This is a genomic window from Plantactinospora sp. BB1 (assembly GCF_003030385.1).
Classification (GTDB): domain Bacteria; phylum Actinomycetota; class Actinomycetes; order Mycobacteriales; family Micromonosporaceae; genus Plantactinospora.
In genome coordinates this window covers 6,820,963-7,051,648 of sequence record NZ_CP028159.1, presented here as the reverse complement: position 1 = coordinate 7,051,648, position 230,686 = coordinate 6,820,963, and the positions used below count along the sequence as shown (strand labels likewise).

Below are 230,686 nucleotides of genomic sequence, written 5' to 3'. Positions count from 1 at the left end.
GCCGTCCCGCCGGACCACACCCCGGCCCCGGGCTCGCAGCGTACGGCCGCTCGGGGTGCCCGGCGGCACCCGCAGGGTCACCGCCGAATCCAGGGTGGGCACCCGCAGGTCCGTCCCGAGCACCGCCTCCGCGATGGTGATCGGCACGGTCAGGGTCAGGTCGTCGCCGCTGCGCCCGAAGAGGTCGTCGGAGCGGACCTTGACCAGGACGTACAGGTCGCCGGGCGGGCCGCCCCGGTCACCCGGCTCACCCCGGCCGGCGAGCCGGATCCGCTGGCCGTCCGCGACCCCGGCCGGAAACCGGACGTTGAGCGTGCGGGACTTGGTCACCCCGCCAGTACCCCGGCACTCCGGGCACTTCTCCTCGACGATCGTGCCGACGCCCTGGCACTCCCGGCACGGCTCCGAGAAGCTGAACGAGCCCTGGTTGCGGGTGACGACCCCGGCTCCCCGGCACTGCGGGCAGGTCTGGGGCAGCGTCCCCGGCTTGGCGCCGTCACCGTGGCAGGTGTCGCAGACGCCGGGAGCGCGCAGCGTCAGCGGCACCGTCACCCCGCGTACCGCGTCGCCGAAGTCGAGCATGACCTCGGCCTCCACGTCCCGGCCCCGGGCCGGGCCACGGGTCCGGGTCGGACCGCCGCCGGAGAAGATCGAACTGAACAGGTCGGAGAAGCCCGCCCCGCCGAACCGGCGGTCACCGCCGGCCGCGCCGCCCGGCTGGCCGGCCCCGCCGAAGAGGTCCGAGACGTCGAACGGGTAACCGCCGGGCCCGCCCGTCCGGGCGTTGCGGCGGAACGCGCCCGACCCGAAGAGCGAGCGCATCTCGTCGTACTCCTTGCGCTTGCGCGCGTCGGCGAGCACGTCGTACGCCTCGGAGACGGCCTTGAACCGCTCCTCGGCCTGGGCGTCACCCGGGTTGTGGTCCGGGTGCGATTCCCTGGCCAGCTTCCGGTACGCCTTCTTGATCTCGTCAGGAGAGGCGGACTTGGCCACCCCCAGCACGGCGTAGAAGTCCTTCTCCAGCCAGTCTTTGGAACTCATCGGTCGTCCACCCCCTTCCCCTGTGGCGCGGTCGAGGTGCCGCCCGCACCCCGTCCGACGGACGGCTTACGGACGGCACCTCGACCGCGACGCACCGGCTCAACCTCGCTTCGACCCGGTTTCCGCTGGCGCCGGAGCGCTCACTCCGGCTCCGGGTCGGCCACCGCGACCATCGCCGGCCGCAGCAGCGCGTCGTTGACCTGGTAGCCGCGGCGCAGTACCTCCACACAGGTCGGCTCGGTGACCTCGGCCGAGGTCTGGTGCGCGACCGCCTCGTGCTGGTTCGGGTCGAAGGGGTCGCCCTTCTCGCCGAACGGGGTCAGCCCGAACTTGGCCAGTGCCCCGATCAACTGGTCCGCCACCGTGCCGAACGGCCCGACCAGGTCGCCGTGCTCACGGGCCCGGTCCAGGTCGTCGAGGACGGGCAGCAGCGCGGCGAGTACGACCCGGGTGGCCCGGTCGGCGTCCCTGGCCCGCTCCCGGTCCATCCGCCGGCGGTAGTTGGCGAACTCCGCGGTCACCCGCTGGAGGTCCCTGGTCCGCTCGTCCAGCTCCGCCCGGAGCGCCCCGAGCTCGGCGCCGAGCGGGCCGGGCCCGTCGGCGTCGGCCTCGGTGACCGGCTTGACCGGGGCGTCCACCACCGGCCCGTCCGTGCCGGACGGTGGTCCCTCCGCCAGCACCTCGGCGAGTTCGTCCTCGTCCACCACCGGGGAGGTCGGGTCACCGGAGTCGTCGGTGGTCGCCCCGCCCCGTTCGGTCGTCGCGTCGTCGATCACCTCCGGCCCGTCCTCGGCCGACTTCGCGTCGTCCACGGAGGCGGCGGCACCGCTCGAACCGGTGTCGTCGACCTCACCGGCGGCCACCACCGGCTCGGCGTCACCCGGCGGCTCCGGATCCGGGTTCGGGTCCTTCGCCGCCAGCCTGGTGCCGTCGGTCGTACCGTCCGGGACCGGCTGCTCGTCGGTCAGATTGATCTTCCGGTTGTTCCGGATGACGACGCCCTCGCCGGCCGTGCCCGAGGCAGGGTCGGCGGTCGCGGAGCCACCCGGCGCCGACCCGGTGGGTTCCGGATCGGCGGCTCGTGGCTTGTCCGTCATTCAATTACCTCGATCCGTTGTGCTTACGGCCAGCCCGGGTACGCACCGAACGCGTCGTCACTTCTTGTCGTCCTCGTCGACGATCTCCGCGTCCACCACGTCGTCGGCGCCGCCCTTGGCACCGGTCGGGCCGCCTTCCGGGCCGGCACCCGCGGCACCCGGCTGCCCCTGCTGCTCGGCCTGCTGCTGCGCGTAGAGCAGCGAGCCGGCCTCCTGGGAGACCTTGAGCAGCTTCTCGTGCGCCGACTTGACGTTCTCCAGGTCGGTGCCGCCGAGCGCGGAGCGCAGGTCGCCGAGCGCCTCGTTGATCTTGTCGCGCGGCTCGGCCGGCAGCTTGTCCCCGCTCTCGGCGAGGAACTTCTCGGTCTGCCACTGGAGCTGCTCGGCCTGGTTGCGGGTCTCCGCCTCGTCCCGGCGCCGCTTGTCCTCGTCGGCGTGGTCCTGGGCGTCCCGCATCATCCGCTCGATGTCGTCCTTCGGCAGCGCCGAGCCGCCGGTGATCGTCATCGACTGCTCCTTGCCGGTGCCGAGGTCCTTCGCGTTGACGTGCACGATGCCGTTCGCGTCGATGTCGAAGGTGACCTCGATCTGCGGTACGCCGCGCGGCGCCGGCGGCAGGCCGGTCAGCTCGAAGGTGCCGAGCTTCTTGTTGTAGGCCGCGATGTCCCGCTCGCCCTGGAAGACCTGGATCAGCACCGACGGCTGGTTGTCGTCGGCGGTGGTGAAGACCTCCGAGCGCTTGGTCGGGATGGTCGTGTTGCGCTCGATCAGCTTGGTGAAGATGCCGCCCTTGGTCTCGATGCCCAGCGACAGCGGGGTCACGTCGAGCAGCAGGACGTCCTTGACCTCGCCCTTGAGCACACCGGCCTGGAGCGCGGCACCGACCGCGACGACCTCGTCCGGGTTGACGCCCTTGTTGGGCTCGCGGCCGGTGAGCTGCTTGACCAGCTCGGAGACGGCCGGCATCCGGGTCGAGCCGCCGACCAGGATCACGTGGTCGACGTCGGAGACCTTGACCCCGGCGTCCTTGATGGCCTGGTCGAACGGGCCCTTGCAGCGGTCGAGCAGGTCCTGCGTCATCCGCTGGAACTCCGCCCGGGTCAGCGTCACGTCGAGGTGCAGCGGCGCCGACGGGGCACCGTCGCCACCCGCCGGGCCGGCGGTGATGTACGGCAGGTTGATGCTGGTGGTGGTGGCGGCGGAAAGCTCGATCTTGGCCTTCTCGGCCGCCTCGCGCAGCCGCTGCATCGCCATCTTGTCCTGGGACAGGTCGACGCCGTGCTGGCCCCGGAAGGTCTTCACCAGGTGGTCGATGATCCGCTCGTCCCAGTCGTCGCCACCGAGGTGGTTGTCACCGCTGGTCGACTTGACCTCGATGACCCCCTCGGCCAGCTCCAGCAGCGACACGTCGAAGGTGCCGCCACCGAGGTCGAAGACCAGGACGGTCTGCTCCTTGGAGCCCTTGTCCAGCCCGTACGCCAGCGCCGCCGCGGTCGGCTCGTTCACGATCCGCAGCACGTTGAAGCCGGCGATCTCCCCGGCCTCCTTGGTGGCGGTCCGCTGGGCGTCGCTGAAGTACGCCGGAACCGTGATCACGGCGTCGGTGATCCGCTCGCCCAGGTACGCCTCGGCGTCCCGCTTGAGCTTCATCAGCGTCCGGGCGGAGATCTCCTGTGAGGTGTACTTCTTTCCGTCGATGTCGACGGACCAGTTGGTGCCCATCTCCCGCTTGACCGACCGGATGGTCCGGTCCGGGTTGGTCACCGCCTGACGCTTGGCGACCTCACCGACGAGCACCTCGCCGTTGCGGGCGAACGCGACGATAGAAGGAGTCGTCCGCGAGCCCTCGGCGTTCGCGATGACGGTGGGCTCACCGCCTTCGAGAACGCTGACGCAGGAATTCGTCGTGCCGAGGTCGATGCCGACCGCACGTGCCATCTTCGCTTCCTCGCTTCGTTACAAGGCAGGTGACGGGCACCGCCCGCACTGCACCCACCGCAAGTTGAGTGGACCGGACTCAATAGTGCCACGATCCGCCGTACGTGCAAAGTCGGACTTGAGTCACATCGACGCAACCCACCCCGGGGTCCTCACCACGGCGAATCCCTCCACCCGCCGGTGCATCGACAGTGGTCGTGGGGATCCGGACACCCGGCGAGGAAACCGACGGCCGGCGCCGCGCTGATCCGCGAGCAACCGTGCCTGTTGTCTGTGTTGCAGGGATCGGGCAGTCTTTACCCCGTGACGACCCACGGCGAACCGGCCACCGGCCTCGGCACGCCCCTGGTCGGCCCGGAAACCCCCATCGCCGACGCGGGTCGCGAGCCGGCGGAAAGCACTCCACGGCATCCACCGGCAGACCCGGCCGCCGCGACGGAGCAGCTGCCGACCGCCCCCGTGCCGCCCGGGACCGCCCCCGCCGCGGACTCCCCGGCCGGGGACGGGTCGGACCTGCGCTGGGCGCTCACCCGGCTGCGGGCGGCGATCGACGTCACCGCCTATCCGCTGACGCTGCCCGGGGCGGACGAGGCCCGACAGCTCGGCTCGACGCTGCGCGCCCAGCTCGCCGACTACCTGCTGCCGCGACTCGCCCGGCTCGACGCGCCGCTGCTGGTGGTCGTCGGCGGCTCGACCGGCGCCGGCAAGTCGACCCTGGTCAACAGCCTGGTCCAGGCCCGGGTCAGCAGCGTCGGGGTGCTCCGGCCGACCACCCGCTCCCCGGTGCTCGTCTGCAGCCCGCTCGACTCGGCGTGGTTCCGCCAGGGCGACCTGCTGCCCGGACTGACCCGGACCACCACCCCCGGGGACCAGCCGGACACCCTGCACCTGGTCACCGCGCCGGCCCTCCCCGCCGGGCTGGCCTTCCTGGACGCCCCCGACATCGACTCGGTGGTGGACGCCAACCGGGTGCTCGCGGCCCAACTGCTCGCCGCCGCCGACCTCTGGCTCTTCGTCACCACCGCCGCCCGGTACGCCGACGCGGTGCCCTGGGAACTGCTGCACACCGCGCGGCTGCGCGGCACCGCGATCGCGCTGGTCCTCGACCGGGTACCACCGGCCGCCACCGACGAGGTGGCCGCGCACCTGGCCGAGATGCTCGCCGAACACCAGCTCGGCGCCGCACCGCTCTTCGTACTCCCCGAGACCGTGGTCGACGGGCAGGGGCTGCTGCCCGGACGGCTGACCGAGCCGCTGCGCTCCTGGTTCGGCCGGCTCGCCGCCGACTCGGAGGCCCGGGCCGCGGTGATCCGACAGACCCTGCACGGCGCCGTCGCCGCGCTGGTCCCGGCCGTCGAGAGCCTGGCCACCGCCGCCGACCAGCAGGCGAACGCCGCACAGGCGCTGGACGAACGGGTCCGCAGCGGCTATCGGGGCGCCCGCCGCTCGGTCGAGGAGGCGCTGCGGGACGGCCGGCTGCTCCGGGGCGAGGTGCTGGCCCGCTGGCAGGAGTTCGTCGGTACCGGCGAGCTCTTCCGCACCCTGGAGGCCCGGGTCGGCCAGCTCCGCGACCGGGTCGTCGCCGCGCTGACCGGCCGGCCCGCCCCGAACGCCCAGCTCCGCAGCGCGATCGAGTCGCAGCTCGTCACCCTGCTGCGCGAGGCGGCCGCCACGGCCGCCGAGCAGACCGCCGCGGCCTGGCAGACCCACCCGGCCGGCGCGGCACTGCTCACCCCCGAGCTGTCCCGGCCCGCCGAGGACCTGCCCGAACGCGCCGAGCGGCTGGTCCGGGACTGGCAGCGCGACGTACTGGAACTCGTCCGCGCCCAGGGCGGCGACAAGCGGTTCGTGGCCCGCAGCGCGGCGTACGCGGTGAACGCCACCGGCCTGGCGGTGATGATCGCGGTCTTCGCCTCCACCGCGTTCATCCCGACCGGCCTGGAGGTGGCGGCGGCCGGCGGCACCACCGTCGCCGCGCAGAAGGTACTCGAAGCGATCTTCGGCGACCAGGCGATCCGTACCCTGGCCACCCGGGCCCGGGCCGACCTGCTCGGTATGGTCGACCGACTCTTCGACGAGGAGGCGGCCCGCTACCTGGCCCGCACCGCGGCGGCCGGTGTCGACGCCGCACACGGCGACCAGCTCCGCGAGGCGGCCCGGCTGGTCGACGCCGCGCGGGGCGACGCGGGCGAGACGGCCGGAGCGGAGGCGACCCGATGACCGACATCCTGGGCAGGGTCCGGGACGCGATCCGCCCCGACCAGCGGGCCGACCCGGACCGGCTGGTCGAGCGCCTGCACGCGGTCAACCGGTTCCTCGGCGCCGTCGACGGCCACCTGCCCGACGAGCGGCTGGTCGCGGCGCACACCCTGATCGAGCGGGCCGGCACCCGGCTGGCGCTCTCGCTGAACCACACCGTGGTGGCGCTGGCCGGTGCCACCGGCAGCGGCAAGTCCAGCCTCTTCAACTCGCTGGCCCGGTTCGAGATGTCACCGGTCGGGGTGCGCCGGCCGACCACCGGGGTCACCCACGCCTGCGTCTGGGGGCCGCTGGACGACGCGACCCGGCTACTCGACTGGGTCGGCGTACTGCCCCGGCACCGGTTCGTCCGGGAGAGCGCGCTGGACGGCGCCGACGAGGCGGCCCTGCACGGCCTGGTCCTGCTCGACCTGCCCGACTTCGACTCGGTCGAGTGGTCGCACCGCTCCGAGGTGGACCGGCTGCTCGGCCTGGTCGACCTCGTCGTCTGGGTGGTCGACCCGCAGAAGTACGCCGACAAGGTGCTGCACCGCAGCTACCTGCGCGAGTTCCACCGGCACCGGGACGTCACCGTGGTGGTGCTCAACCAGGCCGACCGGCTGGCCCCGGACGAGCTGCCCCGGGTGCTGGCCGACCTGCGCCGACTGGTCGACGCCGACCAGCTCGACGGGGTGCCGGTGCTCGCCACCTCGGCGCTGACCGACGCCGGTACGGCACCGCTGCGGGCCGCCCTGGAGCAGGCGGTCGCACAGCGGCAGGCCGCGCTGCGCCGGCTCTCCGGCGACGTCGACACGGTCGTCGACGGGCTCGGCGAGCTGGTCGACTCCGGACGGGCCGACGACGACGTCGACCGGCCGACGATCCGCCGGCTGATCGACGCGCTGGCCGGCGCGGCGGGCGTACCAGCGGTGGCGGAGGCGACCGAGCAGGCGTACCGGCACCGGGCGGTGGCGGCGACCGGCTGGCCGCTGGCCAGGGGCCTGCGCCGGCTCCGCCCCGACCCGCTCCGCCGGCTGCACCTGGCCGAGGGACCCGCCGAGCCGGAACGGGTACCCGAGCCGGGTGGACTGCTCGGCCTCGACCGCCCGCCGGTGGCCGCGACCTCGGTACCCGAGCCGACCGCGGCGCAGCGTTCCGCGGTCGGGCTGGCCGTCCGGGCGGTCGCCGACCGGGCCGCCGCGACCCTGCCCGGTCCCTGGTCGGCGGCGGTGACCGCGGCGTCCCGGTCCCGGCTGGCCGACCTGCCCGACGCGCTCGACCGGGCCGTCGCCACCACCGACCTCGGGATGGACCGCCGGCCGGTCTGGTGGCGGCTGGTCAACGCCGTGCAGTGGCTGGTGACCGTCGCCGCCGCCATCGGCCTGGGCTGGCTGCTCTTCGGTTACGCGGTACGCGCCCTCGGGCTGCCGGAACTGGACTACCCGATGGTCGGGGCGGTGCCGCTGCCCACCGTCGCGCTGCTCGGCGGCCTGCTCTGCGGTGCACTGCTCTCCCTGCTGGTCAAGCCGGTGATCAGGTGGGCGGCCCGGCGGGCCCGGTGGCGGGCCGAGGGGCGGATGCACGACGCGGTGGCCGAGGCCGCCCGGGGGTACGTGGTGACCCCGGTCCGCGAGGTGCTGCGCGCGTACGCCGAGGCGCGGTCCGCGCTGGCCGTCGCGTCGGCACGTCGCCGATGACCGACGGCACCTCGACGAACGACAGCGCCCCGACGAACGACAGCGTGCCGACGAACGAGAGCGCCTCGACGAACGACGGCGCGTCGGCGACCCTCGGCAGGTGGCGGCCGGTCCTGGTCCGGGGCGGGCTGGCGCTGCTCGGCGTACTCCACGTCTCCTGGGGAGTGCCGGCCGTACTGGCCCCGCGCTGGTTCTTCGACACCTTCCCCGGCTTCGGACTGGCCTGGACGGCCGGCTACCCGCCGTACAACTCGCACCTGATGACCGACGTCGGGGCGGCGTTCCTGACCCTCGGCGTGATGCTGCTGGCCGCCGCCCGGTTCGACGACCGGCGGGTCACCGCCGTGGTGCTGACCGGGCTGCTGATCTTCAGTACCGTGCACCTGGTCTTCCATCTGGGGCACGTCGGGACGCTGAGCAGTGCCGATCTGCTCGCCAGCCGGGGGACGCTGCTGCTCGGCGTGCTCGGTCCCGGCGCGCTGCTGATGCTGGACCGCCACCGACGGGCGTAGGGTCGATCCATGGCCTCGCCTCGGACCCCCTTTGAAGCCGTGTTGCATGCCGCCCGCGACGTGACCAAGCTCGACTGCGCGCTCGACGCCGAAATGCTCGGCACCGCCCTGCTGGGCAGCGTCTACGCGATCGCGGAGGAAGACCGCAACAACGCCGTCCGGGACTTCGTCGGCGACTTCCTCTCCGCGACCTCCCGTCGGCGTACCGCCGCCGCGACCACGATCCGGACCGTCTTCGCGGCCCTGGTGCCGGACGCCGCCGGTGCCGCCTCGGTCAAGCCGGGAACGCAGGCCCCGTCCTGGTCCGGCCAGCTCGGCAAGGTACGCCTGACCGGCAGCTACGCCTACGGCGACGTGTACGGCGACCAGACCTCCTACCTCGCCACCTTCGCCTACGACGACACCGCGTCGGGTGGCCCGGAGCACGCCGTGGTGGCCCTGGTCGACCACAACATCGGGATCACCAAGGACGTCTTCGTCGGCGGCCCCGCCGAGCGGATCCTCGGACAGGTCCGGGAGATGTGTGCCGGCGACGCGCTGACCTGGTTCCGCGAGGAGGATCCGGCCCGGCTGCGCGACGAGGTGGCCCGGCACCTGGACATCACCGACGAGCTGGGCGACCTGCCCGACGAGGGTTCGCTGGCCACCGACCGGACGCTGGTCGGTGCCCGGCTGGCGTTGCTGCCCCGGGCGGCGTCGACCGCTGCCCTCCCCGACGAGCCGGAGCCGCTCTCCTCGGCGGAGCGGGACCGGCTGGTCCGGGCCTTCCTCGCCTCGCCCGAGGCGGCCCGGTTCGGGCTGCCCGAGGTGCCCGAGGCCGACCTCGCCTCACTGCACTTCTGCCTCAGCCTGGTCCTCGACCACTCGGCGAGCTTCTCCGACCCGGATCCGCTGCGGTGGAGCCCGGCGGTGGCCGGTCTCTTCCTGCTCGACTGGGTGCACCGGCGGGCGGTACTCGACATGGACGACGCGGCGATGCTGCCCCGGGTGGTCCGGAGCTGGGCCGCGTACGCCGCCCGGCTGCGCGGACTGCCGGCCGAGGCGGCGGCCCAGACCGACACCTCGGTCGAGGAGATGGTGCCGGAGTTCGTCCGGCTCTACACCACCGGGGAGCGGCGCAGCCCGGCGACGGCGGCGGTGGCCCAGCTCATCGCCGACGGCGTCGACCCGAACGACCCGGCGGCGCTGGACGCCTGGATCGAGGCGAACCGGCAGCGCCTGGACGACGACCCGGTGTAGCGAGCCGCCGCCGAGTCCTCCCCGCCCGCTCAGTCCTCCCCGCCGGGTCGGCGCAACAGCTTCGCCCGGCGGGCGGTCAGCGCGGGCAGGTCCACCCGGAGCGGCCACGGGTGCCCGGTCGCGAACGGCTCGGTGGTGTAGTGGGTGACGTAGCGGTATTTCCGGCTGCCGGCGTCGAGCACCAGTTCGGCGAGGGAGATGGTCGGCTTCTCCTCCTCCGGCACCACGATCCAGTACGCCGGGACCCCGGCCCGGGCGTAGAGGGCCCGCTTGGTCTCGGTGTCCCGCAGCGCCGAGGTCGGCGACACCACCTCGACGACCAGCAGCGCGTCGGTGATCGGAAACGGGGTACGCCGCAGGTGCTCCGCCCGGGTCACCACCACGTCCGGCCGGGGCTCGTTGTGCTCGTCGACAGTCGTCGACTGGTCGGTGCCGACCACGTAGTCGTCAGAGGGACAGGAATCCTCCAGGATGTTGGCGATCCACCGGGCGATGGTGTTGTGGTCGATCGTGGCCGAGGGGGACACGATGAGGCTCCCGTCAATCAGCTCGTAGCGCCGGCCGTCATCGGGCAGGGCGTGCAGGTCTGCCGTGGTGTAGCCGTGCGGGCCGGGCCGGTCGAGGGCGATCGGGGCGGCACTCATCGGAGAACCTCCGGGATCGGTCGGGGAAGCCACGAGGTCAAGGCTACGGGTGGGGCGGTCACGGGCGCGACAGTAACGGAGAGCACCGACAGCTTCACGTAACGGCGACGGGGCGGCGCGAGTGCGCCGCCCCGTCGTCCGCGTACCGGTCAGATCAGCTCGCGACCTCGTGGTCGTCGTGCAGGCCGCCACCGCCACCGGCCGGCGCGGTGGTGCCGCTGGCCGGGCCGGTCGGCGGGGTGCCGAGGCTGCGGGTGTCGTAGGCGTACGTGATGAGTGCGTGCGCGATCGCGTCGGACATCTCGTCGATCGCCTTCAGGCTGATGTTGTCGATGTCGTCGCAGGCCTGGTGGTAGCACGGGTCGTATGCGGCACCGGCGGTACCGCCGTAGACCCGGGCCTCCTCGGCCGTCTTGACCAGTTCGGCCCCGGTGAAGAGGCCGCCGGACGGGATGTCCACCCCGGCCGCGATGAACGGTCCGTAGTCACTGCGTCCGGAGAACGGCGTCTCGGCCGAGGCCAGTCGCTGTGACCGGAAGTAGTCGTGGAAGAGCTTCTCGATCGCTCCGGAGCCGGGCGGTCCGGCCGCCGACCCGGTGCCGGGCGGGAAGGCCGAGTTGTCGCCGTCGTAGACGAACCGGACGTAGTTCGGCGAGCCGACCATGTCGAAGTTCAGGTAGAGCGCGATCCGGTCCCGCTCCGCCTGCGGCAGGTTGGCGATGTAGTACGTCGAGCCGACCAGGTTGGCCTCCTCGGCGCCCCAGAGCGCGAACCGGACCTTGTTCTTCGTCGGGAACCAACGCATCTGCTCGGCGATCTCCAGCAGCGCGGCACTGCCGCTGCCGTTGTCGTTGATGCCCGGACCCTCCGGTACGGAGTCGAGGTGGGCGCCGGCCATCACCACGTTGCCCGGGTCGCCCCAGCGCGACTCGGCGAAGATGTTCTCGGTGGTGGCCTGTCCCCGGAAGGTGTCGGTGAAGACCCGCAGGGTGAGCCCGCCCGCGACCTGGCCGACCAGTTCCTGGCCGAGTGCCTGCGAGACGCCGAGGGCGGCGAAGTCCAGGGTGTACCCGTTGCCGAGGGTCCCGGAAAGGTCACCCGGGATGTTGTTGTAGATGACCACCGCCGCCGCGCCGGCCGCCGCCGCCGTACTGGCCTTCTGTCCGAACGGGCAGGTGCCCCGGCTGATCACGACGATGGTGCCGACGTTCGCCGGGCCGAAGTCGCCGGGGTTGCAGCCCTGGGAGTCGCCGGTCGGCACGCTGGCCGGGGCGGTCACGTCGGCGCTGCCCGAGTAGCTCATGATCCTGTGTGGCAGGTCGCCGGCCGGCGCCGAGACCCGTTCCAGTTCGGACGGAGTGTTGATCAGGAAGGTCTGGAAGTCGAACGCCTGCCGGGTGACCCGGTATCCCGCGTTCCGGAACACCTTCTCCGCGTAGTCGACCGACCTGTCGTATCCGGGTGCACCCGAGGCGCGGTTGCCGTTGTTCCGGTCCGCGATCTTCTGTAGTTCCTTGAGATGCTTCTGTACGCCCTTGGCGGTGACCGCCTTGCGCAGCACCCAGGAGCCGAGGCTCCCCAGGCCGGAGCTGGCCTGTGCCGGCGCTGGTGCCGCCGTCACCGCGAGTGCTGTCACGAGCGTGGTGGCCAGTAGGCCACGGCTCCACCGTTTGCTGGTGCGACCCACGCTGCCTCCCTGTCGGGTCACCGGGGTTACCGGTCTTATCGAGGGAGGTCAGCATAGCCAGACGTCACTGACCGGTGAATAGTCCACACGAGTGTGCTTACCGGCCGGTAGGCGGCACGGGTGCGCATGATCGGCCATCGATGGCCGGCAGGCCGCGACCTGGGAGAGCAGGCCGGGCCCGCCGGCACCACCGGTGACCGGGCTGGCCCCCCGCCAGCCGATCGGGCGGCGGCGCCGGCCCGGGGGCCGGCGCCGCCGAAGGCCGTCGTTGCCGGTCGACGACCTCGTCCCGGTAGTTCGGTCCGGCCGGTGAGGCGGGACCGAATCCTTTTTCGTCCTACTGACGATAACCACTGTGATAGCTTCTCGTCAAGGTGGTGATAATTCAGATGGCCGAGTACCCGCCGTTCGCCGTGACCGTCGACCTGGTGGTCCTCACCGTGCGGGCGGACGAGCTCTGCATCCTGCTGGTACGCCGGGGCGTACCGCCGTACCAGGACCGCTGGGCGCTGCCCGGCGGGTTCGTCGGGTTCGACGAGGACCTGCCGGACGCCGCCGCCCGGGAACTGACCGAGGAGACCGGGATCCCCGAGCCGATCGGCCACCTCGAACAGCTCGGCACGTACGGGTCGCCGAAACGGGACCCCCGGGGCCGGGTGGTCACGGTGGCGTACCTTGCGCTGCTGCCGGACCTGCCGACGCCGGTGGCCGGTACGGACGCGGCGGCGGCGGACTGGCTCCCGGTGTCCCGGGTCGCCGACGCCCGACTCGCCTTCGACCACGACGTCATCCTGGCCGACGGGCTCGAACGGGCCCGGGCCAAACTCGAGTACACCCCGCTGGCCACCGCGTTCTGCCCACCGGAGTTCACCATCGCCCGGCTGCGTACGGTCTACGAGACCGTCTGGAACAGCCGGCTGGACCCGCGCAACTTCCACCGCAAGGTCACCAGTACCCCCGGTTTCGTCGAGCCGGCCGGCCGGGTCACCGAGGGCGACCGGGGACGGCCCGCCCAGCTCTTCCGGCGCGGCCCGGCCGAACTGCTGCACCCGCCGATGCTCCGCCCGCCGGTCACCCGGCACTGAGCGGCACACCGGGCACTGCCGGGACCGGGCTCAGGAGGTCGTCCCGGCGGGCGGGCTGCCGGGTACCGGTACGGGGGTCGGTGCCGGGGTCGGCGCGGCGGTGGCCGGCGGCAGGGTCGGTACCGGGGCGGAGGGCGGCCCGGCCGAGGCCGTCGGGCCGGGCGTGGCCGCAGGCTCGGTCGGCGTCGGCGAGCCGGCGGGCTCGGTCGGTGCCGGTGCGGCGGTGCCGGACGGCGGCGCGGGCGACGAGCTCGGCGCGGACGGCGACCCGGTCGGTGCGTCCGGCGACGGCGAGGGTGACGTCTCCGGTGGCGGGGTGGGTGCGGGCGACTGGGTCGGCGGCCCGGCGGTCGGTGGCACCGGTACCCCCGGCTCGTTCGCGCCCGGCGGGTCGGCCGGCGGCGGCAACCGCCCGGGTTCGGTTCCGGACGGGCCGGGCCGGTCGGGCACGGCGCCGGGCGGGACGAGGAGCGGCAGCCAGCCGGTCCGTTCGGACCTGGCGCCGGTACCGGCCGGTCCGGGCTCCACCACCGGCGGCACGCCCGGTTGCCGGGGCACCACCTCCGGCGGCGCGCCGACCGGGGGCGGGACGAACGGGGTGGCGTCGGCCGGGCGCATCCCGTCGGAGACCGTCGCCGAGCCGCTGCCGATCGCCGCCATGATCGGCAGCGAGGAGGTTCCGGCCAGCAGCGCGACGGTGAACAGGTACCGGCGGGCCGGACCGGCGAGCCCCTCCGCCCGGTGCACTCCGGTCACCCTCCGATATCCGACGTGCGCGCCACCGGACCGGCGGTGCCGGGCCAGCAGCATGGGAGCCGGTGGCTCGTAACCGTGGTTGGGCACGGAAAACTCCTCGTCGTCGGCGGCGCGGGCCAGGCGGCGGCCGGGTGGGACGGGTCGCGGCGACCGTGACGCCGCCGCTACCTACAGTGGCGGAGTAACCCTGTGTTGGCCAGCGTCACACAGCGTGTCAGCGGCTGAGTTTCGATCGACTCGACCTGCGTACCCGATCAAATCGGTTGATGTGGTGCGAAGCCGGCGGCGACCCGGATCCGACGGAGGCCGACCTGTAGCGATACCGACCTGCTCTGCGAATATGGAGCCGACGGCAACGCGGCCGCGACCTTCGCGCACCCCGCGGCAGGCAGGACGTGGTGCCGGCGCTCGGTGGACCAGGCTCGGCCAGAATCTGGTCCACGCCGCGCGGCTACCCCTACCGGGGAAAGGCGCGGCAGCCACCCCCGGTCCGGCACCAGCCGGACGGGCGCACGAGCTGCGCGGTCGGGACACCCCCGGTGCCGACGCACGAACGACAGGGAGATAGGGATGGCGAAGGGCGATCCCGCGGGCACGGCCCGCGGCAGGCGAGCCACACCCCGGTCCGCACGGTCTGGTGGGAAATCCCCAGGCACTGACCTGGTGCAACTACTCACGCCCGAGGGCGACCGGATCGACAAGGTGACCTGGTCGGACGGCACGGAATACAGCGTCGACTTCACCGACGAGGAATACCGCGGCCTCTACCGGGACCTGGTGCTGGTCCGCCGGCTGGACGCCGAGGCGACCGCGTTGCAGCGGCAGGGCGAGCTGGGCATCTGGGCCAGCCTGCTCGGCCAGGAGGCGGCGCAGGTCGGCTCGGGCCGGGCACTGCGGCCGCAGGACATGGCCTTCCCGACCTATCGGGAGCACGGCGTGCTCTACTGCCGGGGCATCGACCCGATCATGCCGCTGGGCCTGTTCCGCGGCGTCGACCTGGGCGGCTGGGACCCGAACGAGTTCAAGTTCAACATGTACACGATCGTCATCGGGGCGCAGACCCTGCACGCCACCGGCTACGCCATGGGCGTGAACATGGACGGCCGGACCGGCACCGACGACGGCGAGGCGGTGATCGCCTACTTCGGTGACGGCGCCTCCGCGCAGGGCGACGTGAACGAGGCCTTCATCTGGTCGGCCGTCTTCAACGCCCCGGTCGTCTTCTTCTGCCAGAACAACCAGTACGCGATCTCCGAGCCCCTGGAGCGGCAGACCCGGATCCCGCTCTACCAGCGGGCCGCCGGCTTCGGCTTCCCGGGCGTACGGGTGGACGGCAACGACGTACTGGCCACCTACGCGGTGACCCGGGCGGCGCTGGACAACGCGCGTCACGGTCAGGGCCCCACCCTGATCGAGGCGTACACCTACCGGATGGGCGCGCACACCACCACGGACGACCCGACCCGCTACCGGATCGCCAGCGAGGTCGAGGCCTGGCAGGCCAAGGACCCGATCGCACGGGTCAAGGCGTTCCTCACCAGGCAGGGCATCGCGGACGACGCGTTCCTGGCCGAGGTGGAGGAGCAGGCCAAGCAGGAGGCGCTGCGGCTGCGGGAACGGGTGCTGGAGATGCCCGACCCCGAGCCACTGACCCTCTTCGACAACGTCTTCCCGAACGGCTCGCCCGAGGTGGACGCGCAGCGCGAGTTCACCGCCCGTTACCTGGACTCGTTCGAGGGGAGCGTGCACTGATGGCCACCGAGACCCTCACCCTGGGCAAGGCGATCAACCGCGGCCTGCGCCGCGCACTGGAGCACGACCCCAAGGTCGTGATCATGGGCGAGGACGTCGGCAAGCTCGGCGGCGTCTTCCGGATCACCGACGGCCTCCAGAAGGACTTCGGCGAGAACCGGGTGATCGACACTCCGCTCGCCGAGTCCGGCATCATCGGCACCGCGGTCGGGCTCTCCATCCGGGGGTACCGGCCGATCTGCGAGATCCAGTTCGACGGCTTCGTCTACCCGGCGTACGACCAGATCGTGTCGCAGGTGGCCAAGATGCACTACCGCTCGCAGGGCAAGGTACGGGTGCCGATGGTCATCCGGATCCCGTTCGGCGGCGGCATCGGCGCGGTCGAGCACCACTCGGAGTCCCCGGAGGCGTACTTCGCGCACACCGCCGGGCTCAAGGTGGTGGCCTGCTCGTCGCCGCAGGACGCGTACACGATGATCCAGCAGGCGGTCGCCTCCGACGATCCGATCGTCTTCCTGGAGCCGAAGCGGCGCTACCACGAGAAGGGCCAGGTGGACCTGGACGCCCCGCTCGGTGACGCGTACCCGCTGCACGCCGCCCAGGTGGTCCGGCCGGGCCGGGACGCCACGCTGCTGGCGTACGGGCCGATGGTGCGTACCGCGATGGAGGCGGCCAGCGCCGCCGAGGAGGACGGCCGGGACCTGGAGGTCATCGACCTGCGCACCCTCTCCCCGCTGGACCTCGGCCCGGTCTACGAGTCGGTGAAGCGCACCGGGCGGTGCGTGGTGGTGCACGAGGCACCCGGCAACCTCGGGCTCGGTTCCGAGATCGCGGCCCGGATCACCGAGGAGTGCTTCTACTCCCTGGAGGCCCCGGTGCTCCGGGTGACCGGCTTCGACACGCCCTATCCGGCCGCCCGGCTGGAGGAGGACTACCTGCCCAACCTCGACCGGGTGCTCGACGGCGTCGACCGCACCTTCGGCTGGTGAGCGGGATGTCGCGGGTGCGGGAGTTCCCCCTGCCGGACCTCGGCGAGGGGCTGACCGAGGGCGAGATCCTCAAGTGGCTGGTCGCGGTCGGCGACACCGTCGAGTTGAACCAGCCGGTGGTCGAGGTCGAGACGGCGAAGGCGGCGGTCGAGATCCCGGCGAAGTGGGCCGGGAAGATCACCGCGATCTTCCACGACGAGGGCACGGTGGTCGACGTCGGCTCGCCGATCTTCGCCGTGGACACCGACCCGGGCGCCGGTGACCTGCCGGAGCCGTCGGCGGCGTCGCTGGCCGCCGTCGAGATCGCGCCCGCCGAGGGCGCCGTCGAGCCCGGGCTGATCGGCGGGCCCGCTCCGGGTGGCCGGACGGCGGTGCTGGTCGGGTACGGCCCGCGCACCGGCGCCGCGAAGCGCCGCCCGCGCAAGGGCGCCGGGGTACCGGCCTCGAACGGTGTCGCGGTGACGGCCCCGGCGCCGGCTCCGGTCGCGGCCCCGGCGCCGGCTCCGGTCGCGGCCCCGGCTCCCGAGCCGGTACGCCCGACAGCGCCCGAGCCGGTGCGTCCGGCGGCCGCCACCCCGGCACCCCGGACCGGCGGGACCGCCGCCGGAGCGGGTGGACTGGTGCTGGCGAAGCCGCCGGTGCGCAAGCTCGCCAAGGATCTCGGGGTGGACCTGCGTACCCTGACCGGCTCGGGACCGCTCGGCTCGATCACCCGGGACGACGTACACCTGGCGGCGGCGGGCGCGACGACGGCGGCCGAGCCGGCGCCGACGACCGGTGCCGCGACGGCGCCGGCCTTCGGGCCGGACCGGGAGCAGCGGATTCCGGTCAAGGGCGTGCGGAAGCTGACCGCGCAGAACATGGTCGCGTCGGCGTTCAGCGCGCCGCACGTCACCGAGTTCCTGACGGTCGACGTGACCCGCTCGATGAAGGCGCTCGACCGGCTGCGCAAGCGCCGGGAGTGGCAGGACGTCCGGGTCTCCCCGCTGCTGCTGGTCGCCAAGGCCGTGCTGCTGGCGGTCCGGCGGCACCCGATGGTCAACTCGACCTGGGCCGGCGAGGAGATCGTCGTCAAGGAGTACGTCAACCTCGGCATCGCGGCGGCGACCGAGCGCGGCCTGATCGTGCCGAACATCAAGGACGCCGGCCGGCTCACCCTGCGGGAGCTGGCGGACGCGATGACGGCGCTGGTGCAGACCGCCAAGGTGGGGAAGACGGCTCCGGCGGACATGACCGGCGGCACGCTGACCATCACCAACGTCGGCGTCTTCGGCGTCGACACCGGTACCCCGATCCTGCCGCCCGGCGAATCGGCGATCCTGGCCTTCGGCGCGGTCCGGGAGATGCCCTGGGTGCACAAGGGCAAGATCCGAGTGCGGCAGGTCACCACCCTCGGGCTCTCCTTCGACCACCGGATCATCGACGGCGAGTTGGGTTCGAGGTTCCTGCGTGACGTCGGCGACTTTCTGGCCGACCCGGAGGCGGCGCTGCTCGGCTGGACCTGACCTTCGGCACGGCACGAACACCTGGCAGGAAGCGGCCGGTGTGTCCCGGGTTACCCCCGGGCACACCGGCCGTATCCATATGGTTACGAAGAATCATCGTGCAGATGACCGCCAGACCTTAGATTCTTAGGCTGGTGGTCCAGCTCACCTAATAATCGGTGGCAGGAGCGTCTCCCGCGAGGTTCAATGGACACATCAGACGCGGAGACAACCGAATAGCCAGGGGGCGCAACACCATGAGCATGCTCAACCGAATTCGTAACCGCCGGGACAGCGCGCGTCGGGCGCGGGCCATCGAGCGGGCACTGCGGGCGACCAGTTCGCCGGCTGCCCGTGACGAGATCCTGATCGCCGCGCAGCGTTACTACGGCTGACCTCGACAGACTCCTCACCTCCTCCGCACCACACCGACGGCCCGTCCGGAGCGCTCCGGGCGGGCCGTCGGTGTTTCCAGCCGCACGCCACCGGAGTACCGCCGCCACGACACCGCCCGGTACGGTGAGGCTCGGTCGTCGCCCGACCGGCCGGTAGGACGTACGCCGAACAGATGTCGGTTCGGCTCGCCCTGGACGACCGGGCCCGGCGACCCGCGCTGCCCGAGCGGTGCCGGTTCGTACCGGCTACCGTGCGGGGAGCTTGCCCAGCCCGGTGTCGCGCCGGAGTCGTCGGCAACCTGGCTGGCGACCGGCGCGCGAGACCGGCGCGGCCGACATGTGATGGAGGAGGCGCGCGCATGACGTCCGAGGATCCGCAGCACCCCGGCCGGTGGCCGGACGAGGCTGCGCCGGGCGCCGCAGGCCCAGCCCCGTACGGCAACCCCGCACCACACCACGACGACCGGTTCCCGCCCCAGGGTTCCGTTGGTACGCCACCGGCCGATCCCGGCTGGGCCCCGCCGCCGTCGGCGGGCCGGGCCAGCGCGCCGGTGGCCTGGAACGAATCACCCGGTGCGCCCCCCGGGCACCCCGGCCCGGCCGGCTGGGCAGCTCCGGGCGAAGACCCGGGCCCGGCCGGCTCCCGGCCGGACGGCCCGTGGGGCCCGCCGCCGGAGGCCGCCGGCGCACCGTCGGCGCCCCCGGAGGGGTCGGGCTTCCCGCCGGAGTGGGGGAGCCCGCCCAACCAGTCCGGCCCACCGCGCTGGACCGGTGCCGGCCAGCCCGCCGAGCCGTCGAGCGGCCCCCCGGGATATCCGCCCGGGTCCGGCGCGTCCGCCGGCCCGCAGGGCTACCCCGACCAGCCCGGCGGACCGCCCGGCTACCCCGACCCGTCGCCCGGCGGCGCCCCCGGCTACCCCGGCCAGCAGTACGGCGCCCCGGGCTACCCGTCGGCGGCACCGGGCAGCCCGGCGTACCCGTCGGCGGCGGGCAGCCCCGCCCAGCCCGCCGAGCCGCCGAGCTATCCGCCGGTCAACCGCCCGGCCATCCCGGAGGGTGAGCCGTGGCCGGCCTCCGAGGCCTGGGGCGCGGCGTCCCGCCCGGATTCCGGCTCTCGCCCGGACGCCGGGACCCGGCCGGACGCCGGTGGGCCGCCGAGCGACTATCCGCAGCGCCCCGCCGACCGCAACCACCCGGGCGAGCCGGAGCCGCCGCACGGCGGTGCACCGCAGGCGTCCGCCTGGGCACCTCAGGCGCCGACCTGGTCGGCGGGACCCGGCGACGGCAGGCCCGGCCCGTTCGAGCCGTCCCGGCCGGAGTTCGACCGCCGGGAACCCGATTTCGAGCGGCGCGAGCCGGACTTCGAGCGGCGCGGACCCGAGTTCGACGGGCGCGGTCCGGACTTCGAGCGGCGCGGACCCGAGTTCGACGGGCGCGGACCGGACTTCGAGCGGCGCGGACCCGAGTTCGAGCGGCGTGAGTCGGACGGGCCGGCGTACCAGCCGGGTCCGGCGCCGGGGATCTCGCCCGGCAACGCCGTACCGCTGCCGCCGCAGGAGACCCGGATCCCCGGGGCCAGCCTGGCGGCGGCACCACCGGCCGACTATCCGCCGGCCCCCAACCGCCAGCCGGCCGGCGAGTACGGCTCGCCGGCCCGGGAACAGGGCGGCTGGGCGCCCGGGGTCTCCGAGGCGGCACCGCAGTCGCCGGCACCGACCCCCGGGGCCGCGCCGGTCGTACCGCAGCCGAGGGTGCCGACCGATTCGGCGGTCGCCGGCCGGGTCTCCGTACCCGGCGTGCCGGGGACGTCGGAGTCGGCGGGCGCACCCGAGCGGGCCGCCGGTCGCGCCGTCGCCGGAAGTGCCGCCGTACCGGCGGCGAGCCGGGTACTCCCGCCGGCCGACCTCGCCGCCGCAGCGTCGGTACCCGCGCCGAAGCCCAGGGTGTACGGCCGCCCGGCCGGCGCGGACGAACCCGACCAGCAGCCGGGTCCGGCGAGCGGACCGGGCGGCTGGGACGACGCCCAGCCAGGATCGCCCGCCGGCCCGGCCGGTTGGGACGGCGACCGGCCGGGCGGCGCGCCCGGCGGTGGCTGGGACGGCGACCGGCCGGGCAGCGCGGAGGCGCGCCGGGCCGGGCCGACGGTCTACGGTGCGCCACCGGCCCAGCCGGGGCCGGGCGAGCACGGTGACGCCTTTTCCGACGAGCCTCCGGCGACCCGGATGGCCGTTCCCGGCGCCCGGACGCCGCAGTCCGACACGCCGAACCGCCCGGCCAACGCCTCGCCCTTCGCCGACCTGATCGGACCCGGCGGCATGCCCGGTCAGGGCCCGGGCGGGGTCGGCGTGGACGGGCCCGGTCCGAACGGGCCGGCACCGTTCGACGGAGACCGCTTCGGCGGCCCCGGACAGGCGGAACCGGACGGTTTCGGCAGGCCCGGACAGGCCGAACAGCACCGCTTCGGCGGACCCGCCCCGTTCGACGGGGACCGGTTCGGCGGTCCCGGTCAGGGCGAGCCGGACCGGTTCGGGCCCGGACCGGCCGGTGGTGGCCAGTTCGGCGGCCCCGGACAGGGCGAGCCGGACAGGTTCGGCTCCGGACCGTCCGGCGGCCAGTTCGGTGGACCGGCACCCTTCGACGGGGACCGGTTCGGCGGCCCCGGCCCGGGTGGCGCTGGCCAGGCCGGTCCCGGCCAGTTCGGCGCGTCCGCCCCGCCCGGCACCGACCGGTTCGGCGGCCCGCCCGGACAGCCCGACTTCGGGCCACCGCCCGGAGGGCCGGGCTTCGGCCCGCCGCCGGACGGGGACGGGCCCGGATTCGCCCGGCCCGGCCCGGCGGGCGCGGGACCGACGACGTACGGGGCGCCCGGGGCGGGACCGGGGACGTACGGGGCACCGCCCGGCGGCCCGCCGCAGTACGGCTCACCCGCGTCCGCCGGCCCGGGCTGGGGCGGCTCCGACGACGGTGCACCCGGACGGTTCGACTCGTTCAAGCCGGAGTCGGCGGAGTCGGAGAGCAAGACCGAGCCGCCGACGCCACAGGTACGCAACGGCAAGGTGCTCTTCCTGGTCCTGGTCGCGGCGGTACTGCTGCTGGCGATCCCGCTCGGCACGCTCTGGCTGCTCGGCAAGATCGGCGGCGAGGACGCGGCACCGCCGTTCAACCCGGCGGTGGGCGCCTGCGTCAAGGACTCCGGCGGCACCCCGGTGATCGCGGACTGCGCCGAGCAGGGCGTCTTCAAGGTCGCCTCGAAGGTGACCGACAAGAACGAGTGCCCGGCGGACACCCCGCAGACGATCGTCGTACCGGATCGCAAGGAAGTGCTCTGCCTGCAACCGGCGGCGGCTCCGGCCGGCGGATAGCAGCCGGCCGGCCGGCCGAACCGACCCAGCGCCCCGCCCCGGGAACCCGAGGCGGGGCGCTGGTCGTCTCGTGCCGTTCCGGGGTGGGTGGGGCCGGCCTGCGCGCGCGTGTCAGTCGGGGGCCGGCGTGACGTACACGCCCCGGCCCTGATGTCCCTGGAGCACACCCCGCTCCTGTAGCCGAGCCAGCGCCTGCTTGATGGTCGGCGCCGAGCACCGGTACTGCTCGCTGAGCTGGCTGATCGACGGTAACTGGTCGCCCGGCCCAAGCTCGCCACTCGCGATCTTGGCTTCGACGTCCCGCATGACGCGGCGGTACACCGGCTCGGCCGGCGAGGCAGGTGCAGGCATCTGAGGTCCCCCTGGGTAGTCAACCAAGATCGGACCATGAGTGACCTGGCAACACAAGCAAGCCCACGCATCGACGTTGACTTGTCCTACCTGGCAATCTAAGTTGGCTGGGCAGGTCGGGTGATCTCCACGGCGGGCGGCTCCTCCGAGTCCGTCCGCACCGCTCCTTTCGTCGCGGGACGACAACCCCCTGACCATGGCCCGCATCGCACCGTGCCCCAGCCGCAGCGGGGCGCCCCTCGGCCGGAGGATCCCGACCACCAACTTGGCTTACCAAGCTTTACAAGTGTGAGGAGCTCAGATGACGCTCGTACTGACACGCCGCCGCCTGCTGGCCGGTGCGGCGGTTACCGCCACCGCGGCGATGACGGCCTGCGACGACGGCGAGGGCAGCGCCAGCGCCCAACCGGAGGTGGAGAAGGTCTCGATCCTGAGCGGGGCGGGCTTCCAGGGCCGGGAGGCCCCGATCTTCGTGGCCCGGTCCAAGGGCTGGTTCAGCGAGGTCGGGCTGGAGGTGCAGGTCCTGCCGGGCAAGGGCACCACGAGCAACCTGCAGACCCTGGCCGGTGGTCAGGCCACCTTCGCCACGGTGGACGTGAACGGCGCGATGATCGAGTTCACCCGGAACGGCGGGATCAAGGACTTCAGGCTGACGTCCGTACTGCACCAGCGGAACCTGGCGTGCTTCGTCGCGCTCAAGTCGAGCGGCATCGCCACGCCGCGTGACCTGGCCGGCAGGACGCTCTCCTACCTGCCCGGCGGGATCAACTACCTCCTCTTCAGCACCTATGCCCGGCTCGCCGGCTTCGACTCCTCCAAGGTCAAGTGGGTGAGCAACCCGATCGCGACCCAGCACGCGGCGATGCTCGCCCAGAAGAGGGTCGACGCGATCAGCCAGTTCGTCCCGGCGGTGGAATCGGTCCGGACGGTGGCGAAGCAGGATCTGGTCACCCTGCCCTTCACGGACTACATCGGCGACCTGCACGGTTCCGCCATCGGCGTCACCACGGAAACCGCCCGGAACAAGCCGGATCTGGTCCGTCGGTTCAACCGGGCACTGCTGCGCGGGCTGGAGTACGCGATCAGCCATCCCGAGGAGGCCGGTCAGATCTACGCCGCCGAGAAGGAGACGCAGGGGCAGCCGCCTGCCGCGGCGGTCGCCGAGGTGAAGGCGCTGCGGGCGTACGTCGAGGGCATCTCGGACGGCCCGCTCGGCCACTTCAACGAGGCGCGGATGGCCAAGAACATCGCGATTCTCCAGGCCGCCGGGACGATCCCCGTGGGGCTCACCCCGGGCGACATCATCGCGCCCGACCTGGTCGGGTAGGCCCCGTCGGCATGCCACGCCGCGCAGGCTCCGCGCATCCGCCCCGCTGGCGTTCCGCGCTCTCCACCGTCGGAACGCCGCTGGTGGGCGTCGCCGGGTTCGTCGCCGCCTGGTGGGCGGCGGTCGTCGTCCTGGATGTCGCGCCGTACGTCGTGCCGGGGCCGCCGGCGGTGGCCGCGGCGATCCGGGACGAGCCCGGCTACCTGCTGCGGAACGCGGCCGTCACGCTCGGCGAGGCGATGGCGGGATTCGCCCTCGCGATCGCCTCCGCCGTGCTGCTCGGTACCGTCCTCGCGGCCTCACGCCGGCTCGAACGGGCCCTCTACCCGATGCTGTTGACCATCAGCAGCACACCGAAGCCGGTCTTCGCTCCGCTGCTCATCACGATCGGCGGTTTCGGGGCGGGACCGAAGGTGGTGCTGGTCTGGCTGATGTGTTTCTTCCCCATCGCCCTGGCCACCAGTACCGGGCTCACCGCCACCGCCGCGGAGTTCGTGGAGTTGGCCAGGTCCCTGAACGCGTCGCGCTGGACCACCTTCGTGAAGTTCCGGGTGCCGGCCGCACTCCCGCACATCTTCGGCGGTCTCCGGATCGCGCTACCACTGGCACTCATCGGCGCGACCGTCGCCGAACTCTTCGGGGCGACCGAGGGGCTCGGCGTCGTCGTCCAGAACGCCGGCACCAACGCGGCGCTGGCCTGGGCGGCGATCGTCGTACTCGCGGCGATGAGCATCAACCTCTTCTACGCCCTCACCGCCACCCTGCGGGCAGTCGCCCCCTGGATCCGGCACACCACCGCCTGACAACCACGAGGAGAACCTGTGTCGACCACCTACATCTTCCGGGACGCGGAAACCGACAACGACGTCATGCTCCGGGCGCTGGCGGGGATGTACGACCCGTTCAGCGAGCGGCGACTGCGCGAGGCGGGGATAGCCGAGGACGCCCGGTGCCTGGTGGTGGCGGTCGGTGCGAGCGGTATCGCCCGGACGATCGCCGGGCTGGCCCCGCGCGGCGAGGTGATCGCCACCGATGTCGACCTGCGCCCCTGCCAGCGGGACCCGCGCGTCGACCTGCGCGAGCACGACGTGGTGACCGATCCGCTGCCCGGGATGTTCGACCTCATCCACGTCCGGCTGCTGCTCGGACACCTGCCGCAGCGGCTCGACGTCCTCGGGAAACTCGTCGACGCGCTCAACCCGGACGGCGTGCTGGTCGTGGAGGAGTTCGAGGCGACCTGGCGTACCAGCGTGCTCGCCGCACCGGACCCCGACGAGGCCGACCGGCTCTTCGGCGCCTATCACGACGCCTTCCAGGCCGCGTTGCAGGACGCCGGGAACCGCTCGAAGTGGAGCCGCCGGGTGCACGGCGCCATGCTCGACCTGGGTCTGACGGAGTGCGACACCGTCGGGTACACCGGGACCTGGGCCGGCGGCAGCCACGGCTGCCTGCTTCCGTGGGGCACCGCCGGTGCGATCCGGCAGAAGCTGATCGACGCGGGCATGTCCGGAGCCGACCTGGACGCCTTCCGGCAGCTGCTGCTCGTCCCGGAACTGAGGGTCAAGGGCAATCTGGCGTTGTCCACCGTCGGCCGGCGGCGGCGTTGAGCGGGTACCGGAAAAGGTCGGAATCGGGGCGGAGGCGTGCCGCCGTCGACCGCGCCGACTACCGGCAATCTGCCAGACACCTGACCGAATGGTGTAACACATATTGGATAGGGTCTATCCGGCGCTGCCGGCGGACACCATCGAGTCACCCAACGTGACAGTGGATGCCTCGGCATCACAGTTGTGCACTTCCGGATCCGAGATGCTGACAGTTCGCAAGGAGCCACCGATGAGCAGCGATCCTCATCCGGGCTGGTGTGACCCGGGCGAATGCACCGCGAGCTTTCGCGGAATCCACCCCGACGCCTCGCCGCCGACCCACGCCAGCCGGTGGTACGACTGCAATCCGCAGGACGACCGGCAGGCGGTCGAGGTCAGGGCCCAACTCGTGCAGTACGTCGACGACCCCCGGCCGCGACCCTTCATCCGCTTCGCCCGGGCCGACTTCGAGGACCGGCAGGTTTTCCACATCACCGTCGAGCAGGGCGGTGCGCTGGTGGAGGCGCTGGCCGACATGCTCCGCCGGGCCGGCGCCGCCGGGCCGGCCGCCGGGGCACGGCCACGGGTCAACTCGTCGCCGTAGCCGCCGGCCGGTTCGGCGTACCACAATGCCCGGGGCCCGGGGACGGTCCCGGCGGCGGCATGGCAGGGTTGCCGTATGGCTACTTCGCCCCGCGTACGCGCGCCCGAACTGAGGGGCCGCCGGTGGCTCAACACCGGTGGAGCGGATCTGACCCTGCACGACCTGCGCGGCAAGATAGTCATTTTGGACTTTTGGACCTTCTGCTGCATCAACTGCCTCCACGTGCTGGACGAGCTGCGCCCGCTGGAGGAGAAGTACGGCGACGTCCTGGTGGTGATCGGGGTGCACTCGCCGAAGTTCGAGCACGAGCGTGACCCGGAGGCGCTGGCCGCCGCCGTCGAGCGGTACGGGGTCGCCCATCCGGTACTCGACGACGCCGAGATGGCGGTCTGGCAGCAGTACGCCGCGAGGGCGTGGCCGACGCTGAACGTGGTCGACCCGGAGGGGTACGTCGTCGCCACCATGGCCGGTGAGGGCCACGCCGAGGGGCTCTCCCGACTGCTCGACGAGTTGATCGCCACGCACGAGGCGAAGGGCACCCTGCACCGGGGCGAGGGCCCGTACGTGCCGCCGGCCGAGCCGGCGACCGCGCTGCGGTTCCCCGGCAAGGCGATCGAGTTGGCCGGCGGGAACCTGCTGGTCTCGGACTCGGCCCGGCACTCGCTGCTGGAACTGGCCCCGGACGGCGAGACGGTGCTGCGCCGGATCGGCTCCGGCGAGCGGGGCCGGACGGACGGGCCGGCCGAGGTGGCCCGGTTCGCCGAGCCGCAGGGCGTGTGCCGGCTGCCCGAGCACGCCGCCGAGGTCGCCGGCTACGACATCGTGGTGGCGGACACCGTGAACCACCTGCTTCGGGGCGTACGGCTGGCGACCGGCGAGGTGACCACGGTGGCCGGTTCCGGCCGGCAGTGGCGCTCGACGGTGGACGACCACGCGCACGACGCGCTCGCCGCCGACCTCTCCTCCCCCTGGGACCTCGCCTGGTACGACGACCGGGTGATCGTGGCGATGGCCGGCATCCACCAGCTCTGGTGGTTCGACCCGATCAGGCGGACCGTCGGCGTCTACGCCGGTACGACCGTCGAGGCGTTGCGGGACGGGCCGCTGCCGGACGTCTGGATGGCCCAGCCGTCGGGGCTCTCGACCTCCGCCGACGGCCGTCGGCTGTGGATCGCGGACAGCGAGACCAGCGCGCTGCGGTTCGTCGCCGACGGGGTGTTGCACACCGCCGTCGGGCAGGGACTCTTCGACTTCGGCCACGTGGACGGCCCGGCCGAGCAGGCGCTGTTCCAGCATCCGCTGGGGGTCGGCGCGCTGCCGGACGGCTCGGTGCTGGTGGCCGACACCTACAACGGCGCGGTACGGCGGTTCGACCCGGAGACCGGGACCGTCTCGACGGTGGCCACCGGGCTGGCCGAGCCGAGCGACGTGCTGCTGACCGGGGACGGCGAGGTGCTGGTGGTCGAGTCGGCCGCGCACCGGCTGAGCCGGCTGGCGCCGGGTGCCCTCTCCGCCGCCGGGGCCAGCACGGTCGCCGGGAGCCGGCACCGTGCGGAGCGCCCGCCGACCGATCTCGCCGCCGGGGAGCTGACCCTGGACGTCATCTTCGAGCCGCCGCCCGGGCAGAAGCTCGACTCCTCGTTCGGCCCCGCCACCCGGCTGGAGGTCTCCGCCTCCCCGCCCGAGCTGCTGCTCGACGGTGCCGGGGTGAGCACCGAACTCTCCCGCCGGCTGGTGCTGAACGACCAGGTCAGCTCCGGGGTGCTCCAGGTCGTCGCGCAGGCCGCCACCTGTGACGCCGAGGCCGAGCACGCCGCCTGCCACCTGAGCCGCCAGGACTGGGGGGTGCCGGTGCGCATCACCCCGGACGGGGTGCACCGGCTGCCGCTGGTCCTGCGTGGACTGGACAGCTGACCGGGGACGTGACCGGAACCACTGACCGATCACTACCACCGAGTAACCTACGGTGCCGTAACCTGGTTGGGTGAGTACCTCAGCCCCGATCCGACTGCGCCCCGTCGACCTGGGCAAGCCGCGGATGCGAGGCTGGCTGCACGCGTACGCCTTCTTCGTCGCGGTGGTGGCCGGCGTCGTGCTCTGCGCGATCGCCGCCACCCGGCCGGGCTGGACGCCCCTGGTGAGCTGCCTCGTCTACAGCGTCACGGTCTGCGGCCTCTTCGGCACCAGCGCGCTCTACCACCGGCGGGTCTGGTCCGAACGCCGCTATCGCCTGATGCGCCGGCTCGACCACTCGATGATCTTCGTGTTCATCGCCGGTACGTACACCCCGTTCTGCCTGCTGCTGCTCTCGGCGGAGAGCGCGGCGGTCCTGCTGCTGATCGTCTGGGGCGGCGCGGTGGCCGGGGTGGCGATGAAACTGGTCTGGCCGCACGCGCCCCGCTGGGTCTCCGCCCCGCTGTATCTGGCCCTGGGCTGGGTGGCCGTCGCGGTCCTGCCGGACATCCTGGACCGGGGCGGGGTCACCGTACTCGCGCTGCTGGTCGCCGGTGGCGCCGCCTACAGCGTCGGCGCCGTCTGCTACGCGCTGCGCCGTCCCAACCCCTGGCCCACGGTCTTCGGGCACCACGAACTGTTCCACGCCTGCACGCTGGTAGCGGCGATCTGCCACCACGTCGCGATCTACTTCGCCCTGTTCGCCTGACCCCTCAGGGGTCGGCCGGCCCGCGAGGGGTCAGAGGTCGGTCGACCGGCCCGCCCGCTCAGAGCGGGCGGCCGGGACGCCGCACCTCGTGGTACTCCTCGACGATCTGCTCCTCGCGCCCCGGCACTCGAGGGTCGACCACCGGCGTGACGACGGTACGGCGCCGGTTGCGCCAGAGGTAGCTGGTCATCACCAGCCCGGCCAGGCCGGCGAGCATCAGCACCAGGCCGACGACGTTGAGGTTGAGCCAGCCCGTCTCGACGTTCACCGCGAAGGCGAGGATCGCGCCGAGAGCAATGAGAAAAATGCTTCCACCGATGCCCACTGGATCGCCCTCCTAGGCTGTCGACTGGTACCGGTCGCGCCGGTGTCCCGGCTACGGTCGCGGCATCCATCGACATACCCAGGCGTTTCAAATCCGAATCCGGCAAGCTGGTAGGAGGGTCCCGGTCGGTGCGAAACCGGCAGGACGGCGGCCGGACCGGACGGGGCGCCGCCGACCGGGTACCGGACCGACGGGACGCAGACGCCAGGCGACCAGGGAGACCAACGTGACGCAGACCAGCGCGGCCGGCGGGACAGGCGGAGACGGCGATCCGGGCGGCGCGCGGCGGCCGGAGGTACCCGGACGGAGCCTGGTGCTGCTCCGGCACGCGAAGGCCGAGCGGCCCACCACCGCGCCGGACGCGGACCGCCCGCTCACCGCCCGTGGGCACGCGGACGCCGCCGCCGCGGGCGCCTGGCTGGGGCACGGCGGCTACCTGCCGACGGTGGTGCTCTGCTCGCCCGCCAAGCGCACCCGGCAGACCTGGCACGACGTCGCGCTGGGCATGGCGGCACCGCCGATCCGCCCGCTCGGCGTACCGGCCGGACAGACCGCCCCGGCACCGACCGCAGCCGCCGGGACCGGTCCGGCCGGCGGTGGCGCGGTGCCGGCGGTCCGGTACGACCAGCGCATCTACCACGGGCACGCGGCGGACCTGCTCGAACTCGTCCGTGGTACGGATCCGGCGGCGGACACGCTGCTGTTGATCGGGCACAACCCGGCCATCTCGGAGCTGTCCACTCTGCTCGATCCGGTGCACGCGGACCCGGAAGGGCTGCGTACCAGCGGAATCGTGATCCACCGGATCGACGGCGAGTGGGCGGACGTACGCGCCCAAGCGGGACCGATCGTGAAGTGGCACACCGCCCGGGGCTGACCGGCCTCCCGGTCGGGTACCGGACGAGCCGGTGCCCGGCCGGTGACGTCGCCACCGGGCCGGGCACCGGGGATGTCAGGTGGGTGGTGCGCTCGGCGGCGGCGGATCCGGCGGCGGCGGCATCATCGCCGTCGGATGTGACAGCCTGTTCTCCTCGACGATCAGGGTCCGCGCCCGCTTCTTGCGGTCCTGCCAGTACCACAGCGTGGTGGCCAGCACCGCGACCCCGGCCAGGATGAAGACCCAGCCGACCGCTCGAAGGTCGAGCCACCAGACGTTCGCCCTGACCGCGAACGTCAGGATGGCTCCCAGGGTGATGAGGAAAATTCCCGTACCGATGCCCATGTCCGCTGCACTCCCCCGTGCGATGGGTCGTGGGCTTTCATGACAAATCAGGTCAAACTGCTCCTAGCACCGCCTCAACAATAGCGCGGTGGCCGGGGAGCAACAGCTCCCCGGCCACCGAAAAAGCGCTCCCCGATTCCGCCCGACTAGAAGGCTTCCTCCGGCAGGTCCATCAGCTCCAGGTCGGCGGCCTGGACGATCCGCCGGTCGGCACCGATCCGGGGCAGCACCTCGCGGGCGAAGAACCGGGCGGCGGCCAGCTTGCCGGTGTAGAACGCCTTGTCCGCCGGGGTCACCTCGCCACTCAGCGCCCGCAGCGCCACCTCGGCCTGCCGCTGGAGCAGCCAGCCGACCACCAGGTCGCCGACGGCGAGCAGGAAGCGCCGGCTGCTGAGCCCGACCTTGTAGAGCGCCCGGGCATCGCCGCCCTGGGCGTCGCCGAGCCACCCGGTCATCGTGCCGACCATCGCCTGCACCTCGCCGAGCGCCCGACCCAGCGCGGCCCGCTCCTCCTTGAGCTGCCCGTCGCCCGGCTCGGCCGAGTCCGTCGCGGCGGACTCCGCGCCACCGGCCTCCACGAACGCCGCGATCTCGCCGGCCACCGCCATCAGGCTGGTACCGCGATCCCGGACGATCTTCCGGAAGAAGAGGTCGAGGCTCTGGATCGCGGTCGTACCCTCGTAGAGGGTGTCGATCTTCGCGTCCCGGACGTACTGCTCCAGCGGGTAGTCCTGGAGGAAACCGGAGCCGCCGAACGTCTGCAACGACTCGTGGCCGAGCAGCTCGTAGGCGCGTTCCGAGCCGACACCCTTGACCAGCGGCAGCAACAGGTCGTTGACGCCCTTGGCCAGCTTGGCGGTCGACTCGTCACCGTTCGCCTCGGCGATGTTGATCCGGTCCTGCCAGGTCGCGGTGTAGCAGACCAGCGCCCGCAGGCCCTCGGCGTACGCCTTCTGCAGCATCAGCGAACGGCGCACGTCCGGGTGGTGCGTGATGGTCACCCGGGGTGCGTTCCTGTCCGTCGAGCGGAGCAGGTCGGCGCCCTGCACCCGGCTCTTCGCGTACTCCAGCGCGTTGAGGTAACCGGTGGAGAGCGTGGCGATCGCCTTGGTGCCGACCATCATCCGGGCGTACTCGATGATCAGGAACATCTGCCGGATGCCGTCGTGCACGTCGCCCAGCAGCCAGCCCTTGGCCGGTACGCCGTGCTCGCCGAAGGTCATCTCGCAGGTGTTCGAGACCTTCAGCCCCATCTTGTGTTCGAGGTTGGTCGCGTAGACGCCGTTGCGCTCGCCCAGCTCCCCGGTCTCGGAGTCGAAGTGGAACTTCGGGACGATGAAGAGCGAGAGACCCTTGGTGCCGGGCCCGCCGACCCCCTCGACCCCGACCGGCCGGGCCAGGACATAGTGGATGATGTTGTCCGTCAGGTCGTGCTCACCGCTGGTGATGAAGCGCTTGACGCCCTCGATGTGCCAGGAACCGTCCGGCTGCGGGATCGCCCGGGCCCGGCCGGCGCCGACGTCCGAGCCGGCGTCCGGCTCGGTGAGCACCATGGTCGCGGCCCACTGCTTCTCGACGAAGAGCTTGGCCCACTTCTTCTGCTGCTCGGTGCCCTCGCGGTAGAGGGTGTGCGCGAAGGAGGGGCCACCGGCGTACATCCACAGTGGCGCGTTGGCGCCGAGGATCAGTTCGGCGGCGGACCACCAGAGCGCGCGGGGCGCCATCGTGCCGTCGAGTTCGGCCGGCAGGTCCATCCGCCAGAACTCGGAGCCCATCATCGTGTGGTAGGACTTCTTGAACGGCTCGGGCAGCGGCGCGGTGTGCGTGGCCGGGTCGAAGACCGGCGGGTTGCGGTCGCTGGAGGAGTAGCTGGCGGCCAGGTCCTCCCGGGCCATCCGCTCGACCTCGGCGAGCACGCTCCGCGCGGTGTCGGCGTCGAGTTCGGCGTACGGGCCGGCGCCGAACGCCTGGTCCGCGCCGAAGACCTCGAAGAGGTTGAACTCGAGGTCTCGCCGATTGCTCCTGTAGTGGGTCATACGCCTCTGCCCCCCGGACTCGCAAACACAGGTTACCCGGCAGTAACAGGAGTTATATTACTAGCGAGTAAGTCACTGCGGAGCGCCGGTACCAGTGACCCGCACCACAGTGACAGCAACCTTACGCAAGGTGCCGGACCGGACGTCCGCCTCGCAACCGCCGACGCGGTTGCCGAATCCGGTCAGTTGTCGGGGGCGCCGACCTCCCAGCTCGGCACCGGCGACGCGGTTGCCGAGTGCGGTCCCGGGTACTCCATCAGGACCAGCGCGATGTCGTCGTCGAGCCGGCCGCGTACCCACTCGACCAGGGCCGTCTCCAGCGAGGCCAGGCCGTCGGCGACCGTGCCGTGCCCGAGCAGCCGCCAGGCCCGGTCCACGGTCGGGAAGAACTCCCCGTCCCGGCGGGCCTCGCCGAGCCCGTCGGTGAAGAGCAGCAGCCGGTCACCCGGTTCGAGCCGCTCCACCCGGGGCCGGACCACCGGCATGAACCCGAGCGGCGGAGCGGGCGCCGGTGGCTCCATCGGAATCACCTGACCGCGCCGGAGCAGCAGGGGAGCCGGATGACCACAGTTGACGATCGTGAGCGTGCCGCCCCGCTCCTCCACCAGCGCGGCGGTGACGAAGTCCTCGTCGCCGACGTTGCGGGCGACCGCGCGGTCCAGGTCGGCCACGATGGCCCGCAGGTCGGCCCGCTCGTACGCCACGTGCCGGTAGGAGCCGAGCACGATGCTGGCCAGCCGGACCGCGTCGAGCCCCTTGCCCCGGACGTCACCGATGATGATCCGCACCCCGTACGGGGTGTCGATTGCCTCGTACAGGTCACCGCCGATGTCGGCGGCGGCGGTCGACGAGATGTAGTGCCCGGCCACGGCCAGGCTGCCGACCTGCGGGCCGACCGGGCGCAGCACCGCCTGCTGGGCCACCGAGGCGAGTTTGGACAGCTCGGCGATCCGCTCCTCCTGCCGCTGCCGGATCACCGCGAAGAGCGCCGCGATCGCCGTCGCCAACACCACGCCGATCAGGTTGACCGTGGTGGCCAGCGGCACGACCCGGCCGTCCCAGGCCAGCGAGGCGGCCAGCACGGTGGCGATCACGCCGACCGCGAGCACCACCCGCCAGGAGGCGAACGCGGCGGCCAGGAACGGGGCCGCCGCGACCAGGCCGACATAGTTGACCTTGGAATCGTCCGCGAACTCGACCACCGAGACGAGCGCGAGCAGCACGAGGGCCGCGCCGAGACCGGCGCGGGAACCTTGGCTCAGCGGGCGAGGGCCCGGTGGCATCAGTCGCATGGGTACGCGGAACAGCATGCCTGATCGACGACCGCGATTGTACGAAGTTGACTCCTCGTCCGATCGCGTTCTGGCCACCTGGCGCATCCCACCGGTCCGGATCCGCCGGATCTTGTCGGCGAGTCAGCCAACCGTTGCAAGTCGAATGAACATTCTTGGATCACGTACCTCACATCGCGCGTTCGCCCGGTCACCGAGCCGTCGTACCGCTCAGCCGAGGACCTCGTACCGTACGTCGATGGCGCCGAGGCTCAGCGCGGCGATCGCCTCGAAGCCGGCCCGGGACAGGTCGATGCAGCGGCCCTCGATGAACGGCCCCCGGTCGTTGATCCGGACCACCACCGACCGGCCGTTGTCGGGGTTCGTCACCCGGACCCGGGTGTCGAAGGGCAGCGTCTTGTGCGCGGCGGTCAACGCGTTCGGGTTGAAGGACTCACCGTTCGCGGTGACCTGCCCCTGGTCGTAGTAGGAGGCGCCGCACGAGCCGGTCTGCACCACCCGGGTCGTCGGGCTGGTCGCCGGCCGCTTGCTGGCGGGCTTCTTCGCGGTGGCGCTGCGGCTCTGGCTCGGCGAGGGGCGGGAACTGGCCCGCGAGGCGCGCTCCGGCGACCGCGTCGGGGTGGGCGTGACCGCGTCCGGGGTGGGCGTCGGCGACGTCGTCACCGGCCCGTCCGGGGTGGCCGGCGTGGTGACGTCGACCAGGGCCGGGGCGGAGTTGGCGGTTGGCTCGGTACCGAACGTCACCACTCCGGCCGCACCCGCCCCGACCAGGGCGACGGCGACCGCACCGGCCGCCACCACGCCGGTCGGCCAGCGCAGGATCCGAACTCGGGCATGCTTCCCAGCCACCGCACCGTCCTCTCGAAGGAACAACAGAGATCGGGTCGGACCGTAACGAGGTTGGCACTTCGGAAGTCAACGTGATCATCTGCTTTCGACCGGTTATGTGGTGAAACGTGTAGCCGATCATCCGACCCGGAGTGGGTCGGTCGTGCCCGTACCCGGAGTACACCGGCGATGCCGCAAGATGGTCTCCGTGCGGGCTGAGCTGAGCAGGCGGCTGGTCGAGGCGTTCCGGTGGACCGACCCGGGGCCGGAGAGCACGCACCTGGTCAGCGACGTCTCCGGCTGGTGGCGGGACGGGACGATTCTCGCCGGGCTCGGCCCGGCCCTGGCCGAACCGTTCCGGGCGGACCCACCCACCGTCGTGGTCGCGCCCGAGGTCACCGGCCTGCTGCTCGGGCCACTGGTGGCGACCGCGCTGGGCGTCGGGTTCGTCCCGGCCTACAAGAACACCGGCGAGCGGCGGATCGCCGAGCCGACCACCTGGGCGTGGACCGGGTCCGACTACCGGGGCCGCCGGCTGGCTCTCGGGGTACGCAACCGGCACCTGGGACCCGGCGATCGGGTACTGGTGGTGGACGACTGGGTGGCCAGCGGCGCCCAGGTACGCGCCCTGCACGAGATCGCCGCCCTACGCGGAGCCACCGTGCTCGGCACGACCTGCCTGGTCACCGAGGCAGCGCCGGAGGTGGCGGCGGAACTGCGGCTCGACAGCCTGCTCACCCCGGCCGACCTGGACCGCTGAGCCGACCGGCAGCACTCCCGGACGCTCGCTCCCGGGCGTGCACAGCGGCGGCACCGGGAGGCGATTTCTCCTGGTACGACGGTTATCCACAAGCGCGACGCGGTTCTCCACAGGTTGTTCACAACGTGATCGAGGTTCCCGCACGCAGGCTTTCTACAGTCAGGCCATGACGGAACGCCGAATCCTGGTCGTGGAGGACGAGCGCACCATCGCCGAGTCGGTGGCTGCCCGACTCCGAGCCGAGGGCTTCGTGGTGGAGATCGCCCGGGACGGGCCGGGCGCGGTCGAGGCGTTCCGGAACAGCCGGCCGGAGCTGGTCGTCCTCGACGTGATGCTGCCCGGCTTCGACGGCCTGGAGGTGTGCCGACGGATCCAGGCCGACCGGCCGGTACCGGTGCTGATGCTGACCGCCCGGGACGACGAGACGGACCTGCTGGTCGGGCTCGCCGTCGGCGCCGACGACTACCTCACCAAGCCGTTCTCGCTGCGCGAACTCGCCGCCCGGGTGCACGCGCTGCTGCGCCGGGTCGACCGGGCCGCGACCTCGGCCCGCAACGGCGCCGAGATCCTCCGGCTCGGCGACCTCGAAATCAACCAGGCCGAGCGACGGGTCCGCCGCGACGGGGTCGAGGCGCACCTGACCCCGACCGAATTCGACCTGCTGACGCACTTCGCCAACCGGCCCCGGATGGTACTGCCCCGGGAACGGCTGCTCGCCGACGTCTGGGGCTGGGCCGACAGCTCGGGCACCCGCACCGTCGACAGCCACGTCAAGGCGCTGCGCCGCAAGCTCGGCGCCGATCTGATCCGCACCGTGCACGGAGTCGGCTACGCGTTGGAGGTACGGCCGTGACAAGCTTCTGGACCGGCGTCAACCGGACGATGGACGCACTGCCCCGACCGCTGGACCCGATCTGGTCGATAAAGCTGAAGCTCGGCATCCTGATCGTCGGCTCGGGTGCCGCCGGGATGACCGTCTTCATCATCGGCATCGGCTGGCTGCCACCCTGGACCACCGGGACGGCCATCGGGCTGGCGCTGCTCACCTCGCAGGTGCTGGCCCACGGCATGACCTCACCGCTGCGGGAGATGACGGCGGCGGCCCGGGCGATGGCCCGGGGTGACTACACCCGGCAGGTCCGGGCCAGTTCCCGGGACGAGGTCGGCACCCTGGCCGCCGCGTTCAACCAGATGGCCGGGGACCTGGCCGAGGCCGACCGGCGCCGCCGCGAGCTGATCGCGAACGTGTCGCACGAGCTGCGTACCCCGATCACCGCTCTCCAGGGCGTACTGGAGAACATCGTCGACGGGGTGGCGGAGCCGGACCTGCCGACGCTGCGGGTCGCACTGGCCCAGACCGAGCGGCTCGGTCACCTCGTCGCCGACCTGCTCGACCTGTCCCGCCTGGACGCCGGGGTGCTGCCACTACGCCGGGAGAACGTCGACGTGGCGGAGTTCCTGGACGAGGTGATCCAACAGGCCACCGTCACCGCGGCCGGGGCGGGGCGCAACGTCCGGTTCGAGGTACGCCAGCAGTCCGCACGGTTGACCGTGCAGGCCGATCCGCGCCGGCTGCACCAGGTCTTCGCCAACCTGCTGGACAACGCCGCCCGGCACAGTCCACCCGGCGGCCGGGTACTGGTCGCCGCGCAGCGGGTCGGTGACGAGCTGCGGTTCGAGGTGACCGACGAGGGCGAGGGAATCCCGGCCCGGCTCCGGCCGGAGGTGTTCGAACGCTTCACCCGGGGCGAGCGGACCAGCGACGGCGGCACCGGGCTGGGCCTGGCGATCGCGCACTGGGTGGTGGAACTGCACGGCGGCAGCATCGCCGTCGCCGACCGTCCGCTGATCGAGCCCGGTACGACGAACCGCGCCGACCGCCCGGTCGGCTGCCAGATCCGGGTGAGCCTGCCGATGGTGGCGCCGCCCGACGGGGACCACTCCGCCCTACTGGTGGAACAACGTTGAACGAGGTGGAACCGACGATGAACGACCGGCCGACCGGACCGACGACTTCCACGCCGACCCCGACGCCGACGACAGCGGCACCGGTCGCCCCCGCGAATCCGACCCACCCCCCGACCCAGGGCCAGCCGCCGACGCAGAACCATCCGCCGACCCAGGGCCAGCCCTCAGCACAGAGCCAGCTTCCAGCACAGGGCCAGCTTCCAGCACAGGGCCAGCCCCCAGCACAGGGCCAGCCCCCGACCCAGAGCCAGCCCTCAGCCCAGGTCCGGCCGGCGGCACAGGGCCGACCCGTGCCGCCCGGTCAGGCCGGGGCGTACCATCCCGCCGCGCCCGGTGGCTGGGCGGTGCCGACGTGGCCGCCGCAACCGCCTCCGCCGTCCTGGATCGCGACCCGCTGGCCCGGACCGGCCGGCGGCCCGGCCCAGCCGGTACTGGTCGGAGTGGCCGCGGCGGCCGCCGTGGCCGCGGTGAGCCTCCCGCTGACCCGTCCCGGGCTCGGCTGGCTGGTCGCCGGTGTGGCGGGAACGGCGGCACTGGTCACCGCCGCCCGGCCCAGCCGACCTGCCGGGAGCAGCTCCCACGGCGTCCACCCGACCGCGCCGCCCCAACCGGCAACTCCGCAACCCCAACCGGCAACCCCGCAACCCCAACCGGCAACCCCGCAACCCCACCTGACAACCCCGCAGCCCCAACCGGCAAGCCCGCAGCCCCAACCGGCAACCGCAGCGCCGCCCCGGCAGGCCGGTGGGTGGCGGCGGATCGGCTGGCTACGGCCGTTCTGGGCCGCCACCACCGTGGCGCTGCTCGGCGTCGGCACCATCCGGGCGGCGGGCTGGCTCTTCGTACTCTGCCTGCTCACCTCGGCGGTCACCGCGACGCTGACCCTCACGGACGGCCGGTCGGTACGCGCGATGCTGCTCTCCGCCCTGGTCCCGCCGACGGCTGTGATCCGGTCGATGCCGTGGCTGGCCAAGGGGCTGGCCCGGACCTCACGGTCGGGCCGGGGACCGGCGATCGGCCGTACCCTGGTCAGCGTCCTGGTCTCGATCGGCCTGCTGGTCCTCTTCGGCCTGCTCTTCTCCTCCGCCGACGCGGCCTTCGCCGGGCTGGTGGACCGGCTCCTGCCGGAACTGTCCGGCGCCACCGTGTTCCGCTGGGTGTTCGTCTTCGGGGCGGTCGGCGCGGCGCTGCTCGGTGCGGCGTACGTGCTCGCGGCCCCGCCGGACCTGACCGGGATGGCGTCCGGCCCGAGCCGGCGACGGCTGCGCCGGGCCGAGTGGGTGCTGCCGATCGGGCTGCTCGTCGTACTCTTCGCCGGGTTCGTGGCGGTCCAGGTCACCACCCTCTTCGGCGGTTCGGACCACGTACTGCGCACCGCCGGGCTCAGCTACGCCGAGTACGCCCGGCGCGGCTTCTGGCAACTGCTCGCGGTCTCCCTGCTCACCCTGCTGGTGATCGGTGCCGCCGCCCGCTGGGCGCCCCGGGAGAGCCGGGCCGACCGGGCGCTGATCCGGATCCTGCTCGGCGGGCTCACCCTGCTCAGCCTGGTGGTGGTGGCCTCGGCGCTGTTCCGGATGGACGTCTACGCCGACGCGTACGGCGCGACCCGGCTCCGGCTGCTCGTCGCCGTCTGCGAGGCGTGGTTGGGCCTGCTCTTCCTGCTGGTCGCGGTGGCCGGGGTACGGCTGGCGGCCCGCTGGCTGCCCGGGGTGGCGGTCGGTACGGCGGTACTCGCGCTGCTCGCCCTGGCGGTGGCGAACCCGGACCGGCTGATCGCCGAACACAACGTCGACCGGTACCAGCGGACCGGCCGGATCGACGTGGACTATCTCACCGGGCTCTCCGCCGACGCCGTACCGGCGCTGGACCGGCTGCCGGGCGAGCTGCGCGACTGCGCGCTGTGGCAGTACGAGGACGACCTGCCGCCGGACGACTGGCGGGAGACCAACCTGGCCCGGATCGAGGCCCGGCGGATCATCGCCGAGCATCCGCCCGCCAACCGGACGTTCTGCCCGGTCACCCAGCCCCGCTGGTGACTTGACATTCCCGGCCAGCCGGTGAGACTGCCGAGGTGGCCATCCCCATCGATCCGCAGCCGGAGCCGGGGCCGCCCGGACCGCCGCGCCGGACCCGGGTGGTGCTGGCCGAGGTGGCCCGCAGCGGCACCGGCGCCGAGCGGACCCGGGCCGAGCTGACCCAGCAGACCCAGGTCGGCGAGGCGCTGCTGCGGGGGCTGATCCGCGCCCAGCTTGCCCTCGCGTTGCGGTTGTCGCTGGTGGTCGGGATCGGGCTCGGCGGGCTGCCGCTGCTCTTCGCGATCGCCCCGGAGGTCGGCACGGCGAAGCTCTTCGGGGTCAACCTGCCCTGGCTGCTGCTCGGGGTGGCCGCCTTCCCGTTCCTGGTCGCGGTCGGTTGGGCGTACGTGCACCTGGCGGAGCGCAACGAGCAGGACTTCACCGACGTGGTGCAGCGGCCGGAGCGTTGAGGTGGGCAACGTCTACACCGTGCCGGCGATCATCGTGGTCACCCTGGTCACGGTGGCGATCGGCTTCTACGGGCTGACCCTGGCCCGGACCACCTCGGACTTCCTGGTGGCGTCCCGGATGGTCAGCCCGACCTGGAACGCGGCGGCGATCGGCGGGGAATACCTCTCGGCCGCCTCGTTCCTCGGCATCGCCGGCCTGATCCTCAAGTACGGCGTGGACGTGCTCTGGTATCCGGTCGGGTTCGCCGCCGGCTACCTGGCGCTGCTGCTCTTCGTGGCCGCGCCGCTGCGCCGCTCCGGGGCGTTTACCCTGCCCGACTTCTGCGAGCTGCGGCTCGGCTCCCGCCGGCTGCGCAAGCTGGCCACCGCCTTCGTGGTCTTCATCGGCTGGCTCTATCTGGTGCCGCAGTTGCAGGGGGCCGGGCTGACCCTGACCACGGTCGCCGGTGGGCCGTACGAGCTGGGTGCGCTGCTGGTCGGCGCCGTGGTCACCGCCAACGTGGCGCTGGGCGGGATGCGCGCGGTCACCTTCGTGCAGGCGTTCCAGTACTGGCTGAAGCTCACCGCGCTGGCCGTACCCGCGATCTTCCTGGTGTTGCAGTGGCAGGCGGACGCCCGACCGCCGGTGACCCCGGTCGGTGGTCCGGTCTTCCCGGCCGCGACCACCGTCGTGGTCGAGGAGCCGGCCAGGCTCACCCTGCCGGACGGCTCCTTCCGGGAGGTACGCCCCGGCGAGGAGCTGAGCTTCGCGGCCGGTGAGCCGGTGCCGGAGGTCTCCGGCGTGCAGGCCGCCAGGGGAGCGGACTGGCTGCTGCCGAGCATGGCCGGCAACGACGACCGGGGGCTCTTCGCCACCTACTCGCTGATCCTGGCGACCTTTCTCGGCACGATGGGGCTGCCGCACGTACTCGTGCGGTTCTACACCAATCCGGACGGCGCGGCGGCCCGGCGTACCACCCTGGTGGTGCTGGCCCTGGTCGGCGCCTTCTACCTCTTCCCCACCCTGTACGGCGTCCTCGGCCGGATCTACACCCCGCAACTGCTGCTGACCGGGCGGACCGACGCGGTGGTGGTACTGCTGCCCGGCGCGGCGCTCGGCGACGGCCTGACCGGGCAGTTGCTGGCCGCCCTGGTCGCCGCCGGTGCGTTCGCCGCCTTTCTCTCCACCTCCTCCGGCCTGCTCACCAGCGTGGCCGGGGTGCTCTCCACCGACGTGCTCGGCCGTGGCTCGGTACGCGACTTCCGGCTGGCCACGATCGTCGGCGGGCTGGTGCCGATGGTGCTGGCGCTGAACGTCTCCGGGTTGGACGTCTCCCAGGTGGTGGGGCTGGCCTTCGCGGTCGCCGCGTCGAGCTTCTGCCCGCTGCTGGTGCTCGGCATCTGGTGGCGCGGCCTGACCGACGCCGGGGCGGCGGCCGGGATCCTGGCCGGCGGGGGCGCGGCGGTCGGGGCGGTGCTCTTCACCGTGGTCGGGCCGGAGCTGGCCGGCTGGCCGGCCGTGCTGATCGCCCAGCCGGCCGCCTGGACGGTGCCGCTGGCCTTCACCGTGATGGTGACCGTCTCGCTGGCCACCCGGCGCCGGGCGCCGACCGACATCGCCGCGACGATGCTGCGGCTGCACGCCCCGGAGACGCTGCGGCTGTGACGCTGTCCGGGCATCGCCGCCGCCCGGGCGGGACCGCCGGCACAATGGGGCGGTGAACCGAGCCGAGTCGCCGGGTGGGCAGATCCATCACACCGACCCGTTCGCCACCCCGGAGCGGGACCGCTCCCCGGTGCGTCGGCTGCGCGGCCGGCTGCCGGCGCCGGTGACGCTCTGGACGGCGTACGCGGGGACGACCCCGACCGGCGAGCCGACCGGTCCGGCGGGGCTGACCGTCTCGTCCACCCTGGTCGCCGACGGTGAGCCGGGTCGACTGCTCGGACTCGTCGACGAGGAGTCGGAGCTGTGGGCGGCGGCGTCCGGCAGCGGCCGGTTCGCGGTGACGCTGCTCGGCCCGGCCCACCGGCAGCTCGCCGACCGGTTCGCCGGGCTGTTCCCGGCCCCGGGCGGGCTCTTCGCCTCCGGTGAGTGGACGGGTACGCCGTACGGGCCGGTGCCGGGCGGGGCGCGGGCCGGGATCGGCGGCTGGGCCGGCTGCCGGCTGGACGGCGCCCGGGAGTACGGCTGGGCGCTGCTGGTCGAGGCCACCATCGAGACGGTCGAGCTGGCCGAGGCGGCGGCACCGCTGCTGCACCACCGCGGCCGCTACCGCGACCTGGCGGGTTGAGGGCTAACCCGGCCGGTTAGCGGTTCACCCGGCCGGTTCACGTTTCGCCCGGCGGGTCGACGGCGCGCCTCGGCGGACGACCGCGGGGCGCGCTTTCCGCACCGTCGCAGGCTGCGGGCGTGTCGCCAAGCGGCGTGACCGGGGTCACTGGGCGCAGCCACCGGCCCGTTCGGCGCAGCCGCCGACCAGGCTCCGGATCACTGCTTTCCGATGTCCGGACGGCTCCATACGGTGCGCGGAAACTCCCCTGCCCCTGCGAAGGTGGTGAGACCAGCATGTCTACGGACACTCCCGCACCGGCCAGCGCACCCCCGGACCGGTACGTCGCCGCACAGCGATCGGACGAGTTCGTCGGGTTGCGCAAGGCGCTGCGCGGCTTCGTCTTTCCGATGACCGTGGCGTTCTTTCTCTGGTACGCGCTCTACGTGATCCTCTCGGCGTACGCGCGCGGTTTCATGGGCACCAAGATCGTCGGCAACATCAACGTGGCCCTCGTCTTCGGGCTGTTGCAGTTCGTCTCCACCTTCCTGATCGCCTGGCTCTACTCCCGGTACGCCGAGCGGAGGTTGGACCCGACCGCCGACAAGATCCGTGAGGAACTCAACGGCGTGACGGACGAGCGGAAGGAGGAGGCGGCCTCATGAGTCGAGACGTCCTCGCCGGGTTCACCCTGGCGGCGGAGGCGGGGAGCAGCAGCACCGCCCGTACCCTGACGATCACGCTCTTCCTGGTCTTCGTCGCGGTGACCCTGGCGATCACCATCTGGGCCAGCCGGCAGACCAAGACGGCCACCGACTACTACGCGGGCGGCCGCTCGTTCTCCGGCTTCCAGAACGGCATGGCGATCGGCGGCGACTACATGTCGGCCGCGTCGTTCCTCGGCATCGCCGGCATCATCGCGCTGTACGGCTACGACGGCTTCCTCTACTCGATCGGGTTCCTGGTCGCCTGGCTGGTCGCCCTGCTGCTGGTGGCGGAGCTGCTGCGGAACTCGGGTCGCTACACGATGGCCGACGTGCTCGCGTTCCGGATGCGGCAGAAGCCGGTCCGGACGGCGGCGGCGGTCTCCACGATCACCGTCTCGATCTTCTACCTGCTGGCCCAGATGGTCGGCGCGGGTGCCCTGGTGGCGCTGCTGCTGGGCATCCGGCCGGGCACCACGTTCCTCGGCATGGACGCGGACGCGGCGAAGATCGCCACCATCATCATGGTCGGTGCCCTTATGATCATCTATGTCACGGTCGGTGGCATGAAGGGCACCACCTACGTGCAGATCGTCAAGGCGTTCCTGCTGATGGGCGGCGCCCTGGTGATGACGATCCTGGTGCTGGCGCACTACAAGTTCAACCTCTCCAACCTGCTCGGCGACGCGGCGAACGCCTCCGGCAAGGGTCAGGCGTTCCTCGAACCGGGGCTGCGGTACGGCGTCGAGGTCGCCGGGGACGCGACGAAGACCTTCTACAACAAGGTCGACCTGCTCTCCCTCGGCATCGCCCTGGTGCTCGGTACGGCCGGCCTGCCGCACATCCTGATCCGCTTCTACACCGTGCCGACCGCCAAGGCGGCCCGGAAGAGCGTGCTCTGGGCGATCGGCATCATCGGCACCTTCTACCTGTTCACCCTGGCCCTCGGCTTCGGCGCGGCGGCCCTGGTGGGCCGGGAGGCGATCACCGCGCAGGACGCGGCCGGCAACACCGCGGCACCGCAGCTCGCCGAGGCGCTCGGGGTCGACTTCTTCGGCGGCGACGTCGGCGGGGCCGCCCTGCTCGCGGTCATCGCGGCGGTGGCCTTCGCCACCATCCTCGCGGTGGTCGCCGGGCTCACCCTGGCCTCCTCGTCCAGCCTGGCGCACGACTTCTACGCCAACGTCATCAAGGGCGGCGAGGCGTCGGAGCGGCAGGAGGTCAACGTGGCCCGGGTCTCGGCCCTGATCATCGGCGCGATCTCGATCGTGCTGTCGATCTTCGCGCAGAACCTGAACGTGGCGTTCCTGGTGGCGCTGGCCTTCGCGGTGGCGGCCTCCGGCAACCTGCCGGCGATCCTCTACAGCCTCTTCTGGCGCAGGTTCAACACCTCGGGTGCGGTCTGGGCGATCTACGGCGGTCTGATCAGCGCCGTCGGGCTGGTGTTCTTCTCCCCGGTGGTCTCCGGGGCGCCCACCGCGATGTTCCCGGACCACGACTGGCAGTGGTTCCCGCTCTCCAACCCGGGCATCATCTCCATCCCGATCGGCTTCCTCTGCGGTTGGATCGGCACGATCATCTCGAAGGAGCTGGACGAGGACAAGTACGCCGAACTGGAGGTCCGTTCCCTCACCGGCGCCGGGGCGCACTGACCGGCGACTCCGGAAAAGATCACGGATAGTCAGATCTGCACAACGGGTGGTGTCGGGCCGAAAGTGGCCCGGCGCCACCCCTTCGACTCCTCCCGTGCGGACCATCTCCGGCCGGGTCCCTCGGCCAGCCGGAGATCAGCCCTCTGGGTAGGCTGGGCCTATGGTGGTAGCCCAGCGTTTCGGAGCGGAACACCGGATCCTCGTCACCGGCGGTGCCGGATTCGTCCCATCCCACCTGGTCGACGCGCTGATCGCGCGGGGCTGCACGGTGGTCGCGGTGGACAACTTCGTCACCGGCTCCAAGGAGAACGTCGCCCACCTGGCGGAGCACCCCCGGTTCACCCTGGTCGAGGCCGACGTCTCGGAAGGGCTTCCGGCGCACCACCCGGCGATGGCCGAGCGGTTCGACGCCATCATGCACCTGGCCTCGCCGGCCAGCCCCACCGACTTCGCCACGCTGCCGATCGAGATCCTCCGGGTCGGTTCGCTGGCCACCCTGCACCTGCTCGACCGGGCCGTCGCCGACCGGGCCCGGTTCATCCTGGCCTCCACCTCCGAGGCGTACGGCGACCCGCAGGTGCACCCGCAGGTCGAGACGTACTGGGGCAACGTCAACCCGATCGGCGTACGCAGCGTCTACGACGAGGCCAAGCGGTTCGCCGAGGCGAGCACGATGGCGTACCACCGCTACCACGGGCTCGACGTCGGCATCGTCCGGATCTTCAACACGTACGGCCCCCGGATGCGGCCGGACGACGGGCGGGCGATCCCCACCTTCATCACCCAGGCGCTGCGCGGCGAGCCGCTGACCGTGCACGGCACCGGCGCGCAGACCCGGTCCATCTGCTACGTCAGCGACCTGGTCCGGGGCATCCTGCTGCTGCTCGACTCCACCGAGACCGGCCCGATCAACTGCGGCACCGAGCACGAGGTGTCGATGCGCGAGCTGGCCGAGACGATCGCCGGGTTGGCCGGAAGCGGCTCGCAGGTGACCTATGTCACCCGGACCGCCGACGACCCGGAGATGCGCCGGCCGGATCTGACCCTCGCCCGGGAGCGGCTCGGCTACGAACCCGAGGTGACCCCGGCCGAGGGGCTGCGCCGGACGATCGAGCACTTCAGCCAGCGGTTGGCGGGCTAGCGGAGGATACCCGGCTCGCGCCAGCCGGGCCGTGGCACACAGCGGTTTCTTGGTTCCGCTACGTACCCTGAGGGCATGTTCGCAAGCCCTCCCCCGAACGCGACCGGCAGTTCGTACCGGATGACGGCCGGCGGATCCGCCGGCCGGTCCTCCGTGCCCGGCCAGGGCCGGGCGACCGGACCGGGCCGGATCTCCGGCCGGGCGCAGGTGTCCGGCGTACCAGGTCAGGCCCGTCCATTCGACTCGCCGGCCGGTCCCGGCGGCGGTGGCCCGGGCGGTCCCGGCGGCCCGGGTCTGCCCGGCGACCCCGGCCGGCGCGGCCCACGCCCCCGGTGGGGCCGGATCGCACTGGTCGTCGGCGTCGCGGTGCTGGTGCTCGGCCTGCTCACCAGCGGTGGCCTCTGGCTCTACGTCAGGGGGCTCGACAAGGACCTGGCCCGGACGGACCCGTTCGCCGAGCTGGCCGACGGGCGGCCGAAGTCTGTCAGCGGCGCGTTGAACATCCTGCTGGTCGGCAGCGACTCCCGGGACCCGGACGCCCCGATCAACGAGGCCAGCAAGTGGCGGGCCGACACCATCATCGTGATGCACATTCCGGCCAGCCACGACAAGGCGTACCTGGTCTCGGTGCCCCGGGACCTCTACGTGCCGATTCCGGAGAACGCCAAGGCGGAGTGCGGCAGCGGCGAACGGGGCAAGATCAACGCGGCCTTCGCGTTCGGCGGCCTGCCGCTGGCGGTACGCACCGTGGAGTGCTTCACCGACGTCCGGATCGACCACGTGATGGCGATCGACTTCGCCGGCTTCAAGGAGGTCACCGACGCCCTCGGCGGGGTCGACCTGAAGGTCGAGCGGAACATCACCTCGATCCACAAGCCGTACCGGAAGTTCACCAAGGGCGTCAACCACATGAACGGGGCCGAGGCGCTGGACTGGATCCGGCAGCGCAAGCAGTTCCCGGACGGCGACTTCGCCCGGATGCGCCACCAGCAGGAGTTCCTGCGGGCACTGATGGACAAGGCGGCCAGTACCGGCACGCTGACCAACCCGGGCAAGCTGAACGCCTTCCTCAAGTCGGTCACCAACGCGGTCACCGTCGACGAGGGCTTCTCGCTGGTCGACATGGCGATCCAGTTCCGCAACCTGCGCGGCGACAACCTCCGGTTCATCACCAGCCCGCACAACGGCAGCGAGACCATCAACGGCGAGTCGGTGGTGGTGTCGGACCGGGAGAAGGCGCTGGGCATGTACCGTGCGATGGCGGCGGACACAATGGACGAATGGGTCGCGGCTAACGTCGCTCCGACTCCGACTCCGGCCAACGGCGGCTGAGCCGACCGGCGGGGGCCGGCCGACTTCCGGGTCGAACCGCCCGCGCGGCGGTTGAACCGATCCGCGCGCGTACCCGTAGATGAACAGGAGCAGGTAACGTAATTGAATTCGGGGCGACTGGCGGGTGTCCGCACCATGTCACGCGTCCCGCCCTCACCCCCGACCCTGGAGCAGGCATGCCGGTGCAATCCCGCCGACGTCCCCCACGGCCCGCCTCGACGGTCCCGCCCACCCGGGCGACCGCCGCGGTGGGCGGTGCGCCGCTCGACGACTGGGAGGCGCCGAACGGCTCCGGCGGCAAGGCCGGGGGGAGCAGGGGCAAGGCGAGCAAGGGCAGGGGCGGCAAGAGCGCCCGGCGCCGGAAGACGCCGCTCTGGGCCCGCCTGACGCTGGTCTTCGGCGCCGTACTCATGCTCTCCAGCGGGGTGGCCATCGTCGGCATGCAGGCCGTGATCGACCAGGCGACCAGCACCATCCAGCAGGAGAACCTGCTCGGTGCGGCGAGCAAGTCCGACGCCGAGGGCGGCAAGGACCTCGACGGCCCGATCGACCTGCTGCTGCTCGGCATCGACGCGCGGGCCCGGCTGGAGGCCGACAACGTCCGGGCCGACACCATCATCGTGCTGCACATCCCGGCCACCCACGACCAGGCGTACCTGCTCTCCATCCCGCGCGACACCGAGGTGCAGGTGCCGGCGTTCAAGAAGAGCAACTACGGCGGCGGCACCGCCAAGGCGACCGAGGCGTTCTACCACGGCGCGCAGAACGGCGGCGGCCTCGCCGGCGGCGCGCAGTTGATGGCGCTGACGGTCAACAAGCTGACCGGGATCAGCTTCGACGGCGCCGCGATCATCAACTTCAGCGGCTTCAAGAAGATCATCGACGCCCTCGGCACCATCCCGATGTGCGTGCGCCAGGAGGTCAAGTCGCACCACATGAAGTTGGTCGACGGCAAGCCGATGTGGAACCACGAGGCCGACAAGGTCAGCGGCGTCAAGAAGCCGGTGGTGCACAAGAAGGGCTGCCGGCAGATGGAGGGCTGGGAGGCGCTGGACTACTCGCGGCAGCGCTACGGCCTCACCCACGGCGACTACGACCGCCAGCAGAACCAGCAGCAACTGATCAAGGCGATGGCCAAGAAGGCCATGAGCGACGGCGTGATGACCGACATCGGCAAGCTGAACGAGTTGATGAAGGCGGCCGGCGAGGCGCTGATCCTGGACACCGGCAGTACCCCGATCGCCGACTTCATCTTCACCATGCGTGGCGTGGCCGCCAACGACCTGGTGCTGCTGCGCACCAACGACGGCAACTTCGCCGGCAACGGCAACGGCCGGGAGACGCTCAAGCCAATCAGTCAGCAGATGTTCACGGCGGTCAAGAACGACAGGTTGGACGAGTTCATCATCAACAATCCGACCGTGCTCGCCCCGAGCAAGTAGCGGCCCGGGGCGCCTCGCCAACGAAAATCCCAAAAGCCACTGGACGCTCAAACCGGACCCCTAGCCTGGGTGAGAAAGCTTCACTCAGCCGGTCCGGGGAGGGGTCACGTTCACACCCAAGCGGGCGGTCCCGGGCCAACCCGGGCGGCCAGGACGCGTCTTCGGCGCCGGGCGTACCGGTGGACCGGATCCCGCGCGACGCCCCCGGCACCGCCGCAAGGCGCCGGTCTGGGCGAAGGTCGCGATCGGGCTCGGCCTGGTCCTGCTGCTGGTCTCCGGAGCCGGTGGTGCCGGCCTGCACATGCTGGCCAACCGCTACGACAACAGCGTCGTCAAGCAACTGCTCCTCGACCCGGCCGCCCGGGGAAACCGGGGCGACGTCTCCGGCCCGCTCAACTACCTGCTGGTCGGCTCCGACGAGCGACCCGCCGCCAGCCCCGGCGCGGACCAGCGGTCGGACACCATCATGATCGCCCACCTGCCGGCCGGACTGGACCGGGCCTACCTGATCTCGGTACCCCGGGACCTGCTCGTCGAGATCCCGCCCGCGCCGGGCAGCGGCTGGCCCGGCGGCTCCGACAAAATCAACTCGGCGTTCCAGTACGGCGGCGGTGGCCAGGGCGGCACCCGACTGCTCTCCGCCACCCTCAGCCGGCTCACCGGGATCCGGTTCGACGGCGCCGCCCTGGTGAACTTCGCCGGATTCCAGCGCGCCATCGACCTGCTGGGCGGGGTGCGGATGTGCGTCGACACCCCGGTCCGGTCCATCCACACCCGGCACGTCTTCGAGGCCGGCTGCCACCAGATGAGCGGCGCACAGGCGCTGGACTACGCCCGCCAGCGGTACGACCTGCCGAACGGCGACTTCGACCGGCAGCGGCACCAGCAGCAGCTGCTGCGGGCGATGATGGACAAGGCCACCACCTCGGACATGCTGCGCAACCCGCTCCGGCTGGACCAGGTGATCCGGGCCGTCGGCTCGTCGTTCACCGTCGACACCAACGGCGTACCGCTGGAGGACCTGATCTTCGCCCTGCGCCGGATCCGCTCCGACGCGCTGCGCGGCATCCAGCTCCCCTCGCACTCCGAGATGATCGACGAGGTCTCGTACGTCCTGATCGACGAGCCGGCGAACACCCTGTTCGACGCGATGCACGCCGCCGACCTGGACACCTGGGCACAGCAGCACCCGAAGTGGGTCAACCGGCTGTAGATTCCGGCACGGTCCCGCCCAGGCTCTACCCTTGGTAACCGTGTTCGCAGCCAACATTCCCTCCGTGACCGCCGCCGAGGTACCCGCCGACGCCTACCTGCTCGACGTACGGGAGCCGGACGAGTGGGCGGCCGGGCACGCGCCCGACGCCCACCACCTGCCGATGATGGAGGTGCCCGCGCGGATGTCCGAGATCCCGACCGACGCCGACGTCGTGGTGGTCTGCCGCTCCGGCGGCCGCTCCGGCCAGGTGGTCGGCTACCTCATGAGCAACGGTTGGGACAACGTCCGCAACCTCGACGGCGGCATGCGGCAGTGGGCCGCCGCCGGTCGCCCGCTGGCCAGCGAGGACGGGCAGCCGGCCCGGGTCATCTAGCACCCGGTCGGCAGCCATGAGCACGAGGAGTGAGCCGGGTTCCGGAGCCGCGTGCCGCGACGGACCGGTCGACGCGCCGGGCGGGGCACGATCGCCGCGGCGGCCCGGGGCCGGCGGGGTGCCGGAACCGCGCAGTCGCCCGCTGGTCTTCGCGCACCGGGGCTCCTCCGCGACGATGCCGGAGCACACCCTGGCGGCGTACCTCCAGGCGTTGGCCGAGGGCGCGGACGGGCTGGAGTGCGACGTACGGCTGAGTCGGGACGGGCACCTGGTCTGCGTACACGACCGGCGGCTGGAACGGACCAGCAACGGGCGGGGACCGGTCGGGGCGTACACCCTGGCCGAGCTGGAACGGCTCGACTACGGCTCGTGGCACCGCGGGGCCGCCCCCGACGACGACCTGCCGCCGGCTCCGGAGCGGACCCGGCTGCTCACCCTCGACGCCCTGCTCCGGGCGGTGCGGGCCGCCGACCGCGAGGTCGAGCTGCTGATCGAGACGAAACACCCCGCCCGGTACGGCTCGGGCGTCGAGCGCCGCCTGGTCGCGCTGCTGGACCGGCACGGGCTGGCCGACCCCCGGCCGGACGATCCGGTACGGGCCACCGTGATGTCCTTCTCCCCGCTGGCGGTACGCCAGATCCGCCGGCTGGCACCGCGACTTCCGACGGTACTGCTGCTGGAGCTGGCGCCTCCCGGACTGCGCCGGGGCCGGCTGCCGTTCGGCGCCCGGATCGCCGGCCCGAGCCTCAAGCTGCTCCGCACCCGCCCGCAGCTCGTCCCGGCCCTGCACCGGGCGGGCAACCGGGTCTACGTCTGGACGGTGAACGACGGCCCCGAGCTGGACCTGGCCCTGGCCCACGGGGTGGACGGCATCATCACCGACCGGCCCGCCATGGTCCTCGACCGGCTGAACCGCTGAACCGACCCACCGCCGGGCCGGCCGACCGGGTCGGGCCGCCGGACCGGGTCCGGTCGGACGTCGGTCGGCGCGCGCCGGCAATGGCGGTACTGCCGAAAGACCCGCCGAACGGGCAGACTCGGAGCATGCCGGAACACCCCGATTACCCCTGCCTCATCGCCGGCCACGCCGAGGTGCTGGGGATGCTCAACGCGGGCGAGGTGGGCCTTCCGGTGCTCAACCGGCTGTTGCGGGTCGCCGGCCGGGCGCTCCGGGCGCCGGGTGTCGCCTTCGTCGAGTTCGGCCCGAACGGCGGCCGGGTGGTCTCCGGAAACGGGGAGCTGGACTGGGCGGTCGGCCGGCCGATCCCGATCCTCGACCAGCCGGCCGACGACCTGGTCTGCGGCCCGGGGGTGCGCGCGATGAGCGTCGACGTCCTCCCGGCGGACCTGGCCGAGGAGCTGGACGGGCGCGGCCTGCGACACATGCTCGCCGCCCGGGTCGAGATCGGCGGGCTGACGATCGGCAACCTCTACGCCCTCTACCCGGACCCCGAGCGCCCCGACGACCCCGAACACCGATCGGTGCTCGGCTTCCTGGCCGCCACCGCCGCGCACATGTACGGCGACCAGGCCGGCCTGCCGGTGCACGGCGACGGCACGGTGGTCGCGGCGCTGGCCGACGGGCTGGCGATCGTCACCCGGGACGGCACCGTCCAGCTCTGGAACCCGGCCGCCGAGAAGGTCACCGGGCTGCGCGCCGCCGAACTGCTCGACCGGCCGCTGCCGTTTCCGGTGCCGCCGCCGGGGCAGGTGCTCGACCACCGGCTGCCGGACGGACGCTGGCTCAAGATCACCTCTGGTGACCTGCCGGGTACGGCGGCCTCCCGGGTGGTCACCTTCCGGGACAGCAGCGACCAGCACATCCGCGACCACGACCGGGACCTCTTCGTGGCGGTCACCAGCCACGAACTCCGTACCCCGGTCACGGTGATCAAGGGGTACGCCGACACGCTCGGCACGCACTGGGAGTCGCTCTCCGACTCGGACCGGCGGCAGGCGGCCGGCGTGATCGGCCAACGCGCCGGTGAACTGGCCCGCCTGGTGGACCGGCTGCTCGCCACCACCAACGACGCCGGCTCGGTCGGCGGTGCCCCGCCGGTCCCCTTCGACCTGCTCGACGCGCTCCGGGCGGCCGCCGCCGACCTCCCCGCCGAGCTGCGCCACCGGCTGGTCATCCAGCTCCCGGAGAACCTGCCGAAGGCGCTCGGCGACCGGGCCAGCCTGGCGACGGTACTCACCGAGCTGACCACCAACGCCGGCAAGTACTCGCCGGACAGCTCGCCGGTCCTGCTCACCGCGGAGGCCGACCGGCGGACGGTGGCGTTCCGGGTGAGCGACCGGGGAATCGGGGTACGTCCGGAGCATGTCGAGCGCGCATTCGAACGGTTCTGGCAGGGGGAGTCCGGTGACCGCCGCCGCTATCCCGGCGCCGGCCTGGGCCTCTACCTCGTACGCCGGATCGTCGAGCGACAGAATGGGTGGGTTTCGCTCCGTCCGCGCGACGGGGGCGGTACGGTCGCAGAGGTGCGGCTGCCCCGAGGCTGAACCGAGGTCGCCCGGCGGTGCCGTGCCCGGGTGGCCCGTCGAGGAGTCACCTGGAGTCCGTCGGTCCGTCGAGGAGGCACCTGGAGTGAACCTTTTTCGACCCGAACCGCGCGGCGCTCACCCGCCGCGTCCGACCCTGCGGTCCGTCGGACAGCAAGGGGAGGTCGAAGAAGGTTCATTGTCGAGCATCTCGACCGAACGGTCGTGGTGTCTGCTGGTGCCGCAGCACGCCCAGGGTGCCCGTACCGCCCGGCACCGGCTCGGTGCCGAACTCGACGGTACGGTCCCGGCGGCGCTGCTCGGCGACGCCGAGATGGTCGCGGCCGAACTGCTCGGCAACGCCGTACGGCACGCCCCGCCGCTGCCCGGCGGGATGATCCGACTGAACTGGCTGCTGCGTACCGGCCCGACTGCCCAGGTCGTGGAGATCCGGGTCACCGACGGCGGCGCCACCGGCCCGCCCCGGATCCGGCAGGTCGGACCGGAGGCGACGGACGGTCGGGGACTCTTCCTGGTGGCCGCGCTCGCCGCCGACTGGGGAGTGGAGCGCGACGGGCTGGGCCAGAGCGTCTGGGCAAGGCTGGTGCACCCGGTCCGGCAGACCGTCGCCGCCCGGTGATCGCGCACCGTCGCCCGCCCGGCCGGCCCGACCGCAGGTGACCCGCCGGTAGCGCCGCCGGGTGTCCGGGTCCGCTCGGTTGCGCCTAGGCTGTCTCGCCGTGGGCAAGCGTCGAAAGAGTTCCCGGTCCGCCACGGCGGGCGCCAGCAGCTCCGCGAGCGGGGAGAGCCAGACCGGAAAGCGGCAGAAGGTACGGGACGTCTTCGTACCCCGTCCCTTCGAGGGGCTGACCGACGAGGTGGAGTGGATCGCTCTGCGTGAGCTGGTGCCGGCCGCCTCGGCTCCGCTGACCCTCGCACCGCACCTGGTCGTGGAGTACGGCGACCGCCCGGTCACCCTGGCCACCGTGCTGCCGATGGCCACACCGGCGATCACCAAGGCGGACGGCCGGATCATGATCGGCCTCCAGCGGCACGTGCAGTCCGGCGACGTCTCCCGGGACCTGGCCGAGGCGCTGCTCTGCGCGCTGCGTACCGAGCCCGGGGGGACCGTCTCGGTGCCGCCGCTGCCCGGTGAGGGTCCCCGGCTGCCGGACGTACTGGTCGACGGGCCGCTCGACATCACCCTGCACGACGGGTTCGAGTTCTGGCTCGACCCGGGTGCGGCCGACGATCCCAACGTCAAGGCGTCGCTGGAGCGCGCCGACGCCTCCATCTACCCGACGGTCCGGCTCGCCGCCGCGCCGGCCGCGTACTGGTGCCAGGTCAGCGACAAGAGCCACGTCCGCTGGGTACTCCCCGACGACGAGGACGCCGCGCTGGACGCCCTCTCCCGGCTCTCCGCCGCCGGTGAGCTGCTGCTCGGGCCGCAGACCAGGTTCGCCGGGATGTTCCGGGCACACGGTCGGCTGGTACCCGTCTGGGACATTCCCCGCGACGCCGCGCCGGACTCCTGGGAGGCCCCGCTGGCGGACTTCGCGAAGCGGTACGCCGCCGCCCTCGCCGAGCCGGCCCCGCTGGACGCCGCCGGGCGCCGCGCCAAGCAGGGCCTGCTCGGCCGCCAACTGACGCTCCGTTAACCCGTCGGGGGCGCCCGCCCCTTCGTCGCGTCAGCATATGTTGACGACCCGTCGTCGTCAGCATATGCTGACGCCATGTCCGCGATCGCCGACCTCGACCGTGCCGCACACGGCAGCGACCCCGACGCCGCGCTGCGGGCGGTCGCCCGCCTCCGCCGCCTCGTGGAGCAACTGGAGGCCGAGCAGGTCGCGGCGGCCCGACGGGCCGGCTGGTCCTGGCAGGAGATCGCCGTCCGGCTCGGCGTCACCAAGCAGACCGTGCACCGGAAACACCATCGCGACCAGGAGGTCTGATGTTCCGAGGCGATCACCCCGACCTCCGCCGTACGGTGGCGCACGCCCTGGCCGTGGCCTGTGACCTCGACCATCCCCGGACCGGCAGCGAGCATCTCCTGCTCGCCCTCACCGCGACGGGCGGAGTCGTCGGTACCGTCCTCGGCCGGCACGGCGGCACGGAGCCGACCATCCGGGAAGCGGTACGCCGGGCCGCGCCGCTCGGCGCCGGGGCCGCCGCCGACCGTGACACCCTGGCACCGCTCGGCATCGACGTCACGCAGATCCTGTCGCGGCTGACCCCGGCCGTGCTGGACCGGCCGACCGCACCCGAGCCGCTGCTGCCGCTCGGAGCCGTCGCGGCACGACGGCGCTGCGCCCGGACGAACCCGCCCCTCGGGCTCGACGCCCAGGCGGCCTACGAGGCGTCACTCCGGCTCGCGCTCGCCCGCCGGGACCGCGAACACCGGCCCGAACATCTCGCCCTCGTCCTCGTCGCCCTCGACCCCGGCGCGGCCTGGGTGCTGAACACCGCCGGGGTGCGGACTCCGGCCCTGCTCGCGGAGCTGGCCGACACCTTCCCGCCACCGCCGCGCAACCCGCTGCTGCGCGCCGAACGCCGGATCGGCCAGCGGTCACGCGGACACGACCTGGTCCGGCGTTACCAGCGCACGACCGGGCGTACGGTCACCTCGGGCGGTGCCGTCGCCACCCTCATCACCGGCTGACACCGCCCCACCCTGCGGTCAGGGGATCGGGCGGTCAGTCGTGGTCCAGCGCCTCCGCCAGGTCGACCCCGTCCAGCCGCCCCAGGACCATCCCGCCGCATCGTGCCCGCCCGCGCCGACACCGTGCCGCACCCGCGCATCGCCCGTGCCTACCGCAACCTGCTGCTCGACAGCGGTTTCCACGACGTCGAGGTCGAGGTGCACACCCTGGTGTTCACCGATGCCGCGATGCGACCCATGCTCGCCGGGCACGCCGACGCCGCCCGGCAGACCGGTGCCGTCAGCGCCGAGCAGGCCAAGGCGTGGATCGCCGAGCAGACCCGCCGGGCCGCCACCGCCCGGCTGCTGGTCGCCCTCCCGATCTTCGTTGCCGCCGCCACCGCTGACGCCACCAACCGGCGCTCTTTCCGGTAGTAGTGCCTCCATCGCGCCTCGGATGGCACTACGTCCGGGAGGTGGCCTCGGCCCGCAGTGGCTCCCGGACGAGCGGGCAGGACATGCAGCGGGGGCCGCCCCGGCCCGAGCCGAGTTCGGAACTGGCGATCCGGATCACCTCGATGCCGGCGCGTTCCAGTTGGGCATTGGTCTCCACGTTGCGCTCGTACGCGACGCAGAGCCGGGGCGAGAGCGCCAGGGTGTTGTTGCCGTCGTCCCACTGCTCGCGTTCCGCCGTCACCGGGTCCAGGCCGGTGTCGATCACCCGGAGCGTGTCCAGGTCCATCGCGTCGGCCGCCGCCCGCAGGAACGGCGCCGGCCCGTCGAGCTGGAGATCGCCGTCGGTGCCGGCCACCACCGTGTACGCCGAGAGTGTGTCGGCGACGTTCGCGTACATGAGTACCGCGTCGACGTCGACCATCGTGCAGACGGTGTCCAGGTGCATGGTGGCGCGCTCCTGGGCGATCGGCACCACCAGGATGGTGTGCGCCAGGCCCGCGTCGAAGACCCGCCGGGCCAGCCGCTCCGCCCCGGCCGGGGTGGTGCGCTCGCCGACCCCGACCGCCAGCACCCCGGGGGCGAGCAGCAGTACGTCGCCGCCCTCCAGGTGCTCCAGGCCCGGGCCGTACACGAAGGAGGTGCCGGCGAACCGGGGGTGGTGCCGGTAGATCGCGTTGGTCAGGCTGGTCTCCCGGCCCCGGGCCGGCATGGCCAGGCTGGTCACCGCGACGTGGTCGCCGATCCAGGTGGAGGAGTCGCGGGTGAAGAGGAGGTTCGGCAGCGGGTCGATCACGAAGTCGAGCCGGTCCATCAGCCGGTAGACCAGGCCGCCGCCCCGGCCGCCGCCGAGCCGCAACTCCTCGTGCGCGAGGCCGGCGATCAGCACGTCGGCCAGCGCGGCCGGATCGAGGTACGACAGGTGCTCGGCCACCCGCCGGCGCAGCGTGTCACCCAGACGGGTGTCGGCGAGGATCCGCTCGGTCATCTCGGACCGCGCGTCCGGCACGGCCAGCGTCTCGGCGAGCAGGGTTCCGATGTAGAGCACCTCGACGCCACGCTCGGTCAGCGCGGCGGCGAACGCGTCGTGCTCCTCCTGCGCCCGACCGACCCACGGGATCGCGTCGAAGAGCAGCGAGTCGTTGTTCCGGGGCGTGAGTCGGGCGAGTTCCGGCCCCGGACGATGCAGAAGTACGGTGCCGAGCCGGCCGACCTCGCTGTCCACGAAATGGGTCATCCTCGCAGCGTAGGACAGCAGTTGGCACCATCCGGGAAAAAGGGCTTCGGATGAATGGGGCATTCATCCACACTCACTCCGGCGCTTCGACTTGCCGCTCCCTAGGTCTGGCCACGTACCGTAGTGAGGAGATAACTTCGAGGGACCTTTTGCCGGAGGTCACGATGACTGTCTTTTCTGCACGCTCAGCGGTTCCCGCCGCGCGGGCCCTCCCTCCCGCGCCGGTCAACCCACTTCCCACCCTGGAGGCCGTCCGGCCGACGCCGATGGACTGGGCCCGTCGGCGCCGCGCGGAACGGGACGCCCGCCGGATCGAGGCGGCCGGGGCGCGGGCACTGAGCCGGCTCGACCACCTCGGTCCATCGTGGCACGTGGTCGAGTGGCCGCGTACCGAGTTGACCGAGGCGAGCATGCTCGACCTCGACTACCGCTCCCGGGACGAGCGCGCGGGCTTCCTCGCGATCGGTCCCAGTGGCCTCTTCGCGGTCACCGTGGCCGACCACGGTCGGTCCCGGGTCCTGATCGCCGGGGACGTCGTGCAGATCAACGGCAAGCGACCGGCGTACGTGTCGGAGGCGCGGCGGGACGCGAAGCGGGCCGCCAAGGCGCTCTCCAACGCGGTCGGCCTGACCATCCCGGTCACCCCGGTACTGACCTTCGTCGGCTCCGGGGTGATCAGCGTTTACGGACTGCCCAAGGAGTGCCTGGTGGCGACCCACCGGGAACTCGACCGGCTGCTCGTCGCGGGCGGCAACCGGATCAGCGCCGCCACGGCGGAGAAGCTGTCCCGGGTCGCCCAGTCCCCCGCCACCTGGCTGAACGCGCCGTACCGGTCGGCGGCGGACTACCGGTGGTACGAGGAGGGCCGAACGGCCGCTGACAAGCACGCCGGTCGCCGGTAGCGTCACCAGCCGACGCCACCCGTCGGGCGGCGCCCCGTCGCCGCCCGATCGGGCGCGCGGGGTGGGCCGCGCCGACGGGGGTCTGCGGGATGCCCGACCGGCCGGCGATCTCGGGGGTCGCGGCCCCGGTGACCACCGGCTAGCGTGGGGCATGGTGTGGCAAATAGGAGGCGCGGTGGCCCACGTCGAACTCTCGATCTCGGAGGCGTTCCCGACGCCGGCGACCCCGTCGCTGGGGCACGGGTCCACCGGCTTCGACGACGCCGACGGGCGGGTCCACCTCGACGGGCTGACCCGCTGGTCCGAGACGGTCTCGACGGCCGCCGAGCCGTGCCTGCTGATCGACCGGGAGACCACCATCGCGGCCGTCTCGCCGTCCTGCTGTCAACTGCTCGGCCTCGGTGCCCCGCTCGACGCGCTCGGCCTCCCGCTGCTCGGCAGCCACCTGCGGCTGCTCGACTTCACCGCCGCCCGGGGTGAGCTGACCGAGCAGGAGGTCGAGAAGATCCCGCCGCTGCTCGCCCTGCACTCGGGCCGGCTCGCCCGGGGCCTGCTCCGGGTGCGCTGCCCCGAGGCCGAGGGGCCGGAGGCCACCACCGTGGACGCGATCGCCACCCCGATCCTCACCGACGGCCGGGTCGCCGGCTCGCTCACCTTCTTCGCCGAGGTGTGACCAGCGCCTCTCCGAGCTGCCCGCGCCAGGCACCGGCACGTCTCCGGGCCGGCGCCGTCCGGGGGGCGGATCGCGAGGTAGGCCGGTCACCCGTCGGACAGCTTCCCGAGACGTACCGGTCACCCGGGCGACCACGGGCAGGTGACGCGCGTCGCGATCGGGCCTTCCGGCGGGCCGCGGTGTTGGGCGGGCGGCGTACCCACCGTAAGGTCTCCTCATGCTGGACATCGCTCTGCTGCCGGAGGAGTACGCCGTGTGCCGGCTGCCCGCCGACTCGACGGTGCCGGCCGGCCTGCTGAGCCCTCCCGCGGACTCCGGCGTCCTGTCGGTGACCCGGAGCGGTGACGAACTGTCGATCATCTGCCGGGCCGACCACGTCCCGGCCGACGCCACCGTCGAGACCCCGTGGCGCTGTCTCCGGGTGGCCGGCCCGCTCGACCTGGCGCTGACCGGGATCCTCGCCTCCCTGGTCGTCCCGCTGGCCGACGCCCGGGTCAACATCGTGGCGTTCTCGACGTTCGACACGGACTATCTGCTGGTCCCCTCGGTACGGCTCGTCGAGGCGCTCGCGGCGCTGCGGCAGTACGGACACCGGATCACCACCTGAGGGGTGGTCGATCATGCCGACGCCCTACCATTGGCGGGGCCATCCGCCGCACCACCCACGGCAGCCACCTATGCCCGAGGATCCGGCCGTGCCCCGTCTCCCGTCGCCCGACCCCACCGCAGCCCGGCTCCGCGCCGGCGCCCTGCTCGGTCGCCTGGCCCTGACCGGCTGTCTCGCCCTGACCGGCTGTCTCGCCCTGGCGGCCTGCGGTGTGCCGCCCGAACTCCAGGAGCCCCGGGCCACCCCCACCCGGTCGACCCCGACGCCGACGGTCGGCCCCACCGGTACGCCGACGCCCGCGCCGACCCTGTCGCCGACGCCGGCACCGAGTCCCACCGCCCTGGTCGCCTGCCCGGCCGGCCGGCCGAGCCGTGACCAGGTGACCGCGCTGCTGCGCCGCACCGCCAACCTGCCCCGGTCCGGCCGGGTCACCTTCCAGACCGGGCCGCTCTGCGTGCAGGACTGGCAGTACAGCGTCGTGACGGTGGCGGACCGGGAGCCGTTGCAGGCGGTGACCCGGGGCCGTCCCGGCAACCTGCGGCTGGTCACCGCCGGCACCGACGTCTGCACCATCACGGTCCGGGCCGAGGCGCCGCCCGCACTCCGGACGGCGGTGTGTGACGCACCCCCGCCGCTCTTCGGCGGTTTGTAGGCTGACGGCATGCCCGGAACACCGCCGACCCGCTTCGTCTACCTGGGGCCCGAGGGGACCTTCGCCGAGCAGGCGCTGCGGACCATCCCGGCCGCGGAACGCGGCTCCCGTACCCCGGCGCGCAGCGTCCCGGAGGCGCTGGACGCGGTCCGGGCCGGTGACGCCGACGCCGCGCTGGTGCCGCTGGAGAACTCCATCGGCGGCGCGGTGGCGGTGACCCTGGACGAGATGGTCGACGGCGAGCCGCTGGTGATCACCCGCGAGGTGGTGCTGCCGGTCGAGTTCGTCCTCGCCGCCCCGGCGGGCCGGACCCTCGCCGAGGTGCGGACCGTGGCCGCCCATCCGCAGGCGTCCACCCAGTGCCGTCGCTGGCTCCGGGAGCACCTGCCGGACGCCGTCGTGGTGGACGTGCTCTCCAACGCCGCGGCGGCGCTCGCCGCGGTCGACGGCGAACAGGACGCCGCGATCTGCGCGCCGATCGGCGCCACCCGGCAGCGGTTGGCCGTGCTGGCCGACAAGATCGCCGACCATGACGACGCGGTGACCCGGTTCGTGCTGCTCAGCCGGCCGGGGCCGCCGCCGCCCCGGACCGGGGACGATCTGACCTCGCTCGCCGTCTACATCGCGCACGACCGGGTCGGTGCGCTGCTCGCCGTGCTGATGGAGTTGGCGGTACGCGGGGTCAACCTGACCCGGATCGAGTCCCGGCCCACCGGTGAGGCGCTCGGCCGGTACGCCTTCTTCCTCGACTGCACCGGGCACGTCGCCGACGACCGGGTCGGCGAGGCGCTCCAGGGGCTGCGCCGGATCTGCGCCGAGGTGCGCTTCCTGGGGTCGTACCCGAGGCATCGCGGGACCACGGCGGTGGCGGACCGGCCGGTCCCGGCGCCGGCCGGGCTCTCCGACGTCGACTACGCCGACGCGGCGGCCTGGCTCACCCGGCTGCGGGCCGGCGAACTCAGCTGAGTCTGCCGGGACATCCGGCGGTGCGTTCCGCATCGCCCGAGGCGCCATATTCATTTACACTCGTCGATGGATACCCCCCGTTCACCAGCGGTTCATGATCGGCCGCCGGTGCTTCGAGGCAACCCCCACCACGCCTCGGTCCCAGCCTCCGTCCCCGACAGACAGGACCGCTCATGAAATCCGCGGTACTCCGGACCACCCTCGCCGGCGGGCTCAGCACCGCCCTGCTGGCCGGCCCGCTCGCCGTCGCGGCCGTCGCCGCCCCGACCGCCACGATCACCCTCACCGGGTCCGGCGCAAGCGTCACGGGCAGCAACGTCACCGTCTCCGGCAGCGCCGTCACCATCACGGCCCCCGGCTCCTACCAGATCAGCGGCACCCTGAACGACGGCTACGTCAACGTGGCGAGCGCCGCCACCGGAAACGTCGAAATCATCCTCAGCGGCGCCACCATCACCAACTCCAGATCCGCTCCGCTCTACGTCACCGACGCCAGCGCCGTCACCCTCACGCTGGCCGCCGGTACCAGCAACAGACTCACCGACGCGTCGACGTACACCAACACCGGCGAGCCGGACGCGGCGCTGTTCAGCGCGGCCGGCCTGACCATCGGCGGCACCGGGTCGCTGGACGTACGCGCCAACTTCGCGGACGGGATCGTCAGCAAGGACGACCTGGTCATCAGCTCCGGCACCATCACGGTGAACTCGGTGGACGACGCCATCCGGGGCAAGGACTCGCTCACCGTCAACGGCGGCACCATCAACGTGACCTCCAGCGGCGGCGACGGGCTCAAGTCCAACGACACCGAGGCCGGCAAGGGCATCGTCACCATCACCAACGGCACCATCACCGCCGCCGTCGCCGACGACGCCATCAAGGGCGAGAACGCGGTGAACATCTCCGGCGGCAGCATCAACGTGACCCGGTCGTACGAGGCGGTGGAGGGGCTGCGGACGACGATCAGCGGCGGCACCGTCAACGCCGTGGCGAGCGACGACGCGATCAACGCCGTGGAGGAGGGCCTCGGCGAGATGGTCCCCTCCACCATCGCGTTCGTCCGGGTCACCGGCGGCACGGTGGTGGTCACCGGCGGAACCGACGGCTTCGACTCCAACGGTGAGCTGACCTTCGCCGGCGGCACGGTGGTGGCCAACGGCTCCAGCACCATAGGCGGCGGCGAGGGCGCCTTCGACGCCGACGGGCCGATAACCTTCACCGCCGGTACGGTGGTGGGCGCCGGCCTCACCTCACTGGCCGTGTTCCGGCCGGTGCCGAACACCGGCCAGGGCTGGGTCGCTCCCCGGTTCAACACCACCCTCGCGGCCAACACCATCGTGCACGTCGTCTCCGGCAGCACGGTGCTGGCGTCGTACCGGTCGAGCCGGACCATCCGGGAGGTCGTCTTCTCGTCGAACCGGATCACCAACGGTCAGCAGTACGACGTCTACACCGGCGGCAGCGTGAGCGGCACCGGCATCGGCGGTTACTACGCCAGCGGCAGCATCAACGGCGCGACCCGGGTGTTGACCGGTGTCACCGCCGGGCGGTACGGCCGGTTCTGAACCACCGACGTGGGCCGGAGGCGTCCCGGGCGGGGCGCCTCCGGCACCCGGTCAGTCCAACAGCTGGTTGAGCAGTCCGCCGCCGCCACCGCTCTGCTCCTGGCGGCCCATGCCCTGAATCGGCGGCTCCTCCGACGGCTGGACGATCACGAATCCCTGGCCGGCGAAGCTCATCGTGAACGCCTCACCGGTACGCCGGCCGAGCAGCGTGCCGAGGCCGAGCTGCTCGGCCCGGTGGTAGCCGGTCTGCAGGCTCGCCGACCAGGCGACCGCGGCCTGCGGGTCGACGTACGTCGGCGCGTCCACGTTGAGCACCACCGGGGTGCCCTTGGTGGTGATCGCGATCCGGCCGGCCCCGGTGAAGACGCAGTTGAAGAGGCCGGACGACGACATCATGCCGGCGCCGCCGACCATCTTGATGTCGTATTGCAGGGTGGAGTCGAAGGCGAGCACGCTGGAGCCGTTGATCGACAGCGCGTCGCCGTGCTCCAGGTCGATGATGTGCACGTCCGCCGCGTAGTCGGCGAGGAAGACGTCGCCCCGCCCGCTGACCCTCATCAGCGGGACACCCTCGCCGGTCAGCTTCTGCTTGAGAAACTTGCCGAGCCCGCCCGAGCCCAACGCCTGGAACTGCACCTGCCCCTGGTACGCGACCATGGACCCGACCCGGGCCATCGCCTCGCCGTTGAGTTCGATCTTCAGCATCTTGGAGTTCTGCAGCCGCATGCCGGGCTGGTGTGACTCCTTCTCCAGGTTCTCTGCCGAGAACAGCGAGCTGCGCATCACGTTCCTCCTGACGGGTGGAGGACCGAGGGTAGGCAACCGGCGCAACCAGGCGGCCTCCGGGGGGTGCCGTTCCCGCAGGTCAGGCCCAGCCGAGGTCGTGCAGCCGGTCGTCGTCGATGCCGAAGTGGTGGGCGATCTCGTGCACGACGGTGATCGCGACCTCGTCGACGACGTCGTCCTCGTCGTCGCAGATCCGCAGGATCGGCCGGCGGTAGATGAAGATCCGGTCGGGCAGCACCCCGGCGTAGTCCCAGCCCCGGCTGGTCAGCGCGTGGCCCTCGTAGAGGCCGAGGAGTTCCGGGCCGTCCTCCGGCGAGTCGTCCTCGACCAGGATGACGACGTTGCTCATCAGGTTGAGCAGTTCCTCCGGCACCTCGTCGAGGGCCTCGGCGACCAGTTCCTCAAAACGCTCGCGGCTCATCTCGACCGGCACCGCCCAATTGTGCCGCACCTGCGCCGCGACGATCAGGGCCACCGGGGTCGACGATCGCGATGATCAGGGCCGACGGCGCCGCGCTCGGCGACGTACCGGAGATCCGCCCTGACCACCGCGACCGGGAAACGGTTGGGAGGTCCCGCCAGGATCAGGCGGAGAGGCGGGCGTTGAGCGAGATCTCGGCCCCGGGCGAGAGCAGCCGGGAGATCGGGCAGCCCGCCTTGGCGGCCTCGGCCAGCTTGTTGAACTCGGCCTCGTCGATCCCCGGCACGTCGCCGACGGTGTCGAGGTCGATCCGGGTCACCGTCATCCCCGCGTCGGTCTTGTCGAGATGCACCTTCGCGGTGGTCTCGACCGACGTCGGCGTGAACCCGGCGTCGGCCAGGGCCTTGGAGAAGGCCATCGAGTAGCAGCCGGCGTGGGCGGCCCCGATCAGCTCCTCCGGGTTGGTGCCCTCGCCCTCCTCGAAGCGGGACTTGAACGAGTAGTTCCCCTGCAACCCGCCCTTGCCGGTGCGGATGTTGCCGGAACCTTCGGTGAGATTGCCCTGCCAGCGGGCGGATGCGGTGCGGATAGGCATGCTGCCGACGCTAGCTCATGCCGACCGGCGGCGCGACGACCCGGCCAAGACGCGGAAGCACCGCACCCTCGGTACGGGTCCGGCGCGCGGGTGCTGTGCCATCATCGATCCAGGAGCCCGCCGTGGAAGGGGTCAGCGATGCCCGACGACGTCTCCATCCCCCGCCAGGAGCCGCTGGACGCCCGTCGGGCCGGCGGCCGGGAGGATCCGGCGCGGTCGGGCGACGAGGCGGAAACCACACCGGACGGTGCCAGCATCGTGTCGTGGGGCGACCGCCCGCGTACCGGCGGACGGGCCGGGCTCGCCCTGCACCGGCTCGGCCGGGACAGCCGGCTGGTGCCGGTGGTCGGTGCCGCCGGAGCGGCGGCCGCCTTCGCCTCGCTGATCGGCGACTGGGCGGTCACCAGCATGACGGTCGAGGGGGCCGAGAACGCGGTCGCGCTGGGCAGCGGGGTGGCGGACATGTCGGGCTTCGGCACGGCGTACCTGGTCGGGGTGTTCGGCGTACTCGGCTGCCTGGCGCTGGTCGTCTTCGGCTCGCCCGGGGTACGCCACAACGCCCGGGTCGTCGGGCTGGCCGTGGCCGGGGCGGTGCTCGGGGTGCTCCTCGCCACCACCGGCTCGCTCGACACCCTGGCCGACCGCTGGCAGATGTACGGCCAACTGGACGGGATGGTCATCGAGTACGGCCAGGGCCTCGTGTTGGCATACCTCGGTGTCGGCGGGCTCGGGCTGGCCCTGCTGCTCGCCGGGCGGTTCGTCCGACGCGGCGCGGTCGACCGGGCACCGGCCGCCGAGCCGGGCGCTCCGGCCGGGCAGCCCGGGCCGCCGGAGGAGTCCGACTGGCCGTGGCGACGCCAGCGGACGGCCGGCGCGCCGGAGATGCCCGACGATGACGACGGCCGGCCGCCGCCGATCGACCTGACGGTGACCCCCACCAAGCCGTTCGCGCCCTGAGCAGGTCCTCGGCCGCCGGGCCGGGTGGCCGGGGTCGGCACGGGTCCGGACCGGCGGCGGTTCGGGCGGGCGTATCTCGATACACCTGGCCGGCCGCGCACCGGTAGGCTCGGTTCCCGTGATTGACCTGCGTCTGCTCCGCGACGATCCGGATACCGTACGTGCCAGCCAGCGTGCCCGTGGCGAGTCCGAGTCCGCGGTCGACGACCTGCTCCGGGCCGACGAGGAGCGGCGGGCGGCGGTCGGGCGCTTCGAGGCGCTGCGGGCCGAGCAGAAGCAGCTCGGCAAGCGGATGCCGAAGGCCGACCCGGCGGAGAAGGCCGGGCTGCTCGCCCGGACCAAGGAACTCTCCGCCGAGGTGAAGGCGGCCGAGGCGGCGGTCGGCGCGGCCGAGGCGGCGCTGCGCCGGGCGCAGTACGCGATCCCGAACGTGGTCGAGGAGGGGACTCCGCCCGGCGGCGAGGACGACTTCGTGGTCCTCCGCGAGGTCGGCACCCGGCCCGAGATCGAGAACCCGCGCGACCACCTGGAGCTGGGCGAGGCGCTGCGGGCGATCGACGTCGAGCGCGGGGCGAAGACCTCCGGCAGCCGGTTCTACTACCTCACCGGGGTGGGCGCGCTGCTCCAGCTCGGCCTGCTGCAACTCGCCGTCGCCCAGGCGGTGGAATACGGCTTCACCCCGACCATCACCCCGTCGCTGGTCAAGCCGGAGGCGATGGAGGGGACCGGGTTCCTCGGCTCGCACGCCAGCGAGGTCTACCGGCTGGAGGCCGACGACCTGTTCCTGGTCGGCACCAGCGAGGTGCCGCTGGCCGCGTACCACTCGGGGGAGATCCTGGACCTGGCCGAGCCGGTCCGGTACGCCGGCTGGTCGTCCTGCTACCGCCGGGAGGCCGGCTCGTACGGCCGGGACACCCGGGGCATCATCCGGGTGCACCAGTTCGACAAGGTCGAGATGTTCTCCTACTGCCGCCCCGAGGAGGCGCACGCCGAGCACCTCCGGCTGCTGGCCTGGGAGGAGGAGATGCTGGCCAAGGTCGAGTTGCCGTACCGGGTGCTCGACGTGGCAGCGGGCGACCTGGGCAGCAGCGCGGCCCGCAAGTACGACTGCGAGGCGTGGCTGCCGTCACAGGGCCGCTACCTGGAACTCACCTCCACCTCCAACTGCACCACCTTCCAGGCCCGCCGGCTGAACGTGCGATACCGGGACGATCAGGGCCGCCCGCAGATGGCGGCGACCCTGAACGGCACCCTGGCCACCACCCGCTGGCTGGTGCCGATCCTGGAGAACCACCAGCAACCGGACGGCTCGGTACGGGTCCCCAAGGCCCTCCAGCCGTACCTCGGCGGCCGGGACGTGCTCGAACCGAAGTGATCCCCTCTGGTGAAGAGCACTTCACACAAAAGTCATGGAGCGACCTCGGAAGGTGAGATACGGTTGCTGCCCCGTCACCGCCGGCCGAGGCCGGCAGTGACCGGAACCGGCAGTCTTGTCGAGCGCGGCGGGTGGCGGGGTGGAGGAGGAGCCATGCCCCGACCCGGGTTGCCGAAGCTGATCGCCACCGACCTCGACGGCACGTTGGTGCGCACCGACGAGACCGTCTCGGCGTACACCCACGAGGTGCTGGACCGGGTCCGGGCCGCCGGCATTCCGGTGGTGGGTGCCACCGGGCGCGGCCCCAGGCTCGCCGAACTCACCCGCAACGACATCCGGGCCGCCGACTTCCTGGTGATGGCCGGCGGCGGCCGGGTGGTCGACCAGACCGACCCGGCCGGGCCGGTGGTCCTCCGGGACGAGCGGCTGCCCGGCGCGACCCTGACCGAGCTGCTCCGGCTGCTGGAGGCCGAGGTGGGTCCGCTGACCGTGATGGTCGAGGCGATGGACGCCCCGGGCTCGCCGCTCTGGGGCGACTTCGACGCGACCTGGCCGTACCAGGACCGGTTCGAGGCGCGGCCCCGGGTCGACTGCCTGGCCGGCGACGTGATCAAGGCGTTCGCCCGGACCCCCGACCACGACGTGGACACCCTGCTGGAGACGGCTCGCCGGATCGTACCGGCGGAACTGGCCTCGATCACCCAGGCCGGCCTCGGCTTCATCGAGATCTGCCCGCCCGGGGTGGACAAGGCGACCGGGCTGGCGGTGGTGGCCCAGACCCTCGGCGTCGACCCGGCCGAGGTGCTGGTCTTCGGGGACATGCCCAACGACCTGCCGATGTTCGAGTGGGCCGGCTGGGCCCGGGTCGCGGTCTCCAACGCCCACCCCACGGTACGGCGGGCCGCCGACGAGGTGACGCTGCGCAACGACGACGACGGGGTAGCGGTCTACCTCGATCGACTACTCTCGCGTTGATGGGACGACTACCCCGGCTGGTGGCCACGGATCTCGACGGCACGCTGCTCCGGGCGGACCAGACGATCAGCCCGCGTACGGTCGAGGCGATCTCGCGGATCTCCGCCCGGGGCACCGGCGTGGTGCTGGTGACCGGCCGCCCGATCCGCTGGCTCTCCCGCGTCTACGAGCAACTGGGCCAGCCGCTGCCGACGGTCTGCGCCAACGGCGCCGTGGTGTACGACCCGGTCACCGACCAGGTGCTCCGGGCCGATCCGCTCGCGCCCGACCTGCTCGCCGAGGTGGTCCAGCGGCTCCGCGCCGAGGTGCCCGGGGTGAGCTTCGCGGTCGAGGTGACCGACGGCCGCGAGTTCCGGCACGAGGTGGACTATCCGCTGCGGTGGGACCGGGGCTACCCGGACATCCGCATGATCGAGTCCCCGGCCGACCTGCACGCCCTGCCGGCGGTGAAACTGCTGGCCCGGGCCGGCGGCCAGGACCCGGACGTCTTCGTCAAGGTGGTGGCCGGGGCGCTGGCCGGGCTCGCCGAGGCGACCCACTCGTCGTACAGCGGGCTGATCGAGATCTCGGCGGCCGGGGTGACCAAGGCGGCCGGGCTGGCCTGGTACTGCACCCGGCAGGGGGTGGACGCGGCCGACGTGGTCGCCTTCGGGGACATGCCGAACGACGTACCGATGCTCACCTGGGTCGGCCGGGCGGTGGCGGTGGCGAACGCGCATCCCGCCGTACTGGAGATCGCCGGTGAGGTGACGGCGAGCAACGAGGAGGACGGGGTGGCGGCGTACCTGGAGGCGCTGCTCGACTCCGACCAGCCGGACGGCGCCGACGTCGCCGGACCGGCCGGGCAGTCCGGCGACCGGATCGCCGGCTCGGCCTGACCGGCCGCGCCCGTTTCCTCCGGCCCGGCCGGGCTGGTCTCGCCCGGCCGGGAACGGTCGGTGCCGGGGAGTTACAGGTACTGGCCGGGGCCGGGGCCCTCACCGGGTTGCCCGGCGTTGCCGCCCGGCATCCCCGGAAGTGCGCCGCCGGGGCCCATCGGCAGCGCCGGACGACCGCCGGACCGCATCTGCTCCAACTGCATCCGGGCCGCCATCTGCTGGGCGACCAGGGCCGCCTGGATGCCGTGGAAGAGACCCTCCAGCCAGCCGACCAGTTGGGCCTGGGCGATCCGCAGCTCCGCCTCGCTCGGCGCGGCGTCCTCGCCGAACGGCAGCGAGAGCCGCTCCAGCTCGTCCCGCAGCTCCGGAGCGAGCCCGTCCTCCAGCTCGACGATCGACCGCTGGTGGATCTCCCGCAGCCGGTGCCGGCTGGCGTCGTCGAGCGGCGCGGCCTTGACCTCCTCCAGCAACTGCTTGATCATGCTGCCGATCCGCATCACCTTCGCCGGCTGCTCGATCAACCGCGCCGGGTCCTCGCCAGGCGTCTCGCCGTCGGTCGGCACGGTGCCGACCGGGCGCCCGTCCGGGCCGACCACCAGCACGGCGCCGCCGGGGCGCTTCTCCGCCGGAGCCGAGTCGTCGTTCTCTTCCTGGGAACGTGGCACGTGGGTCATGTCCACCATCTTCCCGCAACCACCCCCGCCGACACGCGCCCCCCACCCCCGGTCACCGGCCGCACCGGCCCCTCGGGAGCTGCGGCGGCACCGGCACCGTACGGTCGGCAGCATGACCGAGGACGGCAGCGCCGTACCACCCGCCGATCCACGGGAGGTGCTCGGCCGGCCGGCGCCGCCGCCGGACCTGCGACTGCGGTACGGCGCCGATCCCGAGCACGTCGCCGACCTGCGCCTGCCGGCCGGGGTCACCGGTCCGGCCCGGCCACTGGTGGTGGTCGTGCACGGCGGCTTCTGGCGGGCCGAGTACGACCGCCGGCACACCGGGCCGCTCGCGGCCGACCTGGCCGGCCGGGGCTACCCGGTGGCGCAGGTGGAGTACCGCCGGACGGGGCAGCCGGGTGGCGGCTGGCCCGGCACCCTCGACGACGTCGCGGCCGGGATCGCCGCACTCCCCGGGCTGGTCGAGGCCGTGCTGCCGGCCGGCGGGACGGCACCCGGTCCACCGATCCTGCTCGGGCACTCCGCCGGGGGACACCTCGCGCTCTGGGCGGCGTTGCGCGCCCCGGAGCGGGTACGCGGGGTGCTCGCCCTGGCCCCGGTGCTGGACCTCGCCGAGGCGTACCGGCTCGACCTGGACGGTGGCGCGGTGGCCGCACTGCTCGGCGGCGGCCCCGACGAGGTCCCGGAGCGTTACGCGGCCGCCGACCCGGCCCGCTCGGCGGCACCCCCGGTCCGGATCTCGATCGTGCACGGAACCCTGGACCGGCAGGTACCGGTGGCGGCGACCCGCCGGTACGCTGCCGGGGCGCACGACGCCGACCTGCGGTTCGTCGAGTTGCCCGAGTGCGAGCATTTCGGGCTGATCGACCCGCTGTCCCGGGCGTGGCCAGCGGTGCTGGCCGAGTTACATTGGCTAGCTGGAAGATCAGGCGGCATTGACGCAGCATCCCGTTCCCGGTAGAACCCCGGGAGGGCTGCGCACTTCACCGCCGCCCCGGGAGGGATCCGTGTCGCAGATGGACCGCAGACGAGCGCTCAAGCTGCTGGGCTCGCTCGGCGCGCTCGGCGCCACCGGGCTGGCCGCCGCGTGCGGCCGGGACGACGGCCTGGAGGCCGAGGAGCCGCTCAGCGACGAGCCGGTACGGATCGGCATGATCACCGCGCAGTCCGGCGTGTACCGGCCGATCGGCGACGAGATGCTCCGGGGCTTCCAGCTCTATCTCGACCTGAACGACCAGCGGCTCGGCGGTCATCCGGTCGACCTGGTCGTCGCCGACGAGGGCGAGACCCCGGAGTCCGGCCGGGCCGCCCTGGACCAGCTGGTCAAGCAGCGGGTGCTGGCGCTCACCGGAGTGGTCAACTCGGCGGTGATAACCGGCCTGCGGGACGCCGTGGAGCAGGCGAAGATCCCCCTGATCAGCTCCAACGCGTCCCCGTCGACGTTGCAGAGCGTGGTCTACATCTGGCGTACGTCGTACATCAACGACGAGCCGGGGCGGGCACTGGCGCCGTACGTCAAGAACGAGATCGGGGCGAACGGCAAGGTGTCGATCATCGCCCCGGACTACGACGCGGGCCGCGACTCGGTGCAGGGCTTCCGGCAGAGCTTCGGCGAGTCCGACGCGCGGATCTCCGCCCCGGTGATCTGGACGAAATACTTCCCCGGCAAGCCGGCGCGGAACGGGTTCGCCCCGTACATCCAGCAGTTGGTCGACCGCGACCCGGACGCCATCTACTGCTTCTTCTCCGGCGAGTCCGCCATCGAGTTCCTCAAGAAGCTGCGCCTGGCCGGCTACCGCAAGCAGATCTACGGGCCGGGCTTCCTGACCGAGGGGCCGGTGCTGGACAATCTCCGGAAGCAGGAGGCCCAGGGGATCGTGACCTCCCTCAACTACTCCGCCGACCTCAACAACGCGGCCAACCGGCGGTTCGCCTCCGCCTTCCGCAAGGCGCACGGCTCGACCCCGACCACCTACGCGATGGCCTCGTACGACGCCGCGCAGGTGCTCGACAAGGGGATCCGGATCGCCGGTGGGAACCTCACCCCGTTGCAGCTCAACCTGGCGCTGGGCCGGATCGGTCAGATCGACAGCCCGCGCGGCCCGTGGCAGTTCAACCAGCCGCGTACGCCGCAGCAGAAGTGGTATCTGCGCGAGGTGAAGCCGGACGGGCAGGTGCTCTCCAACGTCCTGATCAGCGAGCTGGCGACGCTGGGCTGAGCCAGCCGAGCCGCCGGAGCCACCCCGGGGTACGGCCGGGGTGGCGAGGCCGGCTCAGTCGCGGAGTTCGGCGACGCAGCACTTGACGCTGCCGCCGCCCTTCTTCAGCTCGGCCAGCTCGACCGGGACCGGCAGGTAGCCGGCGGCGGCGACCTTGGCGGCCATTCCGCTGGCCTCGCCGTTGAGCACCACGTGCCGGCCGTCGCTGACCAGGTTCAGCCCGAACGCGAAGGCGTCGACCTCGTCGGCCCGGACCGCGTCGGGGAAGAGCTGGGCGAGTACCCGCTGGGCGGAGACCGAGAACGCCTCCGGGAAGTACGCGATGTTGCCGTCGTCGAGCGGGGCCAGCGCGGTGTCGAGGTGGTAGAAGCGCGGGTCGACCAGGCGCAGCGAGACGACGGGACGGCCGAGTACCTCCTGCGCCTCGGCGTGCGCGGCCGGCTCGGTCCGGAAGCCGTACCCGGCGAGGATCAGCCCGCCGTGCGCCTCCGGCAGGTAGGTGAAGTCGCCCTCACCCTCGTTGATCTCGGCGGGCGCCACGAACCGGGCTCCCCGCGCCTCGTGGAACGTCCGGTGCGCGCCGGCCTCGGCGGCCCGCTGGGGGTGCCGGAACCGGGCGCCGTAGACGGTGCCGTCGACCTCGAAGGCGCCGTTGGCCGCGTAGACCATGTCCGGCAGGCCGGGTTCGGGGCCGAGTTCGTGCACGGTGTGACCGAGGCCGAGCAGCGTCTCCCGCAACCCGTGCCACTGCTTGACGGCCAGCTCCCGGTCGACCGGGGTGCTGGTGTCCATCCACGGGTTGATCGCGTACTCCACGGTGAAGTACTCCGGCGGACACATGAGATATGTCCGCTTTCTAGGGATCCTCGGCTGGTTCACGGATCCAAGGGTAGGTAGGGTACAGCTTTACTAACAGCCAGAAGTGTTGCCTGGAAGAGGCGGAACGTTGCAGATCGACGGCGTGGACCAGAGAATCATTGCGTCGCTCGTCGCCGACGCCCGCGCCTCGTACGCGGAGATCGGCGCCCGGGTCTCGCTCTCGGCACCGGCGGTGAAGCGGCGGGTCGACCGGTTGCGCGCGGCCGGCGTGATCAGGGGATTCACCACCGTCATCGACCCGGCGGCGGTCGGCTGGAGCACCGAGGCGTTCGTGGAGCTCTTCTGCACCGGGCGGACCACCCCGACCCAGATCACCGTGGCGACCCGGCGGCATCCCGAGGTGGTCGCCGCCTACACCGTCTCCGGCGAGGCGGACGCGCTCGTCCACCTCCGGGCGGCCGACATCGCCCACCTGGAGCAGGCCCTCGAACGGCTCCGGGCCGAGCCCTTCGTCACCTCGACCCGGAGCATGATCGTGCTGTCCCGGCTGGTCGACTCGCCCACCGTGGTCCCCGCCCCGGCCTGACCGGAGGCCGGCACGGGGGTCGTCGGCGCCCGCTGCGGTGTCGGCGCGACCTGCCCGGCGCCGTCGCCGACCGTCGGGCGGACGACCCACCCCGTGCGCTACTTACCGTAGCCGGGCGGGTCGGGTACGACGCGTCGCGCCTTTCGCGGGACTTGATCACGATCGAATTCGAGTCGCTCCATATTGCGACTGACCGGCGCAGATGCGGCATTCGATCACGTTGATATTTCTGCCCTGTTTCCTTACGGTTGCGGTGGGAGCGTGCCCATGTGATGATGGCCATCAATTGGTACTTGAGTCGCGAGCCGGGCAAGAACATTACGTCGCCCAGGGCAGCCGATATCAGGAAATGGGCGACCGCGACGCCGGAACCCGCTACCGCGGAGGCGGGCGATCGGTACCGCACCACCCGATCCGAACGAGCCGCCGTAGTGCCCCACCAGGGCCGGAACGGCGGACGTCATCGTCGCGAGGAGTAATCAAGATGGACACCAACCCCTTATCCCGGGGTAAGTGGTCGCCGGCCCGTCGCGGGCTGGCCGCCGCCGCGGCCTTCTCCCTCGTCACCGGTCTGCTGCTGGCCCCGGCCGGCCAGGCCAGCGCCGCTCCCAGGGTGGACAACCCCTACGAGGGGGCCACCGTCTACGTGAACCCGGACTGGGCCGCGAAGGCCACCGCCAGTGGCGGTGCGGCGATCGCCGACCAGCCCACCGGCGTCTGGATGGACCGCCGCGCCGCCATCACCGGCACCGAAGGCGCCCGTGGCCTGCGCGAGCACCTGGACACGGCGGTGGAGCAGGGCGCCGACCTGATCCAGATCGTCATCTACAACCTGCCCGGCCGGGACTGCGCCGCGCTGGCCTCCAACGGCGAACTGGGTCCGGACGACATCGACGTCTACAAGTCCGAGTACATCGACCCGATCGTCGAGATCATGGGCGATCCCGCCTACGCCGAACTGCGGATCGTCAACATCATCGAAATCGACTCGCTGCCGAACCTGATCACCAACGTGGGCTCGCGGGAAACCGCGACGCCGGAGTGCGACGAGATGCTGGCCAACGGCAACTACGTCGAGGGCGTCGGTTACGCGCTGGCCCAGCTCGGATCACTGCCGAACACCTACAACTACATCGACATCGGCCACCACGGCTGGCTCGGCTGGGACGACAACTTCGGCCCGGCCGCACAACTCTTCCACGAGGCGGCGACCGCTGCCGGTGCCACCGTGGACGACGTGCACGGCTTCATCAGCAACACCGCCAACTACGGCGTACTGCGCGAGGAGTTCTTCGACGCCAACACCGTGGTCGGCGGCCGGCCGGTCCGCGAGGCCAGCACCTTCGTCGACTGGAACCGGTACGTCGACGAGCTGTCCTACGCCCAGGCGTACCGGGACGAGCTGATCTCGGTCGGCTTCAACGACGACATCGGGATGCTGATCGACACCTCCCGCAACGGCTGGGGCGGCCCGGACCGGCCGACCCGGGCCAGCAGCTCGACCGACCCGGAGATCTTCGTCAACGAGTCGCGCATCGACCGCCGGATCCACCTCGGCAACTGGTGCAACCAGGCCGGTGCCGGCATCGGCGAGCGGCCGACCGCTGCTCCGGAGGACGGCATCGACGCGTACGTCTGGATCAAGCCCCCGGGCGAGTCGGACGGTGCCAGCCGGGAGATCCAGAACGACGAGGGCAAGGGCTTCGACCGGATGTGCGACCCGACGTACGAGGGCAACCCGCGCAACCAGTACAACATGTCCGGTGCCCTGCCGGACGCCCCGCTCTCCGGGCACTGGTTCGAGGCCCAGTTCCAGGAACTGCTCCGCAACGCCTACCCGCCGCTGTGATTCCCCGGACGGCTCTCGCCCTGCTCCACCGGAGGATCTGACCCGGCAGCAGCGGTAGGGGACCTGGTGCGGTCGACCGACGTCGGCCGCACCAGGTTCGCGGATGGGGACCGGGAGCCACCGGTCGGGAACCGTGGGCGCGGGTCGGCGCGTCGAACCGGGCATGACACCCGAACGGGGAACTCGATCCGGCGCCGCCGTCGGTACGGCGTTCGTCGCCGGCCTGGCGCTGACCGGCACGCTGCTCACCGGCTGCACCTCCGGGCCGGATCCCGCTCCGCCGGCACCCCCGCGCGACAGTGGGGTACCGGCCAGCGGGCTGCGACTGGTCGCCTTCGACTCCTGCCCGAGCGCGCTGGCCGGGCTCCGCGCCGCCGCCAGGGCGTACGTCGGGCCGTACGGCTTCGCCGGCGGTGGAATGGAACAGACGTTCCGGGGCAACGACGGTGGCGCCGAGCGGGCCGCCGGGGCCGACGCGGCGGGGTTGACCCGGGACAACGCCGCCGCCCCCGATGCCGGGTCCGGCTACTCGGGGACCAACACCCACGAGGCCGGGGTGGACGAGCCCGACCTGGTGAAGACCGACGGCCGGCGCATCGTCACGGTCAGCCGGGGCACGCTGCGGGTGGTCGATCCGGCGAGCCGGCGGTTGACCGGCACGCTGAAGCTCGACTCCGGCCCGGACGTCGGCTGGGCCGAGACCAACCTGCTGCTGCACGGTGACCGGGCGCTGGTGCTGGCCCGGGAGCACGGCGCCGTCGAGCCCGGGGCGATCCGGCGGGGCCGGCCCGGCGTGCCGCCCGCCGACGACCGGCAGCAGGCCATCGTCGGCCCCCGGCTGATCCTGGTCGACCTGGCCGGCCCGCCGAAGATCGTCGGCGACTACCGGATCGACGGCGGCCTGGTCGACGCCCGCCAGGTCGGCCCGACCGTCCGGGTGGTGGTCCGCTCCTGGCCCCGGCTCGACTTCCCGCTGAACAAGGGGGCCGGGCCGGCCGACGAGAAGAAGAACCTCGCCGCCAACCGGAAGATCATCGACCAGGCGCCGATCGACGCCTGGCTGCCCCGCTACCAGACCAGCACCGGTGGGCAGACCAGCACCGGGCGGGTCGGCTGCGACCGGCTGAGCCGGCCGGCGGTCTACTCCGGTACCTCGCTGGTCACCCTGCTCAGCTTCGACCTCAACGCGGCCGGCCTCGGTGACGGCGACCCGGTGGCGGTCGCCGCCGACGGCGACACCGTCTACAGCAACGGGTCGCGGCTCTATCTCGCCAGCGACCAGCGCTGGCGGGTGCTGCCGGCGCTGACCGCCGACGACCGGGCGCCCGACCCGAAGGACGAGCAGACCGACGTCTACCAGTTCGACATCTCCGGCTCCGACCGGCCCCGCTACGTCACCGCCGCCACCGTGCCCGGCTGGCTGATCAACCAGTACGCGCTCTCGGAGTGGGACGGGCACCTGCGGGTGGCCACCACCAGCGGGCGTACCTGGGGGCAGAACCCGAAGTCCAGTTCCGCCGTCTACGTGCTGCGCGCCGACGGGCGGACGCTGACCGAGACCGGCCGGGTCACCGGGCTGGGCAAGGGCGAACGCATCTACAGCGTGCGGTTCGCCGAGGGGACCGGTTACGTGGTGACCTTCCGGCAGACCGATCCGCTCTACACCGTGGACCTGCGCGATCCCCGGTCTCCGGAGGTGACCGGCGAGCTGAAGATCACCGGGTACTCGTCGTACCTGCACCCGATCGGCGGTGGACGGTTGATCGGGATCGGTCAGGAGGCGAACCGGCAGGGGCGGACCGAGGGCACCCAGGTCTCCCTCTTCGACGTCTCCGATCCCGCGAAGCCGACCCGGATCGCCCAGCACCACGTCCGGTACGGCCACTCCGAGGCCGAGTTCGACCCGCACGCCTTCCTCTACTGGCCGGCCACGAACACCCTGGTGGTGCCGCTGACCACGTACGCGCAGGCGGGCATCGACGGCAGGGTCGAACCCGGCGGCGGCGCCCTGGTGCTGCGGGTCGCCGACGGCGGCTTCACCGAATCCGGGCTGGTCGAGCACGCCGAGGTCCGGACGACGGAGTCGAGCGGGATGATCCGCCGATCGCTGATGGTCGACGGGGTGCTCTGGACCGTCTCCGACGGCGCCATCAAGGCGACCGACCTCGGCACCCTCGGCACGCTGGGCATGATCCGGATCTAGCCGGTACGGCGCGCCCCGGACCGGGGTGTTACCGGTGACCCTTCCGAGGGGTTACAGGTACATCCCGGTCCGGTGCTCGCCGGTCTCCCGGTGCTGCGCCTTGTCGCCCTCGCCGAAGAACCGCCGGCCGCCGAACTCGCCGTGCAGCCGGTCGTCCAGCTCGTCGGCGAGCCCGGTCATCACCTGGACGGCGAGCATCAGGTGGGTCGGCTGGAAGTTCCGGCCGAAGACCGGGATGGAGGCCCAGACGGTGTCGTTGGTGCAGTAGAGCCGGCCGATCGGCATCCGGTTGGTCAGCTCGGAGAGCTTGACGTAGAGCTGCTCGGTCGGCTCGACCTCGGTGAGTACCGGGGAGAAGACGTCGACCAGCGGGGGGTTGTCCCGGACCCGGACGAAGACCATCGCCGAACCGGCCCGGATGCCGATGTCGCCGTCGGAGTCGACCTGGAGCTGGTCCGCCGACGACTTCAACATCGCCGAGACCACCGTGCGGACCCGGTCCTCCAGGGCCAGCGCGTCGTTGCCGCTCTGCGCGGCCCGGGCCGCCGCGAGCGCCTCGTCGAGGTCGAGGTCGAGGTCGGCGGTCGGATCCGCGGCGACCTCGGGCCGGGCGGTGCCGAGCGGCTCGACCGCGACCGGTTCGTCGGACTCGTCGTGGACCAGGAAGACGAGGAAGGCCGGGTGCGGTGCGCCGTAGACGTCGCGCAGGGTCCGCGAGACCGTGGTGGCGAGCCGACCCGCCTCGGTCGTGCTGGCCCGCATCCCGAAGTGCCCGCCGGAACCCTCGACCACCCCGGGCGGCGACCAGCCGAGCGCGATCATGTCGGCGATCGCGGCCCGGTCGAGCCGGTACCCCTGGGGCAGGGCGGTGTTGCCCACGGCCCGCAGGTCGATCCGGTCGTCCTCGCCGATCTCGATGCTCACCGAGTAGACGGCGTCCCCGGTGCCGGAGGCGGTCGGGTCGAGGGTGAGCGCGATCTGCGTACCGGTCGGCAGGCCGCGTAGCTGCTCGGCGAGCGCTCGGGCGAACTCCTGCCATGCCTCGGTCACCTTGACCCGGAGGTCCGCGGTTGTCGGCTCGTCGAGCAGGATCGATTCGTGGTGCTCGGCCGGGTTCCCCTCGGCCACTTCGTCCCGCGGCGCCGCAGGTTTGTCAGCCGCCATAACCGCCTCCGTCCGTCAGGGCACCGCACACCCTACCCAGCCGACCGGTTGGCCGGGACAGTGCGGACCCCGATCGGACACTAGAGGGGCTGTCCCGGAGTACTCCGGAGGACAGCCCCTCGGCGCGGGCCGACGCTAGCGGCGGGGGTTCGCGGCGAAGAACTCCCACATCGCGGCGGTGGCGTCCACGGCGGCCCGGTAGCCGCTCGCCGACGGCCAGGCGTGCCCCATTCCGTTCACCGTGTAGTCGACGACCTGGCTGCCGTCCGGGCAGGTGCTGGCCGTCCGGTTCACCGTCCTGCCCGGGTCGACCCAGGCCGGCGTCCCGACGGTGCAGCCGAGGTTCTTCTGCCAGCGGGACAGCCCGCTGTAGATCCGGGAGGAGTTGCGGTCCTCCCGGCCGACGAAGGTGATCAACGAGACCGGCTTGCCGGGCTTGTAGTTCGGGTCACTGGCGGCCGGCCCACCGGCGAAGGCCCCGCTGACCGGCGCGATCGCCGCGAACACCTCGGCCGCCTCGACCCCGAGCGCGTACGTCAGCTCGGCGCCCGAGGAGAAGCCCGTCGCGTAGACCCGGCCCTGGTCGACCGACCACTCCTTGACCATCTTCTCGACCAGCGCCCGGACGAAGTTGATGTCGTCACCCTGCTCGGCCACCCGGCTGAACTGCCTGTTCAGCGCCTTCGGGTAGGCGACGAGGAAGTTCTCGGCGTCGGCGAGGGCGTTCAGCCCGCTGGTGTCGCGCAGCCGGTCGGGGCTCTGGTCGGTGCCGTGCAGGGCGACCACCAGCGGGATGGGTGTGCCGGGGCGGTAACCCGACGGTGCGTGCACCGCCCAGGTCCGTTCCTGGCCGGCCCAGTCGATCGCCAGGGTGTGGTCGCCGGGTGCCGGTGAGACCGCCGGTCGGGCGGCCCTGGACTTGCTCGGGTCGGTCTCGCTGCCGGCGTCGTCCGCCGCGCCGCAGGCCGTCGTCGTGCCGATGACCGCCGTCAAGGCGATCGCTGCCAGGATGGATCGTCCAACGCTGCGCATCAGTTCCCCGTTCGATGTGCGGTTGCTGGTCGGACACTATGTCAAAATTGACATAGTGATGTCGTGGCGGGAGATAACAGTTTGGCTACCGTCAGTGCACTGGGTTACGCCCTGCTCTGCGCTCTCCACCGAGGCCCGCTCACCGGCTACGACCTGGTGCAGCGGATGCGCAAACCGATCGGCTACTACTGGACCGCCCAGCAGAGCCAGATCTATCCCGAGCTGGCCCGGCTGTCGGCGAGCGGGCTGATCGAGCACGACGCCGAGACCGGTCCGGGCCCACGGCAGCGCAAGACCCACCGGCTCACCGCCGCCGGCCGGGAGGCGCTGGCCGCCTGGCTGGTCGAGCCGCCCGCGCCCCGGGCCTTCCGGGACGAGACGCTCCTCAGGACGTACGCGCTGGCCGCCGCCGACCCGGAGGGGATGCGCGAGTTCTATCTCGCCGAGGCCGAGACGTACCAGCGCCGGCTGGACGCCTTCCAGGAACAGCACGCCGACCTGCTCTCCCGGCACGCGGACGATCCACTCCATCCGCAGTTCGGCGCCTTCGCGACCCTGGAACTGGCCCTGGCCGGCACACCGCCCCGGATCCGCTGGTGCCACTGGATGGCCGAGCGGATGACCGAACTCGCCCGACTCCGGCGTGAGTCGTCCCGGTAGCACCCCGGCCCGGCGAGAGCGGTGACCAACGGGCCACCGCTCCATCGGGTGAGTTCTCGTCGCAGGTGTCCTCCCCTGTCCCGAGAACGTCACCGGACGTTGAGGAAGACCTTCACGGGCGCGAAAAGTCACGCACCCGGGTCGGAGAACTCGATTCTGGGATCGACGTGGGTTCTGGAGCCGGCTTCGGTTCTGGAATCGGCTCCGGTTCTGGGGTCGGCTTCGGCGTCGGCCTGCTCCGCCGGCCAGCGGCCGGCGAGGGCGGCGAGGGCGGCCGCCGCGACCGCCGGGTCCGCGCCACGACCGACCGCGACCCCGAGCAGGTACGCGGTGACCGGCGCGCCGGGCCGGAGCACGTTGTGGGCCACGTCGCGGGCCAGGTCGAGCACCTGTCGCACGTCGACCTCGGCCGGATCGAGGCGCAGTTCGGCACAGGCTGCCGCCAGCCAACGGTCCATCACGTTCATCGAATCCACTCCTCGGCCCGGCGTAGGTCGTCGTCAGTGTCGCAGTCGAACCAGGGCGGCGGGCCCGAGCCTCGCCACGCCACCTCGGTCACGGTCAGCTCGGCGACCAGGGCGCGCATCGACGTACCGGTGAGGACGCCGCCCCGGCCGGCGGCCAGCCGGGCCAACGCGGCCCGCAGCGGGCCGACCCGCCATACCCCGCAGAGGAACTGCGCCCGGCCGGCGTCGTCGACGTAGACCACGCCGTCGGCACCGGGAGCCCGGGACAGCGCGGTACGGAGCTGGCGTACCGCGTCGGCGGTGAGCAGCGGCAGGTCGGCGGCGAGCAGCGCGACGACCCCTGCGTCGGCGGTGTCGGGCGGGGCGGTGTCGGGGAGCAGGGCGGCCAGGCCGGCGGCGACCGCCGCGACGGGTCCGCCGCCGGGCGGCTGCTCCCGGGTCGCGCGTACCCCGGTCGGTAGCTCGCCGGCCGGGCCGACCACGACCCGGAGGTCGGCGTCGGCAACCGCCGCGAGCACCCGGTCCAGCATCGGGCGACCGCCCACCGGCAGCGCCGGCTTGTCCACCCCACCCATCCGGCGGGCCGCCCCACCGGCCAGCACCAACGCCGCGAAGCCGGGCGGCTGCTGGCCGCCGGAGAGTCGGGCCGGCCGGGGTTCGGCCGGCGGCGTCGTTCCGCCGGCTGGGCGGGGTTCGGCGGGCGGCCCGGCTGCGGTCATCCGGTAACGGTAACCGGGGCTACGGCGGGATACGGCCGGCCGCGAGGCAGGATTGGGGCATGGGACGAGCCAGTGGTCGGCGGAGCGTACTGCGGATAGACCTCGACTCGGCGGAGGCGGGTGGCCGGGTCTCGGTGCGCCGGCAGGACAATCTCGCCGCCGAGGAGCCGCTGGAGATCCGGGTGGGTCCGGCCGGGCCGAACCGGCGCGCCCCGCTGGCGGTCACCATGCGTACCCCCGGCGACGACATCGACCTGGCGATCGGGTTCCTGCTCACCGAGGGGATCGTCCGGACCGCCGACGACGTACGCACGGCGCAGCTCTGTGCCGGTACCGACACCCCGAACACCTACAACGTGGTGGACATCGTCCTCGCCGACGACGTACCGGCACCGGCCACCGATCCGGCCCGGAACTTCTACACCACCAGCTCGTGCGGGGTGTGCGGCAAGGCGAGCATCGACGCCGTCCGTACCCGGTCCCGGCACGATGTGTCGACGGACCAGGTCAGCGTGCCGGCGCGTACCCTCGCCGACCTGCCCGACCAGCTCCGGGCCGCGCAGCGCGGCTTCGACCGGACGGGTGGGTTGCACGCCGCGGGGCTCTTCACCGCCGACGGGAAACTCGTCGTGCTCCGCGAGGACGTGGGCCGGCACAACGCGGTCGACAAGGTGATCGGCTGGGCGGTCCGGGAGCAGCGGTTGCCGCTGCGCGGGCATCTGCTGCTGGTCTCCGGACGGGCCAGCTTCGAACTCACCCAGAAGGCGTGGATGGCCGGCATCCCGCTGCTCGCCGCCGTCTCCGCGCCGAGCACCCTCGCCGCCGAGCTGGCGACCGAGGCCGGGATGACCCTGGTGGGCTTCCTCAGGGGCGGCACCATGAACGTGTACGCCGGAGACGCCCGGATCACCGTCTGACCGGCACCCGCGCCCGTCTCCACCCCTGCCGCCCTACCTGTCAGGTAATCGCCAGCGGACGTGCGCGCTGGCAGTCTCGACCGGCAAGCGTGATCAGGCACTGGAGGCATGTCATGGACACCCGAGCCACCGTCGAGGAACTGCTGCGCCGGATCGGTGCCGGCGACCCGGAGCGGACCGCCGCGCTCTACGCCGACGCGGTCGACTGGAAGGTCAACTGGCCCGAGCCGACCCACCCGGCGGTGCCGTGGATCCGGCCCCGCAGCAGCCGGGCGGACGTCGTCGACCACCACCGGACCCTGGCCGCGAGCAGCGTGCCGGGGCAGGGCTCGGCCACGATCGAACGGATTCTGGTGGACGGCCCGGACGCGGTGGTGATCGGCGAGACCGCGCAGACCGTACGGGCCACCGGGAAGCGGTTCAACACCCGGTTCGCCCTCCATCTCACCGTCGAGGACGGGTTGATCGTCCGGCACCATGTCTACGAGGACAGCCTCGCCGTCGCGCTGGCCTGCGAGCCCGGTTGACCCGCCACGGGTCAGCGGGCCAGGATCCGGGCGACCTCCGCGGGCCGGGCGAGGTGCGGGAAGTGGCCGCTCTCCGGTACGACGGTGATCGTGACATCGGGCAGCGCCGACTCCAGCCACCGCCGGTACGCCGGATCCGGCTCGTTGCCCACCACATAGTCGTACGGGATGCCCCGGGAGCGGATCTGGGCCAGGTCGCGGGTCCGCTCCTCCCCGAGCGCCTCGGCGCTGTTCGCCAGGACCTCGCCCCAGTAGCCGAGCAGCAGATCCTGCCGTGGCGTGGTCGCCGTACGGACCAGTTCCCGGGCGGGCTCGGGCAGCAGGTCGATCTCCATCCGGGCGAGCATCGTTTCCCAGACCTGCTGCCACTGCGGCCCGCGCAGTACCGGCTCGGCCCGGCGCACCACCGTGCCGAACGCGCCGACCAGCAGCGGCTGGTCCACGTTCACCACGCCTCGGGCCGGGTAGCGGGCGGCGTAGATCGTCGCCAGCATCCCGCCGAGGGAGTGGCCGACCACGATCGGCGGGTCGAGGCCGGCCTCCGTCACCGCGCCGTGCAGGACCTCCACGACCTCGCCCGTGTCGTACGACTCACGGCCCGGCGAATCGCCGTGCCCGGGCAGGTCGACGGCGATCACCCGCCGGTCCGGGTCGATGGCGGCCAGCTCACGCAGGACCGGCCCCCACTGGCGCCGGTCGTAGGTCAGTCCGTGCAGCAGGACCAGCGGCGGCCGGCCGCCGTCGTCCGTGCCGTGGCGGTCGGCGGCCAGTCCGCCGAGGTACCGCCCGTCCGGGTCAACCATGTCGGCTCCGATCGCCAGGGCTGCACTGAGCAGGCGCGAACAGGAGGCGCACAGGTTGGAGACGGCGTCCGAGCAAGGTCACGTGCTCAGGCTACCGTCACCCTGCGTATCGACATGCCTGTTGACGAGCCGAGCCCTCCGGTAGGCAGGCCCCGGAAGGGCCCGGCCGCCTCTTGCCACTGGGCGCGGCATAGACGAAGATGATCACCCACACGACGTGCACGGGGGCGCACCCGTCGTGCTTGCGTCCCTGCACAGTTTGGGGGACCGGTGAGGTTCAGACCGCTGTTCTTCGCGCTACTGCTCACCGCGACCGGGTCCCTGGTCGGCACTCCGGCGGCAGCCGCCGCCCCCGCCCCCGCCCCCAGCCGTCCACGCAGGTCGCGAGCCCGTACGACCCGATCATCGGTCAGTTCAACATGGCCGGCGGTCACCCGACGCACGGCGTCAAGGGCAACGAGGTGGCCGACGCGTTGGCTCAGGCCATCAACAGCCGGGCACCCAGGCTCGCGTTCCTCACCATCAACGAGGGCTGTCTGGACTGGCTTGAGCGGATAGAGACGCAGCTGCCGCTGGCGTACACGCTGCGCTTCGACCCGATCCGGGGCGGCAACGGCCAGGTGGCGAACTGCAAGCACGAGTCGCCGTTCGGCAACGCCATCATCTACAACGAGAACATCCTGCCCGACCCGCAGCCGGTGGCGCACGACCTGCGGGCCCTGGAGGGCGCCGAGAAGCGCGAGATGCTGTGCCTGCGATCCGTCGCCAGGACGCTGGTGGTCTGCACCGCCCACCTCGTCGCCTCGGCCGAGAACGTCGAGCAGCGCAAGCGGGAGGCGGCAGAGGTCAAGCGGGTACTCGCGACCGACTATGCCGGCTATCACGTGTACCTCGGTGGCGACCTCAACGACGGCCCACTCTCCGACGCACTGAGCAACCTCTACCACAGCGGCTACGGGGGCATTCAGTACCAGGAGGCGCACGGCGCCTTCAAGGAGGTCTTCAGCCCCTGCGGCAACGAGATCAAGGTCCAGTACATCGCGGACGACGCGAAGAAGTACTACTGCCGGAGCGGCAATCCCACCCACACGCTGAACAAGTACGACTACCTGTTCGTGCCGCCGGCCGCGGTCGTCCACTCGACCCAACTGGTCTCGTCGCCGCACTCCGACCACAAGCAACTGTGGGCCGAGGTGACGATGACGTCGACCGCCGGACCACTCGTCGACTCGATCATGGTGGTCGGTGACTCGATCAGCCAGGGGCTGGAGGGCGACTACACCTGGCGGTACCGGCTGGCCCAGCACCTGAAGGCGGCCGGCCGCGATGTCACCTTCGTCGGGCCGTACCGGGGCACCACCCGAGTGCCGAGGGCCCAACCCGCCAACTATCCGGAGGAATCGGCGCCGCCGTACTTCAACGGCGTCTACCGTGACGGTCTCACCTTCGACAGCGACCACTTCGCCCAGTGGGGACGCCAGGCGCATCAGGCCAAGGACGACATCCGAGCCCGGGTGAGCCAGTACCAGCCGACCTATCTCCTGGTCGAGCTCGGCTTCAACGACCTGGGCTGGGGCGTGTCGGATCCGGATGGGCTGATCGCCGACATGCGTACGCTGATCGCCAACGCCCGAGCCGCCAAGTCCAACATCCGGATCCTGGTCGCCAGCGTCCCGCAACGCACACCACTGGACATCCAGCCGGACCTTGGCACGAAGATCAGCGCGTACAACGCCAAGCTGGGTCCCGCGTTGCAGGCGTTGAACACGACGACGTCTCCGGTACGGCTGGTGGACATCACCACCGGCTACGACCCGTACGCCGACGCCTACGACGGCCTGCACCCGAACCCCGCCGGTGAGCACAAGATCGCGCGGGCGTTCGCCAACGTCCTGTGGAACCAGTTCCGGGTCGGTGCGCTCTACAACATCCCCTCCGGGAGCACTCCGAGCCTGGTGCCTACCAAGCCCGACTGGATAAGGGCGACCTCCACCACGAGCGGGATCAGGCTGGAATGGCAACACTCGTTCGGTGCCGGCGGCTACTGGTTCTACCAACGCAACGCGACCATCGGTGAGGCGTTCTCGCGGCTGCCGTTGCAGATTCCGGCCGACTCGTGGGGCGTCAACTGGGTCGTGCCCGGCCACCGCTACGAGTTCTACGTCGTGGCCACGCGCGGCGACGCGTACGCCAGCGCGCCGTCGGCGGTCACCTCCGCCACGGTCGCCAACCTGGAGACCGCGGCCGGCCCGCCGAACATCACCGCGACGGCCGGGACGGGCTACATCGACGTCAGTTGGGACGCCGCGACCGGGCCGTACAGCGAGACGGTGCACAAGTACACCGTCTATTACCTGGACAGCTCCGAGCCGGGCGCCATCGTCTCGACGAAGTCCACCACCGGCCGCTCGGTCCGGTTGTCCGGCCTGGTCAGCGGTCATACCTACATCCTGGCCGTCTGCTCGGTGAACGCGGCCGGGGAAGGAATGCCCGCAGCCGGCCCGAGCCGCACCGTCGGCTAGTGCGCCGAGGGCCGCGAGCATCGTCATCCGGGTTCACCCGCCCGGGGCGGTGGCTCGGCAGGGTCGGGTTCGAGCCAGTCGTCGAGGACGGAGGGACCGATCCCGGCCTGTAACGCCTCGGACAGGAGCTGGGCGAACGAGTAGTCGGGCTGCGCCTGCAACGCACGCTCCACCGCCACGCCGGCCAGGGCGCCTTGGCCGGCCCGCCAGGCGGCGAAGCCGAGCAGGCTGGCGGGGGCGGGCACCAGGTCGGGTTCGACCCGCCGGAGCACGTCCGTCCAGAGCGCAAGGTGCCACTCCTCGCCACCGGTCCGCTGCCAGGCGTCGTCCCGGACCGGCAGGTGCACCAGGAGCAGGCCGAGCCAGGCTACCTCGTCGTCGGTGAGCTGACCGCCCGTACGGTACCGGTGCAGCGCCCTGCGCACCGCCGTACGGCCGGCCCGGCGCAGCGCCCGGCGGCCCCGCGGATCCCCGGGCGGGGCCTTGCCGAGCAGGGTGCCGAGGCGGTACTCCGCCCGTCTGGCCGCCTCCCGCAACGCCTCCCGGGCCGGACCCTCGACCGGGGCGATCCGCCGGGCCAGGGCGTCCCGGTCGGGGAGCGCGACCTGGCCGGCGAAGGTGGCCGCCGCCGCCAGCTGGCTGGTCGAGGAGTCGAACCGGCGCCCCTCGGCGGGACAGCAGTCGGCCTCTCCGCACAGGTACGACCAGTAGCGGTCACCGGTCACCCGGAGCGCTTCGAGCACCGGCAGTCCGACCCGACCGAGGGCGGCCGTCACCGCGTCGACCGCCGGGGTGACCCGGGTCGGTTCGCCGTACCCGATGACGGTCGTGGTCTCGACCCGCTGCCGGGCGACGACCGCCGCGACCTGTGCGGCGGCCTCGTCGACCTCGCCACCGGCCGCCGGCCCGGCAGTGCCACCGGGGAGGTCGCCACGGGCGACGAAGACGACCTGGTTGCCGCGCAACGCGATCACCACCACGCTGTCGGCCGGGTGGAAGCCCAGCAGGTAGGGCACGGCGGCGAGCAGGTCGGCGGTCGAGCGGACGGCGAGGACGGCTCGATCGATCGGCGTCATAGCGGGCAGCGTGCCGAGCCGGGCAGCCCGGCCGGGACCCCTGTGGACGACACGCCCGAAGCTATCCACAGCTACTCTCCGTATTTCGGCTGCTCAGCCGCCAAACGCGACCCGTCGGCAGATGCACCGGAGTTGGTCGATGTCGGCGGAAGCCAGCCCAGAAACCGTGCGGCGAGATCCATCGGCTCCCGGCCGGGCTGGTCCTCGATCGCCGCCAGCAGCCGGCTGGCCAGGAAGATCGCCAACCGGTGCCGGTCGTCGCGGTACATCGCCAGCAGCACCAGCCGGGCCGGCTGACACGGCCACGGTCCGCCGCACTCCCGGCAACGGAACGGCGGCCGGATCGGCGTGTGCGGCCGGAACCGGGCGTACGGCCGGCGGCTCACCACCGCGAGTTCCTGGCCCGCAGGCGCGGCACGCGGAACGGCGCGGGCGCGGCCGAGTCGGGGCAACGCCAACGGAGCCCGCACCGGCAATAGCGCCACCGTCTGCGCCAATCCCGACGGTGTGTCGAATTCGATCGTGATCGCCATTCCATGATGCCTTCCTCCCGCTGCGACGCGTTGGATGCGGGGGTGCATCGGTGGCGTACACACCGATGCCACCCCCGCGCACATCCGCCCGTCCTTTCGGGGGGATCGCGTTACGGATCCGGACGAATGCGCCTGCCTTCCACTCTGGACTCCGGATGACGGACTGGGGAAGATGGGCGACGGTCGGGTGGTCAGACCGGCCACGGAGGTATTCGGACGTAGAGAATCGGGCATCCCTCGTAGAGAGTCGGAGAGTGCGAATGAACATGTCAGCCAGCGAATTTCTGCTATGGGAATTGCGGCGCCGGAGGACGGTCGAGGGGCTCAGCCAGGACGAGTGGGGATCACGCCTCTACTTCTCGCCGCAGCACGTCAGCGCCGTCGAGCGAGGCACCCGGCCGGTCAAGCTCGACTATCTCCAGGCCGTCGACAACGAGTTCGGCACGTCGCTGGCGGTCTTCTACGAGAGCTTCGTCAAGCAGGAACTCGCCCCGGTCTGGTTGCGCCCCTGGCTGGAGTACGAGGAGAAGGCCACCGCCCTACGGCTGTACGGCGCACTGGTGATCCCCGGACTCTTCCAAACCGAGCGGTACGCGCGAATGGTTCTCTCATGTAGTCCGCTGCAAACCGACGAGTTGGAGCGCAAGGTTCAGCTCCGGGTGAGCCGCCAGGACATTCTTGATCGCACCAACCCGCCTCGCGTCTCTGCCATCATCGAGCAACTGGCGCTTCGACGCGGCGAGCCGGAAATCATGTCGGAGCAGATCCGGCACCTCATCACGCTCAGGGAGCGGCCCAACATCACCATCCGGGTGATTCCTGCCGACGCCCCGGCGCATCTCGGCTGGGGTGGCCCTCTGGCACTCGCGAGCTTCACCGATGCCGAGGACGTCGGCTACCTCGACAACCACCTGGTGGGGCAGACCGTGACCAGCCCAAACCAGGTCGCCACGCTGCACGAGGTCTGGGATAGTGTCAGCGCAGTCGCACTGCCAGCTCGCCAATCCCTGGACCTCCTCAAGGAAGTGGCAAAGTCATGGACTTGACCGACGCCGCCTGGCGCAAGAGCACACGTTCCACCCCGAACGGTGGGGACTGCGTCGAGGTCGCGGACAACCTGCCCGGCCGCGTACTCGTCCGGGACAGCAAGGACCGCGCCGGCGGCACCCTCGCCTTCACCCCCACCGCCTGGCACGCCTTCGTCACGAACCTCGCCCACCAGCCCGGGTAGCCAGAGGGAGGTAACCCGCCATGGACATCACCGACGCCGCCTGGCGCAAGAGCACGCGTTCCACCCCGAACGGCGGAAGCTGCGTCGAGGTCGCGGACAACCTGCCCGGCCGCGTACTCGTGCGGGACAGCAAGGACCGCGACGGCGGCACCCTCGCCTTCACCCCCACCGCCTGGCACGCCTTCGTCACGGACCTCGCCCACCGACCGTAGATTCGTCCGTTGTAGCTGGCTGGTCGCGGCCGGACAGGGATGTCGCAGCGGCATAGAATCAGCCATTGATGGGTGGGAGTCCGGCTCCGCTTGGCACAGTGCACCTCGGCATCGACGTCGGCACGTCGAACACGGCGGCGGTTCTGCGTGATCGCGACGGCGAGGTCCGCCCGGTGCTCTTCGACGGCGCTCTGCTGCTGCCCTCCGCCGTCTTCGTCGACGGGGACACCATGCTCGTCGGGCTCGACGCACAGCATGCCGGTGCCTCCCGGCCCGCTCTCCTGGAGCCCAACCCCAAACGCTGCGTCGACGACCGGTTCGTGCTGCTCGGTGAGCGGGAGATCCCCGTCGAGTCGCTGCTCGCCGCGATTCTGCGCCGAGTACGCGAGACGGCTGAGCAGGTCGCCGGGCGCCTCGACGCGGTGACCCTCACCTATCCGGCGACCTGGGGAGCCCGCCGGCTCGCCACCCTGACCACCGCCGCGCAGCTCGCCGGGCTGCCGATCCCCAGGACGGTGCACGAACCGGTCTCCGCCGCCGCGCACTTCGTCGGACTGCCCGCCGTCGACCTCGCCGAGAAGCAGCTCGCGCTCGTCTACGATCTCGGCGCGGGTACCTTCGACGCCACCCTGATCAGGCGGACCGGCGACGGCTTCGACGTGGTAGTCAGTCAGGGACTCGCCGACGCCGGTGGCCTCGACATCGACGCGGCGATCGTCGCCTCGATCTACGCCCACCTTCGGCCCGGCGACGACGCCTGGGACTACCTGCGCCAGCCGCGTACGCCGGCCGATCTGCGCGACCGTCGGACTCTGACGGACGGCGTACGGGCGGCCAAGGAAATGCTGTCCCGCACCTCTTCCACCTCCGTGTACGTCCCGGTGCTGGACACGGAGGTACCGCTCGGACGGGAACAGTTCGAGGCGCTGGCCCGGCCGCTGCTCGACCGGACGGTGGCGGCGACCCGGGCGGTGCTGCGGGACGCGCACGTCGCCGAGCCGGACCTGTCGGCGATCTTCCTGGTCGGCGGCTCGACCCGGATCCCGCTCGTCGGCACCCTGCTGCACCGGGCGTTGGGCCGCCCACCGGTCGTACTCGACCAGCCGGAACTCGCGGTCGCCTACGGCAGCATCGCCGCCCCGCACCGGTCCGCCCCGCTCTCCTCACCCACCACGGCGCTTCCGCCGACCGACCGGGCCGCACTCGCCACCACCCACGCCCTGCCGACCGACCAGCCCACGGCGACCGCTCCGGCACCGCCGACCGTCACGGCGCCGCCGACCGACCAGCCCGCGCCGGTCACCCGGGCGGTCCTGCCGGCCGGTTCGCTCGCGGGCCCGGCACCGGCCCGGAGCCGCTGGCCGGGTCGGCTGCCGGTACGGCTGTCGCGTCACCCGCGCTGGACAGCCGCCGGGCTCGGTCTGGTCCTCGTCGCGGCGGTCGGGCTGGCCTATCTGACGGTCCGGCAGGACCGGGACCCGAAGCTTCCCGTCGGCGCCTCGACCGGAAGCCCGCACCCCACCGCCGGTACCCCTGGTTCGGCAACCCCGGTGGCCCTGCCGAGCCCGTCGACTCCCGCCGCGTCTCCCGCCGGACCGGTCGTGCCGGCCCCGTTCGTCGGCCGCTGGACCGGAAGGGTCAGCCAGCCGGGTGGTGTGGTCCGGTCGTGGAACGTGGTCGTCAGGCTCGCCGCCGGCTCCGACGTCGGATCGTTCGAGTCGCCCAGGCTCGGTTGCCGGGGGACCCTCACCGTGGTGGCTCCCCGGCCCACCGAGCGTGAAATCCACCTGCGCCAACGCACCACCCGAGACCCACGGGGCATCTGTGTCGACGCGGCGGACTGGACGCTGATCACCGCCGGGCCGGATCGGATCGACATGTTCTGGCAGCAGTTCGGCATCCCCACCAACACCGCCACCGCGACCCTGACCCGCCCCTGAGCCGGCAGCCGGCCCCCGGCAACCACCGCCGGCAACCACCGTCAACCGCTCACCCGGGAACGACCGAAGTTCAGGTGTGGAACTGCTGGCCGTGCAGTTCGACGGAACCTCGTCGGGCTCCGGAGCCCGGCCGCAGCTCGACGGCCAGCTCGATCGCCGAAAGTACGTCGTAGCCGGCGCCGCGCAGGCAGCGCAGCGCCTCCACGTTGCGGGACTGCGGCTTCACGGTGAGCCGGGCCAGCCCGCGCCGCCGGGCCTCCTCGGCCACCTGGTCGAGCAGCGCCCGGCCGATCCCCTGGCCCCGGAGCCGGGCGGTCACCACCACCGGCTCGACCCGGCCGTCCCGGCCGTCCATGATCAGCCCGACCAGCCCGACCACGCCGGCATCGCCCCGCTCCGCCACCCACACGCCGGAGAGGTCCAGCCGGGTCAGGTACTCCTCGAACGCCGCGCCCGGGTCGGTGCCGCCGAAGGTCGGATCCTCGTACAGCTCGCGGTGCTGCTCGGCCAGCTCGGCCCAGAGCCGCCGACCGGCCCGATGGTCGGCCGGCCGGTACGGTCGGATCGCGGTGGCGGCCACGTTCTCATATCTACTCCCCATCGCCGCGCCGCGACACCTGGTTGGCCAAGAGCGGTCGACGAAGAGCTACCTTGCCCAGATGGACCTGGCGTACCTGCGGGAGCATCCCGGGCAGCTTCCGCTCTTCCTCACCCACCAGCGGATCCGGGAGACGCCGGTGCCCGGTGGCGACATCTGCACCGCCACCCGACTCACCCTGGACGACGGCAACTCCGTCTTCGCCAAGTCCTGGCCGGAGGGGGCCGCCGAGGCCGTACCCGAGAATTTTTTCGCCACCGAGGCGGCCGGGCTGCGCTGGTTGCGCGCGGCCGGCGCGGTCCCGGTGCCGGAGGTGATCGCGGCGCTGCCGGAGCTGCTGGCCCTGGAGTGGGTGGAGCCGGGCGAGGCCACCCCGGCGGCGGCCGCGCGGTTCGGTGCCGAGCTGGCCGCGCTGCACCGGGCCGGCGCCGACACCTTCGGCGCGGACTGGCCCGGCTTCGTCGGGGCGTTGCCGCAGGACAACACCCCGTCCGCCGGCCCGTGGCCGGTCTGGTTCGGCGAGCACCGGCTCGTGCCCTACCTGCGGCAGTCGGTCGACAACGGCGCGCTCTCCGCGGCCGAGGTCACCCTGGTCGAGCTGGTGATCTCCCGGATCGACGGGTACGGCGGTGCCGAGCCGCCCGCCCGGATCCACGGCGACCTGTGGCCGGGCAACCTGCTGTGGGGCGCCGACGGGCGGGCCTGGCTGGTCGACCCGGCGGCGCACGGCGGGCACCGGGAAACCGACCTGGCCCAGCTCGCGCTCTTCGGCGGCGCCCCGCACCTGGAGACGATCGTGGACGCCTACCAGGAGGTGTGGCCACTCGCCGACGGCTGGCGGGAACGGGTACCGGTGCACCAGCTCCACCTGCTGCTCGTGCACACCGCGCTCTTCGGTGCGGCGTACCGGGATGCGGTAGGTAGGGCGGCTCGCGCCGCACTGTCGGTCTGACGCGCTACCGTCGAGCGATGACCATTCCCGTTCGATCCGGGGGAGTACCGGACCGGACGTCGGCGGACCGGCCGGACGTCGGGGGCCTCGTCGACCGGTTCGGCCGGGCCGCGACCGACCTGCGGGTCTCGCTCACCGACCGGTGCAACCTGCGGTGCACCTACTGCATGCCGGCCGAAGGGCTGCCCTGGCTGCCGAAGTCGGAGGTGCTGACCGACGACGAGATCGTCCGCCTGGTCGGCATCGCGGTACGCCTGCTCGGGGTGACCGAGGTCCGGTTCACCGGCGGCGAGCCGCTGATCCGCCCCGGGCTGCCGGAGATCGTCGCCGCCGTCGCCGCGCTCTCGCCCCGGCCCGTCATCTCGGTGACCACCAACGGGATCGGGCTGGACCGGCTCGCCGGGCCGCTGCGCGAGGCCGGGCTCGACCGGGTGAACGTCTCGCTGGACAGCCTCGACCCGACCCGCTTCACCGAGCTGACCCGGCGACCCCGGCTGGACGCCGTACTGGCCGGGCTGGCCGGGGCGGTGGCCGCCGGACTGGCCCCGGTGAAAATCAACTCGGTACTGATGCGCGGGGTCAACGACGGTGAAGCCCCGGAGCTGCTCCGCTTCGCGCTGCGGCACGGCTATCAGCTCCGCTTCATCGAGCAGATGCCGCTGGACGCCCAGCACGGCTGGGACCGGTCGACGATGATCACCGCCGAGGAGATCCTCGCCGCGCTGCGGGCCGAGTTCACCCTGCTGCCGGATCCGGCCGAGCGGGGCGGGGCACCGGCCGAGACCTGGCTCGTGCAGGGCTGGACGGACGCCGCCGGCCGGCCGGCCCGGGTGGGCGTGATCGGCAGCGTGACCCGGCCGTTCTGCGGCGACTGCGACCGGACCCGGCTCACCGCCGACGGGCAGGTGCGCAACTGCCTCTTCGCCACCGACGAGTCCGACCTGCGGGCCGCGCTGCGCGGCGGTGCCTCCGACGACGAACTCGCCGAACGGTGGCGGGTGGCGATGTGGGGCAAGCGGGCCGGGCACGGCATCGACGACCCGACGTTCCTGCAACCGGCCCGGCCGATGTCGGCGATCGGCGGCTGAGGATGACCGTGGACTCCACACCGACCCTGGTCGTACGCTACTTCGCCGCCGCGCGGGCCGCGGCCGGCGTACCCGAGGAGACCGTGCCGGGCGGCGGCAGCCTCGACCAGCTCGCCGGTGAGCTGGCCGACCGGCACGGCGAGCGGCTGGCCACCGTGCTCAAGATGGCGAGTTTCCTGGTCGACGGCGTCACCTGGCACGACCGGCAGGCGCCGCTGCCGGTCGGCGCCACGGTCGACGTCCTGCCGCCGTTCGCGGGCGGCTGAGGCACCCGTGATCGGTGTGCTCGGCTTCGTCGGGACGTTGGCGCTGGTCACCGGCCTGATCCACCTCTACCTCTGGAAGCGGCTGGTCCGGGACACCACCCGGCCGGGGCGCTGGCGCCGGGCCGGCGGCGTGACCGTGCTGGCGCTGGCCCTGCTCACCCCGGCGACACTGGTCGGCACCCGGCAGGGCTTCTACTGGCTGGCCTGGCCGGGCTACCTCTGGCTCGCCGTCATGTTCTATCTGCTCGTCCTGCTGGCCGTGCTGGAGATCCCGATGCTGGTGGCCAGGCTGGCGCTGCGCCGCCGCACCCGCCCGGTCGTACCGGCGGCCACCCCGGTCGGTGTCGAGTCGGAGGGTGCCCTGACCGGCGGTGTCGGCGGCACGGACGTCGCACCCGGCGGTGTCGCCGGCACGGACATCGGAGCCACGCCCGCACCGCCGCACGACCACGACCCGGGCCGCCGGCTGCTGCTCGCCCGGAGCGCCGCGATCTTCGCCGGGCTCACCGCGACCGGAGTCGTCGGGTACGGCGTCCGCACCGCCCTCGGCCCGCCGCAGATCGACCGGGTCCGGATCCCGCTGGCGAAACTCCCCCGGAGCATGGACGGGCTGCGGATCGCCACCGTCTCCGACATCCACATCGGACCACTGACCGGCCGGGCGCACACCGAGCGGATCGTGGCCACCATCAACCGGCTCGACGCCGACCTGGTGGCGGTGGTCGGTGACCTCGTCGACGGTACCGTCGGCGAACTCGGCCCCGCCGCCGCGCCCCTGCGCGACCTGCAATCCCGGTACGGCAGCTTCTTCGTCACCGGCAACCACGAGTACTACTCCGGGGTCGAGGAGTGGGTGGTCGAGCTGGACCGGCTCGGGCTGCGGGTGTTGCAGAACCGCCGCGAGGAGATTCTGGCCCGGGGCGGCGCCCTCGACCTCGCCGGGGTCAACGACCCGGCCGGTGAGGGGCTCGGGTTCGCGACCGGCCCCGACTTCGACGCCGCGCTGGGCGGCCGCGACCCGAGCCGTCCGGTGGTGCTCCTCGCCCACCAGCCGATCAACGTGCACGAGGCGGCGAGACACGGCGTCGACCTGCAACTCTCCGGGCACACCCACGGCGGCCAGATCGTGCCGTTCAACCTGGTGGTCGGGTTGCAGCAGCCGGTCGTCTCCGGGCACGCCACCATCGACGGCACCCAGCTCTACGTCACCAACGGCGCCGGCTTCTGGGGCCCACCCGTCCGGGTGGGCGCCCCACCGCAGGTCACCCTCGTCGAACTCCGCTCCCCCTGACCCCACACCCCGGCGGGTGCGGAAATCACATTCGCGCGTGGCGGCACGCGGTCGCCGGGAAGGTCATGACAGGATGCGGCGTGTCTCCGTTGCGCGCCGCACCCGCTGACGGCTCCCCCTCCGCCGCCGTGCCCTTCGTCGCGGACCTGCACATCCACTCGAAATACTCCCGCGCGTGCAGCCGTGACCTGACGATGCCGAACCTCGCCTGGTGGGCCCGGCGCAAGGGGATCAGCCTGCTCGGCACCGGTGACTTCACCCACCCCGCCTGGTACGAGCACCTGCGCGAGACGCTGCACCCGGCCGAGCCGGGCCTCTATCGGCTCGGCCCGGAGGCGGAACGGGACATCGCCCGTCGGCTCCCACCCCGGCTGGCCAGCGTCGCCGAGGCGAGCCCGATGCGCTACATGCTCAGCGTCGAGATCTCCACGATCTACAAGCGGGACGACCGGACCCGCAAGGTGCACCACCTGATCTACCTGCCCGACCTGGACGCGGTGGCCCGGTTCAACGCCACGCTCGGCCGGATCGGCAACATCGGCTCCGACGGGCGGCCGATCCTCGGCCTGGACTCCCGGGACCTGCTGGAAATCACCCTGGAAGCCAGCCCGGACGGCTACCTCGTGCCGGCGCACATCTGGACCCCGTGGTTCTCCGCGCTCGGCTCGAAGTCCGGCTTCGACGCGATCGCGGACTGCTACGCCGACCTCGCCGAGCACATCTTCGCGGTCGAGACCGGGCTCTCCTCCGATCCGGAGATGAACTGGAGGGTGTCCAGCCTGGACCGTTACCGGCTGGTCTCGAACTCGGACGCGCACTCGCCGCCCGCGCTGGCCCGGGAGGCGACGCTCTTCGCCACCGACCTCGACTACTACGCGGTACGGGAAGCGCTGCGTACCGGGGACGGGCTGGCCGGGACGATCGAGTTCTTCCCCGAGGAGGGGAAGTACCACGCGGACGGGCACCGGCTCTGCGGGGTCAACTGGGAACCGCAGCGGACCCGGGAGGCGGGCGGGCGCTGCCCGGAGTGCGGCAAGCCGCTCACGGTCGGCGTACTGAGCCGGGTCGAGGACCTCGCCGACCGGCCGGACGGGCACCGGCCGCCGAACGCGCCGCAGGTCACCCACCTGATCCAGCTCGCCGAGATCCTCGGTGAGATCAACAGTGTGGGACCGAAGTCGAAGACGGTGGAGGGGCAGCTCAACACCCTGGTCGCCGGGCTCGGGGCCGAGCTGGACATCCTCACCGTCACCCCGGTCGACGAGATCCGCCGGGTCGGCGGCGAACCGCTCGCCGAGGCGATCACCCGACTCCGGCGCGGCGAGGTGCGCCGGATCCCCGGCTACGACGGCGAGTACGGCGTGATCACCCTCTTCGAGCCCGGTGAACTGTCGTCCGGCTCCGGCGGTGGTGGCCGGGGCGGCGCCGGGCAGGCGGAGACGCTCTTCGCGGACGCGCTCTTCGACGTACCCGTGCCGCGACAGCGACCGCCCGCGGAGCCGAAGGCGCCGGCCCGGCCCGCCCGGTCGACGGCCCCGACGCCGGCCACCCCGGCGGAGCCGCGCCGCCGGACCCGGGCCGCCGCCCCGCCGGCCGAACCCGCGCCGCCGCTCGCCCCGCCGCCGTCGCCGCACGAGCCGTTCGAGCCGATGCTCGCCGGCATGGAGGAGGTCGGCACCGGGCTGCTCGACCGGCTCGACGCGATGCAGCGGGTCGCCGCCTCCGCACCCGGCGGGCCGCTGCTGATCGTCGCCGGCCCCGGCACCGGCAAGACCCGCACCCTCACCCACCGGATCGCCTACCTCTGCGCCGAGCTGAACGTCTATCCGGAACACTGCCTGGCGATCACCTTCACCCGGCGGGCCGCCGAGGAGCTGCGGCACCGGCTGGACGGGCTGCTCGGGCCGGTCGCCGAGGACGTCACCGTCGGCACCTTCCACTCGCTCGGCCTGACCATCCTGCGGGAGAACGCCCGGGCCGCCGGGCTGCCGGAGAACTTCCGGATCGCCGACGACACCGAGCGGGCGACCGCGCGGGCCGAGGCCGGCGACGACGACGCCACCTACGTCAAACTGCTGCGCGGCCAGGACCTCGTCGACCTGGACGAGCTGGTCGGCCTGCCGGTGGCGCTGCTGCGCGACGACCCGGAGCTGGTCGAACGCTACCGGGACCGGTGGCGGTGGATCTTCGTCGACGAGTACCAGGACGTCGACGCCACGCAGTACGAACTGCTCCGGCTGCTCAGCCCGGCCGACGGCAACCTCTGCGCGATCGGCGACCCGGACCAGGCGATCTACTCGTTCCGGGGCGCCGACGTGGCGTACTTCCTGCGCTTCTCGCAGGACTTCGTGGACGCCCGGCTGGTCCGGCTGACCCGCAACTACCGCTCCTCGGCGCCGATCCTCGCCGCCGCCGTGCAGGCGATCGCGCCGAGCACCCTGGTCCGGGGCCGCCGGCTCGACCCGGCCCGGCTCGACCCGGAGGCACCGCTGGTCGGCCGCTATCCGGCGGCCTCCGTCGCCGACGAGGCCGATTTCGTGGTACGCACCGTCGACGAACTCGTCGGCGGGCTGTCGCACCGCTCGCTCGACTCCGGCCGGATCGACGGCCGGAGCACCGACGTCTCGTTCTCCGACATCGCGGTGCTGTACCGCACCGACGCCCAGGCGGCACCGATCCTGGACGCGCTGGCCCGGGCGAACATCCCGGTGCAGAAGCGCTCGCACAACCGGCTGCGGGACCGGCCCGGCGTCTCGGTGATCGCCCGCGAGCTGCGGCACGCCGACGGGCTCGGCGGCTCGGTCGCCGCCCGGGTACGCCTCGCCGGGCAGGTACTCGCCGAGCGGCACGCCACCCCCACCCTGGACGCCACCGGCGGGATCGGTCCGGACGACATCTGGACGGCCGCCGACCTGCTCACCCCGCTCGCCCGGCGCTGCGGCGACGATTTGGAGCTGTTCCTGTCGCAGCTCGGCACCGGTGCCGAGGTGGACGCCCTCGACCCGCGCGCCGAGGCGGTCACCCTGCTCACCCTGCACGCCGCCAAGGGGCTGGAGTTCCCGGTGGTCTTCCTGCCCGGCTGCGAGGACGGGCTGCTGCCGCTGCGCTGGCCCGGCTCGACGCCGACCGAGGAGGAGGTGGCGGAGGAGCGCCGGCTCTTCTTCGTCGGGCTGACCCGGGCCCAGGACCGGCTCTACCTCAGTCACGTGAGCCGGCGGCTGCGGCACGGCCAGGAGCGGGACTGCGTACCGTCGCCGTTCCTCGACGCGATCGACGCCGGACTCTTCGAGCGGCTCGGCGACAACGTGCCCCGCCGCCCGAAGGACCGCCAGCTCCGGCTGCTCTGAGCCGTCCCGGCCGCGCGTCGGGTTCCTCGTCGGTCAGGCGGCGAGGAGCACGGCGCCGAGTGCGCCGGCGAGCATCGCCGGGCCGTGCGGCAGGTGGTCGCGGCGGCCGACCCGGCGCAGCCGGAGCAGCACGGCGGCGTACCCGCTGGCCAGTAGCAGGCCGGCCAGCGCGCCGGAGAGGGCGGTGCTCCAGCCGTACCAGCCGGTGGCGAAGCCGAGCCCCAGCGCGAGCTTGACGTCCCCCGGCCCCAGCCCGCCGGCGGAGAGCAGGAGCAGCCCGAGGTACGCCCCGGCCAGCGCCAGCGCGCAGGCGACCGCCACCGCGTACCGGCCGAACTGGCCCGAGGCGAGGGTGGCCGCGCCGAGCAGCCCGGCGACACCGGCCGCCGCCGGCAGGGTGAGCCGGTCGGGAAGCCGTCGTACCGCGACGTCCACGAAGCCGAGCACGATGCCGAAACCGGCGATCCAGGCGTACGCCAGCAGCGGGAGTACGTCGTCGACCCGGGCGGCGAGCGCGGCGTAGACGGTCGCGGCGACGACCTCGACCAGCCCGGCGCGCGGACCGACGACTCCCCGGCAGCGCGGACAGCCCCCGGTCGGCGGCAGCACGCCGAGCGGGTTGCGCCGGGTCGGCGCGCCGATCGTCGCCGCGCAGTGCGGACAGCTCCGCCGGACCGACCGGCCGACCGGGCCGTCGGGGCGGGGCGGGGACCCTCCCGGCGGGCCGGCGGCGGGTACGGCGTACCGGAAGATCTCTCGGCGCAGCAGCGGTCCGAGCAGGACTCCGAGGAGCCCGGCCGCCGCCACCACGCCCGGTGTCACGTCCCGCCGCCCTGCCTCGGGGTCGCCGTGCGGGCCGGGCGTGCACCGGCCGAGGAGCGTGGACGTTCGGTGGAGACGACCAGCGCGACGCCGAACACGATCACCGCACCGCCGAGCAGCACCTGCCCGGTCACCGGCTCGTCGAGCAGCAGCGCGCCGAGGGTCACCGCGACCACCGGGTTGACGTAGGCGTACGTCGCCACCAGCGAGATCGGCGCGTGGTGCAGCAGCCAGACGTAGGCGGTGAACGCGACCAGCGACCCGGCCACGGTGAGATAGCCGAGCGCCAGCCACGAGCGGGTACTCACCGCGCCGAGGTCGAAGCCGCGCGTCTCGCCCCGGGCCAGGCCGAGCACGGCCAGTGCCGCCGAGCCGGCGACCATCTCGTAGACGGTCGCCACGAACGGGTCGCCGGGCATGTCGAGCCGGCCGGAGAGGAACGAGCCGGCCGACCAGGAGACGGCGGAACCGACCACGGTCAGCGCCCCGACGATCGGGGCGGCGCCGACGCCGCCGGCCGGCAGGACCAGCAGCACCAGGCCGACGAAGCCGGCACTCACCCCGAGCAGGGTGGCCAGCCCGGGCCTGTCCCCGGTGCCGGCCCGGAGCATCACCACCAGCAGCGGCACGATGGCGATGAGCAGCGCGGCGACGCCGGAGGAGACCGCGGTCGACGGCGGCCCCGACTCGGCCAGTACCACCAGCCCGTTCCCGCCGGCCAGCAGCAGTACGCCGACCAGCGCCGCGTTGCCCAGTTGGCGGCGGGTCACCCGCAGCCCGCCGGGGCCCCGCCAGAGCCGGAGTACCACCGCCAGCACGGCGGCGGCGACCGCGAACCGGGCGGCGGCCGAGAGCAGCGGCGGCAGGGTCTCCACGGTGACCCGGATGCCGAGGTAGGTGGAGCCCCAGACCAGGTAGACGACGCCGAGCGCGGTCCAGATCAGTGCCGAGCGGGCCGGCGGCGCCGGAGCGGCGGGTTCCGCCTCGACCGGAGCGACGGGTTCCGCCTCGACCGGCGCGACGGGGTCCGCCTCGACCGGCGCGACGGGTTCCGCCTCGACCGGGGCGGCGCGTTCCGGCTCGACCGGGGCGGCGCCGGCCGGCGAAGTTGGCGCGCTTCCGGGAGGTGAGCTCATCGGGGGGTCAGGTTACGGTGACCACAGCAGGCACGTCCCAGGCGAGTGGCGAGCCTCTCACCGATCCGTACCAGGAGGACAGTCGATGGCCAACTACGGACCGCCCGGCGGACCGTATCCCGGTCCGTCGCAGCCGTGGAACGACCCGGACCGGCAGACCACCGACGAGTACGGCCAGCCGGTCGACCCCTGGGGCGATCAGGACCAGGCGGCCGGGGCGGGGCACTGGGGTGGCGGGCAGCCGTCGGCGCCACCGGGTGGCCCCGGTTCCCCGGTCAGCCACCCCGGCTATCCGGCCGGTTACCCCGGACCGGCCGGCCCCGGCGCCGCGCCGACCTCGGGTGCACCCGGTGCCGGTCATCCACCGACCCGGCGACACGACGCCGGCCACGCCCCGGCACCGCAGCACCCCGGCGGGCCGTACGCCCCGACGCCGGGCGGCTGGAGCGCCTCCGACGCCGACCCGGTGTGGGCGACGCCGTCTCCGGACCCGTCGTGGTCCACCTCGGCACCCGACCCGATGCCGAAGGGTGGTGGCAACCGGGGCTTCGTCGCCGTCCTGGTCGGGTTGGCGGTGCTGGTCCTCGGCGGTGCGGCGCTCGGCGTCTACCTGCTCGGCCGTGACGAGGCACAGCCGGACGCCCAGCCGCCGGTCACCGAGCAGACCGAGGAGCCGGCCGAGCAGACCAGCGCCCCGACCGAGCCGACCCCGACCAGCGTCCCGGCTGCGCCGGACGCGTCCTCCACCGATGCGCGGTTCGTCAAGGCCGGTCAGTGCGTCCGGAACGAGGGTACGGAGGCGGCGCCGAAGCTGGCGATCACCGGCTGTGCACCGCAGACCTACGAGGTGCTCGCCCGCTACAACGGCGTCACCACCGGCGCCCCGGACGCCAAGACCAAATGCGCCCAGGTTCAGAACTACACGAACTTCTACTTCTTCAACAGCGAGCTGGACGAACTGGACTTCGTGCTCTGTCTTCGGAAACGATAGCCGCGCGGAGTGTCGCCGCCCGGCACTCCGACGAGACCGGCGGAGGTTCGAGCGACCTGCCGCGTAGGATCCGCGCCCAGCCCGACCCCTGCGTCAGCCACCCCAGGGTTTCCGTGACGTGGTCGGCGCGCGCGCCCGCCCCTGGAGAAGCATGTCGATTTACGGAACGCCCGCCGGAGGGCAGCCGGAAGACCCGTACCAGTCCCGGTCCCCCTCGTCGGGCCCGCCGGCCGGTGGCGATCCGCCTCCGCCGCCGGGCACTCCGCCGCCGGGTCCCGGCTATCCGCCGGCCCCGGACGCCGGTTACCCGCCGCCGCCACCGACTCCCGGTTACCCGCCGTCCGGTTACCCGCCGTCGCCCGGTCAGCCGCCGTCCGGTTATCCGCCGCCCGGTTACCCGCCGCCCGTCGGCGCCGGGCATGGGCAGCCGAGCGGCGCACCGGGTCCTTCGTGGGGTCAGCCGCCGTCGAGCGGCGGGCCGTACCCGTCGGGTACCCCGTACGGCGCTCCCGGCGGGCCGGCCGCGCCGTACGGTCCGGCCGGCACCCCGCCGAAGTCCGGTCGTGGACTGAAGATCGGCCTCATCGTCGGCGGCATCGTGTTGCTGCTGCTCTGCGCCTGTGTGGGCGGCGGGGCGTGGTGGCTGGTCGACCGGGCCGGCGACGACTCCGGGCCGGGCGTCGGGGCACCCGCCCCGAGCGGTTCGGCCGGGTCGACCCCGAGCCGTCCCGCCGGCACCCCGTCGAGTTCGTCCGAGCGGTTCGCCAAGGGGGACTGCGTGGTCAACGACGGCACCGACGACGAGCCGGAACTCCGCAAGGTGCCGTGTGGACCGGACACCTACGAGGTGCTGTCCCGGATCCCGTTCAGCACCGACGCGGACCAGTGCAAGAACGACCCGGTCTTCGGCTCGCCGGAGGCGGACGCCAACTACGTACAGGACGATCCGCTGGACCTGGGCGACTTCGTACTCTGCCTGAAGCGGCGCTGACCGGGCCGGCCCGGATCGGCTTCGGTAGGCAAAACTAGGACTGTCTAGCATCCACGCTAGACGGTCCTAGTTTCTGCTCGACGATCCGACGACGGCGCGACACGAATACCCCGGTCTACGGATGTCTAGCGCCCCGGCTAGACGGCCCGATAGCGTGCGATACGTGGATCCGGTCCGCAACCCGTACGCGCCGGGCGCCGGCCAGCGCCCGCCCGAACTCGCCGGGCGGGGGCGGGAACTCGAGGTCTTCGACATCGTCCTGGAGCGGATCGCCCGAGGCCGCCCCGAACGCAGCCTGGTCCTCACCGGCCTGCGCGGAGTCGGCAAGACCGTACTGCTCAACACGCTCCGCTCCCAGGCGATCAGCCGACTCTGGGGCACCGGGAAGATCGAGGCCCGGCCGGACCAGTCGATCCGCCGCCCGGTCGCCGCCGCCCTGCACATGGCGATCCGGGAGCTGGCACCCCGACACCGGGCGCCCGACCGGATCGACGACTTCCTCGGCGTACTCAAGGCGTTCGCGCTGCGTTCGGCCCCGGCCGGATCGGGGCGGGCTGCCGGGGCGACCCGGTTGCGGGACCGCTGGCAACCCGGCATCGACGTACCGGCGGCGAGCGGGCGGGCGGACTCCGGCGACATCGAGATCGACCTGGTCGAACTCTTCACCGACGCGGCCGAGGTCGCCGCCGACGTCGGCACCGGGGTCGCGGTCTTCCTCGACGAGATGCAGGACCTCGGCCCCGAGGACGTCTCCGGGCTCTGCGCGGCCTGCCACGAGCTGTCCCAGCTCGGCGCGCCGCTGATCGTCGTCGGCGCCGGGCTGCCGCACCTGCCGGCCGTGCTCTCCGCCGCCAAGTCCTACTCGGAACGACTCTTCCGCTACCAGCGCATCGACCGGCTGGACCGGATCGCCGCCGACCAGGCGCTCTGCGCCCCCGCCGCCCGGGAGCAGGTCGAATACGAGCCGAAGGCGCTCGACCTGCTCTACGAGAAGTCCGGCGGCTATCCGTACTTCGTCCAGGCGTACGGGAAGGCGACCTGGGACTCGGCACCCCGCTCCCCGGTGACCGCCGCCGACGTCCGGGTCGCCGCGCCCGAGGCCGAGGCCGAGTTGGCGGTCGGGTTCTTCGGGTCCCGCTTCGAGCGGGCGACCCCGGCGGAACGGGAGTACATGCGGGCGATGGCCGCGCTCTCGCTGGTCGAGGCGCCGGAGGGCGACGACGGCACCGGGGGCGGCCCCCGGGACGACATGGACGCCGCCGTCTCCACCGCCGAGATCGCCCGCTCGCTCGGGCGCAAGCCGGCCAGCCTCTCGCCGGCCCGGGACGCGCTGATCAAGAAGGGGCTGATCTACTCGGGCGAGCGCGGGACGGTGGCCTTCACGGTCCCGCACTTCGGCCGGTACCTGCGGACCCAGCCGGCCTGACCGGCACCGCCCCGGCGCCCCCGCGACCGGCACCACCCGACACGCTGGCGGATCCTCAGACCTGTGACCAGGGTGGCGGGAAGGTCACCTCGCCGCTCGGCACCGGGTCGTCGGAGCCGTCCACCGACGGCAGCACCAGCACCTGCCACGGGTCGCCGAGCCCGGACCAGGGGCTGGTCAGCCCGAACCGGGCGGCCGGCTCGAACCCGAACCGGCGATAGTAGGCGGGGTTGCCGAGCACCACCACCAGGCGCTCGCCGAGTTCGGCGGCGGCGTCGAGCGCGGCCCGGACGACGTCCTGGCCGTAACCGCGACGCTGCCGGGCCGGCCGCACCGCCACCGGGCCGAGCGCCAGCGCCGGAACCGCGCCCGGCCACACCTCGACCCGACTGAGCAGGGCGTAGCCGACCAGTTCGCCGTCGACCTCGGCCACCATGGACAGCTCGGGCAGCCAGGCGTCGCTGACCCGCAGCGCCTCGACGAGCTGCACCTCCGGGGGCAGCCGGGTGTCCGGACTGGCGAACGCCTCGGCGACAAGTTGCCGGATCGCCACGGCGTCGGCCGGACCCTCTGCGCGGAGCCGCACGGTCGTCACAGCTCGCGACGGTACCGCGACCGCGCCGTCCAGTCTCCCACTTCGAGGGGTGAAGAACGTTGCGAACGGGTAAGACTTGAGCCATGAAACCCGTACGCACCGTGGCCCGTACCCTGTTGAGCACGATCTTCGTGGTCAGCGGCGCCCGCGCCGTGGCCAACCCCGAACTGCACGTGGACCGGGCGAAGCGGGTGACGGACAAGGTCGCCCCGATGTTGCAGGGCATCCACGAGGGACTACCCACCGATCCGACGAGCCTGGTCCGGGCCAACGGTGCCGCCCAGCTCCTCGGCGGGCTGCTGCTGGCCACCGGGCACTTCACCCGACCGGCGGCGGCGCTGCTCGCCGGCACGCTGGTGCCGACCACCATGGCCGGGCACCGGTTCTGGGAGCAGGAGGACCCGGCGCAGCGCCGCCTGCACCAGGTCCACTTCATGAAGAACCTCGGGCTGATGGGCGGGCTGCTGCTCGCGGCGGCGGACACCGAGGGTCGGCCCGGGCTGGGCTGGCGGGCCAGCCACGCGGTGGGTGGCGGCCGTCGACGGGTACGCCGGGTGGTGCGCACCGCCCGCCGGGACGCCCGGATCGCCGTACGCTCCGCGGCGGCGGCCCGGAAGCTGCCCGGCTGATCCCACCCACCCCGGCCAGGCCGGGGATCGCCGCCGTCGGTTGCCCGAGGTGAGTCGCCGGCCTGCGGGGCGGGTGCCCGGGATCGTCGATCGGGCCACGCTCCATGCCGGACATATGCTAGTTTCACCTGACTGAGCGGCTGTGAATCACCTGAACCGCACTCCCTGCGTTAACGCGGTGGAAATGTCGCGAACCAGTGTGGGATCGGACACGGTCGCATAACGCAGGAGGCATTCGAGTGACCCACCGTTCTAGGCTCCTCGGAGGACCTGGGCGGAAGACCGACATTGGTACGGGGGTGGCCACGCCATGCCGGCGACCGTCGAAAGACGGCTAGGCCGCCTCGCCCCAGTCCGCCGCTTTGCTCGTGGGATCGACCGTCGAGCAGTCGTACGGATCGGCGTCGTCGCCGTCGTCTGCTACGCCGCGTGGCTCGCCATCGCCACGTTCGGACGGCCGTACAACTTCTTCGACATGAAGATCTACCACGGCGCGGTGGTCTGGTGGGCGGGCGGACACGAGCTCTACGACTTCATCGCGCCCAGGACCACCCTCGGCTTCACCTATCCACCCTTCGCCGGGCTGGTCATGCTGCCGATGGCGGGCATCCCGCTCGGTCTCGCCGGCTGGACCAACATCGTCGCCAGCGTCGCGACCCTGGCCGTCGTGCTCGCCGCCCTGCTCAAGCCGATCACCGACCGGCTCGGCTGGTCGCTCTGGTTCACCCTCGGCCTCGCCGTGCCGATGGCGGTCGCCATCGAGCCGGCCCGGGAGACGCTCGGCTACGGCCAGGTCAACCTGCTGCTCTTCGGTCTGGTCATGGCCGACCTGGTGGCGCTGCGCTGGCGGGCCCGGCGCGGCAGCCGGATCAGCGCCGGTGACGGTCCGCTGCGGCGGCTCTTCTTCAGCGGCGCCTGGGCCGGGGTCGGGATCGGCCTGGCCACCTCGATCAAGCTCACTCCGGCGCTCTTCGTCGTCTACCTGCTGATCACCCGGCAGTGGCGGGCCGCGGCGACCGCGGTCGGTACCGCGATCGCCGTCACCGTCGGCACCTTCGCGATCGCCGGCCGCGAGTCGACCACCTACTTCATGTCGGTGCTCTGGCAGACCGAGCGGGTCGGCGCGGCGGACATGACGCCGAACCAGTCGCTGGCCGGCGTGCTCGCCCGACTGTACGACTCGATCGAGACCCCCACCCTGCTCTGGCTCGCGTTCGCGATGCTGCTGCTCGCGCTCGGACTCTCCCGCGCCTCGCACTCGCACGCCGACGGCGACGAGCTGACCGCCTTCACCCTGGTCGGGCTCACCACCAACGTGATCAGCCCGATCTCCTGGTCGCACCACCTGGTCTGGGTGATCCCGGCGATCCTGATCCTCGCCGACGCCGCGAGTCGACGCCGGACGGCGAGTCGGGGCCCGTGGCCGCGCCCGCCACACTCGACCGCCGGTGCCGGTCCGGCCGGGATGACCGGGCTGCGCACACCGATCTGGTTCCCCACCCTGACCGGCCTACGGCACGGCGTGGCCGCGCTCGGGCTCTACCTGCTCTTCCTGATCTCGCCGATCTGGCCGTACGAGCACCAGTTGCCGGAGGTGTCGCACTACCAGGACGGCTTCTTCGGCGCGCTGATGGAGAACTCGCTCGCCCTGGCGATCATCCTGTTGGTCGCCGCGCTGCCGTGGCGGCCCGGTGCCGAGCCGGCGTTCTACGTCGAGCACGGCCGACTCGACCGCCGACTCGCCGGTCACCGCTGACGGATCGGCCGGTCACCGGTAACGGGATCGGCCGGTAACGGGATCGGCCCGCCCCGGGATCGGCTCGTCCCGCGGTCAGGGGCAGTTCACCCACTCCTCGGTGCCGTCGGCGAAGAGCTGCCGCTTCCACACCGGCAGCCGGGCCTTGACCTCGTCGACCAGCCGGGCGCAGGCCGCGAACGCCGCCGCCCGGTGCGCGGTGCTCACCGCCGCCACCAGGGCGACGTCGCCGATCTCCAGCGGGCCGAGCCGATGCGAGACCGCCACCGCGTGTACGTCCGGATCGGCCGCGATCTCGGCGGCCACCTCCCGCAGTACGTCCGCCGCGCTCGGGTGGCCCTCGTATTCGAGCCGGAGCACCGACCGGCCGTGGTCGTGGTCGCGTACCACGCCCTGGAAGGAGACCACCGCACCGGCGGCCGCGTCGGCGACCACGGACTCGTGGAAGGCCACGTCCAGCGGGGCGGTGCCGACGGCGACATGCAACCGGCCGGTCGGCGGCGGCACGGCTCCGGCGTCGACGGCCGGCTCGCTCCGTACGCTCATCTCACACTCCTTGCTGGGGGCGCTCTCCGGGCAGCAGCGGCAGCGGTACGAGTGGCACCCGGTCACCCGGTCCGCCCTTGGTGCCCGGGGCGATCACGGCGAACCCGGCCGCCCCGGCGAGCCCGCGCAGCATCGCCGAGCCGACGTGCCGGACCGGGGTGGCGGTGTTGTCGGCCGGGTCGACCCGGACCAGCGCCAGGTGGGTGAAGTCGCCCCGCCCGGCCACCGGCTCGGCCAGCGTCACCCGGGGCAGCTCCGGCATCACCCGGCCACGCAGCCCGGCCAGCAGCGGGGCGACCAGGGAGACGGTCGCGACGATCGCCGACTGTGGATTTCCCGGCAGCCCGGCGACGAACCGGCCCCGGCCGTCCGGCCCGGTCACCCGGGCGAGCAGCATCGGGAAACCGGGGCGTACGGCCACGGTGTTGACGACGTATTCCGCGCCGAGTTCGCGCAGCGCCGGGTGCAGGTGGTCGACCGGCCCGTGCATGGTGCCGCCGGTGGTGCAGACCAGGTCGGCGCGATCGAGCCCCTGGCGGAGCGCCTCGACGTGCGCCTCCAGGGTGTCGGCCACCGGTCCGACGACGTCGGCGGCGGTGATGGTGCAGCCGTACCGGCGCAGCCAGGCGGGGACGGCCGGGCCGAGCGAGTCGCGTACCCGCCCGGCGCCGGGACGGCCGGCGGTGAGCAGCTCGTCACCGAAGATGATCAGGGCGGCCCGGGGCGCCCGCCGGACCCGGAGGGTGTCGTAGCCACACGAGGCGGCCAGCCCGATCACGCCCGGGTCGACCGGGGTACCGGCCGGCAGCAGTTCCTCACCGGCGTGCGCCTCCTCGCCGGGGGCGCGCCACTCCGGTGCCGGCCGCAGCGTGCCGGCGACCAGCCCGTCGACGGTACGCGTCGACTCCTCGACCCGGAGCACCCCGGCCGCACCGGCCGGCAGCATCGCCCCGGTGGCGATCTCGACGGCGGTGCCCTCCTCGGTCAGCGGCGGCGGTGTGCTGCCGGCGAGGACCCGGCCCACGATCCGCCAGGGCGCGGCACCGCGTACGGCCCAGCCGTCCACGCTCGACGTCGGAAAGGCGGGCAGGTCGGTGAGGGTGGTCAGCGGCTCGGCCAGGGTCTGGCCGTCCGCCTCGGCGACCGGCAGCTCGACGGGTTCCGGTGCGGCGGCACGGCCGGCCCCGTAGACCCGGGCCCGCGCCTCGGCCCAGTCCAGCGTCGGCGGACCGGTCGACGGATCGGCGGCGACGGCGGTCTCGGTGCTCACGCCGCCCCACCCGCTCCGGGTAGAGCCCCCTGCTGCGCGCTCCTCACGTTCACCGTCCGAGCCTATCCTCGCGGTGCGACCGCCCGCCGACGAGTTCAGTCGGTACGCGGATGGTCGCCGCCCCGGAGCTGGTCGACCGCGTGCCCGAGGATCGGCCCGAGTACGGCGAGCCCGTCCCTGGCGCCGCCGGTGGAGCCGGGCAGGTTGACCACCAGCGTCCGGCCGATCACCCCGGCCAGGCCACGGGAGAGTGCCGCCGTCGGTACCTTGTCCCGGCTGTGCGCCCGGATCGCCTCGGCGATGCCCGGGATCTCGTAGTCGAGCAGTGCCCGGGTCACCTCGGGGGTCCGGTCGGTCGGGTTGATGCCGGTGCCGCCACTGGTCAGTACCACGTCGACGCCCTCGGCCGCGGCGCGGCGCAACTCGGCGCCGACCGGGTCGCCGTCGCGCACCACCACCGGCTCGTCGACCTGGCAGCCGAGCTTCGTCAGGCCCTCCACCAGCAGCGGGCCGCTGGTGTCGGCGTAGACGCCGGTGGCGGCACGGTTGGAGGCGACCACCACCCGGGCCCGGATCACGGCCGGTCCGCCGGTCGGGTCCAGTCGCCGGTCTTGCCGCCTTCCTTGCGCAGCACGCGTACCCCCTCGATCGAGGCCGCCGGGTCGACGGCCTTGACCATGTCGACCAGCGCGAGCCCGGCGGTGGCCACCGCGGTCAGCGCCTCCATCTCGACGCCGGTCCGGTCGGCGGTCCGGACCGTCGCGGTGATCTCGACCGTGTCGTCGCCGGGCTCCAGCTCGACGGTGACGCCGTGCAGGGCGATCGGATGACAGAGCGGGATCAGGTCCGGGGTGCGTTTCGCGCCCATGATGCCGGCGAGCCGACCGACGGCCAGGGCGTCGCCCTTCGGCAGCCCGTCCCGGCGCAGCAGCTCGATCACCTCGGCCGTGGTGCGCAGCCGGCCGGCGGCGACGGCCCGGCGCACCGAGACCGGCTTGGCGGAGACGTCGACCATCCGGGCCGACCCGGCGGAGTCGACGTGGGTGAGATGCGCGGGCTCGGTCACACGGCGAGCTTATCGGTCACACGGCGAGCTTAGAGGAAGGCGGATCCTCCGCCGGGCTCCACCAGCCGCACCTGCTCCGGCCGCCACTCGCCGTGACATGCTCCGACCGCCACTCGCCGGGACAGCGGTTCGGGTGAGGAAGCGGATGCAACCTGGAAACCTGTCGCGGGTGCGTCGCGACAGCCGTACCACTTCCTCACCCTCACCGCAGCGGTGATCGGGGGGCGACCACCGCAGCCGGTCTCGTTGCCGATTCCCCCGGTGCTCGACCAACGACATGACCGATGCGGAAAACCCTAGGTGCGGCGGAGATAGAAACTCGATAGACGGTCGATACGTCCGGTGCACCGGCCCAGCTCGGACACCTGCCGGTCCTTCGCGGACGGGAAACGGCGTCACCGCGATCGAGAAACTCGACCGGTCACCGCTCGACGGGCAGGGCCAGCCGAGCCAGCTCGCGCTCGACCTCGAAGCGTTCCGGCACGCCCATCTTTCTGAAGATCGCCAACGCCCGCTCCCAGTGCCGCCGCGCCTCGGCCGGGCTCTGCGTTTCCAGGTGTCCCGCCATCGCCGCCAACGCCCGCCCCTGTTCGTACGGGTGGCTGGCCCGGGTCGCCAGCGCCAATGCCTCACGATGATGCTCGAGCGCCTTTGCGGGACTACCCAGTGCCGCGAGTGTCAGTCCGATGCCGTTGAGGGCCGCGGCCTGGCCGAGGGATTCACCTCGACGAATGGCAGTGGCGAGGGCCAGTTCGTCGCATTCCCGGGCCTCGTCCAGCCGTCCCAGCTCACGGTAAGCCGTACCGAGGTTGTCGAGCGCGAAGGGAAGGCCGTACGGGTTACCCGTTCTGTCCTTGAGGCGAAGCGCGGCTCGCAGGTATCGGATCGCCTGCTCATGCTGACCAAGGCGCACCCGGACCGCTCCGATGTTGGTCAAGGCCAACGCGATGTTGAACTGGCTCTGGGCGAGGCGACTGAGATACAGGTGCAGCCGGTGCACCGAGAGCGCCTCCCTGTACTCCCCGAGGAGCATCAACGACCAGCCGTAGCTCGGGAAGACGGAGAGCACGTCGATCGCCCATCGTCGACGGTCGGCCAGTGACTGACGGTAGATCGCCAGCGACTCGGTCAACCTACCCAGTTGACAGTAGACGATCGCGAGATTCGTCCTGCTTATGCACATGCCCTGCCGGTCGTCGACCGACTCCCGCACCTCGATCGCCCGCTCCAGGTCGCGCAGTGCCCGCTGCGGGTCGCCGACCTGCAACCAGGCATAGGCCCGGTAGTTGTGGGCGGCCGCGCTTGCCGAGAGGTTACCGAGCGACTCCGCCGCCGCGACGGCGTGACGTTGCGTTTCCAGGATGTCGTCGTGGTATCCGTAAATGAAATGGAATCTCCACGACACTCGGGCCAGCCGCCACACCTCATTCAGATGCCCGCCTTCCACCCCGGCGCGAATCAGACGGAGCAGGTTGCTCCGCTCCGCTTCGAGCCAGTCAGGACCAACGGAAGAGAACGCGGCGACCAGGTCGGGACGCATCGGCGGGCCGAGTCCCAGTTGGTCCGCCAATGCAACCGGTTCGACCGTACGGGTGGCGACCAGGGCGAGGTGCAGATAGTGGTCGAGTAGCCGATGGATCACCACCCGCCGTTCGGCGGGTTCCAGCGCGACCGCGACCAACTGCTCGGCGTAGTCACGTAGCAGGTCGTGGAGTCGGAATCGGTCTGCACGGGGCTCCTCCACCAGATGACGGTCAACGAGTTCGTCGAGAACGAGTCTCGCCTGAGCAAGTGACAGGTCGGCCAGCGCGGCCACCGCACCCGCCCCGAAGTGTTCACCGGGATAGAGTCCGAGCAGCCGGAATACTCGTTGTACGGGCTCACGAAGAGGCTCGTACGACAGGGCGAACACGGCGGCGACGGTCCGGTCCTCGGCGAAAAGCTCGCCGAGCGCGTGGCCGCCCCGGTCAAGTCGCTGCGCGAGATCCGCCACGCGCCAGCCGGGTCGGTGGGCGAGGCGGGCACCGGCCAGCCGGATCGCCAGGGGGAGATAGCCACATCGGCGTACCACCGCCGCGACGGCTTCCGGTTCGGCTCGTAGCCGGTCCCGCCCGGCGACCTGTGCCAGCAGCTCGATCGAATCGTCCTCGCCGAAGACCGCCAACGACTCGGGTGGAGTACCGCCACCGGCAAGCAGCCGACGACGACTGGTCACCAGCACGAGGGTGCCGGGCGCGGCGGGCAGCAGCGGTTCGATCTGGTCCCTGCCGCCTGCGTTGTCGAGCACGACGATGGCCCGCCGGACGGCTAGTTCCGACCGCCACAACGCGATCCGGTGCTCGAGTTCGGCGGGAATCCGGCCTGCCGGTACGCCGAGTTGCCGTAGCAGCGTCACCAGTGCGGCGGCGGGGTCAACCGGCCTGGCTGGGCTGTGTCCTTGCAGGTCGATGAAGAGCTGCGCGTCTGGATACCGTTCGGTGAGCCTGGTGGCGACGTGCACGGCGAGGGCCGTCTTGCCTATTCCCGGCATCCCATCGATCATCTGCACGACCGAGGTTGCGGGCTCCGCCCGCTCCACCGTCGCCATCAGCCGTAGCACGGTGTCGGTTCGACCGGTGAAGTCGGCGAGCGGCCGAGGAAGCCAACTTGTCGGGGCCTCCGGCGCCCGACCTGCCCGCCGGGCGTGCGAGATGACGGTGGGATCGGCGCCCCGGACCGGGACGGACGAACGTGTCTCCTCGCGGAGGACGGTCGGAAGGTCGCGGTTGAGTACTGCCTTGTGCAGTCGCTCCAGTTCCTCCCCGGGACCGATGCCGAGCTGGTCGATCAGCAGGGCTCGTGCGGTGGCGAACGCGTTCAGGGCCGCGGGGACGTCCGCGTCCTGGTAGTGGGCCCGGATCAACAGCGCGTGACCGTGTTCGCGTAGCGGGTTGGCCCGTAGATGCTCGCGGAGCATCGTGATGGCCTGGCGGGGTCGGCCCGTGGCCAGGCAGAGCTCGGCCCATTGTTCGACCAGGCCGAGCCGCTGTTCGATCGCACTCGTCCGCCGTGTGGACAACACCGGTCCGAGCGGCACCCCCGACAACATCGGTCCCCGCCACCGCTGTTCGGCCCGGCAGAACAGGTCGTCCGCGTCCGACAGGTTTCCGGCAGCGACCGCCCCGCCGGCCCGCTCGCACTCGGCCTCGAAGCCGAGCAGGTCGACGTCGTCGGGCTCCGCCCGGAACTGGTAGCCGGGACCGCATCGGGCCAGCAGACCCCTCGTCGAATCCACCCGGTCGAAGATCCGTCGGAGGCCCGCCGCGTAGCCCCGGGTGTTCGCCACCGCCGACGCCGGTGCTGCCTCCGGCCACAGTTCGTCGATCAACTCCTCGACGGTGACCAGCCGACCCGGTCGGATCGCCAGCAACGCCAGCACGGCCTGCTGCTTCGGGGTGCCGAGCGGTAACGGACCGGCCTCGGTGACAACCTGCATCGGTCCGAGCAGCCGAATGTCGATCATCCAGACACCAAACCTGACAAACGAGACGAACTTAGCCAGTCACCGGGAGCAGCGTACCGATCATCCCTAAGACACATTCATCAACGTCATTTTTTTGTCACATCCGTCGCCGGGTAACAGAACCCCACCCACGGACGCTATCCCCCGAGATGAGAGGGTTTGCCGCACGGGGCAAACGCAGGGTCAGCAGATCGACACGAAGCGAGTTCTACCAGGTCACCCGATGGAAGCCGGTCGGCAGGCGGCCGAGACTCGACGTCAATCGAGTGGGACGGATCACGCCACTCACCCACGCCGCGAGCCTCGCCGTGAAACGACACCGAATCCTATGACGCGCAGATCGGATCTTCCAATGCACGGGCAGAGCGGGTATCCCGGAGGAAGCCTCCCCGTCCCCTGCCCACGGCCCGGTAGCTGCTTGACGCTCTGGGTTCCATTTATGGACAGAGCGTGACGAATCAGACGGTAGTTGACTAATACTGAGTATACCGACATTTATTGTAGCTAACCATGCCGTTGTCACCCTAAGCTCTCCACCATCGAACAACGGAAAGACCGACGGGGACTATTCCGAACAATTCGGTTGCATGTGGACAGCTTACCGAAGGGGGCACAGGGCGATGCGCTCCAACGACTGGTACTAGGAGATTCGACCCGTCACACAGCGGTGTTGAGGTTGCTACCGTTACAGACCACTAGGGTTCGGTGACGTTGAGGAACCGGTGTGAGTCAGGGACAGCGAAACGACAACGAGACCGATCAGCGGCTACAGCCGCTCCTCGGTCTCGTCGCTGTTTCCGCGGTTCTCGCCACGGTCCTGTCGCTGCTGAACACCCCCAGACCCCCGAGGTCCTACGACGACCTGGTGATGGTGCTGGCCCTCATCCTGACGATCACGGTAAGCGCGAGCGTGCAGGCTCCAATAAGGATCCGCTCCACGACCCATGCCATCACGTGGAACGACACGGCCATCGTGATAGGCGTGGCCGTGGCACCCACCTCCTGGGTGGTGCTCTGCACGGGTGTCAGTTTGGCGATCTTAAGCAGGGTCCATCGCACGCCCCCGATTAAGGCGATTTTCAATATCAGCAAGAACATGCTCGTCGCCGCGGCTGCCGGTACGACACTGACGCTCGTGGACTGGGTATGGCCGCCCAGGGGACTCGACCAGATGATCGGCCTGGTGGCACTCGCCTACACCGTCGCGGCGCTGGTCGACGAGATTGTCGCCATGCCGGTGATCGCTCTCGCGGCCCGGCGGAAGATCAGGCAACAGTTCAGTGCCAACTGGGACCTCAGACTCGTCGGCTACGCGGTGCGTTTCGTGGTCGCGGTCCTCACACTGATCCTCCTGAAGGTCGACGTCCGATTGCTGGTGGCGATCCCCCCACTGGCGCTCAGCCTGCACCTGACGTACTCGACGCGGGTGCGAGCCCGGGCCGAGCGGCAGGCGTGGCAGGACCTGGCGCACACCACCGACGCGCTCAACGTCGTCGACATCAACGCAGTACTGCACACCGCCGTCGCCCAGGCCGCCAACCTCTTCTCCGCCGACGAGGTCGAGGTCGAGCTGCGGGAGAGCAGGCGCACCGTCCGGGGCAACAGCGAGACCGTCACGTACGACGGCTTCGCCAGCCAGCCCTCGACGGTCAACGGCTCGGTCATCCCGATGGAGATGAAGGGGTACGACGGCAGCCACATCGGGATGCTGCGGTTGCGCTTCCGGGGCCCGGTCAAGCTCTCCGAGCGGGAGCAGTACACCCTGCGTACCTTCGCCTCGGCGCTCTGCACGGCGGTCCGCAACGCGTCGGCGTACGCCGAGCTGAACCGGGTGGCCGAGGAACACGCGCACGCCGCCGCGCACGACGCGCTGACCGGGCTGGCCAACCGGCGACAACTGCTCGACCGGGGCGCCGAGCAACTCGGCCAGCGCCGCACCGAGGGAGTCGTCGCGCTGCTGCTGATCGACCTCAACCACTTCAAGGAGGTCAACGACACCCTCGGGCACGCGGCCGGCGACCGGGTACTGATCCAGGTCGCCGAGCGGCTGCGCGGTGCCGTACACGGGGAGGACCTGGTCGCCCGGCTCGGCGGGGACGAGTTCGCGGTGCTCTTCCACGGCCTGCCCGCCCCGGCGGTCGCCGCGCACCGGGCCGAGACGCTGCTCACCGCGCTGCACGAGCCGATCGAGCTGGACGGGATGCGGATCAGCGTCGAGGCCAGCGGCGGCATCGCGGTCGCGCCGAGCAGCGGCGGGATGACCGAGCTGCTGCGCCGCGCCGACGTGGCCATGTACCAGGCCAAGCGGGCGGGACGCCGGATCGCCACGTACGCCCCGACCCGGGACACCGCCGACCTCGGCCGGCTCTCGCTCGGCGGCGACCTGCCAAGGGCGGTCGCCGACCACGAGTTCACCGTCAACTTCCAGCCGATCGTCGACCTCGGCAGCGGCGAGGTGGTCGCCGCCGAGGCGCTGGCCCGGTGGCGGCACCCGGCCCGGGGCACCATCGACCCGCTCCGGTTCCTGGAGACGGTGGAACGGTCGGGGCTGCTGCCGGCGTTCGCCGAGGCGGTACTCGACCAGTCGCTGATCGCCGTCAACACCTGGCGGGAGGCGGGCTTCGACCTGCCGGTGGCGGTCAACGTCTCGCCGCGCAGCCTGCTCGACGCCCGGTTCCCCGGCTCCGTACTGGCCCGGTTGCGCGCGCACGACCTGCCGCCGGACCGGCTCGTACTGGAACTGACCGAGACGTTGACGCTCAGCCAGCTCGAAGTCGTCGACCAGGTACTCGGGCAGCTCCGCGACGCGGGCATCCAGCTCGCCCTGGACGACTTCGGCACCGGGTACTCGTCGCTGTCGGTGCTGTCCCGGATCCCCGTACACGAATTGAAGATCGACCGGGGTTTCGTCACCGCGATGGAAACCTCGGCGGAGGCCACCGCGGTGATCCGATCCACCGTCGACCTCGGCCGGAGCCTCAACCTGAGCGTGGTGGCCGAGGGGGTGGAGAGCGAACCGCAGCGCCGTGCGCTCTGGGAGCTGGGCTGCGCCGCCGGGCAGGGCCACCTCTTCGCCCGGCCGATGCCGGCCGCCCGGCTGCTCGCCGCCCTGCACCAGGGCGCGGGTGGCCGGCCCGGCACGCTCGCCCCCGCGCTGCACGACGAGGGCGCGGTGGTCCGACTCTCCCCCGGCCGCCGGCCCGGCCCGCGCCGGGCCGAACGCCTGCCGCACCTGCCGGCGTAACCGCCGCACCCGCTGCCGGACGTCTGCCACACTTGCCCGCGTGAGTGCCACGGACGAACTGGACACCTCGCCGGCCACCCGGACGCCGGAAGGCCGGGGACACTGGCGTCGGGCCGACCGGGCGGCCGGTGGCCTCGCCGCCGACCTGGTGCTCTACCTCCTCTCCACCGGCTTCGCCGCCGTCACCGCGGCCACCTCCACACTCCTGCCGCACCGGGCCTGGGGCGGCGTCGCCGCCGTCGGCTACCTGGTCGCCACGATCCTGGTGCTCGGTCAACTCCTCGTCCGGCGTCGCCGGCCCGACTCCCGGCTGGCCGGTACCGCCGCGCGGGGCGGGCTGACCGTCGTCACCTGGGCCGCCACCGCGCTGCTGCCGCTGGTCTGGCAGGCGGTCGAACGGGTCGGCGGCCGGCTCGACCGGGCCCAGGAGGAGGTGGTGGTGGTCGAGCACTCCGGCGCCCGACTGCTCGACCACGGCACGCCGTACCTGACCCGGGACGCCATCGCCGCGCTGCCGGGTGCGGAGCAACTCCTCGGCTACACCCCGTACCAGCCGGGAATGGCCCTCTTCGGGCTGCCCCGCGCCCTCGCCGGCACCGCGTGGTGGACGGACGCCCGGATCTGGTTCGCCGTCGCCACCGCCGTCGCACTCGGCCTGGCCGTGCTGCTGCTGCGTCGCCCGACGGCGGTTTCCGCCGGCCGCGCGGCGCCGTCGGCGGAGCGGGCCGGCGCCCGGGACGCCGCCCTGGTCCGGGCGGTGCAGCTCGCGACGGTACTCCCGGTCTGCGCGCTGACCCTGGCCACCGGCGGCGACGACCTGCCGGTCCTCGCCCTCTGCCTGCTCGCCCTCGCCTGCGCCGCCCGGGACCGCTTCCTCGCCGCCGGGCTGGCGGTCGGGCTGGCGGCGGCACTGAAACTCTTCGCCTGGCCGGTCGCGCTGGTCCTGCTGGTGCACGCCGCCGTCCGGGGCCGCCGGACCGGGCTGCGGCTGGCCGTCGGGGCGCTCGGCCTGCCGCTGGTCGCGCTCGTCCCGGCCCAGCTCGTCGACTCGGCGGCGCTGGTCGAGAACGTGCTGCGCTTCCCGCTCGGCCATGGCCTGGTCAGCAGCCCGGCCGCGTCGCCGTTCCCCGGGTACCTGATCGCGCAGGCGCTGCCGGCCGGCCGGGTGGTCGCCGCCGCGCTGCTGGTCGCGGCCGGAGCGCTGATCGCCGTCCTGCTGCTGCGCCGCCCGCCCCGCACGGCCGCCTCCGCCGCGCTCTTCTGCGGGTACGGGTTGCTCGCCGCGATCCTGCTGATGCCGTCGACCCGGTTCGGGTACCTGCTCTACCCGGTCGCCTTCCTCGGCTGGGTCCCCGCGCTCCGGCTCGCCGGCAGCACGGGGCGGGGTGGACCGGTCGCCGACCACACCTCGGCACCGTCGGCCACCCCGCCAACCCGTCCCGTCCCGTGAACCCGTCCCGTCCTGCCGAGCCACTCGGGCCCGACGAACCCGACGAGCCGGCCGCGCTGCCGGGTCGGCCCGGCTGGGACGTCCTCGCCGCGGTCGCCCTCGGTGGTGCGCTCGGCTCGGCCGGCCGGTACGGGCTGGCGGTGCTCTGGCCGCACGCCACCACCGGCGTACCGTGGGCGACCCTGGTCACCAACCTCTCCGGCTGCGCCCTGATCGGCCTGCTGATGCGGCTGGTCACCACCGCCGCCGCCCCGCACCGGCTGGTCCGGCCGTTCCTCGGCACCGGGATCCTCGGCGGCTACACCACGTTCTCCACGTACGCGGTGGAGACCCGGGGACTGCTCGCCGCCGGCCGCCCCGGCGTCGCCGTCGGGTACCTGCTCGGCACGCTCGCCGGAGCGCTGGTCGCGGTACGCCTCGGGATGTGGGCGGCGGACCGGGTGCGGTCGTGACCGGACGGGCGGTACGACGATGCTGACCTGGGCGGCGGTCCTGGTCGGCGGCGCGGTGGGCGCGGTCGGCCGGTTCTTGGTCAACTGGCTGGTCGAGCGCCGGTCCCGCCCGGCCGCCTGGGCGACGTTCACGGTCAACGTCGTCGGCTCGCTGGTGCTCGGTCTCTTCGCCGGCCTCTCCACCGCGCTGCCGGGCTGGGTCTGGGCGCTGGTCGGCACCGGCTTCTGCGGCGCGCTGACCACCTATTCGACGTTCGGCTACGAGACCGTGCAGCTACTGCGCAGCGGGCCGGGCGGGCGCTACCGGGGCGGACTGAACGTCCTCGCCACCCTGGCCGTCGGGCTCGGCGCCGCCGCGCTGGGCTGGCAGCTCGGCACCACCGCCCTGGCCTGACACCCGCACCTCACCCGGCCTGGCCTGACACCCGCACCCCACCCGGCCTGGCCTGACACCCGCACCCCACCCGCCCTGGCCTGACACCCGCACCCCACCCGCCCTGGCCTGACAGCCGCGCCTCACCCGGCCCCGGGCTGACAGCCGCAGCTCACCCGCCCTGGGCTGACACCCGCGCCTCACTCGCGCTGGCTGAGACTCCGCGCCTCGCCGCCGGGTGCTGGCGCCTCCGCGCCGCCCCTGAGGCGGCGACCGGCGGTGCCACGTCGCGGGCCGGCCGGTCGGGTGGCCTCCGGCGGCGACCCGACGGCTTTCTCGGGCGTCTGCCGAGCGGGGTCGGCCGACGGGGCGTAAACCTGAGGCATGAACGCGACCTATCGGGATCGTGCCGAGGCCGGAGCCGTACTCGCCGACCGGCTCGCCCCGATCTCCGGCGACCCCGACGTGGTCGTCCTCGGACTGGTCCGGGGCGGCGTACCGGTGGCGGCGGCGGTGGCGGAGCCGCTCGGCGCACCGCTGGACGTACTCGTGGTCCGCAAGCTGGGCCTGCCGGAGGCGCCCGAGGTGGCCTTCGGTGCCGTCGGACCGGGCGGGCTGCGGGTGCTCAACGAGGAGATCGCCGACCGGTTGGAGCCGGAGGAGGTGGACGCGGTGGTCCGGGCCGAGACCGCCGAGCTGGAACGACGCGAGCGGCTCTACCGCAAGGACCGGCCGCCGCTGCGGCTGGACGGCCGGATCGCCGTGATCGTCGACGACGGGCTCGCCACCGGGGCCACCGCGCGGGCCGCCGTGGGAGTCGCCCGGCAACTGGGCGCCCGCCGGGTGGTCGTCGCCGTCCCGGTCGGCGCGCCGCAGGCGTACGAGGTGCTCGGCGAGACCGCCGACGAGGTGGTCTGCCCGGAACTCCCGGCGGACTTCGGCGCCGTCAGCCGCTACTACGCCGACTTCCACGAGGTATCGGATGCCGAAGTGGTGGCCGCGCTGACAGGAACTCGGTGATTCGACCGGGTACCGTCGAGTGATGCAGATGACCTGTCCCAAGTGTCGTGGCGACATGCGCCAGTACGAGCGCAGCGGCGTCACGGTTGACCAGTGCACCGAATGCCGTGGCATCTTCCTCGACCGGGGCGAGTTGGAGAAGCTGTTCGAGGCCGAGGCCAACTGGAGCCAGCAGCAGTCGCCGGCGCCGCAGCACACGCCCGCCTCGGGTGCCGGATACCCGCCGCCTCCGCCGCCGCCGGCCCCGCACCAGCCCGCCTACGGCGGTCCGAGCCACGCCCCGCCGCCGCCACCGCCCGCGCACGGCTACCCGCCGGCGCCGGCTCCGGCGTACGGGCAGCACGGGCAGCCGCACTACGGCTACCACGGGCACTACCGGCACAAGAAGCGGAAGGGTTTCCTGAACGACTTCTTCGACTGACCGGCCCCGCCGGCAGGACGGTTCCGGTCTCCGCTGGGAGACCGGCCACCGGATCGGCCGGTTGACCGGAGTTTCGCGGATCCCCGTGCCCGGGCAACGAACCTCGCGCGTCGTCGACGGGCGGGCGTACGTCGCCGGGCGCGGGGATCCCGCCTTTTGCGGCGGTGGGCTCGGCTGGACGGAGGTGGGTCGGCTGGACGGCGTAAACGCGTCCCGGCCGGGGCGTGCGGAGGTACCCGGTGTGCCGGGCAGTGAGGCGTCCCGGGCGGCGGGGCCGCAGCGGGCGCTCGGTGCGGCGTACGACCTGATCACCGCGACCGTCGGCGACCTCGCCGATGCCGACCTGCTCCGGCCGACCCGCTGCCGGGGCTGGTTCGTCGTCGACCTGTTGCTACATCTGGTCCTCGACGCCCAGCGGGCCCTGGTCACGCTCGCCAGCCCGGCGGTCGGGCCGGCGGACGTGGACGGCGTCAGCTACTGGCTGTCGCCGAGCGATCCGGACGAGGGGCGGCACGCCACCTGGGTACGCCGGTCCGCCGCCGCCTTCGACCGGCCGCGCGGAGTGGTCCGGCTCTGGACCGACACCGCACCGGCGGCGGTCCGGGCCGCCGCCGCGGCCGACCCGCTCGGGTACGTCAGCACCCAGGGTCACGTGCTGGCGGTACCGGAATTCCTCGCCACCCTGGTCACCGAGGCGGTCGTGCACCATCTCGACCTGACGGTGGACCTTGCGGACGCGCCCGAGCCGGAGCCTGCGGGCGTTGCCATCGCGGTGGCGACCCTGGACGGGCTGCTCAGCGCCGAGGCGATCCGTCCACCCGACTGGTCGGACACCGACTATCTGCTGAAGGGGACCGGGCGGCTCCCGCTGAGCGCGCACGACCGGCTGGTGCTCGGCGAGGCCGCCGGCTGGTTCCCCCTGCTCGGCTGAGCCACCCGCGACGGTGTCCGGCCGCCGACTCGGTCTCCAGGCGGCCCAGCGGCTCGGTCTGTGGGCGGCCCAGCGGCTCGGTCTCCGGGCGGGTTCAGACGATGGCCATGTCGACGAACCGGGACAGGTGCAGTTGCGCCGCGACGGTGACGGTGTCGGTCGGTCCGTTCCGGTGCTTGGCGACGATGAAGTCCGCCTCACCGGCCCGGGGCGACTCCTTGTCGTAGTAGTCGTCGCGGTGCAGCAATATGACAACGTCGGCATCTTGCTCAATTGACCCAGATTCACGCAAATCGGACAACTGCGGACGCTTGTCGGTACGCTGCTCCGGGCCACGGTTCAGCTGGCTGACCGCGATCACCGGACACTCGACCTCCTTGGCCAGCAGCTTCAGCCCTCGGGACAGCTCCGCGACCTCCTGCTGACGGCTCTCGGTGCGCTTCGGCGAACTCATCAGCTGGAGATAGTCGACAACGATCATCTTGAGGTCGTGCCGCTGCTTGAGCCGTCGGGCCTTCGCCCGGATCTCCATCAGGTTCATGTTCGGGGTGTCGTCGACGAAGAGCGGCGCCTCGCTGATCTCGCCCATCCGGCGGGCCAGCTTGGTCCAGTCGTCGTCGGAGAGCTGCCCGCTGCGCAGTACGTGCAGCGGCACCCGGGCCTCCGCCGAGAGGAGGCGCATCACGATCTCGACCTTGCTCATTTCCAGCGAGAAGATGGCACTCGCACAGTTGTGCCGGATCGCGGCGTTCCTGGCGAAGTCCATCGACGCCGTCGAGTTGTGCGTCGGGATCATCGACCGACCGGCCAGATAGAGGTGGTCGGCGTTGTCGACGGTCACGCAACGCACCGGCACGCTCGGCACCGGCCGTACGGCGACGATGTATCGCGCGCCCGACGTCGTCGTGTTGGTCGCCCGGCGACGGTCGCGATGCGCCTGGCGTTTCCGTTCGAGTCGGAAGACCTCGTCCGGCGTGCTGAAGTCGACGGTGTAGGCGGTCGCCGTCTCCTCGCTGCGGCCCCTCACCCGCCTGGTCGCGATCGTGCAGTGGTAGCCCAGGCTGACCACCAACTCCGCCACGTCGAGTGCCAACCGGTGCGACGTCGACGTGTACCGAAGGTTTCCGGTCGGCCCGACCGTGCCGTCGGTGTCCAGCAGACCGGCGAGCAGGGCACGGCGCTGAGCCTCGGACGCCCGCAGGTATGCGGCGGGCAGATGCCTGTCGTCCAGGACGTCCAGCGCCCGCAGGGCTCCGAGGAAGGACCCGTACCCCCGGGCGGCGGCGCCGTGACCGGCACCGAGCCACACCCCCAGGGTGTACGGCGGGATGGCCAGGTCGCGTTCGGGCAGTTCCAGGGGCGCGCAGTTATCGACGGCGTGGTTGAGGCGCCGATCCTGGTCGGTGGTCCGCAGGGTCGCCCTGATCTGCTCGGTGGTGACGACGTTGTCGTGCGTCGCGGTGGTCACGCTGTGCATCGGAGGTTCGGCAACTGCGATCATCTCGGCCGCCAGCCGGTGGCCGTCGTACGCCGGAGCCGACCAGTTCCGGCTGCCTCCAACCTGCTGGGCCAGATGGGGGACCCGCCCGGTCACGCCGACCCGCCGCCCGGCGGTGTGCATGGTGAAGTTGCGGGTCGACCTCGGTGACGACTCTCGGAACGTCCTGCCGACCTCACGCAGCCGGTTCGTCGACTCGTCGGTCCGGTAGCGTCGCCGAGGCGTTTCACCGCCCCGCCGACGGCTCGCCCTGGTAGTCGTCTTCCACAGGTGCTCCGCATCGGCGACGAGCGTCGACCCGTCCGAGAACTCCACCTCGTAACACGGTCGGTCGTGCATGATCTCGAAGGCGTGGGTCACCCGGGTCGGCCGACCGTCCGCACCGAGCAGCCGGTCTCCCTCCCGGATCTCACCCATCGTGGTCCAGCCGTCGGGAGTGGGCAGCGGTGTGTCCAGCGCGAGGGCCTTGCCCAGACCAGGTCTCCCAGCCACGATGATCAACTGCCCCGGGTGCAGGCCGTTGAGCAACCGGTCCAGGTCGGTGAAGCCGGTCGGTACCCCGGTCATCACGCCGCCCTGCGCACCGACCGCCTCGATCTCGTCGAGCGTCGGCTGGAGCATGTCGGCGAGGACCGCGAAGTCCTCGCTGACCCGCTTCTCGGTCACGTCGTAGATCGCCTGCTGTGCCAGGTCCACCACGTCGTCGACGTCCCGCCCGCCGCCACCGGTGGAGCCGTAGCCGAGCTGGACGATCCGGGTACCCGCCTCGACCAGGCGCCGCAGCACCGCGCGCTCGCCGACGATCCGGGCGTAGTAGGCGGCGTTGGCGGCCGTCGGCACGCTGGCGATCAGCGTGTGCAGGTAGGGCGCGCCGCCGATCCGGGCCAGATCTCCGGAGTCGGCGAGCGCGGCGGCGACGGTGATGGCGTCGGCCGGCTCGCCCCGGCCGTACAGGTCGAGGATCGCGTCGAAGACGGTCGAGTGCACCGGCCGGTAGAAGTCGTTGGTCCGGAGGATCTCGACCACGTCGGCGATCGCGTCCTTGGAGAGCAGCATGCCGCCGAGCACGCACTGCTCGGCCGCGATGTCCTGCGGCGGGGTCTTGTCGAACTGCCCGTCGCGGGGTGCCGGCACGTCCGTCGGCGGCACCGACGGTCGCGACTCCCCACGCGAGGGTCGCGACTCCCCACGGACGTCATCGGTGATCGACACAGGCATCCCCCCTCCGCCACACCGGCTGACTCCTAGCGAACCGCCGACGTACGACATTTCCCGGCTGACCCACGGCTCCGCTCGGCCGGCGGGCCAGGCCGGCCCTGGCCAGCCGCTTGACCGGGGGATGTCGGCACGGGTGGCAGGGTCAGGGCGCAACGATACGGACGTCGAGGTCAGACTCTCAAGCAGGCCGGTGGACGGAGCTCGGGACAACCTGTGGACGGTTTCCGGACGGGGTGTGTGCGGCCCTGTGCACAGGCTGTGGATAACGATTGGGGAAGATAGCCTGGAGCGTGCCTGACCTGCGCCGACTCGATCCCCACCATGTGGAGGAAAGAAACAGGTCAAATTCGGGCTACCGGGACGGCGTATCATCGGGCGACGGCAATCTGCGTACGGTACTCGCGAACGACCTACCAGACTCCTCGCGATCGACTAACCAGAAAGGTCACGCCTCGGCTGTGGACCATCGGGATCGGGGGCGGGGTGAGCTCGCCCGACATGAGTGGCAGGACAGTGGCGGCCGGAGCGACCCGGCGCCGCCCTGGCCAGGTGATCCTTATTCGCGTTCCGACGTCACCTACCGCACCCCGAGCCGACGACGAGCCCGGCACCGTGGCGCACCCGAGCCGGTGGACAACTACACGCCGTCCTGGGCCCGGGAGTCCACCGAGCCGCTCCAGCCCGGCGCCCCCCGGACGTACACCGGCAGCTCCGGCTGGGCCACCGACGCCTCCGAGCGGACCTCGGACTCCGACCTGGACCCTGGTGACGGTGGCCGGCACCATCGCCCCGACATGTCGGCGCAGCCGGCCACGGAGAGCGGTCGCCCGGAGCGTCGGCGGGTCGCCCCGGAGGTGACCTGGGACAGCACCGGCGAATACTGGCGCGGTCCGAGTGGCGCGGCCGCCGACGCCCCGGGCGGCGAGAGCGCCGGTGACCACTGGCGCGGTACCGGCGACCCGGTCGGTTGGCGGAGCGAGGCGAGCGGCAGCACGTGGCGCGACACGACCGGGAGTACGCCACGCGACACGACCGGCAGCGCGCCACGCGACACGACCGGGAGTGCGTTGCGCGACACGACCGGGAGCAGTTGGCGCGACACGACCGGCAGCGCGGCGCGCGACGCGGCCGGAGGCATGCGGGACGAGACCGCCGAGCCCCGGGCGACCGGGCGGCGCGGCAGGCGTCGCGCCGCTGCCGATCGACACCGGGACGAGGTCGACGACTGGGCCTCCGCCGCACCCACCAGCGGCTGGGTCGGTGCCGCTCCCACCACCGGCGCCGGTGCCGGCACCCCGACCAGGGGATGGATCTCCGAGGCACCCACCTCCGGCGGATGGGCCGCCGCCGCGCCCACCACCGGTGCCGGTGCGAACAGCGGGTTGCTCGGCGACCCTCCGGCCAGGTCCGGGACGGGCCGACGACGCCGCGCCGACCCGGACGATGACCCGACGCCCGGGTCCACCTCGGGGTGGGGCGTCGGAGCCACCGGTTCGCCCTCCACCGCGACCGGCCGCCGCGACCCGACCGACAGCACCGTCGGTTGGCGCGGGCGGACCGACGATTCCGCGTCCGGCCGGTGGGGCGGGGCCGCCGAGCGGGAGCCGGACCCGGCGTACGACCCCGCGTTGCCGGCGCAGGGACGTCGACGCCGCGCCGAGCCGGCCCGATGGGAGTCCGACGATCCGGGCGACCCGGTCGCGCCCGTCGGGCGGCGGCGCTCCCGGCACCGGGCCGAGGAGGAGCCGACGCAGCTCACGGAGCGGCCGGACGTCACCCCCTCGACCGAGCCGGACCCGGGGACCGACCAGTCGACGGCGGGGGCCCGCTGGGTCCGGTCGCCCGGGCAGACCGAATCCGGCGGCGGTAGCAGCCGACGGTGGCGCGGCGAGAACCCGCTGCCCGGATCCGCCGGCACCGGCGCCCGTCGGCGGCAACGCGAGCCGGACGCCGAGCCCGTCCGCCGCTACCGGGACGCCGGGCCGGTACGCCGGGCCGGCGAGGAACGGGCGGACCGGGGCCGGCACGCCGATTCCGGGCCGGGTCCACGCTCGGACGCGGCCGGCGCGGGTTGGGGTACGGATGCCGGGCCATGGGACCGGTTCACCGACACCGGGATGTTGGAGCGGGTCACCGACGGTGATCCGCCGGGAGCTGTCGGCACGCCGGGAGCCACCGGCACCGGCCGCCGCCGAGACCGGAACACCGACCCGGGACGCTGGGACCGGTCCACCGACGCCGGACAGTGGGACCGGTCGACGGACACGGGACAGTGGGACCGGTCCACGGACACCGGGCAGTGGGACCGGTTCACCGACACCACGGAGTGGCGGCACGGCGAACTCGCCGGGCTGGCCCGGGACGCCGGCAGTGGGCGCGACACCGCCGCCGACAGCGGTGCCCGGGGCAGGGAGCGTACCGAGTCGGACGGTGGCGACGCGTTCTGGTCCGGGACCAGGCTGGCCGGGGACGACCCGCGCTGGATGGGCATTCCGGACTCGGCGCCGCGTTCTCCGGCGGTCGCGTACCCGCCGCCGGCCCGGCCGGTGTCGCCGGCCCGCCGAGCGAGTCAGCCCAGCCCACCGACGGGACGGCCGGCGGCGGCACCGGGTCGCGGTCGCACCGCTGGTCGCGCCGGTACGCCCGGCTCGGCCCGCAGCGTCAGCGGGGCGGGTACGACCACCCGACGCGCCCCGAGCGGTGGCCTGCTGACCTCGGCGACCCGGACGGGGCGGCCCAGCCCGTTGAGTCGACGACTCGAAGACGACCTGCTCGATCCCCGGCCCAGTGGCCCGCTCACCGCCGTCCTCTACACCGTCGCCTGGTACGCGGTCGCCGTACTGGCCGTCTTCGTCTGGGTACTCACCCTCGACGCGAGTGTGCCGGTGGACTGCGTACCCGGGGTCTCCGGTGCGTGTGAGTCGGAGCGCGGCCAGGCGATCTCCGCGCTGCTGGCCGGGGTGCCCCGGTTCCTCGCGGCGCTGGCGACCGGTCTGGTGGTCGCCGCCCTGATGCGCTGGTTCAACCGCACCTGGCGGGCGGTGACCGTCGGGTTCGCGGCAGCGGTTGTCGGTGGTGGGCTCTCCACCGTCTTCTTCAGTGCGATCAGCGGTCAACCGGTCGGCTGAGGTCTGACCCGCCCGGGCAGAACGATTCCGGGGTGCCGTCCAAGTGGACGGCACCCCGGAACTTGCTCTGTCGCCTGGCCGGCTACTTGCCCGGTACGACCTTCAGGTCGAACCGCGCGGTGACCTCCGGGTGCAGCTTGACCCGCACCTGGTGGCTGCCGATCGACTTGATGGCGCCCGGCAGCTCCAGCCGACGCCGGTCGAGGGACGGCCCACCGGCCGCCTTCACCGCGTCCACCACGTCACCCGGGGTGACCGAGCCGAAGAGCCGCCCACCGTTGCCGGCGCGCGCGGTCAGGTTGACCTTGAGGCCCTCGAGCTGGGCCTTCACCTCGTTGGCGTGACCGAGGTCGCGGATCTCCCGGGCCGCGCGGGCCCGCTGGATGACCGTGACCTGCTTCTCCGCGCCCTTGGTCCAGGCGATCGCGAAGCCCTGCGGCAGCAGGTAGTTACGGCCGTAGCCGTCCTTGACCTCGACGATGTCGCCGGGGCTGCCGAGGCCCGACACCTCCTGGGTCAGGATGATCTTCATGTCGGCGCCTCCTCTCAGCGGGCCGTGGCCGTGTACGGCAGGAGCGCCATCTCGCGGGCGTTCTTGACCGCACGGGCGATCTGCCGCTGCTGCTGGGAGGTGACCCCGGTCACCCGCCGAGCGCGGATCTTGCCGCGGTCGGAGATGAACTTGCGCAGCAGCGCGGTGTCCTTGTAGTCGATGTAGGTGATCCCGTCCTTGTCGAGCGGGTTCACCTTCTTCTTCGGCTTGCGCAGTGCCGCAGCCTTTGCCATTGCTCTTGCTCCTGGTTTGCGATCCCGTGTGCTCGGCACGCGGGTCAGAACGGGGGCTCGTCGTCGAAGTTGCCGCCGCCCGAACCGGACGAGCGCGAGGAGGCCGGAGCCGCCGTGGCCCACGGGTCGTCGAAGTTGCCTCCGCCGCCACCGCCGCCCTGGCCACCGCCACCACCGCCGGAGGCGCCGAACCCGCCGCCACCGGAGCGCGACATCTTCTGCACCTTCGCCGTGGCGTACCGCAGCGACGGGCCGATCTCGTCGACCTCCAGCTCGATGACGGTGCGCTTCTCGCCCTCGCGGGTCTCGTAGGACCGCTGCCGGAGCCGGCCCGACACGATCACGCGGGCGCCGCGCTGCAACGACTCGGCGACGTGCTCCGCGGCCTGGCGCCAGACGGTGCACGAGAGGAAGAGCGGCTCGCCGTCCTTCCACTCGTTCGTCGTCCGGTCCATGAACCGGGGCGTCGAGGCGACCCGGAACTTGGCGACCGCGGCGCCGGACGGGGTGAAACGCAACTCGGGGTCATCGGTCAGGTTGCCGATGACCGTGATGGTGGTATCTCCTGCCATGACCATCTCCTCGCGCACTCATCAGTTCCTGAAAGGCTGCCAGAGCAGTACGACAGGACGGATGAGGCTGATCCGGGCGTGCCGGAAACGCGTCAGCGCGTCTCCGGCCGGATGACCTTGGTGCGCAGCACGGACTCGTTGAGTCGGAGCTGCCGGTCCAGCTCGGCCACCGCCGCAGGCGTCGCCTGCAGGTCGATGACGGCGTAGATCCCCTCGGCCTTCTTGTCGATCTCGAACGCGAGGCGCCGACGACCCCACACGTCGAGCTTCTCCACCGAGCCACCCGCGGTCCGGATCACGTTGAGGTACGTGTCGAGCGACGGGGCGACGGTGCGCTCCTCGAGGCTTGGATCGAGGATGACCATGATCTCGTAATGACGCAAGACGTGCTCACCTCCTCTGGGCTAGCGGCCACGGTCCTTCCGTGGCAGGAGGTCATGCGTCGTTGCCGCGCGGTCTCGGGAGGGATCCCGTCGCGCCACGGACAACCTGAGCAGAATACCCGGTCCACCGGCGTCGGGCGTCGTCGGACCCCCGTACCCCACCGGCCGGCCGGCGTGGGCCGGCCCCCGGTCGCCGGACCGGTGCGGCCTCCGCCGACCCGGCACGAAGAGCCTCCGCCGACCCGGCAAGAGCCTTCGCCGAGCCGGCACGAAGAGCCTCCGCCGGACCGGCGTCAAGAGCCTCGCCGGGCCGACAGGGAGAGCCTTCGCCGGGCCGGCGCCAAGAGCCTCCTCCGGAGCGTGTCCGGAGGAGGCTCTTCGACGCAGAGCCGCGGGGCGCATCCCGTCCGCATTCTTTGGGTGGGACCTGGGGAGGAACGACCACACCGATGAGTTGGATGGAAGGCGCCCCGCGGAGCCTATTGTATTGTCATCTTACGCGATAACAGTCTGTGTTGTGCGTTGAGCGAAAATCGCCCGAATTGCTCCTGCCGAGACGCCCACCACACAGATGGTGGCGACCAGCGCCAGCAGCGAGACCTGTCCGGCGGGCCGGACCGGGTCGGCCCGCCCCACCCGGGGGGCGGTAGCCCCGCCGAGTCGGTCGGGCGGCGGAGGGTAGCTGCCCGGCGCCGCTTCCTGCGGCGCCCTGGCGCTCCGGGGGCCGGCCACATCGGGACCATGCGGCACCGACCCCACCTCGACTCGCCCGACCGACCCGGCGGGGAAAACCCGGACCGGCGCCGTGCCGGCCCCGGAAAGCGACCCCGCCGCCTCGACCGCGACGCCGGACAGCAGCGGTGACGCGCCCGCGACGAGCGCGGCGACCGCTACGGTGGCCTGGCGGCGGAGCGACAGGATCACGTCTTCCTCTTCCGGTACGACTCGTGGACCGATCCGTCCGGACACCTGGCGAGCGGATCTCACCTGTGCCGGGCGAACGGATCTCACCTGGAGAAACGATCCACCCGCCGGGCGGTGACGCGGGCCGTCCCGGGGCCGTACGCCGTCGAGCCGCCCGATCCGGTGGTACGCCCGTCCCCGCCCGACCGACCCGCGCGACGTAGGCTCGCCTCCATGCGTATCGGAGCCCATGTCGACGCCACCGACCCGTTGGACGAGGCGGCCCTCCGGAAGGCGGACGCGGTCCAGTTCTTTCTCGCCGATCCGCAGAAGGACTGGAAGACGCCACAGCCACGGGCCGACGCCGCCCGGCTGCGCGAATCCGAGGTGGACGTCTACATCCACGCCCCGTACGTCATCAACCTCGCCACCACCAACAACCGGATCCGCATCCCCAGCCGGAAGCTGCTGCTCGGGCACGCCACCGCCGCCGCGGCGGTCGGCGCCAAGGGGCTGGTCGTGCACGGCGGGCACGTCAACGCGGGCGACGACATCGCCAAGGGCTTCGACAACTGGCGCAAGGCGTTCGCCCAGGCCGCCGACTCGGGCGGGCACGACGTTCCGGTACTCATCGAGAACACCGCCGGTGGCGACAACGCCTGCGCCCGGCGCTTCGACAACCTGGCCCGGCTCTGGGACGCGGTGGGCGACTACAACGTCGGCTTCTGCCTGGACACCTGCCACGCACATGCCGGCGGCGAGGACCTCCTCGACATCGTCGACCGGGTGTTGGCGATCACCGGCCGGATCGACCTGATCCACGCCAACGGCTCCAAGGACGGCTTCGACTCCGGCCGGGACCGTCACGAGAACCTGACCGGCGGCACCATCGACCCCGAACTGGTGGTGGCGGTGGTGCGGGCGGCCGGCGCACCGGTCATCGTCGAGACGCCCGGCGGGGTCGACGGTCAGGCCACGGACATCGCCTACCTCCGCGACCGCGTAGGCCGATAGGGGCGAGGACCCGATGTCGACGGACCAGTCCAACGCCAACGAGACAACCCGGTCCAGCGCGCCGACCGGCTCCGCCGACCCGGCCCCGGACCCGGCTGCGACCCCGGACCCCGCTGCGGCCCCGGACCCGGCTGCGGCCACGACCGGGCCGGCGGCCGCGACGGTCGGTGCCTCGACGGCGGCGAGCCCGACAGCCGAGGTGAGCCCGACGACGACGCAGTCGGCGGCAGTCACCGGAGCCCCGGCCAGCGGGGCGACACCGGCCGACCAGGACGAGGCCGCGAAGACCGGCGACGCCGGGGCGACCGGGAACGACCCCGCCGAGGGCGGTAACACCGCCAAGGACGCCTCCTCGAAGGACGCGGACGTCACCGGGGACGAGCCGGAGGACGACGCGGCCAAGACGCCAGCGGACGGCAAGGCTAAGTCGGCGGACGGCAAGTCCGAGCCAGCGGACGGCAAGGCGAAGGACGACGCGGGGAACGACAGCAAGGAGAAGGAGAGCGCGGGGAAGGAGAGCAAGGACAAGGAGAGCAGGGACGGGACGGAGAAGTCGGCCGGCGGTACGGAGCCGGCGAAGCCCGCCGATCCGTTCGCCGCGTTCGCGCCGGCCCCCGAGGTGGTACCGGGACGGTTCCGGCGGATCGGCCGGGCGGTGGGCCGTCGGCTGGTACACGAGTGGACGCTGGCCGGGCTCGCCGCCCTGGCGCTGGCGGTCCTGATGACCTGGCCGACCCTGCGCTATCCCCGGCACACCCTGCCGCAGGACTACTGGGACCCGGCGCTCCAGGCCTGGCAGGTCGCCTGGTCCGGGCACATCCTGTTGACCAAGCCGGCCCAGCTCTGGCAGAGCAACGCCTTCTTCCCGGAGACCTGGACCTTCGCCTTCTCCGACACCCTGCTCGGGTACGCCCCGGCGGGCATGATCGGTCAGGGCCCGGAGGCGGCGATCCTCCGCTACAACATCCTCTTCGTCCTGGCCCACGCGCTCGCCGCGCTCGGGGCGTACGCGCTGGTGCGGCAGCTCGGGGCGGGACGGATCGGCGCCGCCGTGGCCGGGATCGGCTTCGCGTACGCGCCGTGGCTGCTCGGCCAGGCCGGTCACCTGCACGTGCTCTCCAACGGCGGTATCCCGCTCGCCCTGGCCATGCTGGCCCGGGGACACGGCTGGTCGCTGCGGCACGGCTACCGCCCGGAACGTCGACGTTCCGGCTGGGCGTTCGCCGGCTGGCTGGTCGCCGCCTGGCAGCTCAGCCTCGGCTTCGGCATCGGCCTCGTCTTCGCGTACGTGATGGGTCTGATCGCGGTCGTGGTGCTGCTGGGCTGGCCGGTCCGGCGGATCCTGCGCCGTCCCCGGCGCCAGTGGTTCGGGTTCCGGCTGCTGCTCGCCGACTTCTGGGGCGGCGCGATCTTCGCCGCGACCGGTGCGCTGCTGGCGATCCCGTACTTCAAGGTCGCCGAGCTGCACCCCAACGCCCGGCGGACCGCCGAGGAGCTGCACAACTACTCCCCGCCGCCGGGTGGTTTCCTCACCGCTCCGCCGGAGTCGCTGATCTGGGGGGACCTGCACGAGCCGGTCCGGGCCGGGCTGCCGGGGCTGCCGGAGACCACCCTGCTGCCGGGGTACGTCCTCTTCGCGCTCGCCCTCGGCGGCCTCTTCTTCTCGATCTGGACGGTACGCCAGCGCCTGCTGCTCCTGGCGGCCGTGCTCGCCACCGGGGTGCTGGCGATGGGCAGCCGGTTCTTCGGCGGTACCTGGACCTATCTTCCGCTCTTCGAGCACCTGCCCGGCTGGGACGGCCTGCGTACGCCGGGCCGGCTGATGATCTGGGTGACCCTGCTGCTCTGCGTACTCGCCGCCGGCTCGGTCGGCGCGTTCGCGCAGCGGGCCCGGGAGATCTCGGCCGTCGAACGGGTGCCGCCCCGGCCGGGTCCGCTCCTGCGGCTGGTCACGCTGCTGCCGATCGTGTTGGTGCTGGTCGAGGGGCTGAACACCACGCCACATCCGGTGGTACCGGTGCAGCCCGCGTCGATGCGGGTGGCGACCGGACCGATCCTGGTGCTCCCCTCGGACCAGAAGACCGACCAGCACGTGATGCTCTGGTCGACCAGCCGGTTCCAGGACATCGTCAACGGCGGCAGCGGGTTCACCCCGAACCGGCTCGCCGAGGTGCGCCAGGCGACGGCGAACTTCCCCGACCAGGCGAGCATCGACTTCCTGCGCAACATGGGCGTGCGTACGGTGATCGTGCTCCGGGACCGGGTCGCCGGTACCCCGTTGCAGACCACCGTCGACCTGCCGGTCGACTCGCTCGGGATCAGCCGGGAGGACGTCGGGGAGACGGTCGTCTACCGGCTCTGATCCGGCCCCGATCCGGCGGCTGCGGTCCCGCCGACGGGGCCACCTCGGTCAGCTGGTGGCGGGGGCCGGTTCGACCGGTGTTGGCCGGCCCCTGAGTCGGGTGAGCCAGGAGGCGTCCGGAGCGCCGTCGTAGATCCCGCCGTCGGGATCGTCGAGGTAGGTGTTCCGGACCGGGTCGCCCTCGGGCCGGAGGATGTCCCGGACGACCAGCACGCAGAGCACCACGACGGTGGTCAGCCGCAGCGTGGCCGCGAGCACGAAGACGCCCTCCGGGAAGACCTGCTTGCCGCCGGCTCCGAGCAGTTCGCCGTAGAACGCGACGAAGTAGCCGATCTCGGCGAACTGCCAGGCGAGGAAGGCACCCCAGCGCGGCCGGGCCAGCACCAGCAGCGGCAGCAGCCAGAGGTTGAACTGCTGCGACCAGACCTTGCTGAAGATCAGGAACGCCGCGACCATCAGGAAGACCAGCGCGGCCAGCCGGGGCCGGCGCTTGGCGAAGAGCGCCAGCGCGCCGATGGCGAGGAACGCGACGGTGATCAGGGCGTACGAGAGGAGGTTCAGGGTCGGGATGTTGTTGCTGAGCCACTGGAACGGGCCCTCGTCGCCGGCGCCGCCGCTGTTCCACTTGCTGTCCAGGTAACGGCCGATATACCAGAGGGTGCCCCAGTCGACCGCCCGTTCGCTGTTCAGGTCGAAGAAGCGGCGCCAGTTTTCCGGGTAGAGGATCGCGATCGGCAGGTTCACCGCCACGATGGTGACGATGGCCGAGCCGATCGTCACCACCATCTCCTTCACCCGGGCGGTACGCAGCCCGAGCAGGAAGAGCGGCCAGAGCACGAAGAGCGGCCAGAGTTTCGCGGAGGTGGCCAGGCCGAGCAGGATGCCGGCGGCCAGGGGTTGTCGTTTCGCCCAGGCGTACATGCCGATCGCGGCCAGCCCGATGGCGAGCAGGTCCCAGTTGACGGTGGCGGTGACCAGCAGCGCGGGGGAGAGCGCGAACATCGCCGCGTCCCAGGGGCGGCGGCGGCGCAGCGCCAGGATCATCGCCACGGTGGCCACCGCGAGCGCGCCGAGGACCAGCGCGTTCAGGTTGTAGAACCACTGCGGCTGGTTGATCTCGGGCCGGTCGACTCCGATGTTGTGCACCGGCAGGCCGAGCGCACCCATGAAGTAGCCGGTGACCACCGGGTATTCCACCGGGTGGTCCCGGTAGGGCACCTTGCCCTCGTTGAGCCCTTCGGCGTAATAGAGGGCCAGCACGTCGGTGTAGCAGAACCGGGTGTACTGGACGTTGTTCTGCCAGGCGCCGTCCTGGCAGGGCGACTTCTGCACCCAGTGCAGGGCCAGGGTGAGGCAGGTCAGCGCCAGCACGATCCGGGCGGCCGTCCAGAACCGGCCGCTGGCCTGGGTGCCCCGGCGCTCGACACCGCTGGCGTGCGCACCGATCGGGCCGCCGATGGCCTCGGAGAGCCCCCGGACGAAGCCGTCCGACCGGGAGGGATGGTCAGCCTTCTCAGGTTCGTCGATGCCAGCCGGCGACTGCGCGCTCATGAACAGGCATCCTGCCGTACCGGGTCGGGTTCCGTCCGGCCCGGTCCACCGTGTCGGCGGTTGGAGTCGAAAAGACGGCCGGCGGCCGGGTCGTGGGACCCGGCCGCCGGCCGCATCGATCGATGGAACTCACTGCCCCGAGGTGGGGCGTGGGAGTCGGTGACTAGCCGCCACCGCCACCTCGGCCGTTGCCGTTTCCGCCACCGCCGCCATCGTCGTCATCTCCGGGCGGAAGGTCCGGACCACCTCCACCCGGGCCGCCGCCGGCTGGCGGGCAGATCAACGGGGGCGGGTTCGGGCCCTGGCAGATGGGGTTACCACCGGGGTTGCCGCCGGGGTTGCCGCCACCGGGACCCGGGTTGGGGGGCACCGGCGGCGGGGTCTGCACCGGCTCCTTGCCGTTGCCGGCCTCCTTGTCGCCCATCTTCTTGGCGTCCGGCAGGGGCATCGCCTCCTTGCCGGCCAGGGCCTTGCTCATGTACTGCTGCCAGATGTCGGCCGGCAGCCCACTACCGCCGACGTCTTGGCCGCCCTTGGTCTTGATCTGGGGCTTCTTCGGGTCCTTGCTGCCGACCCAGACCGCGGTGGCGACCTGCGGGGTGTAGCCGACCATCCAGGCGTGCGCGTTGTCCTTCTGGTCGTATTCCCAGGTGCCGGTCTTGCCGGCCTCTTCCCGGCCCTCGAGGTTGCCGTTGTTCGCCTTGGGAATTTCCTTCAGGACCGCGGTGACCTCGTCGGCGACGTTCTTCGGGATGCGCTGCTTCGGATCGGCCTTCGCCCCGCCGATCTTCTTCCACTGGCCGGTTTCCGGGTCCTGCTGTTCGATCAGCTCGATGAAGTGCGCCTTGTTGTAGACGCCGCCGTTGGCCAGCGTGGCCAGCCCGTTGGCGTGGTCGAGCACCGTGATCGGGTACTGCCCGTACGCCACCACGTTGAAGAAGGGTTCCGGCGCCAGATCCTCCGGCTTCTCCTTCGTCAGGTCGTGCCACTTCGGCGGGATGTCCTTGGTCTCCCACATGGTCCGGACGCCGGCCTGCCGGGCCATCGACAGCACCTTGTCCGCGCCGATCTTCTCGGTCACGTGGTAGAAGGGCACGTTGTACGACCTGACGGTGGATTCCTTGAGCGTGCAGGCCTGGTCACAGGTCTCCCGCACGTCGCGGCCGGCGTTCTGCACCTTGATCTTGGTGTTCTTGACCGTGAACGGCCGGGCGTCCCAGATCGAATCGATCGAGATGCCCTCGTTGATCGCGGCCGCCAGGGTGTAGACCTTGAAGCTCGAGCCCGGCGGGTGGCCACCGCTCAGCACGCCGGCGTTGGTGTTCAGACCCGCGTAGTCGTAGTCCGCGCCGCTGTCGCCGCCGTAGTAGGCCAGCACCTTGCCGCTCTTCGGCTCGACCGAGACCAGCGCGGCCATCAGGTTGTCGGGCTGGCCGTCGAGCGGCGAGCCCTTCTTGCGCTGGGCCGCCTTCTCGGCCTCCATCTGCATCTTCCAGTTGATGGTCGTCTGGATCTTGTAACCACCGTCCCGGAGCGCGCTGGAACAGTCGACCTTGTCGGCCGTCGCCGGGCCGAGCGTGCAGAGGCCGCGCTCCGCCATCTCCGCCTTGACGTAGTTGATCACGTTGCCGCGCGGGGTCTTCACCCCGAACGCCTCGTTGGCGCTCTTCCTCTTCTGAATCTCCGGGTAGGTGAGCTGAGCCCGCTTCTCCGGTGACAGCCACTTCTTCTCGACCATGCCGTTGAGGACGTACTCCCAACGGGCCTTGGCCTCCTCGGGGTTGTCCGCCGGGTCGAAGCCCTTGTGCCCGGTCGCCGTGTCGACCTGCGGCTGCTTGATCACCGCCGCCAGCACCGCGCCCTCGGCCTCGGTGAGCTTGGAGGCCGACTTGGCGAAGTAGGTCTGCGCCGCGATCTCGATGCCGTACGCACCCCGACCGAAGTAGATCGTGTTGAGGTAGTGCTGCATGATCTCGTCTTTGTCGAACTGGTCGTTCAACTTGGAGGCGAGGATCGCCTCCTTGACCTTGCGCTGGTAGCTGTCGTCCTGGAGGTTCTCGTACGCGTTGCGGGCGTACTGCTGGGTGATCGTCGAGGCACCCTGCTTGCTGCCGCCGGTGAAGTTGTTCCAGGCGGCCCGGGCGATGCCGACGTAGTCCACCCCGTCGTGGGTGTAGAAGTTGCGGTCCTCGGCCGAGGCGACCGCCTTCTGCACGTGGTCCGGGATCTGCTTGATCGTGACGATCTGCCGGTTCTCGTCGCCCAGCTTGGCGACGACGTTCTTCTTGTCGGCGGCGTAGACCGTGGTCGCCAGCGGCAGCGGGAGCTGGTCCGGCATCGGGACGCTGGTGGAATACCAGGTCGCGGCGACCACACCGCCGCCGGCGAGCATGATGAAGACGGCGAAGGCAGCGATCAGCATGTTGACCCGCTTGCGCTTCTTGGCCCGCTTCTTCGCCGCCGGGTCGAGGTCACCGGTGCCACGACGACCCCGCCGACCGCCGGGGCCGTCCGGGTCGTCCGGTCCGCCGGGACCGGCCGGCGAGACGGGCACGACCGCCCGGCCCACCCGGGCCCGACCGGCGGCGCCGTTCGCGCCGCCGCCACTGACCGAGGCGGTACCCACGCTGGCCCGGCCGGCGGAGGCCCGGCCGGCACCGTAGCCACCCCCGGAGCCCGGCGCGTCGGGAACCGAGGCGCTGCCGACGCCGGCCCGGCCACCGACCCGGGCCCGCCCGGGAGAGGCGGAACCGACCGACGCGGAGCCGACCGACGCGGAGCCGGAGGCGGGCGAGACCGGCGCGGCCCAACCGCCGTCGGCGGAGCCCCGCCCGGGCGGTGTGGCCCGGCCGGAGGGGGCCCGGCCGCTGACGCTGGCCCGGGCCGACGCGCCGCCGGCCCGGTTGTTGTTGGCGGGCCAGCCACCCCGGTCACCGTCGGACGAGCGGCGAGCGGCTCCCGGGTCGTCCCAGGACGGGCGCTGGTATGGATCGTCCGCTGGTCCGTGGTCGCCGTTCGCGCCCGGGTACTGGGCCCGACCGCGCGCGGAACTAGGATCGCCGTACGAGTTCATTCGTCACACCCTGCCGGTCGCGGTGATGGCCATGTGCGCCACCACCGGGTTGCCGTGAGTTGGGACACGCTCCACCCCGGATCGGAGACGCCGATCCACGGATGGTGCGACATCGGAAAAAACCGGACTTTTCCGGTTTGCTGGATAAGACTCGTCCTCTGGCCGGGAGACGATCCCGAAGGCCGGGGAGCGAGTCAGGGTCACCGGCGCGCCTCACGCCTTCGTCTGACCGAGGTGCCGTTCGACGCGGCCACGGCCGCACCCGCGGCCGGCTCGGCGGCGCCGACGCTGTCGTCACCGGAGACGCCGTCCCGGCCGAGCAGGAACTGCTCGACGAGATGGTTCCAGTCGCAGCCGCGGCACACCTCCACCACGTAGACCTGGAACTCACGCAGGGTCATCGCCAGCACCGACAGCTCCGCTCGGGTGCGGGCCTGGCCGGCAGACTGCTTGAGTTCATCGCCGTAAATGTAGTGGACGTGGGTCAGATTTTCCCGTCGGCAGACCGGACAGAGCGTCTCGGTCGGCTCACCGTGGAACCGGGCAGCGTTCTTGAGGTACGGCGACGCGTCGCACACCTCGTACGTCCCCACCCGACCCGAATGCACCTCACGCAGCACCGCTCGCTTCTGTAGCGAGTAGTCGACGACCTGGCGCTGCGAACGCATGGGCAGAAGAGTACTGGCTCCGGCCGGACGAGGCGACCACCGTCACTTACTGTAATCGAACCTGTGCCGTGTGGGGGTTTGCCTCGCCGCCCCGGAGGGTCTACGGTGCGATGTATCGGGCCGATACATCGGGCCGGTGAACGGGCTCCCGACGGCGGGAAGCCACCGGGATCCGACGGAGACACGGAGAGGGGTGCTCGTGCTCGAGCTCGCCATCCTCGGTCTCCTGCAGGAGTCCCCCATGCACGGCTACGAGCTCCGCAAGGAACTCGCCGCCAAGCTGGGGGCGATCCGGGCAGCGATCAGTTACGGCTCGCTCTATCCGACCCTGCGTCGGTTGCAGGCGGCCGGCTGGATCACCGAGGCGGCCGAGACACCGGCCACCGCCGAGGAGATCCCGGCACTGACCAGCCGTCGCGGGCGCGTGGTCTACAAAATCACCGCGGAGGGCAAGGAACGGTTCGCCGAACTGATCGCCCAGACCGGTCCAGAGAGTTACGAGGACACCGGGTTCGGAGTGCACTTCGCATTCTTCGCCCGTACCGACCGAGCGACCCGACTCCGCATCCTGGAGGGCCGGCGCCGCAAGGTGGAGGAGCGTCGCGAGGGCCTGCGCGACGTGTTGAGCCGGGCGGCCGAACGGCTCGACGCGTACACGCTCGAACTTCAACGTCACGGCCTCGACGCCTGTGAGCGCGAGGTCCGCTGGTTGGAGGAGCTCATCGCCAACGAGCGCTCCGGCCGGACCCCGGATGGGTCCACCCCGGGCACCGCCCCGGGTTCTTCAGACAAGAACATCCCGCCTCCGCCTGGACAGTCCAGGAATGAGTCGGAGCGGCCGTGATGAACACAAAGGAGGCAAACGCGATGGGCTCCGTCCGCGTCGCCATCGTCGGTGTGGGTAACTGCGCCTCGTCCCTGGTCCAGGGCGTCGAGTACTACCGCAATGCCGACCCCAACGACCGCGTCCCGGGTCTCATGCACGTCACCTTCGGCGACTACCACGTATCGGACGTGGAGTTCGTCGCGGCGTTCGACGTCGACGCCAAGAAGGTGGGCATGGACCTCGCGGAGGCGATCGTCGCCAGCGAGAACAACACCATCAAGCTGTGTGACGTGGCGCCGACCGGCGTACTCGTGCAGCGTGGTCCGACCCTGGACGGGCTGGGCCAGTACTACCGGGAGATCGTCGAGGAGTCCGACCGCCAGCCGGCCGACGTCGTCGCGGCGCTGCGCGAGGCCCGGGTCGACGTGGTGGTCTGCTACCTGCCGGTGGGCTCCGAGGAGGCCGCGAAGTTCTACGCCACGGCCGCGATCGAGGCGGGCTGCGCCTTCGTGAACGCGCTGCCGGTCTTCATCGCCTCCGACCCGGTGTGGGCGCAGAAGTTCGTCGACGCCGGGCTGCCGATCGTCGGTGACGACATCAAGAGCCAGGTCGGCGCGACCATCGTGCACCGGGCGCTGGCGAAGCTCTTCGAGGACCGGGGTGTCGAGCTGCTCCGCACGTACCAGCTCAACTTCGGCGGCAACATGGACTTCATGAACATGCTGGAGCGCAGCCGCCTGGTCTCGAAGAAGATCTCCAAGACCCAGTCGGTGACCTCCCAGATCCCGCACGAGATCAACAAGGGCGACGTGCACATCGGGCCGTCGGACCACGTGCCGTGGCTGGACGACCGCAAGTGGGCGTACATCCGGCTGGAGGGGCGCTCCTTCGGTGACGTCCCGCTGAACGCGGAGCTGAAGCTCGAGGTCTGGGACTCGCCGAACTCGGCCGGCGTCATCATCGACGCTGTCCGGGCCGCGAAGATCGCCCTCGACCGGGGCGTCGGGGGGCCGATCCTCTCCGCGTCGAGCTACTTCATGAAGTCGCCGCCGGAGCAGTACGCCGACCACGACGCCCACCAGGCCGTCGAGGACTTCATCGCCGGCACCATCGAGCGCTGAGGGTGAGACCCGGTGAGCGGGGCCGGACCGGAAACGGTCCGGCCCCGCTCGCGCTTTCCGGGACGGTGCTCCTGCTCGGCCTGGTCGTCGGGCTCGGCTGCGCGCGACCCGGTGCCGACGCCGGGGGCGGCGCACCGACCCCGACCGGCGTGGTCCGGCCGACTCCGGCCGGCAGCCCTTCCCGATCGCCCTACCGGTGCCCGCCGGCGCCCTCTGCCGCCCGGGTGACACCGGCGCCGCCGGCCGGCACCCGGAGCCCGGGGCCGATGCCGGACATCTCCCTGGGCGCCACCACCCGACCTCCGACCGAACAGGAACTGGCCGAGCAGTTCCACCGCAACGAGGAGGCCAACGAGGGCTTCCGGACCCGGGGCCGGCTCGGCGACGCGGCGGCCGCCGACGCGGCCGGCTGCGCGATCCGGGTACGCGCCGAGCTGGACCGGCTACGCCGACTGGGCCGGTACGACGTGACGTCGCTCACCGAGGCGCTCGGCCGGACCCGCCTGACCCAGGTCGAGGTACGCCCACCCGGCCGACTGGACCCGGCGGGTGGTGCCGGGCTGCTCTTCGCCGGCTGGACCGGGCACGCCTGCGTCTTCGGCAGCCACGGCCGGCCGGCGTCCACGGTCGAGATAGGCACCCCGATCCGGGACGGCGGCTGCCTGCCCGCCCCGGACTGAGCCCACCGGCCGGCCCGATGCGGCTTGCCGAATTACCCCCGGGGGGTATATTTCCTCCCGAGGGGGTGATCGGTCGTGCGCCACGACCACCAGCACCACGAGGCAGAGCCCGGGCACGGCGGACACGACAAACATGCCGGGCACGATCCGGAGGCGTTCCGCCGGAAGTTCTGGCTGAGCCTGGCACTGACCGTGCCGATCGTGCTGACCAGCCACATGGTGATGGACTGGTTCGGCTACTCGCTCGGCTTCCCCGGCATCTCGCTGGTCGGACCGGTACTCGGCTCGGTGGTCTTCCTCTACGGCGGCTGGCCGTTCCTGGTCGGCGGGCTCCGCGAGCTGCGCGACCGTACGCCGGGGATGATGCTGCTGATCTCGATGGCGATCACCGTCGCCTACGTCGCCTCGCTCGCCACCAGCCTCGGCACGTTCGACCTCGACTTCTGGTGGAGACTCGCCGCCCTGGTCACCATCATGCTGCTCGGGCACTGGCAGGAGATGAAGGCCATCGGGCAGGCCCGGGGTGCCCTCGCCGCACTCGCCGCGCTGCTGCCGGACGAGGCCGAACGGGTGGCGGCCGACGGCGACGTACGCCGGGTGCCCCTGGCCGAGCTGCGCGTCGGCGACGTGGTGCTGGTCCGCCCCGGCGCCCGGGTACCGGCCGACGGCCGGATCGCCGACGGCACCGCCGAGCTGGACGAGTCGATGATCACCGGCGAGTCCCGCCCGGTCTCCCGTACCCCCGGCGACCGGGTGGTGGCCGGCACCGTGGCGACCGACTCCGCGATCCGGGTCCGGATCGACGCCGTCGGCGAGGACACCGCGCTCGCCGGCATCCAGCGGCTGGTGGCCCAGGCGCAGCGGTCCAGCGGTCGCGCCCAGGTGCTCGCCGACCGCTTCGCCGGCTGGCTGTTCTACGTCGCCACCGCCACCGCCCTGACCACCTTCGTGGTCTGGTCCGCGCTGGGCGACGTCGACGAGGCGGTGGTGCGTACCGTGACGGTGCTGGTGATCGCCTGCCCGCACGCGCTCGGCCTGGCGATCCCGCTGGTGATCGCGCTCTCCACCGCCGTGGCCGCCAAGGCCGGCATCCTGGTCAAGGACCGGTTGGCGCTGGAGCGGATGCGCACCGTCGACACCGTGCTGTTCGACAAGACCGGCACCCTGACCCGAGGTGCCCACACCGTCACCGCGGTCGCCGCCGACCCGGGAACGGCGGGCGCCGAGGACGAGGTGCTCCGGCTGGCCGCCGCGGTCGAGTCGGACAGCGAGCATCCGCTCGCCCGGGCCATCGTCGCGGCCGCCGCCGAGCGCGGCGGCGTGCCGACCGCCACCGGCTTCCGGTCGCTGACCGGCCGGGGCGTGCGGGCCACCGTCGAGGGGCGGGACCTCGCGGTCGGCGGGCCGGCGCTGCTGCGCGAGCTGGCCGCCCGGCCCGGCGCCGACCTCGAACGGGTCGCCGCCGGCTGGTCGGCGCGCGGTGCCGCCGTGCTCTACCTGGTACGCCCGGACGACGCCGGGCCGCGCGTGCTCGGCGCACTGGCCCTGGAGGACGAGGTACGCCCGGAGGCCGCCGAGGCGCTCACCGAGCTGCGGGCCGCCGGGGTACGCCGGATCGCCATGATCACTGGTGACGCCCGGCCGGTCGCCGAGTCGGTCGCCGACAGGCTCGGCTTCCGACCGGGGGTGGACGAGGTCTTCGCCGAGGTGCTTCCGGCGGACAAGGACGACAGGGTGACCGACCTCCAGCGCCGGGGCGCGACGGTGGCGATGGTCGGCGACGGGGTCAACGACGCCCCGGCACTGGCCCGAGCCAGCGTCGGCATCGCGATCGGCGCCGGCACCGACGTGGCGATCGAGTCGGCCGGGGTGGTGCTCGCCTCGTCCGACCCGCGCGGGGTCACCGGCGTCATCCGGCTCTCCCGGGCCTCGTACCGGAAGATGATCCAGAACCTGGCCTGGGCCGCCGGATACAACGTGGTGGCGCTGCCGCTCGCCGCCGGGGTGCTCGCCTGGGCCGGGATCGCGCTGAGTCCGGCGGTCGGCGCCGTACTGATGTCCGGCTCCACCATCGTCGTGGCGCTGAACGCCCAACTCCTCCGCCGGGTACGACTGGTCCCGCCGGCACGCTGAGTCTGCCGGGTACGACACCTATATATAGGGCGGCCGTACGGAGAGAGTCGGGATCAGGCCCAGGCGCGCTCGAAGGCGATCCGTGCCTCCAGTTCGAGCAACTGGCGTTTGCGGGGCAGCCCACCGCCGAAGCCGACCAGTTTGCCGCCGGCACCGACGATCCGGTGACAGGGCACGATCACCGGGATCGGGTTGCGGTTGCAGGCCACTCCGACCGCCCGGGCCGCCCCGGGGTCGCCGACCGCCGCAGCCACCTCGCCGTAGGTGCGCGTCTCGCCGTACGGGATCTTCGACATCTCCGTCCAGACCGCCCGCTCGAACTCCGAGCCCCGGCGTACCGAGAGCGGCACGGCGAACTCCGTCAACTCCCCGGCAAAGTACGCCCGCAGCTCCGTCACCGCCGTCGCCAGCCCGGCGGCGTCCGGGTCGGCCGCCCCGGTCAGGGCGGTGGCGGGCAGCGCCCCTTCCATCGGCCCGAAGTGCACGCCACAGACGCCGACGTCGTCGACCCCGACGGAAAGCTCCCCGATCGGGGAGTCGAGTACGGTCCAGCGCATCCCGCCATTCTCCACCCCCGCGACCTGACCCCCGGTTCCGTAATCCGGCTCACATTCTGACCGATCGGTTAGTTACTGACCGATCGGTCAGTGCACGCTGGGACGCGGAGGTGGGAGCGCAGTGGCACGTGGCAGGACCCGGGCGGAAATCCTGGCAGTGGCGGGCGAGCGGTTCGCGCACGCCGGATTCAAGGGCACGTCCCTGCACGACATCGCGGTCGAGGTCGGCTGCTCCAAGGCCACCCTGCTCTACCACTTCGACAGCAAGGAGGCGATCCTCCTCGCCCTGGTCGCCCCGGCCGCCCGCGAGCTGGTCGAACTCGACGCGCGGCTCGGCGGGCTGGATGCCGACGCCGCGCGGGAGGCCGCCATCGACGGCTTCGTCGACCTGGTGGTGACGTACCGGCGGGAGGTCGCGCTCATCTACCACGACCTGCCGTACCTGCTCGAGCATCCGGCCTTCGCCGACCTGCAACCGGCGACCGCCCGGCTGATCTCGGCCTTCGCCGGCCGATCGACCGACCCGGCCGACGAGATCGCCGCACAGGTGCAGCTCGCCGGGATCACCGCGGTCGTCATCGACCGGCCCGACGACGACGCGGTCGAACTCCGCTCCGCGCTGGTCCGGATCGCCCGGCGGGCACTACTCCACCCGGCAGCGGCCCCGATCTCCGCAGACCGCACCTGATCCCCGGTTTGCCGGCCACGTCGCAGGGCACCGACCACCAACCCCGCAAGACACCCGATCCGACGACCAAGGAAGCGACCAACATGGCGACACTCCTCTACCGACTAGGCCGGGCATCGTTCCGGCGCCGCCGGCTCGTGGTGGTCCTCTGGCTCGTCCTGCTGGCCGCGCTCGGCGGGGCAGCGGTGGCGTTCATGGGCCCCACCTCGAGCAACTTCTCCATCCCCGGCACGGAGTCACAGCGGGCGATCGACGCGCTGGAGCGGGAGTTCCCGGAGGCGAGCGGCGCCACCGGCACCATCGTGGTGGCCGCGCCCGAGGGCCAGCAGCTCGGCACCCCTGAGCGGCGGGCGGCAGTCGCCGAACTGGTACGCGAGGCCGCCACCCTGCCCGGCGCGGTCGGCGCGCTCGACCCGTTCACCACCGGGGCGCTCTCCCAGGACGGCCGGTACGCGCTCGTGCAGGTGCAGTTCACCGAGCAGGCCGACGAGGTCACCGAGGCGCAGCGCGAGGCGTACGAGCACAGCGGCTCCGCCGCGACGGCGGCCGGGCTGCGGGTGGAACACGGCGGCGAGGTGATGTCCAGCGTGCCCGAGGTGGGCAGCACCGAGGCGATCGGCGTACTGGTCGCACTGGTCGTACTGGTCGTGACGCTCGGCTCGCTGGTCGCGGCCGGGATGACGATGCTCAACGCGCTGATCGGGGTCGCCGCCGGAATGGCCGGCCTGTACGCGCTCAGCAACGTCATCGAGCTGACGAGTACCGCTCCGATCCTCGCCCTGATGCTCGGCCTCGCGGTCGGGATCGACTACTCGCTCTTCATCACCTCCCGCTACCGGCAGAACCTGCTGGAGGGGCTGGAGCCGGAGGAGGCGGCCGGACGGGCGATCGGCACCGCCGGCTCGGCTGTGCTCTTCGCCGGGGTCACCGTCGTCATCGCGCTCGCCGGGCTGGCCGTGGTCAACATCCCGTTCCTGACCATCATGGGACTCGCCGCCGCCGGAACCGTCGCGGTCGCCGTACTCGTGGCCCTGACGCTGCTGCCCGCGCTGCTCGGCTTCGCCGGCCGGCGGGTGCTGCCGCGCCGGCTGCGCAACAGCACCACCGGTCCGGAGTCGGCCGCCGCTGCCGCCGAGGGCTTCGGGTTCCGCTGGGCCCGGCTCGTCATCCGGCTCCGGATACCGCTGATCCTGGTCTCCGTGCTCGGGCTCGGCGCACTCGCCCTGCCCGCCGTCGACATGCGGGTCGCGCTGCCGGACCACGGCACCGCTCCGCACGGTACGCCGCAGCGCGAGGCCGCCGACCTGATCACCGAGGGGTTCGGGCCGGGATTCAACAACCGCCTGGCGCTGGTGGTCTCCAGCGAGTCGCCCGAGCGGACCGCCACGGTCGCCCAGGAGGTCACCGCCGTACTCCAGGGCACCGAGAACCTGCTCGCGGTCAGCCCGCCCAACCTGAGCCAGGACCGGCTGACCGCCCTGCTGGCGGTGATCCCGACGACCGGTCCGACCGACCCGGCGACCGAGACCCTGGTGCACCAGATCCGGGAGAAGGTCGGCCCGATCGACGGGGTCGCCGGCACCGACGTGGCGCTGACCGGCCAGACGGCGGTCGGGATCGACGTCTCGGAGACCCTCGCCGACGCGATGCCGTGGTATCTGCTGCTCGTGGTGGGGCTGTCGGTACTGCTGCTGATGCTGGTCTTCCGGTCGCTGCTGGTACCGCTGAAGGCGGCGCTGGGCTTCCTGCTCACCGTCGGGGCCACCTTCGGGCTCACCGTGCTCGTCTTCCAGCAGGGCCACCTCAGTGAGCTGGTCGGGCTGGACACCCCGGGTCCGCTGGTCAGCTTCCTGCCGATCCTGCTGATCGGCATCCTCTTCGGCCTGGCGATGGACTACGAGGTGTTCCTGGTCTCCCGGATGCGGGAGGACTTCGTGCACGGCGACACCCCGACCCAGGCCACCATCAACGGCATGGGGCACGGGGCCCGGGTGGTCACCGCCGCCGCGCTGATCATGACCTCGGTCTTCGCCGGCTTCGTCCTGCTCGACGACCCGGTGATCAAGTCGATGGGCTTCGCGCTGGCCATCGGGGTGGCGATCGACGCGTTCGTGGTCCGGATGACGATCGTGCCGGCGGTGATCTCGCTGCTCGGCCGGAGCGCCTGGTGGCTGCCGGGCTGGCTGTCGAAGCTGCTGCCCAACGTCGACATCGAGGGCGAACGCCTGCGCCAGCACCTCGCCCCCGACGCCGAACCCGACCGGACCCCCGCCCGGGTCTGACCACCGCCCGACCGTGGGCTGCCACCACCCTCGGCGGGGCGGTGGCAGCCCACGTTTTTCGAACGAGGCAAACTTTTCCCCGTCCCCGACGTCTGAGGAGGCGGGAGGTGTGTCGTGGGTCGGGCGTCCGAGCGGGAGTTCACCGCATTCGTGCACGAGCGGGGCGACGTGTTGCTCCGCGTCGCCCAGGCGCTCGCCGGTGACCGCTACGCCGCCGAGGACCTGTTGCAGAACGCGCTGGCGAAGGCGTACGCCCGGTGGCCCCGGATCCGGGGCGACGCGGAGCCGTACGTCCGGCAGATCCTCTACCACGACCAGGTCTCGGCCTGGCGGCGGCGCGGACGGCGGGCCGAGGTGCCGCACGCCGAGGTGCCGGAACCACCCGCCCCCGACACCCAGCACGACCACGACACGGCGGTCCGGATGATGCTCCGGGACGCGCTGATGATGCTGCCACCCCGGCAGCGGGCGGTACTGGTGCTGCGCTATCTGGAGGACCAGACCGTGGAGCAGACCGCCGCCGCGCTCGGCTGCCGCCCCGGCACCGTGGCCAGCCAGGCGTCCCGGGCCCTGAGCAAGCTCCGCGAACTCGTGCCGGAGTTCGCCGAGCTGACCGAACCGGCGGAGGCACTGCGATGAAAGAGCGCGCGGAGGCACTGCGATGAGCGAGCGCGCGGACCGGCTGCTGCGGGAGGCCGTACACGAGTTGGCCGGCAGTCCGCACCAGCCGCCCGATTTCGCGGCCGCCGCCGTCGTGCAGGGACGGCGGATGCGCCGACGCCGGCAGACGATCGCGGCCGCGGCGTCGGTCGTCGCGGTCGCCGCCATCGTGGCACCGTACGTCTGGCTCCGGCCCGACCCGCAGCCGCCGGGCCTGGCGGTCGGCGGCCCACCGGCGACGACGACACCGGCAGCGGCGACGACGAGTCCGCCGACCCCCCAGCCGACCCCGTCGGGCGACTGGCACGACGGACCGGTGGAGCTGCCCGGCGGCGCCCTGCTGCTCAGCGCGCGCCCGGCCGGGTCGAAGGGCCCGACCTGGGCGTACGACACCAATCGGCGGCGCTACGTCAGCGTCCCGGAGACCTACACCTCGGTACGGGTGTCTCCGCGCCACCCGGTGGCCGCGGTACGCCACTCCGGGCGCTCCACCGAGATCGGGCTCTACGACCTGGCCACCGGCAAGCCGCAGTGGTTCGAGACCGGTGCCACCGTCGCGGGCGTCGAGTGGTCGCCGGACGGGCGACGGCTGCTCGTCAGCCTCCGGGACAAGAAGGGGGTCGCCTCGATCGGGCTCTTCGTCCTCGGGGAGGGAACGCTCCAGTTCCATCCGGTCAAGGCGCGCCCGGTGAGCTGCGCCGGCCTGTGCCGCTTCACCTGGACGCCGAACGGCCGGGAGGTGGCGGTGTCGCAGGCCGACCCGGTCGTGAACCCGCCGGGGGCGGCCACGTCCTCCCGACCCGGCCTACAGTTCTTCGCGGCCGACGACGGTATGCCCACCCGCTCCGCGCCGGTGCACGGCGACGTCGCCAGCTCGGGGGCGTGGTCGCCGGACGGCGCGCTGGTGGTGGTCTCCGGGGAGCCCGGGCCTGCGGGCCGGGGAAACCCGATTCTGTCCGGCGGTGAGCAGGTGACCGGGCAGCTCGTCTCGGTGCAGACCGGCAAGGTGGTACGCCGACTGCCGACTGCCGACGTCACGTGGCTCACCGCCGACCGACTGCTCTATGTGGACGGTATGGCCCGGTCCGGCCGGCTCACCGCCGTACTCCTGGACCCGGCCGGGGTGGAGCACGAGCGGGTCGACCTCCCCGCCGAACTGGGCAGGAGCGACGAGATCACGGTCGCGGTGCGGTGAGCACCGGGTAACGATCCGGTACGTGCACAGCGGATCGGGGCAGTTTCACCCCCATTCCGGATGGCGAACGGCTAATGTCGCACGGACGTCCGGCCGGGGTGGGTGCGGTGAACCAGGCCCCGATCCGCTGCCCACCGGCCGGCGTCCGAACCGCCCCGCGCAGGGCTTGCCGCGCACGCTCCGGCTGGCCGTCCGGCTCCGTCCGCTGTGGACGCGCGACCTCCCGGCCCACGCTCAGCGGATTCCCAGGTTGCCTGGACCGGTTACCTTGCAGTCGTGGCAGCGGGGACTCTGATCTTCCTCATCATCGGCGGCGCCGGAGTCGCGGTGCTGGTGCTCGCCCTGCTCGGTACGGAGTTGGCGCACATCGGCAACCCGGACATCGACGGTCCGGTCAGCCTGGAGGCGATGGCCGCGTTCGCCGGCGTACTCGGCTTCGGCGGAGCCATCGCCAACGAACTGCTCGGCGGTCGTACCCTCGGCCAGGTCGTCGCCGCGGGCGGCCTGGGCGCGCTGGCGGCGGTGCCGGCCGGTTGGCTCGCGGCCCGGATCTCCCGGGCGGCCCGGAACATGCGGACCGACGCCACCCCCACCCGCAACGACCTGGTCGGCTCCCTCGGGGTGGTGGTCACCCCGATCCCCACCGCCGGCTACGGCGAGGTGCGGGTCCGGGTGGGCGGCCAGCCGGTGAAACTCAACGCCAGGGCCGAGCGGCCGATCGCGCTCGGCGCGCAGATCTTCGTCGTCGAGGCGCTGACCGAGACCAGCGTCCTGGTCGAGACCTACTGACCCCGGACCGCTCCGCGGGCCGCGTGCCGCCGCTCGGACCCCGGCACGACGCACCGGACACACCCCATCCGCCACCCACGAACGTCGGCAGTCGACCGCGCACGTCAACCCCAATCCGAAATGGACGGTGTCATGCTGATCCTCATCGCCATCGGCGGAGCAGTGCTCCTGGCCTTCATCCTCGTCATGTTCGTGCTCTCCCGGATCAAGGTCGCCGGGCCGAACGAGGCATTCATCGTCACCGGCCGCAAGGGCCGTACGACGCAGAGCGCCGACGGGAGCCGCTCGACCGACATGTCCGGGCAGAAGGTCGTACTCGGCGCCTCGGTCTTCGTCCTGCCGGTGGTGCAGAAGCTCCAGTCGCTCGACCTCTCCAGCCGGCGGATCGACGTCAGCATCAAGGGCGCGGTCAGCAAGCAGGGCATCCGGGCCGAGCTGCACGGCGTGGCGATCGTCAAGGTCGGCGGTACCGAGGACGCGATCCGCGCCGCGGCGCAGCGGTTCCTGCACCAGCAGGACGAGATCGAGAGCTTCACCCGCGAGGTACTGGCCGGCGCGCTCCGCTCGATCGTCGGCCGCCTCACCGTGGAGGAGGTCATCCGGGACCGGGCGGCGTTCGCCAGCGCGGTCGCCGAGGAGGCCGAGCACTCGATGACCAACCAGGGTCTGGTGCTGGACACCTTCCAGCTCCAGGACATCCTGGCCGAGGGCTCCTACCTCCAGGACCTGGGCCGGCCGGAGGCCGCCCGGGTGCTCAAGGACGCGGCCATCGCCGAGGCCCGGGCCCGGCAGGTCGCCGAGACGGAGCGGCTGCTCGCCGAGGAGAAGATCGCCGAGGCGAACCGGAACCTGGCACTGAAGCAGGCCGGCATCCAGGCCGAGATCGACGCCGCCAAGGCCAAGTCCGCCGCCGCCGGCCCGCTGGCCCAGGCCGAGCGGGACCAGGCGATCCTCACCGAGCAGCAGAAGGTCGCCGAGCGCAACGCCGAACTGAAGCAGCGCCAGCTCGACACCGAGGTCCGCAAGCCGGCCGACGCCGCCCGGTACAAGGTGGAGCAGGAGGCCGAGGCGTCCCGTAACGCGGCGGTGCTGGCCGCCGACGCCGAGCGGCAGGCCACCATCGCCGCCGCGCAGGCCGCCGCCGAGCAGGCCCGGCTGACCGGTGAAGGCGAGCGGGCCCGCCGGGCGGCGCTGGCCGAGGCGAACGCGATCGAGGGTGCCAAGGAGGGTGAGGCCGAGCAGCGCCGGCGTACCGCCATCGCCGACGCGGTCGAGCGGGAGGGCCAGGCGGAGGCGGCGGCGATCCTCGCCCGGGGCCAGGCCGAGGCCGAGGCGATGTCGCGCAAGGCCGAGGCCTTCTCGGCGTACGGCGAGGCGGCCGTGCTCGACCTGCTGGTCAAGGTACTGCCGCAGGTGGTCGAGGCGGCGAGCGCCCCGGTCGGCGCGATCGACAAGATCACGGTGATCTCCACCGACGGCGCCTCCTCGCTGACCAAGTCGGTGGCGGCCAACGTGGCCCAGGGGCTCCAGCTAGGCACCGACCTGACCGGGGTCGACCTGGCCGGGCTGCTCGCCCGGCTCGGCGCGGCCCGGGGCGACGCCGACCAGGTCGTCGACGGCACGCTGACCAACGGCGGCAAGGCGGTCGAGCCGAAGAGCTGACCCGGGGACGTTCCACCCCGCGGCCCGGCCCGGAGTTGCCGCTCCGGTGCCGGGCCGCCTGCCGTTACCGCTCCGGACTCCCTCCCCGCTGCCCCGGCCCGCCCGCTATCGGGAGCGGGTGTAGAGGGTGGTGAAGGCGAGGGACTTCTGGGTCAGCCGGTCACCGGCACAGGTGTAGTTGGCCGGGGCGGTGGAGGCGGTGAAGGGCCGCCAGGCTCCGGGCGTACCGGCACCGACCCGCAGCCGTACCTCGGCGGCGGAGCGTACGTCCCGCAGCTCGATCCGGTCCCCGACCACGGCGTAGCGGTAGTCGACCCGGCCGCGCAGTTCGAGTACGACCTCCTGGCCGGCGTAACTGCCGGCGAAGGAGGTGCCGTCGCCGTAGTCGGCGATCCCGGTGCCCCCGTCGCCCAGCGAGAGCGTCGAGCCGGTGCCACCGGTGAAGGCCAGCCGGCCCACCCCGGGCACGTCCACCTGCTCCTCGTGGGAGGTCACCCGCCAGACGCCGGTCAGGCAGCCGGCCCCGTCGGAGAGTGCTGCGCCGCTCGGCGTACTCCCCGCCGGCCGGGTGCCGCCGGTGGCGGGGTCGGCGCCCGTCGAGCCGGCACCGACCGGGTCCCGCGACCCGTCGTCGCGGAGCACGAGCACCAGCACGATGGCCACGACGAGGGCCACCAGCGTCGACAGCAGCGCCACCATCGGCACCAGGAAGGAGCGTTCGCCCGGCCGACCCGAGAGGGCCACGGTCACCTCCCCGCCCGTCGTACGCCGGATAGCACGCTATCGCCAGCGGGCGCGGCGGGCGAGCCGTCCGTTCGGGCATTGACAGACCGGCTGGCTGTAACAGAGTCTGTTACAGCCAGCGGAGGGCGGTGCGGACGGGTGGCGGCGAACAGTCGACTGACGATCGCGGTCCACGTGCTGACCTGGATGGCGCTCTCCGAGCGGCGCGGCCGGCAGGTGCTCACCTCCGACCAGGTCGCCGCCAGCGTGCGGACCAACCCGGTGATCATCCGGCGGAGTCTCGGCGAACTTCGGCAGGCCGGCCTGGTCACCGTGCGGCACGGCGTCGGGGCGGGCTGGAGCCTGGCCCGCCCGCCGCAGGAGATCACCCTGCTCGACGTCTACGTCGCGGTCGAGCGCGAGCCCCTCTTCGCCCTGCACCGCAGCGAGCCGAACCTGGAGTGTCCGGTCGGCAGGGGCATCCGCCCGGCCCTCGGGCGGTTCTACGGCGACGTCGACCGCGCGCTGCGCCGGGAACTCGCGGCCACGTCGATCGCCGACGTGCTGCACGAGACACTAAAGACGGGACAGGAATGACCGAGGTACGCCACCCGATCGTCGAACTCCGGCAGTACACCCTGCACACCGGCGCCCGCGACACACTGGTCGACCTCTTCGACCGTGAGTTCGTCGAACCGCAGGAGGCGGCCGGAATGGCGGTGGTCGGGCAGTTCCACGACCTGGCCGACCCGGACCGCTTCGTCTGGCTCCGAGGGTTCCCGGACATGTCCCGCCGGGCCGAGGCACTGCACCTGTTCTACGGCGGTCCGGTCTGGCAGCGGCACCGGGAGCGGGCCAACGCCACGATGGTCGACTCGGACGACGTACTCCTGCTCCGCCCGCTCGACGAACGGTCCGGCTTCCCGGCCCCGGCCGCACGCCCGGCGGTCGGCCACCGCGACCAGCCTGCCTCGCGGGTCCTGCTGACGCTCTGCCACCGGGCCGAACCCGTCGACCAGGCGTTCACCGACCTCTACCACCGGCGGATCCGGCCGGTGCTCGTCGAAGCCGGCGCCGCGCCGCTCGGCTGCCTCTCCACCGAGTACGCCGAGAACACCTACCCGGCCCTGCCGGTGCGCACCGGGGAACACGTCGCCTGCTGGCTCACCCGGTTCGCCGGGGACGCGCAACTCGACGAGCACCTCCGGTGGCTGGACCGGTCCACCCGATGGCGGCACGAGGTGCTCCCCGAACTCTCCGCCACGCTCACCGGGCCGCCGCGACAGCTGCGGCTGGCTCCGACGGCCCGCTCGGCGCTGCGTTGACCGCGCGGCCGGCGTTCAGTCGATGGCGCCCTGCTCCCGGGCCCAGCGTTGCAACTCCGCCTCGGCCTCGTCCCGGTCCAGCGGACCCCGCTCCAGGCGCAGCTCCTTCAGGTGCCGCCAGGCTCGACCGACGATCGGCCCCGGCGGCACCCCGAGCAACTCCATGATGGCGTTGCCGTCGAGGTCGGGGCGTACCCGGGCGAGGTCCTCCTCCGCTTGGAGGCGCGCGATCCGCTCCTCCAGCGCGTCGTAGTCGGCCGCCAGCGCGGCGGCCTTGCGACGGTTGCGGGTGGTGCAGTCCGACCGGGTCAGCTTGTGCAGCCGGGGCAACAGGTCACCGGCGTCGGTGACGTACCGGCGCACCGCCGAGTCGGTCCACTCGCCCCGCCCGTACCCGTAGAACCGCAGGTGCAGCCCGACCAGCCCGACCACCTGGCCGATCACGTCCTTGGGATAGCGCAGCGCCTTCATCCGCTGCTTGGTGAGCCGGGCGCCGACCACCTCGTGGTGGTGGAAGCTGACCCGGCCGTCCGGCCCGACCGCCTTGGTGGCCGGCTTGCCGACGTCGTGCATCAGCGCGGCCATCCGGAGTACGAAGTCGCAACCGTCCTCCTCCAGCCGGACGGCGTTGCTGACGACGATCAGGGTGTGCTCGTAGACGTCCTTGTGCTGTGCGTGCTCGTCGATCTCCAGCTTCAGCCCGGACAGCTCCGGCAGGAACCGGTCGGCGAGGCCGGTGTCGACCAGCAGCCGCAGCCCGGTGATCGGGTCTGCACCGCAGAGCAGCTTGGTGAACTCGTCCCGGATCCGCTCGGCGGTGATCCGGTCGAGGTCGGTCGCCATCGCCCGCATCGCCGCCCGGGCCTCCGGCGCCACGGCGAAGCGCAGTTGCGCGGCGAACCGGGCGGCCCGGAGCATCCGCAGCGGATCGTCGCCGAACGACTCGGCGGGGGTGCCCGGGGTCCGGATCACCTTCTCGGCGAGGTCGTCGAGCCCGCCGTACGGGTCGGTGAAGTCGTGCCCCGGCAGGCTGACCGCCATGGCGTTGATGGTGAAGTCGCGCCGCCGGAGGTCGTCGCCGAGGTTGTCGCCGTACCGGACGACCGGGTTCCGGCTCACCTGGTCGTAGGACTCCGCCCGGAAGGTGGTGATCTCCAGCCGCAGCCCGTCCCGCTGTGCGCCGATCGTGCCGAACTCGCGCCCGGTCTCCCAGGTCGCCTCGGCCCAGCCCTTCAGCAGTCGCAGCGTCTCGTCCGGGTGCGCGTCGGTGGCGAAGTCGAGATCCTCGCCGAGCCGGCCGAGCAGGGCGTCCCGGACCGAACCGCCGACCAGGTGCAGCTCGTGACCGGCGCGGGCGAACCGGCGCCCCAACTCGTCGGCGACCGGCGAGACCCGGAGCAGTTCCGTGACGGCGTTGCGCTGGGCAGCACTCAGGGCCGACCGGCTGGCGGACGGCGTCGAGGGAGCGCTGTTCGGGGCGGATGTTTCGGACATGGGATCGCCAGCCTACTGAACCGTCCGGCACCGACCGGCGCCGGGCACGCCGGCCGACCGGTGACGGGGCCGGGCGGGCGGATGACCGGGTTGACTAAGGTTCCAAGGTGCCGGCGGGTGCCCTGCCCGCCGTACCCCTTTGGGAGGCTGACATGGCTGGCGGGCTGTACCGCAGCGCGAACGCCATGCCCGACGGCGTCCCGCCGCCCCAGGACGGCGCCACGTTGATCTCGGCGCAGCCGGCCCTGGAGAGCACCACGCCGCCGCCGGAGACCGCCGGCAGCGCCGCCGGCAACAGCGCGATCATGGCGATCGGCAGCCTGGTGAGCCGGGGCACCGGCTTCCTGCGCACCCTGATGGTCACGGCCGCGCTGGGCGCCTTCGCGGTCAACGACGCGTACGCGACCGCGTTGATCATCCCGCAGATGGTCTACGAGTTCCTGCTCGGCGGCATCCTGACCAGCGTGCTGGTGCCGGTGCTGGTACGCCGACGCCGGGTCGACCCCGACGGCGGCCAGGCGTACGCCCAACGCCTGCTCACCCTCGCGGTGCTGGCCCTCGGCGTGGCCGCGGTGCTGGCGATCGCCGCCGCCCCGCTGCTGACCGCGATCTACGCGGGCGGCCGCGGCGGCGAATACCACTCGCTGGTCACCACGCTCTCCCGGCTGCTGCTGCCGATCATCTTCTTCTCCGGGCTGAGTGCGCTGGTCGCCGCGATCCTCAACACCCGTGGGCACTTCGCGGCGCCGATGTGGACACCGATCCTCAACAACCTCGTCATCATCGCCGCCTGCGCCCTCTACATCGCCATCTACGGCACCGAACTCATCGACCCGGCCGAGATGAGCCCGGGTCGGATCCTGCTGCTCGGCGGCGGCACCCTGCTCGGCATAGTCGTCCAGGCCGTCGGCCTGCTGCCGGCGCTGCGCAGGGTCGGCTTCCGCTGGCGGTGGCGGTTCGACTTCCGGGCGCTGGGCCTGCGTGAGCTGGGCCGGCTCGGCGGCTGGATGTTCTGCTACGTGGCGGTCAACTCGATCGGCCTGATCGTGCTCTTCAACCTGCTCAACCAGGTCGAGGGCGAGTCGGCCGGGCCGGCCATCTACAACAACGTCTTCCTGCTGCTGATGATGGCGCACGGCATCATCGCGGTCTCGATCATCACCGCGCTGATGCCCCGGATGAGTGCCGCCGCCGCCGACGGCCGGTTCGAGGACATGGCGACCGACCTGTCCCGTACCGTCCGGACCGTCACCGCCGTGCTCGCGCCGATCGCGGTCTGCTACGCCGTACTCGCCGAACCGATCGCGGTGAGCCTCTTCGACTACGGCGCGGCCCGGGGCGACGCGGGGGCGATCTCGCCGGTGCTGCTGGTCGCCGCGCTGGCGCTGATCCCGTTCGCGGTCAGTCAGGTCTTCACCTTCGCGTTCTGGGCGCTGCCCGACACCCGCATGCCGGCGCTGATCAACATCCCGGTGGTACTGGTCCGGATCCTGGTGCAGATCCTCGTCTTCGCCGTCTTCTCCACCTCGGTACTCGCCTCCGGGATGATGGTCGGCAACGCCGTCTCGTACGTCGCCGCGGCGGTGATCTCCGCCTGGCTGCTGCGCCCCCGGATCGGCCGGATGGGGCTCGGCGCGATGCTCAACACCTTCGGCCGGGTGGTCGTGGCCGCGCTCGGCGCCACCCTGGTCGGCCTGCTGGTGGTGGTCCTGCTGCCCGGCTCGGCGATCGAGAACCGCTGGCTGGGCTTCCTGGAGGTGGCGATCGGCGGGGCGGCGATCGGCGCCACGTACCTCGGACTCGCCCTGCTGCTGCGGATCCGGGAGATAACCACGGTGGTCGGCATGGTCCGGCGCCGGCTCGGTCGGTGAGCCACCGGCGACCGGTCGGGGCACGGGCTGGGGACGTACCTGTGGAAAACCCGGCGCGTCCCGCTCGGACCTCCGCGCACACCCTGTGGACGACGGCTGACCGACTGTCACGGTGCGACCGGGTCGTACTGTCCGCGATGTGATCGACGTGACCGCCGTTGCGCGCCCCACCCGGATGCTCTCGACCTCGTGCGTCCGGCATACTTCCGGCGCACAGGGGAAGGTGCCGGGTGCATGCCGACGTCCCGGACGACAAGGGTGCCGGGCGGGGGCGGCGGGCCGGCACACCGACCCCGTAGCAAACTGTTGAAATTAACCTATAGATTGCTAAATGCACGGGCCATCAAGGTGGCTGACAGCGGACGATCCAGCGCGCTTCCCGACACATCCGCCCAGCAGGTCGGCGCACGGCCGCAAGATGACGTGTCGGGGATCAGTCAGACCCGGGTAAGGTCGCTCTCGACGGGTGCGGCGAGCGCCTAGGCTAGGAGTGCCGGTGGCCGTCCGATTCCTTCGAAGGCGGAGCGGGAAGCCAGATGCCTAGCAGCACGGGTCCATCGATCGACACGATCACCGAGGGAGGACGGGTGACCCAGGTCGGCGAAGGTCAGGAGGCGGACGAGGCAGCTCCGTCCGTGATGACCTTCGGTGCCCCCGCCGTCGGTGAGATCCTGGCCGAGCGGTACGAGCTTGCCGAACACATCAACGACGACAGCGCGGGCCGGCAGGTCTGGCGCGGTGTCGACGTGGTGCTGCGCCGACCGGTCGCCGTGGTGCTGCGCTATCCCGGCGGCGACTCCGCGAAGGAGATGCTCCAGGCCGCGGTGGCGGCCAGCCGGGTGATCCACCCCAACCTGGTCGGCGTCTACGACGCGATCGACGAGGAAGACCGGGCGTACGTCGTCCGCGAGTGGGTGGACGGACACTCCCTGCGTGAACTCGTCGCCGAGGGGGTGCTCGACCCGGCCCGGGCCACCAGCATCGCGCACGCCGTCTCCGGGGCGATCTCCGCCATCCACGCCACCGGCATGGTGCACGGCAACCTGCACCCCGGCACCGTGATGGTCGGCGACGACGGCCGGGTCGTGCTCGCCGACGCGCGTACCGACGGCGCGGACACCCCCGAGACCGACGTACGGGCGGTCGGCGGCATCCTCTACTACGCGCTGACCGGCCACTGGCCGCACGCCGAGGCATCCCTCACCGCCGGCTCCACCCGGCGCTCCCGCTCTCCGCTGCCCGACGCGGTACGCGACGCGAGCGGCACCATCGCGGCCCCCCGGCAGGTCCGGGCCGGCGTACCCGCCTACCTCGACGACCTCACCATGGACCTGCTCGACTCGCAGCTCGCGGTGCCGTCCTCGGACGTCCTCGCCGCCGAGCTGGGCCGGCTCGACGCCGCCGCCGAGGAGCACTACCTCGACAGCGGGCCGCTCCGCTTCACCTCCGGTGACGACGGCGGCCCCGACCTGCCGACGCCGAGCAACCGCAGGATGCTGATCGGGATCGCCGCCCTGCTGGTGATCGCGCTGGTCGGGCTCTCGCTCGGCATCAACGCGCTGGTCGGCGACCGGGACCCGTCCGACGGCCAGGCCGGGCCGGCCCCGAGCGCGGGGACCAGCACCGAGCCGGCGGTCGCCGGAGACCCGGAGCCACCGGCCGCCATCCCGCGCAAGGTCAACCTCAAGGGCGACCAGGTCCGGGTGATCGACCCGGACGGCACCCGGAGCGAGCTGGACGACGTGGAGAAGGCGGTCGACGGCGACGTCAACGAGGGCTGGGAGACCGAGACCTACCGCAACGGTTCGAAGTTCGGCAACAAGAAGGACGGGATGGGCATCCTGATCAACCTGGGCGAGCCCAGGGAGGTCACCAGCGTCCAGGTGGACTTCTCGGAGAGCGGCGTCTCCGCCGAGCTTCGCTCCGGCAGCAAGGACTTCCCGGCGAACGCCAGCGGCGACCGGGCGCTCGTCGAGGCGTACAGCAACCGGATCGGCAACGCGTACGAGAAGACCGACAGCACCAGGGTCCTGTTCAGCAACTTCGTGGCGGGCCAGAAATACCAGTACCTGATGCTGTGGATCACCGACCTGCCGGAGACCGAGCCGGGCGCCGCCCGGTGGAAGATCGGGGTTCAGGAGATCACGGTCCAGAGCCGGTGAGCCACCGGTCGTCCCCGCACGGGCGTGATTCGGCTATCGTGCGGCCATGACCGGCGGGTTGGGCTCCGACGCCGCCGGCCGCGCCGGCTCGTCCCCCGTCCACCCCTGGGCGTCGACCGACCCGGCCCGGCCGGCGCGCCCGGCCCTGGGCGACGTCGAGCCGCCCGGGTCGCAGGCACCGGGCCGGACCGACGGTACGGCGCCCCGGCCGCCCGGTTCCGTCCGGCTCGACCCGACCGCCCGACCCGCCAGCACAGGCCCGGTCGACAGCACAGCCTCAATCGACAGCACACGCCCGGTCGACGACACAGCCTCGATCGACGGCACAGCCCCGGTTGCTGGCACAGCTTCGGCCGACGGCACAGGCTCGGCGGAGGCGGCCGGCGCGGCTGACGGCACCGGCCCGGGCGGCGGTGGATCGCCCGGCGATCCGGAGCGCAGCGACGCCGAACTGCTCCGGGCGCATGTCGACGGCGACCGGGACGCCTTCGCGACCCTCCTGCACCGGCACCGGGACCGGCTCTGGGCGGTGGCACTCCGTACGGTTTCCGACCGGGAGGAGGCGGCGGACGCCCTACAGGACGCCCTGCTCTCGGCACACCGCTCGGCGGCCCGGTTCCGGGGCGAGGCCGCCGTCACCACCTGGCTGCACCGGATCGTGGTGAACGCCTGCCTAGACCGGATCCGCCGTCGGCAGGCCCACCCGACCGTGCCGCTGCCGGACAGCACCCGCCCACTCGACACCGCCCGCTGGCAGGGCGGCGTCGAGCCGGCCGCGCCGGCCACCGACCACGACACCAGGCTCGTCGTACGCCAGGCGCTCGCGGAACTCCCGGTCGAGCAGCGGGCCGCGCTGGTGCTGGTCGACCTACAGGGCTATTCGGTCGCCGAGGTGGCCGAGATCCTCGGCGTCGCCGAGGGCACCGTGAAGAGCCGGTGCGCCCGGGGACGGGCCCGGCTCGCCCTCCTGCTCGGCCACCTCCGACCGGCGGGTACCGGCCGCGACCCGGCGCCGAGCCCGAGGGTGCCGTCGGTCACCAGCGGGAACCTCGGCTCCGGCGGCGGCGTCCGATCGGAATCGATCCGGCTGGGGACGGACAAGCAGGTGGCACCGGGCCGGCGTGGTGGCCGGACCGACCAGGACCAGGAGGAATCGTGACCGGGGGCCAGTTCCGGGAGGTCGATCTCGACCTGCTGGCCGACTATGTCGGTGGCGCGCTGCACGGCACCCCGGACGAGACCGAGATCGCCCGGCTGGTCGACCGGGACCCGGCCTGGGCCGAGGCGTACGCCGCGCTCACCGCCGGGCTCGACGCGGTACGCCTCGATCTCGCGGCCTGGGCCGCCGAACCGACCCCGATGCCGTCCCCGGTGCTCGACCGGCTGATCACGGCACTGGCCGACGCGGCCACGCCCGACAGCACCGCGCCGTCCACCGACACGAGACCGTCCACCGACACGAGACCGTCCACCGGCACCAGCACCGCCGAGGTTCCCGGGACACCGGCGGACCCGGCCGAAGCTCCAGGGGTGGAGTCGGACCAGGCTCCGGCGCAGCCGGCCGAAGCTCCCGCGGCAGAGTCGGACCAGGCTCCGGGGGAGCCGGCGGAGGCTCCCGGAGTGCCGGCGGAGGCTCCCGGAGTGCCGGTACCCGTTCCCGGAGTGCCGGCGGAGCCGGGCGAGGTTCCGGCACCGGGTGCCGGTGGCCGGCCCGGCGTCACCCCCGACTCCGGGACCGGCCCGGTGAGCGGCTCCGCACCGGGCGGGCCGACGCGTCCGGCCGGCCGCCCCCGTCGAGAGCAGCCGGCCGAGCCGACCCGGGCCGGCGGCGGCACGCAGCGCCCCGGCACACCCGGTCGGCGACGGCGCTGGGCGCGGCGGATGGCCGCTCCCATCCTGCTCGCGACCGTGGTCGCCGGCTTTGCCGGATTTGCCCTCAACGGGCTGGTGGATGGCGGGGACAGCGCCGGTGACCAGTCCGCCGGTACGGCGATGAACTCCCAGGAGGACGCCGGCGTGCCGCAGATCCTCGGCTCCGGCCCGCCCCGGACGGTGGTCGAACCCTCCGCCGAGCGGCTGCTCTCCACCGGCACCGACTACACCCCCGACTCCCTGCCGGACACCGTCTCCAACCTGGCCAGGCAGGCCGTCTCGACCACCGCGCCGCCGCGGTCCTCGCCGCAGGTCCGCAGCTCCGGCCCGGTACGCGAGGACGACGCCGACCCGGGCGTCCGGAGCACCGGCCCGAACCCGGCGACCGCCGCCTCGCCGTGTTGCCTGCCGACGGGGGCCGACAAGTCCCTACAGCGGCTGGGCGACCGGTCCGTACTCGCCGCCTGCCTGGACGCGATCGCGGCGGAGCACGCCCAGGGCCCGGTCGCGGTCGAGCTGGTGGACTACGCCACCTTCCAGGGCAAGGCCGCGCTCGTCGTCGTCTTCACCGATCCGTCGGGCGCCCGCTGGGCCTGGGTGACCGGCCCGAACTGCGGTTCACCGGCCGCCGGTGCCGACGTCACCTATCAGAGCCGGGTAGGGTGAAACAACGCCTCATCGGCTGTTTCGTCGGCGCAGTGACATGACCCACCGGATGACCGGCTCGGGAATCCCCGGTTCGTACGATGACGTTCTGGCTTGCAGGTGCCGGTGCCGTACGTGGCCGGCGCTCGGACCGCCGTCGGCGCATGGCGTCGGTGGCGCAGAGACACACATCGGGAGACGGCAGTGGACGAGGTCCGCAACCTGATCATCATCGGCTCTGGGCCGGCCGGTTACACCGCGGCGGTCTACGCCGCGCGCGCCAATCTCAAACCGCTGGTCATCGAGGGTGTGCAGTCCGGCGGTGCGCTGATGACCACCACCGAGGTGGAGAACTTCCCCGGCTTCGCGGACGGCATCATGGGTCCGGAGCTGATGGACGCGATGCGCAAGCAGGCCGAGCGGTTCGGGGCCGAGTTCGTCACCGACGACGTGACCCGGGTCGAGCTGGCCGACACCGGCGTGCCGGGCTCCGGCGCGGTCAGCACCGCGTACGTCGGCGAGACGGCGTACCGGGCGAAGGCGGTCATCCTGAGCACCGGTTCGGCCTGGCGGCCGCTGGGCGTGCCGGGCGAGCAGGAGTACCTCGGGCACGGTGTGTCGTCCTGTGCCACCTGTGACGGCTTCTTCTTCCGGGGCCAGGAGATCGTGGTGGTCGGTGGCGGGGACTCGGCGATGGAGGAGGCGACCTTCCTCACCAAGTTCGCCAGCAAGGTGACGATCGTGCACCGCCGGGACGAGTTCCGGGCCAGCAAGATCATGGCGGACCGGGCGCTGGCGAACGACAAGATCCAGGTCGAGTGGAACAGCGTGGTCGAGGAGGTGCTCGGCGACGACGGCAAGGTCTCCGGGGTACGCCTGCGCAACACGCACACCGGCGAGGCCAAGACGCTCGACGTCAGCGGCGTCTTCGTGGCGATCGGCCACGACCCGCGCAGCGAGCTGTTCCGGGGCCAGGTGGAGCTGGACGAGAACGGCTACGTCAAGGTCCAGGCGCCGAGCACCCGGACCAACATCCCCGGCGTGTTCGCCGCCGGTGACCTGGTCGACCACACCTACCGCCAGGCGATCACCGCGGCCGGCACCGGCTGTGCCGCCGCCCTCGACGCCGAGCGGTTCCTCGCGACGCTCGAAGAAGACTGAATTCCAACGCACGTAGCAACCCCCGAGGAGGACTAGTGGGAGCAACAAGCGCCGTCACGGACGCCAACTTCGCCAGTGACGTGCTGCAGTCCGATACGCCGGTACTGGTGGACTTCTGGGCCGAGTGGTGCGGACCGTGCCGCAAGGTCGACACCCTGCTGGAGGAGATCGCCGGCGAGATGGGGGACAAGGTCCGGATCGTCAAGCTCAACATCGACGACAACCCGGAGACCGCTCGTGCCTACCGGGTGCTCTCGGTGCCGACCCTGACGATGTTCAAGGGCGGCGAGCCGGTCCAGTCCATCGCCGGGGCCCGGCCCAAGAGCGATCTGCTCAAGCTCATCGAGACCGCGCTGTAGCGGGAGCCACAGCCAGCCGACGCGCCCGCCTCCGGGGGATCCGGACGCGGGCGCGTCGGCGTTTCCGGCCGCGACGGGAGCCGGCCGCGACGACAGGACCGGACCGCGGACGGCCCTCCCGTGGCGGATCTGACACCGCCGGTACGTCCGGCCGCGTCTGGCGTACCGACCGAACGGGTATATCCGCAGCCAGGCGCCGTCGTTGGCCGGATGCCGTACGGTCAACGACGGGCGGGGGCCAGAGCGCCACGGTACGCTCCGGAAGCGTTCCTCCTCGCGAAGGTGGGTCGACGCCACCGGGTCGGACCCCCGTCGAGCGGTCCGCCGGGCCCGGCGGAGGAACCACGAACCGTCCACCGCCGGACCGGTCGCAGGGTCGATCCGGCACCGCCCGACACCCGGGCAGACAGCCGCAGACACGCAGAGGGAGGTCGTCCGTGCGTCCGATCCGACGTGGTGACCGGGGACGCGCGGTCATCGAGATCCGAGCCGTCCTGGTCGGGTTGAGCCTGCTGCCCGCCGGTGGGCCGCCCGGCGCCGACGAGTTCGACGCGGAGACCGAGCGCGCGGTACGCGCCTTCCAGCAGGACCGGGGGCTGAGCGTCGACGGTCAGGTCGGTCCGGAGACCTGGCGGGCGTTGGACGCGGCCCGCTGGCGCCTCGGCGCCCGTACCCTCTACCAGGCGATTCCCGACCCGCTGATCGGCGAGGACGTGCGTACCCTCCAGGAACGCCTGCTGGAGATGGGTTACGACGTCGGCCGCGCCGACGGCGTCTACGGCGCCCGGACGGCCCGCGCGGTCGCCCAGTTCCAGCGTGAGGTCGGGCTGCCCCCGGACGGCGCCTGCGGCCCGCAGACCATGAACGCGCTGCGCCGGCTCGGCCGGAAGGTGGTCGGCGGCCGTCCGACCCTGCTGCGCGAGTCCGACGCGTTCCGCCAGTCCGGGCCGAACCTGGTCGGCAAGGTCATCGTCGTCGACCCCGGTCACGACCCCTTCGATCCCGGCTTCGTGGTGCAGGACGGCACGATGCGGTGGACCGAGGCGGACCTCGCCTACGACCTCGCCGCCCGGCTGGAGGGCCGGCTCGCCGCCGCCGGCATGCGGGTGCACCTCACCCGGGGCCCGGCTCCGGCGGCACCGCTGGCCGACCTCACCCGGGCCGACCTGGCCAACGAACTCGGCGGTGACCTGCTCATCTCGCTGCACATCGACGGGCACGCGAATCCGGAGGCGGACGGGGTCGCCACCTACCACTACGGCACCTCGAACGGGGTGACGTCGAGCGTCGGCGAGCGGCTGGCCGGGCTCGTGCAGCGCGAGATCGTGGCCCGGACCGGGCTGCGCAACTGCCAGATCCACGCGAAGACCTGGGAGCTGCTCCGGTTGACCCGGATGCCGGCGGTACGCGTCGACGTCGGCTACCTCACCTCACCCACCGACCGGGCGCGGCTGATCGACCCCCGGTTCCGGGACCGGGTCGTGGACGCCATCGTCGCCGCCGTGCAGCGGATGTACTTCCCGGTCGAGGAGGACGTGCCGACCGGCTCGATCGACGTCAGCGAGCTGCGCGCGATGGTGGCGGCCGGCGCCGCCGCCCGGGACTGACCGGCCCGGAGCCCCGGGTGCGCCGTCAGCCGGCGGCCGAGCGGGTGGCCGGGCGTACCGGCCGGAGCAGCCCTTCCGGGCTCATCGAGCCGAGCAGCTTCTCCAGCGCGTACTCGACGTCGGACTTCCAGGAGAGCGCGGTCCGCAACTCCAGCCGGAGGCGGGGAAAGCGCGGATGCGGCCGTACCGTCTTGAAGCCGACCGAGAGGAAGTAGTCGGCCGGGGCGACGCAGCCGCCGGCACCCTCACCCGCGTCGCCGAACTTCGCGTCACCGAACGCCTCGATCGCCTTGATGCCCCGCTTCGTCAGGTCCCGCGCGACCCCCTGGACGAGCATCCGGCCCAGCCCGCCACCGGCGAAGGTGGTGACGATGTGTGCCGTGGTCAGCAGTGCGGCGTCGGCCGAGACCGGGGAGGTGGGAAACGCCATCGACCGGGGCACGTAGGCCGGCGGGGCGTACATCACGAACCCGGCCGGCATGCCGTCGACGTATGCCAGCTTTCCGCAGGAGCCCCATTCGAGCAGCGTCTGCGAGACCCAGGCCTCCTTCTCCAGGCCGGGGTCACCCGCCTCGCGGGCACGTTCGGCGGCCACCGGATCCAGCTCCCAGTAGACGCACCGTCGGCAGGGCCGGGGCAGGTCTTCGAGAGTGTCGAGGGTCAGACTGACCAGACGTCGCGACATCGGCGCATCCCCACAAATCATCCCGGAGGTATAAAGGCCGCAAACATCGCCATCTCCGGTCCCTACCCCCAACGAGCGATCGTACGCCGGAACCTCGCGGCCCGGGAGAGGACGGGTCGACTACGGACCGTTGCGGCGGGTCGGTGGGCGACCGGGCAGGTCAACCGGTCCGACATGTGGACGGGCCGCTGGGCGGAGGGCGATACCGGGTGATCCGGATTACCATCGAGCGACGAGCGCCGACCGGCGGAGTTGCCGGCCAGCCCCACCGGCCCGCCCGTGAGGCGGGGGTTCGAACGGACGGGACGGATCGCGGGCGCGGCGTTCGAGGTGCCGAGGGCACCCGGGCGGGATCAAGCGACCTGTTTCCGGGAATGCGGTTCGGTGACCGTCCCGGCCACCATCACGGAGGCACGACGAGCGCGCGGGGAGGCGGGATGAGCGGGTGCGACGCCGGCATCATCCGGCGCCCGGCCGCGGACGTCGTGGCGCGGAGAGAGCACAGCGAGGAGGCGGCATGACCGGCACGACGCTGGACGACTACACGGACCGCTATGCCCGGCGGGTACGCGGGATGACGGCATCGGAGATCCGAGCTCTCTTCGCCGTCGCCAGCCGTCCGGAGGTCGTCTCGTTGGCCGGTGGCGCACCCTACATCGCCGCGTTGCCGCTGGACGCGGTCGGCGAGATGCTGAACAAGCTCGCCGCCGACCAGGGCGCGACGACGCTCCAGTACGGCATCGGCCAGGGCACCCTGGAGCTGCGGGAACGGATCTGCGAGGTGATGGCGCTCTCCGGCATCGACGTCGGCTGTGGCGCCTCCCCGGAGGACGTGGTGGTGACGGTCGGCGGGCAGCAGGCGCTGGACCTGATCGCCCGGCTCTTCCTCGACCCCGGCGACGTGGTACTGGCCGAGGGACCCACCTACGTCGGCGCGCTCGGCGTCTTCCAGAGCGCTCAGGCCCAGGTGGTGCACGTGCCGATGGACGCCGACGGCCTGATCCCGGAGGCGCTGGAGCTGGCCATCGCCGAGGTCGCCCGCTCGGGTCGCCGGGCGAAGTTCCTCTACACGATCCCGACCTTCCAGAACCCGGCCGGCGTCACGCTGACCGAGGAGCGCCGGGAGCGGGTGCTCGACATCTGCGAACGGGCCGGCCTGCTGGTGGTCGAGGACGACCCGTACGGCCAGCTCGGCTTCGACTGCGAGGCGCCGCTGCCGCTGCGCGCCCGCCGTCGGGACGGCGTCTTCTACCTGAGCACCTTCTCCAAGACCTTCGCGCCGGGCCTGCGGGTGGGCTGGATCCTGGCCCCGCACGCCGTACGCGACAAGCTGGTGATCGCCAGCGAGGCGCAGATCCTCTGCCCCAGCGCCTTCGCCCAGGCGGCCGTCACCACCTATCTGTCGACGATGCCGTGGCGGCAGCAGCTCAAGATCTACCGTGAGGTCTACCGGGAGCGCCGGGACGCCCTGCTCGACGCGCTCGCCGACTACATGCCGGCCGGCACCAGCTGGACCGAGCCGGGCGGCGGTCTCTTCGTCTGGGCGACGCTGCCGGAGGGCCTGGACGCCAAGGCGATGATGCCGCGGGCGATCGCCGCCCGGGTCGCCTACGTGCCCGGCACCGGCTTCTTCGCCGACGGCACCGGCGCGGGCCACATGCGGCTCAACTTCTCCTTCCCGCCGCCGGAGCGGATCCGCGAGGGCGTGCGCCGGCTGGCGAGCGTGATGGAGCAGGAGACCGCCATGCGCGAGGTCTTCGGCACCGTGGCTGCCCCGTCCCGCCGTCGTGGGCAGGCCGGCGCGGACGTGCCAGGTCCCGACTTGGCATGATCTCCGGCATGGGTACCCACTCCGCCGACGATCCGCTACTCGCCGCCGAATGGCCGGACCTCGTACCACAGGAGGCCACGGCGGAGCTGCGGGTACTCGTACTCGCCGGTGGACTCTCCTACGAGCGGGACGTGTCGCTGAAGTCCGGTCGACGGGTACTCGACGCGCTCCGCTCGGTGGGAGTGGAGGCGGAACTGCGGGACGCCGACGTCTCGCTGCTGCCGCTGCTCCGCGACGATCCCCCGGACGCGGTGGTGATCGCCCTGCACGGGTCGACCGGCGAGGACGGCTCGCTGCGCGGCGTACTCGACATCTGCGACGTGCCGTACGTCGGCTGTGACGCCCGGTCGTCCCGACTGGCCTGGGACAAGCCGTCGGCGAAGGCGGTACTCCGCGAGGACGGCATCCCCACCCCGGACTGGGTGGCGCTGCCGCACGACCGGTTCTCCGAACTCGGGGCGGTGGCGGTGCTGGACCGGATCGTCGACCGGCTCGGACTGCCACTCATGATCAAGCCGGCCCAGGGCGGCTCGGGTCTCGGCGCCGCCGTGGTCCGGGACCCCGCCGCACTCCCGGCGGCGATGGTCGGCTGCTTCGCGTACGACTCGACGGCGCTCGTGGAGCGCTTCGTACCCGGAATGGACGTGGCGGTCTCGGTGGTCGACCTGGGCGACGGCCCGCGCGCGCTGCCCGCCGTCGAGATCGTCCCGCGCAACGGCGTATACGACTACGCCGCCCGGTACACCGCCGGGCTCACCACCTGGCACGCCCCGGCCCGGTTGTCGGCCAGCGCGGCGGCCCGGGTCGCGGAGACCGCCCTCGCGGCCCACGCCGCGCTCGGGCTCCGCGACCTGTCCCGGGTGGACCTGATCGTCGACGAGGACGACCGGCCGCACGTGCTGGAGGTCAACGTCTCGCCCGGGATGACCGAGACCTCGCTGCTCCCGCTCGCCGTGGGCGCCGCCGGGCTCGATTTCGGCGAGCTGCTGCGCACGCTGGTCGCCCGCGCCGCCCAGCGCCGCACCCCCGGCCGCCCCTGACCCGCCCCGGCTCCGGGGCGGGTCCGCTCGGTCAGTACGCCCGGGTGGCCGGATCGCCGTGGGATTCGCGGCGGGCGGTCGAATCGGAAGCGTCGGTGGAGTCCGTCCCCTCCGTTCCCTGCCGCCCTGCCGCCGGCTCCTCTCTTCCCGGCTCCTGTCCTGCCGACTCCTGTCCTCCCGGCTCCTGTCCTCCCGGCTTCCGTTCCGGTTCCTGCTCGGGTTCCCGTTTCGGTTCGGTCGTTGCAGCCGGGGTCCGGGAGGAGGCGGTCGGCTCGGTCGGCGTCGGGGCGTCCCTCAACGACACGGCGGCGGCCGACTCCGCCGCACCCTGTTGAGCCAGGCTCGACGGCGCCTGCCACTGGATGCGGGGCGGCTCGGCCAGCGGACGCCCGCCGAACTCGGCGAGCCAGGCGGCCACGAGCGCCAGATTCTCCCGCCACTGCGATTCCGGGATCGGGGGCAGGATGTCATCCCACAGCGAGAGGAAGGTACCGCGCAACTGGAGGCGCCCGTACGGCCGCGCGAGGAACCACAGGTGCAGGTGTGCGGCGCCGTCGCCCCAGCGGTTGACGTGCACCCGGGCGACTCCGTCCAGGGACCGTACGGCCCGCTCCAGCCGTACCGTCATCACCCCGAGTTCGGCAGCGAGCAGGTTGGGCAGATCGCCCAGGTCCAGATGCGAACGTGATTCCAGGATCAGCACCATCGGCAGCCCGGTGGGCCGGTCCATGGCGCGTACCCGCCAGCGTTCACTGACCCAGATGTAGGCGTCGTCGGGAGCGTTGCAGGAGTGGCATTCGCCGGAGCCCTCGCCCTTGCGCGGCGGCTCGACCGCGACGGGCTCGTCGAGTTGCTTGACCCGGAACTCGCCTTCGAAGGGGAACGAAGGCCACCTGGTGAAGTCTGGTACAGCGGGAGGGGTGTGGGGCACGACGCTGACCCTAACCGAGTTCCGGACCGCTGTCCCTACCCTGTTTTGGCTGCCGATCATCGACATGTCGGCCCGGCCTCCGAGCCACGACGGCCGCCTCCGGACAGCCGGATGGGTGGGCCCGGACTGCTCGGTCCGGAGGTGTCGGGCCGGCTCGCGCGGGACACCCATTTCCGACCCTCGAACAGCTACCGCGGCAGTTCGTACCCGACCGCTGATCGGCTCGACTGGGCTGTCGTTGAGCCTTCCGGAGGCTTCGGGATGCGGATTTCACCGCCGTCATCCACAGGCTGATACCGCGTTCCACGCGCTGTTTCACGTGAAACGGGGGGTGCCTGTGGACAACCCCTGTGGATTACTTTCGCCATCCCGGGCGACGTGGCAAGCCCGGGGGCCGACGCGAATCGGTATCCGAAACTTGGGGCCACGCAGCGCACGGTGTGGGGACTACTCGGCGGTGGGAGTTCGACGCCCCTCGGCCAATCGTTCTGGGTTAGGCGGCCGGGGTCGGTGGCTCCCCGGAAGATCCGCCCTGCGGGCGGACAGCGCCTCAGATGCCTCTCAAGACCGCCGAGATCCCCGCTGGAGCCACAACCCCTTGAGCCGGTCCCGCGGGCTGTGCCGGGGGCTGCCGGGGGCGTCAGAGGCTTTCACGCCGAGCGCTCTGCGCGGCCGGCAGCCGACGCCGACATCGACCGGGTCACCGAGCAACCTCCGGAAGCCCCGGTAGGTCCCACCCGGCTCCTACTGATCAGCCCTGCTCGTTGACAGGACGCCCGCACGTCGAAGGCGGGTTAGCGAATCGTGCCGTTCATCGGCTGCTCCCGGACACCCTTGGACAGGTGAAGAGATCGTGGCTGGCTCCACAGCACCCCGTGGAATCGAGCGGTGGGAGTCGAGCGGTAGGAGTCGACGGCGGGCCGTCGTCGGGTGGGGTCTCGGCCGGCTGGCGCAAACGGCAGTGGGCGGGATGCGTGGGCGGGATGCGGCCGCCCCGCAGCGAATCGCGTCTGCGGGCGGTCGACCCGGAGCGAACGGTGGTGAGACCCGACGACTCGAATGAGAGAGAAGGGTGGCACGCCGGTCAACGGCAGGCGAGGCGACACCAAGCGCGAGGCGGTAGCGCGTGTATTCGCTAGCGAGCACGAGGCGGTAGCGAGCGGGAAGGGTAGCGAGCGGGCGGCGGCGACCGCGAGCGGCGTGAAGCGGCGTGATTGGCGCTGACGCGCACCGTAGACGATGGCGGGCGCGGCTGGTGGCTGGCGGCTGGCGGCTGGTTTCACGTGAAACCGGCACACCGCCTCCGGCCGCGACTCCAACGGCAGCGACGCGAACGGCCACGACCCTAGTCACTCGGGGTCGTGGCCGTTGCCGCTCTGTCGAGTACGCCGTCCGCCCGCCGTCGCGCCGGATGGGCGGAGCGGTCCGGGGATCAGGCTGGTTCGTCCGACTCGGCGTCCGAGCCCGTCATCCCGATCAGACCGACGATCCGTTCGAGATCGTCCACGGTGGCGAACTCGATGGTGATCTTCCCCTTGTTACGCCCGATGTCGACCTTCACCCGGGTGTCGAACCGATCCGATAGCCGGTCCGCGAGATCGGTGAGCCCGGGGGCGTGTACCTTCGCCCGCCGCTTCGCCGGGCTGGGCCGGCTCGGGGAGTTCTCGGCGAGCTTCACCACCTCTTCGGTGGCCCGTACCGACAGCCCTTCGGCCACGATCCGGCGGGCGAGTTCCTCCTGCGCGGTCGAGCTTTCCAGGCTGAGCAACGCCCGGGCATGTCCGGCGGAGAGTACTCCGGCCGCCACTCGCTTCTGTACCTCGGCGGGCAGGTTCAACAGCCGGATGGTGTTCGAGATCTGCGGGCGGCTGCGGCCGATCCGGCGCGCCAGTTCCTCGTGCGTCGCGCCGAACTCCTCCAGCAGTTGCTGGTACGCCGCCGCCTCTTCCAGCGGGTTGAGGTTGGCCCGGTGAATGTTCTCCAGCAGCGCGTCTCGGAGCATCGCGTCGTCCCGGGTGTCCCGGACGATCGCCGGGATCGAGTCCCGACCGACCGCCTGCGCCGCCCGCCAGCGCCGTTCGCCCATGACGAGTTCGAACCGGTCGTCGGGAAGCTGGCGTACCACGATCGGCTGGAGGAAGCCGACCTCCTGGATCGAGAGCTTGAGTTCCTCCAGGGCCTCCTCGTCGAAGATCTGCCGTGGCTGCTTCGGGTTGGGCACGATCGCGTCGAGCGGGATCTCGGCGAACCGGGCTCCGGGAACGGGCGCCAGCTCCGGCCCGGTCGGCTGGGCCGGGGCCGGGGGCACCGGCGTGGACCAGGAGGATTCACCGGGCAGAGATGGCGCCGTCTCCGGTCGACCGGCTGGAGGCTCCGCCGTCACCACCCCGGCAGCCGGTTCCGGTGCGGTGGTGGGAATCAGCGCGCCCAGTCCTCGACCCAGCCCGCCCCGCGGACGGTTCTTCATGCCACGCCTCCCGACGCATCAACCGAGCTATGCATTGCGGCCAACAGACTCTTTGACCCCGCGCATCGCAATCTCCTGGGCCGCCTCGAAGTAGCTCGTAGCGCCCCGCGAACCGGGATCGTAGGTCATCACCGACTGGCCGTAGCTCGGAGCCTCCGATACCCGCACGTTGCGCGGGATCACCGCCTGGAGCACCTTGTCGCCGAAATGGTTCCGGACGTCCTGCTCCACCGCGTCCGCCAGCCGGGTCCGCCGGTCGTACATGGTGAGCAGGATCGTCGAGACCTCAAGGGTCGGGTTCAGGTGCTGGCGTACCAGGTTGATGTTGTTGATGAGTTGGTTCAGCCCCTCCAGTGCGTAGTACTCGCACTGGATCGGGATCAGCACTTCCTGGGCGGCGCAGAGTGCGTTGACCGTGAGCAGGCCGAGTGACGGCGGGCAGTCGATGAAGACGTAGTCGAACTCCGCCGGGTGGCCGGCAATGGCGCGAGCGAGGCGGGACTCCCGGGCGACCACCGAAACCAGCTCGATCTCGGCACCGGCCAGGTCGATGGTGGCCGGTACGCACCACAGGTCGGGGATCCCCTCGACGCCCTGGGCCACCTCAGAGAGCGGCACGTTGTCGATCAGGCAGTCGTAGACGTCCGGGACGCCGGCATGGTGCGGCACGTTCAACCCGGTGGAGGCGTTCCCCTGCGGGTCGAGGTCCACGACCAGAACACGGTTGCCGTGCAGCGCCAGGGCCACCGCCAGGTTGACCGTGGTGGTGGTCTTGCCGACGCCTCCCTTCTGGTTCGCGACACACATGATCCGTGGCCGGTCCGGACGCGGCATCGTCACCTCGCCGCTCGGGTTCAGGATTTGCACAGCGCGCATTGCCTCCATTGCCAACGGGGGATCGTCTTCCTCGCGCGACGGGGTTTCACGTGAAACGTACGCGTCGGACGCGGCGTCCTCAGGGATGGTCTCCGGTACCGCCGACGGCGTGTCGGCCGGCGGCTCGGGCTCGACGGCAACCGGGCGGCTCGGCGGGCGTACCCCGTCCGCCTGCACCCGGGCCGCCGCTCGACTCGGGGCCGGTGCCTCAGTGCTGACCGGCGACGCGACCGGCGACGCGGCTGGAGGCACGGCCGGCACCGCGACCGGGGGCACGACCGAAGGCTGAACGCCGGCATGCGGCGCCGCCGGCTGCTGCGGTACGTCCGGCGGCGCCGAGAAGGTCGGCGCCATCGCCCGCCCCGCCGGTCTCGGCTGCTCCGCACTCTGCCCGGACGGTTCCTGTCCCGGCCGATGCACCGGCTGGCGAGGCGGCTCCGGCGCCACCCCGGGACCGGCCGGTTCCGCCGCGAACGGCGAAGTCACCGGGGCGTACCCGGGCCCGCCGCGCTCGGTCGGGCCGGGCGGCGGCGTGACCCGGGCGGTACCCCGGCTTGGACCACGGGACGGTGTGCCGGCGTACCCGGTCGGTTGGCCGTCGGAGTCGTCACCCCGCCCCGGCGGACGGGCCCGGCCACTCGCGGACCAGCCTTCGTACTCGGTTTCACGTGAAACATCGGCGCCGCCGGAGTGGTATCCCCCGGAGTCCGTCATCTCTGGATCGTCATACCTACCGTTGTCATGCACCGTGTCATCCCTGCCAGCTTCGGATGGTGTCGGCCCGGTCAGCGCCCATGCCCGCGCCTCGGGCGTAGCGTGCGGTCCGGCAAGAAGCAGCGAAGGCCTGAGGCGCCACCCGCTGCCCGGTCTACACTATCGACGCGCGGTCAGCCTACGGCCGCTGGGCAAATAGGGCCACGGCTGTCCGTAGGATGAAAACCGGCCGTTCCGGAGTTCCGTCCCGACAGACCTGTCTGATCAGCGGATACGACGCCTCCCGCTCGGCTTGCCGATTATTCGCGCCTCCGGCACCGGACCAACCCTCCGTACGGGCCCGGCGGCACCCGCTCTCCTGGCACTTGTCACGGCGGCCTGGGAAAGGTGTCGTCAACGCGCCGCCGACGCCTCACCCAGCCGGTCCCACTGGCGACCGACCGCCCCACGCTGCCAGGGCGCCGGTACGCGTACCGACGCCATGCCCGCCGCCGTGGCCGCCTGGATGCCCAGTTCGGTGTCCTCGAACACCAGACAGGACTCCGGCGGCACGTCCAGTAGGCGGGCGGCGAGCAGGAAGCCCTCCGGATCCGGCTTGGCCGTCGTGTAGTCCTCGGCGCAGACCAGTACGTCGAACTTCGCCAGCAGACCGAGCGTCTCCAGGGAGGCGGTGACCGACTCCCTGGTGCTGCCGGAGACGACGGCGAGCGGAAGTCGTCCGTGGGCCTGCTCGACGTGCTGCCGTACCTCCGGTACGGCCGTCAACCGTGGCAGCAGCTCGCGATAGAGCTCCTCCCTGCGCCGAGCGACCGCTTCCGGCGGCATGGCGAGACCCTGCCGCTCGTTGAGCGTGACGATGATGTCGATCACCGTCCGGCCGCCCCAGGCGTAGAAGAGGTCTTCCGGCAGGACGCAGTTCCACTCCGCGAGCGCCCGCTGCCAGGCGATGTAGTGCAACGGCATGGAATCGGCGATGGTGCCGTCGCAGTCGAAGAGGTAGGCGCGGAAGTCGCCGGACGGCAGGGGCAGCATCACCGGCACAGGGTATAGCCGGCGCACCCTCCACCGAGTCACGGCCCAGGACGAGAGCAGCAAGCCGGGCCGGCCAGGAGAAAGTGCCGCAGGGCCAGCGAATAGGCGCAGGAACCAGCAAATGCCAGCAGCCCAGGCAGACGGCCCTGAAGGCGGCAAATCCGCTCCGCCGCTACCGGGCCGTTCCGCCCCGCCGGCCGCCCGGCGTACCCCGGGCCGGTGTGCGACCGGGGCGCTCCCGGACCACCTCGACGACGGTCGTCGGCGGGTCGACCACGCCGAGGCCGGCCTGCCGGACCACCGGCGACGACCCGCCGAGCCGGCGTACCGCCTCGGCGTGCTCGGCCACCTCCTCGGCGGCGCTGGATCCCTTCATCGCCAGCAGGCGCCCGCCGAGTACCGCGAGCGGAAGACACCAGCCGGCCAGCCGGTCGAGCGGGGCGACGGCACGGGCCGTCACGACGTCGGCCGGTACCCGCAGCTCGTCGGGAAGGTTGGCCAGGTCGACCGGTACACCGGATCCGGCCGGAACCGGCCCGGATTCGACCGGAACCGGCCCGGTGGACCGCCCGCTCCTGCCGGTACGGCGGCGCCGGCCACCGGCACCCTCCCGCCGGCTCGCGGCGAGTTCCTCCGCCCGGGCCCGGACCACGGTGACGGCGTCGCCGAGGTCGAGCGCGGTGACCACCTCGGCCAGGAAGACGGCCCGCCGGGCCAGCGGCTCGACCAGCGTGACCGTCAGGTCCGGCCGGGCGATGGCGAGGACGACTCCGGGAAGTCCGGCCCCGGAGCCCACGTCCACCACGGAGGCGCCGACCGGGAGAAGCTCCACCATCGCGGCGCAGTTGAGCAAGTGCCGGTCCCAGATCCGAGGCGTCTCACGGGGACCGATCAGGCCGCGCAGTACGCCGGGGCCGGCCAGCAGTTCCGCGTACGCGGCCGCGAGCGGGAGTCGCTCCGCGAAGAGGGTACGGGCCGACTCGGCCAGTTCGGCGGGAAGCGGTACGGCCGGTGGGGTGTCGTCCCCGGCCCGGACAGGCAGCGGCCCGGGCGGCGGTTCACCACCCGGGCCGGATACGGATCGGTGCGTCATCGACCGCTCAGTCGACCGGCCGTACGACGATCCGCCGGTTCGGCTCGACGCCCTCGGACTCGCTCTCCACCCCGGCGATGGCGTTGACCACGTCGTGTACGCACTTGCGCTCGAAGGCGGACATCGGCTCCAGCCGGACGGCCTCGCCGTGCTGCTTGACCTTCTCGACCGCGTTCTTGGCGACGGCGGAAAGCTCCTTGCGGCGGGTCGCCCGGTAGCCGCCGACGTCCAGCAGCAGCCGGCTCGGCGTCCCGGTCTGCCGGAACACGGCGAGCCGGGTCAGCTCCTGGAGCGCCTCCAGGGTGGCGCCGCGCTGCCCGACCAGCGCCTGTAGGCGCCCGCCGACCACCTCGACCACCGGGCGTCCGGCCGAGACCAGCTCGTCGATGTCGCCGTCGTAGTCGAGGATGTCGAGCAGCCCCTCGACGTAGTCAGCGGCGATCTCGCTCTGCCGGAACAGGTCGGCGTCGCTGGTCGCCGCGGCCGGTCGGCCGCCGTTGCTGGCCTGCTCGACCTCGTCGCCGTCCTCCTCGTCGCCGTCGTCCTCGCCGGCCACGTCGTCGTCCTGCTCCGGACCGGCGTCCGCGCCCGCCCCGTCAACCGCGACGGCCTCGGTGGTTTCGGCGTCCGCGGGCGGGCCCGCCGGCAGGACCGGCTCGGTGTCGCCGATGGGCTGCTCGGCGCGCGGAATACTGGTGTCGGTCACCGTCTCATCTCCGTACTCTCTCGGCCGGACCGTACGGTCCCGCTGGTTCCCCGGGGCCCGGCGGGAGATCGCCGAGTGCCACGGGCACGTCTGCTCGGGCAACGGTGCCCGTCGTCGCGGGGCGCGGCGGATTCCGGCCGGCGCCAGCACTGGTGGCAGCACGGCCCGAAGTCCTACCGGGCCACCGACCGACAGTTGCGGCCGGTGGCCGGTCCGCGTCAACCCTGACGCTTCGCCGGACGCCCCTTCTTGGGGTTGACCGGCTTGGCGCCCGGCTTGGGAGCGAGCGCCTTGGTGTCGACGGCCGGCTTCTCCGGCTGCGCACCGTTGGCCTTGGCCCGGCCGAACCGGCCGGCGGGCTTGGCCGGCTTGCCGGGCTGCACCGGGTTGCGGGAGTCGGTGCCCCGTCGGCCGCCGCCGCCGGCTCCGGTTCCGCTGGTACGCCGAGGAGCGGACTCGCCGGGCTTCGGCAGCCGGGGTGCGGTCTGCGGCGGCGGGTACTTGCGCAGCACCCACTGCTGCTGGCCGAGGGTGAAGAGGTTGTTGGTGACCCAGTAGATGACCACACCGATCGGGAAGATCGCGCCGGAGACGAGCAGCGAGGCGGGGATGCCGTAGAGCATCAGCCGCTGGATCATGCGCTGCTGGGGGTCCTCCGCCCAGCCGGTCTTGAGGATCATCTGCCGGCTGGTCAGGTAGGTGGTGGCGATCATGATGGCCACGAGTACGCCGGCCAGGATCTTGACCGAGGCGCCGCTGGCGTTCAGCCGGGCCAGCTCGGCCGCGGTGGAACCGAACTTGCCGGCGATCGGCACGTCGAAGAGGCGGGCGTGGGTGGCGCTCTCGAACTGTTCGGCGGTCCAGCCGTACCGGGTCTTGCCCTGGTTGGCCGGGTCGAGCCGGCGGAGCACGTGGAAGAGGCCGATGAAGACCGGAGCCTGTAGGAAGATCGGAAGGCAGCCCATCAGCGGGTTGGCCTTCTCCTTCCGGTACAGCTCCATCATTTCCTTCTGGAGCGTCTCCCGGTCACCCTTGTGCTTCTCCTGCAGCGCCTTGAGCTGAGGCTGGATCGCCTGCATCGCCCGCTGCGACTTGATCTGCTTGACGAAGATCGGGAAGAGGATCACCCGCAGGGTGACCACCAGGAAGATGATCGCCAGGATCCAGGACCAGTTCGTGCCCAGGACCGCCCCCGCGGACACCCCGATGGCGTCCCAGGCGGAGTGCCACAGCAGCAGGATCCACGAGATCGCCCAGTAGATCCAGTCGAGACTCAATTCGGGGCTCCAGTCACATCGGCATGGCGGCGTGCGCCCGGCTCCGGCACCGGGTCATATCCACCGGGGTGGAAGGGATGGCAGCGCAACAGCCGCCGGACCGCCAGGACGGCTCCCCGGAGCGCACCATGTCCCGCGACCGCCTCCAGGGCGTACGCGCTGCACGACGGGTAGAACCGACAGCGGGCCGGCAGCGCCGGGCTTATCCAACGACGGTACGCGACGATGGCTCCCGCCAGCACTCGGGCACCGACCGTCATCCCGGACGTACCGCCGGTGGAGTCCGTCATCGGGGCCGCCGGGGGGACTTTCGGGGGGCGAGTGCCGCCGCGAGCGCGGCGTCGAGGTCGGTGCCGAGCCGGGCGTACGAGGCGTCGGCGGCGCCGGGCAGCGCGCGTACCACCAGGGTGGCGCCGGGCGGCAGGCCCGGCAGCCGGTCACGGACCAGGTGCCGCAGCCGACGCCGGACCCTGTTCCGGACCACCGCGCCACCCACGGCCTTGGAGACGACGAAGCCGGCCCGGGCGGGCGCGGGCTCGTGTCCCGCACCGGCGCTCCGAACCGGCTGCGATGCCGTCGTGGTCGTCGGGGAAGAAGGTGGACCCGGGGTACCGGCCGAATCGAGATGTACCACCACTGATCCTCGACCGGCGCGGCGCCCACCCCGGATCGCCGCGGCGAAGTCACTGCTGCGCCGCAGTCGCTGTGCGGCCGCCAGCACGACTGCCTACATCCCCGGACCGGCCTTGCCAGCCGTCAGGCCGACAGGCGGGTGCGACCCTTGCCACGGCGGGCCGCGATGATGGCGCGACCAGCCCGGGTGCGCATGCGCAGCCGGAAGCCGTGGGTCTTCGCGCGCCGGCGGTTGTTCGGCTGGAAGGTGCGCTTGCTCACGTCAGGCTCTCCGTCGTCGTACGCCCCGGTCGTGCGACAGCGGGGTCGTGTGATTGTCTGGCGTCGACCGCCGGGACGGCCGGGTGTCGATGCCGTCCAGGCATCAGCCACGGCCCGTGCCGGGCCGCGGTCAACAGTCTCCCATCACCCTAGCAGAGGGCGACAGAGCAACCGTTGGAGCCTACGCAGCCCGAGAACGGTCGTCAAACATCATGATCGCCCGTCGGGCCGGTCCGGTGCGCGGGACCGGCAAGGGGCGGTTCGGCGGGGTTTTTCACTGATGTCGACAAGGTCCGGGTGGATCCGACGGTTGAAGGGTTGTGGACAACGCTGTTAGCGTGCCCGATTGCACGTCAGCGTCAGGGGGTGGGGGATGCCGCTGACGGGCAAAACCGGACAAGCTCGTCGATCGTTCGACAGATGAACCCGCGTCAACGCCGGTCGGGCCGGGGGCAGGCGACACGGACGCCCGGCCGGGCGACACAATTCGGTCGATACACAGGCTGTGGATAACCTGTGGACGGCGCCGGCGACCGCCGAGCGCCGCGTCGTGCCTGTTCGAGCACGTCAGCAAGCCTGGAACGGTCGACCGGGACGGCAACGGCGGCCGGAGACGCAGAGGCGATGGGGGTGGCGCGACGGTGGCCGACACGATCGACCTTGGCGCGGTGTGGGCGGCGACTACCGAGGAACTGGCCGACGAGATCATTTCGGCTCAGCAGCGTGCCTACCTCCGGCTGACCCGTCTGCACACGATCATCGAGGACACCGCGCTGCTCTCCGTACCGGACGCCTTCACCCGGGACGTGATCGAGTCGCGGCTCCGCCCGGCGATCACCGAGGCGCTCTCCCGCCGGCTGGGCCGGGCGGTCCAGGTGGCGGTCACCGTACGGCCACCCGAGGACGGGCAGCCGCGCCCGGCCGGTGGCGGCTACCCGGCCGGACCCGAACCGGCCGGACTCGGCGTACCCCCGGGTTATCCGGTCTCCGGCGGCGCGCCCGGCTATCCCGGCGGCCCGCCCCCGGCCGGCGGCTACGGCGACACCGACCCGCCGGGCGCCTACCCCGACCCCGACCCGGCCGGGTATGCCGACCGCGAGCCCGCCGGATACGCCGACCCCGATCCGGCCCCGGGTTACCGGGCCGAGCCGCTCCGCTTTCCCGGCGACGCCGAGCGCGAATATCCGGTACGACCGGAGCAGGAGTTCCCGGCCGGCGCCGGACCGGAGGTACCCGAACACCGCAACCCGGTGCCCGACCAGGCCGGCGGTCGCAAGCCGCCGCCGTTCACCGGCTCGGCGCAGGTGCCCTCCGGCGGTGCCGGGCGGCCGGCCGGGCGACCCGACCCCGCTCGCGGGAACCTGATCCCGAACAGCCGGGACGGCCAGGAGACGCTCTTCAGCGCGCCCTACCCCGAGCCGTACCGGCCGGCGCCGCCACAGCAGGAACGACGCGGCTTCGACGAGCGGGGGGCCGACACCGGCAATCTCGGTCAGTTCGGCGACCACCGGCCGGTCGACCGGCGCTACCACGACAGCCGGGACGGGGGTGCCGGACGGCTCGGGCCGGGTCGGGACGGCGGCCCGGACAACGGTCCCGGTCGGGGCGGCGCCTATCCCGAGCACCGGCCCGGCGGACGTGACGACCGGCGGCCGGGCGGGGTCGGCGGGGCCGGAGACGTCAGCGGCAACCGGCTGAACCCGAAGTACATGTTCGAGACCTTCGTCATCGGCTCGTCCAACCGGTTCGCCCACGCGGCCTCGGTCGCGGTCGCCGAGTCACCGGCGAAGGCGTACAACCCGCTGTTCATCTACGGCAGCTCGGGGCTGGGCAAGACCCACCTGCTGCACGCCATCGGGCACTACGCGACGACGCTGGGCAACGCCCGCTCGGTCCGGTACGTCTCGACCGAGGAGTTCACCAACGACTTCATCAACTCGCTCCGGGACGACAAGACGAGTGCGTTCCAGCGCCGCTACCGCGACGTCGACATCCTGCTGATCGACGACATCCAGTTCCTGGAGAACCGCGAGCGGACCCAGGAGGAGTTCTTCCACACCTTCAACACGCTGCACAACGCCAACAAGCAGATCGTGATCACCTCGGACCGGAAGCCGAAGGACCTGGCGACGCTGGAGGACCGGCTGCGTACCCGGTTCGAGTGGGGCCTGCTCGCCGACATCCAGCCGCCGGACCTGGAGACCCGGATCGCGATCCTCCAGAAGAAGGCGGCCCAGGAACGGCTCTTCGCCCCGCCGGACGTACTGGAGTTCATCGCCTCCCGGATCGCCAACTCGATCCGGGAACTCGAGGGGGCGCTGATCCGGGTGACCGCGTTCGCCTCGCTGACCCGGTCCCCGGTCGAACTCTCGCTCGCCGAGGAGGTGCTCCGGGACTTCATCCCGGACGGCTCCGGGCCGGAGATCACCGCCGACCAGATCATGATCTCCACCGCCGACTACTTCGGGGTGAGCCTGGAGGACCTGCGCGGGCAGTCCCGGTCCCGGGTGCTCGTCAACGCCCGCCAGGTGGCGATGTACCTGTGCCGGGAGCTGACCGACCTGTCGCTGCCCCGGATCGGCCAGGCCTTCGGCGGGCGCGACCACACCACCGTGATGCACGCCGACCGGAAGATCCGGCAGCAGATGGCGGAACGCCGCTCGCTCTACAACCAGATCGCCGAGCTGACGAACCGGATCAAGCAGAACACCTGACCCACCGACCGGGCCGCCGAGGGCCGGGTACGCGCCGTTCGGCGGTCGTACCCGGCCCTCGGCCGTATCCGGGGGAGCCGTGTCGAAGGTCATCCGGCCCTCGGCCGGGCCCGGGGCCGCTCGTTGTACTCAGGCTGTCCACAGCCGGTTGTCCACCGTCGGTGGATAACCTCCGGGTCGGCTCGCACCCGGAACCCACAACCTGTGGACAGAGGCTGGGGAAACGTGTGTGGACAGTTACCGAACGTGACAAAGTTTTCCACCGATGGCGGCCGGCTGTGTACGCCCTGTTGAAGGTTCTGGGGACGGTGCTCGTCGATCTTCGGAGGGCTGTGCCCACAGATGGGGAAAAGCCGGTGGGTAACCCGGTGGACGACCGGTGGACAAGCGTGGATAACTCCGCCGCCGACGGAGGCTGTGGATCGCGAGCCCGGTTCCGACCCCGGTTGTCCACACCTCGCACACCGGTGGACAAGCCGCTGACCAGCGCAGAGGCCACTTCTCCACAGTTTGCACAGCACCGATGAAGACGATTGAGTTATCTCTTCAAGAGAACAAAAACCAATCATCGGCGTTGGGCATCCTGTGGACTCTTTTGATCCGTCGTACCCATGGGTCAGGATCTGTCGAAGTACCGGGGTCGGGCGCACAGCCGATGCGGCCGGGTCCTAAGGTGCGATGCAGACCCGCACGGTTGGCGGGGCCGGAAGGCGGCCGCCGGCATGAGACAGTTGTCGCTGACGTCGATCCGGAGGCATGGCATGAAGTTCCGCGTGGAGCGTGACGCGCTCGCCGACGCCGTGGCGTGGACCGCGAAGAGTCTGCCCAACCGTCCCTCGGTGCCGGTGCTCGCCGGCGTGCTGCTGCGGGTCGGCGAGGGTGGGCTGCACGTCTCGGGCTTCGACTACGAGGTCTCCAGCCAGGTGACCGTCGACGTGCAGAGCGAGGCGGAGGGCGCCGCGCTGGTCTCCGGCCGGCTGCTGGCGGAGATCACCAAGGCGCTGCCGGCCAAGCCGGTCGACATCGCCGCCGCCGGGGCGCATCTGGAGCTGGTCTGCGGCAGCGCCCGGTTCACCCTGCCGACGATGCCGGTCGAGGACTACCCGACCCTGCCGGAGATGCCGGGCAGCGCCGGCACCATCGACGCGGCCACCTTCGCCGCCGCGGTCGGCCAGGTCGCGATCGCCGCCGGCCGGGACGAGACGCTGCCGATGATGACCGGGGTACGCATCGAGCTGAACGGCTCGACCCTGGCGATGCTGGCGACCGACCGCTACCGGCTGGCGCTGCGCGAGATCGAGTGGCGGCCGGACGACCCGGAGGTCAGCATCAACGCGCTGGTGCCGGCCCGGACCCTGCACGACACCGCCAAGGCCCTCGGCCCGCTCGGTGGCGACGTCACGATGGCGCTCTCCCAGGGTGCCGCCGGTGAGGGGCTGATCGGGTTCGCCGGAGGCACCCGCCGGACCACCAGCCGGTTGCTGGACGGCGCCAACTACCCGCCGGTGCGCTCGCTCTTCCCGGCCAGCTCCAACGCGGAGGCCCGGGTCTCGGTCGCCGCGCTGGTCGAGGTCGTCAAGCGGGTGTCGCTGGTCGGCGGCCGGACCACGCCGGTACTGCTCAACTTCAGCTCCGACGGCCTGGTGGTCGAGGCCGGCAGCACCGAGGAGGCCCGGGCGAGCGAGGCGATGGACGCCACGTTCACCGGCGAGCCGCTGACCATCGGCTTCAACCCGCAGTACCTGATCGACGGACTCCAGAACCTTGGCTCGGCACTGGCGGTCTTCTCCTTCGTCGACGCCTTCAAGCCCGCGGTGATCTCGCCCTCCGGCGAGGACGGGGAGATCATCCCCGGCTACCGCTATCTGATCATGCCGATCCGGGTCACCCGCTGATCGCACGGTTCTGGAAGGAAAGTTCATGCAACTCGGCCTGGTGGGGCTCGGCCGGATGGGCGGCAACATGCGCGAACGGCTGCGCGCCGCCGGACACGAGGTGATCGGCTACGACCAGAACCCGGCGCTCTCCGACGTGGCCAGCCTGGCCGAGCTGGCCGAGAAGCTGGCCGCGCCCCGGGCGGTCTGGGTGATGGTGCCGGCGCAGTACACCGAGGCGACCGTCGACGGGCTGATCGGGGTGCTCTCCGCCGGAGACATCGTGATCGACGGTGGGAACTCCCGGTTCAGCGACGACCTGCCCCGGGCGGAGAAGCTCGACCAGCACGGCCTCGGCTACATCGACGTCGGCGTCTCCGGCGGCGTCTGGGGGCGGGAGAACGGCTACGGCCTGATGGTCGGCGGCGACGAGCAGCACGTCGGGCGGCTGATGCCGATCTTCGACGCGCTCAAGCCGGAGGGCGAGTTCGGCTTCGTGCACGCCGGGCCGGTCGGCGCCGGGCACTACGCCAAGATGGTGCACAACGGCATCGAGTACGGCCTGATGCACGCCTACGCCGAGGGCTACGAGCTGCTCACCGCCTCCGAACTGGTGACCAACGTGCCGGGCGTCTTCAAGTCCTGGCGGGAAGGCACCGTCGTCCGCTCCTGGCTGCTCGACCTGCTCGACCGGGCCCTCGACGAGGACCCGGAGCTATCCCAGCTCAGCGACTACACCGAGGACACCGGCGAGGGCCGCTGGACGGTGGACGAGGCGGTCCGGCTCGCCGTGCCGCTGAACGTCATCGCCGCCTCGCTCTTCGCCCGGTTCGCCTCCCGCCAGGACGACTCGCCCGCGCTGAAGGCCGTCTCCGCACTGCGTCAGCAGTTCGGCGGGCACGCCGTACGCAAGCACTGACCGGTGTACGTCCGCCGGCTCGAACTGGTCGACTTCCGCTCGTACGAGCGGGTCGGCGTCGACCTGGAGCCGGGTGGGAACGTGCTCGTCGGCCCGAACGGGGTGGGCAAGACCAACCTCGTCGAGGCGCTCGGCTACGTGGCGACGCTGGACAGCCACCGGGTCGCCACCGACGCCCCGCTGGTCCGGGCCGGCGCCGCGACGGCGGTGCTGCGGTGCGCGATCGTGCACGACGGCCGGGAGCTGCTGGTCGAGTTGGAGATCGCCCCGGGCCGGGCCAACCGGGCCAGGTTGAACCGCTCACCGGCCCGGCGGGCCCGGGACGTGCTCGGCGCGCTGCGGCTGGTGCTCTTCGCCCCCGAGGACCTGGAGCTGGTCCGGGGTGACCCGGCCGAGCGTCGGCGTTACCTCGATGACCTGCTGGTCACCCGGATGCCCCGGTACGCCGCCGTCCGCGCCGACTACGAGCGGGTGGTGAAGCAGCGCAACGCGCTGCTGCGTACCTCGTACCTGGCCCGGAAGACGGCCGGTGGGCGGGGGCGGGCCGCCCGGCCCGACGCCGAGCGGCCGGCCGAGGGCGGCGGCGACCTGTCGACCCTGGCGGTCTGGGACACCCACCTGGCCCGGCACGGGGCGGAGCTGCTGGCCGGCCGGCTGGAACTGGTCGCCGCGCTCGGCCCGCACGTGACCAAGGCGTACGACGCGGTGGCCGCGGGGCGGGGTGCGGCCTCGATCGCGTACCGGCCGTCGGTGGAGCTGGCCGACCCGGTGCCGGACAGGTCGACCCTGGAGGCGGCCCTGTCGGCCGCGCTCGCCGAGGCCAGGCCGGCGGAGATCGACCGCGGCATGACACTGGTCGGGCCGCACCGCGACGAGCTGACCCTGACCCTGGGCGCCCTGCCGGCCCGGGGGTACGCGAGCCACGGCGAATCCTGGTCGTACGCGCTGGCGCTCCGGCTCGCCGCCTACGACCTGCTCCGCGCCGACGGCGTCGAACCGGTGCTGGTGCTGGACGACGTCTTCGCCGAACTGGACAGCGGCCGCCGGGAACGCCTGGCCGAGCTGGTCGCCGGGGCGAGTCAGCTCCTGGTCACCTGCGCGGTCGCCGACGACGTGCCACAGGCGCTGCGGGGCGCCCGCTACGAGGTCTCCGACGGGCAGGTGCGCCGTGCCGACTGATCCCGGGACACCCCGCCCGACGGATGCGCCGGCCACCGGGGGGAAACCCCGGCGCGGTGCACCCGGCCCGGCCGAGCCGGCGGAGGCGCAGACCGGTCCGGCACCGGCGGCCGGAGACGGTGAACTGGCCGGTCCGGCGCTGGCCCGGGCGGTCCTCGACGCCGCGCTCGCCAAACGGAAGGGGCCCGGCCCGCGTCGCCGTACCCCTGGCGGAGCCGACCCGGACGCGGAGCCGGCGGCCGACGGCGCGGCGGGCGGGCCCGGCGGTGCCGGCTCGACGGCCGGCCGGCCGGGCGGGCAGCGACGCCGGCCGCGCGGCTACTCCGGCCCGGGGCCGGATCCCCGGGATCCGCAACTGCTCGGTACGGTGCTGGCCCGGCTGGTGAAGGCCCGGGGCTGGCAGCAGCCGGCCGCCGAGGCGACCGTCTTCGGTGCCTGGGAGCGGGTGGTCGGCCCGGACGTGGCCGAGCACAGCCGACCGGTGAAGCTGGAGAACGGCGAGCTAACCGTCGAGGCGGAGTCGACGGCGTGGGCAACGCAGCTTCGGCTGCTCGCCGGTTCGCTGCTGCGGCGGATCGCCGCCGAGGTCGGGCACGGCGTGGTTCGTCGGCTGCACGTGCACGGCCCGACGGCACCGTCCTGGTCGCGGGGTCCACGGCGGGTACGAGGACGTGGCCCCCGGGACACCTACGGCTGAGCCGGACCGACGGCAGGCGCCGGGCGACCGGCTGACCGCGATCCGGCGCCGACCGGCGGCGGACCGGGCGGCCGGCGGCGCGAGTCGCACGATGGCGGCCCGCGAGGTGTCGTGGCCGGCAGCAGCTCGGCGGTCAGGAGTCCGCGTAGACGGCGAAGCCGCGTTCGGCGCACCTGCGGTAGAAGCCGGCCAGCACGGCCAGCTCCGAGCGCGGGAAGCTCCACTGCGGCGGAGCGCCGGACTCGTCGCGCAGCGCGTCGAGGCGGCTGTCCAGCCAGCGCAGCTGCTGCTCGGCCAGGCGGCCGTCGGAGAGCGCGGCCCGGAGTACGGCACTGACCGTGTCGAAGGTCACCGACTCGCCGTGCGCCCGGTGCCCGTCCACGAACCGCTCCAGCCCGCCCGCGATCCAGGCGCAGCCGTCGGGGTCGATCACCGGGTCCTCGTCCTCGGCCGCGGCCTCGGTGGCGTAGAGCACCCCGTCCAGCCCGAGCAGCAGGTCGACCAGTTCGGTGTAGGCGGTCGCCCGGACCGAACCGTTCTTGGCGATGTATCCGGCGAGCGCCGCGGTCGGCGCGGCCACCTCGGGCACGTCGGCCAGCTCGCCGAAGTCGACGAACTCGGCCGGGGCGACCGGGTCGTAGAAGCGGCCGGTCCGCGGCCAGCGCACCGCGACGTTGTCCAGCCCCATCGGGCGTCACCTCTCCATGCACCTGACGAAACCGGTCGGTTGGACCGTCCGATGCGCTTACCGGGCATCCTGGCCACGGAGCTTACTTCCGGCGTCGCCAAGTTACGGCACCGCTCGCCCTCCGCGCGACCCCCGGCCCGGGTGGTCCCGGGACGTCCGTCCGGGCTCGTCCCGGCTGGGCGGGAACGACCAGGCTGGGTGGTGTCGGCAGGTGAGGACGGGACGATGCCGGAAACGGCCCCCGATTCGATCTCAGGCGTGTGGGGGGAGTCGTGGGCGAGGGGGTACGGCCGTCTACGTGGGTCTGAGGGCGCCGCGCAGGGGTGCCGCATACCCAATGTGTCATCCGGGCACAGTAGGATTGACGGCGAGACGACGACACGGTGTGGAGCGGGACCCGGGCCCGAAACGGTCCGGCCGGCGCCGCACCGGGTCCGAGCCGATCGCGATCCGTGGGCAGCCACGGCGACCGGCGCGTTCAGACCGTACCCCGGAGTTCCTCGTGGTGCCGGCCCGCGCGCACGGTCGCAGGCCGCCCACCAAACCCGCGCTCCCGCGCCGCACGGCGCGGGAGACGCGAGAAAGTGGCCAAGGTGGCAGCGCAGAAGAAGCAGGAGTACGGCGCCGAGTCGATCACCGTTCTGGAGGGCCTGGAGGCCGTCCGCAAGCGGCCCGGTATGTACATCGGATCGACTGGTGAGCGCGGTCTGCACCACCTGGTCTGGGAGGTCGTGGACAACGCGGTGGACGAGGCGCTCGCCGGCTACTGCGACACCATCGAGGTGGTGCTGCTCGCCGACGGCGGCGTCCGGGTCACCGACAACGGCCGGGGTTTCCCGGTCGACCTGCATCCGAAGCTGAAGAAGCCGGGCGTCGAGGTAGCGCTGACCGTACTGCACGCGGGCGGCAAGTTCGACGGCAAGGCGTACGCGGTCTCCGGCGGCCTGCACGGCGTCGGTGTCTCGGTGGTCAACGCGCTCTCCACCCGGATGTTCGTGGAGATCCACAAGGACGGGTACGTCTGGCGGCAGAGCTACGCCAACTCCAAGCCCTCGCCGCTGGAGAAGGGTGAGACGACCAACCGCAGCGGTTCGGCGGTCTCCTTCTGGCCGGACCCGTCGGTCTTCGAGACCGTCGACTTCGCCTTCGAGACGATCTACCGGCGCATCCAGGAGTACGCCTTCCTCAACCGGGGGCTGACCATCCAGCTCCGCGACGAGCGGGTGCAGGAGGAGGACGGCAAGCCGCGTGAGGTGACCTTCTGCTACAAGGGCGGCATCTCCGACTTCGTCCGCCACCTCAACGCCTCGAAGAACCCGATCCACAAGACCGTGGTCGAGTTCGGGGCCGAGGAGGAGAGCGAGGGCATGTCGGTCGAGATCGCCATGCAGTGGAACGAGTCGTACGGCGAGTCGGTCTACACCTTCGCCAACACCATCAACACGCACGAGGGCGGCACGCACGAGGAGGGCTTCCGGGCCGCGCTGACCAGCGTGGTCAACCGGTACGGCACGGACAAGAAGCTGCTCAAGGGCGACGAGAAGCTCTCCGGCGAGGACATCCGGGAAGGGCTCGCGGCGATCATCTCGGTCAAGCTGACGAACCCGCAGTTCGAGGGGCAGACCAAGACCAAGCTCGGCAACACCCCGGTGAAGAGCTTCGTGCAGCGGGTCTGCAACGAGTGGCTGGTCGACTGGTTCGACCGCAACCCGGCCGAGGCCAAGCTGATCATCACCAAGGCGACCCAGGCGGCCCGGGCCCGGATCGCGGCCCAGCAGGCCCGCAAGCTGGCCCGACGCAAGTCGCTGCTGGAGTCCGGCTCGATGCCGGGCAAGCTGGCCGACTGCCAGTCCACCGACCCGCGCGAGTCCGAGGTCTTCATCGTCGAGGGCGACTCGGCGGGTGGTTCGGCGAAGCAGGGCCGGGACCCGCGTACCCAGGCGATCCTGCCGATCCGAGGCAAGATCCTCAACGTGGAGAAAGCCCGGATCGACCGGGTGTTGAAGAACAACGAGGTCCAGGCGCTGATCACCGCGCTCGGCACCGGCATCCACGACGACTTCGACATCGAGAAGCTGCGCTATCACAAGATCGTGCTGATGGCCGACGCCGACGTCGACGGCCAGCACATCCAGACCCTGCTGCTGACCCTGCTGTTCCGGTTCATGCGGCCGCTGGTCGAGCTGGGGCACGTCTACCTGGCAGCGCCGCCGCTCTACAAGATCAAGTGGAACCGGAAGGGCGACGACGCCCAGTACGCCTACTCCGACCGGGAGCGGGACGGGCTGATCGCGCTGCGCCAGCAGAAGAAGCCGAACGCCAAGCCGGACGACATCCAGCGGTTCAAGGGTCTCGGCGAGATGAACTACCCGGAGCTGTGGGAGACCACGATGAACCCGGCGACGCGTACCCTCCGCCAGGTCACCCTGGACGACGCGGCGACCGCCGACGAACTCTTCAGCGTCCTGATGGGCGAGGACGTGGAGGCGCGCCGGTCGTTCATCCAGCGCAACGCCAAGGACGTCCGGTTCCTCGACATCTAGTGGCGGTACGGCGGCTCCCGCCTCGGCCGAACGGCCACCCGGGACCGCCGTTCCACACAGTTATCCACAGCTTCCACGGTTTCCACAGCCGTTATCCACAGCGGAATGCGGCTTTGAGTCTGATAAGGGTTGACAGTGACGGATACTCCCGAGTCCTCCGCTAACGAGCCGGAGCAGGAAGCGGCCGCGAGCGCGGTGGCCCAGCACGACCGGATCGAACCGGTCGGGCTCGAGGTGGAGATGCAGCGCTCCTACCTCGACTACGCGATGAGCGTGATCGTCGGACGGGCGCTGCCGGACGTACGGGACGGACTCAAGCCCGTACACCGGAAGATCCTCTACGCGATGTTCGACTCCGGCTACCGCCCCGACCGGGGGTACGTGAAGTGCTCCCGGGTGGTCGGCGACGTGATGGGTCAGTTCCACCCGCACGGCGACTCGGCGATCTACGACGCGCTGGTCCGGATGGCCCAGACCTGGTCGCTGCGCTACCCGCTGGTCGACGGCAACGGCAACTTCGGTTCGCCGGGCAACGATCCGGCCGCCGCGATGCGCTACTGCCTCACCGGCGATGCCCGGATTCGTACCGCTGACGGCACCGTACGGATCGACCAGGTCGTCCCCGGCGCGGCGCCCAGCTCCGAGACGGAGATCGACCTCAAGGTCCGGGACCGCAACGGCGACCTGGTCCGGGCCTCGAAGTTCTTCCACTCCGGCGAGCACCCGACGCTGCGGCTGCGCACCCGCGAGGGCTACGAGCTGACCGGTACGCACAACCACCCGGTGCTCTGCCTGGTGCAGGTGGCCGGCGTGCCGACCCTGCTCTGGAAGCTGCTCGCCGAGGTCCGCCCCGGTGACCGGGTGGTGCTCCAGCGGACGGTGCCGGACGAGATCGGCTACCCGACGCTGGAACACGTGGAGGCGGCGGTTCTCGCCGGCGCCTTCGTCAGCGAGGGCTGGGTCTCGGTCGACCGGGCCGGCTTCAACAACGTCGACCGGGAGTACTTCGTCCGGGTGCTCGCCGCCTACGACCTCGCGGTCGGCGGTCCCCGGTACGTCTCCGAGCGGGTGATCGCCTCCGGCAACGTGCTGCACGAACTCGACGTGCAGAACCTCACCCAGCTGCGCAAGAGCGTGCTGGGCGAGTTGGTCGGGGCGCGGAGTGCGGCGAAGTTCGTGCCGGAGTTCGTCTGGCAGGGGCCGGCAGCGGTCAAGCGCGCCTTCCTCCAGGCGCTCTTCGAGGGCGACGGCTCGTCGTCGCTGCTGCCCCGCAACACCATCCAGATCTCGTACTCGACCCGTAGCGAGCGGCTGGCCCGTGAGGTCCAGCAGTTGCTGCTGGAGTTCGGCGTGGTCAGCCGGCAGTGCCGGTACGACAACGGCGAGATCAAGGTCGTGGTGACCAACCGGCGAGACGCCCGGCTCTTCGCGCAGCAGGTCGGCTTCCTCGGCCGCAAGCAGGCGAAGCTGGAGTCCGAGTTGGCCGGCGTGCCGGCCAGCAGCACGGCGCTGTCGAGCGACCACGTGCCGTACGTCGGCGAGTTCATCCGCGAGTACGGCGCGCAGGGCCGGATCGAGCAGGACTGGCTGCGCCGGCACAACGTCGACCGGATCGAGCGCTGGGAGCGGGACCGGGGCGAGATTCTGGCCCGGATCACCGAGCGGGAGGTGCGCGACGTCGTCGAGCCGCTGGTGGACGGCCGGTTCTACTACGCGGAGGTCGCCGAGGTCGCCGACGCGGGTGTGCGGCCGGTCTACAGCCTGCGGGTCGAGACCGAGGACCACTCCTTCGTCAGCGACGGTTTCGTCAGCCACAACACCGAGTGCAAGCTCGACCCGCTGGCGATGGAGATGCTCCGGGACATCGACGAGGACACCGTCGACTTCCAGGACAACTACGACGGCCGGGCCAAGGAACCGACGATCCTGCCGTCCCGGATCCCCAACCTGCTGGTGAACGGCTCCGAGGGCATCGCGGTCGGCATGGCCACCAAGATCCCGCCGCACAACCTGCGGGAGATCGCCGCCGCGGTGCAGTGGTGCCTGGAGAACCCGGAGGCCGACGAGGCGACGACGCTCGACGAGCTGATCGGGATCGTCAAGGGACCGGACTTCCCGACCCACGGGCTGATCGTGGGGACCACCCCGATCCAGGACGCGTACCGGACCGGGCGGGGCTCGATCCGGATGCGCGCGGTGGTCGAGGTCGAGGAGGACAAGAAGGGCCGGACGAGCCTGGTCGTCACCGAGCTGCCGTACCAGGTCAACCCCGACAACCTGGCCGAGCGGATCGCCGAGCTGATCAAGGAGGGGAAGCTCGCCGGGATCGCCGACATCCGGGACGAGTCCTCCGGGCGTACCGGTATGCGGATCGTGCTGGTGCTCAAGCGCGACGCGGTCGCCAAGGTGGTGCTGAACAACCTCTACAAGCACACCCAGCTCCAGGAGACCTTCGGCGCCAACATGCTGGCCCTGGTCGACGGGGTGCCGCGCACGCTCAACCTGGCCCAGTTCATCCGGCACTACGTGGACCACCAGATCGACGTGATCCGGCGGCGGACGGCGTACCGGTTGCGCAAGGCCGAGGAACGGGCGCACATCCTGCGGGGTCTGGTCAAGGCGCTGGACGCGCTCGACGAGGTCATCGCGCTGATCCGGCGCTCGCCCACGGTGGAGGAAGCCCGGCAGGGCCTGATCCAGCTGCTGGACATCGACGAGGTGCAGGCCACCGCGATCCTGGACATGCAGCTCCGCCGGCTCGCCGCGCTGGAGCGTCAGAAGATCATCGACGAGCTGGCCAAGATCGAGCTGGAGATCGCCGACCTCAAGGACATCCTGGCCAAGCCGGAGCGGCAGCGGAAGATCGTCTCCGAGGAACTCGGCGAGATCGTGGCCAAGTGGGGCGACGAGCGGCGGACCAAGATCGTGCCCTTCGAGGGCGAGGTCTCGATGGAGGACCTGATCGCCCGCGAGGACGTGGTCGTCACCATCACCCGGACCGGGTACGCCAAGCGGACCAAGGTCGACCTCTACCGTTCGCAGCGCCGGGGCGGCAAGGGGGTCAGTGGCGCGACGCTGCGTCAGGACGATATCGTCAGCAACTTCTTCGTCTGCTCCACGCATGACTGGATGCTCTTCTTCACCAATAAGGGGAGGGTCTACCGGGCCAAGGCGTACGAGTTGCCGGAGGCCAGTAGGGTGGCGAGAGGCCAGCACGTGGCCAATCTGCTCGCCTTCCAGCCTGACGAGCAGATCGCCCAGGTGATCGAGATTCCGGACTACCAGGTCGCGCCGTACCTGGTACTGGCCACCAGGAACGGTCTGGTGAAGAAGACGAGGTTGGAGGAGTTCGATTCCAACCGCTCCGGCGGCATCATCGCGATCAACCTCCGCGACGAGGACGAGCTGGTCGGAGCGGCGCTGGCGGGGCCCGGGGACGACCTCCTGCTGGTCTCCAAGAAGGCGCAGGCGATCCGGTTCAACGCCACCGACGAGGCGCTCCGGCCGATGGGTCGGGCCACCTCGGGCGTGATCGGGATGCGGTTCACCGACGACGACGTGCTGTTGGCGATGGAGGTGGTCCGCGAGGGCATGGACCTGGATGTCCTCGTGGCGACGAACGGGGGTTACGCGAAACGTACCCCGATCGAGGAATACCCCGTGCAGGGTAGGGGAGGTAAAGGGGTGCTGACCGCGAAGATCACAGAGCGCCGTGGCGGTCTGGTGGGCGCGGTCGTCATCAGCCCGGACGACGAGCTGTTCGCCATCACCAGCAACGGCGGTGTGATCCGGACTCCAGTGAAGCCTGTACGCCGAACGCGTGACCGGAACACAATGGGGGTCAAACTCATGGACCTACCAGACGGCGTGACTATTGTGGCGATTGCTCGCAATGCCGACGAGCCTGACGAACAGGACTAGTTGATGACGGAGACACAGGCGAAGTCGGGGGCTGCGGGGACCTCGACCAACCCGGTCGACGAGGAGGCCGCCGCAGGCGGTGCATCCGCGACCGGCCGCGCGGCCGTCGGCCGGGCGATGGTCAGCGCCGACACGCCGTCCCCCAAGTTCACCCGGGCGCCGGGCATGCCGCCGCCACCCGACCAGCTGCCCGAGGGGTCGACCACGCCGTCGACCGAGGCAGCCGAGGCCGGCAAACCGGCGGCTGCCACCGGGGAAGCCACGTCCGCCGCGACGTCTCCGGCGGCGACCGGCGCGGCTTCCCGAGGCAGCTCCGGGGTGAACCGCTCCGATCAGGCGGGCAACAGTCAGGCGGGCAAGAGCGATTCGACCGTGACGAGCCGGCTGGAACCCTCCGGCGAGGCGAACCGTACCGAGCGGATTCCGGGCCGGCCGGGTTCCACCGGTGCCACGACCGGCGCCGAGGCGACCCAACCGATCTCCAGCGGTGCTGCGCAGAGCGCGTTCCGGCCGGGGCGGGCCGGTGGCGCTGCCCAGACGTCGGGTACGAACCGGTTCGGTCTCGGCGGCGCGGCGGCGCGTACCGCGACCGGTGCTCCCCCAGCCGCGGGCGCGGGTGTCGGCGCTGCCGGCCCGGGCGCGGCCGCCGGTACCGGCGCGGTCGGTGCGGCCCGGGTGACCGAGGCGGTCCGCGCCGCCCGCAGTACCGTCAGCTCCGCCGCCTCGCGCGGTCCCCGGCGGGCCCGGCTGAACCTCAAGCGGATCGACCCCTGGTCTGTGATGAAGTTCTCCTTCGCCGTCTCGCTGGTGCTCTTCATCGTGGTGATCGTCGCGACCTCCGTGCTCTACCTGGCGCTCGACGCCATGGGAGTCTTCGACAGCGTGAACGGCACCCTGACCGACATGATCAGCGCGAGCGGCGGCCAGGGCGGCAGCACCTTCCAGATCACCGCCAAGGGCGTCATCCTCACCTCCGGACTGATCGGGCTGGTGAACGTGGTGCTGTTCACCGCGCTCGCCACCCTCGGTGCGTTCATCTACAACGTCTGCGCCGACCTGGTCGGCGGCGTCGAGCTGACCCTCGCCGAGCGCGACTGAACGACAGCACAGCAACCTCGCCGACGCCGGGGCGCCGCAAAGCGGTGGCCCCGGCGTTCGCCGTTCGGGTACGGTCTGCGTCATAGCTGGTACGACGGGTCCGGTCCCGAACCGCCGCCCCCGAGTTGGGTTCGGCGCCGGAGGTACGGTAACCTTGCTCGTCGCAACGGGGGGCTATAGCTCAGTCGGTTAGAGCGCAGAGCTGATAACTCTGAGGTCGATGGTTCGATTCCATCTAGCCCCACTTCATACCGTCCGACGGCTCGTCGAGCGTGAGGATACGTCCATGTTGAAGAAGATCCTGCTCGTTGTCGGCGTGGTGGGCGTCGCGGCCCTGGTCTACAAGAAGGTCAGGGAATCCAACGACGAGCGCGCCCTCTGGCACGAGGCCACCACCGCTCCCGACCTGCGGTAGGACGTCGGCCGGACCGCCATCCCCGGGGCGGCATCGTCCCGCCCGGGGCCGTAGCTCAACTGGCAGAGCACTGCCTTTGCAAGGCAGGGGTTAGGGGTTCGAGTCCCCTCGGCTCCACCAGCACCAATTCCTCTCCAGCAGCAGCAATTCCTCTCCACGTCGGATTCCTCTCGACCCCGGATTCCTCTTGACCTTGGCCGAGTCGCCGGGTCGTAGCGCCGGAACCCGCCGCGTCGTTCACACCTCGTCCCGCCGGACCCGTCCGTCGCCCCGCTCCGCGGCCCGCGCACGTCGTTCGGCCACCGACTCCACGAACCCGTCGCCGAGAGACTCCAGCAGACGTCCCCGGGCCGCGTCCAGCCGTACCGGATAGTCGGCGGCGAAGATCTCCGGGAGGCTGGTTTCGAGTACGCCACCGATGGTGTGCAGGGGCGACCAGACCGCAGGGTCCTCGTCGACGAGGGCGTCGAACCGCGCTGTGCCGATCATGCGATAGAGCCAGTCGGAGAGTACGGCGGCCTGGTCGTGGGTGAGTGTGATCCTGACGTCGTCCTCCGGCACGGGGTCGAGACTACGGCCGCCGGACGGAGTACCACCGGCGCAGTACCACCGGCGCCGTCGGCTACCTCGTGCCGGCGAGGCGTTCGGCACCCGGGCCGGAGAGCGTGGCGAGGCCGGCTGACCGGCCGGTGGCCAGCATGAGCAGGTCGGCGACGGGGCCGCGTACCTCGTCGGGGCCGTCTCCGGCGGACCACTCCAGGTCGGTGGCGACCAACCGGATCCCCCGGAAGCGCCTGCGGGCACCGTAGAAGGAACTCTTCCGGGCGTACTCGAGGCCGGCGAGCGCCGGCTCCGGCGGCATCTTCCGGATCCGGCCGAGGGGTCGGGCGATGTCCTGGCCGTGCACCAGCGCGTCGACGAGCGGATCCAGCGGCCCCGAGCCGGGGGAACGTCGGCGGGAGGCGGCACTGGACCGGAACTGGGCGACGAGTTCGGCGGGACTGAACCGGGCGGCCCGGTCCCGGGCCATCCTGGCCTCCATCCGGTTGAAGCCGCCACCCGAGCGGATCAATCCGACCAGCAGGTCGCGGACGGTGGTCCGGGTGCCGAGCGTCAGATGCGCCAGTACGTCCTGCACCGTCCATCCGGGACAGAGCGACGCCACCTGCCACTCGTGCTCGTCGAGGCCGTCGAGGAAGTCGGCGAGGCTGAGCCGTTCCGCGACCGTCCACTCGAAGATCTTCTCCGGATCCATTCGCGATCCCCTCCCTGGGCGTACGTCTTCGTCGGAGATCGGAGCGGGCCCTGCCGTCTCGACATGCCGCGCACGGCCAGCACCGGGAACCTCGTCGGGCCTACCCGCCGGGCGAGGTCAGCCGGGCCGCGCGGTTCTGTAGGTACTCCTGCTCCGGCAGGCTGGTGGTCAACCGGGCAGCGGTCAGATAACTCTCCCGGGCACTCTCCGGCTCGCCGGCCATCTCCAGCAGGTGGGCTCGGACGGCGTGCAGACGGTGGTGACCGGCGACCCGCTCGTCGGCGTCGAGCGGTGCCAGCAGAGCCAGTCCGACCTGCGGACCCCGGACCATCGCCGCCGCCACGGCGTGGTTGAGCGTCACCACCGGGTTCGGCGCCAGGCGTTCGAGGATCTGGTAGAGCGCGAGAATCTGCGCCCAGTCGGTCTCCTCGGCACGCTCCGCCTCCGCGTGTACGGCGGCGATCGCGGCCTGGACCTGGTACGGCCCGATCGGCGCGCGGGAGAGCGTACGCGTGACGAGCGCGATCCCCTCGTCGACGTACTCCCGGTTCCACCGGCTCCGGTCCTGCTCGGCCAGCGGCACCAGGCTGCCACCCGGGCCGGTACGCGCCGGACGCCGCGCGTCGGTCAGCAGCATCAGCGCGAGAAGTCCCGCGACCTCGCCGTCGTCGGGCAGGATCCGGTTGACCGTCCGGGCCAGTCGGATCGCCTCGGCGGCCAGGTCGGCACGGTGCACGTCCGGGCCGGCGGTGGCGGTGTAGCCCTCGTTGAAGATCAGGTAGAGCACGTGCAGCACGGCGCGGAACCGCTCCGCCCGCTCCTCCTCCGGCGGCAGGTGGAAGCGGCCCCCGGCCGCCCTGATCCGCTGCTTGGCGCGGCTGATCCGCTGCGCCATCGTCGTCTCGGGGACGAGGAAGGCCCTGGCGATCTCGGCCGTGGTCAGACCGCCCACCGCCCGCAGCGTCAGCGCGATCTGCGAGGCGGGGGTGAGGCTCGGATGGCAGCAGAGCAGCAGCAGGGTCAGCGTGTCGTCCGAGCCCTGCGGGTCGGCGACGTCGGCGGCGGGTGCGAGGAGCTGGTCCGGCCCGGTGTGGGCCACCACCGTCGCCTCCCGGCGCCGCCGGGCCAGGTCACTGCGCAGTTCGTCGGTCAGCCGGCGGGAGGCGACCCGGATCAGCCAGCCCAGCGCGCTCTCCGGTACCCCGCTGCCGGGCCACTGTGTCGCGGCGGCGAGCAGCGCCTCCTGGACGGCGTCCTCGGCGGCCTCGAAGTTGCCGTAGTGCCGGACGAGCGCGGCGAGGACCCGCGGCGCCAGCCGGCGCAGCAGGTCCTCCGTGGTTTCCTCAGGCTGCACGGCGGTTTCCGGTCCTCACATCTCCTGGCCGGACCGCTCCATGATCGGGCGTACCTCCACCGCGCCGCCGAAGCGGACGTCCGGGAACCGGGCGGCGATCTCCGTGGCCCGTTCCGGGCTCTCGCAGTCGACGATGAAGTAGCCGGCGAACTGCTCCTTGGCCTCGACGAACGGCCCGTCGGTGACCGCCGGTACGCCGTCGGGTGCCCGGACGGTCCGGGTCCGGGCCGGATCCGGCAGCGCCTCCGCGGTCACCAGCTCCCCGGACTCGACGATCTCCGCGAGCAGCGTCTCGAACTGCCGGGACAGCTCGGCCCGTTCCTCGGGCGACATCGCCTGCGCCTCCGCCGTGTGCAGGAAGGTCGGATGACCCCAGTTCTGCGGGTTGCTGTGGATCAGCAGCATGTACTTCATCGTCGGCTCCTCACCTCTCCGATCGCGATCTCCGATGCGTCGACGCGACCACCCGCCGCGACCACCCGCCCGCGCCGCCCGGTCACCCGGGCCGCCCGGCCGATCGCAGCCCCGGCCGATCCCACCGCCCGGCCGGTCGCTGCCCGGCCGGGCCGGGCCGGCAGAGTCCGGCGTCGGTCATCCGCGCGACTTCCAGAGATCGGAGCGGAGCATCCGGCCTCGACAATTCTGCCGACCCGGCCCGCAACTCGGCGGTCTGACCAGCCTGCCACCTGCCGACGTCCAGCATCGCGCGGACGAGGCCGAGCCGGATGGGTACGAAATGCGGGCGCTCAGCCGCAGTGCTCGAAGGAGCTGTTGTAGCTGACTCCGCCGGCCGACCCGCCCCACCTGACGCAGACCCCGGCGGCCTTGGCCCGTACCGGACCCGCGTAGTACTCGTACGCTCCGCTGTCGGTGCGCCGGCTCGCGCCCTGCACCTCCAGGTACGCCGAGACCTGGCTGGCGACGCCGACGGAGCTGGTCTTGAGGGCGACCGTGCAGTTGTTGCCGTTGCTGTTGTTGTAGAGCAGGTACACCCGGGCCAGCTGGGCGCCGTTCGGGCCGGTCAGGGTCGCCGAGTCGACGACCTGGTAGCCGCCGCCGCAGACCTTGCCCGGGGTGTGCGGGTTCTTCTCCGGCGCGGGACGCGTGGTGCCCGGCCCCGGGGCCGGCTTTCCGCCGCCGCCCGGCTCGGCGGGCTGGGCCCCGGGTGAGCGGCCCGGCCCGCCGGCCGTGCTCGCCGGCCGGTTCGGTCCGGCACTCGCGCTCGCCTGGGCCGCCGGTTCGGTCTCCTCGACCTCGCCGCCCGGGGCCTCGCCGCTGGACGTGGCGATTCGTGCCCGGTTCTGCGGCTCCGCCCCCGTCTGCTCCGGTCCGGGGCGCCCGACCAGCAGCGCGACCAGGCCGACCACCGCGACGACGGTGGCTGCCACCCCGGCCAGCACCGCCACGCGCCGCCGCCTGCCGCCACCGGTCGACGGACCGGCCGGAACGGCGGCGGGCAGGGTCGGCCCGGTGTGACCGGGCCCGGCCCGCCAGCCCGGCGACCCGCCCGGCGACCGGGCACCGGCCGACGGCAGGGTCCCGGCGGACCACTGTGCGTCAGCGGGCGACTGGGTCCCGGGTGACGGCAGGGCGCCGGCAGGCAGCGGCGTCGTCGACGGTGGCGGCGGCGGGCTGGACACCGGCAGCGGGCCCGGGGACGGCAGCGGCACCGTGGAGGAGGACGAGATGGCGTACTCGGCCGCGCGGGCGGCCTCGGCGAACGCCGCCGCACTCGGGTACCGGTCGGCCGGCTCCTTCGCCAGGGCCCGGTTGACCAGCATCGCCACCGGGGCCGGTACGTCCGGCGGCAGCGCGGGCGGCGCCTCCTGGAGGTGCTGGGTCACGATGTGCAGCGGGTTGCCGCCGGTGAACGGCGGCCGACCGGTGAGGCAGCAGTACGCGACGCCGCCGAGCGCGTACACGTCGGTGGCCGCCGAGACGGGACGGCCGGCGATCTGCTCCGGGGCCATGTAGTGCGCGGAACCGAGCACGATGTTGCTGGCGGTGATGCTGGTCACGTTCGCCGACCGGGCCACCCCGAAGTCGACCAGTACGACGGAACCGTCCGGCTGCACCAGCAGGTTGCTCGGCTTGACGTCCCGGTGCACGATGCTGGCCTGGTGCGCGACGTGCAGCGCCTGCGCGGCCTGGGTCAGCACGGAGAGGGTCTCGGCGACACCGAGCCGGCCCACCGCCTTGATCCGCTTGGCCAGGGACATCCCGTCGATGAACTCCATCACCAGGTAGTCCACCCGGCGACCGTCGACCACCGCGTCCTCGCCGTAGTCGTAGACGCCGACGATGCCGGGATGCCGCAGCGCGGCCATCAGTCGGGCCTCGGTGCGGAACCGGGTGATGAACTCGGTGTCCGAGACCAGCGCCGGGAGCAGCACCTTCACCGCGACCCGCCGCTTCAGCAGAGTGTCGGTGGCCGACCAGACGTCTCCCATGCCGCCGGTCGCGACCCGGTTCCCGAGCAGGTAGCGGTCGTTGAGCACGACTCCCGGAGAGAGCATTTGATCACCGTACCGGTCGCCGGGTCGGTCGGGTCGACGGTGCCGACCGCCGCCCGGCGTCCGGCGTCCGGCGGAAGGGTCAGAAGCCTTCCGGGGCGTGTGGTAGGTAGTGCTCGCCGAGCCGGCGCAGCTCGTCCTCGCCGAGCGCCAGTTCGACCGCGGCGACGGCGTCGGTGATGTGCTCCGGCCTCGTCGCCCCGACGATCGGGGCGGTCACCGCCGGCTGGTGCAGCAGCCAGGCGAGCGCGACCTGGGCCCGGGGAACCCCGAGTTCGGCGGCGACCTCGGCGACGGCGCCGACGACCCGACGGTCGGCCTCCTCGGCCTGCTTGTAAAGCGTGCCGCCGAAGATGTCCGTCTCGCTACGCGCGGTGCTGACCTCCCAGTCCCGGGTCAGCCGGCCCCGGGCCAGCGGGCTCCAGGGGAGTACCCCGACGCCCTGGTCGAGGCAGAACGGCAGCATCTCTCGCTCCTCCTCCCGCATGATCAGGTTGTACTGGTCCTGCATGGACACGAACCGGGTCCAGCCGTGCAGGTCGGCGGTGTACTGCGCCTGCGCGAACTGCCACGTCCACATCGAGGACGCGCCGAGATAGCGCACCTTGCCGGCCCGTACCAGGTCGTGCAGCGCCTCCATCGTCTCCTCGATCGGCACCTCCGGGTCGTACCGGTGGATCTGGTAGAGGTCGATGTAGTCGGTGCCGAGCCGGCGCAGGCTCTCGTCGACCTGGGTGAGGATCGCCGCCCGGGACAGCCCGCCGCCCTTCGGACCCGGACCCATCCGGCCGTGCACCTTGGTGGCGATGACCACCTCGTCCCGCCGGGCGAACTCGCCGAGCAGCCGGCCGGTGATCTCCTCACTGGTGCCGAGGGAGTAGACGTTGGCGGTGTCGAAGGTGGTGATCCCGGCCTCGACGGCCTGCCGGAAGAAGGGTCGCGCCTCGTCCAGGCCGACCGACCAGGAGTGTGTGCCGCGCTGCGGGTCGCCGAAGCTCATGCATCCGAGGACGACGCTCGACACTTCCAGCCCCGAGCCGCCCAGCCGTACGTACCGCATCTCTACTCCTCGCCTCGTCCGTCGTCCTGCCCGACGCGCGCACCGGGCCCCGGCAACGTACCGGCGGGCGGAGTCACCGGGGAACCCCGGACGTACCCCCGCTAGCCCCCGGCCGGGGCGGGCCCGGCCCGGCCGCGCAGCCGGCGCAGCATCCGGGCGTCGCCGAAGCCGACCGCTCGGGCGGCGGCCTCGACGGTGGCGCCGTGCCCGATCAGGTGCTCGGCGCGTTCGACCCGGAGCAGTTGCTGGTAGCGCAGCGGCGTCACCCCGACGGCCCGGACGAAGACCCGGGTGAGGGTCCGTTCGCTGACCCCGACGGCGGCGGCCAGGTCGGCCAGGGCCAGCCGGTCGGCGAAGCGGGCGTCGATGACGTCCTGCACCCGGTGCACCACGTCGCTGATGTGGCCCCGGTGTCGCAGCATCGCGCTGGCCTGCCGTTCGTCGCCGTTGCGCCGGGCGTAGACGACCATCTCTCGCGCCACCCGGGCGGCGAACCCGGGGCCGTGCCGCACGGCGAGCAGGTGCAGGGCCAGGTCGATCCCGCTGGCGATGCCGGCCGAGGTGACCACGCGGTCGTCCACGACGTAGAGCACGTCCCGGACCACGACGGCCCGGGGATGCCGGCGGGCCAGCTCGTCGGAGAGGTCGTGGTGGGTGGTGCAGCGCCGGCCGTCCAGCAGCCCGGCGCCGGCCAGCGCGAACGCCCCGGCACAGACGCTGGCCACCGTGCCGCCCCGGCGGTGGTGCTGGACCAGCCGTTCCAGGGTCGCGGCGGTGAACCCGGGACGACCGGCCCGGTCGGCGGGCCGCCATCCCGGCACCACGATCAGGTCGTCGGGGCCCAGCTCCGGCCAGTCGGTCCGGGCCCGCAGGGGTACGCCCTGGGTGGTGTCGACCTCCTCCTGCTCGCCGACGTAGTGCAGGGCGTAGCCGCCGCCGAGGTCGGCGGCGGTGGAGAACGCCTGCGCCGGGCCGGCCAGGTCGAGCAGGTGCAGCCGGGCGGCGAGCAGGAAGAGGACGTTCGTCACCCGACGGCCGGCTCCGGCACGGCGGCCCGGTCGACGGCCGCCGGGTCGCCTCCGGTACTCCCGCCGGTCAGCTCCGCCACGGTACGGATGGTGGCGAAGCGGCCGGCGAGCGCGTACTCGGTACGGGCGACGATCTCGTCGACGCCGAGCGTGCGCGGGTCGGCGAGGATCTCGGCCAGGGTACGGCCGGGCGGGGCGTCGGGATGCTCGATCGGATTCGTCGCGGTCGCGTCGGTCACGAACGTCACTTGGTAGCCGAGATCGCTGGCGAGTCGGGCGGTGGTCTCGACGCACTGCTCGGTACGGATCCCGCAGACCGCCACCTCCACCACCCCCGCCCCGGTCAGCAGTTGCTGGAGGTTGGTGGTGGTGAACGCATTGTGCGAGGTCTTGTGCAGCACCGGCTCACCGGGCTCGGGCTCCAGGCCGGCGATCAGCCGGACGTGACCGAGCGCCGGGTCGAAGACGGTGCCGGTGCCGGGCTCGGTGTGCAGCACCCAGACCACGAGATCACCGGAGGCCCGGAACGCTTCGGTCAGCCGGCGTACCCGGTCGACGAGGTCTGGGTTCGAGGTGGCCGCCCAGATCGGCCGTTGCCGGAACGACTCCTGTACGTCGATGACGACGAGTGCACGGGATGACATGCCACCGATCCTCTCCGCTCGACGCCGACGACGGCAGACACCATCCTGCCCGGCTCCGGAACGATCCGGTCAGCGAGGCCGGACCGGCGCACTCCCCCCGGACGGCCGGCGGCCCCTCCCGGTCGAGGTGCAACCGGAAGGGGCCGCCGTGAACGGTCGACGTGCTAGCCGTCGGTCACCGGGTGACGCCGAAGACGATCCGGCTGAGGGTGTCCTCGGTACCGGTGAAGCCCTCGCCCGGGTTGAAGGTGTCCTCGCCGAAGTCGACGTCGGGGTCGTCGGCGGTGCCGCCGACGCCGTCCGGGCCGACCGCGAACATCAGCGGGAAGTTCCCGCCCTGGTCCATGATGTTCGCCTGCTCGTTGAACTGGTCGACGTGCCAGTTGCCGAAGAAGTGCCCGGCCTCGTGCGCGGTCACGTTGCCCACCGCCCGGCCGACGAACTCGACCCGGTTGCTGGCCTCGGTGATGTACGTGTTCAGCGACGGCTCCTCACCGGCCGGGTCGCTCAGCACGTCCAGCAGTACCAGCGCGGAGTCCTGGGTGCCGAAGTTGCCCGGGTCGATGTACTGCGCCACACCGATGGTCGGTACGCCCGACTCCTCGATGCTGCCGCCGATGATGATCCGGCTGACGTTCGCCTGCCCGAACGGGTCGGCGTGGTCCCGGCTGTTCAGGATCCGGATGTCGAAGCGCGGGTTGAGCCCACTCTCGATCATGTCGTGCCGGAGGTTCTCCCGTACCCCGGCGATGATCCCATCGATCACCGCGTCCTCGTCGGCGGCGGTCAGCCCCCACCGGCCGAGGAAGGCCCGCATCGGGCTCAGGGTGCGCACGCCCGGGCCGCCGAAGATGGCGGTGTTGATCCGGGCACCGTCGAAGTCGAGGAAGAGCGTCTGCCGCGGCTGCTGCCCCGACCGGTACGCCTCGACCGTGATGTCGTACATGCCGTCGCCGAGGCTCACCCCGACGTAGTGCCAGCCGGCCTTGTCGGCCACGTGCTCGGTGACCGCGTTGCCGCCGCCCGGCAGCGGGCTGTTCGGCGGGTAGAGGGAGGAAGCGTCCTGGTCGGACCCGTGCACCTCGCGGCCGTCCGGGTCGTAGACCGTGATCTTGGCGGCCGAGCCTTCGACCGAGGCGCCGACCACGTCACCCGGCCGCAGCTTCACGGCGAAGAAGTCGGTGTCCTGCTCGGCGGTGCCGATGGTGACCTGGTACGGCCCCTCGCTGCCGGCACCCCCGCCGCTGGCCGAGTCGAACGGGTCGGCCGGGAGGGTCGGGAAGCCGATCACCGCCACGTAGTAGGTGCCGTCGGCGGCGAACTGGTGCACCAGCAGGCTGTCCAGTCCCTCCGGGCTGTCGTCGTTGAGCGCGATCAACTCGCCCTCGGCGTCGTAGAGCAGGACGACCGAGTCGAGTTCACCGGCCGGCGTGTCGACGTCGACCGTCAGGGTCCGGCCGGCGACGCCGGTGACCTCGTAGAAGTCGAAGTCGCCGCTGCCGCTGGCCGCGCTGCCGTGCGGGCCGTCCCCGATCGCGGCCGTGGTGGTGACGGCCTGCTCGGTGGTGCCGACCCCGGTCTCGCCGGCCAGCGGGATGGCGCCGTCGTCCTCCGGGTTCGGCCCGATCTCGGTCGCGTCCACCTGCTCCGGGGAGAGGCTGCCGAGGATCCGCAGCCGGGGATTGTCCTTACCGCCCGTACCGAATCCGGTGATCCGCTGTGCGTTCGCCGGGGTGTCGTTGCCGCCCCGGATGCCGGCCGGTTCCTCCTCGTCGGCCAGTACCGGTGCGGCGGCCGCCGCCCGCTGCTGCGCCCGCAGTCCGGCCCGCTGGTCGCCCTGCTTGGCCAGCCAGTTCTTCCACCCGACGTAGTCCGCCTTGGCCGGGTCCGGCAGCAGTGCGAGGAACGGGTTCGGTCCGGCTGGCTGCTTGGCGGCGCTCGGCTTCACCTTGGCGAGGCCGATGGCCGGGGCGCTGGTGACAACGCCCGCACTGCGCTCGTCCGTACTCGGCCGAGCCTGGGCGCCGGTCGCTGTCAACCCTGTCGCCGCCAATGTTCCGGCGGCCAGGATCGCGATCGTTCGACGCATGTATCCCCCTCCGTCATGCCATCACTCCGGTGGCCCCCGCCACCGATGGCTAACGTGACGCTACTGATCTCGAAGGGAAATTAATAGAAGCAGCGACATATCTGAGTACGCCTGTCGGTTGTTTTCCAGAGTCGGTTCCAACCTGTCGCGCCTGGCCGGCATGTATCCGGCAGAGCGAGTTGTCGTGGGAGGAATCGTGGAGGACGAGGTTGGCTTCCGGGAGTTCGTCGAGGCACGGCTGGTCCGACTGTCCCGAGTGGCTTACCTGCTGACCGGGCGGCACCACGACGCCGAGGACCTGTTGCAGGCCGCGCTGGTCAAGGTCGCCGCACGGTGGCGGCGCGTCGCCGCGACCGGCGACCCCGAGGCGTACGTCCGGCGCGTCATGTACAACGAGCGGATCCTGTCCTGGCGCAGGTGGCGCCGGCAGGTGGTGCAGCCTGCCGAGGGCGTACCCGAGATCGGGCCGGCCGGGGACGCGGCCGACGGCGTGGTTTCCCGGCTTCTCCTGGAACGCGCCCTCGCCCGGCTGACCTGGCGGCAGCGGGCGGTGCTGGTGCTGCGGTTCTTCGAGGACCTCTCGGTCGCCGAGACGGCGGCGGTGCTGGGCTGCTCGACCGGCACCGTGAAGAGCCAGACCAGTCATGCCCTCGGTCGGCTGCGGACCCTCGCCCCCGAACTCGCCGACCTGATGAGTGGACCGATGGAGGTGTCGGATGAGCGGGTTGAGGGACATGTTCGATGAGATCGCCGGGCAGGCGAAGGTGTACGACGTCACCGGCCGTGCCGTCCGGGTCGCCCGGCGCCGCCGCCGGGCCGCCCGGCTCGCCCCGGTGGCCGCGGCAGCGACCGTGGTCACCTTCGGCACCGTCGCGGTCGTCGGACTGCGGCCGGACCCGCCCGTCGCGCAGACGGTCGTCGCGGTACCGACCGTCGACTGGCTGCCGGACCGGCTCGACCTGCCGGCGTCCGGGCCGGATGCCCTGCCGGCCAGCGGCCCGGTCGGCCCGGGTGTCCTCGTCTACGCCGACCTGCGTCCGGGCGCGCCCGCGCCGGTGCTGCTCACCGAGGACGGCCGGCAGCACCGGCTGGCCGAGCCGGTGACCTCGGCGGCGGGCCTGTCGCACACCCGGCCGACCCTCTCACCCGACGGCCGCTGGCTCGGTGAACAGCGCGACGGGCGGTACGTCGTCCGCGACCTGACCGGCACCACCCGGCACCGGCTCCCGGACGGATTCTCCCCGGTCGCCTGGTCGCCGGAGAGTCGCTGGCTGCTGCTGGCCGACAACCTGCACGAGGAGGCGGCGCCGGTCCGGCTCGACGTCACCTCCGGAGACCAGCGGCCGGTGACCGGCCTCGACGGCGAGCGCTGGCAGCCGCTCGCGGTGCTACCCGGCGACGAGGTGTTGTTCCTCGGGACCTCCGACGAACCCGTCCGGCGGACCGACGTCGATCTTCGACAGCTCGAGGTGGTCGGCGGCACCGAGCCGACCCGTCTCCAGCTCAACCTGCGCCGCCACCTGGGGTCGGCGGAGAGCCTGGGCTCCGAGACGCCGAGGGTCTCCCCGGACGGCCGGGCGCTGCTGTTCAGCGTGGTCGAGGTGGCGGATCCGGAGCAGGGCATGCCGGGGCTGGACCACGGCGGCGACCTGATCCGGGTCGACCTGACCAGTAAGGGAGTACGCCGGATCCCGCTGCCGCACTCCGACCGGCCAGGTCCGGCGGCGGCGAGCCCGAGCCCGGCGGCGGCTCGGGACTGGTGGACCGAGCCGCTCGGCTACCTGCCGGAGGGGGTGTTGCTGCGGCTGCGTACCGCCGACGGGCAGGGTGACGCGCTCCAGGTGCTCGATCCGGCGACCGGTGCCGTCAACACGGTCACCGAACTGCCGGCGCGGGCCCGGGCGGCGGAGTTCGTCTGGCCCCGGGGCTCCTGACCGCAGCCGGCGAAAGACGGCCGGACTCAGCCACCGGGAGGCCGGGAGGCGGTGCTGTCGTCCCGATCCGGGACGGCACCACCGGCCGTTGACGCACCGCCGGCCCCGTCCGTGTTGCCGATCCGATCCGTGTTGCCGGCCCGATCCGTGTTGTTGCCGGTCGTTTCGGTTCCGTCGGTCCCGTCGGGGTTGCCGTCGGGGTTGCCGTCGGCGGTGGGTGGGGCGATCAGGCGGTCGACGGCGGTGTTGGTGAGGGTGGCGCTCAGCGCGCTGCCGGCGGCGATCCCCCAGCCGACCGGCCCGAGCGGGGTGCAGCCGAAGAAGTGGCTCAGCCCCGGCGTCTGGATCACCCCGGCCAGTACCGCCACCGAGACGGCGGTCGAGGCCAGCACGCCGGGGCTCGCCCCGCCGTCCAGCAGGGTCTGGCCGAGTTGGGTACCGACCAGCGAGGCGAGCGCGACGGTTCCGGCCCGACGCCGGGTGCCGGTGTAGCGGGCCAACGTCCAGCCGGTGGTCGCGCCGAGGGTGGTGGTACCGGCCCGCAGCGCGATCTCCCGGGTGAGGCTGGCGCCGAGCGAGGTCTCCGGCCCCTCGGTGAGCAGGCCGTCCATGCTCTCCGCCCGGGGTGCCCGGACCGCGATCGCCATCGCCGGAGCCAGGTCGGTGAGGAGGTTGACCAGCAGCATCTGCCGGCCGTTCAACGCGGACCGGCCGGTCAGCGCGGCGGTGAGCACACTGAACGCGATCTCGCCGAGGTTGCCGCCGACCAGGATGCTCAGCGCGTGCCGTACCGAGGACCACATGGCGCGGCCCTCGACCAGGGTGGCGATGATCGTTTCGAGCCGGTCGTCGGTGACCACCAGGTCGGCGGCGGCCCGGGCGGCCGGGGTACCCCGCTGGCCGAGCGCGATGCCGACGTCGGCGAGCCGGATCGCGGGCGCGTCGTTGGCACCGTCCCCGGTCATCGCCACCGTACGGCCGCACTTCTGCAACGCCCGGATGATCCGTACCTTGTGCGTCGGTGTGCACCGGGCGACCACGTCGGTCCGGGCCAGCCGCTGCGCGAGGGCGTCGTCGTCGAGCCGGTCGAGTTCGGCGGCGGTCACCACCCGCTGGTCGGTGTCGTCGGTACTGATGATCGCGGCGATCGCCTCGGCGGTGGCCGGATGGTCACCGGTGATCATGATGGTGTGCACCCCGGCCTGCCGGATCCGCCGCACCGCCGGGGCTGCGCTCTCGCGTACCCCGTCGGAGAGGGCCAGGAAGCCGACGAAGGTCAACCCGTCGACGTCGTCCTCGGTCACCGTGTCGGCCGGCAGTTCCCGCTCGGCGACCGCGAGTACCCGCTGACCGGCCCCGGCGTGCCGGTCCAGCGTCTCCTGGAGGGCCTGCCGGCCCGCCTCGTCCAGATCCCGGTCGCCGTGCCGGGTGCACCGGGGCAGGATCGTCTCCGGTGCGCCCTTCACGCTGAGTAGATGGTGGCCCCGGTGCCGGCCGACCGTGGCGTGGTAGCCCCGGGACGGCTCGAACGGCAGCGCGTGCTCCTGGTGCCACGGGTGCGTCCGGGTACCGGTGCCGACGCCGGCCCGCCGGGCCCCGGTCAGTACGGCCCGGTCGGTCTGCTGGCTGACCTCCTCCGGACGCTCGGCCGCCGGGGTGGCCCGGAGCGCCGCCGCGAGTACGCCACGCAGTGACTTGTCCAGCCCGTCGAGGTCGGCGTACCGCTCGCCGTCGCCGACCCCGGCCAACATCAGTTCGCCCTCCGTCAGCGTGCCGGTCTTGTCGAAGCAGAGCACGTCGACCCGGCCCAGCGCCTCGATGGTGCGCGGGTTGCGCACCAGCGCGCCGTGTTCGGCCAGCCGGCGCGCGGCGGCCAACTGCGCGGCGCTGACCAGGAACGGCAACCCCTCCGGTACGGAGGCGACCGCGAGGTTGGCGGCGGTGCCGGCCGACTCCACCAGCGGTACGCCCCGGAGCAGCCCGGCCCCGGCGACCGCCACCGCCGAACTCGCGGCGAGCGGGATCGACAGCTTGGTCAGCCGGCCGAGCCGGGCCTCCACCCCGCTGGTCGGTGCGGCCTCGCCGGCCAGCGCCATGCCCCGGCCGACCTCGGTGTCCGCCCCGGTCGCCACCACCACGGCGAGGCCCCGACCGGCGGCGACGGTGGTCCCCTCGTAGAGCATCGACCGGCGCTCCGCCACGGCGGCGGCCACCACCGGCTGGCTGGTCTTCGTCACCGGCAGCGACTCCCCGGTCAGCGACGACTCGTCGGCCTCCAGGCCGACCGCCTCGACCACCCGGCAGTCCGCCGGGACGGCGTCGCCCGGATCCAGCGCCACGACGTCGCCGGGGACCAGTTCACCGGCGGCGACCACCCGCTCGGTGCCGTCCCGCCGGACCCGGGCGGTCACCGCCGACCGGGAGAGGAGTTCGGCCAGCGACCGTTCGGTGGAGACCCGGTGCGCGGCACCGATCAGCGCGGTCAGTCCGATCACGCCACCGACCAGCGCGGCGTCCGCCACCGAGCCGACCGCGGCGGAGAGCCCGGCACCGCCGGCCAGCACCGGGGTGAGCGGGTTCGCCAGCTCCTCGACGAACGCCCGGGGCAGGTCGAGGCTCTCGGCGGACCCGGTCGAGGTGGGCCGGCAGCGCCGACCCACCTCCTCGGTGGCGAGGCCAGCCCGGTCGGTGCCGAGCCGCTCCAGTACGGTCCGCACCGGCATCAGGTGCCACGGGGTCGGCGGGGCGGCGGTCGAGGTACGCCGGGGCGGCAGCCGGCCCGCCCGCCAGACGCCGTGCCCGATCGCCAGTCCGGCGGCGGCGTTGACCGCCGTCATCGACCGTGCCGGCAGTTGCGCCGGTGCCGCGGTGAACGCCGCCAGCGCGCCGAGCGCACTGCCGCCGGCGGCCAGCGCGATGCTCTGCCGGGCCACCGTACGGGCCATGCCGACGGCCTCGACCACCAGTGCCGCCACCGTCAGGTCGGAGCCGACCAGCAGGTGTGCGCCCCACGGCGGCCGACCGTCGGGCCGCCACACCCCGAGGCCGCAGTCGGCGGCGGCCAGCGCGCGCGGATCGCTGGACACCACGGCGACCATCGTCCCCTCGGCCTGCAACGACCGGATCGACCCGGCGAGTCGTGGCCCGCCGGGCAGGAACCCGTCCGCGAAGTCGTGCTCTCCGCCGCTTTTGCTGCTGCTGGCGTCGCTGGCGCTACCGCTGTTGCCGGCGTCGCTGGTGTCGCCGGCGTCGTCCTCGGCGACCAGCAGGCGCAGGCCGGCCCGCCGGGCCGCTGCCGGCAGCGCGTCGATGCCCGGGGCGGGTTCGGCGGCCACCCGTACCACCGCGGCGAGCCGGCCGCCGGTGGTGAGGCCGAGCAGGGTTCCGCCGTCCGTACCGAGCCGGTCGATCTGCTCGGCACCCACCCCGTCGGGCAGGCGCAGCGAGGCGAGCGGGCCGAGCTTCCACCCGTCGGCGTCGCGTACCCGGTCCGGGGTCTCCGGGTCGAAGAGGTCGAACGCCCGTGCCGCCACCTCCTCGGCATCCGCGCCGGGCAGCGGTGCCAGGTCGGCGAGGACACCCCGGGCCGAGCGCAGCGCGGCGGCGTCCAGCACCAGTACGTCGAGGCGCTCCAGTTCGCGCAGCACCGTACGGTCCATCGCGATCACGCCCCGGCGGGCGAGCAGCCAGCCGAGCCGGGCCGCGTACGCCTCCCGGCCGGCGACGGCCGCGCTCGGGATGCTGGACAGGGCCAGCGCGGCCGCCCGCTTGCGGTCGGCCAGGGCGAGCGCGGCGAGACCGGCGACGCTGCCGGATTCGAGTACCCGGGCCAGATACCGTTCGACCGGGCCGTCCGGCTTCGTGCGCGGTCGCTCGTCCTGCGGCGGTGCCGCCCGGGCCCGTTCCGGGGTACCGGCGAGCAGCGGCTCGGCCTGCTCCCAGGCGGCCAACTGGGCCCGCGCCTCGCCCCACTGGAGGATCCGGTGGGCGCTGTCCAGCAGGATCCCGGCCCAGCCGCCGGTCAGGCCCTGCGCCAGTACGGTCGCGAGCGGCAGCCAGGAGTCGGCCCGGTGGTCACCGCGCAGCCCTCGCCCGGCGAGCGCGTGCAGCCTCGGGTGCAGGTCCACCGCCCGCAGCAGGCCGGCGAGTTCGCCCGGTGCCCGGGTGAACGGCAGGATCCGGACGGCGGCCGACAGGCCGAGCCCGAACGCGTCGGTCGCGATCCTGGTCATCGCCCGTCGGGTACGCGGGCCCTCCTCCGGGGGATGCGGCTCCACGCAGTCCGGGTCGGGCTCCCGTCCGTCGGCACGCTCCACGGCGGCGATCACCGAGATCAGCGCCCGCAGTCGGGGCGCGGGCGTGCCGACCGCCACCACCACCCGCCCGGAGGGGGCGTTGACCCGGGCCCACTCGACCCCGGAGAGCCCCTCCAGTGCCTGTTCGATCTGCGCGGCCAGCCGTTCGCCACCGGGCTGGGCGATCCCGTGCACCTCGATGTGGTGTCGGCCGGGCCGGGACCAGATCGCCCGGCGCTTGAGTCCGGCGGCCCGGGCGGCCCGGCCCACCATCGACTCGGCGTTGTGCGCGACCCCGGCGACGAGCTGCGGCACGCTGCGGGGCGACAGCGCCTCCGGCAGGGCGGGCAGTGCGGGCAGGTGGAGGCGGCGCAGATCCACGCCGGGGATCCTCAGCCCGAGTGGTGTCATCGACCGGAGCCGCCGGCAGGCCGGCCGGTCCGCCGTGCGGCGGGGCGGCTGTCGCTGGCCGCACTCGGGTAACGCATCTCACCCTCCCAGAGCCGTGGATCGGCCCTGCCTTCCCGGTCGGCGCGGCCTTATGCGCCTTTCCGGGCGAGATCTCCGACCCGCCGCGACCGGCGTGACCGGTTCAGACCCGGGCCATGGCCGGATCGACGGAGCCGTCCGGGGCGCAGACCTCCGGCCCACCACAGCTCGCGCCCCCGCCGGCCGGGGCATGCGTCGCGGCCCGGCCGTCCGGTGTCGCCGGCGCCTGCGTCGAGACCGGGCGGTCCGGTGTCGCCGGGGCCCGCGTCGCGGCCGGGTTCTCGGTCGTCGCCGCGTCCTCCGGCGCGGTCGGGCCGGTGAGGCCGGCGAGCAGGTGGCGCGGACCGGGGCCGGTGCCGGCCATCACGTCGCCGGGGTTGGAGAGCGCGCACCGGTCCAGCGACAGGCAGCCGCAGCCGATGCAGTCGGAGAGGTCGTCGCGGAGCCGTTGCAGGGCGAGGATCCGCTCGTCGAGCTGCCCGCGCCAGCCGGCCGAGAGCCGGGCCCAGTCCGCCCGGGTGGGTGTGCGCTCCTCGGGGAGGCTGGCCAGCGCCTCCCGGATCTGGGCCAGCGGCACACCGACCCGCTGGGCGAACCGGATGAAGGCGACCCGGCGCAGGACGTCGCGGGCGTAGCGGCGTTGGTTGCCGCTGGTCCGGGTACTGGTGATCAGCCCCTTGGCCTCGTAGAAGTGCAGGGCCGAGACGGCGACACCACTGCGCTCGGCGAGCTGTCCGACGGTGAGGGTGTGTGCGGGTTCGGTCACCGGTCGAGGATAGCTCCGGTACCTCAACTAATGTTCAGGTGTGGCGTGTCCCGCCTCCGGTGGTCGGCGGGCGGAATTCGGTGGACCCGGTCGGCCCGCCACCGCAAGCTGATCCCGTGGCCGATCTTCCCGAGCTGTACGTCGCGGTCGACGTCGAGGCGGACGGGCCGATCCCCGGGCCGTACAGCATGATCTCGCTGGGCATGGCGGTGGCCGGGCGGCCCGAGTTGACCTTCTACACCGAACTGCGCCCGATCTCCGACGAGTTCGTGCCCCAGGCGCTCGCCGTCTCCGGACTGGACCGGGAGCGGCTGCTCCGGGAGGCGCCGCCGGCCGAGGAGGCGATGACCGCCGCGGCGAGGTGGGTCAACGGGCTGCGCAAGCAGGGCCGCCCCGTCTTCCTGGCCGCGCCCGCCGTCTGGGACGGGATGTTCGTGCACTGGTACTTCGTCCGGTTCACCGGCCGGAGCCCGTTCGGGGCGACCGGTTCGGGGGTGGACCTGCGCAGCTACTGGATGGGCCGGACCGGTTCCGAGTGGGCCGGTACGCACAAGGGCAGGATCAAGCACGCGCTCGGCCTGACCGGCATCCCGCACACCCACCACGCGGGCGAGGACGCGGCGGAGCTGGCCCAGGTCTTCGACGCCGTACTGCGGCATCCGGCGCCGGAACCGCCCGCCCGGTCCGACTGATCGGGGTACCCGCCACCCGACCGGGCGACCGCGCCCGGAACGCGAAAAATCTCCGGATCCACCGCCTACTCTCGAACGCATGATCTACATGGCTCTGGCCGCGATGATGTACGTCTGCGGCTTCGTCTTCCTCTACGGCGTGATCCGGTTCGCCGTCCGGCACGGCATCGAGGATGTCCAGCTGCGGCGGGAGCGGGCCGCCGAGGCACCGGAACGGGACCGGCTCCGGGAGCGCACCCTCGTGCCGGACAACGCCTTCCTCGCCGGTAGCTGAGCCGCTGAGGGTCCGCCCGTCGCCGGTGGGCGACTCCCCCCGCCCCGCCGGATCGACACCTCGTGGCGCGGTCGGTGTGCCCGGCCGGCACGGGCGGTGCGAGGATCACGGGCGTGATGGGAACCCTGAAGACGGAGCCGGCCCGGACCCGCCAGGATCTGCTCGCACTGCCGGTGACCGAGGCCCTGCACGGCTGGCCCGCCAATTCCCCGGTCGGCGTCGACGACATCCTGGTCGCACCGATCGACGCCACCCTGGCCGACACCGCCGCCTTCTGTGCCGCCTACGACGTCGGGCTGGACGTCTCGGCGAACTGCGTGGTGGTGGCCGGCAAGCGGGAGGGGAGCGTCCGGTACGCGGCCTGCGTCGTACTGGCCACCACCCGGGCCGACGTGAACGGGGTGGTACGCCGCCACCTCGACGTACGCAAGGCGAGCTTCGCCCCGATGGCCGAGGCGGTCGAGCTGACCGGCATGGAGTACGGCGGCATCACCCCGATCGGGCTGCCCGGCTCGTGGCCGGTCCTGGTCGACTCGCGGGTGCTCGACACCCCGTACGTGATCGTCGGGTCGGGGGTCCGGCACAGCAAGATCGCGCTACCCGGTGCCGCCCTCGGGCTGCTGCCGAACGCCGAGGTCGTCGAGGGGCTCGCCCGAGAGGTCGGCTGACGACCCCGCCGACCGGTCGATCGACTGTCGCGGCGGCTGCTCCTTGGCGCGGTCCGGCCAGCAGATCCGGCATTCGCAGAGGACGACCCGGACCTGGCCGGTGCCGGAGACCAGGCGTACCTGCCCGGGACAGTGGTGGGGCGGCTCGGTGACCGGTGGGCGCAGGGCGAGCGCGCACGGCAGGCACAGCGTCGTCTCGGTCATCCGGGACACTCCCCTTCGCCCCCGCCGACCGGCTCGACGCTGGTCGTCCCCTCCGCTGGGGTGGCACGGCTGTCGATGTCTACCACATCGACGAGCGGATGCGTGGGTACGAATGGATCGTTCACCATTTCTAAATAAGCGCGTGCCGTCGCCAGTGCCCGGCAGGACGGCAGTTTGCAAATAGGGCAACGGCCGTCGTCGCGCGGCCAGTGGTCGATCACGATGAGTCGGGCGGAGAGCGCCATCCGATTCCGTATCCGGCGCGCGGCGGCCCCGGTCATCTCCGCCCGCCACGCCTCCGGCGTCCGCCGGGGGTGCGCACCGCCGTACTCGCACGCACGAGTCGCCTCCTGAGCTGCCCGGGAGGTGCGGCGGCCGCCGGCACGGCCGCCGCACCCGGCAGGGCGCCGCCCGCTTCCCAGGGGAAGACAGCGGGGTACGCGCCCCGGTCCCGCGTGGACCGATCACGAGCCGACCTGGAGGCCGATTAGGTCGAGCCGTGTCATACCCGCGGGCCGTGGAACTCCGGTCCGGGCATCGATCCCGAGGTCACCCCAGGCTTACGATCTGCGCCCGGAAGCGGTAAACATTGATCGGTGCCACATCGAACTGAAGCGATCCACATCCCCACATTCCCGTAACCAGAGAACTACCGATAGTAGGCGCGGTTTTCAGGTGTTTTCCGGAGCGCACAGGCGGTAGACGGATGGATCACGTCGGCGCAAGGCTGAGGGTGGCGCGTACGGACGCCCAGGTCACCCTGACCCAGATGGCGGCCCGCACCAACTACAGCAAGAGTCATCTGTGCAACGTCGAGCTCGGCAAGCGGCCGGCCACCCCGGACCTGGTCCTCGCCTACGAGCGGGTGTTGGGAGACAGCGTGAACCGCAGAGGTGCCCTGGCGATCGCCGCGACCGTCGTCGTCTCGTCCGCCGTGGCCGAGTTGGTGCAGCACGGCTTCGCCGCCGCCATCGGGCCACGTCGGGACGTCGACGAGTGGGTCGCCCGGGCCGAGGGGTACGGGCAGGACTACATGTCGCTCGGCGCCGCCGAGTTGCAGGGCCGGCTCGCCGCCGACCTGGTGGTGCTGCAACAGGAGCTGGACAGTCCGCACCTGTGGGGCGTCGCCGCCCGGCTGATGACGGTGCACGGCAAGACCCTGCCCGGCAACGACGGCGGTCGGGGAGCGATCCGGTCGTACGAGATGGCCGCGATCGCGGCGGACCGCTCCGGTGACCTGGAGGCCCGGGTCTGGGTACGCGGCCGGGCCGCCCTGGCGCTGGCGTACGAGGGTGCGCACCTGCCGGTGGCCGCCCGTTTCGCCGAGCAGGCCGCCGGGCTCTCCGACCGGCCGACCCTGGGCCGGTTGAACGCGCTGACCGCGCAGGCGCACGTCGCCGCCTGCCGGGGCGAGACCGGCACCGCTCTGGCCAGGTTGGACGATGCCCGGCGGGTCTTCGACACGGCCGGCAGCGCGGAGCAGATCTCCGACTTCGCGGTGCCGCTGTGGCGGTTCCACACCTTCGAGTCGATGCTGCTGTCCCGGCTCGGCCACCCGGGAGCGGTGGCCGCCCAGGACGCGGCGGACCGGACCCGGCCGGCCAGCCTGCCCCGGTTCGCCACGCACATCGAACTGCACCGGGGCCTGATGATGGCCTCCGCCGGGGACGCGGCCGGTGGTCTCGGCTATGCCCGGCGGGCGCTGGACCGGCTGCCGCCGGAGCGGCACAGCCTGTCGCTGCGGCTGATGCTGGCCGAGGTGGAACGGGCGGCCGGAGCGACGGCCTGAGAGACGACCGTCGATACCGTTGCACGTGAAACGTTCCCGGGCCGCCCTGCCGGCCCTCGGATCCCGGCTCAGTCGAGCTGTTCCCGGACCTGCCGCTTCAGCCGGGCCAGGATGGCGTTGCCGCCGCGTACCCGCAACGGGCTGATCGCCTGGGCCAGCCCCATCCGCTGGTAGAGGTCGTCCGGCACCGCCAACACCTCGTCGGCGCTCGCCCCGGCCAGCCCCTCGGCGAGGATCCCGGCGAAGGCCCGGGTGGTGGGCGCCTCCGGCGGACAGTCGAACCACGTGGTCACGGTCCGGTCGGCGGCCACCTCGGCACGCAGGAAGAACGCCGTCTGGCACTCCGGGACCTGCTCCATCCCGGCGTGGCCGGCGAACTCCGCCGGCAGCGGTGGCACCGCGTCGGAGAACTCCAGCAGCATTTCGAGGACCACGTCCCGGGGAGCGGCGGCGAACTCCGCCACGATCTCGGCGAGCTTCGGTGGCATCGACTGCGGCATGGACCCCAGGCTACCGAGGTGCCTCACGGGCGCGGGCTGGCCTCGCTGATCTCGCTCAGCGCCGAGGACGGGTCCAGGCGTACGGCCAGGTCGCCGAGGGAGACGATGCCGACCAGTTGCCGGTCGCTGTCACAGACCAGGATCCGGCGTACGGCCCGTTCCCGCATCAGCGCCGCTGCCTCGGCGGCGGTGGAGTTCTGCTCGATCATCACGATCTCCCGGGAGGTCACCGAGCCGATCGTGGTCTGCCGGGCGTCACTGCCCTCGGCGACGGCCCGGACCACGATGTCCCGGTCGGTCACCATGCCGAACAGGCTCGGCCCGTCCGTCACCACCACGTCGCCGATGTCGGCGTCCCGCATGGCGCGGGCGGCCTCGTCCAGAGTGGTGGCCGCGGGCAGATAGACGATCGTCCTGGTCATCACGTCACGGACTCTGACCTCAGTCACGGTGTGCCTCCGAACCCCCGAATTCCCGATACCACCTGCTACCCCCTGGCCGGCACGCTAACACCATGTCGGGTTTCCGATCGGCCACTCTGGGTTGTTGAACGGTATCGTGCGGTTGGCCCCGATAAGCCGGAGAGATCCGAGCGACGCTGTGAGGTGCGAGTGAAGGCCACCGAGCTGTCCATACCCGGCGCCTGGGAGTTCCTCCCACAGCAGTTCGGCGACGACCGGGGCCGGCTCCTCGTCTGGTACGACGCGGAGGTCTTCGCCGACGCGCTCGGCTTCGAACTCCACGTCGCGCAGGCCAACCAGAGCGTCTCCCGGCGCGGCGTCATCCGGGGCGTGCACTGGGCCGACGTGCCGGTCGGCCAGGCGAAGTACGTCTACTGCCCACGCGGCGCCGTACTCGACATGGTGGTCGACCTGCGGGTCGGTTCACCGACCTTCGGCCGGCACGAGGTGACCCGGCTCGACACCATCGACAACCGCGCCGTCTATCTCCCCGAGGGGCTCGGCCACGCCTTCGTCGCGCTGGAGGAGGAGAGCATCGTCAGCTACCTCTGCTCCGCCCGGTACGCCCCGGCCCGGGAGCGGGTCGTGCACGTCCGGGATCCGGAACTGGCACTGCCCTGGCCGACCGACCTCGACCCGATCCTCTCCGAACGCGACGCCGAGGCGCCCGGCCTGGCCGAGCTGCGCGCCGCCGACCTGCTGCCGAGTTACGCCGAGTGCCAGCGGCTCTATCAGGCACAGCGCTCCGGCCGGGCCGCCCGGTCGACGGACTAGACGCCGTCCGGAGCGGTCAGCCGGGCCAGCAGCTCCGCCGCCGTCAGCTCGGTACGGTCCCCGGTGGCGCGGTCGCGCAGCTCGACGTACCCGTCGGACCAGCGGCGGCCGACCACGACGGCGCGCGGGATGCCGATCAGCTCGGCGTCGGCGAACTTGACCCCGACCGAGACGTGCGTCCGGTCGTCGACCAGCACCCGCAGGCCACGCCCGGCGAGCTGCCCGCCGAGTTCCAGCGCCGCCTCCAACTGCGGCCCCTTGCCGGCGGCCACCAGGTGTACGTCGCACGGCGCCACCGCCGCCGGCCAGACCAGTCCCCGGTCGTCGTGGTGCTGTTCGGCGATCGCCGCCACCGCCCGGGACACCCCGATGCCGTAGCAGCCCATCGTCAGCCGGACCGGTTTGCCGTCCTGGCCGAGCACGTCGACCCGGAACGCGTCGGTGTAGCGGCGGCCGAGCTGGAACACGTGCCCGATCTCGACACCCCGGCGGATCGTCAGCACCCCGGGACGGCAGGCCGGACAGCGGTCACCGGCCCGGACCTCGGCCGCCTCGATCGTCCCGTCCGGGGTGAAGTCCCGCCCGCAGACCACGTCGGTGGCGTGCCGGCCCGGCTCGTTGGCGCCGGTCAGCCAGGCGGTGCCGGGCGACACCCGGGGGTCGACCAGATAGCGGATGCCGAGCTTGGCCAGCAGTTGCGGGCCGAGGTAGCCGCGGACCAGCTCGGGCCGGTCGGCGAAGCCGTCGAACATCGACACGGTGGCCGGGCTCAACACCGCGCCGAGCCGCTTGAGGTCGACCTCGCGGTCCCCGGGGATGCCGACGACCAGCAACTCCGGCTCGTCCGAGCCGGGCCGGCGCAGCTCGACGACGACGTTCTTCAGGGTGTCGCCGGCCGTCCAGTCGGTCCGGCCGCCGAGCCGCCGGTCGTTGGCGAGCGCGACCAGCGACTCGATGGTCGGCGTGTCCGGGGTGTCGTACACCTGCGCCGGGGGGTGGGCCCGCACGTCGCCGGCCGGGGCCGGCGGGGTGGTCACCGCCTCCGTGTTGGCCGCGTAGTCGCAGGCGGTACAGCCGACGAAGGTGTCCTCGCCGACCGGGGTCGAGGCCAGGAACTCCTCCGAGGCGGAGCCGCCCATCGCGCCCGAGGTCGCGGCAACGATCGTGTACGTCAACCCGAGCCGGTCGAAGATCCGCTGGTACGCCGCACGGTGCCGGTCGTACGCCGCCGCCAGCCCCGCCCGGTCCAGGTCGAAGGAGTAGGAGTCCTTCATCAGGAACTCCCGCCCGCGCAGCAGCCCCGCCCGGGGCCGCGCCTCGTCGCGGTACTTCGTCTGCACCTGGAAGATCGAGACCGGGAAGTCCCGGTACGAGGTGAAGGTGTCCCGGACCAGCAGGGCGGCCATCTCCTCGTGGGTGGGCCCGAGCAGGTACTCCGCGCCACGCCGGTCGGTGAGGGTGAAGATGTCGTCGCCGTACTCGGTCCACCGGCCGGTCGTCTCGTACGGCTCCCGGGGCAGCAGGGCCGGGAAGAGCACCTCCTGGCCGCCGATCGCGACCATCTCCTCCCGGACCACCTCGGTGACCCGGTCCAGCACCAGCCGGCCGAGTGGGAGCCAGGTGTAGCCGCCCGGGGCGGCGCGACGGACGTAACCGGCCCGGAGCAGCAGCCGATGGCTCGGCACCTCCGCGTCGGCCGGGTCCTCGCGCAGCGTACGCAGAAACAGCGTGGACATCCGTAGCAGCATCCGGGCAGCGTAGACCCGCAGGCGGGAGCGAGGCACCGGAATTGTCCGCCGACGGGTGCGTCTGCTCGGCGGCGCCCTCGCCGCGCACCGTGCGGTCCCGGTCACCTTCCCGCGCCGGGCGTACCCGGGACGGTGCCGGGCTGACAGACTGGCTCCCGGTCGATCGGGCGGGGAGGGTCGATCGGGTGGACAGAGCGGTGCAGGGGAGGCGCGACGTGCGCTGGCGCAACTTCGTGGCGGTCGGGGACAGTTTCACCGAGGGCCTGGACGACCCGTATCCGGACGGCAGCTTCCGCGGCTGGGCCGACCTGGTGGCCGCGACGCTGGCCGCCGAGGCCGGGCCGGACTTCGGGTACGCCAACCTGGCGATCCGGGGCCGGCTCTTCGGCAACATCGTGGCCGAGCAGGTGCCCGCCGCCCTCGCGATGCGCCCCGAGCTGGTCAGTTTCGCCGCCGGTGGCAACGACGTACTGCGCCGCAACTTCGACCCGGACGCCCTGATCGAGCGCTTCGACAAGGTCGTCGCCGAGTTCCGCGCCACCGGGGCGGACGTGCTGCTGTTCCGGTTCGCCGACGTGATGGCCCGACTGCCCGGGCAGCGGCTGGTCGCCCCCCGGGTGGCGATGCTCAACCGGGCGGTCGGCGAGACGGCACAGCGGCACGGGGCCAAGCTGGTCGACCTCTTCGCCGACGAGGTCTTCCACAACCCGGCGCTGTGGAGCCCCGACCGGCTGCACCTCTCGGCCGCCGGGCACCGCCGGGTCGCCGCCCGGGTGTTGGCCGCGCTCGACGTCGTACCGGACGACGGCTGGCTGGTGGTGCCGCCCCGGCCCGCGCCGACGCCGTGGCTGGCGGCCCGGGGCGCCGACCTGCGCTGGGTGGGGCAGCACTTCGCACCGTGGATCAGGCGCCGGATCACCGGCCGGTCGTCCGGCGACACGATCACGGCCAAGCGGCCGGTGCTGGAGCCGTACCCGCAACGGCAGCCCTTCGTGGACTGACCCTGCCGGGGCGGTGCTCAGCCGACCTGGAAGCCGAGCGCTTGGGCGAGCACGATCGTCTGGCTCTGGTCGACGATCGCGCCGGAGCGTTCGACGGTGGTCGGGTCGAGGGTGCTGAGATCACTGCCGCGCAGGTCGGATCGGACGAACCGGGCCGCGCGCAGCTGCGCGCCGGAGAGGTCGACGTTGGTCAGGATCGCGTCGGTGCAGTTCGCGCCGGTCAGGTCCGCCTCGCGCATCCGTACGCCCTGGATGGTGACGCCGCGCAGGTCGGCGCCGGGCAGGCCGACGAACGACCAGTCCCCGCCGAGCACGGTGAGCGGCCGCACCGACGACTCGACGAAGGTGCTGCCGACCAGCTTGCAGCCGGCGAACTCGGCCTCGAAGAAGTTGCACCGGGTGAAGGTGCAGCGCAGGAACGCCGAGTCGGTGTGCCGGGAGGCGTTGAACCGTACGTTGCCGAAGGCGCAGTTGGTGAAGCTCGTTCGTTCCAGGGTCGCCTCGGTCAGGTCGACGTCGAAGAACTCGCAGTCGACGTACTCGTGCTCGACGAACTCGTCGCCGTACCAGTCCTCGCGTCGGAAGGTCCGACCCTCGTGTCGTACGCCTGTCCGGGTCGGCTCCGCCATGTGACGACGGTAACCGAGGAGAGCCGGCCTCCTCCACCGACGGCCCGGCGTACGGTGGGGATCATGCCGATGCCGAGCGATCCCGCACCGAGCCTCCAGGGTTACGCCGACCCGCAACGCCTGGTCACCACCGAGTGGCTGGCCGAACACCTGGGCCAGCCGGGGCTGGTGGTGATCGAGTCGGACGAGGACGTGCTGCTCTACGAGACCGGGCACATCCCGGGCGCGGTCAAGGTCGACTGGCACCTGGAGCTGAACGACCAGGTGACCCGGGACTACCTCGACGCCGAGGCGTTCGCCAAGCTCTGTGCGGCGAAGGGGATCGGCCGGGACGACACGATCGTCTTCTACGGCGACAACTTCAACTGGTGGGCGGCGTACGCGCTCTGGGTCTTCACCCTCTTCGGGCACCCCGACGTGCGGCTGCTCGACGGTGGCCGGCAGAAGTGGGTCGCCGAGGGGCGGGAGCTGACCCGGGAGAAGACCGAGCGGCCTCCGGCGGACTATCCGACGCCGCAGCGGGACGATGCGCCGATTCGGGCGTACCGGGACCAGGTGCTGGCGCACATCGCGGCCGCCCGGCCGCTGGTCGACGTCCGCTCGCCGAAGGAGTACACCGGCGAGCTGACCCACATGCCGGAGTACCCGCAGGAGGGCGCGCTGCGCGGCGGCCACATCCCGGGCGCGCTGAGCAAGCCGTGGAAGTCGGCGGCGAACGACGACGGCACCTTCAAGGGCCCCGACGAGCTACGGGCGATCTACGCCGACCAGCTCGGGCTCTCCCCGGACGACGACGTGATCGCGTACTGCCGGATCGGCGAGCGGTCCAGCCACACCTGGTTCGTGCTGCGGCACCTGCTCGGCTATCCCCGGGTGCGCAACTACGACGGCTCGTGGACCGAGTGGGGCAACCTGGTCCGGGCACCCGTGGTCCAGGGCGACCAGCCGGGCGGCCTCGGCTAGTCCTACCGCCCGTTCTCCGGCCCGGCGGGGACAACCTGCCGCAGGGCCACCAACCCGGGTACGTCGATACGCTGCCGTACCGTCCCGCTGCCGGGGTCGACCCGGAGTACGGCGTCGGGCTGGCCGACGTAGAGCCGGGAGCCGTCGGGCGGGCCGGCGAGGCCGCGTACCTCGGCCGGGGTGGACCAGCGTGGCACCGCGCCGTCGCCGCCGGTGGCCGCCATTCCGACCACCTCGCGGCCGGCCCCGACCAGCAGCGTCCCGGCCCCGTCGAAGGCCGCGGCGGCCGGCGCGGCGCTGGTCGAGCTGGCGGTGTCGACCGGCGCGTCGAACCGGATGCTCTCCAGCACGGTCAGCCCGTCGGGGTCGATCGTGGCCAGCGCACCGGTGCCGGTGTCGGCCACGTAGAGCCGGCTGCCGTCCCGGTTCAGCGCGATCGTGTGCCCCGTCGCCGCACGCTCGCCGAACGGTGCCGGCAGGTCGACGCAGAACGCCCAGCGTTCGGTCAGGTCGAGGGTGTGCACGAAGGCGTGCACGTGCGGGGCGTCGTCCCGGGCCCCGGCACCGTTCGGGTCCGCCGTCGCGGCGATCCGGTCCCGGGTGTGCACGTGGTCCGGCTGGTGGGTATAGAGCGTGAAGAGCCGGTTGCGCTGCCGGTCGTAGACCGCCTGCCGGCCCTCGCCGCGCATCTCCTCCTCGGCACCCGCCGGCACCACCGCCTTCACCCGGGTCAGCAGCGGCTCCACCCGACCCGAGGCGAGGTCGACGACCCGCACCCGGTACCGGTCCGGCGCGGTCGGCGGCAGATAGTCGAGGACGAAGAGCGCCTGGTTGCTCGTGTCGAACGCCTCCGGTTCGAGGTTGCCGGGCAACTCCAGCCGACGCCGCTGGCCGGCACCGTCGGCGACCACGATCGTCGTCCGCTCCCGAGGCCCCGGCCGGTACGGCGTGTGCCCCGGACCGGCGTCGTCGGCGAGTGCCACCAGGCCGCCGTCGGCCGAGGTGGTCCGGACCGTGAGCGCCCCGGTCAGGGTGCCGGCGCTGACAGCCGCGCCGTCCGGCAGTTGGTGACTGGTCAACCTGGTACCGCCGTCCGGGCGCTCGACCCGGACCAGCCGCCGCCCGTCGCCGCTGACCACCGCCGGGGCGGGCTGGACCAGCACCCGGCCGGTCGCCGCGTCGACCACCGCCAACCTGCCGTCGGCCAGTTCCACCACCAGCGCGTCAGCCGGGGCCAGCCTGCGGCGGGCGTCCTCGTCGGCCCGGTCGTCGGCTCGGTCGTCGGCTCGGAATTCGCAGCCGCCGCTGGCCGTGACCGCCCCGATCCCGGCGGAGCCGGCCAGCAGCGCGCCGGTCATCCGCAACACGTCCCGCCTCGTCGTCGTCATGCCGGGTAGAGGCGTGACGCCTCGGGCCGGTTCCGGCGCCGTCGTGCAGGTGTCCCCCAAGATTCTTGTAGAACTGTGGTTAGCAGCGCGCCTCAATTCGACAAGAATCTTGATGGCTCCGCGCGGGCGAGTTGGCTGGCGAGGTAGACCAGCAGCCCGATCCGGTCGTCGCGGTAGGTGTGCAGCAGGCTGAGCCGGGCCCGTTGACAGGCCAGGGCGCGCGGAGAGGCGGAGTCGACCGGGGCGGCTTGACGCAAGAGCACGCGCAGCGACGGGCACAGTGGCAACTGTGTGGAGGTGGCGACAACCTGCCGGGGGGTAGTCGGGGTTCGGGACAGTAGGGATCCGACAGGTCCGGCCCTGGTCTTCGCCCCGTAGGCGTGGCGCTCGTTCGTCCGGCAGGCTCGGGCGCGCTGACGGTCGGCGCCCTACCCGCCTCCTCAGCAGTGCATCCGCTGGAGCTTGGCGCAGAAGCGGATGAAATGTGGGTCGAAGCGGGCGGGATCGGCGTCGCGTAGCTCTGCCGGTGACCACCAGCGGGCTTCCCGGAACTCGCCGCTGTCCGGTGTGAGCGGGTGTTGCCGGTCGAGTCGGAGCACGAACCACAGACTCACGTCGGTGTGCCCGGCGTCGATCCCGACGGTACGGGTCACGGTGACGAACACCGGCTCCTCCCCGACGAGGCCAGCTCCGACCGGTACACCCAGCTCCTCCCACGCCTCTCGACGGGCGGTGTCGGCGGGGTGTTCGTCCGGGTCGACGTGCCCGCCCGGCGGGAGCCACAGCCCCGCGTTGACGTGGTCGACCAGCAGCACGCTGCCGTCGGCCGGATCGACCGGTACGACGTACGAGACGAGGTGCCGGGGCGGGGTTGCCGGCTTGACCCGTCGGAACACGTCGTCGGTGCCGCTCAGCCAGTGCAGCGTCGCCGACCGGTGTTCCGCCTCCACCTCGTCCCACGGCACGACTCCGGTCACCAACTCCCGCACCACCCCCACCGACGCACGCACCCGCGCATCATGTCAGGACGTAGCGTCCGGCAGATCATGGCGAGCCGAACGCTCCGCCTCGACGGTGGTTCCCCGGGTGGGGCGGAGGGAGTGCCAGGAGGCGGCGGTGGTGAGGGCGAAGATGGCGGTGGCGGCGTAGAGCACCGGGGGTAGGCCGGCGGCGGAACCGAGCGCTCCGGCCAGGATCGCGCCGACCGGGGCGGCCAGCAGTCCGACCGTACGCTGGGCGCTGCCGACCCGGCCGAGCAGTTCGGCGGGAACGTTCCGCTGCCCGTACGCCGACCAGAGCGCGTTCCAGGTCGCGGTGCCGGCGGAGAAGAGGGCGAGTGCGATCGCTCCCGGCACCGGGTGCCGGGCCATGGCCAGCGCGGCGACCGCGAGCGTCTCGGCCACCAGCACCCAGCGCAACCCGGGCAGGGTGCCGAGCCGGGTGGCGAGCCGGCCGGCGCAGAGTCCCCCGACCAGTGCGCCGAACACCGCCGCCGCCATGAAGAGTCCGTAGCCGGCGGCCGGCACGGCCAGTACCTCCAGCGCGTAGAGCACGATGATCGCGATCAGGCCGCTGGTGGCGAGGTTGGTGACCACGGTCAACCCGGTGATCCGGCGCATGGTGGCGTCCCGCCAGATCCAGCGCAGCCCGTCCCCGGCCGCCCGCCAGGCGGCACCCCGCCCCCCGACAGGACGCGGCGTGGACAGCAGCGGACGCGGCGCGGACAGCAGCGGACGCGGCGCGGACAGCAGCGGACGCGGCGCGGACAGCAGCGGACGCGGCGCGGACAGCAGCGGATGTGAGATTTGAGTGGGAGTCGGGGTCGGGGTCGGGGTCGGACCCATTGGCGGGGTGGGGCGGAGGGTCAGCGCCAGCAGGGCGGCGACCGCGAACGTGACCGCGTCGACGGCGAACGGCAGGGCTGCGGCGACCGCGAAGAGCACCCCGGCCAGCGGTGCGCCGACGAAGCCGCCGGCGACCGCCGTGCCCGCCTGGAGCCGGCCGTTGGCCACCGCCAGGCGGTCGGCGGGCACGATGCCGGGCAGTACGGCGAACGCCGCCGCGTCGAAGACGACGCCGAGGGTGGCGAGCAGGAGGGCACAGCAGACGAGCGCGACGATCCCGACGTCGCCGGTGCCGACCAGCAGCGCGAAGCCGGCGACCAGGACGGCACGCAGGCCGTCCACTATGGCCATTGTGCGGCGCCGGTCCCAACGGTCGGCGTAGACGCCGCCGAGCAGGCCGAAGAGCAGCGGCGGGAGCTGTCCGGCGACCACCACCGACGCGACGACCCGGGGATCGCGGCTGACCGACGCGGCGAGCAACGCCAGGGCCGGGGTACGCAGCGCGTCGCCGAGCCGCGACAGCACGGTCGCCGTCCACAGTGTCCAGAACCCGCCGAACCGGGTACGCCGGGCGGAGCCCAAACCCAACCTCGCCGTCGCTCCGGCCATCGGGGTGACCACCTCTCCTCGGCTCGCGCCGTAGCGGCGTCTCTGCTCGATTCGCCGTCACGGCACCGGACGACCGGGCGAGCCTGCGGTCTCGATCGGGTCGAGGGTCAAGCCGAACGCCCGCCGGATGCCGGAAAAAGTCGGCGGAAAAGCCGGAAGCGGCGTGTCGCCCGGGGCCGGTACCGTGAGCGCCGTCACCGGACGGGAGTGAGTGAAGAGATCGTGGACCGGACCTTCCAGGTCGACCTCCGCGGCGTGGTCGACCTGCTCAGCCATCACCTCTACGGCAGTCCCCGGGTCTACGTGCGGGAGCTGTTGCAGAACGCGGTGGACGCCATCACCGCACGCCGGGCCACCGAGCCCGGCGCGCCGGCCGTGGTCCGGATCGAGCCGCCGGAGCTGACCGGGGACGGCACACTGCGGGTGCACGACACCGGGATCGGCCTGACCGAGTCCCAGGTGCACGAGCTGCTCGCCACCATCGGCCGAAGCTCCAAAAGGGACGAGCTGGGTTTCGCCCGCCACGAGTTCCTCGGCCAGTTCGGCATCGGCCTGCTCTCCTGCTTCCTGGTCGCCGACGAGGTCCGGGTGTGCACCCGGCACGGCGGCGAGCCGACCGTGCTCTGGACCGGGTTCGCCGACGGCCGCTACCGGGTCGAGTTGGCCGCCGCCGACAACCAGCGCGCCGAGCCGGGCACCACCGTCACGCTGGTTCCGCGCCGGGACGCCGACCAGTGGCTGACCCGGCCGACGGTGACCGAGCTGGCCCGGCTCTTCGGCTCGCTGCTGCCGATCCGGGTACTGGTCGGCGACGTCGAGACCACCACCGGGCCACCGCCGTGGTCGGCCACCGCCGGCACCTCGCCGTCCGCCCGCCGGGACAACCTCGTCGGGTACGCCCGCGAGGCGCTCGGCTTCACCCCGTTCGACGTCGTACCGCTGTCGGTGCCGGAGGCGGGGTTGACCGGTGCGGCGTTCGTGCTGCCCACCCCGGTCAACCCGGCCGGGCGGGCCGGTCACCGGGTCTACCTGAAGCGGATGCTGCTGACCGAGGGCGCCGAGGGGCTGCTGCCGGACTGGGCGTTCTTCGCCCGCTGCGTCGTCGACTCCACCGAACTGCGCCCGACCGCCAGCCGGGAGGCGCTCTACGAGGACAGTCTGCTGGAGGCGACCCGGGAGGCGCTCGGCGACCAGCTCCGGGGCTGGCTGGTCCGGCTCGCCGACAGCGCGCCGCGCCGGCTCGCCGAGTTCCTCCAGGTGCACCATCTCGGGGTGAAGGCGCTGGCCCTGCACGACGACGAGATGCTCCGGCTGGTCGAGCGCTGGTGGCCGATGGAGACCAACACCGGGCAGACCACCCTGGCCGAGTTCCGCGAGCGGCACGGGCTGATCCGCTACGCGGCCAGCATCGACGAGTTCCGCCAGCTCGCCGGGGTGGCGGCGGCGCAGGACCTGGCGGTGGTCAACGCCGGTTACACGTACGACACCGAGATCATCGAGCGGTTGCCGACGGTGGACCGGTCGGTGCTGGTCGAACGGCTGGAGCCGAACGACCTGACCACCCGATTCGACGCCCTCGACCCGGGAACGGAGCTGGCGCTGCGGCCGTTCGTCGTCGCCGCGCAGCGTGCCCTGGACCGGCTCGGTGTCGAGGTGGTGCTCCGGTCGTACGCCCCGGCGTCGCTGCCGGCGCTCTATCTGGTGAGCCGGTCGGCGGCCTTCGAGGAGCAGCTCCGGTCGACCCGGGAGCGGGCCGACGAGACCTGGGCCGGGGTACTCGACGCGCTCGCCGCCTCCGGCCCGGCCGAGCGCCCGCAGTTGGTGCTCAACCACCGTAACGCGCTGGTCCGCCGGGTCAGCGCGCTCGGCGACCCGGCGCTGGTCGGGCTCGCCGTCGAGGCCCTGTACGGCCAGGCGCTGCTGCTCGGCTACCACCCGATCCGCCCCGCCGACGCCGCCCTGTTGAACAGCTCGTTCCTCGGCCTGCTCGGCCGCGCCGTACCAGGACAGGAGTGACGATGGGCCGGGACACCGACGACCTCTGGCGGACGATCGACCGGGTCGGCGAGATGCCGTACGGCAGCGGTCAGGTCGCCGCCGCCGAAGCACTGCTCCGGCAGGTGGACGCCACCGGCGACGAGCAGCTCGGGTTCGCGGCCCGGATGCTCGCCACCGCCGCCTACTACTACGGCGGCGAGCCGGCCCGGTCGTTCGTCACCTTCTCCTGGTGCCTGGCCGAGTTCGACCGCAACCCGAGGCCGTACCAGCAGCGGCACCTGCACACCCTGCTCTGGTATTTCAAGCACATGGTCAGCGGCCTGCTCGAGTTTCCCGAGATTCCGCTGGACCGCACGATGGCGGTACTCGACGACATGGAGAGGCGCTATCGCAGCGGCGGCCACAGCCTCCAGATGGTCTACAAATACCGGCACCAGGTGGCGGTGCACGTCGGCGCGGCGGACGAGGCCGCGCAGTGGTACCGCCGGTGGACCACCGCACCCCGGGACGAACTCTCCGACTGTGCCGGTTGCGACCCGACGGACCAGATCGAATACCTCGCCTCGCTCGGCCGGTACGAGGAGGCGGTGGCGCTGGCCGAGCCGGTGCTCGCCGGCCGGCTGGGCTGTGTCGAGCAGCCGCAGTGCGTACTCACCGCGCTGCTGCTGCCGTACCTGCACACCGGCCGGCGGGAGCAGGCGCGGGACGCGCACCTGCGGGCGTACCGTCGGCACCGGACGAACATCGCGAACATGTCGCTGGTCGGTGACCACCTGACGTTCTGCGCGTTGACCGGCAACGAGGCGCGCGGGCTGGAGCTGCTGGAACGGCATCTCGGGTGGCTGGACGAGCCGCCGTCGCCGGCCGACGCGATGACCTTCGCCGCCAGCGGGGCGCTGCTGCTGCACCGGCTGACCGCCGAGGGCCACGGAGAGCTGCCGGTGCAGCGCCCCGGGCACCTCGATCGGCCGGCGGCGGAGGTGCCGGTGGCGGCGCTGGCCGACGAACTGGCCGGTACGGCCCGGGAACTGGCCGCCCGGTTCGACGCCCGCAACGGCACCGGGGCGCAGTCGGCGGCCGTCGCCGAGCTGCTCGGCCGGGAACCGATCGGTGGCTACCTGCCGCTGTCGCCGACCGCCCGCCGCCCCACCCCCTGTCTCTTATACACACCCACTAAAGTGACCACCACCACCCTCCCCCAACAGCATCACCTCAACAACCAATTCACCCAGCCACACCATATGCATTTACACAAGCCCTCTACCATCACCGCTACCCACCGTCACCCGACCCGCGCCACCCCGCCCCCCCCCCCTCCCCCACTCGACACCCGACCAGCAACCAACACCGCGCCGACGCTCTACCCACCTGGATCCACACCTACAACCACCATCGCGGACACACCGCACTCGGAGGCCAACCACCCATCAGCCGCGTCAACAACGATGCTGGTCCCTACAGCTAGTGGTCGAGCTGCCGGTAGCGACGTACCGAGAGCGGCAGGAAGATCGCCGTCAGCAGTACCGGCCAGCCCAGCGCCAGCGCGACGGCGTGCCGACCGGTCCAGGAGTCACCGCCCCAGCCCGGGTTGCCGAAGAGTTCCCGGGTGGCGGAGATCGTCGCGGAGAGCGGGTTCGCCTCGGCCACCGCCCCGAGCCAGCCCGGCATGGTCTCCGGCGAGACGAGTGCGTTGGAGAGGAACAGCACCGGCCAGACCAGGATCTGCATCACGACCACGGCCTCCGGGTTGCGCAACAGCAGCGCGAGGTAGATGCCGGCCCAGAGCACCGCGAACCGGAGCAGCAGGAGCAGTCCGAAGCCGGCCAGTGCGGAGGCCAGGCCACCGTGCCAGCGCCAGCCGACCGCGAGTCCACAGCCGACCATCACCGCCAGGCCGAGGGCGGCGTTGAGCAGGTCGGCGGCGCAGCGGCCGACCACCACCGCCGAGCGGGCCATCGGCATCGCCCGGAAGCGGTCGGTGATCCCCCGGGACGCGTCGGTGGCGACCGCGGTGTAGGTGGACTCGATGCCGAAGAGCATGGTCATCGCGAACATGCCCGGCATCAGGAACTCCCGGTAGTCGCCGCCGCCCGGCAGCGCCATGCCGCCGCCGAACAGGTAGCCGAACATCAGTACCACCATGATCGGGAAGAGCAGTCCGAGGACGACCTGCACCGGTTGCCTGGCCCAGTGCGCCAGGTCGCGGCGGGTGATCGTCCAACCGTCCGCGACCGCCCAGCGCAGCCGGTGCCGGCCCTGTACGGGCGGGAACGGGATCGTCGTCGTGGTCAAGGTGCCACCTTCCGCTGCTCGTCGTCGGTCCGCCAGCCGGGCCCAATGTGGAGTTCGCCGGGCTTTGGTTCGAGGGTCGGGTGCCGGTGCTGGTGCGGCTGCCGGTGAGGTGCATGAAGACCTCGTCCAGGGTCGGCCGGCGCAGCGCGATGTCCTCGGCCGCGATGCCGTGCTCGTCCAGGCCGCGTACCAGCGCGGTGAGGGTGCCGATCCGGTCCCGTACCGGCGCGCTGATCCGCCGCTCGTCGTCGTCGCGTTCGACGGGACCGTCGGCGATCCGGCCGAGCAGCGTGGCCGCCGCCGGCAGGTCGTCGAGCCGGTGCAGGAGTACGTCGATCCGGTCGCCGCCGAGCCGGCTCTTCAGGGCGTCCGGCGTACCGTCGGCGACGATCCGACCGGCGTCGACGACCGAGATCCGGTCGGCGAGCTGGTCGGCCTCGTCGAGGTACTGGGTGGTGAGCAGCACCGTCGTACCGGCGTCCACCAGGGCCCGTACCGCCTCCCAGACCTCGTTGCGTCCGCGCGGGTCCAGCCCGGTCGTCGGCTCGTCGAGGAAGAGCACCGGCGGGGCCAGGATCAGCCCGGCGGCCAGGTCGAGCCGGCGCCGCATCCCGCCCGAGTACCGGCCGACCGGCCGGTCATCGGTGTCGGCCAGGCCGAACCGGTCCAGCAGTTCGTCCGCCCGACGGTCGGCGACGGCGCCGGGCAGGTGGTAGAGCCGGCCGAACATCGCCAGGTTCTGCCGGCCGGAGAGGATCTCGTCGACCGCCGCGTGCTGGCCGACCAGCCCGATCCGGTAGCGGACCTGGTCGGGCTGGCGGGCCACGTCGTAGCCGGCCACCTCGGCCCGTCCCGCGTCGAACCGGAGCAGGGTGGCGAGGATGCGTACCGCCGTGGTCTTGCCGGCGCCGTTCGGCCCGAGCAGGCCGTGCACCGTACCGGCGGGGACGTGCAGGTCGAGCCCGTCCAGGGCGAGCCGGTCGCCGTACCGCTTGCGCAGCCCCTCGGTCCGGATCGCCAGAGCGTTGTCGTGCATGACCACCCCAAATCATGTACGCCGTATAGAGTTGACGCGCAACTATAGCGTACGCTGTAAGGAATTCAAGTCCGGGGAGAATGGCGAGGTGACGACGGAGTACAGCGGCAGTGGCGACCCGAAGCGGAGCATGGAACTGCTCTGGGGCGGGCCGGAACGCCCGCGCCGGGGACCGAAACCCAAGCTCACGGTGGACCAGATCGTCCAGACGGCGATCGAGATCGCCGACGCCGAGGGGCTGCCGGCGCTCTCCATGCGGCGGGTCGCCGACGAGCTCGGGGTCACCGCGATGTCGCTGTACACGTACGTGCCGGGCAAGGCCGAGCTGATCGACGTGATGTTCGACACCGTGCATGCCCGGGCCGCCACCCCGGAGGACGACCAGGGCGACTGGCGGAGCCGGCTCGAACGGCTGGCCCGGGAAAACTGGGACCGCTACCTCCGGCACCCCTGGCTGCTCCAGGTCGCGACCAGCCTTCCGGTGCTCGGCCCCAACTCGGTGGCCAAGTACGACCGGGAACTCACCGTCGTCGCCGGGCTCGGCCTGACCGACATCGAGATGGACCTCCTGGTCGGCCTGGTCTCCGACTACGTGCACGGCGCGGTACGCGGCGCCGTGGAGGCCGCCCAGATGCAGCGCCGTACCGGGATGACCGTCCAGGAGTGGTGGGAGCGCTTCGCACCCCTGCTGGAGCAGGTCTTCGACGCCGAGCGCTACCCCGTGGCGGCCCGGGTCGGCGCGGCGGCCGGTGCCGAGCACGACGCCCCGGCCGACCCGGCCCGGTCGTTCGAGTTCGGGCTGCAACGGGTGCTGGACGGGATCGAGGCGTTCGTCCGGAGCCGGGCCGGGCAACAGGGGCTTGCCGAGCGACCCTGACGGGTGTTGGCTGAGATCCTTTCCGGTACCCGCTGGGGGTGACGTGCCGCCGTCCCTCGACGACCCCGCCGCGCTGCGCCGTGGCCGGGTCGCGGTGTCGCTGCTCTTTCTGCTCTTCGGGATGGCGATCGGCACCTGGACGGCCCGGATCCCCGCGGTCAAGGAGAGTCTGGGGCTGAGCGACGGCCAGCTCAGCGTGGGCCTGCTCGGGCTCGCCGCCGGCGCCATCACCGGCATGCAGTTCACCGGGCGCCTGGTCGACCGGTACGGCAGCGTCCGGGTGATGCTGCCGGTGGCCTTCGCCGAGGGCGGCTGCCTGCTGCTGCCCGGCTACGCCGGCAACCTCGGCACGCTGACCCTGGCGCTCTTCGTCTTCGGCACGGTGCACGGCACCCTCAACATCGCGATGAACGCCAACGCGGTCGAGGTGGAGCGCGCGCGGGGTCGCCCGATGCTCTCGTCGTGCCACGCGGTCTACAGCATCGGCGGTTTCCTCGGCGCGGCGCTCGGCGGGCTCTTCGCCCGCGCCGATGCCAGCGTCGTCGCCACGCTGTGGACGACCGCGCTGGTCGCGCTCGGTCTCGCCACCTGGGGCGCCCGCTGGGCCCTGCCACACCCCGGGCAGGCGATGACGCCGCCGACCGCCACACCCGCCGACACCGCCGCCGAGAGCGACACTGTGGCGCGGCGGGAGCCGCCGGGGGTGCTGTTCCTCGGCGTACTGGCATTCTGTTGCCTGGTCGGCGAGGGCGCCGCCGCCGACTGGAGCACCGTGTATCTGCGCGACAACCTGGGCAGCGGCCCCGGCTTCGCCGCCGCCGCGTTCGCGGCCTTCTCGATCATGATGACCGCCGGCCGGCTCGTCGGCGACCGGCTGGCCGCCGCCCTGGGACCGGTCGTCCTGGTACGCGGCTGCGGGATCCTCGCCGCCGTCGGGCTCGGCGGCGCGCTCGTGCTCGACCACCCGGTCGCCGGATTGCTCGGATTCGGCTGCCT

General features: G+C 72.3%; 202 protein-coding genes, 2 tRNA genes and 5 pseudogenes (2 of these 209 running past the window's edge). 127 read left to right on the top strand and 82 right to left on the bottom strand.

Annotation, left to right across the window (positions count from 1 at the left end; translation table 11 throughout):
- From dnaJ to dnaK, 3 genes are all read right to left on the bottom strand, one after another.
- Positions 1–1,041 carry the 5' portion of a molecular chaperone DnaJ gene (gene dnaJ, locus C6W10_RS30830; protein WP_107262605.1) on the bottom strand. The gene continues 147 nt to the left of window position 1, outside the view, so 1,041 of the gene's 1,188 nt are visible here — the first part of the coding sequence; the start codon lies at positions 1,039–1,041; its stop codon lies off the left edge, out of view.
- A 140-nt stretch (positions 1,042–1,181) separates the two neighbouring features.
- A complete protein-coding gene (gene grpE / locus C6W10_RS30825; RefSeq protein ID WP_107262604.1) occupies positions 1,182–2,138 on the bottom strand; it encodes a nucleotide exchange factor GrpE in 957 nt (318 codons plus the stop codon).
- A 57-nt stretch (positions 2,139–2,195) separates the two neighbouring features.
- Positions 2,196–4,076, bottom strand: coding sequence for a molecular chaperone DnaK (gene dnaK / locus C6W10_RS30820; protein WP_107262603.1), 1,881 nt, complete (start codon positions 4,074–4,076; stop codon positions 2,196–2,198).
- A 303-nt stretch (positions 4,077–4,379) separates the two neighbouring features.
- Between dnaK and C6W10_RS30815 the strand changes: the two genes are divergently transcribed.
- The 4 genes from C6W10_RS30815 to C6W10_RS30800 are packed head-to-tail and all read left to right on the top strand — an operon-like array spanning position 4,380 to position 9,762.
- Positions 4,380–6,296, top strand: a complete 1,917-nt coding sequence (locus tag C6W10_RS30815; RefSeq protein ID WP_159104826.1) for an ABC transporter — start codon at positions 4,380–4,382, stop codon at positions 6,294–6,296.
- Positions 6,293–8,011, top strand: a complete 1,719-nt coding sequence (locus tag C6W10_RS30810) for a GTPase (RefSeq protein WP_107262602.1) — start codon at positions 6,293–6,295, stop codon at positions 8,009–8,011. Before C6W10_RS30815 ends, C6W10_RS30810 begins: the two co-directional genes overlap by 4 nt.
- Complete coding sequence (locus C6W10_RS30805; protein WP_107262601.1) at positions 8,008–8,523, top strand: hypothetical protein; 516 nt, start codon at positions 8,008–8,010, stop codon at positions 8,521–8,523. The genes C6W10_RS30810 and C6W10_RS30805 overlap by 4 nt, the downstream gene beginning before the upstream one ends.
- 9 nt (positions 8,524–8,532) lie before the next feature.
- A complete protein-coding gene (locus tag C6W10_RS30800; protein WP_107262600.1) occupies positions 8,533–9,762 on the top strand; it encodes a hypothetical protein in 1,230 nt (409 codons plus the stop codon).
- Positions 9,763–9,791: 29 nt separating this feature from the next.
- On the opposite strand, the gene C6W10_RS30795 is transcribed toward C6W10_RS30800, so the two are convergent.
- Complete coding sequence (locus C6W10_RS30795) at positions 9,792–10,406, bottom strand: Uma2 family endonuclease (RefSeq protein ID WP_107262599.1); 615 nt, start codon at positions 10,404–10,406, stop codon at positions 9,792–9,794.
- 154 nt (positions 10,407–10,560) lie between these two features.
- On the bottom strand, positions 10,561–12,093 hold the full coding sequence (locus C6W10_RS30790) for a M28 family metallopeptidase (protein WP_159104825.1): 1,533 nt from the start codon (positions 12,091–12,093) through the stop codon (positions 10,561–10,563).
- A gap of 389 nt (positions 12,094–12,482) precedes the next feature.
- Here C6W10_RS30790 and C6W10_RS30785 point away from each other — a divergent pair, with 389 nt between their 5' ends.
- Positions 12,483–13,178, top strand: a complete 696-nt coding sequence (locus tag C6W10_RS30785; RefSeq protein WP_107262597.1) for an NUDIX domain-containing protein — start codon at positions 12,483–12,485, stop codon at positions 13,176–13,178.
- Between the two features lie 30 nt (positions 13,179–13,208).
- Here the strand turns inward: C6W10_RS30785 and C6W10_RS37635 are convergent, their stop codons facing one another.
- Complete coding sequence (locus C6W10_RS37635) at positions 13,209–14,021, bottom strand: hypothetical protein (protein WP_159104824.1); 813 nt, start codon at positions 14,019–14,021, stop codon at positions 13,209–13,211.
- A gap of 483 nt (positions 14,022–14,504) precedes the next feature.
- Here C6W10_RS37635 and pdhA point away from each other — a divergent pair, with 483 nt between their 5' ends.
- From pdhA to C6W10_RS37630, 5 genes are all read left to right on the top strand, one after another.
- Entirely contained in the window at positions 14,505–15,686 is a 1,182-nt protein-coding gene (gene pdhA / locus C6W10_RS30775) for a pyruvate dehydrogenase (acetyl-transferring) E1 component subunit alpha (RefSeq protein ID WP_107262595.1), read from the top strand.
- Positions 15,686–16,675: an alpha-ketoacid dehydrogenase subunit beta gene (locus C6W10_RS30770; RefSeq protein WP_107262594.1), complete on the top strand. Its 990-nt coding sequence runs from the start codon at positions 15,686–15,688 to the stop codon at positions 16,673–16,675. The genes pdhA and C6W10_RS30770 overlap by 1 nt, the downstream gene beginning before the upstream one ends.
- A gap of 5 nt (positions 16,676–16,680) precedes the next feature.
- Positions 16,681–18,180, top strand: coding sequence for a dihydrolipoamide acetyltransferase family protein (locus tag C6W10_RS30765; protein ID WP_107262593.1), 1,500 nt, complete (start codon positions 16,681–16,683; stop codon positions 18,178–18,180).
- 236 nt (positions 18,181–18,416) lie between these two features.
- The gene (locus C6W10_RS38130; RefSeq protein ID WP_199853142.1) at positions 18,417–18,554 is read left to right on the top strand and encodes a hypothetical protein; all 138 of its coding nucleotides are present in this window, start codon (positions 18,417–18,419) and stop codon (positions 18,552–18,554) included.
- A 359-nt stretch (positions 18,555–18,913) separates the two neighbouring features.
- Positions 18,914–21,916 carry a hypothetical protein gene (locus tag C6W10_RS37630; RefSeq protein ID WP_159104823.1) on the top strand — a complete coding sequence of 1,001 codons (3,003 nt, stop codon included), beginning with the start codon at positions 18,914–18,916 and terminating at the stop codon, positions 21,914–21,916.
- Positions 21,917–22,027: 111 nt separating this feature from the next.
- On the opposite strand, the gene C6W10_RS30755 is transcribed toward C6W10_RS37630, so the two are convergent.
- Positions 22,028–22,222, bottom strand: coding sequence for a winged helix-turn-helix domain-containing protein (locus tag C6W10_RS30755; protein ID WP_234359154.1), 195 nt, complete (start codon positions 22,220–22,222; stop codon positions 22,028–22,030).
- Positions 22,223–22,568: 346 nt separating this feature from the next.
- Here C6W10_RS30755 and C6W10_RS30750 point away from each other — a divergent pair, with 346 nt between their 5' ends.
- The 6 genes from C6W10_RS30750 (at position 22,569) to C6W10_RS30725 (ending at position 28,446) form a co-directional block, all read left to right on the top strand.
- On the top strand, positions 22,569–23,594 hold the full coding sequence (locus C6W10_RS30750) for an ABC transporter substrate-binding protein (RefSeq protein ID WP_107262591.1): 1,026 nt from the start codon (positions 22,569–22,571) through the stop codon (positions 23,592–23,594).
- 11 nt (positions 23,595–23,605) lie between these two features.
- Positions 23,606–24,397: an ABC transporter permease gene (locus C6W10_RS30745; RefSeq protein ID WP_107262590.1), complete on the top strand. Its 792-nt coding sequence runs from the start codon at positions 23,606–23,608 to the stop codon at positions 24,395–24,397.
- An 18-nt stretch (positions 24,398–24,415) separates the two neighbouring features.
- Complete coding sequence (locus C6W10_RS30740) at positions 24,416–25,201, top strand: trans-aconitate 2-methyltransferase (protein ID WP_107262589.1); 786 nt, start codon at positions 24,416–24,418, stop codon at positions 25,199–25,201.
- Positions 25,202–25,430: 229 nt separating this feature from the next.
- Positions 25,431–25,784 carry a hypothetical protein gene (locus C6W10_RS30735; RefSeq protein ID WP_107262588.1) on the top strand — a complete coding sequence of 118 codons (354 nt, stop codon included), beginning with the start codon at positions 25,431–25,433 and terminating at the stop codon, positions 25,782–25,784.
- A gap of 75 nt (positions 25,785–25,859) precedes the next feature.
- The gene (locus tag C6W10_RS30730; RefSeq protein ID WP_107262587.1) at positions 25,860–27,698 is read left to right on the top strand and encodes an NHL domain-containing thioredoxin family protein; all 1,839 of its coding nucleotides are present in this window, start codon (positions 25,860–25,862) and stop codon (positions 27,696–27,698) included.
- A 70-nt stretch (positions 27,699–27,768) separates the two neighbouring features.
- Positions 27,769–28,446: a hemolysin III family protein gene (locus C6W10_RS30725; RefSeq protein WP_107262586.1), complete on the top strand. Its 678-nt coding sequence runs from the start codon at positions 27,769–27,771 to the stop codon at positions 28,444–28,446.
- Positions 28,447–28,504: 58 nt separating this feature from the next.
- Here C6W10_RS30725 and C6W10_RS30720 read toward each other — a convergent pair whose 3' ends face one another.
- On the bottom strand, positions 28,505–28,771 hold the full coding sequence (locus C6W10_RS30720) for a DUF6458 family protein (RefSeq protein WP_107262585.1): 267 nt from the start codon (positions 28,769–28,771) through the stop codon (positions 28,505–28,507).
- A gap of 310 nt (positions 28,772–29,081) precedes the next feature.
- Between C6W10_RS30720 and C6W10_RS30715 the strand changes: the two genes are divergently transcribed.
- Positions 29,082–29,648, top strand: coding sequence for a histidine phosphatase family protein (locus tag C6W10_RS30715; RefSeq protein ID WP_234359625.1), 567 nt, complete (start codon positions 29,082–29,084; stop codon positions 29,646–29,648).
- Positions 29,649–29,723: 75 nt separating this feature from the next.
- Here C6W10_RS30715 and C6W10_RS30710 read toward each other — a convergent pair whose 3' ends face one another.
- The 4 genes from C6W10_RS30710 to C6W10_RS30695 all read right to left on the bottom strand — a co-directional run bounded on the left by C6W10_RS30710 (position 29,724) and on the right by C6W10_RS30695 (position 34,170).
- A complete protein-coding gene (locus C6W10_RS30710) occupies positions 29,724–29,993 on the bottom strand; it encodes a DUF6458 family protein (protein ID WP_101368713.1) in 270 nt (89 codons plus the stop codon).
- Positions 29,994–30,139: 146 nt separating this feature from the next.
- Positions 30,140–32,029, bottom strand: coding sequence for an acyl-CoA dehydrogenase (locus C6W10_RS30705; protein WP_107262583.1), 1,890 nt, complete (start codon positions 32,027–32,029; stop codon positions 30,140–30,142).
- 182 nt (positions 32,030–32,211) lie between these two features.
- Complete coding sequence (locus tag C6W10_RS30700; RefSeq protein WP_107262582.1) at positions 32,212–33,339, bottom strand: PP2C family protein-serine/threonine phosphatase; 1,128 nt, start codon at positions 33,337–33,339, stop codon at positions 32,212–32,214.
- Between the two features lie 192 nt (positions 33,340–33,531).
- Positions 33,532–34,170, bottom strand: a complete 639-nt coding sequence (locus C6W10_RS30695) for a septal ring lytic transglycosylase RlpA family protein (protein ID WP_107262581.1) — start codon at positions 34,168–34,170, stop codon at positions 33,532–33,534.
- 187 nt (positions 34,171–34,357) lie between these two features.
- On the opposite strand from C6W10_RS30695, the gene C6W10_RS30690 reads away from it, so the two are divergent.
- The 21 genes and pseudogenes from C6W10_RS30690 to C6W10_RS30590 all read left to right on the top strand — a co-directional run bounded on the left by C6W10_RS30690 (position 34,358) and on the right by C6W10_RS30590 (position 55,028).
- Positions 34,358–34,909, top strand: coding sequence for a phosphoribosyltransferase family protein (locus C6W10_RS30690; RefSeq protein WP_199853018.1), 552 nt, complete (start codon positions 34,358–34,360; stop codon positions 34,907–34,909).
- Positions 34,910–35,075: 166 nt separating this feature from the next.
- On the top strand, positions 35,076–35,762 hold the full coding sequence (locus C6W10_RS30685) for a response regulator transcription factor (RefSeq protein ID WP_107262579.1): 687 nt from the start codon (positions 35,076–35,078) through the stop codon (positions 35,760–35,762).
- Between the two features lie 29 nt (positions 35,763–35,791).
- Positions 35,792–36,877: a HAMP domain-containing sensor histidine kinase gene (locus C6W10_RS30680; protein ID WP_107264416.1), complete on the top strand. Its 1,086-nt coding sequence runs from the start codon at positions 35,792–35,794 to the stop codon at positions 36,875–36,877.
- Positions 36,878–37,221: 344 nt separating this feature from the next.
- Positions 37,222–38,913: a DUF4153 domain-containing protein gene (locus tag C6W10_RS30675; protein WP_234361489.1), complete on the top strand. Its 1,692-nt coding sequence runs from the start codon at positions 37,222–37,224 to the stop codon at positions 38,911–38,913.
- Between the two features lie 41 nt (positions 38,914–38,954).
- Positions 38,955–39,362 carry a hypothetical protein gene (locus C6W10_RS30670; RefSeq protein ID WP_369931440.1) on the top strand — a complete coding sequence of 136 codons (408 nt, stop codon included), beginning with the start codon at positions 38,955–38,957 and terminating at the stop codon, positions 39,360–39,362.
- Position 39,363: 1 nt separating this feature from the next.
- Complete coding sequence (locus C6W10_RS30665) at positions 39,364–41,007, top strand: cation acetate symporter (protein ID WP_107262578.1); 1,644 nt, start codon at positions 39,364–39,366, stop codon at positions 41,005–41,007.
- Positions 41,008–41,077: 70 nt separating this feature from the next.
- Positions 41,078–41,632: pseudogene (locus C6W10_RS30660) on the top strand (flavin reductase family protein); the annotation flags it as partial.
- A gap of 275 nt (positions 41,633–41,907) precedes the next feature.
- Complete coding sequence (locus tag C6W10_RS30655) at positions 41,908–42,276, top strand: DUF485 domain-containing protein (protein WP_107262576.1); 369 nt, start codon at positions 41,908–41,910, stop codon at positions 42,274–42,276.
- On the top strand, positions 42,273–43,967 hold the full coding sequence (locus C6W10_RS30650; protein ID WP_107262575.1) for a cation acetate symporter: 1,695 nt from the start codon (positions 42,273–42,275) through the stop codon (positions 43,965–43,967). Before C6W10_RS30655 ends, C6W10_RS30650 begins: the two co-directional genes overlap by 4 nt.
- 160 nt (positions 43,968–44,127) lie before the next feature.
- Positions 44,128–45,108, top strand: a complete 981-nt coding sequence (locus C6W10_RS30645) for a GDP-mannose 4,6-dehydratase (protein WP_107262574.1) — start codon at positions 44,128–44,130, stop codon at positions 45,106–45,108.
- A 75-nt stretch (positions 45,109–45,183) separates the two neighbouring features.
- Entirely contained in the window at positions 45,184–46,440 is a 1,257-nt protein-coding gene (locus tag C6W10_RS30640) for an LCP family protein (RefSeq protein WP_107262573.1), read from the top strand.
- Between the two features lie 176 nt (positions 46,441–46,616).
- Positions 46,617–47,882, top strand: coding sequence for an LCP family protein (locus C6W10_RS30635; RefSeq protein ID WP_107262572.1), 1,266 nt, complete (start codon positions 46,617–46,619; stop codon positions 47,880–47,882).
- A 265-nt stretch (positions 47,883–48,147) separates the two neighbouring features.
- Positions 48,148–49,095 (top strand): LCP family protein, encoded by a 948-nt coding sequence (locus C6W10_RS30630; RefSeq protein ID WP_199854098.1) that lies wholly within the window; start codon positions 48,148–48,150, stop codon positions 49,093–49,095.
- Between the two features lie 40 nt (positions 49,096–49,135).
- Positions 49,136–49,471: a rhodanese-like domain-containing protein gene (locus C6W10_RS30625; RefSeq protein ID WP_101368731.1), complete on the top strand. Its 336-nt coding sequence runs from the start codon at positions 49,136–49,138 to the stop codon at positions 49,469–49,471.
- Positions 49,472–49,589: 118 nt separating this feature from the next.
- A complete protein-coding gene (locus C6W10_RS30620) occupies positions 49,590–50,390 on the top strand; it encodes a glycerophosphodiester phosphodiesterase (RefSeq protein ID WP_369937227.1) in 801 nt (266 codons plus the stop codon).
- A gap of 125 nt (positions 50,391–50,515) precedes the next feature.
- The gene (locus tag C6W10_RS30615; protein WP_107262569.1) at positions 50,516–51,976 is read left to right on the top strand and encodes a PAS domain-containing sensor histidine kinase; all 1,461 of its coding nucleotides are present in this window, start codon (positions 50,516–50,518) and stop codon (positions 51,974–51,976) included.
- Positions 51,977–52,187: 211 nt separating this feature from the next.
- Positions 52,188–52,595 carry an ATP-binding protein gene (locus C6W10_RS30610; protein WP_199853505.1) on the top strand — a complete coding sequence of 136 codons (408 nt, stop codon included), beginning with the start codon at positions 52,188–52,190 and terminating at the stop codon, positions 52,593–52,595.
- Positions 52,596–52,695: 100 nt separating this feature from the next.
- Positions 52,696–53,613: a DUF5926 family protein gene (locus tag C6W10_RS30605; protein WP_369937224.1), complete on the top strand. Its 918-nt coding sequence runs from the start codon at positions 52,696–52,698 to the stop codon at positions 53,611–53,613.
- 75 nt (positions 53,614–53,688) lie between these two features.
- Positions 53,689–53,907: a helix-turn-helix domain-containing protein gene (locus C6W10_RS30600; protein ID WP_107262566.1), complete on the top strand. Its 219-nt coding sequence runs from the start codon at positions 53,689–53,691 to the stop codon at positions 53,905–53,907.
- Entirely contained in the window at positions 53,907–54,614 is a 708-nt protein-coding gene (locus tag C6W10_RS30595) for a Clp protease N-terminal domain-containing protein (RefSeq protein ID WP_107262565.1), read from the top strand. The genes C6W10_RS30600 and C6W10_RS30595 overlap by 1 nt, the downstream gene beginning before the upstream one ends.
- Positions 54,615–54,716: 102 nt before the next feature.
- Entirely contained in the window at positions 54,717–55,028 is a 312-nt protein-coding gene (locus C6W10_RS30590; protein ID WP_107262564.1) for a hypothetical protein, read from the top strand.
- A gap of 28 nt (positions 55,029–55,056) precedes the next feature.
- On the opposite strand, the gene C6W10_RS30585 is transcribed toward C6W10_RS30590, so the two are convergent.
- Positions 55,057–56,283, bottom strand: a complete 1,227-nt coding sequence (locus tag C6W10_RS30585; protein WP_107262563.1) for an arginine deiminase — start codon at positions 56,281–56,283, stop codon at positions 55,057–55,059.
- Between the two features lie 164 nt (positions 56,284–56,447).
- Here C6W10_RS30585 and C6W10_RS30580 point away from each other — a divergent pair, with 164 nt between their 5' ends.
- From C6W10_RS30580 to C6W10_RS30555, 6 genes are all read left to right on the top strand, one after another.
- The gene (locus C6W10_RS30580) at positions 56,448–57,185 is read left to right on the top strand and encodes a hypothetical protein (protein ID WP_107264413.1); all 738 of its coding nucleotides are present in this window, start codon (positions 56,448–56,450) and stop codon (positions 57,183–57,185) included.
- Positions 57,186–57,360: 175 nt separating this feature from the next.
- Positions 57,361–57,858: a hypothetical protein gene (locus C6W10_RS30575; protein WP_107262562.1), complete on the top strand. Its 498-nt coding sequence runs from the start codon at positions 57,361–57,363 to the stop codon at positions 57,856–57,858.
- 217 nt (positions 57,859–58,075) lie between these two features.
- Positions 58,076–58,465, top strand: a complete 390-nt coding sequence (locus C6W10_RS30570) for an ACT domain-containing protein (protein ID WP_107262561.1) — start codon at positions 58,076–58,078, stop codon at positions 58,463–58,465.
- Between the two features lie 88 nt (positions 58,466–58,553).
- On the top strand, positions 58,554–59,117 hold the full coding sequence (locus tag C6W10_RS39540; RefSeq protein WP_304598404.1) for a hypothetical protein: 564 nt from the start codon (positions 58,554–58,556) through the stop codon (positions 59,115–59,117).
- A gap of 9 nt (positions 59,118–59,126) precedes the next feature.
- Positions 59,127–60,083 carry a prephenate dehydratase gene (gene pheA / locus C6W10_RS30560; protein ID WP_107262559.1) on the top strand — a complete coding sequence of 319 codons (957 nt, stop codon included), beginning with the start codon at positions 59,127–59,129 and terminating at the stop codon, positions 60,081–60,083.
- A gap of 173 nt (positions 60,084–60,256) precedes the next feature.
- Entirely contained in the window at positions 60,257–61,648 is a 1,392-nt protein-coding gene (locus tag C6W10_RS30555) for a carbohydrate-binding domain-containing protein (protein WP_107262558.1), read from the top strand.
- Between the two features lie 51 nt (positions 61,649–61,699).
- Here the strand turns inward: C6W10_RS30555 and C6W10_RS30550 are convergent, their stop codons facing one another.
- From C6W10_RS30550 to C6W10_RS30540, 3 genes are all read right to left on the bottom strand, one after another.
- Positions 61,700–62,431, bottom strand: coding sequence for an AIM24 family protein (locus tag C6W10_RS30550; RefSeq protein ID WP_107262557.1), 732 nt, complete (start codon positions 62,429–62,431; stop codon positions 61,700–61,702).
- An 82-nt stretch (positions 62,432–62,513) separates the two neighbouring features.
- Positions 62,514–62,855: a metallopeptidase family protein gene (locus tag C6W10_RS30545; protein ID WP_101371675.1), complete on the bottom strand. Its 342-nt coding sequence runs from the start codon at positions 62,853–62,855 to the stop codon at positions 62,514–62,516.
- A 163-nt stretch (positions 62,856–63,018) separates the two neighbouring features.
- Positions 63,019–63,450 carry an OsmC family protein gene (locus tag C6W10_RS30540; RefSeq protein ID WP_107262556.1) on the bottom strand — a complete coding sequence of 144 codons (432 nt, stop codon included), beginning with the start codon at positions 63,448–63,450 and terminating at the stop codon, positions 63,019–63,021.
- Positions 63,451–63,588: 138 nt separating this feature from the next.
- Between C6W10_RS30540 and C6W10_RS30535 the strand changes: the two genes are divergently transcribed.
- From C6W10_RS30535 to C6W10_RS30520, 4 genes are all read left to right on the top strand, one after another.
- Positions 63,589–64,407, top strand: a complete 819-nt coding sequence (locus C6W10_RS30535; protein ID WP_107262555.1) for a hypothetical protein — start codon at positions 63,589–63,591, stop codon at positions 64,405–64,407.
- A 118-nt stretch (positions 64,408–64,525) separates the two neighbouring features.
- Positions 64,526–65,782 carry a serine--tRNA ligase gene (serS, locus tag C6W10_RS30530; protein WP_107262554.1) on the top strand — a complete coding sequence of 419 codons (1,257 nt, stop codon included), beginning with the start codon at positions 64,526–64,528 and terminating at the stop codon, positions 65,780–65,782.
- Between the two features lie 153 nt (positions 65,783–65,935).
- The gene (locus C6W10_RS30525; protein ID WP_107262553.1) at positions 65,936–66,757 is read left to right on the top strand and encodes an HAD family hydrolase; all 822 of its coding nucleotides are present in this window, start codon (positions 65,936–65,938) and stop codon (positions 66,755–66,757) included.
- Positions 66,757–67,635: an HAD family hydrolase gene (locus C6W10_RS30520; RefSeq protein WP_107262552.1), complete on the top strand. Its 879-nt coding sequence runs from the start codon at positions 66,757–66,759 to the stop codon at positions 67,633–67,635. Before C6W10_RS30525 ends, C6W10_RS30520 begins: the two co-directional genes overlap by 1 nt.
- A gap of 71 nt (positions 67,636–67,706) precedes the next feature.
- Here the strand turns inward: C6W10_RS30520 and C6W10_RS30515 are convergent, their stop codons facing one another.
- Complete coding sequence (locus tag C6W10_RS30515; protein ID WP_107264412.1) at positions 67,707–68,309, bottom strand: bacterial proteasome activator family protein; 603 nt, start codon at positions 68,307–68,309, stop codon at positions 67,707–67,709.
- 112 nt (positions 68,310–68,421) lie between these two features.
- On the opposite strand from C6W10_RS30515, the gene C6W10_RS30510 reads away from it, so the two are divergent.
- Together C6W10_RS30510 and C6W10_RS30505 are read left to right on the top strand one after the other, a co-directional pair.
- Positions 68,422–69,273 (top strand): S9 family peptidase, encoded by an 852-nt coding sequence (locus tag C6W10_RS30510; protein WP_107262551.1) that lies wholly within the window; start codon positions 68,422–68,424, stop codon positions 69,271–69,273.
- Positions 69,274–69,319: 46 nt separating this feature from the next.
- Positions 69,320–70,531: an ABC transporter substrate-binding protein gene (locus tag C6W10_RS30505; protein ID WP_107262550.1), complete on the top strand. Its 1,212-nt coding sequence runs from the start codon at positions 69,320–69,322 to the stop codon at positions 70,529–70,531.
- Positions 70,532–70,585: 54 nt separating this feature from the next.
- Here the strand turns inward: C6W10_RS30505 and ddaH are convergent, their stop codons facing one another.
- Positions 70,586–71,371, bottom strand: coding sequence for a dimethylargininase (gene ddaH / locus C6W10_RS30500; RefSeq protein ID WP_107262549.1), 786 nt, complete (start codon positions 71,369–71,371; stop codon positions 70,586–70,588).
- Positions 71,372–71,477: 106 nt separating this feature from the next.
- On the opposite strand from ddaH, the gene C6W10_RS30495 reads away from it, so the two are divergent.
- The 3 genes from C6W10_RS30495 to C6W10_RS30485 all read left to right on the top strand — a co-directional run bounded on the left by C6W10_RS30495 (position 71,478) and on the right by C6W10_RS30485 (position 75,988).
- Positions 71,478–71,936 carry an Lrp/AsnC family transcriptional regulator gene (locus C6W10_RS30495; protein ID WP_107262548.1) on the top strand — a complete coding sequence of 153 codons (459 nt, stop codon included), beginning with the start codon at positions 71,478–71,480 and terminating at the stop codon, positions 71,934–71,936.
- Between the two features lie 484 nt (positions 71,937–72,420).
- Positions 72,421–73,785 (top strand): glycoside hydrolase family 6 protein, encoded by a 1,365-nt coding sequence (locus C6W10_RS30490; RefSeq protein WP_107262547.1) that lies wholly within the window; start codon positions 72,421–72,423, stop codon positions 73,783–73,785.
- 163 nt (positions 73,786–73,948) lie between these two features.
- Positions 73,949–75,988 (top strand): beta-propeller domain-containing protein, encoded by a 2,040-nt coding sequence (locus tag C6W10_RS30485; RefSeq protein WP_107262546.1) that lies wholly within the window; start codon positions 73,949–73,951, stop codon positions 75,986–75,988.
- Between the two features lie 51 nt (positions 75,989–76,039).
- Here C6W10_RS30485 and C6W10_RS30480 read toward each other — a convergent pair whose 3' ends face one another.
- Positions 76,040–77,152 (bottom strand): hypothetical protein, encoded by a 1,113-nt coding sequence (locus tag C6W10_RS30480; RefSeq protein ID WP_107262545.1) that lies wholly within the window; start codon positions 77,150–77,152, stop codon positions 76,040–76,042.
- A 135-nt stretch (positions 77,153–77,287) separates the two neighbouring features.
- Positions 77,288–78,184 (bottom strand): PHB depolymerase family esterase, encoded by an 897-nt coding sequence (locus C6W10_RS30475; protein ID WP_107262544.1) that lies wholly within the window; start codon positions 78,182–78,184, stop codon positions 77,288–77,290.
- Between the two features lie 81 nt (positions 78,185–78,265).
- Between C6W10_RS30475 and C6W10_RS30470 the strand changes: the two genes are divergently transcribed.
- Positions 78,266–78,844 (top strand): PadR family transcriptional regulator, encoded by a 579-nt coding sequence (locus C6W10_RS30470; RefSeq protein WP_107262543.1) that lies wholly within the window; start codon positions 78,266–78,268, stop codon positions 78,842–78,844.
- Positions 78,845–78,972: 128 nt separating this feature from the next.
- Here C6W10_RS30470 and C6W10_RS30465 read toward each other — a convergent pair whose 3' ends face one another.
- Both C6W10_RS30465 and C6W10_RS30460 read right to left on the bottom strand, forming a co-directional pair.
- Positions 78,973–79,311 (bottom strand): DUF6457 domain-containing protein, encoded by a 339-nt coding sequence (locus tag C6W10_RS30465; RefSeq protein WP_234361488.1) that lies wholly within the window; start codon positions 79,309–79,311, stop codon positions 78,973–78,975.
- Complete coding sequence (locus C6W10_RS30460; protein WP_107262542.1) at positions 79,308–80,030, bottom strand: molybdenum cofactor guanylyltransferase; 723 nt, start codon at positions 80,028–80,030, stop codon at positions 79,308–79,310. The genes C6W10_RS30465 and C6W10_RS30460 overlap by 4 nt, the downstream gene beginning before the upstream one ends.
- A 59-nt stretch (positions 80,031–80,089) precedes the next feature.
- Between C6W10_RS30460 and fdhD the strand changes: the two genes are divergently transcribed.
- Both fdhD and C6W10_RS30450 read left to right on the top strand, forming a co-directional pair.
- Entirely contained in the window at positions 80,090–80,947 is an 858-nt protein-coding gene (gene fdhD, locus C6W10_RS30455; RefSeq protein WP_107262541.1) for a formate dehydrogenase accessory sulfurtransferase FdhD, read from the top strand.
- 113 nt (positions 80,948–81,060) lie between these two features.
- Positions 81,061–81,474, top strand: coding sequence for a nuclear transport factor 2 family protein (locus tag C6W10_RS30450; protein WP_107262540.1), 414 nt, complete (start codon positions 81,061–81,063; stop codon positions 81,472–81,474).
- Positions 81,475–81,485: 11 nt separating this feature from the next.
- Here C6W10_RS30450 and C6W10_RS30445 read toward each other — a convergent pair whose 3' ends face one another.
- The gene (locus C6W10_RS30445) at positions 81,486–82,277 is read right to left on the bottom strand and encodes an alpha/beta fold hydrolase (protein WP_107262539.1); all 792 of its coding nucleotides are present in this window, start codon (positions 82,275–82,277) and stop codon (positions 81,486–81,488) included.
- 419 nt (positions 82,278–82,696) lie between these two features.
- Here C6W10_RS30445 and C6W10_RS30440 point away from each other — a divergent pair, with 419 nt between their 5' ends.
- The gene (locus tag C6W10_RS30440) at positions 82,697–84,799 is read left to right on the top strand and encodes a GDSL-type esterase/lipase family protein (protein WP_159104821.1); all 2,103 of its coding nucleotides are present in this window, start codon (positions 82,697–82,699) and stop codon (positions 84,797–84,799) included.
- A 23-nt stretch (positions 84,800–84,822) separates the two neighbouring features.
- Here the strand turns inward: C6W10_RS30440 and C6W10_RS30435 are convergent, their stop codons facing one another.
- Together C6W10_RS30435 and C6W10_RS38125 are read right to left on the bottom strand one after the other, a co-directional pair.
- Positions 84,823–85,875: a DUF4192 domain-containing protein gene (locus C6W10_RS30435; protein WP_107262537.1), complete on the bottom strand. Its 1,053-nt coding sequence runs from the start codon at positions 85,873–85,875 to the stop codon at positions 84,823–84,825.
- Positions 85,876–85,946: 71 nt separating this feature from the next.
- Positions 85,947–86,408 carry a hypothetical protein gene (locus tag C6W10_RS38125; RefSeq protein WP_199853774.1) on the bottom strand — a complete coding sequence of 154 codons (462 nt, stop codon included), beginning with the start codon at positions 86,406–86,408 and terminating at the stop codon, positions 85,947–85,949.
- Positions 86,409–86,668: 260 nt separating this feature from the next.
- On the opposite strand from C6W10_RS38125, the gene C6W10_RS30425 reads away from it, so the two are divergent.
- The 4 genes from C6W10_RS30425 (at position 86,669) to C6W10_RS30410 (ending at position 89,791) form a co-directional block, all read left to right on the top strand.
- Complete coding sequence (locus tag C6W10_RS30425; protein WP_159104820.1) at positions 86,669–87,454, top strand: helix-turn-helix transcriptional regulator; 786 nt, start codon at positions 86,669–86,671, stop codon at positions 87,452–87,454.
- Entirely contained in the window at positions 87,445–87,639 is a 195-nt protein-coding gene (locus tag C6W10_RS30420; protein ID WP_107262535.1) for a DUF397 domain-containing protein, read from the top strand. The genes C6W10_RS30425 and C6W10_RS30420 overlap by 10 nt, the downstream gene beginning before the upstream one ends.
- 20 nt (positions 87,640–87,659) lie before the next feature.
- The gene (locus C6W10_RS30415) at positions 87,660–87,851 is read left to right on the top strand and encodes a DUF397 domain-containing protein (protein WP_107262534.1); all 192 of its coding nucleotides are present in this window, start codon (positions 87,660–87,662) and stop codon (positions 87,849–87,851) included.
- Between the two features lie 98 nt (positions 87,852–87,949).
- Positions 87,950–89,791, top strand: a complete 1,842-nt coding sequence (locus tag C6W10_RS30410; protein ID WP_159104819.1) for an Hsp70 family protein — start codon at positions 87,950–87,952, stop codon at positions 89,789–89,791.
- 70 nt (positions 89,792–89,861) lie between these two features.
- Here C6W10_RS30410 and C6W10_RS30405 read toward each other — a convergent pair whose 3' ends face one another.
- Complete coding sequence (locus C6W10_RS30405; protein ID WP_234361487.1) at positions 89,862–90,392, bottom strand: GNAT family N-acetyltransferase; 531 nt, start codon at positions 90,390–90,392, stop codon at positions 89,862–89,864.
- A gap of 58 nt (positions 90,393–90,450) precedes the next feature.
- Between C6W10_RS30405 and C6W10_RS30400 the strand changes: the two genes are divergently transcribed.
- The 5 genes from C6W10_RS30400 to C6W10_RS30380 all read left to right on the top strand — a co-directional run bounded on the left by C6W10_RS30400 (position 90,451) and on the right by C6W10_RS30380 (position 97,333).
- Complete coding sequence (locus C6W10_RS30400; protein ID WP_107262532.1) at positions 90,451–91,341, top strand: fructosamine kinase family protein; 891 nt, start codon at positions 90,451–90,453, stop codon at positions 91,339–91,341.
- A gap of 17 nt (positions 91,342–91,358) precedes the next feature.
- The gene (moaA, locus tag C6W10_RS30395) at positions 91,359–92,429 is read left to right on the top strand and encodes a GTP 3',8-cyclase MoaA (RefSeq protein ID WP_107262531.1); all 1,071 of its coding nucleotides are present in this window, start codon (positions 91,359–91,361) and stop codon (positions 92,427–92,429) included.
- Between the two features lie 2 nt (positions 92,430–92,431).
- Positions 92,432–92,695 carry a MoaD/ThiS family protein gene (locus C6W10_RS30390; RefSeq protein WP_107262530.1) on the top strand — a complete coding sequence of 88 codons (264 nt, stop codon included), beginning with the start codon at positions 92,432–92,434 and terminating at the stop codon, positions 92,693–92,695.
- 7 nt (positions 92,696–92,702) lie between these two features.
- A complete protein-coding gene (locus C6W10_RS30385; RefSeq protein WP_107262529.1) occupies positions 92,703–93,986 on the top strand; it encodes a metallophosphoesterase in 1,284 nt (427 codons plus the stop codon).
- Positions 93,987–94,066: 80 nt separating this feature from the next.
- Complete coding sequence (locus tag C6W10_RS30380) at positions 94,067–97,333, top strand: UvrD-helicase domain-containing protein (protein ID WP_234361485.1); 3,267 nt, start codon at positions 94,067–94,069, stop codon at positions 97,331–97,333.
- Positions 97,334–97,366: 33 nt separating this feature from the next.
- On the opposite strand, the gene C6W10_RS30375 is transcribed toward C6W10_RS30380, so the two are convergent.
- Both C6W10_RS30375 and C6W10_RS30370 read right to left on the bottom strand, forming a co-directional pair.
- On the bottom strand, positions 97,367–98,155 hold the full coding sequence (locus C6W10_RS30375; protein ID WP_234361484.1) for a prepilin peptidase: 789 nt from the start codon (positions 98,153–98,155) through the stop codon (positions 97,367–97,369).
- Positions 98,152–99,291, bottom strand: a complete 1,140-nt coding sequence (locus C6W10_RS30370; protein WP_107262527.1) for an EamA family transporter — start codon at positions 99,289–99,291, stop codon at positions 98,152–98,154. The genes C6W10_RS30375 and C6W10_RS30370 overlap by 4 nt, the downstream gene beginning before the upstream one ends.
- Before the next feature lie 85 nt (positions 99,292–99,376).
- On the opposite strand from C6W10_RS30370, the gene C6W10_RS38925 reads away from it, so the two are divergent.
- Complete coding sequence (locus C6W10_RS38925; RefSeq protein WP_234361483.1) at positions 99,377–100,282, top strand: flagellar basal body protein FliL; 906 nt, start codon at positions 99,377–99,379, stop codon at positions 100,280–100,282.
- 456 nt (positions 100,283–100,738) lie between these two features.
- Here the strand turns inward: C6W10_RS38925 and C6W10_RS39265 are convergent, their stop codons facing one another.
- Entirely contained in the window at positions 100,739–100,867 is a 129-nt protein-coding gene (locus tag C6W10_RS39265; RefSeq protein WP_255419701.1) for a hypothetical protein, read from the bottom strand.
- Between the two features lie 13 nt (positions 100,868–100,880).
- On the opposite strand from C6W10_RS39265, the gene C6W10_RS30360 reads away from it, so the two are divergent.
- The gene (locus tag C6W10_RS30360) at positions 100,881–101,273 is read left to right on the top strand and encodes a hypothetical protein (RefSeq protein WP_234359547.1); all 393 of its coding nucleotides are present in this window, start codon (positions 100,881–100,883) and stop codon (positions 101,271–101,273) included.
- 163 nt (positions 101,274–101,436) lie between these two features.
- The gene (locus tag C6W10_RS30355; protein WP_107262526.1) at positions 101,437–102,699 is read left to right on the top strand and encodes an ATP-binding protein; all 1,263 of its coding nucleotides are present in this window, start codon (positions 101,437–101,439) and stop codon (positions 102,697–102,699) included.
- A gap of 55 nt (positions 102,700–102,754) precedes the next feature.
- On the opposite strand, the gene C6W10_RS30350 is transcribed toward C6W10_RS30355, so the two are convergent.
- Entirely contained in the window at positions 102,755–103,294 is a 540-nt protein-coding gene (locus C6W10_RS30350; RefSeq protein ID WP_107262525.1) for a GNAT family N-acetyltransferase, read from the bottom strand.
- An 83-nt stretch (positions 103,295–103,377) separates the two neighbouring features.
- Between C6W10_RS30350 and C6W10_RS30345 the strand changes: the two genes are divergently transcribed.
- Both C6W10_RS30345 and C6W10_RS30340 read left to right on the top strand, forming a co-directional pair.
- Positions 103,378–103,923: a DoxX family membrane protein gene (locus tag C6W10_RS30345; RefSeq protein ID WP_107262524.1), complete on the top strand. Its 546-nt coding sequence runs from the start codon at positions 103,378–103,380 to the stop codon at positions 103,921–103,923.
- Positions 103,924–104,233: 310 nt separating this feature from the next.
- The gene (locus tag C6W10_RS30340; protein WP_107262523.1) at positions 104,234–105,679 is read left to right on the top strand and encodes a glycosyltransferase 87 family protein; all 1,446 of its coding nucleotides are present in this window, start codon (positions 104,234–104,236) and stop codon (positions 105,677–105,679) included.
- A gap of 75 nt (positions 105,680–105,754) precedes the next feature.
- Here the strand turns inward: C6W10_RS30340 and C6W10_RS30335 are convergent, their stop codons facing one another.
- The 5 genes from C6W10_RS30335 to C6W10_RS30315 form a co-directional block, all read right to left on the bottom strand.
- On the bottom strand, positions 105,755–106,225 hold the full coding sequence (locus tag C6W10_RS30335) for a molybdenum cofactor biosynthesis protein MoaE (protein WP_107262522.1): 471 nt from the start codon (positions 106,223–106,225) through the stop codon (positions 105,755–105,757).
- 1 nt (position 106,226) lies between these two features.
- Positions 106,227–107,495 carry a molybdopterin molybdotransferase MoeA gene (locus tag C6W10_RS30330; RefSeq protein ID WP_107262521.1) on the bottom strand — a complete coding sequence of 423 codons (1,269 nt, stop codon included), beginning with the start codon at positions 107,493–107,495 and terminating at the stop codon, positions 106,227–106,229.
- A 95-nt stretch (positions 107,496–107,590) separates the two neighbouring features.
- Positions 107,591–108,073, bottom strand: a complete 483-nt coding sequence (locus C6W10_RS30325) for a molybdenum cofactor biosynthesis protein B (protein ID WP_107262520.1) — start codon at positions 108,071–108,073, stop codon at positions 107,591–107,593.
- A complete protein-coding gene (gene moaC, locus C6W10_RS30320) occupies positions 108,070–108,561 on the bottom strand; it encodes a cyclic pyranopterin monophosphate synthase MoaC (protein WP_107262519.1) in 492 nt (163 codons plus the stop codon). Before moaC ends, C6W10_RS30325 begins: the two co-directional genes overlap by 4 nt.
- A 421-nt stretch (positions 108,562–108,982) precedes the next feature.
- Complete coding sequence (locus tag C6W10_RS30315) at positions 108,983–112,036, bottom strand: BTAD domain-containing putative transcriptional regulator (protein ID WP_234361972.1); 3,054 nt, start codon at positions 112,034–112,036, stop codon at positions 108,983–108,985.
- 751 nt (positions 112,037–112,787) lie between these two features.
- Here C6W10_RS30315 and C6W10_RS30310 point away from each other — a divergent pair.
- The 7 genes from C6W10_RS30310 (at position 112,788) to C6W10_RS30280 (ending at position 119,954) form a co-directional block, all read left to right on the top strand.
- Positions 112,788–115,307, top strand: a complete 2,520-nt coding sequence (locus C6W10_RS30310; protein ID WP_199853773.1) for a bifunctional diguanylate cyclase/phosphodiesterase — start codon at positions 112,788–112,790, stop codon at positions 115,305–115,307.
- A gap of 40 nt (positions 115,308–115,347) precedes the next feature.
- Positions 115,348–116,757 (top strand): glycosyltransferase 87 family protein, encoded by a 1,410-nt coding sequence (locus C6W10_RS30305; RefSeq protein WP_369937200.1) that lies wholly within the window; start codon positions 115,348–115,350, stop codon positions 116,755–116,757.
- Positions 116,754–117,209, top strand: coding sequence for a fluoride efflux transporter CrcB (crcB, locus tag C6W10_RS30300; protein WP_199853772.1), 456 nt, complete (start codon positions 116,754–116,756; stop codon positions 117,207–117,209). The genes C6W10_RS30305 and crcB overlap by 4 nt, the downstream gene beginning before the upstream one ends.
- Before the next feature lie 19 nt (positions 117,210–117,228).
- Complete coding sequence (locus tag C6W10_RS30295) at positions 117,229–117,603, top strand: CrcB family protein (RefSeq protein WP_369937197.1); 375 nt, start codon at positions 117,229–117,231, stop codon at positions 117,601–117,603.
- A gap of 363 nt (positions 117,604–117,966) precedes the next feature.
- Complete coding sequence (locus tag C6W10_RS30290) at positions 117,967–118,602, top strand: phosphoribosyltransferase (protein WP_107262517.1); 636 nt, start codon at positions 117,967–117,969, stop codon at positions 118,600–118,602.
- Between the two features lie 19 nt (positions 118,603–118,621).
- On the top strand, positions 118,622–119,023 hold the full coding sequence (locus C6W10_RS30285; protein ID WP_107262516.1) for a zf-TFIIB domain-containing protein: 402 nt from the start codon (positions 118,622–118,624) through the stop codon (positions 119,021–119,023).
- Positions 119,024–119,264: 241 nt separating this feature from the next.
- A complete protein-coding gene (locus tag C6W10_RS30280; protein ID WP_107264402.1) occupies positions 119,265–119,954 on the top strand; it encodes a maleylpyruvate isomerase N-terminal domain-containing protein in 690 nt (229 codons plus the stop codon).
- Positions 119,955–120,048: 94 nt separating this feature from the next.
- Here C6W10_RS30280 and dnaB read toward each other — a convergent pair whose 3' ends face one another.
- Positions 120,049–122,508: a replicative DNA helicase gene (gene dnaB, locus C6W10_RS30275; RefSeq protein ID WP_369938723.1), complete on the bottom strand. Its 2,460-nt coding sequence runs from the start codon at positions 122,506–122,508 to the stop codon at positions 120,049–120,051.
- Between the two features lie 791 nt (positions 122,509–123,299).
- Here dnaB and C6W10_RS30270 point away from each other — a divergent pair.
- A complete protein-coding gene (locus C6W10_RS30270) occupies positions 123,300–125,798 on the top strand; it encodes a hypothetical protein (RefSeq protein ID WP_107262514.1) in 2,499 nt (832 codons plus the stop codon).
- An 82-nt stretch (positions 125,799–125,880) separates the two neighbouring features.
- On the opposite strand, the gene rplI is transcribed toward C6W10_RS30270, so the two are convergent.
- The 5 genes from rplI to C6W10_RS30245 all read right to left on the bottom strand — a co-directional run bounded on the left by rplI (position 125,881) and on the right by C6W10_RS30245 (position 128,508).
- Positions 125,881–126,330 carry a 50S ribosomal protein L9 gene (gene rplI / locus C6W10_RS30265; protein WP_101368797.1) on the bottom strand — a complete coding sequence of 150 codons (450 nt, stop codon included), beginning with the start codon at positions 126,328–126,330 and terminating at the stop codon, positions 125,881–125,883.
- Between the two features lie 14 nt (positions 126,331–126,344).
- Positions 126,345–126,584 (bottom strand): 30S ribosomal protein S18, encoded by a 240-nt coding sequence (gene rpsR / locus C6W10_RS30260; protein WP_007073789.1) that lies wholly within the window; start codon positions 126,582–126,584, stop codon positions 126,345–126,347.
- A 44-nt stretch (positions 126,585–126,628) separates the two neighbouring features.
- A complete protein-coding gene (locus C6W10_RS30255) occupies positions 126,629–127,174 on the bottom strand; it encodes a single-stranded DNA-binding protein (RefSeq protein ID WP_199853388.1) in 546 nt (181 codons plus the stop codon).
- A 74-nt stretch (positions 127,175–127,248) separates the two neighbouring features.
- Positions 127,249–127,539 (bottom strand): 30S ribosomal protein S6, encoded by a 291-nt coding sequence (gene rpsF, locus C6W10_RS30250; RefSeq protein WP_101368798.1) that lies wholly within the window; start codon positions 127,537–127,539, stop codon positions 127,249–127,251.
- A gap of 495 nt (positions 127,540–128,034) precedes the next feature.
- The gene (locus tag C6W10_RS30245; RefSeq protein ID WP_159104818.1) at positions 128,035–128,508 is read right to left on the bottom strand and encodes a hypothetical protein; all 474 of its coding nucleotides are present in this window, start codon (positions 128,506–128,508) and stop codon (positions 128,035–128,037) included.
- Between the two features lie 168 nt (positions 128,509–128,676).
- On the opposite strand from C6W10_RS30245, the gene C6W10_RS30240 reads away from it, so the two are divergent.
- Together C6W10_RS30240 and C6W10_RS30235 are read left to right on the top strand one after the other, a co-directional pair.
- Positions 128,677–129,456: a deoxyribonuclease IV gene (locus C6W10_RS30240; protein WP_107262512.1), complete on the top strand. Its 780-nt coding sequence runs from the start codon at positions 128,677–128,679 to the stop codon at positions 129,454–129,456.
- Between the two features lie 13 nt (positions 129,457–129,469).
- Positions 129,470–131,818, top strand: a complete 2,349-nt coding sequence (locus C6W10_RS30235) for a hypothetical protein (protein WP_234361482.1) — start codon at positions 129,470–129,472, stop codon at positions 131,816–131,818.
- A 48-nt stretch (positions 131,819–131,866) separates the two neighbouring features.
- Here the strand turns inward: C6W10_RS30235 and C6W10_RS30230 are convergent, their stop codons facing one another.
- From C6W10_RS30230 to C6W10_RS30220, 3 genes are all read right to left on the bottom strand, one after another.
- Positions 131,867–133,369, bottom strand: a complete 1,503-nt coding sequence (locus tag C6W10_RS30230; protein WP_107262511.1) for a glycosyltransferase family 87 protein — start codon at positions 133,367–133,369, stop codon at positions 131,867–131,869.
- 163 nt (positions 133,370–133,532) lie between these two features.
- Positions 133,533–136,442 (bottom strand): transglycosylase domain-containing protein, encoded by a 2,910-nt coding sequence (locus C6W10_RS30225; protein WP_107262510.1) that lies wholly within the window; start codon positions 136,440–136,442, stop codon positions 133,533–133,535.
- 200 nt (positions 136,443–136,642) lie between these two features.
- Complete coding sequence (locus tag C6W10_RS30220) at positions 136,643–137,110, bottom strand: DUF5318 domain-containing protein (protein WP_107262509.1); 468 nt, start codon at positions 137,108–137,110, stop codon at positions 136,643–136,645.
- A 199-nt stretch (positions 137,111–137,309) separates the two neighbouring features.
- Between C6W10_RS30220 and C6W10_RS30215 the strand changes: the two genes are divergently transcribed.
- The 4 genes from C6W10_RS30215 to C6W10_RS30200 all read left to right on the top strand — a co-directional run bounded on the left by C6W10_RS30215 (position 137,310) and on the right by C6W10_RS30200 (position 141,870).
- Positions 137,310–137,954, top strand: coding sequence for a PadR family transcriptional regulator (locus tag C6W10_RS30215; protein WP_107264400.1), 645 nt, complete (start codon positions 137,310–137,312; stop codon positions 137,952–137,954).
- A 23-nt stretch (positions 137,955–137,977) separates the two neighbouring features.
- On the top strand, positions 137,978–139,057 hold the full coding sequence (locus tag C6W10_RS30210) for an inositol-3-phosphate synthase (RefSeq protein ID WP_107262508.1): 1,080 nt from the start codon (positions 137,978–137,980) through the stop codon (positions 139,055–139,057).
- 266 nt (positions 139,058–139,323) lie between these two features.
- Positions 139,324–139,737, top strand: a complete 414-nt coding sequence (locus C6W10_RS37625; protein WP_159104817.1) for a hypothetical protein — start codon at positions 139,324–139,326, stop codon at positions 139,735–139,737.
- 75 nt (positions 139,738–139,812) lie between these two features.
- Complete coding sequence (locus C6W10_RS30200) at positions 139,813–141,870, top strand: heavy metal translocating P-type ATPase (RefSeq protein WP_107262506.1); 2,058 nt, start codon at positions 139,813–139,815, stop codon at positions 141,868–141,870.
- A 53-nt stretch (positions 141,871–141,923) separates the two neighbouring features.
- Here the strand turns inward: C6W10_RS30200 and C6W10_RS30195 are convergent, their stop codons facing one another.
- Complete coding sequence (locus C6W10_RS30195; protein WP_107262505.1) at positions 141,924–142,427, bottom strand: methylated-DNA--[protein]-cysteine S-methyltransferase; 504 nt, start codon at positions 142,425–142,427, stop codon at positions 141,924–141,926.
- Positions 142,428–142,548: 121 nt separating this feature from the next.
- Between C6W10_RS30195 and C6W10_RS30190 the strand changes: the two genes are divergently transcribed.
- The 6 genes from C6W10_RS30190 (at position 142,549) to C6W10_RS30165 (ending at position 149,703) form a co-directional block, all read left to right on the top strand.
- A complete protein-coding gene (locus C6W10_RS30190) occupies positions 142,549–143,115 on the top strand; it encodes a TetR/AcrR family transcriptional regulator (protein ID WP_107262504.1) in 567 nt (188 codons plus the stop codon).
- Positions 143,116–143,198: 83 nt separating this feature from the next.
- Entirely contained in the window at positions 143,199–145,397 is a 2,199-nt protein-coding gene (locus C6W10_RS30185) for an MMPL family transporter (RefSeq protein ID WP_107264399.1), read from the top strand.
- Between the two features lie 114 nt (positions 145,398–145,511).
- Complete coding sequence (locus C6W10_RS30180) at positions 145,512–146,036, top strand: SigE family RNA polymerase sigma factor (RefSeq protein WP_107262503.1); 525 nt, start codon at positions 145,512–145,514, stop codon at positions 146,034–146,036.
- 22 nt (positions 146,037–146,058) lie between these two features.
- On the top strand, positions 146,059–147,252 hold the full coding sequence (locus tag C6W10_RS30175) for a WD40 repeat domain-containing protein (RefSeq protein ID WP_107262502.1): 1,194 nt from the start codon (positions 146,059–146,061) through the stop codon (positions 147,250–147,252).
- Positions 147,253–147,528: 276 nt separating this feature from the next.
- Positions 147,529–148,041, top strand: coding sequence for a hypothetical protein (locus tag C6W10_RS30170; protein ID WP_107262501.1), 513 nt, complete (start codon positions 147,529–147,531; stop codon positions 148,039–148,041).
- Positions 148,042–148,173: 132 nt separating this feature from the next.
- Positions 148,174–149,703, top strand: a complete 1,530-nt coding sequence (locus tag C6W10_RS30165; protein WP_107264398.1) for a flotillin family protein — start codon at positions 148,174–148,176, stop codon at positions 149,701–149,703.
- Between the two features lie 105 nt (positions 149,704–149,808).
- Here the strand turns inward: C6W10_RS30165 and C6W10_RS30160 are convergent, their stop codons facing one another.
- Positions 149,809–150,447, bottom strand: coding sequence for a hypothetical protein (locus C6W10_RS30160; RefSeq protein ID WP_159104816.1), 639 nt, complete (start codon positions 150,445–150,447; stop codon positions 149,809–149,811).
- A 138-nt stretch (positions 150,448–150,585) separates the two neighbouring features.
- Here C6W10_RS30160 and C6W10_RS30155 point away from each other — a divergent pair, with 138 nt between their 5' ends.
- Both C6W10_RS30155 and C6W10_RS39535 read left to right on the top strand, forming a co-directional pair.
- Positions 150,586–151,023, top strand: a complete 438-nt coding sequence (locus C6W10_RS30155; RefSeq protein WP_107262499.1) for an Rrf2 family transcriptional regulator — start codon at positions 150,586–150,588, stop codon at positions 151,021–151,023.
- Complete coding sequence (locus tag C6W10_RS39535; protein ID WP_107262498.1) at positions 151,020–151,751, top strand: NIPSNAP family protein; 732 nt, start codon at positions 151,020–151,022, stop codon at positions 151,749–151,751. Before C6W10_RS30155 ends, C6W10_RS39535 begins: the two co-directional genes overlap by 4 nt.
- A gap of 15 nt (positions 151,752–151,766) precedes the next feature.
- Here C6W10_RS39535 and C6W10_RS30145 read toward each other — a convergent pair whose 3' ends face one another.
- The gene (locus C6W10_RS30145; protein ID WP_107262497.1) at positions 151,767–153,245 is read right to left on the bottom strand and encodes a CCA tRNA nucleotidyltransferase; all 1,479 of its coding nucleotides are present in this window, start codon (positions 153,243–153,245) and stop codon (positions 151,767–151,769) included.
- Between the two features lie 152 nt (positions 153,246–153,397).
- Here C6W10_RS30145 and murJ point away from each other — a divergent pair, with 152 nt between their 5' ends.
- From murJ to C6W10_RS30110, 7 genes are all read left to right on the top strand, one after another.
- Positions 153,398–155,116 (top strand): murein biosynthesis integral membrane protein MurJ, encoded by a 1,719-nt coding sequence (gene murJ / locus C6W10_RS30140; RefSeq protein WP_107262496.1) that lies wholly within the window; start codon positions 153,398–153,400, stop codon positions 155,114–155,116.
- A gap of 536 nt (positions 155,117–155,652) precedes the next feature.
- The gene (locus C6W10_RS30135; protein WP_107262495.1) at positions 155,653–157,278 is read left to right on the top strand and encodes a protein kinase family protein; all 1,626 of its coding nucleotides are present in this window, start codon (positions 155,653–155,655) and stop codon (positions 157,276–157,278) included.
- Positions 157,279–157,594: 316 nt separating this feature from the next.
- Complete coding sequence (sigM, locus tag C6W10_RS30130; RefSeq protein WP_107264397.1) at positions 157,595–158,437, top strand: RNA polymerase sigma factor SigM; 843 nt, start codon at positions 157,595–157,597, stop codon at positions 158,435–158,437.
- A complete protein-coding gene (locus C6W10_RS30125) occupies positions 158,434–159,816 on the top strand; it encodes a hypothetical protein (protein WP_107262494.1) in 1,383 nt (460 codons plus the stop codon). The genes sigM and C6W10_RS30125 overlap by 4 nt, the downstream gene beginning before the upstream one ends.
- 183 nt (positions 159,817–159,999) lie before the next feature.
- Positions 160,000–160,956 carry a thioredoxin-disulfide reductase gene (gene trxB, locus C6W10_RS30120; RefSeq protein WP_107262493.1) on the top strand — a complete coding sequence of 319 codons (957 nt, stop codon included), beginning with the start codon at positions 160,000–160,002 and terminating at the stop codon, positions 160,954–160,956.
- Between the two features lie 35 nt (positions 160,957–160,991).
- Complete coding sequence (gene trxA / locus C6W10_RS30115) at positions 160,992–161,315, top strand: thioredoxin (protein WP_107262492.1); 324 nt, start codon at positions 160,992–160,994, stop codon at positions 161,313–161,315.
- A 437-nt stretch (positions 161,316–161,752) separates the two neighbouring features.
- Positions 161,753–162,922, top strand: a complete 1,170-nt coding sequence (locus tag C6W10_RS30110; protein WP_107262491.1) for an N-acetylmuramoyl-L-alanine amidase — start codon at positions 161,753–161,755, stop codon at positions 162,920–162,922.
- Positions 162,923–162,947: 25 nt separating this feature from the next.
- Here C6W10_RS30110 and C6W10_RS30105 read toward each other — a convergent pair whose 3' ends face one another.
- A complete protein-coding gene (locus C6W10_RS30105) occupies positions 162,948–163,607 on the bottom strand; it encodes a GNAT family N-acetyltransferase (protein WP_107262490.1) in 660 nt (219 codons plus the stop codon).
- 517 nt (positions 163,608–164,124) lie between these two features.
- On the opposite strand from C6W10_RS30105, the gene C6W10_RS30100 reads away from it, so the two are divergent.
- A complete protein-coding gene (locus C6W10_RS30100) occupies positions 164,125–165,438 on the top strand; it encodes a PLP-dependent aminotransferase family protein (protein WP_107262489.1) in 1,314 nt (437 codons plus the stop codon).
- Between the two features lie 8 nt (positions 165,439–165,446).
- On the top strand, positions 165,447–166,478 hold the full coding sequence (locus C6W10_RS30095) for a D-alanine--D-alanine ligase (protein WP_107264396.1): 1,032 nt from the start codon (positions 165,447–165,449) through the stop codon (positions 166,476–166,478).
- Between the two features lie 31 nt (positions 166,479–166,509).
- Here C6W10_RS30095 and C6W10_RS30090 read toward each other — a convergent pair whose 3' ends face one another.
- The 10 genes from C6W10_RS30090 to rpmH all read right to left on the bottom strand — a co-directional run bounded on the left by C6W10_RS30090 (position 166,510) and on the right by rpmH (position 176,468).
- Positions 166,510–167,409 (bottom strand): hypothetical protein, encoded by a 900-nt coding sequence (locus C6W10_RS30090; protein WP_369937189.1) that lies wholly within the window; start codon positions 167,407–167,409, stop codon positions 166,510–166,512.
- A 1,432-nt stretch (positions 167,410–168,841) separates the two neighbouring features.
- Entirely contained in the window at positions 168,842–169,876 is a 1,035-nt protein-coding gene (locus C6W10_RS30085) for a ParB/RepB/Spo0J family partition protein (protein WP_107262488.1), read from the bottom strand.
- Positions 169,877–169,903: 27 nt separating this feature from the next.
- A complete protein-coding gene (locus C6W10_RS30080) occupies positions 169,904–171,106 on the bottom strand; it encodes a ParA family protein (RefSeq protein WP_304598403.1) in 1,203 nt (400 codons plus the stop codon).
- Between the two features lie 753 nt (positions 171,107–171,859).
- Entirely contained in the window at positions 171,860–172,498 is a 639-nt protein-coding gene (locus C6W10_RS30070; protein WP_369938722.1) for an HAD family hydrolase, read from the bottom strand.
- A 172-nt stretch (positions 172,499–172,670) separates the two neighbouring features.
- A complete protein-coding gene (locus C6W10_RS30060) occupies positions 172,671–173,591 on the bottom strand; it encodes a 16S rRNA (guanine(527)-N(7))-methyltransferase RsmG (RefSeq protein ID WP_234361481.1) in 921 nt (306 codons plus the stop codon).
- 7 nt (positions 173,592–173,598) lie between these two features.
- A complete protein-coding gene (locus C6W10_RS30055; protein WP_369931401.1) occupies positions 173,599–174,297 on the bottom strand; it encodes a protein jag in 699 nt (232 codons plus the stop codon).
- Positions 174,298–174,515: 218 nt separating this feature from the next.
- Positions 174,516–175,574, bottom strand: a complete 1,059-nt coding sequence (gene yidC, locus C6W10_RS30050; protein ID WP_107262486.1) for a membrane protein insertase YidC — start codon at positions 175,572–175,574, stop codon at positions 174,516–174,518.
- Complete coding sequence (gene yidD, locus C6W10_RS30045) at positions 175,571–175,834, bottom strand: membrane protein insertion efficiency factor YidD (protein WP_107264393.1); 264 nt, start codon at positions 175,832–175,834, stop codon at positions 175,571–175,573. The genes yidC and yidD overlap by 4 nt, the downstream gene beginning before the upstream one ends.
- A 26-nt stretch (positions 175,835–175,860) precedes the next feature.
- Positions 175,861–176,295 carry a ribonuclease P protein component gene (rnpA, locus tag C6W10_RS30040; RefSeq protein WP_107262485.1) on the bottom strand — a complete coding sequence of 145 codons (435 nt, stop codon included), beginning with the start codon at positions 176,293–176,295 and terminating at the stop codon, positions 175,861–175,863.
- A 35-nt stretch (positions 176,296–176,330) separates the two neighbouring features.
- Entirely contained in the window at positions 176,331–176,468 is a 138-nt protein-coding gene (gene rpmH, locus C6W10_RS30035; protein ID WP_101368834.1) for a 50S ribosomal protein L34, read from the bottom strand.
- 653 nt (positions 176,469–177,121) lie between these two features.
- Between rpmH and dnaA the strand changes: the two genes are divergently transcribed.
- The 5 genes from dnaA (at position 177,122) to C6W10_RS30010 (ending at position 183,851) form a co-directional block, all read left to right on the top strand.
- Positions 177,122–179,182, top strand: coding sequence for a chromosomal replication initiator protein DnaA (dnaA, locus tag C6W10_RS30030; protein WP_107264392.1), 2,061 nt, complete (start codon positions 177,122–177,124; stop codon positions 179,180–179,182).
- Positions 179,183–179,943: 761 nt separating this feature from the next.
- On the top strand, positions 179,944–181,077 hold the full coding sequence (gene dnaN / locus C6W10_RS30025) for a DNA polymerase III subunit beta (RefSeq protein ID WP_107262484.1): 1,134 nt from the start codon (positions 179,944–179,946) through the stop codon (positions 181,075–181,077).
- A 25-nt stretch (positions 181,078–181,102) separates the two neighbouring features.
- Positions 181,103–181,975 carry a phosphogluconate dehydrogenase (NAD(+)-dependent, decarboxylating) gene (gene gnd, locus C6W10_RS30020; RefSeq protein WP_107262483.1) on the top strand — a complete coding sequence of 291 codons (873 nt, stop codon included), beginning with the start codon at positions 181,103–181,105 and terminating at the stop codon, positions 181,973–181,975.
- Between the two features lie 3 nt (positions 181,976–181,978).
- On the top strand, positions 181,979–183,154 hold the full coding sequence (recF, locus tag C6W10_RS30015) for a DNA replication/repair protein RecF (RefSeq protein ID WP_107262482.1): 1,176 nt from the start codon (positions 181,979–181,981) through the stop codon (positions 183,152–183,154).
- Positions 183,144–183,851, top strand: coding sequence for a DUF721 domain-containing protein (locus tag C6W10_RS30010; protein WP_107262481.1), 708 nt, complete (start codon positions 183,144–183,146; stop codon positions 183,849–183,851). The genes recF and C6W10_RS30010 overlap by 11 nt, the downstream gene beginning before the upstream one ends.
- 133 nt (positions 183,852–183,984) lie before the next feature.
- Here the strand turns inward: C6W10_RS30010 and C6W10_RS30005 are convergent, their stop codons facing one another.
- Positions 183,985–184,539 carry a hypothetical protein gene (locus C6W10_RS30005; RefSeq protein ID WP_107262480.1) on the bottom strand — a complete coding sequence of 185 codons (555 nt, stop codon included), beginning with the start codon at positions 184,537–184,539 and terminating at the stop codon, positions 183,985–183,987.
- Positions 184,540–185,132: 593 nt separating this feature from the next.
- Between C6W10_RS30005 and gyrB the strand changes: the two genes are divergently transcribed.
- From gyrB to C6W10_RS29980, 6 genes are all read left to right on the top strand, one after another.
- Positions 185,133–187,082 carry a DNA topoisomerase (ATP-hydrolyzing) subunit B gene (gene gyrB / locus C6W10_RS30000; protein ID WP_107264391.1) on the top strand — a complete coding sequence of 650 codons (1,950 nt, stop codon included), beginning with the start codon at positions 185,133–185,135 and terminating at the stop codon, positions 187,080–187,082.
- 135 nt (positions 187,083–187,217) lie between these two features.
- Positions 187,218–191,003 carry an intein-containing DNA gyrase subunit A gene (gyrA, locus tag C6W10_RS29995; RefSeq protein ID WP_107262479.1) on the top strand — a complete coding sequence of 1,262 codons (3,786 nt, stop codon included), beginning with the start codon at positions 187,218–187,220 and terminating at the stop codon, positions 191,001–191,003.
- 3 nt (positions 191,004–191,006) lie between these two features.
- Positions 191,007–192,101 carry a DUF3566 domain-containing protein gene (locus C6W10_RS29990; protein WP_107262478.1) on the top strand — a complete coding sequence of 365 codons (1,095 nt, stop codon included), beginning with the start codon at positions 191,007–191,009 and terminating at the stop codon, positions 192,099–192,101.
- 170 nt (positions 192,102–192,271) lie between these two features.
- Positions 192,272–192,345, top strand: a tRNA-Ile gene (locus C6W10_RS29985).
- A gap of 42 nt (positions 192,346–192,387) precedes the next feature.
- Positions 192,388–192,516, top strand: a complete 129-nt coding sequence (locus C6W10_RS38910) for a DLW-39 family protein (protein WP_234359542.1) — start codon at positions 192,388–192,390, stop codon at positions 192,514–192,516.
- A 44-nt stretch (positions 192,517–192,560) separates the two neighbouring features.
- Positions 192,561–192,636 (top strand) — tRNA-Ala (locus C6W10_RS29980).
- A 117-nt stretch (positions 192,637–192,753) separates the two neighbouring features.
- On the opposite strand, the gene C6W10_RS29975 is transcribed toward C6W10_RS29980, so the two are convergent.
- From C6W10_RS29975 to C6W10_RS29935, 9 genes are all read right to left on the bottom strand, one after another.
- Positions 192,754–193,077: a hypothetical protein gene (locus tag C6W10_RS29975; protein ID WP_199853385.1), complete on the bottom strand. Its 324-nt coding sequence runs from the start codon at positions 193,075–193,077 to the stop codon at positions 192,754–192,756.
- A gap of 61 nt (positions 193,078–193,138) precedes the next feature.
- Positions 193,139–193,771: a maleylpyruvate isomerase family mycothiol-dependent enzyme gene (locus tag C6W10_RS29970; protein ID WP_107262477.1), complete on the bottom strand. Its 633-nt coding sequence runs from the start codon at positions 193,769–193,771 to the stop codon at positions 193,139–193,141.
- Between the two features lie 100 nt (positions 193,772–193,871).
- On the bottom strand, positions 193,872–195,125 hold the full coding sequence (locus C6W10_RS29965; protein WP_107262476.1) for an RNA polymerase sigma factor: 1,254 nt from the start codon (positions 195,123–195,125) through the stop codon (positions 193,872–193,874).
- Positions 195,126–195,140: 15 nt separating this feature from the next.
- On the bottom strand, positions 195,141–195,539 hold the full coding sequence (locus C6W10_RS29960; protein ID WP_107262475.1) for a YciI family protein: 399 nt from the start codon (positions 195,537–195,539) through the stop codon (positions 195,141–195,143).
- Positions 195,540–195,871: 332 nt separating this feature from the next.
- Positions 195,872–197,641 carry a serine/threonine-protein kinase gene (locus C6W10_RS39795; protein ID WP_107262474.1) on the bottom strand — a complete coding sequence of 590 codons (1,770 nt, stop codon included), beginning with the start codon at positions 197,639–197,641 and terminating at the stop codon, positions 195,872–195,874.
- 79 nt (positions 197,642–197,720) lie between these two features.
- Complete coding sequence (locus tag C6W10_RS29950) at positions 197,721–198,698, bottom strand: aldo/keto reductase (RefSeq protein WP_107262473.1); 978 nt, start codon at positions 198,696–198,698, stop codon at positions 197,721–197,723.
- A 101-nt stretch (positions 198,699–198,799) separates the two neighbouring features.
- On the bottom strand, positions 198,800–199,726 hold the full coding sequence (locus C6W10_RS29945) for a GlxA family transcriptional regulator (RefSeq protein ID WP_107262472.1): 927 nt from the start codon (positions 199,724–199,726) through the stop codon (positions 198,800–198,802).
- Positions 199,723–200,370, bottom strand: coding sequence for a cysteine hydrolase family protein (locus tag C6W10_RS29940; protein ID WP_107262471.1), 648 nt, complete (start codon positions 200,368–200,370; stop codon positions 199,723–199,725). The genes C6W10_RS29945 and C6W10_RS29940 overlap by 4 nt, the downstream gene beginning before the upstream one ends.
- Before the next feature lie 175 nt (positions 200,371–200,545).
- A complete protein-coding gene (locus tag C6W10_RS29935; protein ID WP_159104814.1) occupies positions 200,546–202,459 on the bottom strand; it encodes a PPC domain-containing protein in 1,914 nt (637 codons plus the stop codon).
- Positions 202,460–202,655: 196 nt separating this feature from the next.
- On the opposite strand from C6W10_RS29935, the gene C6W10_RS29925 reads away from it, so the two are divergent.
- Together C6W10_RS29925 and C6W10_RS29920 are read left to right on the top strand one after the other, a co-directional pair.
- The gene (locus C6W10_RS29925; RefSeq protein WP_234359541.1) at positions 202,656–203,204 is read left to right on the top strand and encodes a SigE family RNA polymerase sigma factor; all 549 of its coding nucleotides are present in this window, start codon (positions 202,656–202,658) and stop codon (positions 203,202–203,204) included.
- The gene (locus C6W10_RS29920; RefSeq protein ID WP_159104813.1) at positions 203,176–204,393 is read left to right on the top strand and encodes a PD40 domain-containing protein; all 1,218 of its coding nucleotides are present in this window, start codon (positions 203,176–203,178) and stop codon (positions 204,391–204,393) included. The genes C6W10_RS29925 and C6W10_RS29920 overlap by 29 nt, the downstream gene beginning before the upstream one ends.
- A gap of 26 nt (positions 204,394–204,419) precedes the next feature.
- On the opposite strand, the gene C6W10_RS29915 is transcribed toward C6W10_RS29920, so the two are convergent.
- Both C6W10_RS29915 and soxR read right to left on the bottom strand, forming a co-directional pair.
- Complete coding sequence (locus C6W10_RS29915; protein WP_107262466.1) at positions 204,420–209,099, bottom strand: cation-translocating P-type ATPase; 4,680 nt, start codon at positions 209,097–209,099, stop codon at positions 204,420–204,422.
- 406 nt (positions 209,100–209,505) lie between these two features.
- Positions 209,506–209,943, bottom strand: a pseudogene (soxR, locus tag C6W10_RS29910) (redox-sensitive transcriptional activator SoxR); the annotation flags it as partial.
- Positions 209,944–210,059: 116 nt separating this feature from the next.
- On the opposite strand from soxR, the gene C6W10_RS29905 reads away from it, so the two are divergent.
- The 3 genes from C6W10_RS29905 (at position 210,060) to C6W10_RS29895 (ending at position 211,577) form a co-directional block, all read left to right on the top strand.
- A complete protein-coding gene (locus C6W10_RS29905; protein ID WP_107262465.1) occupies positions 210,060–210,635 on the top strand; it encodes an exonuclease in 576 nt (191 codons plus the stop codon).
- Positions 210,636–210,714: 79 nt separating this feature from the next.
- Positions 210,715–210,909, top strand: coding sequence for a hypothetical protein (locus C6W10_RS29900; protein ID WP_101368853.1), 195 nt, complete (start codon positions 210,715–210,717; stop codon positions 210,907–210,909).
- Positions 210,910–211,025: 116 nt separating this feature from the next.
- The gene (locus tag C6W10_RS29895) at positions 211,026–211,577 is read left to right on the top strand and encodes a YbaK/EbsC family protein (RefSeq protein WP_107264390.1); all 552 of its coding nucleotides are present in this window, start codon (positions 211,026–211,028) and stop codon (positions 211,575–211,577) included.
- Here C6W10_RS29895 and C6W10_RS29890 read toward each other — a convergent pair.
- Complete coding sequence (locus C6W10_RS29890; RefSeq protein WP_159104812.1) at positions 211,506–211,781, bottom strand: hypothetical protein; 276 nt, start codon at positions 211,779–211,781, stop codon at positions 211,506–211,508. The genes C6W10_RS29895 and C6W10_RS29890 overlap by 72 nt on opposite strands.
- Before the next feature lie 706 nt (positions 211,782–212,487).
- Between C6W10_RS29890 and C6W10_RS29885 the strand changes: the two genes are divergently transcribed.
- Entirely contained in the window at positions 212,488–213,570 is a 1,083-nt protein-coding gene (locus C6W10_RS29885; RefSeq protein WP_107262463.1) for a helix-turn-helix domain-containing protein, read from the top strand.
- Positions 213,571–213,638: 68 nt separating this feature from the next.
- Here the strand turns inward: C6W10_RS29885 and C6W10_RS29880 are convergent, their stop codons facing one another.
- Both C6W10_RS29880 and C6W10_RS29875 read right to left on the bottom strand, forming a co-directional pair.
- The gene (locus C6W10_RS29880; protein WP_107262462.1) at positions 213,639–214,070 is read right to left on the bottom strand and encodes a SufE family protein; all 432 of its coding nucleotides are present in this window, start codon (positions 214,068–214,070) and stop codon (positions 213,639–213,641) included.
- A gap of 23 nt (positions 214,071–214,093) precedes the next feature.
- Positions 214,094–214,519 (bottom strand): CBS domain-containing protein, encoded by a 426-nt coding sequence (locus C6W10_RS29875; protein ID WP_107262461.1) that lies wholly within the window; start codon positions 214,517–214,519, stop codon positions 214,094–214,096.
- A 162-nt stretch (positions 214,520–214,681) separates the two neighbouring features.
- Between C6W10_RS29875 and C6W10_RS29870 the strand changes: the two genes are divergently transcribed.
- The gene (locus C6W10_RS29870) at positions 214,682–215,305 is read left to right on the top strand and encodes a dTDP-4-dehydrorhamnose 3,5-epimerase family protein (RefSeq protein WP_107262460.1); all 624 of its coding nucleotides are present in this window, start codon (positions 214,682–214,684) and stop codon (positions 215,303–215,305) included.
- Here the strand turns inward: C6W10_RS29870 and C6W10_RS29865 are convergent.
- Positions 215,302–217,053, bottom strand: coding sequence for a proline--tRNA ligase (locus C6W10_RS29865; protein WP_107262459.1), 1,752 nt, complete (start codon positions 217,051–217,053; stop codon positions 215,302–215,304). The genes C6W10_RS29870 and C6W10_RS29865 overlap by 4 nt on opposite strands.
- Before the next feature lie 215 nt (positions 217,054–217,268).
- Between C6W10_RS29865 and C6W10_RS29860 the strand changes: the two genes are divergently transcribed.
- Entirely contained in the window at positions 217,269–218,054 is a 786-nt protein-coding gene (locus C6W10_RS29860) for an SGNH/GDSL hydrolase family protein (protein ID WP_107262458.1), read from the top strand.
- 17 nt (positions 218,055–218,071) lie between these two features.
- On the opposite strand, the gene C6W10_RS29855 is transcribed toward C6W10_RS29860, so the two are convergent.
- Entirely contained in the window at positions 218,072–218,683 is a 612-nt protein-coding gene (locus C6W10_RS29855) for a pentapeptide repeat-containing protein (protein WP_107262457.1), read from the bottom strand.
- A gap of 63 nt (positions 218,684–218,746) precedes the next feature.
- Here C6W10_RS29855 and C6W10_RS29850 point away from each other — a divergent pair, with 63 nt between their 5' ends.
- Entirely contained in the window at positions 218,747–219,646 is a 900-nt protein-coding gene (locus tag C6W10_RS29850; RefSeq protein WP_107264389.1) for a sulfurtransferase, read from the top strand.
- A gap of 2 nt (positions 219,647–219,648) precedes the next feature.
- On the opposite strand, the gene C6W10_RS29845 is transcribed toward C6W10_RS29850, so the two are convergent.
- Together C6W10_RS29845 and C6W10_RS37615 are read right to left on the bottom strand one after the other, a co-directional pair.
- A complete protein-coding gene (locus C6W10_RS29845) occupies positions 219,649–221,034 on the bottom strand; it encodes a hypothetical protein (protein ID WP_159104811.1) in 1,386 nt (461 codons plus the stop codon).
- 92 nt (positions 221,035–221,126) lie between these two features.
- Complete coding sequence (locus tag C6W10_RS37615; RefSeq protein ID WP_159104810.1) at positions 221,127–221,297, bottom strand: hypothetical protein; 171 nt, start codon at positions 221,295–221,297, stop codon at positions 221,127–221,129.
- On the opposite strand from C6W10_RS37615, the pseudogene C6W10_RS29840 reads away from it, so the two are divergent.
- A pseudogene (locus C6W10_RS29840) lies at positions 221,287–221,412 on the top strand (DUF397 domain-containing protein); the annotation flags it as partial. The gene C6W10_RS37615 and the pseudogene C6W10_RS29840 overlap by 11 nt on opposite strands.
- A gap of 62 nt (positions 221,413–221,474) precedes the next feature.
- On the opposite strand, the gene C6W10_RS29835 reads toward C6W10_RS29840, so the two are convergent.
- Positions 221,475–222,044, bottom strand: a complete 570-nt coding sequence (locus C6W10_RS29835; protein ID WP_234361480.1) for an NUDIX hydrolase — start codon at positions 222,042–222,044, stop codon at positions 221,475–221,477.
- Between the two features lie 12 nt (positions 222,045–222,056).
- Entirely contained in the window at positions 222,057–223,487 is a 1,431-nt protein-coding gene (locus C6W10_RS29830; protein ID WP_107264387.1) for an MFS transporter, read from the bottom strand.
- Between the two features lie 222 nt (positions 223,488–223,709).
- Here C6W10_RS29830 and C6W10_RS29825 point away from each other — a divergent pair, with 222 nt between their 5' ends.
- Positions 223,710–225,503 carry an HSP90 family protein gene (locus tag C6W10_RS29825; protein ID WP_107262454.1) on the top strand — a complete coding sequence of 598 codons (1,794 nt, stop codon included), beginning with the start codon at positions 223,710–223,712 and terminating at the stop codon, positions 225,501–225,503.
- Here the strand turns inward: C6W10_RS29825 and C6W10_RS37610 are convergent.
- A complete protein-coding gene (locus tag C6W10_RS37610; protein ID WP_159104809.1) occupies positions 225,416–226,318 on the bottom strand; it encodes a hypothetical protein in 903 nt (300 codons plus the stop codon). The two genes, C6W10_RS29825 and C6W10_RS37610, sit on opposite strands and share 88 nt — an antisense overlap.
- Positions 226,319–226,818: 500 nt before the next feature.
- Here C6W10_RS37610 and C6W10_RS38900 point away from each other — a divergent pair.
- Positions 226,819–226,950 (top strand): annotated as a pseudogene (locus C6W10_RS38900) (integrase core domain-containing protein); the annotation flags it as partial.
- Here C6W10_RS38900 and C6W10_RS29815 read toward each other — a convergent pair.
- Positions 226,947–227,777 (bottom strand): ABC transporter permease, encoded by an 831-nt coding sequence (locus C6W10_RS29815; RefSeq protein WP_369937181.1) that lies wholly within the window; start codon positions 227,775–227,777, stop codon positions 226,947–226,949. The pseudogene C6W10_RS38900 and the gene C6W10_RS29815 sit on opposite strands and share 4 nt — an antisense overlap.
- 79 nt (positions 227,778–227,856) lie before the next feature.
- A pseudogene (locus C6W10_RS29810) lies at positions 227,857–228,813 on the bottom strand (ATP-binding cassette domain-containing protein); the annotation flags it as partial.
- Between the two features lie 88 nt (positions 228,814–228,901).
- Here C6W10_RS29810 and C6W10_RS29805 point away from each other — a divergent pair.
- Both C6W10_RS29805 and C6W10_RS29800 read left to right on the top strand, forming a co-directional pair.
- Positions 228,902–229,690 carry a TetR/AcrR family transcriptional regulator gene (locus tag C6W10_RS29805; protein WP_234361479.1) on the top strand — a complete coding sequence of 263 codons (789 nt, stop codon included), beginning with the start codon at positions 228,902–228,904 and terminating at the stop codon, positions 229,688–229,690.
- Between the two features lie 43 nt (positions 229,691–229,733).
- Positions 229,734–230,686 carry the 5' portion of an MFS transporter gene (locus C6W10_RS29800; RefSeq protein ID WP_199853771.1) on the top strand. The gene runs 286 nt beyond the window's last position, so 953 of the gene's 1,239 nt are visible here — the first part of the coding sequence; the start codon lies at positions 229,734–229,736; its stop codon lies beyond the right edge, outside the window.

Excerpts from the sequence above, each read along its gene's own strand:
- grpE (WP_107262604.1), bottom strand. The coding sequence starts at position 2,138 with ATGACGGACAAGCCACGAGCCGCCGATCCGGAACCCACCGGGTCGGCG.
- dnaK (WP_107262603.1), bottom strand. The coding sequence starts at position 4,076 with ATGGCACGTGCGGTCGGCATCGACCTCGGCACGACGAATTCCTGCGTC.
- C6W10_RS30810 (WP_107262602.1), top strand. The coding sequence starts at position 6,293 with ATGACCGACATCCTGGGCAGGGTCCGGGACGCGATCCGCCCCGACCAG.
- C6W10_RS30805 (WP_107262601.1), top strand. The coding sequence starts at position 8,008 with ATGACCGACGGCACCTCGACGAACGACAGCGCCCCGACGAACGACAGC.
- C6W10_RS30800 (WP_107262600.1), top strand. The coding sequence starts at position 8,533 with ATGGCCTCGCCTCGGACCCCCTTTGAAGCCGTGTTGCATGCCGCCCGC.
- C6W10_RS30795 (WP_107262599.1), bottom strand. The coding sequence starts at position 10,406 with ATGAGTGCCGCCCCGATCGCCCTCGACCGGCCCGGCCCGCACGGCTAC.
- C6W10_RS30785 (WP_107262597.1), top strand. The coding sequence starts at position 12,483 with ATGGCCGAGTACCCGCCGTTCGCCGTGACCGTCGACCTGGTGGTCCTC.
- pdhA (WP_107262595.1), top strand. The coding sequence starts at position 14,505 with ATGGCGAAGGGCGATCCCGCGGGCACGGCCCGCGGCAGGCGAGCCACA.
- C6W10_RS30770 (WP_107262594.1), top strand. The coding sequence starts at position 15,686 with ATGGCCACCGAGACCCTCACCCTGGGCAAGGCGATCAACCGCGGCCTG.
- C6W10_RS30765 (WP_107262593.1), top strand. The coding sequence starts at position 16,681 with ATGTCGCGGGTGCGGGAGTTCCCCCTGCCGGACCTCGGCGAGGGGCTG.
- C6W10_RS38130 (WP_199853142.1), top strand. The coding sequence starts at position 18,417 with ATGAGCATGCTCAACCGAATTCGTAACCGCCGGGACAGCGCGCGTCGG.
- C6W10_RS37630 (WP_159104823.1), top strand. The coding sequence starts at position 18,914 with ATGACGTCCGAGGATCCGCAGCACCCCGGCCGGTGGCCGGACGAGGCT.
- C6W10_RS30755 (WP_234359154.1), bottom strand. The coding sequence starts at position 22,222 with ATGCGGGACGTCGAAGCCAAGATCGCGAGTGGCGAGCTTGGGCCGGGC.
- C6W10_RS30750 (WP_107262591.1), top strand. The coding sequence starts at position 22,569 with ATGACGCTCGTACTGACACGCCGCCGCCTGCTGGCCGGTGCGGCGGTT.
- C6W10_RS30745 (WP_107262590.1), top strand. The coding sequence starts at position 23,606 with ATGCCACGCCGCGCAGGCTCCGCGCATCCGCCCCGCTGGCGTTCCGCG.
- C6W10_RS30735 (WP_107262588.1), top strand. The coding sequence starts at position 25,431 with ATGAGCAGCGATCCTCATCCGGGCTGGTGTGACCCGGGCGAATGCACC.
- C6W10_RS30730 (WP_107262587.1), top strand. The coding sequence starts at position 25,860 with ATGGCTACTTCGCCCCGCGTACGCGCGCCCGAACTGAGGGGCCGCCGG.
- C6W10_RS30710 (WP_101368713.1), bottom strand. The coding sequence starts at position 29,993 with ATGGGCATCGGTACGGGAATTTTCCTCATCACCCTGGGAGCCATCCTG.
- C6W10_RS30705 (WP_107262583.1), bottom strand. The coding sequence starts at position 32,029 with ATGACCCACTACAGGAGCAATCGGCGAGACCTCGAGTTCAACCTCTTC.
- C6W10_RS30700 (WP_107262582.1), bottom strand. The coding sequence starts at position 33,339 with ATGCTGTTCCGCGTACCCATGCGACTGATGCCACCGGGCCCTCGCCCG.
- C6W10_RS30685 (WP_107262579.1), top strand. The coding sequence starts at position 35,076 with ATGACGGAACGCCGAATCCTGGTCGTGGAGGACGAGCGCACCATCGCC.
- C6W10_RS30680 (WP_107264416.1), top strand. The coding sequence starts at position 35,792 with ATGGACGCACTGCCCCGACCGCTGGACCCGATCTGGTCGATAAAGCTG.
- C6W10_RS30655 (WP_107262576.1), top strand. The coding sequence starts at position 41,908 with ATGTCTACGGACACTCCCGCACCGGCCAGCGCACCCCCGGACCGGTAC.
- C6W10_RS30650 (WP_107262575.1), top strand. The coding sequence starts at position 42,273 with ATGAGTCGAGACGTCCTCGCCGGGTTCACCCTGGCGGCGGAGGCGGGG.
- C6W10_RS30645 (WP_107262574.1), top strand. The coding sequence starts at position 44,128 with ATGGTGGTAGCCCAGCGTTTCGGAGCGGAACACCGGATCCTCGTCACC.
- C6W10_RS30640 (WP_107262573.1), top strand. The coding sequence starts at position 45,184 with ATGTTCGCAAGCCCTCCCCCGAACGCGACCGGCAGTTCGTACCGGATG.
- C6W10_RS30635 (WP_107262572.1), top strand. The coding sequence starts at position 46,617 with ATGCCGGTGCAATCCCGCCGACGTCCCCCACGGCCCGCCTCGACGGTC.
- C6W10_RS30615 (WP_107262569.1), top strand. The coding sequence starts at position 50,516 with ATGCCGGAACACCCCGATTACCCCTGCCTCATCGCCGGCCACGCCGAG.
- C6W10_RS30600 (WP_107262566.1), top strand. The coding sequence starts at position 53,689 with ATGTCCGCGATCGCCGACCTCGACCGTGCCGCACACGGCAGCGACCCC.
- C6W10_RS30595 (WP_107262565.1), top strand. The coding sequence starts at position 53,907 with ATGTTCCGAGGCGATCACCCCGACCTCCGCCGTACGGTGGCGCACGCC.
- C6W10_RS30585 (WP_107262563.1), bottom strand. The coding sequence starts at position 56,283 with ATGACCCATTTCGTGGACAGCGAGGTCGGCCGGCTCGGCACCGTACTT.
- C6W10_RS30580 (WP_107264413.1), top strand. The coding sequence starts at position 56,448 with ATGACTGTCTTTTCTGCACGCTCAGCGGTTCCCGCCGCGCGGGCCCTC.
- C6W10_RS30570 (WP_107262561.1), top strand. The coding sequence starts at position 58,076 with ATGCTGGACATCGCTCTGCTGCCGGAGGAGTACGCCGTGTGCCGGCTG.
- pheA (WP_107262559.1), top strand. The coding sequence starts at position 59,127 with ATGCCCGGAACACCGCCGACCCGCTTCGTCTACCTGGGGCCCGAGGGG.
- C6W10_RS30555 (WP_107262558.1), top strand. The coding sequence starts at position 60,257 with ATGAAATCCGCGGTACTCCGGACCACCCTCGCCGGCGGGCTCAGCACC.
- C6W10_RS30550 (WP_107262557.1), bottom strand. The coding sequence starts at position 62,431 with ATGCGCAGCTCGCTGTTCTCGGCAGAGAACCTGGAGAAGGAGTCACAC.
- C6W10_RS30545 (WP_101371675.1), bottom strand. The coding sequence starts at position 62,855 with ATGAGCCGCGAGCGTTTTGAGGAACTGGTCGCCGAGGCCCTCGACGAG.
- C6W10_RS30540 (WP_107262556.1), bottom strand. The coding sequence starts at position 63,450 with ATGCCTATCCGCACCGCATCCGCCCGCTGGCAGGGCAATCTCACCGAA.
- C6W10_RS30535 (WP_107262555.1), top strand. The coding sequence starts at position 63,589 with ATGCCCGACGACGTCTCCATCCCCCGCCAGGAGCCGCTGGACGCCCGT.
- C6W10_RS30525 (WP_107262553.1), top strand. The coding sequence starts at position 65,936 with ATGCCCCGACCCGGGTTGCCGAAGCTGATCGCCACCGACCTCGACGGC.
- C6W10_RS30520 (WP_107262552.1), top strand. The coding sequence starts at position 66,757 with ATGGGACGACTACCCCGGCTGGTGGCCACGGATCTCGACGGCACGCTG.
- C6W10_RS30515 (WP_107264412.1), bottom strand. The coding sequence starts at position 68,309 with ATGACCCACGTGCCACGTTCCCAGGAAGAGAACGACGACTCGGCTCCG.
- C6W10_RS30510 (WP_107262551.1), top strand. The coding sequence starts at position 68,422 with ATGACCGAGGACGGCAGCGCCGTACCACCCGCCGATCCACGGGAGGTG.
- ddaH (WP_107262549.1), bottom strand. The coding sequence starts at position 71,371 with ATGTGTCCGCCGGAGTACTTCACCGTGGAGTACGCGATCAACCCGTGG.
- C6W10_RS30490 (WP_107262547.1), top strand. The coding sequence starts at position 72,421 with ATGGACACCAACCCCTTATCCCGGGGTAAGTGGTCGCCGGCCCGTCGC.
- C6W10_RS30485 (WP_107262546.1), top strand. The coding sequence starts at position 73,949 with ATGACACCCGAACGGGGAACTCGATCCGGCGCCGCCGTCGGTACGGCG.
- C6W10_RS30480 (WP_107262545.1), bottom strand. The coding sequence starts at position 77,152 with ATGGCGGCTGACAAACCTGCGGCGCCGCGGGACGAAGTGGCCGAGGGG.
- C6W10_RS30475 (WP_107262544.1), bottom strand. The coding sequence starts at position 78,184 with ATGCGCAGCGTTGGACGATCCATCCTGGCAGCGATCGCCTTGACGGCG.
- C6W10_RS30465 (WP_234361488.1), bottom strand. The coding sequence starts at position 79,311 with ATGAACGTGATGGACCGTTGGCTGGCGGCAGCCTGTGCCGAACTGCGC.
- C6W10_RS30460 (WP_107262542.1), bottom strand. The coding sequence starts at position 80,030 with ATGACCGCAGCCGGGCCGCCCGCCGAACCCCGCCCAGCCGGCGGAACG.
- fdhD (WP_107262541.1), top strand. The coding sequence starts at position 80,090 with ATGGGACGAGCCAGTGGTCGGCGGAGCGTACTGCGGATAGACCTCGAC.
- C6W10_RS30450 (WP_107262540.1), top strand. The coding sequence starts at position 81,061 with ATGGACACCCGAGCCACCGTCGAGGAACTGCTGCGCCGGATCGGTGCC.
- C6W10_RS30445 (WP_107262539.1), bottom strand. The coding sequence starts at position 82,277 with ATGGTTGACCCGGACGGGCGGTACCTCGGCGGACTGGCCGCCGACCGC.
- C6W10_RS30440 (WP_159104821.1), top strand. The coding sequence starts at position 82,697 with ATGGCCGGCGGTCACCCGACGCACGGCGTCAAGGGCAACGAGGTGGCC.
- C6W10_RS30435 (WP_107262537.1), bottom strand. The coding sequence starts at position 85,875 with ATGACGCCGATCGATCGAGCCGTCCTCGCCGTCCGCTCGACCGCCGAC.
- C6W10_RS38125 (WP_199853774.1), bottom strand. The coding sequence starts at position 86,408 with ATGGCGATCACGATCGAATTCGACACACCGTCGGGATTGGCGCAGACG.
- C6W10_RS30425 (WP_159104820.1), top strand. The coding sequence starts at position 86,669 with ATGAACATGTCAGCCAGCGAATTTCTGCTATGGGAATTGCGGCGCCGG.
- C6W10_RS30420 (WP_107262535.1), top strand. The coding sequence starts at position 87,445 with ATGGACTTGACCGACGCCGCCTGGCGCAAGAGCACACGTTCCACCCCG.
- C6W10_RS30415 (WP_107262534.1), top strand. The coding sequence starts at position 87,660 with ATGGACATCACCGACGCCGCCTGGCGCAAGAGCACGCGTTCCACCCCG.
- C6W10_RS30405 (WP_234361487.1), bottom strand. The coding sequence starts at position 90,392 with ATGGGGAGTAGATATGAGAACGTGGCCGCCACCGCGATCCGACCGTAC.
- C6W10_RS30400 (WP_107262532.1), top strand. The coding sequence starts at position 90,451 with ATGGACCTGGCGTACCTGCGGGAGCATCCCGGGCAGCTTCCGCTCTTC.
- moaA (WP_107262531.1), top strand. The coding sequence starts at position 91,359 with ATGACCATTCCCGTTCGATCCGGGGGAGTACCGGACCGGACGTCGGCG.
- C6W10_RS30390 (WP_107262530.1), top strand. The coding sequence starts at position 92,432 with ATGACCGTGGACTCCACACCGACCCTGGTCGTACGCTACTTCGCCGCC.
- C6W10_RS30370 (WP_107262527.1), bottom strand. The coding sequence starts at position 99,291 with ATGAGCTCACCTCCCGGAAGCGCGCCAACTTCGCCGGCCGGCGCCGCC.
- C6W10_RS38925 (WP_234361483.1), top strand. The coding sequence starts at position 99,377 with ATGGCCAACTACGGACCGCCCGGCGGACCGTATCCCGGTCCGTCGCAG.
- C6W10_RS39265 (WP_255419701.1), bottom strand. The coding sequence starts at position 100,867 with ATGAGGCCGATCTTCAGTCCACGACCGGACTTCGGCGGGGTGCCGGCC.
- C6W10_RS30345 (WP_107262524.1), top strand. The coding sequence starts at position 103,378 with ATGAAACCCGTACGCACCGTGGCCCGTACCCTGTTGAGCACGATCTTC.
- C6W10_RS30340 (WP_107262523.1), top strand. The coding sequence starts at position 104,234 with ATGCCGGCGACCGTCGAAAGACGGCTAGGCCGCCTCGCCCCAGTCCGC.
- C6W10_RS30335 (WP_107262522.1), bottom strand. The coding sequence starts at position 106,225 with ATGAGCGTACGGAGCGAGCCGGCCGTCGACGCCGGAGCCGTGCCGCCG.
- C6W10_RS30315 (WP_234361972.1), bottom strand. The coding sequence starts at position 112,036 with ATGCAGGTTGTCACCGAGGCCGGTCCGTTACCGCTCGGCACCCCGAAG.
- C6W10_RS30295 (WP_369937197.1), top strand. The coding sequence starts at position 117,229 with ATGCTGACCTGGGCGGCGGTCCTGGTCGGCGGCGCGGTGGGCGCGGTC.
- C6W10_RS30290 (WP_107262517.1), top strand. The coding sequence starts at position 117,967 with ATGAACGCGACCTATCGGGATCGTGCCGAGGCCGGAGCCGTACTCGCC.
- dnaB (WP_369938723.1), bottom strand. The coding sequence starts at position 122,508 with ATGCTGCTCTCCAAGGACGCGATCGCCGACGTGGTCGAGATCCTCCGG.
- rplI (WP_101368797.1), bottom strand. The coding sequence starts at position 126,330 with ATGAAGATCATCCTGACCCAGGAGGTGTCGGGCCTCGGCAGCCCCGGC.
- rpsR (WP_007073789.1), bottom strand. The coding sequence starts at position 126,584 with ATGGCAAAGGCTGCGGCACTGCGCAAGCCGAAGAAGAAGGTGAACCCG.
- C6W10_RS30240 (WP_107262512.1), top strand. The coding sequence starts at position 128,677 with ATGCGTATCGGAGCCCATGTCGACGCCACCGACCCGTTGGACGAGGCG.
- C6W10_RS30235 (WP_234361482.1), top strand. The coding sequence starts at position 129,470 with ATGTCGACGGACCAGTCCAACGCCAACGAGACAACCCGGTCCAGCGCG.
- C6W10_RS30230 (WP_107262511.1), bottom strand. The coding sequence starts at position 133,369 with ATGAGCGCGCAGTCGCCGGCTGGCATCGACGAACCTGAGAAGGCTGAC.
- C6W10_RS30225 (WP_107262510.1), bottom strand. The coding sequence starts at position 136,442 with ATGAACTCGTACGGCGATCCTAGTTCCGCGCGCGGTCGGGCCCAGTAC.
- C6W10_RS30220 (WP_107262509.1), bottom strand. The coding sequence starts at position 137,110 with ATGCGTTCGCAGCGCCAGGTCGTCGACTACTCGCTACAGAAGCGAGCG.
- C6W10_RS30210 (WP_107262508.1), top strand. The coding sequence starts at position 137,978 with ATGGGCTCCGTCCGCGTCGCCATCGTCGGTGTGGGTAACTGCGCCTCG.
- C6W10_RS37625 (WP_159104817.1), top strand. The coding sequence starts at position 139,324 with ATGCCGGACATCTCCCTGGGCGCCACCACCCGACCTCCGACCGAACAG.
- C6W10_RS30195 (WP_107262505.1), bottom strand. The coding sequence starts at position 142,427 with ATGCGCTGGACCGTACTCGACTCCCCGATCGGGGAGCTTTCCGTCGGG.
- C6W10_RS30185 (WP_107264399.1), top strand. The coding sequence starts at position 143,199 with ATGGCGACACTCCTCTACCGACTAGGCCGGGCATCGTTCCGGCGCCGC.
- C6W10_RS30175 (WP_107262502.1), top strand. The coding sequence starts at position 146,059 with ATGAGCGAGCGCGCGGACCGGCTGCTGCGGGAGGCCGTACACGAGTTG.
- C6W10_RS30165 (WP_107264398.1), top strand. The coding sequence starts at position 148,174 with ATGCTGATCCTCATCGCCATCGGCGGAGCAGTGCTCCTGGCCTTCATC.
- C6W10_RS39535 (WP_107262498.1), top strand. The coding sequence starts at position 151,020 with ATGACCGAGGTACGCCACCCGATCGTCGAACTCCGGCAGTACACCCTG.
- C6W10_RS30145 (WP_107262497.1), bottom strand. The coding sequence starts at position 153,245 with ATGTCCGAAACATCCGCCCCGAACAGCGCTCCCTCGACGCCGTCCGCC.
- murJ (WP_107262496.1), top strand. The coding sequence starts at position 153,398 with ATGGCTGGCGGGCTGTACCGCAGCGCGAACGCCATGCCCGACGGCGTC.
- C6W10_RS30135 (WP_107262495.1), top strand. The coding sequence starts at position 155,653 with ATGCCTAGCAGCACGGGTCCATCGATCGACACGATCACCGAGGGAGGA.
- C6W10_RS30105 (WP_107262490.1), bottom strand. The coding sequence starts at position 163,607 with ATGTCGCGACGTCTGGTCAGTCTGACCCTCGACACTCTCGAAGACCTG.
- C6W10_RS30100 (WP_107262489.1), top strand. The coding sequence starts at position 164,125 with ATGACCGGCACGACGCTGGACGACTACACGGACCGCTATGCCCGGCGG.
- C6W10_RS30095 (WP_107264396.1), top strand. The coding sequence starts at position 165,447 with ATGGGTACCCACTCCGCCGACGATCCGCTACTCGCCGCCGAATGGCCG.
- C6W10_RS30085 (WP_107262488.1), bottom strand. The coding sequence starts at position 169,876 with ATGAAGAACCGTCCGCGGGGCGGGCTGGGTCGAGGACTGGGCGCGCTG.
- C6W10_RS30080 (WP_304598403.1), bottom strand. The coding sequence starts at position 171,106 with ATGGCGCCGACCTTCTCGGCGCCGCCGGACGTACCGCAGCAGCCGGCG.
- C6W10_RS30070 (WP_369938722.1), bottom strand. The coding sequence starts at position 172,498 with ATGCTGCCCCTGCCGTCCGGCGACTTCCGCGCCTACCTCTTCGACTGC.
- C6W10_RS30060 (WP_234361481.1), bottom strand. The coding sequence starts at position 173,591 with ATGACGCACCGATCCGTATCCGGCCCGGGTGGTGAACCGCCGCCCGGG.
- yidD (WP_107264393.1), bottom strand. The coding sequence starts at position 175,834 with ATGACGGTCGGTGCCCGAGTGCTGGCGGGAGCCATCGTCGCGTACCGT.
- dnaN (WP_107262484.1), top strand. The coding sequence starts at position 179,944 with ATGAAGTTCCGCGTGGAGCGTGACGCGCTCGCCGACGCCGTGGCGTGG.
- gnd (WP_107262483.1), top strand. The coding sequence starts at position 181,103 with ATGCAACTCGGCCTGGTGGGGCTCGGCCGGATGGGCGGCAACATGCGC.
- C6W10_RS30005 (WP_107262480.1), bottom strand. The coding sequence starts at position 184,539 with ATGGGGCTGGACAACGTCGCGGTGCGCTGGCCGCGGACCGGCCGCTTC.
- C6W10_RS29990 (WP_107262478.1), top strand. The coding sequence starts at position 191,007 with ATGACGGAGACACAGGCGAAGTCGGGGGCTGCGGGGACCTCGACCAAC.
- C6W10_RS38910 (WP_234359542.1), top strand. The coding sequence starts at position 192,388 with ATGTTGAAGAAGATCCTGCTCGTTGTCGGCGTGGTGGGCGTCGCGGCC.
- C6W10_RS29970 (WP_107262477.1), bottom strand. The coding sequence starts at position 193,771 with ATGGATCCGGAGAAGATCTTCGAGTGGACGGTCGCGGAACGGCTCAGC.
- C6W10_RS29960 (WP_107262475.1), bottom strand. The coding sequence starts at position 195,539 with ATGAAGTACATGCTGCTGATCCACAGCAACCCGCAGAACTGGGGTCAT.
- C6W10_RS39795 (WP_107262474.1), bottom strand. The coding sequence starts at position 197,641 with ATGCTCTCTCCGGGAGTCGTGCTCAACGACCGCTACCTGCTCGGGAAC.
- C6W10_RS29950 (WP_107262473.1), bottom strand. The coding sequence starts at position 198,698 with ATGCGGTACGTACGGCTGGGCGGCTCGGGGCTGGAAGTGTCGAGCGTC.
- C6W10_RS29940 (WP_107262471.1), bottom strand. The coding sequence starts at position 200,370 with ATGTCATCCCGTGCACTCGTCGTCATCGACGTACAGGAGTCGTTCCGG.
- C6W10_RS29935 (WP_159104814.1), bottom strand. The coding sequence starts at position 202,459 with ATGCGTCGAACGATCGCGATCCTGGCCGCCGGAACATTGGCGGCGACA.
- C6W10_RS29920 (WP_159104813.1), top strand. The coding sequence starts at position 203,176 with ATGAGCGGGTTGAGGGACATGTTCGATGAGATCGCCGGGCAGGCGAAG.
- C6W10_RS29915 (WP_107262466.1), bottom strand. The coding sequence starts at position 209,099 with ATGACACCACTCGGGCTGAGGATCCCCGGCGTGGATCTGCGCCGCCTC.
- C6W10_RS29900 (WP_101368853.1), top strand. The coding sequence starts at position 210,715 with ATGATCTACATGGCTCTGGCCGCGATGATGTACGTCTGCGGCTTCGTC.
- C6W10_RS29895 (WP_107264390.1), top strand. The coding sequence starts at position 211,026 with ATGGGAACCCTGAAGACGGAGCCGGCCCGGACCCGCCAGGATCTGCTC.
- C6W10_RS29890 (WP_159104812.1), bottom strand. The coding sequence starts at position 211,781 with ATGACCGAGACGACGCTGTGCCTGCCGTGCGCGCTCGCCCTGCGCCCA.
- C6W10_RS29885 (WP_107262463.1), top strand. The coding sequence starts at position 212,488 with ATGGATCACGTCGGCGCAAGGCTGAGGGTGGCGCGTACGGACGCCCAG.
- C6W10_RS29880 (WP_107262462.1), bottom strand. The coding sequence starts at position 214,070 with ATGCCGCAGTCGATGCCACCGAAGCTCGCCGAGATCGTGGCGGAGTTC.
- C6W10_RS29865 (WP_107262459.1), bottom strand. The coding sequence starts at position 217,053 with ATGCTGCTACGGATGTCCACGCTGTTTCTGCGTACGCTGCGCGAGGAC.
- C6W10_RS29855 (WP_107262457.1), bottom strand. The coding sequence starts at position 218,683 with ATGGCGGAGCCGACCCGGACAGGCGTACGACACGAGGGTCGGACCTTC.
- C6W10_RS29850 (WP_107264389.1), top strand. The coding sequence starts at position 218,747 with ATGCCGATGCCGAGCGATCCCGCACCGAGCCTCCAGGGTTACGCCGAC.
- C6W10_RS29845 (WP_159104811.1), bottom strand. The coding sequence starts at position 221,034 with ATGACGACGACGAGGCGGGACGTGTTGCGGATGACCGGCGCGCTGCTG.
- C6W10_RS29830 (WP_107264387.1), bottom strand. The coding sequence starts at position 223,487 with ATGGCCGGAGCGACGGCGAGGTTGGGTTTGGGCTCCGCCCGGCGTACC.
- C6W10_RS37610 (WP_159104809.1), bottom strand. The coding sequence starts at position 226,318 with ATGCCGTTCCAGCAGCTCCAGCCCGCGCGCCTCGTTGCCGGTCAACGC.